Source organism: Nitrospirillum viridazoti CBAmc, from assembly GCF_000730165.1.
GTDB classification, from domain to species: Bacteria; Pseudomonadota; Alphaproteobacteria; order Azospirillales; family Azospirillaceae; genus Nitrospirillum; species Nitrospirillum viridazoti.
In genome coordinates, this window is the sequence record NZ_CP022112.1 from 970,001 (window position 1) to 1,200,686 (window position 230,686).

The following is a 230,686-nucleotide window of genomic DNA, read 5'->3' on the forward strand; positions in this document are numbered from 1 at the left end:
ACTCGCTGAGGCATACGTTCCGGCAGGCGCTTCGCGGCGCCGATCTGCACGAGGAAATCGTCAACAAGGTATTCGGCCACGAAGGCAAGAGCATCGGCGCGGGCTACGGCCGGGACCTGGCCCCATCTGAGGCCAAGCTGGTGATTGAGCGGGTCAAGGCGCCGGTGGCGCTGGACCACCTGTTCATCAGCGGGGGCAGTTGATCTGGCTGTGATGCGACCAGGACCGCGCGGTAGGCACATCGCTTGGCCGGGTCCACCCGCCCACCTTGGCACCATCGTTTAGGAATTCAAGCGGCCAGGACCGAAATTCTTCGACTGAACAGCGAGCAGATATTTAGATTATCTGTTAATTCCCTGAAATCCATAAATTTTGACCATTAGTTTCGGCCATTAATCGGATTTCCGCATCAATATCATGGAATTTGCATGACACGCTCCATCATCGGTGACCTTCCTGCCTTCTTCGCTGTCGCGCGCGAATTGAATTTCAGCAAGGCTGCGAAGGTGCTCGGCGTCTCCCAATCGACCCTGAGCGCCACTATAAAACAGCTTGAAGGACGGCTGGGTGCTCGCCTGTTGGAACGCACCACTCGAAGTGTTTCATTGACCGTGGCCGGCCGACAATTGTTTCAGTCAGTGGAACCGCTCTACCGAAGAATTGATGACCGGCTAAATGCGCTCATTCCCAAGGATAATACGCCCTCAGGGACTGTCCGCCTTGCAGTCACGAGCCATATCATCCAGATGATTCTGTTGCCAAAGCTGTGCAGATTTCTGCAATTTCATCCGAATATAAGAATTGAGATGAATGTTATTTGCCTACCGATAAACGAAGTGGCACAAATGTTCCACGCTTACGTGGGTCCTCACGACCCACTACTTGATAACGCCACTACCACTCGCGTGAGCCCCGACATCCGCTTCGCGGTCGTTGGTTCTCCGTCCTATTTTGAGGCCAAACCGTTACCGTGGAAACCGCATGACCTTGAGGGGCATCGATGCATCAACATTCGTCCGGAGATTACTGGAGACATCTTGAACTGGCAGTTCAAGAAAGACGGACAGGAAGTGCAAGTCACTGTTGAAGGGCAATTGATATTCAACCAGTTCGAACACGCGCTTGAAGCAGCCATTTCGGGCTTCGGCCTCGCATATGCCCCGGAAAGGCTCGCTGCGTCTTACATTAACTCAGGTCTCGTGCATCGCGTGTTGGATGACTGGTGCGCCCCCTTGACCAGCCACTATCTATATTTTCCCAGAGGCGAGATCACTCCTGCCCTCCGTCTGCTGATCGATGCTTTAGAGTACAGCGAGTAAGGACGCAAAAGGTCCTTCTATAGCTTGAAAGCCCAACCCTGCACACGCCGCAACTAACTGCCTTTTCCCGCCCCTGCAACAAGCAGTTCCACGATGGCCACCGCTGTGGCCAGCATCTGATCATCCAGCTGCCTTGCTGCATCGGTGAGGCGGGCTACCGCCTCCGCCCGGCTCGGGTCCCCACTTTCCTCTAAGAATAGCTCTGACAACGGAACGTCCAAGCCCTTGGCCAGGAGGTCCAGCGTGTCATAGGGCAGCGACGATACCCCCCGCTCGAGATTCGAGATTGCATCCGGTGATCGGCCAATAAGCGCTGCCAGGGCCTCTTGGGAGAGGCCTCTGCGTTTGCGGATGGCCTTTATCCGCGTGGCCACGCGAGCTTTAACGTCCATTTCCGCATGATAGGCGGATTTAGCGCTTGCGGTAACCGCATAATTTGCGTTATTTATGACGCCAGGCGCAAAAAATACGCCCCCTTGAGCGACCACAAGGTTCTGTTTGGTCAAGAGCGACATCCCCCCTCTGCAAAAGACGGCGCGAAACCCTTCCGCCGCAAGGAGAAGCCATGTCTTTGGATAAGCTGAATCAACTGCGTGATGAGTATACAGCCCCGATGCCGAGCCGCCCTAAGCCGCCGATGTTGGAGAAGGCCGCCGCAAAACTCCTTCTGGAGGCGACATTTGCGGGTACGCAAGGCCTCGCACCCGCCGCTCGCCGTGGCGGCGTCGCCATCACCATCGTCGTGCCTGACGCCAGTTGGGTGGCCCCGATGGAGAGTGTGGTCGAGGACGCACTGAACGGTTTCGCCTGGCGTAAGGCTCCAACCGTTGGCGCACCGCTGAACACCCCGGCATACCCGGATATGATCGAACTGGACGACGATGACGACTTTCCTGTCGGCAGTACTGGCGATTTAGTCGACCCTCGTTTTCCCGATCTCGACGCGCCCGACCATCAAATCACCAGCATCTGGAGCGTCGCCACGCGCGACGGAACCCCGCGCAGCCCAACCATCGATCATCTGGAAACAATGGCCGCCAACCAACTCATGCGGGGGACTGGCGTCATCATCCTCGCGGCCAGCGAAGCGGATTTGCCGCCACGTCTCACGGCAGCGGCAGACTTCCGCTTGGTTGTTCCAGCGCTGACGGGCGCCATTCTGACCGAGGCGATGGCACAGCTTGCACGGCGGCCTGCGCGCACCCTATCGGATGCATTATGCGCGTTGCTGAGCGCCGCGGACCTGAAGCTGGCGGCGCGACCCGCAACATCTCCCGACGATTGGGTCGACCGGCTGGAACGGATGGCCAAAGCGCGCGTTCGCTTGCCGGCAAGCCCCCGTTTAGAGGATTTGCACGGCATGGATGAAGCGAAGGAATGGGGCGAAGCCCTGCGTCGCGACGTTGCCGCTTATCGCGCCGGTATGCTTTCCTGGCACGAGATGGACAAGGGCCTTTTGTTAGCCGGCCCGCCAGGCGTAGGGAAGACCCAATTCGCAAGCGCCCTCGCCACCAGCTGTGGCCTGCCGTTGATCACCGCGTCGTATGCCGAGTGGCAGGCCGCCGGTCATCAGGGCGATATGTTGCGGGCCATGGCTTCGACTTTCGCGGATGCCAAGCGCGCCGCACCGTGCCTGCTCTTCATCGATGAGCTGGATAGCTTCACCGCACGGCACTCGGAAAGGCCCGGCCAAAATCAGAGTTATAACCGCCAGATCACGAACGCGATGCTGGAGCACGTAGGCGGTTTGCACGGGCGGCAGGGGGTCATCATGATTGGCGCCTGCAATTACCCCGCCTTACTGGATCCCGCCCTCGTTCGAGCGGGTCGGTTTGACCGAGTGGTACACATTCCACTTCCCGATCGAGCCGCCCTGGCGGGCATCCTCCGCTATCATCTGGGGCCCGACCATCTGCCGGGTTTGGATCTGACCCGTTTCGCGGCGCAAATGGAAGGTGCCAGCGGCGCGGACTGCGAACTCCTGGTTCGTACCGCCAAGCGCCGGGCCCGGGTTGCGGGCAGGCCTATGGTCGCGGCGGACCTGGAAGCGGATCTCTACCCTGCGGATCCCAGAACGCCGGCACTCCGCCAGCTTTGTGCGGTCCATGAAGCGGGGCATGCCGTTGCCGCGGCGGTCCTTCGGCCGAGCATGCTGATCTCGGCGTCAATCCGCATCTCGGCCGGCGGGCTGGGCGGCGTGAACTACCGCATGGATGGCGAGGTTTTACGGCAGAACGACCTGTTGGACCTCATCCAGATCCATCTGGCTGGCCGGGCGGCTGAAGAACTGCTCCTCGGCGCGCCCAGCACCGGCGCGGGGGGCAACGGGGATAGCGACTTGGCCCGCGCGACCGTGCTGGCAACCCAGATGCTGACTTCCCACGGACTGGGTGATCACCTGACCTGGTTGGGGCCGGTGACGGCAGAGACCGTACCACGCCTCCTGAACTCCAATCCGCAGATTGCGGCGCAAGTGACGGCCATCGTGGACACCCAGTACGCCAAGGTGCGGGTCCTGCTCTACGCGTGGCACAGCGCGGTCGAGCATGTGGCCGGCCTCTTGCTGGCGCGGGAGGCGGCCTCCGCCACCGAGATCATCGCCATCGCCAACGCCACCCTCAATGAAACCCGGACGCGGACGCTGCAGTGATCGTCGCCCAGGCGGAACCCGCCCTCCCAGCAGGTTCCGCCGGACGCCACGGAAGGATGATCATGAAACCCTACAGTCATGCCCGTTGGCACCTCTACCGGGAGGAGGTCATCAAGTTGGACGGCGGCCGCTGCGTCCGATGCCATCGAAGCCGGGCTGACGGTGCCGTGCTGCAGGCCCATCACAAGGCCTACGTCTCAGGCCGACTGCCTTGGGAATACCCCTATGGTGACTGTGAAACCCTCTGCAAAGGCTGCCATGCGGCGGAGCACGGCATCGCAATGCCCAAGACGGGTTGGTCGCTTTTCGGGGTGGATGATCTCGGCAGCCTCTGCGGCAGCTGTGAACTCTGTGGCACCGAAATTCGATACATCTACGCCGTCGGTCACCCCTCCTGGGGCGCCATGGGGGTCGGAACGGACTGCTGCGACGCGCTCACCGCCACCACCGACGCCGGGGAGCACCACGCCAACCTTATCAAGGAGCGTGAAAAGAAAAGGCGCTTCGTCGACTCGCCCAAGTGGAAAGTCACAGTGGCAGGCGACATGGCAATGATCCGCGACCGGATACTTGTCCAAATATCACCTTACGAAGGCCATTACCGGCTTAAAATCGGTAATGTTCGGGGGGTAATGAAATACCCGACCGTCCTCGACGCGAAGATAAGAGCTTTCGAATTCATCGAATCTGGAGATGCCACCAGATTTTTGTCAAGAATAAAGAATTAAATAGCGGCGACCCCACTTGCCCTGCCATAAAATTGGGCGCTGCTTATATTGCCCTATGAACGGCAAGGGCCGGGAGGCTTCAGGCTCTCACCAACCGGCATCCACTCCTTACACTCCGCCTCTTTTCCTCTCTGGCAATTCAGGCCCGGGCCCATCCCCTTCTTCTCCGCCTGCACGGTCGATCTTAAGTCCCACCAGCAGGTCCGACGCCTCGATCTCCAACCCGCGGGCGAGATCCACCATTACCGCAAGGCTGGGATTCCATTTGCCCCGTTCCAGGTCAGACAAGTAGGGCACAGCCATATTCGCACGGCCGGCAAGCTCCTCCTGCGTCAGGCTTTTCGCCTTCCTGTGCTGCCGCAGCAATTTCCCAAACTGGATCCGGATGTCCTCAGCCATCCGGGAAAAACACGCGGTTGCAAAGGCCAAGGCCATAATATATATCTTAAGTCTGTCGATGAGGATGACGCCAAACCATAGCTCCTCCCGAACATTGGTTAGCATCCGAAGCCAGATCGCCCTTCGTCCATCCTTTCAGCTAGGTTCCCGATGCGCCTCCACTTGAACGGCCGCCCCTTCGGCCGCGCCGCCATTCTGCTGCTCTCGCTTGGTATCCTCGCCAGCTGCGGAAAAAACCCGCTCATCGGCCATTGGAAGCTGAATCTGCCTCCAACCGCCGACATGCTTGATAAGATTGCGGCCAGCGCTATCGGCGACGAAATCGAGTTCGAGCCGGGCACGATGGTTACCGGCGCCGGCGTCCCCGTGAAGGTCCAATATGACCAGCGGGACGGCCGCTGGTTCGTTACCCCGGAAGGGCAAAGCGACCAAGGTCTGCCCGTGAAGGTCGTCGGTGACGATAAGATCGAAATCGACATTGGTCATAGCAAGCCCATCCCCTACGTCCGGACGAAGTAGGGAAAGCAAGCTCACACCCACTGCTCCCCGTCCTGTGGCGCCCCCTCCGATAAGGCGTCCGCCGGAAGGGCACGCCATGAGACTTCTCCCTTTCCCTCATTAACGGATCACGACTTTGGCCAAGCTGCAGGAAGCCCGCGGGGTTCTCCGCCGCCGGGGCAATCACACCCTCACCGGCGGCTTCTGTGTCTACTCGATCGCTGAGATCGGTGATCGCATCATCACGGATCTGGGCGTGCCGAACGGTCTGGACGCCTTTCTGGATGAATGCGACGGTCAGGAACTCACGATTTGGTTCACCAAGCCGTTCGCCGACAAGAAACAGGTCCTTGCCATCAAGCTTCCCGACGGGAAGTTGTATTATTCTGTACCCGGCTGGGGAGGGATAATCTTCTTCGTGGTGCTCGCCCTTATCGGCTGCCTTTTCTTCGGCTTGGGGCTGTTACTGCTGCCGCTGATATTCGACTTGGTAGGAATGAACTTCGAAGCCGGGCAATGGGCTCGCCAGGGCGGCATTGAAATCAGGAGGTAGATCAGAAGGTAGAATGTCCGGCCAGCCCCTGGTCACACGTGCCGCATTGCATTCCTGGTCAGCGGGGCCTACCTCTAGACGCATGTCACGCCGTCGGCTTGCCTCTTCATTGATTCCAACCCGCCTGCCGGGCCACCGGTCAAGGATGGTGGTGGCATGCCTGCGCGGCGTGGTGATGGTCTTTTGCCTGCTGGCCTTCCTGGGCGGCACTACGGTCCAGGCCATGCCCCTGGACTCGCCTGCGGCCACGCCCACGATCGCGACGGCCATAGCCATGCCCGATGACTGCCCTATGGCGCAGATCGCCGGCACCCCAGCCAAGGACGGTCCCTGCCATGGCCTGAACGCCGCTTGCCTGAAGCAGATGGGCTGCCTGGGCGTCTCCCTGCTGCCGGAGCGGTCCGGCCAGCCGGGGGCACCGGCGGTCTTCAGCATGGTCCTGTTCTGGCCACCATCGACGACCTTGGCCGGCCTGTCCATCGCGCCGGAACCCTTCCCTCCCATCGCCGCGTGACCGGGGCGCCCTGAGGGCGTCCCCGCGACCTGGGGCTTTGCCCGAGGTCCGTCCGCGCCGCCGGCATCGCACGCCGGCCCCGATGCCCTTTCGGGAAGGGAAGCTTCATGACCCGATACACCCATGCCCGCACGGCCAGCGCCGTGACGGCGCTGTCCCTGTTGCTCGCCTTCAGCCCCCACGCCCAGGCCGCATCCGACCCCGACACGCCAACGCTGGGCGCTGATCTGGACGGCCTGCTGGATGCCGGCCGCCACCTGAACCCATCCCTCCAGGCCGCGGCCTTGGAGACGGCGGCCATGGATGCCGAAGCCTCCGCCGCCGATGCGCTGGAGGACCCCACCTTCCGCGTCAATTCCGATGAGGTGGACCGCACCAGCGGCCCGCGCCTCAACAAGACCTACATCACGGTGGAGCAGGAATTCCCCCTGTGGGGCAAGCGCGACCTGCGCCGCAGCGTCGCCCTGGCGGCGGTGGACGCGGCGCGGGGCCGGGAACGGGCGGTGGGCCTGGAGCTGGAGGAGCGTATCAAGGGCGCCTACGCCCTGTACGCTGCCGCCTCGGCCGCCTTGGCCATCAACGGCGATGTGGGGCACCTGGATCGCCAGATGGCCCGCAACGCCGCCGACCGCTACGCCCAGGGCCTGGGCAGCCAGGGCGACGCCCTGACGGCCACGGCCGAAGCGGCCCGCACCGAGGTGGAGGCCGCCCGCCTGATGGCCGACCGGACCGCCGCCGCCGCCCGCCTGAATACCCTGCTGGCGCGTCCGGCGGATATGCCGTTGGCCCCGCCGACCGGCGCCCGTCCCCTGCCGGCGTCCACTCCGCCCCTTCCGGTGTTGGCCGACCGGGCCCGGGCCGACAACCCCCGCCTGGCTGCCGGATTGGCGGAGGTGCGCGGCGCCGAGGAAGAACGCCGCCTGGCCGCCAAGGCCTGGTACCCCGACCTTTCCCTGGCCGTGGGTGCCATCCAGCGCGACAACGGCCCCACCGGCTATACCGCCACGGTCGGCTTCAGGATTCCCCTGCAGGCGGAGCCGAAGCGCGCCAAGGAGCGCCAAGCCGTGGCCAAGGCCAACGCCAGCCGGCAGAGCCTGGCCGCCACGGCAGCGGACATCGAGGGCGACTTGGCCGAGGCGCTGGCGGCGCTGAACGCCGCCCGCCAGCAGGCCGGCATCTATCGCGCGCAACTGCTGCCTGATCTGGGCGGCGCCCATGAAGCCGCCTTGGCTGCCTATGGCCGGGGACAGGGCAGCCTGGCCGCCGTGCTGGAGGCGGAACATCGCCTGCACCAGGCCCGGCTGGACCTGCTGCGTATCGAGGTGGAGGGTCAGAAGGCGCTTGCCGCTCTGGAACGCCTAGTGGGAGGCCCGCTATGACCCGCATCCGCGTCGCCCTGGGCCTGAGCCTGGCCTTTCTTATCGTCCCCTTGGCTCAGGGCCAAACCCCACTGGCCGCCAAGGCACCCGATGGCAAAGGCAAGGTCCTCTACTACCGCAATCCCATGGGTTTGCCCGACACCTCGCCCGTGCCCAAGAAGGACGGCATGGGCATGGACTACCTGCCGGTCTACGCCGAGGGGGCGGAGCCCGCGGGCACGGTGCGCATCGCGCCCGGCAAGCTGCAGACCCTGGGCGTCAGGACGGCCCCGGTGGAAGAGATGCCGGCTCTGGTGGGATCGGTGCAGGCCACCGGCACCATCGCGCTGGATGAGCGGCACCAGGTGGTGGTGACCACCCGGGCGGAAGGCTGGGTGGAGAACTTGGTCGTAGCCGCCACCGGCGATGCCGTCCGCCGGGGTCAGATCCTGGCCCAGCTCTACGCCCCCGACCTGCTGACGGCGGAGAAGGAATACCTGCTGGCCCTGTCCTTGGCCGCCGACGGCCATGCCGACATGGGTCATGGCCAGCCCGCCGATCTGGTGGCGGCCGCCCTGTCCCGCCTGCGCGCCCTGGACATTCCGGCGGAGGAGATCGCGCGCCTGCAACGCAGTGGCGAGGCCGCCCGCCAGATCGCGATCCGGGCGCCGGCGGATGGCGTGGTCATCGACAAGCCGGTGGTGACGGGCATGCGGGTGGCGCCGGGTGAGCCGCTGTACGGCTTGGCCGACCTGTCCACCGTCTGGCTGGTGGCGGAGGTCCCGGAACGGGAGGTGGGCCTGGTGCGGCCCGGCCAGATGGCCCACGCCACCCTGACGGCCTATCCCGGCCGCCGCTTCGACGGGGTGGTGGACTTCATCTACCCCGCCCTGTCGCGGGAGACGCGGACGGCACGGGTACGCATCATCCTGCCCAACCGCGACCGCGCCCTGCTGGCCGATATGTACGCCAGCGTGACCATAGAAACGCCGCACGCCGGCGGCGACGGCCCCACCCTGCTGGTGGTTCCGGAGTCCGCCGTCCTGGACGGCGGCGCCCGACAGACGGTGCTGCTGGACCTGGGCGACGGCCGCTTCCAGCCGCGCGCCGTCCATCTGGGCGTACGGGGCGATGGCAAGGTGGAGGTGCGCGACGGCCTGCGGAAAGGTGATCGCGTGGTGGTCGGCGCCAATTTCCTGATCGACGCGGAAAGCAACCTGAAGGCCGCCCTGGAAGCCTTCACGACCGGCCCAACCGTCCCGTCGGACAGGGGCACCTCCAACAGGGGCACCTCCAACGGGGGGGCCAAGCCATGATCGCCCGCCTCATCGACTGGTCGGCCGCCAACAAGGTGCTGGTGCTGGCGGCCACCCTGTTCATCGCCGCGCTGGGCGCCTGGTCCCTGCGGCATACGCCGCTGGATGCCCTACCCGACCTGTCCGACACGCAGGTCATCGTCTACACCGATTATCCCGGCCAGGCGCCGCAGGTGGTGGAGGACCAGGTGACCTACCCCCTGTCCACCGCCCTGCTGGCGGTGCCCCGCTCCAAGGTGGTGCGCGGCTTTTCCAACTTCGGCGTCTCCTTCGTCTATGTGGTGTTCGAGGAGGGGACGGATCTCTACTGGGCGCGCTCCCGCGTGCTGGAGTATCTGAACGTCGCGCAAAAACGGCTGCCAGCCGGCGCCACGCCCTCGCTGGGGCCGGACGCCACCGGTGTGGGCTGGGTCTACCAATATGTTGTCCAGGGTGCGGGCCGCACCCTGGCCGAACTGCGCAGCATCCAGGATTGGCTGGTCCGCTACCAACTGGCCAAGGCCGATGGCGTGGCCGAGGTGGCCGCCTTGGGCGGGTTCGAGCGCCAGTACCAGGTGGTGGTCGATCCCCGCAAGCTGCAAGCCTACGGCATTCCGCTGTCGGCGGTGTCGGACGCCGTTCGCGCCAGCAACCGCGATGTGGGCGGCCGCACGCTGGAGATGGCGGAGACCGAATACATGGTGCGCGGGCGGGGCTATCTGCGCGACGCCGGCGACCTGGAACGGGTGGTGCTGAAGGCGGATACCGCCGGGGCCGCCCCCGTGCTGCTGCGCGACGTGGCCCGGGTGGAACTGGGACCGGATGAGCGGCGCGGTATCGGCGAACTGGATGGCCAGGGTGAGGCCGTGGGGGGCATCGTGGTTAAGCGCGACGGTGCCGACGCCCTGACCACCATCGCCAGCGTCAAGCGGCGGCTGGCGGAACTGCTGCCGGCGTTGCCGGAGGGTGTGACCCTCAAGGCGGTGTACGACCGGTCCAACCTCATCGACCGGGCCATCGAGACGCTGAAACATACCTTGCTGGAGGAAAGCCTGATCGTGGCGGCGGTCTGCGTCGTCTTCCTGTTCCACGTGCGCAGCGCCCTGGTCGCCATCATCACCCTGCCCATCGGCATCCTGGCGGCCTTCGCGGTCATGCGGCCACTGGGCATCGGCGCCAACATCATGAGCCTGGGCGGCATCGCCATCGCCCTGGGCGCCATGGTGGACGCCGCCATCGTCATGATCGAGAACGCGCACAAGCATGTGGAACGGCTGGCCCCGGGTGAGCCTCGGGGCCCCGCCCTGCTGGCGGCGGCGCGCGAGGTGGGCCCGTCGCTGTTCTTCAGCCTGCTGGTCATCGTTGCCTCCTTCCTGCCGGTGTTCGCGCTGGAGGCGCAGGAGGGGCGGCTGTTCAAGCCGCTGGCCTACACCAAGACCTTCGCCATGGCCGGCGGCGCCCTGCTGTCCGTCACCCTGGTGCCGGTGTTGATGCTGTTCTTCGTGCGCGGCCGCATCGTGCCGGAGGCGCGCAACCCCCTGAACCGCGCCCTGATCGCGGCCTATCGTCCGCTGATCACGCTGGTGCTGCGCTGGCCCAAGGTGACGGTGGTGGCGGCGATCCTGGCCCTGGCCGCCACGGCCTGGCCGGTGTCCCGCCTGGGCTCGGAATTCATGCCGGACTTGAACGAGGGCACGCTGCTGTTCATGCCCGTCACCCTGCCCGGCATTTCCGTCACCAAGGCGGCGGAACTGCTGCAGACGCAGGACCGCATCCTGAAGTCGTTCCCCGAAGTGGCGTCCGTCTATGGCAAGGCGGGACGTGCCGCCTCCGCCACCGACCCCGCCCCGCTGGAGATGAGCGAAACGGTGGTATCCCTGAAGCCGCAGGCCGACTGGCGGCCGGGCCTGACCCTGGACGGCCTGGTGCGGGAGATGGACCAGGCCCTGCAATTGCCAGGGGTCAGCAACGCCTGGACCATGCCGATCAAGGCCCGTATCGACATGCTGTCCACCGGCATCCGCACGCCGGTCGGCGTCAAGGTGTTCGGGCCCGACCTGGCGGTGCTGGAGCGGCTGACGACGGCGGTGGAGACGGCGGTGCGCGGCGTGCCCGGCACCACCAGCGCCTATGCCGAGCGCCTGGGCGGGGGCCATTACCTGGAGATCACCCCCGACCGCGACCGCATCGCCCGCTATGGCCTGGGCATCGACGCGGTGCAGCAGGTGGTGGCCACGGCCCTGGGCGGGGAGACGGTGACCACGACGGTGGAGGGGCGGGAGCGGTATGGCGTCATCGTCCGCTATCCCCGCGACCTGCGGGACAGTCCCCAGGCCATTGCCACTCAGGTTCTGGTGCCACTGCCCAATGGGGCCATGGTGCCGCTGGGCGACCTGGCCAGCGTGGCCCTCACCCAAGGCCCGCCGTCCATCCGCACCGAGAACGCGCAGTTGGTTGGCTATGTCTATGTCGACATGCATGGTCGCGACGTGGGCGGTTATGTGGCGGAAGCGGCGCGTGCCGTGGCGGCCAAGGTCAGCCTGCCACCGGGTTATCGCCTCGAATGGAGCGGACAGTTCGAGTATCTACAGCGGGCCAAGGCCAAGCTGGCTTTGGTCGTCCCCGCCACGCTGGGCGTCATCTTCATTCTGCTGTACCTGAACTTCGGACGCCTGGCTGAAACCCTGATCGTCATGCTGTCGGTGCCCTTCGCCCTGGTAGGCGGCGCTTGGTTGCTGTGGGCCCTGGGCTACAACATCAGCGTCGCGGTTGCCGTGGGGTTCATCGCCCTGGCCGGCGTGGCGGCTGAGACCGGGGTGGTGATGCTGATTTACCTGGACCACGCCTGGTCGGCCACCTTGGCCCAGCGGACGCGCGAGGGCGCCCCGGCAACACCCGCCGACCTGCGCGCCGCCATCCTGGAAGGAGCGGTGGAGCGGGTGCGGCCCAAGATGATGACCGTGGTGGCCATCATGGCCGGCCTGCTGCCCATCCTGTGGAGCACGGGCACGGGTTCCGAGGTCATGCGCCGCATCGCCGTGCCCATGGTGGGCGGCATGGTCTCCTCCACCGTCCTGACCTTGCTGGTGATCCCGGCGCTGTATGCTCTGGTGAAACGGCGGGCGGCCGGGTGACGGCGGCTGGGGGCAAGGACCGCCCGCGTCCCCGGGATTCCGACCACGGCTGATCGCAGAGAGCACCCGTGGTCGGATCGCCCACCAGGCGCGCGACGAATTTACGCCCCAATAGCGTTGCGGACTATCTAGGAGCGACGGGCAAACAGCTGGCGGAACAGCTCCTCGGCGCGCCGCGCACCAACCTCCGTGAACACCACGGATTTCGTCTTGCCGATTGGATCGGAGATGAACCCCTTCGCGTGAAGCCGGTTCATCGCCTCCCAGTCGAATGTCTTCCAGGTCCGTCCCTCATCATGCAGCCCCAGGTGCAGTAGCGCCAGGACCGCCTCGTCGATGCGGTCGGTGTCGATGTCATCCATGATGCATATTCTGATCAAGCTGGCCGATGGCCGGTCGAAGCGAACGAAGCACAACATCCCCACGCCGCCGGGGGGCCCCATCCGCACTAGTTCTACTGTGTCATAAGTAGCGCATTTGATGGCAGCATGGACATCGCGGGAGTGTTTTGGCGAGAGCCCGTGCGATGGTTATGCGCATGGTGGCGATGGAGGTCGGAACGTGGCGCTCAGGCCGAGGGGGTGGAGCCCCTGGGTCTGTAAGTTTTGGGAAGGTCAGGCGCCTTGAGGCTCCTGGTTTGAGCAGAAGCTGAGGGGGGAATCGCGGCCCGTTCTCGGAGCAGGAATCCATAGGCGGCGATGCAGAGGGTGGCGTGGTGGTGGAATCCGCGCCATCCCCGGCCCTCATAGTGATCGAGGCCGAGTTCCTGCTTAAGTTCAAGATAGTCGCGCTCAATGCGCCAGCGCAGCTTGGCGGTATCGACCAAGTCCGGCAGCGCCGTCGCTTCCGGCAGGGTGGACAGCCAATATTTGGTAGGCTCTTGCTCGTCTTCCGGCCATTCGATGAGCAGCCACTCCGCCGGCCGCAGTTCGGCCCGCTCATTGTCCCGGTGGGCGGGACGGACGCGGACGGCAGCGAAGCGGGAAGTGAGCGGGGCGTTGGTGCCTTCGCGCCAGGTGACGGTGCGCCACGCTTCTGGCGCCAGGCTGGTGGCCAGTGCCTTCGCCGATGTCGGTTCATGTCCCGGAGCGCGACGCAGCAGCTTCGGTGGCCGCCCCTTGCCGCTCCAGGGCTTGGGCGGCAACGGCACCACACCGGGCGGCCAGACGGTGATGTTGGATTGGACGCCGGCGACATAGGTGAGGCCCAACGCGCTGATCCCATCCCGTAGAGCGGTGTCGTTGCCATAGCCCGCATCCATGAGCACCACCCCGGGGGGCAGTCCCGCTGCCACAGCAGCACGGGCCTGGTCCAGGGCGATGGCGGGCTTGGTCTGGAAGCTGACGGTATCGGGAACGCCAGCCTTGGCCCGTAGCGTCGGGTCGTTGGCCCAGGCTTCGGGCAGATAGAGTTGGAAAGCGACGGGAAGGCTGGCGTGGTCGGAGGCCACCGACAGCGAGACGGCGACCTGGCAATTGTCCTGCTTGCCCAACTGGCCGCAGTATTGCCGCGCCACGCCGACGGAGTGGCGGCCCTTCTTGGGCATGCCCGTGTCGTCGATGATCCAGGCTCGGATCGGTCCATGGGCTTGCAGCACCGGCAACACCAGGTCACGCACCGCGCCCAGCACCACCGCGTCATCCCAGGCCGCTTTGGCGACGAAGTGATGCAGGGACTGGTGCGCCGCCCCAACCCGGCCAGGCTCCACCCGGGCCGCCATCGGCTCCACGCTCTTGCGCTCGCCCGGAAGCATCAGCCCGGTGCAGTAAGCCCGGAATGGGGCAACTCGATCCACGTGACCCAGCGCTGAGGCCAAGTGCTCGACATAGGTCGCAAAACGGCCTTCGCCGCTGCCTTCTCCCGCAGAAAAATCCATGTCGCCCTCGAACAGAACATGAATCTCCCTTATACTTTCTACCTCATTTTATCGCTATGTTTATGACACAGTAGAACTAGGGACGTTGATCCGGCGGTCCGGACAGAACGGATCTACGGTCCTAACATCCGCAACCAGCAGGATTGTTATCACTCCGGTCACCGGCGTCAGTTCAAAATAATACGGACCGACTATGACTTCGGCTTGGTTTCGGTTTTGCGTCGTCGTTTCGCTCCCTGCATCGTACCCTTAAGGCATCGCACTTATCGAGCAGGTGTAACATGGCCGGCTACCAGTTCATCCATCTACAGACACATCCGTTGGTCCGCTCGACAATGGCTGGACCGGACGCGACACGCCCCGTCGATGAGATTATGGCCGAGGCGTTTCGATTGCCAGGCAGCTGCGAACATGTTGCTTCTCGCCAGCTACCACGCGTTCAAGGCGTCCCGATAGATGCACTCATAGATGAACTGGGGCGTCGTGTTCAGGAAGCGGGCCGCATTTCCGGCAGGGCAATCAGAAAAGACCGGAGGGTCCTTGTATCTATGGTGACTAGCCATCCGACCCCAACACATCAGATTGAAGAAGAAACGTTTGATAATTGGGCAAAATCTTCCATCAACTGGGCTCGGTCATGGGCCAAAGCACACCACCTTGACTTCTTCACTGCCGTTCATCATCGAGACGAAGCCTATCCACATTTGCATATTTATTTCCTGCCACGCCCTGATAATGGCATGAAAGCGGATAATTGCCATCCGGGAAAGGTCGCGAAAAAAATGGCGGAGGGCCAAGCCCGAAACACGGGCTTGAGCGGGAAAGACGTTACCCGAGCCGGCAACAAGGCCTACAAGGCTGCCATGGTCGAGTTCCAGGACGAATATTGGGAAAAGGTGAGCCTGGACGCCGGCCTCACGCGCACGGGGCCCCGACGGAAGCGCCTCAGTCGTGGTGACTGGCAGCGTGAAAAGGCTAGCGCGACGCGCTTGGCCCGAGCCCGCCGTGATGCGGAGGCCCTCGCTGATCGGCAAGCTGCGTTGGAGGCGAGGACGCAGGTCTTGGAGGAGCGGGAGAGCGCCCTCGATCAGCAAGTGATCCAGATGCAGGCCTGGACAGCCAGTCGGGAAGAGGCCCTCGATACGGGCTGTGTCGCGGTTAAATATGCCCTTGAAGCGTTGGCGGATCAGCTTCCGGCTGAAGTGGCCGACAACATCAAGCGGTTCTTGAACCAAGCGGAAGGCATCGTGGCGGCGGCTGCAGTGATCAACGCCATGAGTTTGCGGCGAGCCGAGGCAACGTGTGCCAGCGATAACGCCGCGTATTCTGGATTAGAAATGGATCGACGCTCTTCGTTCAATTCACTGCCAGGGCAAACGTGAGCCATCGCCTTAGCATGAGCTTCGATGGTCGATCTCGCCTGAACTGATGGTGAGCCCCTTGGGGAAAAGGGCAGCCATAATGGCGGGAGGTTATTATGGCACGGAGCCTATGGCGGCTACCCATGCGTCGGGCAAAAGTTTTGAACCGTTCCGACCTTGTTGGAACGGTTCAGAACTTGTTTGAACACTTTCAACAAAGTGCGAACAATTCGGACTTTCTCCGAAAAAGTTCGGATTGTTCCGAATTTGTCGGAATAAGTTGGAAAATGTCAGAACGCGTATGCGCGTCCACACCAACGAGCGCTGACGGCGACTCTCGGTAAGGGGATTCCCATCGGGCTGATTTCTGAATCACCAGAGCAAGCGCAGAGGAAGCTTGCTATAGGTTCGGCAGTCGCGGTTCGTTCGGATTATTCAGCAGCGGCTCTGCGCCAATTGGCCCGCCGGTGCGGCGATACCGATCAGGTTCGGCGGTTGTTGGCCTTGGCGCAGATCCTCAACGGCCGGAGCCGGGGTGAAGCGGCCAGGCAGTCGAACGGCAGTGCGGAAACCTGGGCGTTGTGAACGGCCTTCGAGGCCGGGCCGATTATGAAGACCGGACTGCGCGGACCTCCATCTTGGCTGGGGCGTCGTCCCGAGGCCGGATACGTTGAAGCAGACTGATCAAGGCTGGATCGTTAAACCACCTGTGGACGGGGCGGGCCATAAGTTCACACACAGACCACAGGATGGCGACCTCAAGGCCTTAGCCAGAGTGGACCTGCTCCTCCCGTTTGGTTCGCGTAATCTAACCTCGCCTTGGCCGATGGGCCCTACCAGAGAATTTTCCGGATCATGCAACTCGTCTGCCCATAACCGCCGAAGTTGCTGATGGCGCCTGAGGTGTCCCATGCTACTTCGACGGGCTGGTTGGTGCTCTTCGACGTCAGGAAAATGGCAAGCGCCTTTTGCGGATCCACATCCCCGCCGCTTTTAACGTAGAAATAGGAATAGGGCCCCCACACGCAGGCAGCGGGAACGCCCGTCGGCTGGCCGGAAACGCGAATCCACAGTTGGTCACCTCCTATTGATGTGAAGCCGGTCATGATGTTCTGTATGGTCATAATCGCTGATCCTTCCACGGCCTTGGCCGGCGACGTACCGACCACGACAGCAAGCGCCGCCGGAAGACAGGACAAGGCAATTTTAACAACCTTCGCAAGCATTCCCATATCCCTTTTGGAAGACACCTCTAATTTTACTTTATGGCGCAGAGAACTCAGAATTGCACGTTAAAATATTTTCGCCTTGACAATACTTCACCCTCACTCACCGTTGATAATGGCTCTGTCACGACCCACTCGCCCAGCGCCGGACGTTCCTGTCAGTGGCGGATGAATACTCCCCAGAAGTTGGAGTGCGCCCCTTGGGGTGGACAGCTTCAAGCCGCGGAATTGACCGGTGATCGGGCGTGTTGTTCCTCAAAAGCTATAGGACTGATGTAGCCCAACGCCGAATGGAGGCGGCGGGCATTGTAAACCAGATCGATGAAGCGCGGCAGATCGGCCACCACGTCGTCGAAGGTCTCGTACGCCATGGGATAAACGGCCTCGACCTTCAGGGTTTTCATGAAGCTTTCGGCCTTGGCGTTGTCGTAGGGATTGCCACGCCGGCTCATGGAACCGACCAAGCCGTTGTCCGCCAAGATCCGGCGATAGGCGGCACTGGCATATTGACTGCCACGGTCGGTGTGTTGGACGCAGCCGGCGGGTGGGCTTCGCGCGGCGATGGCGGCCTTCAGGGCTGCGATCGTAAGCCGGGTGTCGATGGAGCGGCTGATCGCATAGCCCACGACACGGCGGGACCAGGCGTCCAGGATCACGGCCACGTAGACGAAGCCGGCCATCACGGCGACATAGGTGATGTCGCCGACCCAGAGCTGATCGGGACCAGTGAGGGGCATGTCGGCCGCCCGGTTCGGGAAAATCGGCTCGTCATGGTCGCTGTCGGTCGTGGCGACGAAGCGCCGCCGGCGCCGGGGTTGCAGGTTGTGCTCGCGCATGAGCCGGCGCACCTTCTTGCTGTTGACCACCAGCCCCTGGTGGCGCAGTTCCGCGCCGACCCGCCGATAGCCGTAGCTTTCGAACTCGGCGCAGATGGCTTTCATCCGGTCCAGGATCATGGCGTCGCCGTCGGTCTCGATGGGGGCGTCATAGTAGGTGGAGCGTGCGATCCCCATCAGCCGGCAGCCTTCGGCGACGCTGATACCGACGGGCCGGCAACCACGGATGTAGTCCCGCTTTTGCTGGAGCGTCCGTGCTTCAGCGCCCCCTTTAGAAACTCGATCTCAAGCGCTTGTCGGCCGACCAGCCGTTCCAGGGCGGCGATCCGGCCTTCGTATTCCGCCAGCAGGTTCGACGCCTCAATCTCGTCGTCGAATTCCCCGGCCTCCGCCTTGGCAACCCAAACCCGGATCAGATTGCGACAGATGCCATGCCGCGTCGCCAGGCCGTGAAGGGATTCACCACCGGCATATTCGGCAACCACCTAGCGTTTGAACGCGATGCTGTGAACTCGGTGCTTCGCCATGACACTACTCCTGCAAGGCCCGACATCACCGTCAATCTTTTACCCCCGCCGTGTCCACCCCAAGGGGCGCACTCCAGTTGGACCTGCTCACCGATCTAAGTTCGCAGGTCATCGCCAGGCTGGGCCAGCCGGTGTCCGTTGTCTGCTGTTTCGAGGCCGGACGGGATGGGTTCTGGCTTCATCGGTCCCGTCTCGCCCATGGTGTCGACTGCCATGTGATCGAGCCGGCCAGCATCCTGGTCAACCGCCGCGCCAGGCGCGCCAAGACGGATCGGTTGGACACCGAGGGCATGCTCCGCCTCCTTGCCGCCTGGTCCGGTGGCGATCACCAAGTGTGCAGCATGGTTCGCGTTCCGTCACCCGAGGCGGAGGATGCTCGGCGTCCCCATCGCGAACGCGAGCATCTGGTTCAGGAACGTACCCGCTATGAGAACCGCATCCTGGCGCTGCTGGCGACCCAGGGTATCCGGCAACGGCCATCCTTGCGCACATGGGACCGCGATCTTGCAGCCTTACGGGCCGGCGACGGGCGACCGTTGCCGCCCCTGCTGGCCCGCGAACTCGACCGGTTGCGCCGGCGCCTCGTCCTGACGATGGAATTGATCCGCGAGCTTGACGGCGAACGCGATGGGGCGCTGGAGGCAGCGCCGCAGGATACGGACAACCAGAAGATCGTTACCCTGCGCCGCATCCGCGGTATCGGCGAGAATTTCGCGGCCGTGCTGGTACGCGAGGTATTGTACCGCTCCTTCGCCAACCGCAAGCAACTCGCCAGCTATGTCGGCCTGACGCCAACGCCCTTTCAGAGCGGCAGTATCGACCGTGACCGGCGGATCGGGCGGGCCGGCAATACCCGTGCCCGCACCACCCTGATCCAACTCGCCTGGCTCTGGCTGCGCTACCAGCCGGATAGCGAACTGGCCGGCTGGTTCCGCCGGCGCGTCGGGGCCCTGGAGGGACGGACACGGCGGATCGCCATCGTCGCGTTGGCGCGCAAGCTGCTGATCGCGCTCTGGCGCTACACCGAGACGAGCCAGGTGCCGGACGGCGTGGTCCTGCGCGCAGCATAAAGGATCACGTCCGGCGTCGTCGCTGGCGCGATGGAGGAAACGCGACCGTCTTCGTCAATGGTCATTCCGAACTGCCGCGTGGCAGGTGGGTCGCGTCCTACCGGGGAGTGCGCCTCGTGCATGAGGCATTGTGGCGCGGGCCAAGGACCCGGCCGTATGTAAGGTGATGCAGCCGCAGCTGCGACAAGGATTTCCCCGGCCCCATTCCTCATCAACACCCACAGCCGACAGGAGAATACAGGTGTGCGGAACCCGACTTGACAAACGAACCCTCATGTAAGGACGAGGCGCGGATCGGTCAGCAGACCGAGCTCACCCGGCGCTGGGCCAGGATTGGCACCAGGCCGTCAGCACCAAAGGATCAGCGCCGGGCCTCAGCCTGGATCTTCGGTGCGATCTGCCCGGCGGAGGGTAAAGGTGCCGGCATCGTCATGCCCCGCTGCAACAGCGCCGCGATGAACCGCCATCTCCAGGAAATCGCCGTCCACGTCGCGCCCGGCGCGCACGCCGTCCTCATCCTTGATCAGGCAGGGTGGCATCACTCGGCCGAACTCATCGTGCCGGTCAACATCACGCTCATGTCCCTGCCGCCTCGCTGTCCGGAACTCAACCCGGCCGAAAACCTTTGACAGTTCATGCGCGGCAACTGGCTCCCAAATCGCATCTTCCAGAACTATGACGACATCGTTGACCATTGCTGCCGCGCCTGGAACAAACTCGTCGAACAGCCATACCGCATCATGTCCATCGGACTTCGGCAGTAGGCCCTTGGGTCACAATCAACGCTCTTCGGTATTATAAATTAACGTGATATTAGGATATATTCTTCTGCCCTCTTCCGGTGGGGTGGGCCCCAAAATTGCGATGAGGATTCTGGCTCGGAGTTGGGTTAATTAACAATGATGAGACGATCGAAATTGAATTGCCACATGATGCAAGCAGTAATGTACTCAAAGCCTGTAAGGACTGACCTTTTCAGGAGCATGTGAATCAGAAAATTGGCTGGGGTCTGGGTGTTGCCTAGCCGATTGCTGACAAGACTCTTTGGAAATCCGCTTCTTGTGGATTAACAGAATAAAAAAGGAATTTATATTCCCTTGTTGTGTCAAATTATTCTTGGAAAACCCCTCTTGCAATTCACCAAAAAAGGAACTGGCGCTATGAAATTTAATAAAATATTCTTAATGGGTATTGCTCTTGAAATTTTGGCCGCCCCGGCCACTGCAACAGCAGGAGGATCGGATTACGGGTATGTAAAAAATGTTAGTATGGGGAACGGCGGTTATTTTTATTTTACAGTTGACAGCAATAGAATATTACCCGCCCCCTGTGCAACATCATACAATGGGCGCTGGGCCTTCAATGCTAGTACACCGGCAGGTCAAGTTCTAATGGCATCCATATTGACCGCGTACTCATCCCATATTAAAATTGCGGTTACCGGAGGTGGGTATTGCAATACGTGGCCGGATTCCGAGGACGTTGCATTTATTCAATATGAGAACAATTGAATAGAGAGCTTCGCGTAACAGCGCTGCCCCGACCATCCGCGCGCCTGACAGGCGATATCAGCGGGCGCCGTACGTCGTCGGGTATGAATTTGGGCTAGGGGTGTTGAAGAAGTCAGCTTCTTTGGCCTTTGAGGGTGACCTCGTCATCGTTGTCGTATGAGAGCTCGATCTCAAGGGTGCCGTTATCGTTAAGCTCAGCCGATCCTGAGCCGGTGACCTTATCACCTTCATCGGAACCGCCCCACCGGAAGAAGACGATGGAGCGGCCATATTGCAGATCCAGGCTGGCTTGCATGGCGCCGAGGGCCATTTCACCCTGGCCGTCGTTGCCGATGGTCAGCGTGGCGGGCCCGGCCAGGTTGAGGTAGCTGCCATCCCAGAGGTCAGCCTCAACGATCCGCCAACGCCCGAGGATTTTGCAATCCGCCGGGCCGCTCATGGCGTAACCGCCAGGAGCTTGGGCAGGCGCACCAGGTTGTAAGCGGCGGCGGTGAAGGCGAAGGCCCAATCCACCTTGGCGAGGCCACGCAGCTTGGTTCGGCGCAAGCCAGCCACCGTCTTTATCCAGCCGAAGGCCTCCTCAATGCGCTTGCGCGCCTTCAAGGATGCCGAATAGCCGGGGTGGCGGGTGGTGCGCCCATCGATGGCCGAACGCCGCCCGCTGATGTTCTGGGCAACATGCGGGCGCACAGTAAGCGGTGCGTGCGCCCCACCGGCGTAACGGTTGACGGCTCAGTTCGCGCCGCAGCAGCGCTTGTATTTCTTACCTGATCCGCAGGGGCATGGGTCGTTGCGGCTGACCTTGGCCTGACGGATGGGCGCTGGCTTTGCGGGTGGGCGTGCCGCTCTGATCTTGGCGATCTTGTGCAGGACGAGGATGGCGCGGGGGATTTGTCCGGCGGCCTCATTGAGGCGTTCGTCGATGTCCTCGGCGGGGACGAAGGCGCCGTCGTCGAGGTCGATGAAGCCGACGAAGGGGGTGATGACCGCCTCCAGCCGTTCGTCCCCGGCAAAGGCGGTCCAGCCCTCGGGCGCCAGGGCCATGGCCCGCCAGAAGCCGGAGACCCATTCCCGGACGGCCTGGTGGGTGGGCTTTTCTCCGGCGTCCAGGAAGGCGGGCCGGTAGTCGCAGACCTGCTCCGCCTCCAGCCGTTCAAGGCCAGCGTCGATCTCGCTCAGGAGGCTGTTGTAGCGGGTCATGAGCGTGCCGATCACCGCGTGGAGGTCGGCGTCGTTGTCGAAGGTGGGTTCCTCGTCGCCCCAGAGGGCGGCGATCCAGCGGCTGGGCGGGATCAGGTCGGGGGCCACCACGATGCCGGTCAGATACCCCTCCAGCGCCAGCGGCGACGGCGCGCTTTTCGGTGCCGCCGGCGAGGCGAGGAAGCCCAGCCAGGCGGTGGATGAGGAGGCGATGGTCATGCCGCGGCCCTCACCGCAGTGGCCTGCGCCTCGGCCCAGGCCCACGGCGTGAGTTCGGCCAGCCGCGCGTTGGACCATCCGTCAACCAGCCGGGTCAGCACGTCGGCCAGATAGGCTTCCGGATTCACGCCCTGCAGCTTGCAGGTTTCGATCAGCGAGGCGATCACCGCCCAGTTCTCCGCTCCGCGGTCGTGACCGGCGAAGAGCGCGTTCTTGCGATTGAGGACCAAGGGCCGGATGCTCCGTTCCACCGTGTTGGAATCAATCTCTATCCGCCCGTCGTCCAGGAAGCGGACAAGGCCGGTCCACTGGTTGAGCGCATAGCGGATCGCCTCAGCCGTCGTCGATTTGGCGGACACACGGCCGAGCTGCCGCTCCAGCCATCGTTTGAGGTCCTCGACCAGCGGCCGGCTCCGGGCCTGGCGGGCGGACCGCCGTTCTGCTGCCGTGCGGCCCCGTATCTCCGCTTCGATGGCATAAAGCCGGGCGATCCGCCGCAACGCCTCCTCGGCGATGGGTGCCGGTCCCGTCTTGGTGACGTCGAAGAACTCCCGCCGCAGATGCGCCCAGCAATGGGCGATCGCGATGCCTGCGCGGTTCGCCACCGTCTTGTAGACGATATAGCCGTCGGTCTGGATGATGCCGGCGAACCCGTCGAGCACGCCGGCGGCATGCTTGGCGCTCCGGCCGGGCGCGTAGTGATAGACCACCGCCGGCGGATCGCCGCCCCGCCAGGGCCGGTCATCCCGCGCCAGCGCCCAGAAGTAGCCGCTCTTGGTCCGGCCCCGGCCCGGATCGAGCACCGGCGCCTTGGTCTCGTCAACGAACAGCTTGCCGGAGCGCAACAGGTCGGCGCGCATCAGCCGCCAGATCGGCGTCAACTCGGCGGCGGCGTAGCCCACCCAGAAGGCCAGCGTCAAGCGGTCGATCACGATGCCCTGCCGGGCGAAGCCCTGGGCCTGCCGGTACAGGGGAACGTGATCGGCGTATTTGGTGACCAGCACGGCCGCCACCAGGCGCTCGGTCGGCAGGCCGCCCTCGATCAGGCGGGCCGGCGCCGGGGCCTGGACCACGGCGCCCGAACAGGTGCGACAGCCATAGCGGGGCCGGCGGGTCACGATCACCTGGTAGCGGGCCGGCACCACGTCCAGCCGCTCCGACCGGTCCTCGCCGATCACGTGCATGGCCCCCTGGCAGCAAGGGCAGGCCGTGCTCTCCGGCGCCACCACCACCTCGACGCGCGGCAGGTGCGGCGGCAGCGATCCCCTTGCCTTGCGGCGCTCACCGGTTCGCCGCCGCTTCAGCGCGGGATCATCCTTCTCCGCCACGGCCTCGGTCTCAGCCCGGGCCTGCTCGACATCCTCCAGCGCCAGATTGAGCTGGTCGGCATCGAGCCGCTCCGACCGGGGACCGAACTGCATGCGCTGCAGTTGGCGGATGAGGTGGCGTAACCGGTCGTTCAGGTCCTCGACCCGCTGGCGCTCCGTCCGCTCGGCCTCCAATGTCTCCGCCAGCGCCAGAACCTGGGCGCGCAAGGCCTCGACATTGGCCGGAAGGGTGTCGGGATCGATCCGCATGGCAAGAGCATTTATAGCACGGAATCAGCCACTTGGCATCGTATGCCCCAACGGTCGGGCTATCCCGCAACCTTCGGGCGCCCCTGTCGCGGGACATGCAGCCGGCTCCAGTCCAGCCCGGCCAACAGTGCCTCCATCTGGGCGCCCGACAGCCGCATCACCCCGTCGGTGATCGGCGGCCAGCGGAAGCTGCCGGCCTCCAGACGCTTCCACACCAACACCAGCCCGGTGCCATCCCAGACCAGCAGCTTCAGCCTGTCCGTGCGCTTGGAGCGGAACACGAAGACCGTCCCTGAGAACGGGTCCTGCGCCAGCACCTCCTGCACCAGCGCCGCCAAGCCGTTGGCACCGCGCCGGAAGTCCACCGGCCGCGTCGCCACCAGAACCCGGATGCCGGACGGGGGAAGTATCATCCCAGCCGTTTCAGCGTGCGCAGCACCCGCGCCAACAGGGCCGGGTCGGTATCGCGGCCGACACGGATCACCGCGCCCGCATAGGTGATCTCGATGCCCGGAGTCATTGGCGCCGCCACCCCTTCCGCGACAACGGGGGCGAACGTGACGCCAGCCGCCTTCTCGCCGCCGCGAAGCTCCCGGCGCCACGCATACAACTGGTTCCGGTGCATCCCATGGCGCCGCGCCACAGTGCTCGCCACCGCCTCCGGCTCCAAACTCTCCGCCACGATCCGCGCCTTCTCCTCCGCACTCCATCGGCGCCGACGCTCAGACCCCTCCAACACCTCCGCCGGAAACGGCGTGGGCTCATTGATTGGCAAATTAATGGGCAAACGATCCAACCGGGCCTCCTTCGACAGGCCCGATCATCGCACATCATGGGATATCGGACGACGTGGGGGCAAAATAGCGCTTACGCTAAAAGAGCCGCGACCCTGCTCCGCAGCATCAAAAATGACAGGATTTAGGATTACACCTGTGCATCACTTATGCACATTTTATCACGTAAGCCGATTAGGGCTCTGATTTAACGGGGGGATTCCGCATAGTAATTCCAGATGAGCATACGGTTCATTTACTTCTATCATGACTGCCATTGCTCCATTGACACAATATACCCCCAAAAAAACCGCCCACAGCAAGCAACGATATGAATCCAAACCCACCTCAATCAATTCACTCAATATTATAGGCCCTTAACATCGATCTCGCCAAACTCCGGAAAGGCTCAGTACTTTCATCGCTTTCATTTTCCGCCCTTCTTAACCAGTAGATTGCCCTTAATCGTGCATCATCACCTTCAAAATCTATTAGATTTGAGCCCAAAGCATACATAGCTTCAGAACTTCCATTTTCAAACGCGACCTCAAGCCAACGGACGCCAATTTCGGAATGTGGATCTTTTGTTATCAAGTGAAACTTACCCAGATGCATAGCAGCGCCGGGCGCTCCCGCCAAAGCAGCGCGCTCAAAATATTTAATCCGATTGGGCTTTATGGAGAACCCTTCATCTTCTGGAAAATATTTATTAAAAGATGGTTCATATTTCATGAATTTTTCTAAGCGAGACACAGATTTTTGATTTAACTTTATGAAATTTAAAGAATTCATTCTGTCTGGCTCACCGCACTCAGTAGAGGCCCTTTTAAGCCAATAAACGCCCCGCAATCTCGAATTAATATTTTTTGATCTAAATAGATTTAAACCCAATAAATACATAGCGTCCTTTGAGCCATTCTGATAGGCGATTTCCAGCCAGCGGACTCCCTGGTCAGGGGATTCCTTCTTCATATTAAGATAGAAGCGCCCTAGACGCATAGCGGCATCGGTCTCCCCCGACAACGCGGCCTTTTTCGATGCCTCAATCTCACTAGGCTGCATATCAAATATCTGATCGCCCGCCGATCGCATCGATTTATCTTCTTCTTTGTATTGGACCCAACCAGAAACTGCTGAGTGACCACTCATCGGCCACGCAGAAAATAGGATAGCCGCAAGAATTACCCTACTATTAATCATCATTACCTCGGCACTACTTAGATTGCGGTTGAAAGATATCGAGATGCGTATTCACGCCCCGCTTAAAATCCGCCTCCATTTGCGCAGCTCCATATGAATTATGCGAGACTATATATCCACCACTCCACAATATCCAACCGTTCTCTGAGGGAGCCTCTACTGTAACACCTAGAGAATTTGCAAGGTTCTGAGCAAAACTGGTCGCCCCTCCTTTGCCAGTTTCACATGCATACAAAATAATTTTGATGCCATTTCCTGGCTTGAATCCACCATCTCGGATTACAGCCGCCGCCTCATCAGCCGAGTAGTAAGTTCCACGCTGACTCATGACCCTCCGGGAAGAGCCATGAATACCCACAATAAAGCTGCCGTCTTGAGCTGGAACATTTCTGAAATAAGAATACTCCGCCTGGTCTTCGTTAAATAAATTCAGTTTACCAGGCTGACTCATAGCGTTTTTGGTCGCTCCCCATCCCTTGTGAGGTCCATCCGCCTTCTGGGTCAGTTGCTGGCCTGACGCCTGTGTCAGAACAGGAGCGAAGGTGTTTCCAGCTCTAATCTCAGCCTGTGAGCGGGTGTCACCCCAGGACTGCACCGACACACCGGCTGCCCTAGTGCCTCCGTCTCCACAGTCCCCATCTGACCCCCGAATGTTGGACCCCGTGCAGCTACCCGCTAGTCCCGTAGGATCAACCAGTCCTAATGGGGCGTTCCCTACATAAGCATACTGATTCAGCCCATCGGCAATCCCCGCCGGGTCCATCTGCAACCAGCGGCCTATCCCCGGCACGTAAGTGCGGTTGGGCGTCACATACAGCCCGATCTCGTCATACCGCATGCCGGCGTAGCGATACGGCGACCCCGTCTGCCCGTCCTGGGCACTCTGGCCAAATTCGTTGTAGGAGTATGTACTGATGGCTTGGCCGGCTGTGTTCAGCACGGCGATCACGCTGCCCTGGCGGTCGTGCACCACCAGCGAGCGGTTGCCACCGCCATCCACCATGCCCACCACGTCGCCGCCACCGGCTTCACCCGTGGCGGTAGACCGCACATAGCGCCGCAGCAGGTTACCGTTGACGTCGTAATCGCCCCACTCCACCCCCAGCGCCTCGAACGTCAGCGTCGTCACGCCGTTGATCTGCTTCCAGGCCCGCCCGCCCTCGGGATAATACCCCATGGTCTGTACCGTCGCCCCTTGCTGGAAGCGCGTCAGCATGTTGCGGCTGTCGTAAGCCATGGTCGTCAGACTACCCGCCGCGGTCAGGTTGCCCCGGCCGTCGTAGGTGTAGTTGTTATTGTTCACACTGGGGTAGCCATTGATGGAGTTGGCCGTGCCGTAGTTTTGCGATGCCCCTACCGTCGACAGGAAGGCGTCGTTATCGACAGCCGTGGTGATCAATTGGCCGACGACGTCATAGCCGTAGCTGTAGTTCGCCCCGCCCCCATTCCAACCGGCCCCCAGGAAGGTCAGGCGACTGGCGTTGTCGTAACCGTAGCTGTTCGTCATCACCGCGGCCCCTTGATAACCGCGCCACGTCCCTGTCTTCCGGCTCAACGTGTCATAGCCATACCCGATCCACGTGAAGCCTCCCTCGCTCACCCCGGTTACCCGCGCCAGGCCGTCATAACTCCATGTCACCGTCGACCCGTCCGGCCACCGTGCCGATGTCCGGTTCCCCGCCGCGTCATACCCGAATTGCATCGTCAGGCCGACAGGCCCCGCCCCCGGACGCGGCACATAGGTCGTCGCCGTCATCAGATGGTTCGCGCCATCATACCCCAGCGACCGGCCCGACGAGCCATCCGACGTCGTCTGCTGGCGCAGGCGGCCAATCAGGTCATACCCCAGCGTCACCGTCGGCAGGTTAGCCCGCGCCACCGTCACCAGCCGGTTGGCCGCATCATAGCTCATCGTCGCCCCGGTCCCGTCCCGCAGGTGCAGGGCCGTCTGGTTGTCGTTCGCGTCGTAATCATACCCGTCCGCCGCGTTGTCCGGATAGACCAGCCACGCCACCCGCCCGAACCCATCATAGACGTAGCTCAGCACATTGCCGCGAGGGTCCGTGATCGTCGATACCAGGCCATCGGCGTCATAGGTGTAAGCGGCGGACACCTGCTCCACCGCCGTACCAACCGCGCGGTGCTCCCGTACCTTCTGACCCGCGGCGTCATAGTCCGTCACGCTGACACGGCCCAGCGGGTCTGCCGTCCGCACCAAGCGGTCAGCCGCGTCATAGCCGTAGGTCGTCACCTGCCCCGCCGGATCCGTAACCGTCGCCTTCTGGCCTGTCGCCGTGTAGGTGGTGGAGACCGTCGACCACTGGGTATGTCCAGCGTCCTTCGCCTGACGCTCGTACAGCACCCAGCCATTGGCGTTATAGGACCATTCCGTCCGCGCACCCTCCGGCAAATCCACCGAGATGGGGCGGCCGTTGGCATCATAGGTGGTGGTGGCGGTCTTGCCCCGGGGGTCGGTCACCGTGGTCGCCTGGCCCTGGGCGTCATAGCCGAAGGTCGAGGTGATGCGCGCGGCGCCGGAATCCACGATCTCCTGCGTCGGGCTGCCATTCACGCCGTCATAGCTGAAATCCGTCAACATCCCCGTGGCGTTCTGGGTCCGCGTCATGCGGCCCAGGGTGTCGTACCAGAAAGATGTGGTGGGGCGCGTCGTCGACGTGGTGATGCCGTTGGTCGAATCCGCGATGGGCGCGCCGTACATGTTCGACAGCACGCTGGTGTTCCCGTCGTAGTTCAAGTCCGTGGCGTTGCCTCTAGCATCCACGATGTGCATGGGCTTGGCGAAGTTCGGGTGCCAATCGACATGTACATGCGTCGTGCCCAGGGATGAGCCGGGACGCGCCACCCGCCACATGTCGGTGGTGTTGTTGCGCGCGTCATAGGCGAAGGTCTGCTTGCCGCCGGCGGGATAGTCGTACTCCGTCACGCGGCCGCGGCCGTCATATAAGGCAGTCGTCGTCCGCCCCACCTCGTCAGTATAGCGGAAGGGCATGCCGTAGGTGTCGTACATCACCTCGTACCGGCCGCCGACGGGATCCGTCCGAAAGCCGCGAATGCCGTTGGCGATGCGGAAACCCCACCATCCACGGTCCCCGACCTGCAGATTTTCCGCATCCATGACCCACACCACCCGCTGCAGCGTATCATAATCGTATTGCAGGAAGGGCGTGTTGGGCGTTGCTGGGTAATAAACCTGGTCCAGAAGATAGCGATTGCCCGCATATCGGGCGTTTATTTTATAGACGTCCCAGTTTGTACCGGTGACCGTCACCGTACCGGTGCCGTCAGTGGCGCCTCGCACGATGGTGACTTGGCGGAAATCACCACCCGACAAATTATTATTGAAACCGGTATCGCCGCTGTTGGTGAAGTTGATCTGACGGCCCAGGTTGTTGGACACCGACAGCAGTTCCGGCACGCCGCGGCTGCCTGACCCGTTGTCGTAAGTCAGGTTGATGGTCACCCCTTGCGGGAAGGTCCATTTCTCCAGCCGAAATCCCTTCATGCTGGCGCAGGTGGCCTCGTCCCCCCTGTAGAGGAAGTTCCACTGGTTGAATATTTGGGTATCGGCTTGCGGACCGGTCACCCGGATCGACATGCCGGTGCTGTCCCAGCCGCGCGTCTGCGGTTGGGTCGATTGTGCGGTGACGTTCAGGCAGTCGGTGTTGCGATAGGCCACGCGATTGCCGATCACGGCGGCGGTAGCAGCAGCACCCGCGCCAGGGCTGACCCAATTGCCGTCGATCAGGTGCACGAACTGCTGGGTGCTGGTTCCCACATTGGTGGTGACGACATTGCCGGTCATTTGGCTGAGCCACCAAGCGGCGGCCAAGGGGCCGGCTACCTCGCGCTGTGCGCTGGGGCTGGCCGTATAAACGTCCTGCATGGCGGCAAAGGCGCTGATTGTGGTGGCTGCCGCGCGAAGGTCGCCATCCTGCATCATCTCTAGCGCGCTGGAGGAGATGGAGGCCATGTTGTTCCAATTGGTGGTCCACGGCGCCTGCGGCTGGGTATGGACGGTCGGTCCGAAAAGGGTGGGCGTCTTCTCACCGCCGCGCCAGATCACTTGCGCACTTAGCTGGTAAGGAAACTTGCCGCTGCCCACCGTCAGGTTGACGGGAACGGTATAAGACAGCCCACCGGACTTGAGATCCACACCCATGGCCTTGGAACGATCGACGAAGCGCGCCTTCAGCACGTCGGCCGCCTGCGAGGGATCATACTGCGCCTGGTGCTCAGCCTGGACGCCGCCGCCGCCGCCCTTGGAATTGGTCGTCGGCCCCACCAGGATGTGGGCGATCTCCACCGGGTCGCCATTGCCGTTGTAACGGGTCGCCACCAGGGCGCCGCCACGCTGCTCGCTGGGGCGATGGATGTAAGTCGTGGTGTTGCCGGTGACCTGGGGCACGAACGCACCGGCGCGGCCGCCCGGCCCGAGGAAGGCCTCCTCAGAACCCACGACCTTGAAGCCAGCATTGGTGTAATTGACGATGGCTGTGGACAAGGCGTTAGCACGTTGACTGGCCTCGGCACTTCCGATGACGACATTATAGGCACCGTGCTGGCCGGTGCTGCTGGCATAGGCTGATACCGCCTGGCCCTCCACCTTGGCCAGGGCCAAGGACTGACTGCCATTGGTGTTGTCATAATAATAGAAGCGGCGGCCGCCAACATTGGACGGATCCTCCCCGTCTGCGGGCGGCGCGTTGCCCCAGGAGAAGCGGGTGGCCGTGGAACTGGTATCCGGCAGGTCCGACACCTGGGCCACGGCGGCCGATTCCAGCGACTCCAGCGTCGCGGCGATGGCATGCAGACCGGCGCGGCGGCGCGGGGCATCCGCCGTCCTGCTGGTCAAGCTAATACCTGATTCGACATCAATACGGTCGAAATTGTCGGAGATTGAATAGTATAGCTGGTTGGTGCTCGACTGTTTGTCGTTGTCGACGACGTTGATTTGGTTGTCCGCGGCGACCACGCCGAGGGAATGATGATGGCCATAGACGGACTTGGCGATGGCCGCATGCAGAGAAGCCGCCTTGGCCGACTGCACGACCCAAGTGGCGGCTAGTTGCTCACGCACACCATCACCGGCGCTGGTGAAAAATTCGTTGCCACACGCGTCGCATCCGAAGCGGGGCACAGTGGGCACGGACTTATCCGGGCGGGAACCCCATTTGTCGAGTATGCCTTTGCTGCTGACATCGCCCCAGGCATGGACGATGGTGAAGGGCGTCAGGACCTTAACTGGGCGAGTGACCACCGCATCCATGTAAGTGCCGTAGGCGTTGCTGCTGCCATCGGCCGCGGCGGCGTAAGGATGATTGGCTGTCAAACTGATGGTGGCGTCCTGGCGGTACGCAATCTTGTCGTCGGTTGAGGTGCTGGTCGCCAACACCTGGGCGGTACCGAACTCATCCACCAGCTTCAGCGTGCCCGTGAAGTTATTGAGACTGTCCACATTGGTGCCAGGTCCGGTGAAATTGGTGTCATAGATCAGCTTGCGGCCATAGATCTCGTCCACGAACAGGGTTACGTCGGCCATCGTGACGGTACTGAGCGTACCGCTCGCCATGTTGGCGACTGGCCTGGAAATCTGCACCCGCAGGCTGGTGCGGTATTGGTCGGGAACATTGAAGGTCCAAGTATGGGTAGCTGTCGCCCCGTAGGGCAGCGAGGTCTGCCGCACCGGCCCTTCCTGGCGCACGATGATTCCGCCGCCGACCACATCCTGAATGTGCGCGCCCGGCATGGTGTTGACGGTATTCAGCAGATTCTGAGCATAAGCCTTCATGAATAAGCTGAGAGCACCACTATAAAGCTGGCGAACATAGGGGACGCCATTCGCCGACCCGGTCTCAAACGGCGTGCCCGCGCCGCCGGTTGTCGTCTGGGATAGCAACTGCCCGGGCTGCATGGCCGCCGCCCCGGCCACGTCGATACCGGACTTCCAGGAGTAGGCTTTATAGCTGGGATCGAACAGATAGGTTCCGCCGGCCACATTGGCGGAGACCCACACGTGGGCCATCTGCACGGAGGTGACGGACGCGCCACCATAGTTGCAATCGGCGTTCACGCCACCATTGATCGCGGCCGGGATGCCGCCGCTGGACAGCAATTGGCAAGCGGCATTGGCGTTGGTGATGCCCGTCCAATCATAGAACTGCTGTCCATTCAGGGTGATGGTCCCCGCCTGATAATTGGCGGTATAGCCCGACTGGCGCAGCAACTCGATCATCAGCGCCGCTTGATCGAAGGGTGTGCCAGCCCGATCCACCAAGGCGCCCATGGCCCCCTTCTGCAGGCCGTAGAGGAAGGTGGTGTCAATGTTGTTGCGGACGTAATCGTAGATCAGGTCCGGATCGTTACGCAGCGCAAGCGCCAGCTCGACAAGCTCGTTGGGCCGCGTGCCGACACCAAGACTGTTCGTCCAGCCGGTATTTGAACCGTAATACCCCTCGGCCACCGAAGGCGACAGCAAGGCCGCCGTACCGATCTTGACGGAAGGCAAAGGGTCAGCTCGGGATGGAAGTGATATTAAAGAAATCCCCGCAATAGCGGAAATTAAGACCTTGGACACGAGCGACAATTTCTTAAACATCAACGCCCCACGTTATTTTCTTTGTCTTGTTTTAATTCAAAGCATGGATAAAATTATCGCGTAAACCTTACATGCTCCGCGACCCGCCCCAAAACGACCCCGAGGGCCGCGTAAGCCTTTCAGCTTACCCCTATGATGCACGATAGCCTGCAAAGCCGCATCTTTTCAATGGCGACGAGAACATCTCACGACACTTGATATTCGATTGACGGTGCCTCCGTGGATGTGGCCATATCTAAGGGAGGCATACTGATAGGGATCACACGCGCGTCCATACATCCTTCGCACAGTTCCGTGAAGTATTTTAAACTTGACGCGCTCAATATTGAGATCAAAGGCCCCACAATGAAGCGTATTGAAAAGCAGCAAATCGCCCCCTTCCGCCTCTTGCATACATATGCGTTTGTTTTCGCCCTTTCCTGTCTGGCCATACCCGCCAGCGCCGGCTCCATCACCTATACATACGATGCGCTGGGCCGGGTGATCAAAAGCACCGCATCGAATGGCGCCACAATACAGTACAGCTATGATGCTGCGGGAAACCGCACTACCGTGTCTGCGACAGGCACGACAGAACCCACCGTAGGCAGTGCAGTCGGCAGCCCGGTGATTGTGCTGCCTTTGCTGGGTGGATTCGTCTTACCTCTTCCCAAACCCTGGTGAACAACACGACTACCGCGCCCATGGCGCAATAGTCGGCTAAGCTGGATATCTCAATGCAAATTGCTGCACGGAGCGCAACTTCTACTTAAATCTTTTAACGCAACAAGTCATTGATTGACGAAAAAAATACATTCCTTATAGTCCATGCGGGCAAAGAACAATCTATGGCGGGCCAACAAATGCTAAAGAAAGTATGCGACCGTATCGCAGCATGCGTTGCAGTGGTCGCTTCGATGATATCCGGGCCATCTTTTGCAGAACCAACAGGAACACCGGCAAATGTGACCTTGGTTCGGGTTTACGACAACGGCCAGTACTCATTCGCATTGCTCTATATTAACAATCCAGATCTATGCGGCACCGGCACGTTCACCATACCGCTGGACACTCCCGCTGGCCCGGGGATGTTGAGTATTGCTATGACCGCAATGACCACCCAAAAGCTTGTGAAAGTTGAAGTCTCCAATGTTACCGGCTGCCAAGGCCAGGGCTCGCGCCTACAGTCCATTTATCTGCTGCCATGAGCAGGATATTTATTACAAAAAATGAGTGCCATGAATGCCGCCAGGATTAGCAACGTCAATGGCGTACATGCACGTCTCTTCGACGTGAATATTTTATAATCTCCTGTGAAAAATCACCAAGCCGTTGGCGACCTACGGCCTACGCCGCATGGCCCCCCGACCGCTCCTCCCTGACCCGCTGGCGTCAGCGCATAGGCGAGGAGCGGCTGGCAGCGCTGATCTAGCCTGGATAATTCACCACCCCGATGGAGTGCGCCCCTTGGGGGACGGGGCTTGGGCTTCGACAGGAGGATGGCCCGGTGAGAAAGCTACCGGGCCGTCACTGATTTGTCCTGAATGGCTCAGGTTCGAAAGTCAGGGATTCTGATAGATGATGTATTGGACATCTTCAGAATCCCCCCAGGTATTGCACGTACCCAGCCCGAAAACCTGCACCTTCAGGTGAAGGGCAAAGGCTGTGGTGAGGGCGCTCATCAGCGCCTGCCCGCCTGGGTTGGCTGCATTAACGGCATAGCGGGCGTTGAAGGTCGCGCAGCCGGGGGCCGAGTTCCTCGCTCCATCCGACCTAAAAATGTACACGCCATTGTTCACAACGTTGACGTCCAGGATATAGCCGTAGTCAGACCAGCCAGCCTGCGCTGGCATCGGCGACAGGACACCAGCGAAGAGAATTCCTAAGAATGAAATCGCCACAACTTTTGAGATAGTCATTTAGTCGCCAACATAATGTTAGAATTGTCAGATAACGTTAAGGCCATTGTGGGGCTGACACAATTTGAAAATTAGTCGCCTATGAATAATCCCCCAAGCCTCTGATGAGCTGCGGTTTTCGTGCTGGGTCAATAATTGGATTTGCAGGAAAGCGGGGCTTGATCTCGGCTTTCCTGCGATTTGAGATCCCCTTTTGGGCGTTAAAATACGCCGTAAACGCAGATGAAAATGTCTAGCTAAGGAACATTTCGGATTTTGACAGTACCTGGCTGGGGTGCTGCCAAGCCTATTGGATTTCCCTCAATACGGATTCCGGGAAAGCGATGTACTCCGCCATACTGTCCGCAGCCATGACGCATACACCCATATTTTTATATGGGCCAAAGACGGGCGGAGCCACCGTTTAAGTGGGGCAGTTTTAACAGGCCGGAATGATTTCCTTTTGAATTTGATTAATATTTATTCAAATGCCATAGTGGCTTCGGTCTGCAAATAGAATCGTCAGGCGGAAGATCTGAAATGATCGCAGATAAAATAACAGCTAGAATTGCGGTAGTCGCCCTCGTCGCGGAACTGCTAATTTCGCCCACTGCACTGGCCTTCGACATCCAAGGCGAAGCCAAGGTGGTTGTGGTTGAACCCACCTACATGCCGGGATACGTGACGTTTCAATTAGATACCGACATCGGGCCATGCAAGGCCTACACATGGCTATATTGGTACGCAAGGGGCCCTGACCAAGCGTCCCAAAACGCCAACGTCGCCGCTGCATACTCAACTTTTCTGACTGCGGTATCAACCGGCATGACGGTTAAATTATACGGAAACAGCAGCAATTGCTCTTTTGATTTTCTGAACCTGAAACGCCCTTGATATTTGGTATAGCGATAGAATTATTCCCCACACTGACAGATTCCTGATCTTAGCTGCATCAGTAAGGGCAACTGGGCCGCTCGACCACAGGGCGCATCCATTCCAGAACCAACCATGGCGCCGGCGTAATGGTCCGCGCTCCGGGCTGTCGCGCCGGCGTGCCGCGATATAGCGCGATGGTCCGAAAAGCACCCCCGGTAGCGGTGTCGGTGGCAAGAACCCGCAGCATGGTGCCGGCGATCAGTCCGCCGCCTCCGCCAAAACCCGTCGTGGCGAACGCCTGCCCTTCCAAGGCGGCTTTTCCCCGAAACGGCGCCCGCGCATGGACGGTTCCCCAAACCTGGAGGCAAGCCCGGACCCCGCCATCCAGACCGGGCACGGTATCCAGATCATCGAGTGACCAAAGGGCCGTACGGCCGTTCATCCTCAGGTTCTTGCCATCGGCGCCGGGCGGATCCATGCCCCGCCACTGGGCAATGGCGTCCGCCGCTTCCACCGCCTGGCGCTCGGGGAAGCCCAGCCCGTGTATCGCCTCCGCCAGGTCCTTGCGGGAGAGGCCGTTCAGGTCGATGCGCCCCACCTCCGACATCACCGTGACGCCCACCATCTTGCCCTCGACGGCAACCGAACCGCCCTGGGAAGAGGACGGCGCCCTGCCGGACGCGGCGACGCCATCCAGCACCTGCCACGTGGCCAGGGCAGCCCGCTCCTCTCCACCCAGCGCCACCGACGCCGACCGCGTGAGCCGGCGCGCGGCCACCCCGTTGCCGACGACAACGGCCCCCACCGCCGTGGCGATGGCCAGCAGGAACAGCGTCAGCAACAGGGCATAGCCGCGCTGCCCCGCCCAACGGTCCCCCTCAAGATCAGCGCGGGGCGGTACCATTCGCCCCCGCGAGCGCTTCCAGCTGGTTCATGCGGGCCTTCAGGGCATCCGTCACCTCCCGGGCCTGGATCACGTTGCGCACGATCACCGGCCGCAGAAAGACCAACAGCTCAGTCCGGCCATGACTGTTCTTATCACTGCCGAACAGCTTGCCCACCACCGGGATCTCGCTGAGGTAAGGGATACCACTGCCGGACTTGCTGGAGGTGTCGCTGATCAGACCGCCCAGGGCCACCGTCTCCCCGTCCTGAATGTTGACGATGCTGCTGATCTTGCGCTGCTGGATGGTGGGGCTGTCGATGCCCGAGGTGGTCGTGGTCGCCACGCTGCTGACCTCCTGGTTCACGTCCAGCACCACGGCCCCGCTGTGGTTGATGCGGGGCGTCACCTCCAGGATCACGCCCGTGTTCTGGTACTGGATGGAGTTCACGACGGCGCTGTCGCTGGTCAGCGTGCTGGTCGCCTGCTGTACCACCACCGGCACCTCGTCACCCACCTGCAGCCGGGCCGTCTCGTTGTTCAGCACCAGCAGCCGGGGGGCGGACAGGACCTGCACATCCGTCACACTGGACAGCGCGTTCAGCACCACCTGGGTATTGGGCGTCAGGAAGGTGTAGTTGAAGTTGGGGTAGCTGGCGCCCAGCTTGGCGGCCGTGCCGTAGCCGGCGGTGCTGCTGCCCCGGTCCAGGAACCACTGCACGCCGAAATTGAGGTCGTTGTTGAGGGTGACCTCGGCGATCGTGGCCTCGATCAGCACCTGTTCCCGGGGGGAATCCAGCCGCGTCAACGCCTGCTCCAGCATGGCGTACTGGCTGGCCGTGCCGTAGATCAGCAGGGCGTTGCGCCGCTCATCGGCCACGACCTTGGCGCCTTTCAACTCTGGGATCGCTTCCCCCTCCCCTCCGCCGTCCGAACTGCCGAAACCCGCCGATGCCGGGGATGGCACTGGACTGACCGGGCTGGTGCTCAGCGCGCCGCTGGAGCCAAAGCCTGAGGAATTGCTGCCAAAGCCGCTACCACCGGCGGAAGTGCCGCCAAGACCTCCGCCCGTCAGCGAGGAATTGTTCGTCGCGCTTGCCGCGGTCGTCCGGCTTGATGAACGAGCGCTTTCGCCACTTCTGTCCGAAGAGGATGAAGAACCGCCGCCTCGGCCCATCAGGCGGTTAAGGGAGGCCGCCAGTTCCGCCGCGGATCCGTTCTGCACCTCATAGTAATGCACCATGCGGCCCCCGTCCGTGGAGGTATGGTCCAGCCTCTCCACCCACGATCCGATCGTGGCCAGGAACTCCGGCCGCTTGGCCGCGACCAGCAGCGCGTTCAGGCGCGGCAGCGGCACGAACTCCACCATGCCCTGCAGTGGCCCAGCGTTAAGCTGCAGCACCTGGCGCAGTTCCGTCTCAAGCTTGGCCGGCTCCACCGACTGGAGCGTGAACAGCGAGAACGATAGGCCGGCCAGCCAATCGACGTCGAAACTGGCGACCAGCTGGGTGAATGACTCGATTTCCCGGGCGGTGCCGCTAACGATAAAGATGTTGCGGTTGGCGTCCACCATCTGGATCAGGCCGGGCCGGGTCAGCGGCCGGACGATCTTGTCGATGTCAGCCGTGGAAATGAAGCGTACCGGCACGATGGCCGTGCTGAAGCCAGCCGCCTGCTCGGCAGCGGACAGCCGCTGGAAGGGCGCCTGGGCGGCCGCCTCGGAAACGGGCACCACCTGGTAGAAGCCATCCCCGGCGATGATGGCGAAACCTTGGGCCCGCAGGACGGTATCGATCGCGGCCAAGGCCTGGGCGCGGGGCAGAGGTCGCGTGGTGCGGATGGTGACCTGCCCCTGGACCTTGGGGTCGATCGTGTAGTTTAGGTTCAGCATGCCACCCAGGACAGCGTCCAGGACGGCGCGAACATCGGCGTTGACGAAGTTCACGTCGATGGGTTCGCCCTCGCCGCCGCCCAGACCGCGCACCGCGCCCCCTGGCCGGACGAACTCCCCGGTGCCGCTGAAGGTCTGGGCCGGCTGGCGGGGCGCCGTCGATGCCGGCGCCGTGAACAAGGTGGTGTCCGGGCCGGCTTTTGGCGTGGCGGGAGCCGACGGCAGGGGTATGCCGGTGCCCGCCTTCTCAGGTGCGCTGGAGCAGCCGGCCAGCGCTACGCCGGCCAAGAGCGAAAACGAGAGGAATCTGGGAATCATAACGTTGCTTTACCTGGGGTGCGGTGACGGCGCGAGAGGGGGCGGGGTGACAAGGGGATAGTCCTGCACCTGGTCGGCATGGCGCAGGCGAAGACTGGTCCGGGTGATGGCCTCGACTTGCCATTCCCCCAGCGCGTCGCCCGTCCTGAGACGGAAGGGTTTTTGCGCGCGCTTGTCCGTGCCGGTCGCCACCCCGCTGCTGGTCCCGGCGATGATGCCGACGACCTGCAGATCGGGGGGCTGGACCAGAGTGGACGGGGGCGGCTGCACTGGCTTCGGCGGAGGTGGCCGGCGGCCTTCAGCGAAAAGGGGGCGGCGGACAGCTTCGCCCATGTCCGCCATGGGCTGAGCCACAGCTGGCGCGGGCACGGCGCTGGCTGGTGGCAACGCCGGCACCGCCACGGCCGTCGGCCCAGCCGCGGACAAGACGCCCACCAGCGCCAGGGCGACACCCGTCGCCGCGCCAACGCCCGCCAGCACCAGGGCCGCGCGGTCAAGGTGGGGTAAGGTCGGCATAAGCGTCGATTTCCAATTCCATGCTCAAGGCCGCAGAGTCGTCAGGCGTCGCGGGGACCGGGGGGCGAAGGCGCATGTCCCGTAGCAATAGTCGCGGGCGGGCCGCTTCAAGCTGGGTCAGCGCGTTCTGGACGGCCTCAGGCGTCCCGTCGATGACGAGGCGGCTGGTCAGCCGCTGGCGGTGTGGACCGATGGCTTCCGTTGCGGTGTCGAGACTGCGCAGGGTGGCGCCGGTTGGCTGGACCGCCGTGCGTATGGCCGTTTGCGTCCCGGCGACGGTAGCGCCCTTTTGGAAGAGAGTCCCCTCATCCACCACGCGTTCCAGCTGTGCGGTCCGCCGCATCAGTTCCTCCCGCTGGGCCGCAGTTCCCCGGGCCAGGGCCAGCTGAACGGACCGGGCCTGGCGCCGCTCCATGGCGGCGGTCACGCGCTCCATCAACGGCGGCGTCAGCGCGTAAAGGGTGGCGGCGCCCAATACCAGAACCAGGACCAGGACGAACCCCGACCGCAATTGAAGCATCACTTTCATCGCGCCTCTCCCCTCGTCCCCACCGCGGAGGAATCCCCGCTTATGGGAAGGACCAGACCGAAAGCGGCTCCGTTGGGCCCGGGCGGCGCCAGGAAATGGGCCCTGGAGAAGAGGGGAACTTCCTGGAAGCGGGTGAGAACCGCCTGAGGGTCGGCCGCGCGGACCTGCAGGACCATTTCCCCGCCATGCAGGGATAGCTCCTGCAGCCAGGCGTCGTCGGGCAAGGCCCGTGCGACCTCATCCAGCAGCTGGCGGCGGGATGGCTGAACCAAGGCGTCGCTGTCACGGCTCAGCACCGCGTCCAACACCTCCGCCCTTTCCCGCAGTTGGCGCACGGCTTTGACCTCGTCCGCCAGGGTTTTGAGCTTCTGCTCCATATGCGCGGTCTGCTGGTCCAGCGTCCAGGCGGCCAGCAAGGGCGGAAGCGGCAGAACCACAGCCGCCACAGTCAAAAGCGCCAGCATGCGACCCAGACGCCGACGCAACCGCATCACATCCAAGCGCAGGAATTGCGGCTGCGGGCCGGGACCGGCCGTCGTCACGGACGCGATGCGCCCGCCCGCGTGCAAGGCCGCCGCCAGCACACTCCGCCGAACCATGGATATACGGGCGATGACGTCATTGCCCTCGCGGACCGTGACCAGATCCCAAGCCAGCAACTCAGGCTTCAGGGGCATGTATCGGTGCGCCAGCATAGCCGCCTGTTTCCAGGGGTCGATGCCGATCCCGCGCGGAATGGGCAGATCGACCGTGTAGACATCCTGGCTGTCCAGCAACAGGGTGAGCGGTCCATGTCCCGCCCGCCCCACCACGCTCATTCCCCCCGGCGCCAGTTGCACCGGTTGCGGCGACAGCCCCAGGTATCGCGCCATCGGCCGCGGCAATGCCGCGGCGACAGCCTCCGCCAAACCATCGATCATGCCGGCGGTCAACACCAGGGCGCGTCCGTGTTTCATGACGCGCTCCGCCGGCAGACATTGGCGATGGTGTCGAATTCGCAGAAAACGCCGCCCCCGAGCATCGGTGCCGCGATCATGGGTGGCCACCAGCCAGCGCCGGCCGTCTTCACATCCAACCGTACCAGGTCGGGCAGCGCGTCCTTGCGCGTCCATCGGGCCGACCAGCTGTCCTGCCGCCGATCAAAGTAAGACCAGGCGATTTGGGATGCATCCTCCACCAACGTGCCATCGGTCGCGGCAGGCGCATCGGGTCGCAGCCCCGCCACATGCAGATGCAACGCCTGGTGATCCGCAGCCCCCTCCACCGTCATGGTCACCCGATAGAGGCCGCCGCGCCCCAACCCCGGCGGCAGGGTGGTCAGCAGTTCCAGATGGGTGGCGTCAGCGGACAAGGGCATCACTTCGGCCCCCACTGCGCCGAGATCGGCGACGGGCAGGGCGTTCTGCACAACGGCGCGGGTGAAATCGTGGACGCGCTCCAAGGCAGCCGCCCCCCTTTGCAACGATCCGCTCCGGTCCGACATCCGACTCATTAGGGGCAACAGCTCGACGCCTGCCAGGGCCAACAGGCCCAACAGCGCCAGCACCACCAAGGCCTCAACCAGGGTCATTCCCCGCTGCCCCGCACTCTGGGAAAGGGTCGCGTTCATGGCGTCCTTTCTCCCGGCACACGTTTTGTGGACACGGCCAAGGTCTGGCCGCTGGGCGTCGCCACCTCCACCCGATACGTCGCTCCGCCCTCTCCAAGGGCACGGTTGTCCTTGAGCAAGAACGGCAGGCCTGTGATGGCGGGATCGGCCTTGGCCATGCTGCCGTCCGCGCCCAGGGGCAGGGCGCCACCCGCGGTCGCCACCGATTGCGCCAGCCGCAGGGCGACGGTCTCGCTCCAGGCCTGCCGGGCGGCCCAGACACCCGACCAGGCGTTATGCGCCAGCATGGCCGTGACCAGGCTGAAAATGGTCAGCGCCACCAGCATCTCCAGCAGGGTGAAGCCCCGCATCCCTTTCACGGCTGGCGCTCCTCATGCACGGTGCCCAGAGGCCAGTCCACCAGGACGGTCTTTTCCTGCCCGGCGTCCCGCAGCAGAAGCCGTCCTCCCTTGGACCAGCCGCCTGGCAGGAAACGGATAGCCTCGGGAAAGGCTGGATCCCCTCCCACGACGCGCACTTCCACCGCCGCGATGCGGCGCAGACGGACGCTGCGGGCCCCCTCCGTCAGATCCTTGAGGGAGAACTCCGTCTCGCGCCGGGAAACGAGGGCGTCGGACTGGCGGTTGCGCAGTTCCTCCTCAAGGGCGGAGACCGCCGCGTTGAGGCGCAGGCCGGGCAAGCGCTGTTGCAGCCCGAGGGAGAGCACGCTCCCGGCCAAGCCGATGATCGCAAGGACCACCAGCAGTTCCACCAATGTGAAACCGGCGTCGCGCATGCCTACCAGTTCGTGACGTCGCGGGCATCGCCCTCGCCGCCCTCCTTGTTGTCGCTGCCCCAGGAATAAAGATCGTAGGCGCCGTGTTGGCCGGGCACCTTGTAGCGATAGGCATTGCCCCAGGGATCGATCAGGGCCTGGCGCTTGCGCAGGTAGGGACCACGCCAGTTGGCGTCGCCGGCCGGCGCCGTCACCAAAGCCTCCAGCCCCTCATCGTTGGTGGGATAGCGGCCCATGTCGACGTAGAACAGGTCGACGGCGGAGACCAGGGTATTGATCTGCGCCTGCGCCGCCTCCCCCTTGGCCTTGCCCAGACGGGATACGAGGTTGGGCGCCACCAGCAGGCCCAGCAGGCCGATGATCACCAGCACCACCAGAACCTCCACCAGGGTGAAGCCCTGTTGGCCGTCCGCCGCTGGACGCCGCGTCGTTTTCTTAGATGGCAATGTCATTGAGGCTCATGATTCCCGATATGAGGGCGGCGAAAATCGTACCCACCATTCCGCCAAGAATAAGGGTCAAGGTCGGCGTCAGCAGGGAGAGCGCGCGGTCCAGCGACGCCGTCCTCTCGCGCTCCAACGCCTTGGACAAATCCAGCAGAGCTTGTGGCAGGCTGGCCGTCTGCTCCGCAAGGGCAATAAGTCTGACCAGCCGCGTCGGGAAAAGCGGTTCATTCCCGAACGCCCGGCTCAACCCCTGCCCACCCCGCACAGCGATGCGTACCCGGTCCGCGGCATCCGCCAGGGCCCGGTTCGCCATGCATCCGCCCGCCGTCGCCAAGGCGGACGCCAGCGGCACGCCCCCGGCCAGCAAGCTGGCCAGCGTGCGGGTGTAAAGCGTCAATTGGGCGTCACGCAGCAGGCGGCCGAAGGGACCAGTGGCAACCAGCGCTATACGATCGATGCGCAACCGAACCTCGGCCCGCCGATAGAGGCGGAGCAACCCCAGCAACGCGATAGCCACGACGGCCAGCACACCGGGCCCGTAATGTCCCATAAAGTCGCCGACGGAGAGGACGGCGAGCGTCGCCGTGGGCAGCTTGGCCTTGCTGCCGGCGAACAGGTCCTGGAACTGCGGCAGGACGTAGCCGGTCATCAAGGCCAGGGCGGCCAAGGTCAGCAGCGCGATCAGGGCCGGATAGATCATGGCGCTGATCAGGCGCTGCCGGAACTGGGCGCGATCCGCCTCCAGCACCGCCAGGTGCTCCAGCGCCGCGGCCAAGGAGCCACTCTGCTCCCCAGCCCCAACCAGCCCGACGAATTCCAGCGGGAAAACCTTGGGATAGCGTTCCAAGGCGCGGGCGAGGTTCTCGCCCGCCCGCACACGCTGCCGCAGATCCGCCACCAGGGTGCCGGCTGCTGGCCGTTCCATCTGGTCAGCGACCAGGCCCAGCGCCGGTTCCAGCGCGATACCGGCGGAGACCAGGTTAGCCAGGTCGCGGATGAAGGACAGGCGCTCCGCCCGCATCAACCCAGGTGCGCGGCGCCACCATCGGGAGACACCCTCCGTCTCGACCGAGATGGGCCGCAGGCCTCGCTGCAACAACTGGTCTATGGCCGCCGCCTCGCTGTCGGCGTCCAGCCCGCCGCGGCTGCGGCGGCCTTCCATGGACACGGCGCTGTACATGTATCGGGGCACTGGGTCAGTCCGCCTTGGTGACGCGCAGGATTTCCTCAGGGGTGGTGACGCCGTCCAACACCCGCTGCAGGCCGTCCTGGTACAGGGGCACCATGCCGCCGGTCGCCACCGCCGCCGCCTCGATCTCAGCCGACGACGCCCCCTGGCGGATCAAAGCCCGCACATGGTCGTTGATGGGCAGCCACTCGGCGATGGCGCAGCGGCCGCGATAGCCCGTGCCGTTGCAGGCGGGGCAGCCCACGGCGCGATAGACCGTCGTCGGGCGCGCCGGCAAGCCCAGTGACGCCGCCGCCTCGGCCGACAGGGCCTGGGGCTGGCGGCAGTGGGGGCACAGGGTGCGCACCAGGCGCTGGGCCAGCACGCCGTTGAGGGTGGAGGCCAGCAAATAGGGGTCCACCCCCATATCCATCAGGCGCGGCACCGCGCCGGCGGCGTCGTTGGTGTGCAGGGTGGACAGCACCAGGTGGCCGGTCAGGGCCGCCTGCACCGCCACCTTGGTGGTCTCGCCATCGCGCATTTCGCCCACCAGGATGACGTCGGGGTCCTGGCGCAGGAAGCTGCGCAGGGCGTGGGCGAAGGTCAGGCCGATGCCCGGCTTCACCTGGGTCTGGTTGATGCCGTCCAGCAAATATTCCACCGGATCCTCGACGGTCAGGATCTTGCGGCGGGCGGCGTCCATGCCGCGCAGGCCGGCGTAGAGGGTGGTGGTCTTGCCGCTGCCGGTGGGCCCTGTCACCAGCACGATGCCGTGGGGGCGGTCCAGCTCGGCCGCCAGCGGGTCCGCCACCCAGGCCGGCAGGCCCAGGCTGTCCAGCCGGCCGCCGGCGGTCTGCTGGTCCAGGATGCGCATCACCACATCCTCGCCATGCACGGTCGGGGTGGTGGAGACGCGGAAGTCGATCTCGCGGCCCTGCAGGGTCTGGCGGATGCGGCCGTCCTGGGGCAGGCGCCGCTCGCCGATGTCCAGGCCGGCCATGACCTTGACGCGGGTGATGAAGCCGGCGGCCACGCGCCGGGGCAGCACCTCGGCCTCGCGCAGGATGCCGTCGACGCGGTGGCGGACGACCAGGCGGTCGGCCATGGGCTCGACATGGATGTCGGTGGCGCCGGCGGCCAGCGCCGCCTGGATGGCGTTGCCCACCAGGCGCACCACCGGCCCCTCGCTGGCCAGGTCCCGCAGGCGCTCGGCGTCGCCCTCCAGCAGGTCGGGTATCTCGTACTGGTTGGCGGCGGCGGGTGCGGCCTCATCCAGCCGGTCCAGGGCCGCGGCGATGGCGGTTCCGGTCATGATCACGGGCCGCACCGGGCGGCCGGCCAGGAAAGCGGCGGCCTTCAACGCCTGGCTATCCAGTGGGTCGGCCACGGCGAACACGGCCTGGGTGCCGTCGCCAGGGGCGCCGCCCGCGGTCAGGGGCAGCATCAGCTTGGTCTTCAGGAAGGACAGGTTGGCCGTTTCCATCATCACCGGCGCCTCGGGCAAATGGTCGGCCGGCCACAGCGCCAGGCCCAGGGCCTGGGCGTACGCCCCCGCCATATGCTCTTCCGACACCAGACCCAAATCCACCAGCCGGCGGTCCACCCGGCCACCCGCCGCCTGCGCACGCGCCACCGCGCCGTTGGCCAGCTGGCCCTGTGCCGCCAGCGCGGACAGGACGCGGGTCAAGCCATCTATGGATGGCGAGCGGAAGTTTGTGACAGGTTCAGCGGTAGGTGCCAGCATGGGTTAGATCGAATGGCGAGAGAACAGAGTGCGGTATTATCGCCAGATTGTATATCAATACCACCAGAAGGAACTACCCAAACCAGCTAGGCTGCGGCGATCTTCATAGCGTCTACCCAACGTCCGCCTCACCGAGCCCCCAGCGCTATGAGTGGCAGCATCGGCCGGGCCACCCTCGCTATCCTCACCGCCTGCCATGGCATCGTAGACGCCATGATGCGCTTGCCGCAGGCAGCAACGTGGCATACAGTCGTGACACACGCCGATCCACAAGATCTGGCGTCCTAATAACCAAGACGATCAATCTCTTGGGCCTCCGTCGGCGAAACCTCCCCTAGGGGACGCCATACTTCGTAACAGGGGCAAAACCCCGGGCGCGTCAAACTGGCTCGGCGTGCGTGAAGGTTGTTTCGCGGCCCGGCTTTTTCTGATTCTGTGGGGTGATGTCTCCGCCCCCCGATCTTGACGCGCTGTCTGTTGCCGACCTGAAGGCGCTGGTTGTCTCGCTCTTGGGCGAGGTTGGGGCGCTGAAGCAGGTTGTGTTGGAACAACGGGCTGAGATCGCGCGGCTGAAGGGCTTGAAGGGCCCCCCCTCGATCAAGCCGAGCGGGATGGAGCAGGCGGCCGGTCCGAAGCCGCGTGCTGGCGGCGGTAAACGCCCGGGCCGAGGTGCCAAACGGACGCGGGTGGCGATCGAGGACCGGGTGGTCCCCCTGGCGGCGCCGGCCGGGTCGCGTTTCAAGGGGTACGAGAGTTTCTTTGTTCAGGACTTGGAACTGCGGCCGGTGGCGATCCGGTTCCAGCGCGAGCGGTGGCTGACACCCGACGGGCGCACAGTGGTGGCGCCGCTGCCGGCTGGGATCGACGGTCATTTTGGTCCGGCGCTGCGCCGCTTCGTGCTGATGCAGTACCATCAGGGGCAGGTGACCATCCCCCGGCTGACGACACTGCTGGACGCGATCGGCATCGCCGTTTCCAAGCGGCAGGTGGTGCGGCTGCTGATCGATCGCCATGACCGCTTCCGGAATGAGGCGCAGGACGTGTTGCGCGCCGGCCTGGCCGCCGCTTCCTGGATCACGGTGGATGACACCGGGGCGCGGCACCAGGGCCGCAACGGTGTCTGCACCCACATCGGCAACGACCGTTTCGCCTGGTTCGCCACCACCGGCTCCAAGAGCCGGCTCAACTTCCTGGGCCTGCTGCGGGCCGGCCGGGAAGACTATGTGATCAACGACGAGGGCCTGGCCTATATGCGCCGCCGGGCGCTGGCCGGCCCGGTCGTCCGCCTGCTGGCGGATCACCCGGACAAGCGCTTCGCCGACGAGGCGGCCTGGCGGGCCCATCTCGACCGGCTGGGCATCACCTCTCTCAAGGTCTCGCCCGATCCGGTGCTGGTCGCCACCGAGGGCGCGCTCTGGGGCAGCGTCAGGGCGCAGGACCTGCTGGCCGACACCGTCATCGTCAGCGACGACGCCGGCCAGTTCCACGTCGGGCGCCATGCCTTGTGCTGGGTCCATGCCGAGCGCCTGGTCCACACGCTCGACACCTTCACCGATCATCATCGCGCCGCCCAGCAGCGCATCCGCAGCCTGATCTGGTGGTTCTACGCCGACCTCAAGGCCTATCGCCACGATCCCACGCCGGCGCGAAAGGCCGCCTTGCGTGCCCGCTTCGACCGCATCTTCAAACGCAAGACCGGCTTCGCCACCCTCGACAGGCTGCTCGCCCGCCTCCACGCCAACAAGCCGGAATTGCTGATGGTCCTCGACCAGCCCGATATCCCGCTTCACACCAACGGCTCGGAAAACGACATCCGCTGCCAGGTCACCAAGCGCAAGATCAGCGGCGGCACCCGCAGCGACGCAGGCCGGCAATGCCGCGACGCCTTCCTCGGCCTGGCCAAGACATGCGCAAAACTCGGGCTCTCCTTCTGGGACTATCTCGGCAACAGGCTCGCGGTCCCCCAAACCGTCGACATCCCCAGGCTCCCTGCGCTCGTCGCCAAACCAGTCTGACAATCAGCAGGCCGCCCGGGGTTTTGCCCCTGTTACGGCACCGACCAGTAACCCGTTGGTATCCGTGATGATATGGCGCTTGCGGCCCTTCACCTTCTTGCCCGCGTCATACCCACGCACGCCACCGGCTTCCGTGGTCTTGGCCGACTGGCTGTCGATGACGCCGGCGCTGGGACTGGCCTCGCGGCCCATCCTTTCCCGCGTACGCATCAGCAATAAATGGTTCAGCCGCTTCCACGTCCCATCGTTCCGCCAGGCGTAGAAGTAACGCTGCACCGTTGTCCGCGGCGGAAAGCTGTCCGGTAGCATCCGCCCTCCAGCACGCAGAAAATCGCCTCCACCACCGACCGCAGCTCTACCTCTCGCGGCCGGCCCCGCCGGTACGCGCCAGGAAGCGCTGGGCACAGGACATCCCATTCTTCGTTCGTCAGATCGCTTGCATACTTCAGATGATCCCGCCGATACTGGCGACGGGTGATATCAGTCCACATAATCTTGGGATCCATTCTCGTCTTCGCAAACAGAACGAATCACAAGCGACTGATATCACTCAACTTATTTATGGGCCAGGCTCTTAGGCACGGCACAGATCGCCGCACTGATCGTCCGCGGACGAGCTCTATCTCACTCCCCATTGTCGATGGCGGCAGTGATGTGATCCCAGCCAGCTAAGGCGATTTCCGCGACAGCCTCAAGCTCAGCGCGATCCGCTCCATCGCGGGCGCGAATGGCCATCCCGCTTTGTACTGTCTGCACGAGCCTCGCCAGCTTGGTTGTGTCTACCGTTGCCTGGAGATCCCCGTCGCGTTTTGCTTTTTCGAAGCGGGCCTTGAGAAGATCGAAGCCACCCGCGCGAGTGGTTCGCATGAGCTCACCGAGTTCGGCATGTCCTTCGCTGCCCACCGTGGCGAGCGTCGCCATGCAGCCATGCGGCAAATCGCAGCCACCACCCGTCATGGCGATGGCGGAATCCTGAAGGAACGCCAGCGCCGCTTTTCTCGCGGTCGCCGCCTTCCGGAAACGGGTCCAGACCAGTCCCTCATAGGTCGTGCAATAGTATTCGAGCGCTTCGGCGTAGAGCGCGTCCTTTGAACCAAAGGCCGCGTAGAGGCTCTTCGTCCCGATCCCCATTGCCTCCGTCAGATCGGCGATCGAGGTCGCCTCGTATCCCCTGATCCAAAACAGTCGCATCGCAGCGGCGAGCGCTGCCTGGCGATCGAATTCCCTCGGCCGACCCCGTGCGGGGCGGGTCGGCGCCGGCCCGGCTAGAGGCGCTGGAAGATCTTTGTGCATCAATCACTGCATAAATCAGTTGACCATGAGCCGCAATGGGCATACCGATTTATACATCAACCGCTGCATAAAGGAAGCGATCATGGATTTGCTTGGAAAGCGCGCCATAGTGAACGGTGGCTCACGTGGGATAGGGGCCGCGATTGCGATAGCGCTCGCCGAGAATGGCGCCGATGTCGCCTTCACCTATCACCGCTCAGCGGATCGGGCCGCGACAGTGGTTCGGGCAATCGAGGAGAAAGGCCGCCGCGGGATTGCTATTCAGGCGGACAGCGCCGATCCGGACGCTATAAGCCGGGCCGTAACCGAGACGGTCGACACACTTGGCGGGCTCGATATTCTGGTCAACAGCGCGGGCGTCGGAACGGCTGGGATGACGGCGGACCTGTCCCTGGCCGATTTGCAAACCATGCTCGACGTCAATGTTCGCGCACCAGTTCTGTTCGCCCAGGCAGCGATACCGCACCTCTCATCTGGAGGCCGGATCATCTCCATCGGCTCTTCATTGGCCGAGCGTGTCCCATTCCCGGGGGTAACGGCGTACGCAATGTCGAAGTCGGCACTTCTGTCGTTCACTCGAGGCCTTTCGCGCGAACTCGGCCCACAAGGTATTACTGTGAACCTCGTTTTGCCGGGTTCAACCGACACAGAAATGAACCCGGCCGATGGCGACAACGCCGATTATCAGCGGAGTTTCACGTCGCTGGGTCGATTTGGCGAGCCTCGTGAAATCGCCAGCGCCGTCTCGTTCCTTGCCGGTCCCGCTGCAAGTCTGATTACGGGGGCGATCCTCAATGTGGACGCCGGCTTCAGCGCCTGAGTTCATTTCCACCGCCGTCGCCGTGCTGAACCCCGCCTTGGCCGCCGCCGCGGTCACCGGGATCGTCTGCCGCAACTTCATGAATGGCTTTATCTAATGGTCGTTGACGCGCCGGCTCGACAACACGTCGCTCTCCTCCTGTTTATCGCGCGACATGTCGTTGCGTCGCTGACTATGCCGACCAAGATTCCGAGGGGAATGTCTTTGGCGAACAGCCCGATGGCCAGGCCGTGACGCTCGGGCCAGGTTTTGCGCGCGATCAGCGTATGGCCGGCAAGTACCGCCCTTCGAACGCGACGCCGAAGAGCATGCCGGAGCCTCAGAAATTGCCCAATCCTGCAGATGGCGATACGTTGTCAGTTGAGGGCCCGGTGCTGCGCTGGCCTCGCAACACCCCGGAGGTATGTGTGCCGCCATCGCTGTTCGGGACGATCACCGCCTATATCGAGGCCCAGGGCGGGGGGCAGGGCTTGTTCCCAACACCGATCGGCGGCTTCGATATTGTCCGATCCTTCAAGGAAAGAATGCGGATGCGGCAGGTTTACAAGCCGTCGATCTGCGTTGTGGTCCAGGGGGCGAAAGAAATCGCCCTTGGGGCGGACACGCTTCGCTATGGCGCGATGGAGTGTCTGGCAATCGGCATGACGCTGCCGGCAACGGGGCACATCGTTGAGGCAAGCCCAGACGCGCCATACACCGGATTAACGCTTGAGCTGGACGTGGCGATGATCCGCGATGTGCTGGAGCAGCTTGAAATGCCGCCGGCGCCACCCGCCAGTTCCAGGCCATGCCTGTTCGTGCGGCGGGTCGATGAGCCTCTGGCCGAGTGTGTTCTCCGCCTTCTGCGCATGTGCGAGACGCCAAAGGCAATCCCGATCCTCTTTCCGTCCGTCATGCGCGAGATCTGCTATTGGCTCTTGAGCGGTCCGAACGGCGGCGAACTCTGCAAGTTGGCCGAGCCTGAATCGAACGCCGCCCGGGTCGCGAAAGCTCTCCACCTTATGCACAAGGACATCACCCGGACGCTGCGTATGGAGGAATTGGCGGAAGTGGCGCGAATGAGCCTTTCGTCGTTCCATCAGCACTTCAAGGCTATGACTTCGATGACGCCGCTGCAGTTCCAGAAGCAGTTGCGTCTTCTCGAGGCACGGCGCCTGATGGTAACGGAAGATACCAATGTCTCCGAGGCCGCCTATCAGGTCGGGTACGAAAGCGCGTCCCAGTTCAGCCGGGAGTATTCTCGAATGTTTGGCGTCGCTCCCAAGCGGGACGTCATGAATCACCGACGCCTGTACAGCGAATATGTAGGTCGCAGGGTGCAAATGGCGTAGCGGCTCGGTCATGTCGAGGGGATCACTCCGGCAGTACGGCTCGGCGCGGCTCCCCGGGCGGGCATGGAACCACGGTCCTGATCGCGTGACGGGTTGTGCGCCGCCTTGGCGCTGCCTGGTGCGATTGCGGGCGGTCGCCCGCCCAAGTTATTATCTCTTTGCCGCGTGATGTCGCCGCAGGGGCCAGTCCTCCGCCCGATACTGGTCCGGGATTACGAACATTTCGTCGGCGCGGGCGTAGCCGCCGTCCTCGACCTCCTCGATCAAGACCGTGGCGTGCGGGCGTGATGCCTCAGAGAAATATTCGATGAGCAGGGCCGTTGTCCGATGGACGGGCTCTTTCTTCCGTGCCCAACCGAACTGCGAACCGTTGCTCCGTGGAGGATCAGGCAAGTTTTTTGCTAGTTCCGGCATGGAGGAATCGCTGCGTCGAAGGCATTTTGGCCGAGAGAACAAACGCGGGCTCGTCGTGATACGACAGACTCGACGTTAGCCAAACTGCCGAGGAGGCACCGCCCAAGCATGACGAAATGGACGACGAGGAATATCCCGCCGCAAAGGGGCCGTTTGGCAGTCATCACAGGTACGGGCGGATTGGGATACGAGGACGCATTGGCCCTGGCCCACGCCGGCGCCAATGTCGTCATCGCTGGGCGCAATCCTCAGAAGGGTGCCAAGGCTGTCGCAGCAATCAGTGAGGCCGTTCCAGGAGCGCAGGTGCGGTTTGGACAGTTGGACCTCGCAGATCTCGCCTCGATCGCCGCCTTCGCCAAGCAGCTCTCGGGCGAGCAGGACAGGCTCGACCTTCTGATCAACAACGCCGGGGTGATGACGCCGCCGCAACGTCGCCAAACCAGCGACGGCTTCGAACTGCAATTCGGCACAAACTATCTCGGCCATTTCGCGCTCACTGCCCACCTGCTCCCGCTGCTAAAGAAAGGGCAGAGTCCGCGGGTCGTGACGGTTAGCAGTATCGCGGCGCGTAGCGGTGCGATCGACTTTGACGACCTGCAAGCTGAGCGCGCTTACAAGCCGTTTCCGGTCTATAGCCAGTCGAAGCTGGCTTGCATCATGTTCGCCTTCGAGCTCAGCCGACGCAGCAAGGCTGCTGCGTGGGGCATCGCGAGCATCGCGGCGCATCCGGGCATCACTCGCACTGATCTGATCCCCAATGGCGCAGGCCGATCAAGCCCTTCCGCTATGCTGCGACGCTTCCTCCCCTTCCTGTTCCAGCCCGCCTGGCAAGGCGCGCTGCCCACGCTGTACGCGGCAACTGACCCCGCCGCGCGGGACGGCGCCTATTATGGGCCCGACCGACTAGGCGGGACGCGCGGTTACCCGGCTGAGGAGAAGCCTCCCGAACAGGCGCTGGATGCCGCTGTTGCCGCCCGTCTCTGGGAGACGTCCTTGCAACTCGCGAACGTAGCCTTCGTGTGAGATGCCCCCCTTGCTCAAGGCCCACCTCAGACGCATCGGTGCCAGGACCTCGAGAACCTCTGGAAAGCTGTCGGCAATATCTGTGACCTCTACGATCAAGACGAATGCTGGAACTGCCTCAAGACCGCAGGATGTAGTCCGATTAAAGGAAAAATGCTCTTGCAAGCAGCTGCGACTGCTGGAGGAAGTGGCAGCTTCATGGCGCCATAACAAATTGCTCAGCCGTCCATCTGGTTGGCGATGGCAAATCGGATCAAGCCGGCCAGGTTCTTGACCCGCAGCTTGTCGCGCATCAACGAAGACGCGTTGGCGACCGTCTTGTAGCTGACGCCCAGCTTGGCCGCGATCTGGTCGTAGTTGTTGCCCCGGGCCAACAGGGCCAGCACTTGCTTTTCCCGCTCAGACAGGTCGCGCATGGGCAGGCTGTTACCCCTGCTGCGCAGCAGGGCCACCTGCACGGCCAGCTTGTGGTTCAGGTGCGGCTCCCCCGCCAGGGCCCGTTCACAGGCGGCCATCAGTTCGGCGGGCGGCGCGTCCTTCAGCACATAACCCAGGGCCCCACACTCCAGCGCGCGGGCAACGACGGTGGGATCGTTGTGCATGCTGAAGACGACGATACGGGCGTTGGCGTTGCTGGTGCGGATGCGGCGGATCAAGGCCAGGCCACCGAGATCGTCGCCACTGAACGTCAGGTCGACGATGACCATGTCCGGCCTGCGCCGCAGGTAGGAGCGATAGCCAGCCACCACGCTGCCGGCGTCGAACACCGCATCCACCCCCATGTCCTGCAGCACGCGGCGGCAGCCCTGATACACGATGGGGTGATCGTCAACGACGAGGGCGGTGGTCATCAGGCCGTCTCCTGCGATGGGAACTGGGCGAGTTCTTCGATGGCCGCCAGCGGCAGCCGAATGGTCAGCGCCGTGCCATCGGCGGAGGTGGTGAGATCGAACCAGCCGGACAGCGCCTCCACCCGCTCGCGCATGCCGGACAGGCCCATGCCCGCGCGCCGGCTGCGACGGTCGAAGCCCTTGCCGTCGTCCTCGATGCGCATCTCCAGGCAGGGCACACTGTCCACCATCCTTTCCCCAAAGGTCAGCAGGACATGGTGGGCCCGGGCGTGGCGAGCGGCGTTCAGCAGCCCCTCGCGGGCGCAGCGGTAGAAGGTCAGATCGACGATGACACCGTAGCTGTCGCGCACGGCGCCGAAACGGTGATTGATGGCCGGCCCGGTGCCGTCGTCGGCCCCGTCGCCGAAATCCAGCAGCACCTTATGGATGCAGTCCCTCAACGGCACCTGGCCCAGCGCCATGGGGCGCAGGCCGTCCAGGACCTGACGGTTCACCCGCTGCACCGTCTGCACCAGGGAGACGACGTCCTGCGCCCGCTCGAACAGCCGCGCGTCGGCCTCGCGCCCCTGTGTCAGGGCGGCGATGGAGGCGGCGCTGGCCTCCAGCGCGAACAGGCAGGGGCCGACATCGTCGTGCAGTTCCAGCGCCGTGCGCCGCCGCTCATCATCATGCGCGGTCAGCAGCTTGCGGTTCAGGTCGCGGTTGGCCTGGTTGGCGGCCAGCAAGGCCGCCGCCGCCGTGTTGAAATGGTCGGTGATCTCACCCAGTTCCCGCGAGGAGGGGCGCGGCAGGTGCACGGCGTAGTTTTTGCCTTCCAGTTCCCGCAAACCAGCGCCCAGGCGGGTCAGCGGCGCCAACGCCCGCCCGAACAGCAGGTAGAGTGCCACCAGGGTGGCCAGGTTGACACCCAGCACCAGTCCCATGACGGAACGGGCGTAGGTCCAGGCCTCGTCGATCTCATCACCGGGTTCGGATTCCACCGTCACGGCGCCGATATGCTGCTGCCGCACGATGATGGGAAAGATCTTGGACTCGATGGGCGGGGCGATCAGCCGGTTGAACCAGCGCGGCGCCTCGGCATACGTGTCGGCGCCGGCGTGCCCGCCAACGATGGAGCCGGCATTGGGGCCGGCGGGCTGGCGGCTCGCCTCCATCACCCGGCCGTTGTTATCCGTCACCGTGATCTTGACGTGCCGGAGGGACCGTAGCGGCAGGGGCACGTTCTCCAACCGGGGCGTCCCCGTGTCATCCGCCAGCAGGCGGGTGGCGTCGGCGACCAGCAGGTCGGCCAACTGGATGGATGACGCGATTTCCAGCCGCGTGGAGGTCCGCGCCTTCAGGATGATGACCCCGCCCAACAGCACCGCGGCCACGCAGTCGACCGCCAGCACGATGGCGATCAGGCGCACGCGCAGGGAATAACGGGATAGGCTGAACAGCGCGCCACGGGGCTGGCGCGGCGGCTTTTCCACCACCGACCCGGCCATCGGAACGGGGCTATGCGGCAATGACGTGTCCATCCCTGCCCATCATAGGTTGTTTTGGGCCTTATAGGACGCGACCAGCCGCGCCAGCGCCGCTGATCGATCCATGCCGGACTTTCGCAAGTTTAGGTAATGCTGGCACAAGACACCATAGATTTGCTTGTGCCGCGTGGCATCGGCCACGTCGATCATGCCCGTCAGGATGTCCACCGCCTGTTCGCGGTCCCCCGCCTCCGCCAGGAGGTCCCCGGTTTGGGCCGTGCGGTTGGCGATCATCCGTGGTTCCTCGATGAACCGCTCCGCCGCCTGGCGCAGCGCGCGGCGCAGGCGGTCCACTTCGGGATCGGTGGCCAGCACCGGACGTCCCATCTCCCGGCTGCGCAGCCAGAGGGCTGGCTCCATGGCGTCACGGATGTCCAGCCAAGCCGGCAGCTTCCCATTACCCTGCATGGCCACCACCTTGCCCTTGGGCACCGGCGTGGTTTCATCATCGCAGGCCGCGAGCGCCAGACCACAAAGCATCAGAACCACCAAGGCAGCGGCCCTCATGGCGCGCTATCTTTGACTGCCCTCGATGGCGGAGGGAGTAGCGTTAGGAAGCGCGGGCCGTCGCCCACCTTGATGCGTGTCAGTTCCCGCCGCCGGGCGACATCGATGACCGAAATGTCACCCGAGAACCAGTTGGCGACGTAGGCCCGGCCGGCATGGTCGGCCACGACACCCTCGGGATAGCGGCCCACGGGAACCTCCCCCTCCGCAGTCAAACGGGCGGCGTCAATGATAACCAGACTGTTGCCGTGCTGGCTGGTGACAAGGATGTTGGTGCCATCGGGCGTCACGGCCACACCATAGGGCATGCGGCCGGCTGGCACGCGCGCCGTCCGCGTCAATGTGGCAATGTCCACCACCGCCATGTCGTCGCTGCGCACGTTGACGGCGTAGAGCGTGCGGCCATCCGGCGACAGGGCCAGGGCATAGGGGCTGTCGCCACTGGGGATGGTGGCCAGCACGCGCATGTCGTTCGCAGTCACCACCGTCACGTCGCCGCTTTCACGGCCGGCGACATAGAGGCGGTCGCCGGCCAACAGCAGTCCGGCCGGGCTGCGGCCCACCGCCGCCGCGGCCACCATCCGGCCTGTGGCAGCGTCGAGCTTGAGCACGCGATCCTTGGACCAGTCCGACACGTAGAGGAAGCGGCTGTCGGCGGCGATGCCGAAGGGCTGTCCCTGGACCGGCAGCGTCCGCCGCACCGCACCGGTCGCCCGATCCAGCACGGCGACGTGGCCACCGTCGGGGAAGGCCATGTACATCTCCGCCCCATCCGGCGACAGGGCGATGCCCGCCGGTCCCGATCCCACCGGATAGGCGATGGGGGCGCCGCCCGCCGCGTCCACCAGGCTGACCGTACCAGCATCCTGGCTGATCACTGCGACGAGTTCACCCGCCGGGGCCGAGCCCGTGGCCAGGATCAGGCCGGCCAGCAGCAACGGGAGAAGCCGGCGGACCATGTCAGCTTTTCCCCTCGGCCTTGGCCTTGATGCCCTCCAGTCCCGCCTTGAACAGCTTGCTCAGCGCCGCCTTCGCCGCCTCGTCATCCAGTTCCTCCGGCGGTTCGTTGCCGGTGTCGCCGCGATAGACCCGGCCGTACCATTGCACCTGCGTGCCGCCCTCTGCGCCCGCCGTCACCACCAGGGTGGCGGAATAGGAACTGGCGGGCAGAGCCTTCAGGTTGGGATCCAGCATGCGATAGGTGTAGGTCATGTGGGCCGGATCATATTCGTCCACCTCCTCCGTGATCTTCTCGCCGTTCTTCAGCGTCATGACCCGCTTCTTGGTGCTGCCTTCGCTGGCTTTGACCTCCGCATCCCATTTGGCAATGCCGGCGAAGTCCCCGGCGATGGCCCACACGGCCGCTGGCGTCGCCTTGATCTCAACCGTTTCATCCACCTTCTGCGGCGTGGGGCCATGCTCGGCGGAGGCCGATCCCGCCAGGCCGATAAGTGCGGTGAGAACCAGAGGGAAAAGAAGTGTGCGTTTCATGGCCACCTTCCAGCTGCTTTGACGAACCGTAGAAAGCCGCGCGGATACCTGGCGGGGAAAAGGCCATAGGCCGCCAGCACCGCCGCCAGGGCCAAGGCACCCGGCACCCAGCGCACGTCGGCCATCCCCTTGGCCGGACGCGGGGTGGCAGCCGCCGTCAGGGCGCGGGCCAGGTGCCGGCCATCGTCCAGGTGCGCATAAGCCAAGCCTGTCTGCCCGGCCAGGGCGCGCAGGTAGGGCTCACGCACAGAGGACAGATGCTCCGTGCCCGTGGGTATCTCCGCCCCGAAGGGGGCGTTGCGCGCCTGATAGCCGGGGCGGCTTTCGGCATCGGGCGGCGGCGGGCCGAAATGGTTTTCGTGCTGCACATCGTTGGCGCCCCAGAACCCGATCTCATTGCCCCGGTCGTCGAACTTGGGGATGGGCGCCAGGCCGTAGCCGCCGGCCCCCACGATCAGGCCGCGCACCGCGCCCGCCTTGCCCCCGAAGGTAGGGCCGCCAGACAAGGGCAAGGGCGGCGTCTCCTGCCCGTCGGTGATGAACACCAGGTCGCTATCCAGGCCCTGGGCCATCTCGATGGCGCCGAAGATGCCCTCCGCGATGTGGCTATCACCCTCCCAGCCCTCGCGCCAGTCGACGGCGTCCACCGCCCCCGCCACCGCGCCGTAATCGCGGCAGACCTCTACCGGTTCGAACAGCAGGAAGGGCACCCGCTCGCTGAACAGGGCCAAGCCCAGGTGGCTGGGGCACGGCAGGCGGCTCAGCAGATCGCGCAAGGCGCCCTTGGCGACGGTCAGCCGGCTGACCGGGGCGCCGTCGTGGATATAGTCGCGGGTGTTCATGCTGCCGGTGATGTCGACCACCACCAGGACCCGCACGCCGTCGCGGGTGACGGGCAACCGCGGCACGACCACGGCCGCCAGCAACAACAACAGGGCAGCGGCCAGGGCCAGCGTACGCGGGTCCCGCGCATTACGGCGCACAAGGCGGATAACGGGTGTCATCAAGGGCCCCCGCGCGGCGTGCCGGGAATGTCGGTCCACAGCCGTTTGCGGTCAGCCGTGGCGGCGTCCCCCACAGTGCGCTCAAACGCCGGGAAATCGCGGATCAGGCGGGAGGCCACGTCCAGGTTGAACTTGGCGTCCCAATCCTCCGGCACCAGGGTCAGGCTGTTCCGGTATTCCTGGCGGGCCAGCACGACGAAGGGCCCGGCGGCGTCGATCTTGCCCTGGGTGATCAGATCCAAGCCCCGGCGCAGGTAGGCGTTGGCCAGGTTGTAGTGGGCGTCGTCGCGGATGGGGACAGCGCCATGCCCATCCAGCGCCTCCACCAGCGGCTGAGCCTCCGTCAGGCGATCCAGGCGGATCAGGAATTCCACCCGCGCCAGCAGGACTGCCGGCGGCGCATCCGCCGTCACCGCTACGTCGCGGTTGGCCTTCAGCGCCCGGATGGTTCGATTATCCGCCGCCAGGTGCAGCCCCCAAGCGGTGGCGGCCACCGCCGCCAGACCCAGCAGGACCGGTGGGGCGGCGAGAACCAGGGTGCGCAACTGGGCCCGGAGCATCATGCCGCCTTCCTCCTGCGCGGCGACATCACCGCCAACACCTGAGGCTGCGGCGTGATGCGGGCCTCCGCTAGCTTGGCGGCCAGCAGAACCAGGGTGGGCAGGCAGGCCAGCGCATAGGCCCAACCGGTCAGGTCATGGCGCGGCAGGCGCTCGGTATAGGTGATGGGGTAGCGTTCCAGGGCGTCGACTTGGCGGATGGCCTCCTCCACCTGCTGCGGGCTCTCCGCCTGGAAGGCGTGGTAGGGAATGCCCAGCGTCTGGAAATACAGATGCAGGAAGCGCTCCGGCATGGCCTGGGGCGTGTCCTCGCCGGGTGCAGGTGTGTCGAACAGGCCCTTGGACCCCGCAGTGCGCAGGAACAGGAAATAGAGATCAGCGCGATGGCGGGCGAAGGCGGCGCGCAGTTGGTCCTGTACGTGCGGGTCGATAACGGCGCCACCGTCGGAGACCAGCAGGATGACATGGTGCTCATCCGGCCGGTCGGCGGCGAACATGGACAGGGCCATGCCCAGCCCGCGCGCGATGTTGGTGAAGTCCAGCCCACGCCGATCGCTGGCGTTGACCGCCGCCAGCACGGCGTCCTGGTGGTCTGTCAGGGGCAGCACCAGCATGGGGGCGGTGGAAAAGGCGGCAACGCCGAACAGATCATGCGGCCGCCGGCCAATGAACTCACGCAGCAGGCGCTTGGTGGCCGAGGCCTTGGACTCCTCCGCCCCTGCCGGCGTGCGCCCGGCGAAGGTGTCGTTCATGCTGCCGCTGCGGTCCAGCAGCAGGACCAGCTGGGCGCCCGTGCCGATGCGGCTGACGGTGCGGCCGCCAGCGTAGGGACTGGACAGCGCCAGGACGATCAGGCCGATGGTCAACGCCCCCGCCCCCCGCAGGATATGGCCCAGCCAGGCGGACAGGTGGTCGGCCGGCACCACCGCGATGGACCCCACCGCCGTCCGCCGGTGCGGTGACCGCAGCCAAGGCAGGACCACCAGCGGCAGCAGGACCAGCATCCAGGGCTGATCGACGCCAAGAGTCATGTCCGCCCCCGCTCAGCCACCGCCAGAGCCCGCCCCAAGACCAGCAGGTCCCTGAACGGCAAGTCGTGCCGCGCCTGGGCCGAGGCGCTGCCGAAGAAGGCGCGGCGCGAGGCCTGGAAGAAAGCTTCCAGCGGAACGTCCAAGGACGCGAAGACGGAATGGCGGTCCAGGAAGGTCTGCACGTCGTCGGCCAGGACGCGCCGGCCGTCGGCTCGGTCCAGCGCGCGATGCAGGACCAGCAACGCCTCCAGGTACCCTTCCTCCGTCTCCCCTCGCGCCTCCAGGCGCCGCAGATGACGGATGGCGATGGCGAAAGGCCGGTCCACCCGGCGCCGGAACGGCCCCCAGGCGTGATGATAGGCCAGCGGCAGCAAGGCCAGGATGGCCGCCCCGGCAAGACCGCCGGCGACGGCCCACCAGCGCACGGCGTCGGCAAGGCCGGCGGGACGATCCGCCTGCAAATAGGCTTTGGGGTCTTCCTTGGCCGGCGGCGCCACCTCCCGCAGGGGGGAGACGCCGATGGTCCAGGGCGGTACGTCCATCGTGCGCGCGTCCCCACCCACCTGCAGGCGTACCGAGAAGCCGGGGATTTCCATGGGCCGCGCGTCCAGCGCCACGTAGAAGTTCTGGTAGGTCATCCGCAGGGTAACGGCGCCCTTATGCTCCGCGACTGTGATGGCACGCAGGTCCAGCCAATAGGTGACGGGCCCCGGCACCGGCAGCGACGCGCGATCCAGCGACGCGCCCGGCGGTGTGGCGATGGTGATCTCCGCCGTCACCAGATCGCCCGCGAAAAAACCGATATCCCGTTCCGCCCGCACCGTCACGGCCTGGCCATCGTTCGCCCCCGGCTGCGCTTGCGCGGCCCCCACCAGCAGCACCATCACCAGCGCCAGGACGATGCGGCCCACCATGTCTCAGGCCTCCATCAAGTCGCGGGAGAAGCGGTCGATATCCAGCCGATCGATCACCGTCACCGGCGTGCGGCCATAGCGGGCGGCCAACTGGCGGATCGCCGCCTGGCGGGCCCGTTCCGCCTCCCGCCAGCGCCGCTTCAGCCCGGGGCGCATGAACACCAGGCGCCGCCTGGCGCTTTCCAGATCGGCCAGGTCCAGCAGGCCCCAGTCAGGCAACTCCTCTTCCTCCGTGGAATCGCGGACGACGACGGGCACGATGTCATGCATCGCCAGTCCCTCGAATACCCGGCGCAGCAGATCCATGGGCAACAGGAAGTCGGAGATCAGGAAGGCCATCTTGCGGGCGCCGGCCAAATAGGGCGCCGCCTGCGCCAATCCCTCCGCTCCCGGTTGCATGCCCCCCTTGACCATACCGGCGGCCGCCCATCGCGACGGGTCCAGCCGCTCGGCCACGTCGGTGGACACCGCGCGCCGGGCCGTGGCTGGCAGGAAGCACTCCTGCCGCATGCCGGCATCACAGCCAATCAGGCCGAAACGGTCCCCCGTGCGCGTAGCCGACCGCGCCAGGACGACGCAGAGGTCCCGCACCAGCGCCGCCTTGGCCGCCTGGCCCTGGTAGCGTAGGGAGGCCGACAGATCGACCAGGGCGTAGACGTCGATGGCGGCTCGCTGGCGAAAACGGCGCACCATGGTGGTCTCGAAGGGGTCCAGGGCCGTGGCCCGCACGTCGATGCGCCGGGCGTCGGGATATGTTGCGAAGGGCACCAGGTCACGAAAGGCCCCCAGCGCCCCCACCTGTCGGCTGGGATGGGCCCCGGCACGCCAACTGGCGATGGCCCCCCGGGGGCGATAATGGATGTCCGGAACGTCGGGGCTCATGGCGCCGGCACCGTGGCCAGGACGGCGGCGCACAGGTCGCGGACGATGGTTTCCCGCCGCAGTTCATAGATTGGGTCCAGGAAGACGCGGTGGGCCATGGTCTCCGCGAAGACGTCGCGCACATCCTCCGGCACCAGCATGTCGCGCCCCTCCAGCCAGGCGCGCACCCGGGCCGCACGCACCAGGAAGGCCAGGCCGCGCGGGCTGGCGCCACCCTGGACCAGGCGGTCCATGTCGATGGCCGGCAGATCAATGCCGGCAGCGGCGGGCCGGACGATGGCATCCCACAGGCGGGTGACATAGTCCTGCACGGCCGTGCTGGTGTGCACACCCTGCTGAACCTGGATGGCCGCCATCTCCAGCCCGCGATGATCCAGGACGGGCCCACCGATGCCGTCCAGCAGGCGGTCCACATCGTGGAAACGCGGATCGAAGATCAGCTGGCGCCGCGCCTCGAAATCCGTGGGCGCCTCCACGGGGATTTCCATGAAGAAGCGGTCACGGGCCGCGGCCGGCAGCTCGAAGGTCTCTTCCTTCTCCACCCGGTTGCGGTCGGCATAGACCTGCAGGAAGGGAAATTGGTAGGTGCGCTTGAAGGCGGTGACCGACCGTTCCGCCATCAGGCGCAGCAGCAGGGCGTGTACCTGCGGCCGGGCGCGGTTGATCTCATTGAAGAAGAAGATGGACAGGCTGTCGGCCTGGGCCAGCAGGCTCGACGGCTCCACCCTCGGGCGACCGTCCTCATTGATGAAGGTGTGATAGAGCAGGTCGGCGGGCATCATGTCCACCGTACCTTCCATCCGCTCATAGGCCCCGCCCAGCGCGCGGCCGAAGGCCCGCAGCAGGGTGGTCTTGCCGACACCGACATCGCCCACCAGCAGAACGTGTCCGCGCGCGAAGATGGAGATGGTGATCAGCCGGATGGCCCGCGCCTGCCCCACCACCACTTGGCCGACGGCAGTCTCCAGGGCGTTGGCCGCTGTCCGCAGGTCGTTCAACGCCGCGCCATTGGATGTGAAATCTTTCATGGACGCCGTTTCAGTGAAGGCCATCAGGCCAAGGACCTCGCCAATAAAGTTCCGGACGGGAAAGGTCGGCCCGGGTGGATGAACCGCCACCCGGGCCGCCGCGATGCGGATAGTCCCAGGGTAAAAAATCGGTACTCAGATGAAACAAGCAGCGACAGGTTCAGTCGTTCGGGATCTTGTCCACGTCGTAGATGAACTTGCCGGTCTTCTTGAAGTACGCGACACGCTTGGCGTTCCGCGCCTCCATCTCCCGTTCGGAAGTGTCCTGCTTGGCCAATTCCTTGGGGTCATGCTTGGGGTCGTACTTGGAGCCCGCGATCACGGCGGGGAAGCCGGGCTTCGGCTCCCAGCAATTGCCGGGCTCCTTGCAATGGGTGCCGTCGTAGGCGAAGGCCGGGGCGGCGAGCCCCAGACCCGCAACCACCGCCAACACCGCGACAGTACTTTTCATGGTTTCCTCCGTTAATCGTGGACCAAAACAGCGTCAGCGGACCTGCGTCCTGTCCGCCGCGCACATTCCCGGCGCGTCTTCCGGGAATTTCTCGCCGACCTTGAAAGGCCGGAAACTCTTCTTCTGGGCATCGGTCAGCCAGGGCGCGTGCTTCACGTCATCCTTGTAGAGGTGGCGGACCCAGGCCATGACCTTCAGGATCTCATCCAGCGTCAGGTCGTAATGCGGGCCCATCTGCGCCCGGGCGCCGCCGAAGATGGTCTCGAACAGGCCCTGGTCCGTCTCGTTCTTGGGATAGGTCCAGTAGTCGTCATTGAGACCGGGGCCGATCTTGCCCTCGCCCACATGGCCGTGGCAGCCGGAGCACGACTCCAGGTAGATGATCTCCCCCTTCTTCAGGCAGCTTTTGTCCTCCAGGTAGGGGTCGACGCCGGTCTGGAAAAACTTCTTCACGCCCGGCGTGTCGCGCCCTTCCTCCTGCGCCATGGACAGGTCCAACGGTTCGCCCGTATCGGTGTTGCGCAGGTCCAGGCTGGTGGTCGGAAGGCCGGCGGCGGCGCGGGCGCTGGTCCACCAGGCGCCCCCGGCCGCCACGCCGGTACAGGTGAGCAGGGTCAGGCCGACGAACAACTTCTTCATGACGCATCCCGATTTCAGTGACTGCGATACCTTGTCGGTTCGGGGACCCCGCGCTCAGTTGGCGACCTGGACCAGCGGTATCCCTTCTTCCTCCAGGATGGCGGTGATCTGGGGCCGGGCCTTGACCAGGGCGGCGTTCAGCGCGGCCTGCAGGCCGGTGTCGCCCAAGCGGACGCCCATGGACTGGTCGTAGTACTGGGGCAGCGCCTGCCCGTCGCTCCGCTTGGCGTCATCCTTCACCGGCGTCAGTTGCAGGCCGGGATCAGCCTTGACGTAGCGGGCGATGCTGGGCGCGAAGGCCACGGCCAGGTCGGCGCCACCAGCGCGCACCTCCCCCACCATCTTCTCGGGCGGGATCTGCACGTATTCGTTCCGGGGAGAGCGGAAACCCACCAATGAGTAGAGGTAGGCCATGTTGTCGTTGTAGCGGTCGACCTGCTTCAGCATCACCTCGCTGGGGGAGCCAAACTCCACCACGATGTGGCCGACCTTGCGGATGGCCGGATCGTTCCAGGACTGCACGTCCAGGTGCCGGTCCTTGCGGGTGACGAAGACGTAGCCGGTGCGGTAGTAGGGCGCCGTGGTCAGGACGCGGGGGTCGTTGGCGTCCATACCGACGATGACGTCGCACTTCTTCTTGTCCAGCCAGTCGCGCACCGCGTAGATGCCCGGCTTGTCGGAATAGACGAAGACCGGCTGGCGGCCCATGGCGCTGGCCACGGCCATGGCGATCCTGTTCTCGAAGCCGGAATTGTCCTGCGCGGAGTACGGCAGTTCCTTGGCGGCGGCGCAGATGCGCAAGGCCGGCAGCGGGGCGTCGCCGGACACGGCGGGGCCGGCGGCGGCCAAACCCGAAGCGGGAAGCAGGGCGCCGGCGGCTATGGCGCCGGAAACGATGGCGGCGCGGATGGTCACGGATTTCGGCATGGATATCACCAACGCTGCTGATGTCGGGGCCAAATGGGAGCGGGGCTGGGAGCGGGGCGGTCGCCTCCCCGGCCGGCCGCCATCCTTTGGGGGAAAGGTGGCGGCCGGCGCGGGAAGGTTGGGCGGGGACTACTTCCCGCCCTGGTATTCACCCACGTTCACGTCGTCGTAGGGGCTCTTGCCGTTCAGCGAGAAGACCATGACGCCACCACCCATCTGGGTGTAGTTGGCCAGCTTCTTGAAGGCGCCGACGGCGCCCAGGCCGGCGGTCGGGTCCTGCAGATCGAACACCAGGCCCACACCCGGCCAGCCGCCCACGCCGTAGTAGATGGCGATGTATTGCGTGCCGCCGTGGGTATAGGTGATGGGATAGCCGATGGCGCCGGACGGCAGCTTGAACTTCCACAGCAATTCGCCCGTGTCGCTGTTGCGCGCTTTGATGAAGCCGTCCAGCGTTCCGTAGAAGACCAGGTTGCCGGCGGTGGCCATGGTACCGCCCCAGACGGCGAACCGTTCCATCTTCTCCCATTTGAACTGACCGGAGATGGCGTTGTAGGCCTTGATCTGGCCCAGGCCTTCATAGTTCTGCCGATCGCCCTTGGGGCCCGGATACATGTTCAGGGTGGCGCCCACGAAGAACTGCCCGGCGCGATAGGGCAGCATGAAGGGCTCCCAGTCCATGCAGATGTGGTTGATCCCCATGAAGAACAGCTGCTTGTTGGGGTCGTAGCTGTCGTGGCCCTGGTTGTGATAGCCCATGGCCGACGGGCAGATATCCTTGCCCTGGTGGTCCATGCGCGTGCCGTATTCGGGGTCGCGCACCGGCACGCCGGACTTCAGGTCCACCGTTTTGAAGACGTTGACCGTGTCGTCGATCTTGTTGGCGGAGACCAGGTCGCCGTTGGTGCGGTCCAGGGTGTAGACGATGCCGTTGCGGTCGGGATGCGTCAGCAGGCTGCGCACCTTGCCGTCCTTGTCCTTCTGCTCCGACAGCATCATGACGTTGACACCGGCGTAGTCCCATTCGTCATGCGGCGTCTTCTGGTAGCCGAACTTGGCCTGGCCGGTGTCAACGTCGCGACCGAAGATGGTCATCGTCCATTTGTTGTCGCCGGGGCGCATGGTCTCATTCCACGGGGCCGGGTTGCCGGTACCGAAGTATATGAGGTTGGTCTTGGGGTCGAAGGCGTACCAGCCCCAGTTGGTGCCACCGCCGATCTTCCAGGCGTCGCCCTCCCAGGTGGACAGGCCCAAGCCCTTCTGGCCGTAGTGCGGGTTCTTGATGTTGAAGTCGGACGCCAGCAGCATGTCCTTGTCGGAGCCGGTGGCGTAGGCGCGCCACACCTGCTCGCCCGTGTGGACGTCGTAGGCGGTGACATAGCCGCGCACACCCAGCTCGGCGCCCGACGATCCGACGATGACCTTGTCCTTCACCACATAGGGCGCGATGGTCAGGGTGGAGCCGACCTTGATGTCGGAATTCTCCATCTTCCACACCGTCTCGCCCGTCTTGGCGTTCAGCGCCACAATGTGGCCGTCCAGCAGGGTCTTCAGGATCAGGGGTGGTGTCTTGCTGTCACCCGGCCAGTAGGCCAGGCCGCGGTTGACGATGTCGCAGCAGGCGACGGAGCGGGCCGCCGGGTTCTGCTTGGGCTTGTCCTGCCACAGGATTTTGCCGGGATCGTCCAGGCCCAACGCGAAGGTCACGTTGGGGAAGGAGGTGTGGACGTACATCACCCCGTCGACGACCAGGGGCGCGCCCTCATGGCCGTTCAGTAGGCCGGTGGAAAACGTCCAAGCCGCCTTCAGGTTCTTGACGTTGTCAGTGTTGATCTGGTTGAGCTTGCTGTAGTTGTCGGAGTGATAGTCCTTGCCCGGCATCACCCAGTTGGAGTCATCATTGGACATCTTGTCCAACGTGTCGTTGGCCTTGGCCACCCCCACACACGCCAGCATCATTACCGAGAGAATGGCAGTCAGCGACGTGGTAGCGCGAAGCTTCTTCATGTTTCGTGACCTCCCTGCTGTTCAGCAAGCCAGCCTTGTTATCGCGGCTGGTGACGAGGCCATTAAGAACCGTAAGGATTTTGTTGGTCTATAGTACTTTGTATGGTGTCATTTACTTTAAATATGGGAATTTTTACTTAACAATAAGCCCATTCTCACCCTCAAATATGAACTTCTCTATAGGGCATTCCACTAGAACATTGCGCAAAGCCGACGGGAAGATTCGGCAAAAATTCTTACCAAGTTTGGTAAAGCCGTACTTGGCACATGTCCTCGTCAGGTTGGGGCCACATCCACCCGATTGGTGAGCAGGTGATAGATAATGCTGCTATTCAATAATCGGCCGTCCCACAATCGGCCGTCCCACGACCGCTCCTAGCCGGTGGCGAAGGTGGAACGACTGCTGTGCATCCCGATGCGGGGCTGGTGCGAGGCTGATGGGCGCAGGGTCTCCCAATGCTAGCTGGTTCAGCCTTTATTCGTCACACCCGGAAGCCATTCCTTTCGGCGCCTCCGCCGCCCGCCGGACAGGTCGGCGCGGCTTCCGCATGGACAAGATCGCAAGCGTAAGGGCGACGGTGGAGGCGCCGACGGTTAGAGCCGTGATTCCGAGCAAGGTACCAATGCCTGCCCCTTCTTCCCGTACCGCCAGGATGAACACACCGCCCCAGCAAGCAACGCCAATCAAACGTAGGGTCTTGGTCCAGCGGGGGCTGGCAGCCCAACGCGGTCCGACAAGATCGCGCCAATGGCGGTCCAGGCCCAATGCCGCCGAGGCCATGCCCAGGGTGGCCAAGGCGAAAACGCCGACCTCCAGCGCGTCAGCCATTTTCCACCCCCGTCGAGACGACCGCCAGGCGATCGGGGCCCCATGCCTTGCCTTGGCGCGTCCGTACTCGCCGTGCCAGCCGCCATGCGGCTAAGAAGGCCGTCAGGGCCGTCGCCGCCAAGCCGGCATCCACGCCCAGCACGGCGCCATGGCCGGCCGCCCAGGCATGGAAGGGGTGATCACCGGTGGTGATCCAGTTGGCGACCATGGCCGTCAGCGCCAGGCCGCCCACCAGGATCGCCTGGGTTCGCCAGGGTGGTGCCAGCTGCCAACGCAGGTGCAGGCCGGCGTGCAGGGCCGTACCGATCCAGCTCAGAAAGAACACCGCCACCTCCGCCAGCTCACGGCTGGGCAGTGCCGCCGGCAGCAGGCGGTTGGCCACCAGCATGGCCAGGGTGGCGATGACAACCCCGGTGGTGGTGGCGCAGGCCGTGGCCGCGACCACCCGCCACCCTCGGCCCCCATGCCGGGCCCGCCGCTTCTCCAGCCAATACAGCAGGCCGGTGGCGATCAGCACGCTGCCCCCCAGCCCTTGCAGAAAGTAAAGCCAACGCAGGGTCCAATGGTCGAACCGGACCTCATGCAGCCCGGCGATGACGCGCTGCGCCCCCACCACTGGCCCTGGCAGCCCCCGGGCCAGCAGGACGCCGGTGATCCCATCGAAGTAGAGCGGGTCGTTGTGCAGGGTCACCCGGTCGTCGTTGACGCGGGTGATGCGGACATAGGCGCCGGCATCGCCGGGATGGACGACGCCGACCTGCGCCACCGCTACGTCTTTGCCGATCTCCGCCGACCACAGCCGACGGGCCTGCTCCACCAGCGGATCCAGCGGCAACAGCGGGGCCGCGACACCCACGGCCGGCCGGTCGTAGTTGCCGATCGCGTCGGCGTAGAAACGGTTCATGTCGCCGCCGTACAGCAGCGTGGTGCCGGCGGGAAAGACCACGGGGAGGATAATGGCGATGCCGCTGAAGGTGATCATCAGGTGGAAGGGCAAGGCCAGCACGCCCATGAGGTTGTGCAGGTCCAGCAGCAACCGTTGCGGATGGGCCCGGGGGCGGAAGGTGAAGAAGTCCTGGAAAAGGCGGGCATGAATGATCACGCCGGACACCAGCCCCGCCATCATCGCCACCGCCGCCAGAGCCACGATCCAATAGCCGACGAAACCAGGCCGCAGCAGCAGGCAATAGTGCAGCGGATAGAAGAAGGAGGACGCGCCCAGCGTGCCGGGCGGTGGCAGGCGCCGGCCCGTTGTGGTCGCCATCATGCCGGCGCCGCCGGCGCTGGTGCGGACGCGCAATTGCAGGACGGGGGTGCGGGCGTCCGGCATTTCCACCAGCCAGTCGCGCACCGTGGCGCCCCCGGTCGCGCGCTGAGCGGTCAGTTGTTCCAGCAGCGGCCGGGCGACGGCGTCCAGCGATACCGGCGTCTGCGGCACGGCCACGCGGGTGGCCGGCATCATCCACCGGTCGATCTCCGGCATGAAGACGGTCAGCGATCCCATGAAGAAGATGACGATCAGCAGCCCGCCCAGGGTCACGCCCATCCAGGTGTGAGGCCACAGCAGGGCCGCGCGCAAAGCCTTGCTCAAGCTCCACTCCCCGGGACCAGGCCCCGTATCAGGTAGGCCAGCGCGATCTGGACCACGGTCCCCACCGCCAACACGGCCCAGACCCGGCCGACACGGCCCGCCGCCAACGCCCACAGGGCGATGACGGGCATGACCAATAGCGCCAGCAGGCCGAACAGGGCGGAGGATTCCGCCGGGGCCATGCCCAGCCGCGCGCCAACCACAGCCCCTAGGGCGCCGAAGCCCCAGGCCATGGCATAGGTGCCGACGATAGCGGCCAACACCCGGCCCAGGATGCGCCACCGCCCCTGCGGCGGAGCACCGGCCCCCCGTTTGGGGGGCCGGGTCCGCGGTGAAGGCGCAGGTGGGGACACTGGCGCCGTCACAGCTTGGCCTGCAGGGTCACCAGCACGGACCGGGGTTCACCATAGATGTTGCCGGACTGCGGGGTGCTCACACGCTGATAGTAGGTGCGGTCGAACAGGTTCTTCAGGTTGGCGGCGACACTGATCTTTTCCGTCACGTCAAAGCCGACGCGGGCGTCGAACACGGCGTAGCCGCCCTGGGTCAGCACGGCGTTGCCCAGGGTGGGGAAGGTGTTGGACATGGACGACTGCACCGTGGCGCCGCCGCCGATGGTCCAGCGCTTGTCCAGGCTTTCCGGCAGCCGGTAATTGGTCCACAGCTTGAAGGAATGCTTGGGCGCGATGGCACTGAAGGCGCTGCTGTCCGAGACGCTGTTGTCCAGGTTCTCCGCGAAGGTATAGGCATAGCCGGCGGTGACGGTCCAGCCGGGCAGCACCTCGCCCGTCAGGTCCAGCTCCACCCCCTCGCTCTGCGCCTTGCCCTGGGCCAGATAGATGGACTGGTTGGGATAGCGCGTGTCGGCCTGGGCCCGGTTTTCCTCATCGACATGGAACAGGGCCAGACTGCTGTGCAGGCGACCGTCGAGGAAATCCACCTTGGTGCCGACCTCGTACTGCATGCCCTGGAGGGGTTTCAGCACCTTGCCGCTGGCGTCCGTGTAGGACTGCGGCTGGAAGACCTGGGTGACGCTGGTGTATAGCGCCACGGCCGGGTTCACCTCATAGACCAGGCCGGCGTTGGGCGTGACCTTGCCATCGATGGAGGCGGTGCTGCGCGGGGTCTTGGCCGGAATGACGGTGGTGACCGCCGTGTCCCACCAGGTGGCGCGCACGCCGGCGATCAGGCGCAAGGGATCCAGCAGGCGCAGCCGCACCGCGCCATAGGTGCTGTAGGTCTGGGTCAGGGTGGTGTTGTCCCGCTGCCAGGGGGCCCACACCGGCTCCGCCGCCGTCGCCACGGGAGCGTAGACGTTGACGGTGGACGCCCAGGTGCTGCCGTTGGCGTTGTAGCCGTTGGCCGATCGGGCACGGAACTCCGTCCGTTCATAGCTGGCGCCGATCACCGCCTCATGCACTTGGCCGAACAGGGTAAAGGGGCCGGAGGCGGACAGGTCGGTGCCGGCCTGCGACTGGTCATAGCGCACCTTCTGGGCGTACAGGGTGGTGGTGTTCTGGCCCACGACCACCGGGGTGTAGGCGTAGGCCATGACCCGGTCCATCACGTTGTCCAGGTACTGCGTGCCAAGGTTGACGTGCCAGCCATCGCCGAAGCGATGTTCCACATTGGCGAAGGCGCCGGTGGTGGTGAACTCGTCTTCGTTCCACTTCTCCCCCAGCGAGGTGGAGCGCGGCACATCCAGCAGGCTCAGCACATATTTGCCGCCCACCACATTGACCCGGCCTGGCAGGTTCCAGCCGCCCTTGTAGTCGTTCTCCTGCCGGTAGACGCCGACAGTGGCCGTGGTGTCGGGCGTCAGGTCGGCGCCCACGGTGCCATAGCCTAGCAGGCGCTTCTGGTGCGTCCAGTCCTGGAAGGTGTCCCGCTCCTGGAAGGTTCCGACCAGGCGGCCGCGCACGGTGCCGGACGAATTCAGCGGGCTGGTGAAGTCCCCCTCAAGCCGATAGTTATCCCACGAGCCGACGGTCAGGTTGGCATAGCCTGCCGTGGTGCTGAGCGGCACCTTCCGCACCAGGTTAATGGCGCCGCCTGGGCCGCCGAAGCCGGCCAGCAAGCCCGCCGGGCCCTTCAGCACCTCCACCTTATCGAATACCACCAAGTCGGGCGGCGAGAAGATGCGGTCATCCATGGTGGTGGGAATGCCGTCGAACTGCAGATTGGTGATCTCGAACCCGCGCGAATAGAAATTCACGCGGTTGCCGTCGATGGGCTCCACGATCACGCCCGGGGTCTGGCGCAGCGCATCATCCAGGGTGACCAGCTTCTGCTCCTGCAACTGCTCCGCCCCCAGGACGGACAGCGACTGCGGCAGTTCATGCGGCGTCATGGGCAGCTTGGCCGTGACGGTCCTGTCCTTCTCCCGGTCCGCTGTCACGATCACCGTGGTGGCGGTGTCGCTCTCGGCGACGGCGCCGTCCGGCGCCGCGTCGCCGGGTGCCGCCCATCCCGCCGCGGGCAGCAGGGCGATCATCGCCACGGTCCCCATGAGTCCCCACAGACGCGCCGGATTCCCGACCTTGTTCATTTCCTGATGTCTCCAGTTTTCAGAAGGCGTGCGCCGCGGTTCGGCGCTCCGGCGCCCCCGCGCCGGAATAGGGGGCGGCCAAGGCCGCCGTGATCTCCCGCGCCCGGATGGGCAGGACGGAAAGCAGGGTGTCGCTGAGGCCGTGCGTCGGTTCGCAGCAACCCTGAAGGAAGACGCCGGCCGTGCAGGCGTCGGTGGTGGCCAGGCGGTAGTCGCGCCGCACCCCCTCCCCCGTCTGCCAGGCCCCCGCCAGCCAGGGCGTCAGCGGTTCCAGCAGGCGATGGTGCTGCTGGCGGTGATATCCGGTGGCCAGGACCACGCCGCCATAGCGGCGGATACGCCGCTCGCCATCATCCAGGGACAGAAGGTCCAGCTGCACGCCATCCGCCCCGCTGATCAGGCGTACTTCGCGCACCTCATGCCCTGGCAGCAGGCGGTGCCGGTCCACCCGCTCCACCTTCTGCTGGTAGAACAGGTCGTAGACCGTCTCGATCAGCTCGGGGTCGACGACGGCATAGTTGGTGTTCTGGAATTCCCGCAGGATGTGGTCCCGTTCCCCTGCCGGCCGGTGGTAGTGGTAGTCGGTATAGGCGGGGTCGAAGATCTGGTTCACGAAGGGGCTGCTGTCCGCCGGTCGCATGGCGGGCGACCGGGCGATGAGGTCCACCGCCACGCCCCGGGCGTGCAGGTCCAGGAAGATCTCCGCGGCGCTCTGGCCGAAGCCGATGACCGCCACGCGGCCCGCGCGCGCCAGGGTTTCCGTCGCCGCCAGATAGGTGCTGGAATGGATGACGCGAGCATCCGTCAAGGCGCCGGTGAAGGCGTCGGGGATGCGCGGTGTCGCGCCCACGCCGATGACGACGTTGCGCGCCAGCCAGGCCCGTTCCCGCCCCGCCCGGTTGCGAGCGCGCACCCGCAGACGATGGACCCGGCCGTCCTGCACGTCGGGTTCCAGCGCCACCACCTCCTCGCCATAGTCGCAGCGGTCGCTGAAATGGCCGGCCACCCAGGCCAGGTAGTCGTTGAACTCCCGCCGGGTGGGATAGAAGGTCCGCAGGTTGATGAAGTCGTGCAGCCGGCCGTGGACGTGCAGGTAATTGAGGAAGCTGTAGGGACTGGTGGGGTCCCGCATGGAGACCAGGTCCTTCAAGAACGAGATCTGCATGCGGCTGCCGTCCAGCAGCATGTTGCCGTGCCAGACGAAACCGTCCTGGCGTTCCAAGAAGCGGCAGGCGAGATCCGGCCCGCCTTCGCGCCCCGCCTCACGCAACGCGATGGCCAGCGCCAGGTTGGAGGGGCCGAAGCCGATGCCCAGCACGTCCAGCGGGCGGGACGCCTCGTTCAGGCTGACGGTGGCGCCCATGGCTCAGGCCCCCGCCTTGGGGGCCGGGTCCGCGCGGGGCAGCCACAACCGGTCATCGAAGAAGCGCTCGCGCAGCAGCATCACCAGCAGGGCGCGCTTGTGGGGAAAGTTGAATTCCTTGACCTTGGCGAAGCCGGAACGGTCCAGGTTCCGGATCTGCTGATGATGGTCGGCCCGGGGTTCACCCACGATGCGCTGGGTGCGCACGTCGTCCAGGAACATGAAGTGAACCAAGGACGGCAGCCAGGCGCTGACATAGGCTTTGCCCCGGATATTTTCGTCGCCGATCAGGACGTGCCAACCTCGGTCGTAGTCCTGGGCGTCGTAGAAGGCACCGATGCGGTTTTCCTTGGCCCAGTACACCTCGAAATAGCCGAAGGCCTCGCCGTCCAAGCTGGCGATCAGCGGCAGGGTGTGCGGGTCTTCCAGCTGGTTTTCCAGATAAGCCCGGTGCTGGGCGACATCGCCTTCCTCCTGCCAGAAGGCGGCCACGCGCGGGTCGTTCATCCAGGTGTGGAACCGGGTAAGATCGCGGTCCATGTCGACCAGGCGGAAGGACAGGGCGCGGTCCAGCCAGGGGATGCGGCGTTCGTAGAGGACGCCCGGCGCCTTGGCCGGCCGGCACGGGTGGTAGCGCCCGTGGCTGAGCGTGTGGATCTGGGGATGCCGGCTGCCGCCGGGCCCGCGCAGCCACAGGTCCGGCTTCTGGTACAGGGCGGCGGCCAGCACCCGGACCACGCCGCCTGCCGCCACGGCCAGGACGCCCTCCGCCTCCAATGCAGCGCGCAGGTCAGCCGGCAGCGATACGCGCAGGACCGCCGGATCGCCGGTCCGGGTCAGGGCGCCGTCCAGGGCGGCCAGCGCCGGCACGGTGCGGGAACCGGTCCCGCCCACATCGTGCATGAAGACCAGGACGGGTTCGCCGTCCGTCCGTTCCAGCACCCAGCGCTGGTGGACGGTGCCACCCACCTTCACGACCAGGGTGTCGCCTTCCCACAGGCAGCGCGGCGCGGCGCCGGACAGATAGGGAATGGTCTCGGCGGAACGGTTCTGGGTATCGCCTGTCATTGCTGTCGCCCTCCCGGCGGCGCCGACGCGCGCGGCGCCCCGTCGTTGAAGGTGGGGCCCAAGGAATGGGCGGGGCCGGCGTCGGCCGGCGGGACCTGCCAGGGGGTCAGCACGCCGGCATCGCAGCGCAGCACCCTGTCGGCCAGGTGAAAGAAGCGATCGTCATGGCTGACGGCGATGATGGTGCGGCCGCCCCGCTTCAGCTCGGGCAGCAGCTCCTCATAGAAATAGCGGCGAAAGGCCGGGTCCTGATCGGCAGCCCACTCGTCCAGCAGCAGGATGGGCCGCCGCTCCACCACGGCTGACAGCAGCGCCAGGCGCTTGCGCTGCCCTTGGGAGAAGCGGGTGTCGGAAAAACGGTCCTCGGCGATGGTGACCTTATGGTCCATGCGCAGACGACGCAGGAAATCCTGGGCCAGATCCTGGTCCAGCCGGCCGTCCGGCCCCACCAGGTGCTCGAAGACATAGGCCGGAGATAGCACGGCGCTGATTTGTTCACGGTGCCAGCCGCGCAAGTCGTCCGTCACCTCCACCCCGCCCAGGCGCAGATGGCCACCGACCGGACGGCGCAGGCCCGCCAGCAAGGCCAGCAGTGTGGACTTGCCGCCGCCGTTGCCCCCGACGATGAACAGCGTCTCCCCCACCGGCACGGACAGGTCAACGGGGCCCAGGTGGAAACCCGCTTCACCATCCTGGCCCGGGTGGTCGTAGGTGACGCCCGACAGGTCGAACAGGGGCGGCGGCACGGCGGTGGCGCCGGCAGGGGCGGCCGTCACCAGGATGAGGCCGCCAGGCACGTCGAAACCGGCGCGGTAAGGCGCCAGGTTCAGGCTTTCCACCTTGGCCAGCGCCACACCACCCGCCATCAGGATGGGCAGCGTGCCCACCAGGTCGTTCAGCGGCATGCGCAGGAACAGCAGCACCAGGACGAAGCCCGCCACCTGTTCCCGCGCCAGGCCCAGGTGGGTGCCCACGATGAACAGGCCTACGATCAGCCCCAGGATGACCAGCGACGTCCAGCTGAGGCTCAGCACCCAATAGCGGTCGGCGTGGGTTTCGGTGGCACGGGCATGCTCGGCCGCCGCCTCCACGTCCAGGCGGTGGAAGACGGCGCGCCGGGCGGCGTTCAACGCCAACTCGGCCCGCCCCTCGATGGCGCCCCGATAGCCGGCGAACAGCCGGTCGTCCGTGGCGCGCACCTCCATCATCAGGCGACGCATGGCGAAGACCCAGCCCTGGGCGCAGGCCACCGCCAAACCCAGGACCACGGCGCTCATCAGGAACAGCTGCCACGACAGCCAAGCCAGGTAAGCGAAGCCGCCGCCCAGCAGGATGCCGTTGTAGAAGATGAAAGGCAGGCGGTTGAAGGCCTGGCCCACCGCCGTGATGTCCTTGGTCAGGGTGGCGTAGAGCGCCGGCGCGCCGATGCCCTCCAGCCGGTCGATGTCGGTGTCCAGCAGGCGCTTCACCGTGGTGGTGCGCATGTCGCGCACCACGCGGTGGCCCAGCGCCGTGAGCACGGACTGGGAGGCGAAGCCGCAGCCGAACACCAGGACCAAGGCCAGGCCCAGGCCGGCGAAGGTGGCGGCGTTGGCAGCCAATGTGCCGGCGATCAGGCGGTTGACCAGGGCAATGACCGCCAGGCCGGCCACGGCGCCGACGGCGCCCAGGCACAGGGCCAGCGGCAGGCGCGCGCCGAAACGCCGCATCAGGGTGGACAGCAATTTCATAGCGTATCCAGAAGGTTGGCCATGAAGGCGATGTCTTCGGCCTCATCCACCGCTCCCAGGGCATCGATGCGGGCTGTCATGGCGCTCAGGGTCGGAACCTGGAACAAGTCGGCCAGGGGAATTTCGCGCCCGAAGGCGGCGCGGATGCGGGTCTGCAGCCGCACCAGACGCAGCGAATGGCCACCCAGCAGGAAGAAGTCGGCATCCAGGCGCGTGACCGGCCGGTCCAATACCTCCGCCCACAGGGCCGCCAAGGCGGCGGCCGTGCCCCTCAGGGGAGCCGTGTCGGCGGCGGTGGACGGAGGGATGGCATCCGGCGGCGGCAAGGCGCGCCGGTCCAGCTTGCCGCTGGCGCTGAGCGGCAAGCGGTCCAACCGGACATAGGCGGTGGGCACCATGTAGGCCGGCAGGCGGGCGGCCAGGAAGGGGCGCAGGTCGGGCAGTTCCCCATCGGCCACCAGATAGGCACATAGGATAGCCTCCCCATCCGCCGGCACGTGGGCGGTGACGGCCGCCTGGCGCACGAAGGCATGGGCTTCCAGCGCGCCCTCAACCTCCGCCGCCTCGATACGGAAACCGCGGACCTTCAGCTGATGGTCGGCGCGGCCCAGGAATTCGATGGCGCCGTCAGGCCGGCGGCGGGCGCGGTCGCCGGTGCGGTAGATACGGCTGCCGGCGCCCCCGCCGGGAAAGCCCGCGTCGGGGAAGGGATTGGGAGCGAAAGCCGCCGCCGTCACCGCTGGCTGGCCGGCATAGCCGCGCGCCAAACCGATGCCGCCGATCCACAGGTCACCCACAGCACCGGGGGGCATGGGCTCCAGCCTGTCGTCCAGGATGAACAGGCGGTTGTTGGCGATGGCGCCGCCGATGGCCACGGCCGGGGCATCGCCATCGGCCGGCGTCACCGCATGGGCGGCGGACCAGACGGTGGTCTCGGTGGGACCGTAGACGTTCCACAGGCGCACGCCCCGGTCCAGCAGGCGGCGGGCCAGGTCGCCGCGCAACGCCTCCCCCCCGCACAGGGCGCGCAAGCCCGGCCAACGGCTGTCCGTGGCATCCAGCATCATGCGCCAGGTGGCGGGCGTCGCCTGCATGCATGTGACACCCTGGTCCCGGATCAGGCCGTCCAGCGCGGCCGGATCCAGCGCCTGCGCCCGGCTGGCCAGCACGATGGTGCCGCCGGCGGTCAGGGGCAGGAACAGCTCCAGTCCGGCGATGTCGAAGCCCACGGTGGTCACGGCCAACAGCCTGTCGTCCGGCCCCGCCGCGACGGGTAACGCCATGGCGCGCAGCAGGCTGGAAATGGCCTGCCGGTCGATCTCCACCCCCTTGGGCACACCGGTGGAGCCGGAGGTGTAGAGGCGATAGGCCAGTTGCCGGGGATGGACGGACAAACCCAGGTCGCTGTCGTCACCGTCCTGATCCGGCACGTCGTCCAGCACCAAGCGGGGACCGGCATGGGCCAGGATGGCGTCAGTGCGGGCGGCGGGCTGGTCTGGGTCCAGCGGCAAATAGGCGCCGCCGGCCTTCAGCACGGCCAGCAGCGCCACCACCAGGGCCGGCCCCCGAGGTAGGCGCACGCCCACCACAATGTCCGGCCCCACGCCCTGCGCCAGCAGGCGGCGGGCCAGGCGGTTGGCGCGCGCGTTGAGATCGCCGTAGCTAAGGGGGGCGTCCTCGAACACCAGCGCGGTGCGGCCGGGCGCACGGCGGGCTTGCGCCTCGAACCGAACCACCAAATCGTCCGTCGGATGGACATCCAGCGCGGTGTCGTTGCCTGTAGTCAGCTCGTGCGCGCGGCCGGCCAAGTCCAGCAGGGGCAGCGCGTCCAGGGGAGCATCGGGGTTGGCGAGCAGCCCAGCCAGAAGCGTGCCGAAGGCGCTGGCCAGGGCGGCGATGGTGACCGGATCGAACAAGTCGGTGGCGTAGTCGATGGCGCAATGGATGGCGTCGGCGGTCACCGCGACCTCCAGCGCCAGGTCGACCTTGGCCGTCGTCTCCGCCACCGGCACGGCCTCGATGGCCAAACCGGCGAGCCGCACGACCGCAGGCGCGCCCATCTGCACGTTCACCATGGTCTGGAATACGGGCGCACGGCTTGGATCACGCGGTGGCGCCAGCCGGGCCAGCACCTGGTCGAAGGGGGCCGCACCATTGCCGATCAGGGTGCGGGCGGCGTCGCGCAGGCGGCGGCATAGGGTGCGGCCGGTCAGGCCGGCCCCGATGTCGGCAGGGAAGACGGCGGTGTCGACGAAGAAGCCGATCAGTTCCTCCATCTCCTCCTCCTCACGTCCGTCGAAGGGCACCCCCACGGCGAAGTGCCGTTGCCCGCCCCAGCGGGACAGCACCGCCTGCCAGGCGGCCAGCACCAGGGTGAAGGGCGTGCAGCCCTCCGCCCCACCCACGGCCTTGATCACCGGCAGCAGGTGAACGGGCAGGTCGAAGGTGTGGCGGGCACCCCGGCCGGACCAGGCCGCCGGGCGCGGCCGGTCCGTGGGCAGGTCAAGGGCCGGGGGCAGGCCGCCCAACAATGCCACGGCCCCATCCACCGCCCGCGCTATCCGTACCTGCGCCGCCGGTCCGCGCTGCGCGGTGGCATAGTCGGCGTATTGCAGATCCAACGCTGGCAGCAGGCGAGCGGCATCCTTGTCCTCATCCGCCATCGCCCCCTGATAGGCGGTCATCAGGTCACGGGCCAGGATGGGGTTGGACGCGGCGTCGGAAACGATGTGGTGCAGGGCCAGGATCAGGGTGTGATCATCGGGCCCAGCCCGCACCAGGATGGCGCGGATGGGCGGGGCGGCCGCCAAGTCGAAGGGTCGTGCCGCCGCCGCCATTGCCCGCGCCGCCGGGTCGCCGCCTTCCTCCACCACCAGCGGCAGGAGGGGGGCGCGCTGGATCAGTTGGACAGGCGCGCCCTCCCCCTCCGTGAAGCGGGTGCGCAGGATGGCATGGCGCCAGGCGACCGACTGCAAGGCCCGCCCCAACACCGCGACGTCCAGGGGGCCGCGGAGCCGGAAGGCGCGGGTCAGGTTATAAGCGGTGTCGGCGGGGTTGAAGCGCTGCAGCAGCCACAGGCGCTCTTGCGCATGCGACAGCGGTGCCGCCCGTTCCACCTCATTCACCAAGCCATCCATCGCACCCACCCCATTCGCTAATCAGACTTAATCGCGACTCGGGGCCGCATTATTCTGCCGCCAGGACAGTGCCCGGCCGCTCGGCCAGCGCCGCCTTCAGGCCTGCCTGGAAGCGGGCGGCAATCTCATCCACCTCATCGGCGGTGACGATCAGCGGCGGCAGGAAGCGCATGACGGCGCCGTGGCGGCCGCCGACCTCCAGGATCAGGCCCTGTTCCAGGCAGCGCCGCTGGATCGTCCTGGCCAAATCGCCGTCGGCCGGGCGGGCGCCCAGGCGCAATTGCGGCCGGCGTTCGTCCACGATCTCCACCCCGATCATCAGGCCCAGGCCGCGCACGTCGCCCAGGCAGGCATGGTCGATCTGTAGGGCTTTCAGATGCTGCGTCAGGCGGTGGCCCAGCAGGGCGGCCTGCTCGTCCAGGCGGTCGGCCCGGATGCGGCGCAGGGTTTCGACGCCGGCCGCCATGGCCAGTTGGTTGCCACGGAAGGTGCCGGCATGGGCGCCAGGGGCCCAGCGGTCCAGGTCCTGGTTGTAAACCACCACCGACAGGGGCAGTCCGCCGCCGATGGCCTTGGACAGCACCAGCACGTCGGGCTCGATGCCGGCATGTTCGAAGGCGTACAGGCGACCGGTGCGGCCCAGGCCAGTCTGCACCTCATCCACCACCAGGGCCACGCCATGCTCCCGCGTCAGGCGGCGCAGGCCCTGCAGCCAGCGCACCGGCGCCGGAATAACGCCGCCCTCGCCCTGCACCACCTCCACCACGACAGCGGCAGGCGGCAGCACGCCGGACTCCGGGTCGACCAGGATCTGCTCGATCAGCGACAGGCCGGCATCCACCCCCGCCTCCCCGCCCAGGCCGAAGGGACAGCGGTAGTCATAGGGGTAGGGCAGCATCTGCACATCGGCGCCCATGGTGCCCAGCGGCTCCTTGGGCGCGCGGTTGCCCATCAGCGCCAGGGCGCCCTGGGTCATGCCGTGATAGGCGCCGGAGAAGCCCAGGACCACGCGCCGGCCGGTGGCGGTGCGCGTCAGCTTCAGCGCCGCCTCGATGCCGTCGGCGCCGGTGGGGCCGCAGAACTGGATGCGCGCCTTGGCGGCGAAGTCCGCCGGCAGGCTGGCGAACAAATCCTCGACGAAGCGGTCCTTGACCGGCGTCGTCAGGTCGAGCGTGTGCAGGGGCAGGCCGGAATCCAGGGTGTCGCGCAGGGCCGCCACCACGTCGGGATGATTATGGCCCAGCGCCAGGGTACCGGCGCCCGCCAGGCAGTCGATGTACAGCTGCCCCGCCCCATCGCGGACATAGATGCCGCCCGCCTGCCTCAGCGCCAATGGAATGCGGCGGGGGTAGGAGCGGGCGTTGGATTCCCGCGCCGCCTGCCGGCGCAGCAAGGGATCGTCCTGTAAGCGGATGGGCGGCTGGCCGCAGAAACCCGCCAGGGTCAATGGCGCCACGCCCTGAAGGTCGCTGGGCATCGTGCATCTCCCATAGTTGTGCGAAAGCGCCGCCTAGCCGGTAAGGGCCCGGCGGTGCCGGATCAGGTCATCCGGCCGGCGGCTTCCAACGCGCGGCGCAGGCTCAACGGCCGCATGTCCGTCCACACCGTCTCGATGTGGGCCAGGCACTCATCCCGCGTGCCACTGACGCCAACGGCCTGCCAGCCGGCAGGCAGCGGCTTGTGGTCCGGCCAGATGGAATATTGCTCTTCCTCGTTGATCACGACGTGGAAGCGGGTGTCAGGGCTATCCCAGCTCATGTTTGATCCCCATCGTTGCCTAACAACTTCTTTAATATTGATATTAATTCTTATTTGCAAGTCGTTTCAGGCTGGGGTAGCGTTACCCACATTCGGGGACGATCAGTACGTCAACGATGGGAAAGGTCGATCACACCGGCCGGGCAGCATCGAACGCTGGGGAAAGACCACCGGTGATAGCAATGGCCACCGCTGGTTTTACGGAAATCCCCGCCTCGGTCAATAACTGAAAGTGATTCTCATTCCTAAGATATAAGCCTGAACATGTCCCTCCGGCGGGACTGACGGGTCGACTCGGGGCATCCGCGCCAATGCCAAGGAAGCAAGCAATCACACGGAATGGATTGAAATGGATACATTTCCTCCTCTCGCCACTCCGCCCGTCACAACAGGGGTGTCGTCCTTGCGGCTGACACCCCTGTTGGGGAACCCGGACGCGCCTTTACCCCTGTTGGTGACGCCAGCGGTACAGGGCACGGCGTGGCGTGATGTCTTCACCGACATCAAAAGGGTTGTGGCCCAGATCCTGCCCACGGTGGGGGGCCTGGTGTTCCGGGGACTGGACATCCAGGGTGACGCCCCGTTTCGCGCCTTCGTTGAAGCCTTCGGCCGGCCGCTGCTGGATTACGACTTCGGTTCCACCCCACGGTCGGTGGTGGAACGGGGGGTCTACACCTCCACCGAATACCCGGCGCACCAGTCCATCCCCCTGCATAACGAGCAGTCGTACACCCTGCAGTGGCCGGGCACGATTTGGTTCCACTGCGTGACGGCGTCGGAAACCGGCGGCGCCACCCCTATCGCCGACAGCCGTGCCATCTACCGCGCCCTTGATCCGGATGTCCGCCAGCGCTTCGCGCATCGGCGCCTGATGTATGTGCGCAACTACGGCAACGGCCTGGACCTGCCCTGGCAGCGCGCCTTCAACACCGACGATCCGGCGGCGGTGGAGCGGTTCTGCCGCGCCAACGCCATCGAGTGGGAATGGAAGGAGGATGGGGAACTGCGGACCCGCCAGAGCTGCCAGGCGGTGGCCCGCCACCCCGTGACTGGGGAGATGGTGTGGTTCAACCAAGCCCACCTGTTCCACGTCTCCGGCCTGCCCCATGCCGTGCGCGACACCCTGCTGGCGGTAGTGGAGGATGAGATGGACCTGCCCCGCCACGTCTTCCATGCCGATGGCGGCCCCATCGCGGAGGCGGACCTGGCCCATATCCGGGGTGTGCTGGACGCCTGCACCGTGTCATTTCCCTGGCAGGCGGGCGACGTGATGATGCTGGACAACATGCTGGCGGCCCACGGCCGCGCGCCCTTCACCGGCGCCCGCAAGGTGGTAGTGGCCATGGCCGACCCCATCCGCGCCCCGGAATTGTCCGCCGCCGCGCGCTGACCCCGCCATTTCTATGGATACTTCCATGACCACGACGCGCATCGCGCCGGATTGCCCATCCGACCACGCCCCGGCTTCAGCCTATCCCCTGGGGGAAGAGCAGCGCGCCCTTTGGGCGGCCTATCGCGCAGCACCGGAGGAGGCGGGCCATATCATGGCCTATGCCGGCACCCTATTGCCGGGTATGGACCTGACCTGCCTGGCCGCCGCCTTCACCCATGTCATCGCCGGGCATGAGACACTGGCCAGCGCCTATGGCGAGGACGCGGCCGGCACCCCGGTGATGCGGCCACTACGCACCGTCGCACCCGATGTGGCCGTCGTCACCAAGACCATCCCGGATGACGACATGTGCACGGCTTGGCTGGCAGCCCAGGCGGACACACCCTTGGATCTGGAGGCGGGCCAGGTCTGCCGCGTGCGGCTGCTGCGCGGCGCGGACGGCGATTATATCGTCGTGGCGGTGCATCACATCGCCGGTGATTTCCTGGCTATGGAATCCCTGACGGAACAGGTGATGCTGGCCTATGAGCGCCTGGTCCAGGGGCAGGCGCCGGTCCCCATCCCCGCCGGCCTGTACCGAGCCTGGCTGGACCGGCAGCGCGCCTCGCTCGCGGGGCCGCGCTGCCTGAAGCTGGAGGCCTTCTGGCGCGAGCTGCTGGCCGACCCGCCGGCGGCGCTGGACCTGCCGTCGGATGGCGGCGACGGCAGCGCCACGCATGAAGCCGAGATCGCCCTATCCCCCGAAACCACGGCGGCGCTGCGAGCCCTGGCGGAGCGGCTGGGCATCGGCCTCTTTCCGCTGCTGGCCACCCTTTACCACACATTCCTGGGGCACTGGAGCGGGCAGGACCGTTTTCTGATCGGCACGCCCGTGTCGGGGCGCATGGGGGCGGCCGACCACGACCTGATCGGCTGCACCCTGAACGTCCTGCCCTGGCCCGTGGATTTGCGGGGCAACCCCGCCTTCGCCGACTTGGCACGGCGAACCCAGGCCACCTTAATGGCCATGCTGCGCCACCACCGCCTGCCCCTGGCGCGCATCGCAGCGGCCATCGGCCGGGGCGGCGCCCTGTTCCAGCACATGACGACCTATGTGCCGGTGGGCGAACGCCGGCTGACAGGCCATTATATTCCCCGCCTGAGGTTCGCGACCCAGCGCGGGGCCGCCAACGATCTGAACCTGCGCTGGGTGGATGGCGGCGACCGCCTGACACTGCAATGGCGCCAGGACACCAGCCGCTACCGACCCGCCACCATCGCCCGCATGCAGCGGGGTTTCCTGGCGTTGGTGGACCAAGTGCTGGCGGCCCCCAATGCCCGCCTGTCCTCCTTACGCGCCCATGCCGAGGAAGACGCGGCGGTGCGGCACGGACCGGCGGCGACACCAGACACCGCCCTGGCCCTGTTCCATCGCCGTGTGGGCCAGGCGCCCGACGCCATCGCCGTCGAGCACGGCGCGGACAACGTGAGCTACGCCGCCCTGGACGCCCGCGCCGCGACGCTGGCCAGCCGGCTGGCCACCGCCGGCGTGACGCCGGGTGATACCGTCGGCCTGCACCTGCCGCGCGGCACCGACCTGGCCGTGGCGATGATCGCCGCGTGGAAGGCGGGGGCCGCCTACCTCTGCCTGGATCCTGCCCTGCCAGTCGCCCGCTTGGCCTTCATGGCCGCCGACGCCGACGTCCGCCTGATCGTGGGCGAGGACGCGCCGGCCGAGCTGCCGCAGCCCCGGCTGGCCTTGAACGGGCCGGAAGCCGGTGCAACACCACCTCCCCCGGCTGTGCCCACCCTGCCCGCTTACGTCATCTACACCTCCGGCTCCACCGGCGCGCCCAAGGGCGTGGTGGTGACGCAGGGCAACCTGGCCAACTACGCCCTGGGCGTGCTGGACGTGCTGGACCTGCCGCCGGAGTCCATCCTCGCCACCCTGGCCGCCGTCACCGCCGACCTGGGCTACACCGCCTGGTTCGGTGCCCTGCTGGGCGGGCACACCCTGCGCATCATCGACACCGCCCTGGCCGACGACCCGGACGCCCTGGCCCGCCACCTGGCCGAACGGCCGGTGGACGCGCTGAAGATCGTACCGTCGCACTTGGCGGCCCTGATGGCTGTCCCCCAGCCGGAACGCCTGCTGCCCCGCCGGCGCCTGGTGCTGGGGGGCGAAGCGCTGTCTGCCGACTTCGTGGCCCGAGTGCGCGCCCTGGCGCCCGGCTGCCGGGTGGTGAACCATTACGGCCCCACGGAAACCACAGTGGGCTGCCTGACCTGGACCGCCGACCATGCAGATGAGGACGGCGTTCCCGTAGGCCGGCCGCTGGCGGGCGTGCATGTTGCCGTGCTGGACCGCGATCTTCAGCCATTGCCCGTGGGCGTGCCCGGCGAGCTGGCGGTGGGCGGTGCGGGTGTTGCCAGCGGCTATCGCGGCCGGGCTGCCCTGACCGCCCAGCGCTTCGTGCCCGACCCGGCGATACCCGGCGGCCGGCTGTACCTGACGGGCGACCGGGTGGTGATGGGGGCGAACGGCGCCGTCCGCTTCCTGGGCCGTGCCGATGATCAGGTGAAGATCCGGGGCTTCCGCGTGGAACTGGGTGAGGTGGAGGCGCAATTGCGCCGCCTGCCCGGCGTGACGGAGGCGGCCGTGATCGCCCGCCCCGCCCCCGGTGGTGCCGGCTTGCGGCTGGTGGCCTTCATCACCGGCCGCGATTTGGCTGAACCCGCTGCGCTGCTGCGCACGCTGGCCGGCCAGGTGCCGGACGCCATGGTTCCCGCCACCCTCGCGGTGCTGCCGTCCCTGCCCCGCCTGCCCAACGGCAAGATCGATCGCGCCGCCCTGCCGGTGGACGCACCGCAGAACATGGCACAACCCACCACATCCACCGGTCTGTCGCCGATAGAGGCCGCTTTGAGCGCGCTGTGGGCGGAGGTGCTGGGCCGGCCCGCCGTGGCGATCACGGACGACTTCTTCGCCATCGGCGGCGATTCCATCCTGGCCTTGCAGGTCATCGCCAAGGCCCGGCCCCAGGGCCTGGCCCTGACGCCCAAGATGTTGTTCCAGAAGCGCACCGTCGCCGCCGTGGCGGCGGTCCTGGCCGCGACGCCACCCAAGGGAACCAGGAAGACGCCCCCGCCACCAACCGACCAGCCCTTCGCCCTGAGCGGCCTGGACGCCGATGCGCTGGCGGACCTGCGAGCCGACCGGCCGGACGTGACCGATGCCTATCCCCTGTCATCGCTGCAGCAGGGACTGCTGTTCCACAGCCTGATTGACCGGGAAAGCGGTGCCTACGTCAACCAGCTGGTGTTGGACGCCACCGGCCCCTTTGCCCCTGAGGCCTTCGCCCATGCCTGGCAGGCCGCCGTGGACGCCCACCCTATGCTGCGCACCGCCTTCCGCTGGGAAGGGCTGGACGCGCCGCTGCAGCTGGTGCAGTGCGCCGCGACGCTGCCCGTCACGCAGCATGACTGGCGGGGGTGGAACGAGGCGGCGCAGGAGGCGGCGCTGGCCGACTTCCTGGCCGCCGATCGGGCCCAAGGCTTTGTGCTGGAAGCGGCACCCTTGATGCGCCTGGCGGTGATGGATCGGGGTGAAGGCCGCTGGTGGCTGGTGTGGAGCCGCCATCATCTGGTGGTGGACGGCTGGTGCTCCGTCCTGCTGCTGGATGAGGTGCTGGAACGCTACCGCGCCCAACTGGCGGGGGAGGCGCCGGCACTGCCCCAACGCCGCCCCTTCCGCGATCATGTCGCCTGGCTGGTCCGCCGAGACGGCGCCGGGCCCCTGGCCTTCTGGGAGGATTTCCTGGCCGGTGTCCGGGACGCCACGCCCTTGCCCGTGCTGCGCCCCGCCCAGCCGGGGCCGGCCGCACCCCTGAACCGCACCCTGATGCTGGACCGGGCCGAGACGGGGCGTCTGACGGCCACCGCACGCGAGCTGGGTGTCACGCTGAACACCCTGGTGCAGGGCGCCTGGGGCCTGACCCTGGCAGCCCTGTCGGGGCGCGAGGATGTGGTGTTCGGCGTCACCTCCGCCGGGCGATCCATGGATCTCGACGGCGCCGAGACCATGCTGGGCGTCTTCATCACCACCCTGCCCCTGCGGGTGAAACCGGCGGCCGGCCGGCGCCTGGGCGACTACCTGCGCGCGGTGCAGGCCGACAACGTGGCCATGCGCGAGCATGAGCACGCGTCGCTGGCCGATATCCAGAAGCGCCTGGGCGTCGGGGCGCTGTTCGACACGCTGCTGGTCTTTCAGAACCTGCCCATGCTGGAGGGGCGCCGCCGTCGCTTGGGGACCCTGGATCTGCGCCAGCGGGAAAATGTGGAGCGCACGCACTATGGCCTGACGGTGGAGGTCTTCCCCGGCGAGGAACTGGGCGTGGCGCTGGACGCTGACGCCCGCCGCATCGACGATGCGACACTGGCCCGGGTGGCAGACGGCTTCCGCACCGCCCTGCTGGGCCTGGCGCGCGGCGCCAACACCCCCCTTAGTGCCATCCCCCGCTTAGGCGCGGCGGAGGCGGCGCTGCTACGCCGCTGGCGCACGACCCCGGCTGACTACGCCTTGGGGTCCGACTGGCTGACCCGGGTGGCCGACCGGGTGGTCCGCCATCCCGATCGTGTCGTGGCCCGCTGCGATGGCGCCAGCCTGACCTACCGGCAACTGTGGGACCGGTCGGAAAGCCTGGCGCGCGGCCTTGTGGCCGCCGGCCTGCGGCCGGACGGCGTCGTCGCCCTGTTGCTGCCCCGGGGGCTGGAACTGCTGACCCTGATGGTGGCGGTGCTGCGCGCCGGTGGCGCCTGGCTGCCGCTGGATCCGGCCCATCCGCCTGCGCGTTGGGCCCAGGTGACGGCTCAAGCCAAGGCCTTGCTGGTGAGGGACCTGGCCATCGCCTGCGATCTGCCGGCCCTGACGCCGGCCAACCTGCTGGACCGGGCGGAGGCGGGCGACCTGCCGACATCCCCGGCGGAGGGCCGCCAGCTGGCTTATGTGCTGTTCACCTCCGGCTCCACTGGCATACCCAAGGGGGTAATGGTCACCCGCGACGGCATGCTGAACAACATGCTGGCCAAGGTGGCGCCCCTGGGCCTGGGCGAAAGCGACGTCATCGCCCAGACGGCACCCGCCTGCTTCGACATTTCCGTCTGGCAGACGCTGATGGCGCCGCTGCTGGGCGCGGTGGTGGAGATCATTCCCGACGCCGTGGTCAAGGATCCGGACGCCCTGCTGCGCCGCCTGCGCACCACCGGCGTGACGGTGTTCGAGCCGGTGCCGTCGCTGATGCGCGCCCTGGTCGACATTGGTGGGACGGACGGCGGGGCCGTGCCCCTACCTACCTTGCGCTGGGTGTTGCCGACGGGGGAAGCGCTGCGCGCCGACGACGCGCGCGCCTGGTTCGCCGCCTATCCCCACATCCCGTTGATGAACGCCTACGGCCCGGCGGAATGCGCCGACGACGTGGCCTTCCACCCCCTGCGCCAGGCGCCGGAACCGGGCGCCGTCATCCCCATCGGCCGGCCCACCGCCAATGCCGACCTACGGGTGTTGGACGCCGACCTGTCACCAGCCCCCGTGGGAGCGGTGGGGGAGATCGTGATTGGTGGCGTCGGCGTGGGCCGGGGCTACAGCGGCGACCCACGCCGCACGGCAGTGGTCTTCGTGCCCGACCCCGATGGTCCGCCCGGCGCCCGCATCTACCGCACCGGCGACCTGGGCCGCTGGACGGGCGATGGCGTGCTGGAATGGGCCGGCCGCAAGGACTTCCAGGTCAAGGTCCGAGGCTTCCGCATCGAACCGGGGGAGGTCGAGGCCGTGCTGGAGCGCCACCCGGCCGTGTGCCGTGCCGCCGTGGTGGCGCGTGGCGACCGGCTGGTGGCCTATTGGCAGGCGGCCGGCGACGGGACGCCCGACGACCTGGCCCGCCACGCCGCCGCCCACCTGCCGCCCTATATGGTGCCGACGCGATGGGTATCCGTGACCACCTGGCCCCTGAACGCCAACGGCAAGCTGGACCGCCAGGCCCTGCCCGAGCCTGTCACCGACAACGGTGCTGGTGAGGAGCCGGCGACGGAGACGGAACAGCGGCTGGCCGCCCTGTGGCGGGAGCTGCTGCCCGGCGCCGCTGTCCACCGCGACAGCGACTTCTTCGCCCTCGGCGGCCATTCCCTGTTGGCCGCGCGCCTGGTGGCGCGGCTGCGGCGCATGGGCTGGGACCGGCTGGCCCTGCGTACGGTGTTCGAGGCGCCAGGCCTGTCCCACCTGGCAGCGCGGCTGGACGCGAACGACGTGGCAGAAGGGGTCGAGCCCATGCCCATCCTGGCGCCCGTGCCGCGCGGCGGCCCCCTGCCCCTGTCGCCGGCGCAGCAGCGCCTGTGGCTGGTCGACCGGCTGACAGGGGGCGATGCCGCCTACACCATGGCCGCCACCCTGGACCTGCACGGCGACCTGGACGCCCGGGCACTGGAAGGCGCGCTGAACGCCGTCATCGCCCGGCATGAGATCCTGCGCACCGCCTACCCCGAAAACGACGCCGATGAGGACGGGGAACCGATTGCCCGGCCAGCGGCGGCCCTGACGCTGTCGCTGGCCGTGGACGACCTGTCCCCCCTGCTGGCGGAAGAGCGGGAGGCCTGCGCCCTGGCCATACGGGAGGCGGAAATGGGCCGGCCCTTCGACCTGGCCCAGGGCCCACCCCTGCGCGCCCGACTGCTGCGCCTGGCACCGGGTCATCACCAGCTGATCTTCGCCATGCACCACATGGTGGCCGACGGCTGGTCCGTGGGGGTGCTGACCCGCGACCTGTCCACCGCCTATCGTGCCGCCCGGGCCGGTACGCCGCCGGACTGGCCGGCCCTGCCTGTGCAGTACGCCGACTATGCCGTGTGGCAGCGGGCCCTGCTGTCAGGGGAGGGCCTGCGGTCGCGTGTCGCCTTCTGGCGCGGCCACCTGGCCGGCGCCCCGACGCGACTGCGCCTGCCTACCAACCGGCCTCGGCCGCCGGTGGCACAGACGGCCGGCGGCGCCCTCCGCTTCATCGTGCCGCCGGATCTGCTGGGCCCCCTGGACGAGTGGGCACGGTCGCGCGGCGCCACCCTTTTCATGGCGCTGCTGGCCAGTTTCCAGTCCTTGCTGCACCAAGTGACGGGCGACGATGACCTGGTGGTGGGCACCGATACGGCCGGCCGCGCCGTACCGGAGGTGGAGGAGTTGATCGGCTTCTTCGTCAACGTGGTTCCCCTGCGGTCCCGCCACCGCGCGGGCATGAGCCCAGCCGACATGCTGGACCAGACACGACACACCGCGCTGGCCGCGTTCGAGCAGGATGCCCTGCCTTTCGACCGCATCGTCGAGGCGGTGGGTGTGCCCCGCGACCGCAGCCGCAACCCCCTGGTCCAGGCCCTGTTCGTCCTGCAAAACGTGCCGGAAAGCCGCTTCGATCTGCCGGGACTGACCGTCACCCAGTTGCCCGCCCTGGAACGGCGCAGCAAGTTCGACCTGGCCCTGTTCCTGGAACCCGGGGCGGACGGCATGGTGGCCGACTGGGTCTACGCCGCCGCCCTGCTCGATCCCGTCACCATCACCCGCTTCCACCATGGCTGGATCGCCCTGCTGCGCCAGGCGGTGGAGGCGCCGGACCAGCCCTTGCCCCTTTCGACCCTGCCCGCCAAAGCGCCCGAGGCATCACCCATGACCATCCCCGCCCGCCTGGCCCCCGCCCGCCTGGCCCCCAAGCCGGCCCATGAGGCCGTCCGCCAGTCCTTTCTGGCGGACGGCGGCGCCTTCCCCGTGATGTTGGAGCCGGTAACCAGCGGATTGGATCCCGCCGCCTGGGCGGCGGCCAACCGCCCCTTCATCGACGGACTGCTGGCCCGACATGCCGGCATCCTGTTCCGCGGCTTCGACCTGCCCGGCCCGCGGGCCTTCGAAGGGTTCGCCGAGGCCATGGAGCCCGGCGGCCTGTTCGGGGGCTATGGCGACCTGCCCAAGAAGGAAGGGGGGCGCAACACCTATCGCTCCACCCCTTATCCGGAACGGCAGATGATCCTGTTCCACAATGAAAGCGCCCATCTGGACCGCTGGCCGCGCAAGCAATGGTTCTTCGCCGAACAGGTGGCCCCCGTGGGCGGCTGCACCCCCATCGTGGACTGCCGGGAAATGCTGCGCCGCCTACCGTTGGACCTGGTAGCCGACCTGGAGCGGCGCGGCCTGCTGTACGTCCGCACCTTCACCCCGCGCCTGGATGTGGGCTGGCGCGACTTCTTCAAGACCGATGACCGCGAGGCGGTGACGGCCCGCTGTGCCGCCGGCGGCATCGACTGCCGCTGGCTGGACCCGGAGACGCCGCAGACCCGCAGCCGGGGGCCCGCCGTCATACGCCACCCCCTGACGGGGGAGCGCAGCTTCTTCAACCAAGTGCAGTTGCACCACCCCTATTGCCTGGAGGCCGATGTGCGTGAAGACCTGCTGGACCTGGTGGGCATCGACCGCCTGCCGCGCAACGTCCTCTATGGGGATGGCAGTCCCATCCCCGACGACGTTATGGCCCTGATCGGTGAGATGTACGAGGCCTGCGCCGTGCGCTTCGACTGGCGCAACGGCGACGTGGTGATGCTGGACAACATGCTGGCGGCCCATGCCCGCGACCCTTACCAGGGGCCGCGCCGCGTCGTCGTCGCCATGGGCGCCATGACGGACCGCGCCAGCTTGGACACCAGCAAAGCGGCCGGCGCGACGGAGGTGGCGTGATGACCAACCCTCCGCCCGTGCTGGATGAACGCGCCCGCCAGGCGCACGCGGCCCTGGACCGGCGGCAAGAGGCAATCGCCGTCCCCGGCGTGGTCGACCTGCTGCTGCGATGGTCCGGCGACCAGCCGGCGGCACCGGCACTGTCAGACGGCGAAGCCGTGTTGAGCTATGCCGAATTCCGCCGCCAGGTGGACCATCTGGCCCGTCATCTGCGCCAGGAGGGCGTGACGGCGGAACGGCGCGTGGCCCTGGTCATGCCGCGCGGGACGCCCCTGGTCCTCGCGCTGTGGGCGGTGCTGCGCGCCGGGGGCGCCTACGTCCCCATCGACCCCGCCTGGCCGGAGGCGCGGCGTAAGTCCACCCTGGCGGCCGCCCAGCCCCACCGGGTGATGACGGCGGCGGAAGTGGCCCATCTGCTGAACCAGCCGGCACCGGAGGCCGCTCTGCCGCTGCCGGACGGGCGGGACGCAGCCTATGTCATCTTCACCTCCGGTTCCACCGGCGCGCCCAAGGGCGTGGTGGTGGAACATGCCCAGCTGGCCGCCTATGTCGCCGCCGTCACCCAGGCCCTGGATTTGGCCGGCAACCGGCGCTTCGCCTTGTCCTCCACCGTCGCGGCCGACCTGGGCAACACTACCCTGTTCGGCGCGATGGCCGTCGGCGGCTGCCTGGTGGTGGCGGACGAGGCGGCCATGACCGATGGAACGGCCTTCGCCCGCTTCATCGCCAGACAGGACATCGACTGTCTGAAGATCGTGCCGTCGCACCTCGCGGCCCTGCTGGATACCGCCACCCCCCGTCTGCCCCGCACCCTGGTGCTGGGCGGGGAACGGGCAGCGGCCACGCTGCTGTCCACCATCCGGGCGCTGGACTCCGGGGTGCGCGTCTTCAACCACTACGGCCCCACGGAAACCACCGTGGGCGTGATGGTGCACGCCCTGGACGCGGGGGGGGCCATCCCGGACGGCCTGCCGCTGGACCGCGTGCTGGCCGGCAGCGTGGTGCGCCTGCTGGACGCCGCCGGACACCCCGTTCCGCTGGGGGCGGTGGGCGAAGTGCACATTGGCGGTGCCCAAGTCGGCCGGGGCTATCTCGACCGGCCGGACGACCCCGCGTTCATCGACGATCCGCTGGTCCCCGGCCAACGCCTCTACCGCACCGGCGACCTGGCCCGCCTGCTGCCCGAGGGCGGCCTGCGCCTGGTCGGCCGGGCGGATGACCAGGTCAAGGTCCGCGGCTTCCGCGTGGAACCGGCGGAGATCGAGGCGGCGGCCCTGGCCCAACCGGGCGTGCGGCAGGCGGCCGTGCGCCCCTGGGGGGAGGGCGCCGATCTGCGGCTGGTGTTGTACGTGACCGGCGGGGGGGATATCGACGCCCTGCGCGCCGCCCTGAAGCAACGCCTGCCCGACGCCCTTGTCCCCACCCACGTGATGGCGATGCCGGCCCTGCCCCGCCTGGGCAACGGCAAGGTGGACCGCAGCGCCTTGCCACCGCCCGAGGCAGCCCCCGCGACGGCGCCGGAAACCGCCGGGGATCCGCTGGAGATTATGGTGGCTGGCCTGGTGGCCGCGCTGCTGGAACGGGACGCGGTGGGGCGGACAGACAACCTGTTCGACCTGGGTTTCCATTCCCTGCTGGTCATCAAGCTGGTCGCCCGCCTGCGCCGACGCCTAGGCGTGGAGATCGCCCCCGCCCTGGTCTTCGACCACCCCACGGTGGCCGCCGTGGCGGACCAGCTGCGCACGCTGGGCGCCGACCCGGACGCCGCGCGACAGGCCGTGGCCTGACACCCCCTGCCCCATTTATTGATGGTCTAGATCCCCATGGCCCAGACGACCTTGGACATCGCCCAGCGCTTCGCCCAGTTGCCGCCGGAAAAGCGGCAGGCGTTCCTGGAGGCGCTGGCCGCCCGGGGAATGCCCTTCACCCGCCTGCCCATTCCCCCCCGCGGGGAAGGGGCGGCACCGGTGATGTCGGCGGCGCAGCGGCGGCTGTGGGCCCAAGCGCAGCTGGACTCCACCTCCACCGCCTACACCATGCCGGACGTCTTTCGCCTGCGCGGCACGCTGGACATCGCGGCGCTGCAAACGGCGCTGAACGGGCTGGTGATCCGCCACGCCATCCTGCGAACCATTTACCAGCCCGATGGCAATGGCGGCGCCTGGCCTGTGACATTACCGCCCAATGGCGTGACGCTGGGTCATACCGACCTGAGTAACCAGGCGGATGCCGAAACGGCAGCGTGGGCAGTGGTGGAGGACATTATCACTCGCCCCTTCGACCTGGCGGCCGAGGCGCCGCTGCGGGCCCATCTGCTGACCCTGGCGGCGGAGGAGCACTGGCTGGTGGTGGCGCTTCACCACATCGCAGCCGACGGCACCTCCCTGCCCCTGGCCATGGCTGATCTGGCGGCGGGATATGCGGCGGCGCGGCACGGCACGGCGCAAGCGGGACCGGCGACCCTGCAGTACGCCGATGCTGTCACTTGGCAAGCCCTGTGGCTGGAGGCGGGGGAGGCGGATCGTCAGCGGGCGTATTGGCACGCCCGGATGGCCGACGCGCCCCCGCCCTTGGCGCTGCCAGCGGATGGCGCCCGGGGTGGGGTGTCGGCGGAGGGGCAGATGGCCGGCGCGGAATGCGCCGTGACCCTGCCGCCGGCCCTGGCCGACGACCTCCGCCGCCTGGCGCGGGACCACGGGCACACACTGTTCACCGTGCTGCTTTCCGCCTACGCGCTGCTGCTGGCGCGCTTGGCGGGCCAAGACGAGGTGGTCGTCGGCATCCCCGCGGCCGGCCGCCGGCAGCGGGAGGCCGAGGGCCTGATCGGCTGTTTCGTGAACACCCTGCCGGTGCGTTTGCGCCTGGACGATCGCGCCGGCTTTTCCACCCTCATGCCCCAGGTGGCGGGGGCCGTGGCGGCAGCGCTGGACCACCAGGACCTGCCGTTGGAGGACATCGCCGTCCTGGCGCCCGCGCGCGACGGCCAGCCACTGGTGCAGGTCATGTTCGACCACGCCCCCGCCCCCCTGGGCGCGCTGGCCATGGACGGCATCGCGGTGGAGGTCTTGCCCCTACCCGTCCGCACCGCCAAGTTCGAGCTGGCGCTGGGCAGCGTGGAACAGGCGGATGGCGCCATCCTGGGCCGGCTGGCCTATCGTACGGCCCTGTTCACGGACAAGTCCGCGCAGCGGGTGGCGGAGCGCTGGCGGGCCCTGCTAACCCAGGCGGTGGCTTCACCCAACAAGCCCATCGGGACGTTGGACCCGCGCACCCCGGCGGAGACGGCGGCCATTGCCGCCTGGCACCGCGATCCCGCCTGGGCCCTGCCGCCACCCCCGGCCGTGCCGCTGCTGATCGCCCGCCATGCAGTGACCCGGCCGGACGCGCCCGCCGTGCTGTTCGGCGATAGCGTGCTGACCTTCGGCGCCCTGAACCGCCGCGCCAACCGCCTGGCCCGCCGCCTGCGCATCCTGGGCGCGGGGCCGGAGGTACGGGTCGGCGTCTGCCTCAACCGCACACCGGACCTGATCGTCACCCTGCTGGCGGTGATGAAGTCGGGCGCCGCCTTCGTGCCCCTGGACCCGGCTTATCCCCTGGAGCGGCTGCGCGCCATCCGTGAGGCCGCCGGCCTGGCGCTGATGGTGGGCGCCATACCGCTGGACGACCTGCCCACCCTGGCCGGTCCGAATGACGGCACGGACGGGGAGGATGACGGCGACCTGGGTTTGACACCCCACCCGCGCAGCCTCGCCTACATCATCCACACCTCCGGCTCCACCGGCGTGCCCAAGGGAGTGGCGGTGGAGCACGGGGCCCTGGCCATGCATTGCGTCGCCACCGCCGCCCTCTACGACATGACGGCCGGCAGCCGCGAGCTTCACTTCCTTTCCTTCACCTTCGACGGCGCGCATGAGCGCTGGATGACCGCCCTGACCCAGGGCGGCAGCCTGGTGTTGCGCGACGACAGTCTGTGGACGGCGGAGCAGACCTATGAGGCCATCCGCCGCCACGGCGTCACCCATGCCGGCTTCCCGCCCAAATATCTGCAGCAGCTGGCCGCCTGGGCAGAGACCCAGGGCGACCCGCCACCCGTCCACCTCTATTCCTTCGGGGGCGAGGCCATGCCGCGCGCGGGGCTGGAGCGATTGTTCGCCGCCCTGCGCCCCCGCCGCGCCATCAACGGCTATGGCCCCACGGAAACGGTGGTGACGCCCCTGGTGTGGAAGGGCGACGGCGCCAGCCTGCCCGACACGCCCTATGTCCCCATCGGCCGGCCGGTGGGCGACCGCGCCGCCCATGTCCTGGACGGCGACCTGCGGCCCGTGCCCATCGGCGCGGTGGGGGAACTGTGGATTGGCGGCAGCGGCCTGGCCCGGGGCTATGTCGGCCAGCCGGCCGCCACCGCGGCCCGTTTCATCCCCGACCCCTTCGGCGATCCCGGTGCCCGGCTATACCGCACCGGCGACCTGGCCCGCTGGCGCGAGGATGGCACGGTGGAATATCTGGGCCGCCGCGATACCCAGGTGAAGGTGCGGGGATTCCGTGTGGAGCCGGGGGAGATCGAGGCGCAGTTAATCGCCCAAGCCGGTATCCACCAGGCCGTGGTGGTGGCCGACGAGACGGGCGGCATCACCCGCCTGGTGGGCTATGTGGTGCCAGCTGCCGGCGCCGAAGTGGACGTGGCCGCCCTCACCGCGCGGCTGGCCCAGGTGCTGCCCACCCACATGGTGCCGGCCCGGCTGATATCCATTCCCATCCTGCCGGTAACCACGGCCGGCAAGCTGGACCGCGCCGCCCTACCTGCCCCACGGTGGGAGACGGACGGCCAGGTTGCCCCGCGTGACGCGCGAGAGGCGACACTGGCCCGCCTGTGGGCCGACGCGCTGGGGCAGGCGACGGTGGGTGTGACCGACAACTTCTTCGAGATCGGTGGCGATTCCATCCTGGCGCTGCAGATCGTGGCCCGCGCCCGGGCCCAGGGTCTGCGCTTCACGCCCAGGCAGCTGTTCGACCGCCAGACCATCGCGGCGCTGGCTCCGGTGGTTGAGGTGACTAGCGAGGTGGCGCAGGAGCTGCCCGTGCCGGACGGCCCCTCGCCCCTCACTCCGATCCAGGCCTGGTTCTTCGGCCAGCCCATCCCCCGTCGCCAGCGGTGGAACCAGTCGGTGCTGCTGGCCTGCGACAGGTTGCTGGACCGGGACACCCTGGCAGGCGCCATGGCGGCGCTGGGCCATCATCACGACGCCCTGCGCCTGCGCTTCCATCAGGACGCCGATGGCGCCTGGACGCAAAGCCACGCCGCCGAGGCAGGCATCGTCCTGGATGAGGGCACGGCGCAAACCGTGGCTGACGTCACCCGCCTGTGTGATGAGGCCCAGGACGGGCTGGACCTGGGGCAAGGCCCCCTGATGCGGGCCCGCCTGATTTGTCTGCCGGACGGCGCCCAGCGCCTGTTCCTGGTGGCGCACCATCTGGTGGTGGACGGCGTGTCCTGGCGCGTGCTGCTGGATGACCTGCGGGCGCTGACCACCGGCCCCTGCCTGGACCGGACCCTACCAGCCCGCACCGCCCCCTTCGCGGTGTGGGCGCGGCGGCTGGCCGAACTGGCCCAGGCGCCAGCGATACGGGCGCAATTGTCCTTCTGGCAGGCGGCACTGGACACGTCGCCGCTGCCGGTGGACCGGCCGGGCGCGCCCAATACCCGCCGCCACGCCGTCACCCGCACCCTGCGCCTGGATGCGGAGCGCACCCAGGCCCTGCTGACCACGGCCCCCGCCGCCTATCGCACCCGCATCGACGTATTGCTGCTGGCGGCCGTGGCCGAGGCGGTGCGACGGACCTGGAAGCGAGCGGCAGTCACCGTGCACCTGGAGGGACATGGGCGGGAGCCGCTGTTCCCCGAACTGGACCTGGAACGCACGGTGGGCTGGTTCACCAGCGTCTATCCCGTGCGGCTGCAGGCCGGCGACGGGTGGGACGGGACCGTGCGTCAGGTGAAGGAAGCCCTGCGCGCCGTACCGGACGGCGGCATCGGTTTCGGCCTGCTGCGCCATTTGGCCGACGATGCCGCGACGCGCGACGCGCTGGCGGCATCCGTGTCCCTGTCCTTCAATTACCTGGGCCAATTCGACGGGGTGATGCGCGACGGCCCCTGGCGCGCGGCGACCGAGGAGTGCGGCGGCGGCACCGACCCAGACGCCCCCCTGGGTGCCCTGCTGTCGGTGGATGGCCAGATCCTGGATGGAGTGCTGGCCCTGCATGTGCGCCACAGCACCGCCCTGTTCCGCCAGGACACGGCGGCGGCCTTCCTGGCGGCATACGAGGACGCGCTGGCCGGCGTTATCGACCATTGCCTGGCGAAAGGCGCCGGCCAGGTCACGCCGTCCGACTTCCCGCTGGTGAGCCTGACCCAGGCGCAGCTTGACGCCCTGCCGGTGCCGGCGCCCGACATCGCCGACATCCTGCCGGCCACGGCACTCCAGGCCAGCATGGCGCGGCACAGCCGCCTGTACCCGGACAGCGACGCCTACAGGGTGCAGGTCTGGGCCCTGATCGATGGGCTGGACCCGGCGCGCATGGCAACCGCATGGAAGGCCGTGATCGAGCGTTGCGACATCTTGCGGGCGGGCTTCGCCTGGCCGCAGGGGGAGGCTGAGCCGCCGGTGCTGGTCGTGCGCCGCACGGTGCGGTTGGAGGTCCTCTCTCCGGACTGGCGGGGCGAGGCCGACATCGACGTCGCCTGGAACACCCACCGGGATGCGGAGTGGCGCCGTGGTTTCGCGCTGGAGCAGGCGCCGCTGATGCGCCTGACCCTGGCGCGCACGGGGGCACGGCAGTACCGCTTCCTCTGGACCTGGCACCATGCGCTGCTGGACGGGTGGAGCATGTCGCGCCTGCTGGGTGATATCCTGCGGCTGTACGATGGAGAATCACCGCCCGCCCCCGCCGGCCGCCTGCGCGATGTGGCTGCTTGGAAACAGCGCCAGGACGCCGGCGCCGCCGAGGCCTTCTGGAATGCCGAGCTGGCGGCCCTGCCCGCACCAACCCGGCTGCGCGACCATCTGGTCCCGCCGGCCACAGCCGAAGCCAATGGCTCGGTGGAGCGCGAATTGGATGAAGACGCCGTGCGCCGGCTGAACGCGGCGGCGGCGCGGGAGCGGGTAACCCTGAATACCCTGGTGCAGGCCGGCTGGCTGCGGGTGCTGTCCCGGATGACGGGCCAACGCACCGTGGCCTTCGGCGCCACCATGTCGGGCCGCACCCTGGACGTCCCTGACATCGACAGCGTCATGGGCCTGCTGGCGGGCACCCTGCCCGTGGTCCACACGCTGACCGAAGGCGTGGCGGAGGGGAAGGACGCCGGCGACACCCTGCGCCGGCTGTTCGACCAGAACCTGCGATTACGCCAGTTCGAGCACGCTCCGCCGCCTGCCCTGCAATCCTGGAACGATCCGGCCGACGCCCCTTTCGACAGCACGCTGGTGTTCGAGAACTATCCGGTGGACGAGGCCTTGCGCCACGAGGTGCGCGGCGAGGTCAGCTTCAGCGACGTCAGCAACCGGGGCCGCCTCAGCTATCCCCTGGCCCTGGTGATCGTCCCCGGTGCGACCCTGGTGCTGCGCCTGGAATATTGCGGCCGGACGGTCGGGGCGGCGAATGCCAGTGCGCTGGTGGACGATTTGGCTACCGCAATCGTGCAGTTCTCAGCAAACTGCGGCGATTGAAGCAGTCGACCACTCCAGGGTGGCGAACTCGACGGCCTCCAAGGTTCGCCGGGGCCCCGGCGATGGATCACTTCGGCCTTGCAGAGGCGGCCAGGTCCTCGCTGTAGCGAATAGACACATTTGGCAACATAGGCGAAGCCGCCCCGCAGATCGGCCCGATGCCGGAAACGCCCCCGGCGATCAGCGATGAACCTAAAAAAGGGAGGGCGTCGCTTCACCTACAGCCTGGCCGGCCGTGTGTTCGAAATTGGGGAGCCGTTCAGCCGCCTGCGGCAGCCTGTGAATCGGCATGGAGTAATTAGCGCTCGTTGGGTATTAGAACCGCGGTAGCTCGACACGCCCGCCCAAGCGTAAGCGTGCATTCAGGGTCCTCATGGGCCGACTATCCTTCTTAAGCGAAAAGGCGGATCCTCAGGCGGCGGCGCGCGCCGCCGCGGCCAGCGCGTCGAAGCCGGCACCGATTTGCCGGCCGGGGTCGCTGCCCCGCTCCGCCTCTTCATAGACCGCAACAAGGGCCGCCTCGACCCAAACTTCCGGATATTTCACCTCCGGCTCTCCGCGCCCTTCCGCCAGCGTGCGGTCCAGCAGCAGCATGCAGAGGAAGGCATCGGCCAGGGTCTCTCCGTCGTCCTGCGCGGAGGTGAAGATCTCCTCGAACATCCGGGCGTGGGCCTCGGCCATCGCCTGCTCGAAGGCCTGATCCGGATCGCCGCCGCCGAGGACGGAGTCCAGGAAAGGCTCCAGGGCGATCAGCGTCAGGGGTTCGATCAGCTCGTCGGGCCAGCCGTCGCGGGCTGCGGCGTCGGCTGCCACGGTCAGGAACTCGCCCGAGAGTTCGTCGATGACCTCCTGGGTCTCCTGGTCGATGGCGGCGACCGCGGGTGCGCCGGCGGGGTCTTGTCTCTCAGCCGGATGATTGTCGGTCACGGGGAATCTCCTTCAGGGCGTTTCGGCCGCTCGGCCGGGGAACTGGCTGGCTAGAAGCTGAACAGGGCCTTGACGCTGCCCCATGCCTGCTTGCCGACATCGACCGCCTTGTCGCCCGCCTTGTAGACGGCGATGGCTGCCTCCGCCGCGCCCTTGTTGACGAAGCGGGAAGACCCGGCGCCCAGTTCCAGCAGCGTCCCAGCGATGACATGGCCGGTTCCCACGACACCGCCCTGCCTGCGCCCCTCTTCCTTCAGCTTGCCGGCGAAATCGCCGATGACCTCCGAACCGCCCTCGGCAACCTCGCGAAAACGGTCGAACTGCTGCTCCTCGGTTCCCAACGGCCGGGCGAGAATGGCGCCCAGCCGTTCCTTCATGCGGCTGGACGCGTGGCGGCCTGCCGCCGCGATCTGTTCGGTGTCGTAGTCGATCTTCAGCTCGCCTTCCAGCCCGACCCCGATATTGGCGCCTAGCTTGGCCTGGAAGCCGATCTTGCCAACCTCGTTCGTGATGCCCACCTTGGCACCACCGCCTACCTTGCCGAACACCAGCCGCGGCTTGCTGGTATAGCTGTTGTTGCCCTGCTTGAGCACGATAGTCGGCCCCAGCTTGGCACCGGCGCCGGCTTCCAGCTTGCCTTCGGCGCCCAGGCCCTTCGCAAGGCTGGCCTGGGCGGAGGCCGACGCGGTTGCCGTGGCATAGGCAACGGCCTCCCCACCAGCCGAGGCCGAATGCCTGTCATCGATATTGCCGGACAGTTCGGTCTTGGCGGTGGCCTTGGCTTCCGCCTCTGCCTTGCCCTCCAGGGACAGGCCGGCGGTGCCAAGCTTCGCGGCCGCGCTGGCCGCGGCGCTGGCGGCCGCTCCCAATTGCGCCTGGCCCCTGACGTCACGCTGGGCGATCCGGCTTTCCAGCTTGGCCGAGACATCGCCGTTGATCTTGGCGGTGACGGAGGCTTCCGCCTTCAGGCCGTCGGAGCCGATGCCGGCGATCGCCTCGGTGGTCACCTTCACCGAGCCCGCCGCCACGCCCTGGAGCGTCGTTGGGCCGCCGAGGCTGAGTGCCTTGGTCTTGGCCTCGTCGGAAAGGTTGACCCAGTCGCGCTCGTGGAGCTTGTCGCTGATCGACGCGCTGGTCTTGAACTTGTCCTTGTCCTTCGGCTCGTTTCCCGTCACTGCCGGGGCCGTTTGCGCCCGTGGCCGCGTTCCCACGGGGTCCGCTTCCTGGCCGGCTGTCGCGACGGGTGCCGATTGGCTGCGCGGCCTGTTGCCGTTGTCCTCGGGCTCGGTCAAATTCGCTCTCCCGGATGGAGGCCGCCAAGCCCAGGATCACAGGGCACTGCCGACCGCCCATATATGCCGCCGCCAGAAATACCCTTTATGAGCGACAGTTTACAATCGAAATAGTTAGTCCTAAAGGTTAGATTCGGCGCGAAGGCAGGCTGGTCACGCGGACGTCACTCCCCTACTCCACCAGGGACTGGAGTGCGCCTGCACCGCACGCTGCTGGATGAGCACTTCCGCGTCGAAGGCCGCCGAACCTGGTTCGATACCATCGAGGAGATGCAGGTCGTGCTCGACCAGCAGCTGCTCGTCTACAATACCAAGCGGCCCCACCAGGGAGGCGGCATGAAGGGGCGCACGCCCTCCAGGCCTTCCGCGACGGCATCCCCAAACCACAGAAGGAGGGCCCGAAGCCAACCTCAAACCCGCCGCCCGATGACCTCACCAGAGGGGACAACTGTCAGAGCCTGGCCCATAAATAAGTTGAGTGATATCAGTCTCTTGTGATTCGTTCTGTTTGCGAAGACGAGAATGAATCCCAAGATTATGTGGACTGATATCACCCGTCGCCAGTATCGGCGGGATCATCTGAAGTATGCAAGCGATCTGACGAACGAAGAATGGGACATCCTGTGCCCGGCGCTTCCTGGCGCGTACCGGCGGGGCCGGCCGCGAGAGGTAGAGCTGCGGTCGGTGGTGGAGGCGATTTTCTACGTGCTGGAGGGCGGATGCGCATGGCGGATGCTACCGGACAGCTTTCCGCCGCGGACAACGGTGCAGCGTTACTTCTACGCCTGGCGGAACGATGGGACATGGAAGCGGCTGAACCATTTATTGCTGATGCGTACGCGGGAAAGGATGGGCCGCGAGGCCAGTCCCAGCGCCGGCGTCATCGACAGCCAGTCGGCCAAGACCACGGAAGCCGGTGGCGTGCGTGGGTATGACGCGGGCAAGAAGGTGAAGGGCCGCAAGCGCCATATCATCACGGATACCAACGGGTTTCTGGTCGGTGCCGTCGTTCATGGTGCCGATATCCAGGACCGCGATGGCGCTCCTTCGGTACTGGCTTCGATCCGCGCCGCGTTCCCTTGGCTGCGGCATGTCTTCGCCGACGGCGGCTACGCGGGTGACAAGTTGGAGACCCCCTTGGCCACCATGGGCAATTGGACCCTGGAGATCATCAAGCGATCCGACACCGCCCAGGGCTTCGTCGTCCTGCCCAGGCGTTGGGTGGTGGAACGGACTTTCGCCTGGTTAGGCCGCAATCGGCGCCTCGCTAAAGACTTCGAACGGGGAACCGACACCGCAACCGCATGGATCTTCGCCGCCAGCGTCAAGCCCCTCACCAGGAGATTGGCGCGCACTTAAAACCACTTATCCGATTCCGGGCCGGACTCTAAGGCAAGCGCGCATGGCGCTGTCGTGCCGCTAAGGGACAGTGAACCGGCGTTCGGTAGCCGTGAACGGCTGTTCATGCGCTATGAACCGTCGTTCATCACCAGATTTGTGGGTCACATCCCATCCGCATGGTGTGGGGGCGGCATCCGCCGGGTCGGGCCTAGCAAGTCGTGAAAGAACCTTTGCTTCCCAGCCGGCACTGGCGGCGGCGACCCGCCGCTGGCACTTCGTCTCCGCGCGGTGCTGGGCGGAATTCGGCGGGCTGGCCTTAGCCATGCTGACACCGGTCCGCTCATGGGCGCGGTCGACCAAAAACGAATCGCAAATCCGTGAATCCCGGTTCAATTCCCGGCCTACGAACCTCCCGCCCCCGACCGCCTTGTTAAGTGGCCCAAAGGTTGCGCAAAACGGCGCATAATCCTGCGCGATTGGGCGCATAGGCCTACCGCACTCGGACCTCCCGCCGTGGACTGCCCCGTTCCCGGCGGTAAATCAGCACGCGGCTTGGACGCCGATCGGCATAACAACCAATTGATTCTATTGGGACTGACGGGGGCATTTAATCGCGCCGATCCACACCTAAGGTCCCTGGATAGGCCAAGCGTGTATATCGGCATGCGGTTGGATGCCGGTCGGCACAGCAGCCAATTGATTCTATTAGGGTCAATGGAGCCATTTGATCGCGCCGATCCACACGATGGACGCTCTTGAAGCCCTACCGTCTCGCGGGGACATGACACTGTTCCCCGGCGAGGGAATTACAAGGTTGGCTTCGGCGCCTAACGGCGGTGATCGTCCTTGATCATGGCGGCAGCCTTTTCGGCGATCATGATGACGACGGCGTTGGTATTGCCGGAGGTGACAACCGGCATGATGGATGCATCGACCACCCGCAACCCTTCAAGCCCCCTCACCCGCAGCCGTGTATCCACCACAGCGTCCGCATCCTCACCCATGCGGCAGGTACCGACCGGATGGTCCCCGCGGAACGCGGCCGACCGTAAATAGGCCATCCAATCGGCATCGGTTTCGGGCCGGGCCGCGGGCGCGATCATCCCGGTCAGCATGTCGGCCAGGGGCGACGTGTCCAGTATCCGCATCGCTTCCCGGCAGCCGGCCACCAGGTCGGCAACATCCTGGTCGTTCCCCAGCAGTTGGTGTTCGATGATGGGTTGATCCATCGGATCGGACGACCGCAAGGTGATACGCCCCCGCTGGCGGGGGTGAAGCAGGCATGTCGCCAGACTCATGCCCGGTTTCGGATGAAGGCGGAGGCCGTCCTGCAGGGTTTCCATCTGGTAGGCGGCCGGAACCAAAATCGTCTGGATGGTCGGCAGGGCATGGTCATCGCGCGTCCGGAAGAAGGCCTGGGCATGCCCGACGGGGCTGGTAAGCGGCCCCCGGCGCGCCAGCAGGAAGCGCGCGCCGTGGAACAGCGCCTTCCACCACGTCGTCTCGGTATTGAGCGTGGAGACTTTGGAACCGCGCGTGATCATGACACAGGGGTGTTCCTGAAGATTGCCGCCGACGCCCGGGGAATCCCGCACCACGTCGATGCCCATGCCGCGCAGGTGATCGGCGGGCCCGATGCCGGACAGCATCAGAAGCTTGGGGGAGCCTATCGCCCCAGCGCTCACGATGATGTCCCGGTGCGCCCGCGCCCCGTATTCCTGGCCTTCCCACTGGTATCTGACCCTAGTCGCCCGCCCCCTCTCCGTCTCGATCCGCAACACCCGCGCCTTGGTGCGGACGAACAGATTGGGGCGCTTGAGGACGGGCTTCAGGAAGGAGCGGGCGGAACTGTAGCGGAGGCCGGCCTTCTGCGACGCCTGGCAAGGCCCCACCCCCTCTTGCTCCGCGCCATTCTGGTCAGGATTGTAGGGATGGCCCAAGGCCATTGCCGCCTGGATGAAGCGGTCGGTCAACTTGTGCTTCAGACGCAAGGCGGAAGCGGGTTGGGGGCCCATTCCGCCGCGGGTTTCCGATGCCCCGCCCTCGTTCGTCTCGGCGCTCTTGAAATAGGGCAGCACCTCCGCATACGACCACCCCCGGCACCCCATCCGGGCCCAGGCGTCAAAGTCGCCGGGATTGCCCCGGACCCACATCATGCCGTTGATGGAACTGCCGCCCCCCAAAATCTTGCCCGCCGACCAGATGTCCCTCAGGCCGTTGCGGGAGGGGTCCGGTTCAGCGGGATACGCCCAGTTGACGTCGCCGGCACCAAACCATTTCCCCAGCGCGGAAAACAGCATCGCCTCGCCCGCCGGGATATGGATGAAAGGTGAGCGGTCGCGGGCCCCGGCTTCCAACAGCAGAACCGCCGCGCCATCAGCGCTCAATCGGTCGGCCAGCACACATCCCGCCGAACCGGCGCCAACGATCACGTAGTCAAAGCTCTCTTCCGCCAATGTCATGAAGCACCAGACCGCCAAAGGAAACAACGGCCCCATCCTGCCTATACGGCGGGCGCCGTCTTTTGATCAGACCAGATAAAGGATTGCGTGCCACCTTACCGAAGGGGAGGCCATGGCGGCAAAAAGGGAAAGCGCGCGCAAAGAACTGCCCCCCTCCCCCAAATGTCGGCGCCGAAACTAACTGCTAGCCTGGTTGGCTGAAGTTCCGCGATGGGAGGCTTAATAGGTGAACAAGCAAGGATCAAGTGTCGGCACGTCCGTGGCGCTGGTGTGGCTGTGCAGCGTCGCGCCCCTCGCGGCGATTCTGGTTCCCCTGCTGCTGCCGGTGTACCAGCAAAGCTACGCGCTGGACGCCAGTGCGATGGGGTTCCTGGCGTCGGCCGACCTGGCCGGGGCCTGCCTGGCGTCGATCAGCGCGCCACTCTGGCTGCAGCGCACGGGATGCCGCGGCGGTGTCATCGGGGGCTTGATGGTGGTCGCCACCGCCAACATCGCCGCCGCCTTCGCCGGCACCTCTCTGTTGCTGTTGACGACACGCCTGGTGGCCGGCGTGGGGACGGGCCTGGTGCTGAGCAGCGCCATTCCCATCGTCTCGGCCAGCCAGCGGCCGGCCCGGCTGATCAGTGCGGTCCAGGTGCTTCAGCTTCTGCTGGCGGGCGCCGCCCTGGCGGGCGCCGGGCAATTGCTGGCCGCCGGCGGCCCCCGTCCAGTGCTGTTGGCCGTGGTGGCCATCGCGGTCCTGTCCTTGCCCGCGGCGATGCTGCTGCCGGGCCGCAGCGGCCAGGCGCACAGCTTGCCCACCCTTGCCGAGATGCGGCCCGTTTCACTGATCCTGGGCGGCATCTTCATCTATTTCGCCGCCGCCGCCATCATCTCCAACTACGCCGGCCAACTCAGCACGCAGCAGGGCCTGTCGATCGAAGCGGTCAGCACGGCGCTGGCGGTCGGCAACCTGGGGGCCCTGCCGGGCTCGCTCATCGCCATGCTGGCGGCCACGCCGGAACACCGCCGCCTGATGATGGTGGCCGCCGCGGGACTGCAATGTCTGGCGGTCGCCGTCATGTTGTGGGTGCCCGGCGCGCTGGTGTTCACCGCCGCGTTCTTCCTGGTTCAAATGTGCATCACTATCCTGGGACCCCTGCAGGTCGCGGCCCTGGTCGACCGGGATGCCAGCGGCCGTGGCATCGAGGGCCTGGCCGCCATGCAGAGCGGCGGCCAGGCCCTGGGCCCCTTGCTTGGCGCGTTATTCATCAGCGGGGGGCGGGTAGATGGCGCCTATCTCTGCGGCTTCGCCATCGTCGTCGTCAGCACCGCCATGGTGGTGCGGCGGCGGTCAGCGATCCGCTGACCGGCAGGGCCCACCCGCCAGCACCACCCCCTTGATCGCCGTGTAGCTGCGCAGACTGTCCAGGCCGGTTTCGCTGCCGAAGCCGGAATCGCCACGCGGCTCCCCCGCCAGGGACATGCCCGGCCCCTCATAGGATTCAACCGTGCCGTTGACGGTGACGTGCCCCGTCTTGAGCCGGCGAACCAGGGTTTGGGCCGTGGGGTAGTGCGCGGTCCAGACCGTGGCGGCCAGGCCGTAACTGCTACCGTTGGCCAAGCCAATGGCCTCTTCCGTACTCTCGAAGGATTGGACCGTCAGCACCGGGCCGAACACCTCGTCCCGGACGATGGCCATCCCCTGCGACACGTCGTCGAGGATGGTGGGGGCCACGCCGCAAGGGCGGTCGACGGGGCCGCCGGCCACCATGCGGGCGCCGTCGCGCAGGGCACCGGCGATATGGCCCAGGACACGCTCACACTGGCGCTGCCCGGCCAATGGCCCAAAAGTCGTGGCCGGTTCCAGGGGATCACCCACCGCGTACTGCCGAACCTCCCGCTCCAATGCCGCCATCAGATCGGCCTTGCGTGATGCATGGACCAGCAGGCGGGAGCGGGCGACGCAAAGCTGGCCTTGATTGGCGAACGCCTCCCCCAGGATGCGCGGGGCGACCAGATCGGATGCGGGGGCGTCGGCGAAGACGATCTGGGGGGATTTGCCGCCGCATTCGAGAATGACCGGCCGGATGCGGCTTTGCGACGCCGTGGCCATGATCGCCCGGCCCGCCTGGGTCGAGCCGGTGAAGGTCACCATGTCGACCAGGGGATGCCGCGCCAGGGCGGCCCCCGTGGTGACACCGTCGCCCGGTATGACGTTCAGGACCCCCGGCGGAACACCGGCCTCCAGCGCCAGCTCGCCCAACCGCAGGGCCGACCCGGGCGTCAGTTCCGAGGGCTTGAGCACGACGCAATTGCCCACCGCCAGCGCAGGCATGACCTTGATGACCGCGTTCGGCAGCGGATAGTTCCACGGCGCGATGGCTGCCACGACCCCCCGGGGCTCACGCAGGCTGAAGGCCAAGCTGGCCGCATCGCTGCCGGCCACGTCTCCATAAATCTTGTCCGCCGCCTCCGCATAGTGCCGGCACAAGGTCGGCGCCAGATCACGGATGTCGACCAGGGCGGAGGCGATGGGCTTCCCCATCTCCAGGGTGTCGCGCAACGCCAATTCTTCGTGGTTTTCCACGATAAGTTCGGCCAGGCGCAGCAAGATCATGCCTCGGGCGCGAGGGCTGAGGTCGCTCCATACGCCCCGCTCGCAGGCGCGGTGGGCATCTACAACCGCCTGGTCGACCATATCGGCCGAGCACAGCGCCGCCTCGTACAAGAGACCGCCATGAACGGGCGACCAGATGGCCATCGCCCCCGTCCCCTCACGGCGCGTGCCGCCGATCAGTGGACGACCGTCCCAGCTCAGCGCAGCGGCGCGCCCACGCCAGCCGGTTTGCATCGCTTCAGGTTCAAGATTCACCATGGGAAGAAAACACCCCTCAGTCATCAGCGCCGGTGATGACACCGGCTGGCGGAGTCGCCACCGCCCCTGTCATGACCGGCTGTCGTGTCGCGATGGACCTCGCGCCAAACGCATCTGAGCCTTCCCAAGACCGGCCTACTTTTGCGTCCCCGTCTGTCCTTTTTGCGTGACCCACAACCTGGTTCCGGCGCGGGGCGGACGTCTTGCCGGTGGCCAGCGGCCCCTCCACTCTCGCCCGCAGGATCCGGCGCCGGACATAAAAACCGGCGGACAGAAAGTGAGGGTGGGACCGTCATGGAAGAATTGTTCGACATCATCGTCGTCGGCGGGGGTATCGCCGGATGTGGCATCGCCGCCTTCCTTGCGGAGCGCGCCCGTGTGCTGGTCCTGGAAAAGGAAGCGCACACGGGCATGCATGCGACGGGCCGGTCGGCGGCCCTTTTTTCGGAAACCTACGGCGCTGACCCCATCCGTGCACTGTCCCGGGCAAGCAACGCCTTCCTGACCAATCCGCCGGAAGCCTTCAACATCGCCTCCCCCCTGCTGCCGCGCGGCTGCCTTTACGTCGCGTCGGCGGCACAGGAAGAAAAGCTGCTGGCGGCCGCGCGGAATCCGCTGATGCGGTCGGCCGCGACGCTGCTGAGCCGCGACGAGGCATTGAGCCGCTGCCCCATCCTGAAGCCAGATCATGTGACCGCCGCCCTGTGGGAGCCGGGCGCGCAGGACCTGGAGGTGAACGCCCTGCTGCAGGCCTTCATACGCCGCTGCCGGGGGCTGGGCGGGGTGGTGCGGACGGGCAGCGCGGTGGTCGGCTTCGATCGAAGGGACGGGCTTTGGCGGGTCGCCACGGAACAGGGCCGCTATCAGGCACCGGTCATCGTCAACGCCGCCGGCGCGTGGGCGGACAACCTGGCGGCGCAGGCCGGGCTGGCGCCCCTGGGCATCCAGCCCCTGCAGCGCACGGCGTTGCTGGTTCCATCCCCGGAGGGTGTCAACGTCGCGCCCTGGCCTTGCGTCATCGACATTGACGAGGCGTTCTACTTCAAGCCGGACGGGGGCCACCTGCTGCTGTCGCCGGCGGACGAACATCCGGTCGAACCCTATGACGCGCAGCCGGATGAAATGGACGTCGCCATCGCCGTGGACCGTGTGGAACAGGCCACCAGCCTGCGGGTCAGGCGGGTCCTGCACAAATGGGCGGGACTGCGCAGTTTCTCGCCGGACAGGGTGCCCGTGGTCGGCTTCGATCCCAGGAGCGACGGCTTCTTCTGGCTGGCCGGCCAGGGCGGCTACGGCATCCAGACCGCGCCGGCACTGAGCCAAGCGGCGGCGGCACTGCTGCTGGACGGCGCCATTCCAGGACAGATCGCGGATCACGGGGTCGACATGGCGGTGCTGCGGCCGGACCGGCTGATCCCGGCGGCCGCCCCGTGCTGACACCAGCGGACAAAATACGAGGCGATACGATCATGCGGATATTCACCACCCAACTGGTGACCGAGACGAACACCTTCGCGCCCATCCCCAGCGGGCGTCGGGCTTACGAGGAAATGGGCATACACCAGGGCGACGCCAGCCGTGTCGCCCCTGACGGAGTCTTTGGAACCCTGGCGCTTTGGCGCGGCCTCGCCGAAGCCCAGGGGCATGAGGTGGTCGAAGGGCTGGCGGCGCAGGCGCAGCCGGGCGGACGCACGCTGAAGGCGGTCTATGAGGGCTTCCGGGCCAAGGTGCTGCGAGCAATCGCGGCGGCGCCCACCCTGGACGCCGTCCTGCTCAACCTGCACGGCGCCATGTCCGCGGAGGGCTATGACGACTGTGAGGGCGACTTGCTTGAGGAAATCCGCAGGGCGGTGGGGCCATCGGTGGCGATCGGGGTCGAGTTGGACCTTCATTGCCACCTCACCACCCGGATGCTGCGGGCTGCCGACATCATCGTCGCCTACAAGCACTATCCCCACACCGACATAGCGGACCGGGCGCGGGAAGTGCTGGAACTGACCCTGGCCACGGCGGCGGGGCGAATAAAGCCGGTGATCTCGGTCGCCGACTGCCACATGGTCGGCCTCTGGCACACCACCCGCGAGCCGATGGCCTCATTCGTACGCAGTATGGAAGCGTGCCAGGATGGCAAAGAGGTCCTGAGCGTCTCCCTGGGTCATGGCTTCCCCTGGGGGGATGTGGCCGAGGCGGGCGCCAAGCTCTGGGTCATCACCGATGGCCGCCCCGCCCTGGGTGAACCGCTGGCGCTGGACCTGGCCAACAGGTTTTTCCAGATACGGAAAGACACGGTCCAGCCGCTGCTGTCGATCGACCAGGTGCTGGATAAGGTGACGCGGAGCGACGTCTTCCCCATCGTCGGCGCGGATGGCGCCGACAACCCCGGCGGCGGCGCCCCGTCCGACAGCACCTTCGTGCTGCAGCGCATCCTGGACCGGGGACTGGAAGGGGCGTTGATCGCGTTCTTTTATGACCCGGAAGCCGTCCGGGTTCTGTCCGATGCCGGTGTCGGCGCCACCCTGGACATGCGCATCGGCGGCAAAACCGGCCCGGCGTCGGGCGCGCCGGTGGACCTGCGCGTACAGGTCAGGCAGGTCATCCCCGACCACTACCAGACGGGCCTGGGCCTCCGCTGGCCTCTGGGCGCGACTGTCTGGGTGCGTGGGCCCCACGACCTGGACCTGGTCCTGACCTCAGCGCGCAGCCAGGCGTTCGATCCCGTCTGCCTGCAACAGCTGGGCATCGACCTGTCCCGCAAGCGCCTGATCGTCGTGAAGTCGATCCAGCACTTCTATGCCCTGTTCGCCCCCATCGCCCGCGGGGGGGTGCTCTATATCGCTGCGCCCGGTGCCCTGACACCGGACTTCGCCAATATCCCCTACCAGGTGAAGTCCCTGGACTATTGGCCCCGGCGCGACGATGTCACGCCCGAAATCATAAATTATTGATTCATGAGGAGAATACCATGACGGCTCCGCATCTCAGCCCGGCCGTGGCGCTGGGTGGTTCGCTTTTCCTGTCCGGCCAGATCGCCTTTGACGACCGGGGCGCGGTAACCGGCGACGTCGCCCAACAGACCCGCCGCTGCCTGGACGGGCTTGAAGCCGTGCTGCACCAGCACGGCCTCGACCGCAACGCCATCGCGAAGACCACGGTATGGCTGACGGACGCGACGTCCTTCGCGGCTTTCAACGACGCCTACACCTCTTTCTTCGGCGACCACAAGCCCGCGCGCTCGACCGTGGTGGCCGCGCTGGCCATCACCGGCGCCCTGGTGGAGATAGAGGCCGTCGCGCGGCTGGACGGCTGATTGCCCGCGAAAAGAGATTGTAACTGTCACATCCGGCTGTGGAGAACTTGCCCGGTCTGTTGTATTCTCAGCCCATTAATCCTCAAGCAATCATGTGTGAGCCATGCTTCAGGAATGGGCTGATGTCGGCCTGCCGCCCAATAGTCTGCCGCAAGATCCGGACGCCGAAATCATTTCCTTTGGCCCGAATTTTTTAGTTGGCCTTTCCCGATTCAACCCCACGGTGGAAATCGTCGATGAGGAGATCGGCCAGGACTGGTTAAAGTTCCACTTTCAGCTGCGCGGCACGATATCTTATACCGTGCCGGGACAGTCGCCGCTTGCCGTCGACGACCTGACCTGCGTGGCAGCCCTGCACGGTCAGGGCATCGTGAAGAAAAGCCTTGTCGCCCCCCGCCCCGGCTTCGCTGTGACGGTGCTGTGCCGTCCCGAGGTGTTGCGCGAACGCTTTGGCGTCCACCTCGCGGACATGCCGGGTCCGTTGTCACGGTACCTGGAACAAGGTGAGCCCACTTGGTATGCCGAAACCGGCAAGATGACGCCCGAAATGGTGATGAGCGTGCGCGCGCTGGAGGCCATGTCCTTCAAGGGCGCCATGCGCAACGCCTATGTCGAGGCGCGCGGCGTGGAATTGCTTTGTGAATTCTGGTCGCAGATCAGCCGGGGCGGAACGCCGCCCAACCCGGCCGTCGATGAGCGCACGCTGTCCAAGGTGGAGCGGGCGCGCGACCATATCGACACCTATTTCAGGGAACCGCTGGCCATGCAGAAGCTGGCCAGGCATGTCGGCACGAACGAGACCAAGCTGTCCCAGGCGTTTCGCGCCGTCTTCGGCATGACCATCTTCGAGTACATCCGCGCCCGCCGCATGGAAGAAGGCCAGCGCCTGCTGCGCGTCGGCAAGCTCTCGGTCACGGAGATCGCCTTCGAGGTCGGCTACGACTATTCCTGCAACTTCAGCGTCGCCTACAAAAGGCATTTCGGCATCACACCAAAGGAAGAGCGGGCCACCGCCAGGCGGTGACCCGCTCGGTGATTTCAATACTGGAGATTGAAGTTTATCAGCCGGAAAGCGATCGCGACCCACCACACCAGTGCCAGGGCGGCCAGGAGAACCAACGCCCCCGCCTTACGCCACGCCCTGGAATGCCGTCGCCATTGCGCCATCGTTGAAAGCATCGCCAGCCCCGTCGCGCCACACAGCAGCAGCAGCGTAACGCCTTCCAGGACGTAGGTGATGCCGTCGGTTCTGGCCGAGAAGTAGGTGAAATCGGCGGACAGGACGGAAAGCAACACGGGATAGCCCGCCAGGGCCGCGATCAGGGCCAGGCTCAACAGCTTCGGGACCCGGTGGTCCAACCATTGTGCACCCGGCTTGTTCTCCAGGCCGTAAACGCGCCGGGCCAGCGCACCCGCCGGCAGCGCGAGGCCATGGAGCAATAGCACGGCCAGCGCGCCCACTAGGCCGGGCATGATCCAACCCGGTGAACGCCACCAGGGAACAGGCAGGAAGGCGATGGGTGCCGCGACATCAAAGCCCAGCAGGGCGGGGCGTCCATCCTGCGGCAGAACCTGCATCCTGTCCCGCATGTCGTCCGATCGCCAGAGATTGGGGGCGATCTCGCGCCAGCGCGCCGTGCTACGCGTAGGGATGGAAAAGCTGACGCTGCCATCGCCGTTGTCGTGAATGGCGACGGGGGCCAGAAGGTCTGCCACGCTCAACCACGATGCCGTGTGCCGTTCCGATAGTCCCCAGTATCCCGACAAGGCCTTGGCATCATCGCGAACCGTTGCGGGCGGGGCATCCGCGACGGCGGGACCGTACGCCGGGGCCATGGGCGCCGCCGGGAAATATCGGTCCATGAAGCCGTTGAACAGGGCATTGTGGATCCTGGTGGCGGCCTCGTCGTTCCCGGCACTGTTGAGCGAGATGAAGATCCCCACCCCGTCATCCAGCAGCAGGTGAAGGTCGCTGTGGAAGAACTGGGTGCCGCCATTGTGGGCAATGGACCGATGGCCGTTCCGGGTCGTCTCGTAAAAGCCGGTCGCCATCCCGTTCAAGGCGGGGAATACTTTGGGCTGGAGCGCGTGCATGGCGCTCGCCGACTCTTCCGTCAGGATGCGACCGTCCGCCAACCGGCCCAGCTGAAGGTGAGCCAGCATGAACTTCGCCAAGTCCGTCGCGGTCGATGTCAAGGCGCCGGCGGGCGAAGGTCCGATATATTCGTAATAGCCGGGGGCCGTGCTGGCCGTGATGTATCCCTGGCTCAGGTTCGGGCGCCAGGCCTCCGGCACCGGCTGGTCGAAGGTGGAGTGATCCATGCCCAGGGGGCGCAGGATATGCTGGGCCGCATAGGCGGCGAAGCCCTGGCCGGAAACACGCTCAACCACATAGGCCGCCAGGGCCGTGGCGTAGTTGGAATAGGCGGGGACGGCGCCCGGTGCGTAGATCCGCGGCGGTAACCGCGTCTTCACATAATGCTCCAGGCTCTGAGGCGGGTACCGCCCCATGATGTCCTTCAGCACATCCTCGAAGCCGCTCCTGTGCGTCACGATGTTCCGCATGGTGATTGGCCGGCCGTCATAGTCGGGGATGTGGAAATCCAGATAGCGGTTGATGTCCGCGTCCAGGTCCAGCCGGCGTTGTTCCACCAGTTGCATGACGGCCGTCCATACGAACAGCTTGGAGATGGAACCAGGCCGGATGAGGGTGGTGTCGGCGGCCATGGGCGTGCGGCTGTCCGTGTCGGCATAGCCGTAGCCTTTGGCCAGAAGCAGCTGCCCATCCTTCACGATGCTGACGACACCGCCGGCGATGTCGCCCTGCTGGATTGCATAGGGCAGCAACCCATCCAGCCAGGCCTCCGCGTCCCCTTGTGTCAGGGCCCGGGCCGGCTGCCCACCCTGCGGCGCCGGAGCCTCAGGCTGCGACCAGGCCATGGGGGCCTGAGTGGCCGATACCAGTATCGACAGCAAGGCCCCGCGCAGCAAAGTGATGCAGCGCCGTTTCATACGATTGCCCTTCATCGGCAGTCCTTGTTTCAGAGTGCGCTGACGGATGCCCATCATTCCGGTCCCGCCTTTCCCGCCCGCGCGAATGGCAGATGGCGCGTGCGCGCGGAATGCAGCACGAAGCCCGACGACCAGCCATGGGGAAACCACAGCACCGCGCCGAAGGCTGCGGGGTCGGAGCTGGGCCGCATGTGCAGCCAGGATCGGCCAATGGCCGTCAATTCGAAGTCGGACACGCCCCAGGCGTCCCGAAACTGCACGATGGCGGCGTCACCCTGGGGTTGGATGGTGGCTGAAAGCCCGCTCTCCTCGCTTTCATACCGTCCGGCCAGCGCCGCCCAATCCGGCGTTTCATCGGCCGCCGGTGCGGGGAGGCGGTGGAACCGTTCCTCGCGCCCCCCGAAGCGCAGGCTGATGGACGGCTGCCCGTCCGCCCACTCGCACCGCAGGCGTATGGTGCCGATGCCGCTGAGGCCGGTCACCAGGCTGCCATCCGCATCAAGGATCAGCGCCACCGGCGTGGCATATTTGGCGATCCGCAGGCACAAGGCCCCGTCCTGGGGTTCCAGGCTGTACAGGAAACCTGTGTCGGCGCTGACGTAATCGCCCAGCCACGCCGCGAAATCCTCCAACAAGGGGCGCGGCGCGGGCGGGTCCAGTCTGTCCGCCAGGACGATGTCCATCACGCGATCCGCCAGCGCCGTTGGCGACGCGCCCGGCGCGCCATTGCTGAGGATGATGATGTCGAGATCCCCATCCACGGCGGAAATGAATTCGGATGCCCCACCGACCACGCCGCCGGGATGCCGCCATATCGCCATTCCCCGGTAGGTGATGGTCATCAGCCCCAGCCCGTACCGGCCGGACACGCCGTCCCCGTCCGCATGGGACTGAAGCAACTGCGCCCAACTTTCCGGCGCCCCGAAAGCGTTCCGCGAACGCAGGTGCGTGGCCCAGGTGAGCATGTCGTCCACGGTGGAAACGATGCCGCCCTCACCCAGGACTTCCAACGACGGGAAAAGGCCCCGCCGCCACTGGCCGTCCACCAGCGGCGGCAGGTGCATGCTGGCCATGCCAGGCGTCATCACATGATCGCTGGGCGCCAGCGTTGTGGATGACATACCCAGCGGATCGAACAGGTGGCTTTTGAACAATACGTCCAACGGCTGCCCCGTCACACGCGACGCGGCCAGCGAGACCAGATGGTAGCCGCCATTGTTATAGATCATCGCTTCCCCCGGGGGGAAATTGGCGCCGGTCTGCCGCAGCAGCGTTCGCAGGCCGCAGCCCTCTGGCGCGGCCAACATGCCGTGACCGATAAAGCCGAGATCCAGGTGGCACCGCGTTCCGCCACGGTGCTGCAGCAACTGGCGTAGCGTTGGCAGGGCGTTGACCCCTGTCAGCTCCGGCAGATACAGGCCGATCGGATTGTCGAGCTGGAGCAGGCCCCTCTCCTGCAGCAGCAGAACCAGCAGCCCGAGGAAATGCTTGCTGCTGGAACCGATCCGCATCCGGGTCGTGATGGTATTGGCGCAGGCCGTTTCCAGGCTGGCCATGCCGAACGCCCGCCTGTAGACGGGACGCCCGCCGCGCTGAACCCCCACCACCAGACCCGGGCAGTCGCTCCGGTTCCACGGCGCGAACAGCGCGTCCAGTTGCGACGGCAGTGCCGCCGCCTGATCCATGATAGTCGTCATTGAGGAACCCCGCATGTCATGGGCGAGCACCCGGACACTTCGGATGAGGTGTCCGGGCGAGACAGGGATGGTGAATTCCGGTGTTTCAGTAGTCGTAGCGCAGGGTGATCCCGACCGTGCGCGGCCGGCCCAATATCTGCCGCTGGTCCGGCAACTCCGTATCCACTTCCAGCAATTGCTTGGTATTGAAGATATTGGTGGCGAATATCTCCGCCTGCAGGCCGCTGCTCACATCCATGCCGACACGGGCGTCGACCACGGTGAAATTGCCGGCGGGTTGCGCTTCCGTCGAGGCCCCGGGGAAACGGTTGAGATAGCCGGAAATGTAGCGGACATCGACCCTGGCGAAGGCGGACTTGTCCACCACCGGGAAATCGTACTGCGCCCCACCCTGCACGCTCCATCGCGGGATACCGGGCAACCGGTCTCCCTTCTTCCCGCCTATCCCGGTTGAGGGCGGGGAGTCGCTTTGCAGGGTGGCATCGGTGAAGGACCCCGATGTGTTCAGGGTCAGGCTCTTGGTGACCCGCCAAGAGAAGTCCATTTCCAAGCCCCGGCTGCGGGCGTCGCCGGCGTTGCCGGCGAATGAGAACCCGCAGTTGGGCAGCAGGAAGCCGGTCTGAATGTCCGTCCAGTCGATGTAGAAGGCCGACGCGTTCAAGGACGCGCTGCCGCCGGCCAGGGTCTGCTTGACTCCCGCCTCGTAACTCCACAGGGAGTCGGAATTGACCGACGATGGCGCCTTGGTAAGGCCGATGGCGGCGAGGTCGGCCGCGCACGTGCTCGGCAACGGCTGGTTGGGCCCGCCGAGCCGGAAGCCCTTGGCGGCGCGGGCATAGTAAAGGCTGCCCTCTTCGGGCTTATATTCCACCTGGAAGCTGGGCGTCGGCACCGTTTCCTCGGTGCGGACCGAATACGACGTCACCACGTTGCCGTTGAGGGCGCCGTCCTGGAACGCGTCGGTCGTGAGCGTGTAGTTCGCGACACGCAGGCCGGCGGACAGCTTCAGGCTTTCAATGGGGCGGTAGGACAATTCACCGAAGCCGGAAAGCTGTTCACCCACGTTGCGGTCGTTCTTGTGGAAAAGCGAGGAGCCTGCCGCCACCGGACTTCCCAACAAGACCGAGGTGAACTCCGGCAGGGATTGGGCTGTGCCATGCCAGGCGGCATCCTGGATCGCGTGGGCGGTCGTACGCGAATAAAAGCCGCCGATCAGGATACCGAATGGGTTGAGGGCATCCGACGAGAACCGGATTTCCTGGCTGAAGTTCTTGTTCTCGTTGTCGTCATCCAGGGATATGGGCGCCCCGAGGAAAGAGGCGGAGACATCCCGATACTGCACCTGGCTGCGGTTCACATACGCCGTGACGGAGGTCAGCCTGCCGAACCCCAGATCATAATTGATGAGGGCATCGTAAAGCTGATAGTTGTCTTTAAGCATTTCCGGCAGGAAACGCGACTGGGTATACGTGCCCAGGGTAGGCATATTTTCCGGCAGACCATTGGCCTTGGAACGCTGCGCCAGGGCGGTGAGAACGATCTCCAATTTTTCCGTGGGCTGGAAGGTGACGCCGGCCCGGACCCCATCCACATTGGCCGCGTTGACGTCATCCACCGACCGCGCCGGCACGCCGAACGAGGACACGCCCACATCCGCCCACGATGCCCCACCTAGGGCGGCCACGGGCGCCGACGGGTTGGGGGAACCCGGGAATCGGTCTTTGATGAAACCGGCCTCGTGATAGTGATAGCCGGCGACACGCACGGCCAACGTGTCGCCCAGCGGCGCGTTGACCGCAGCGGCAACCTCATTGCCAAGGCCGCCACCAGCCGTCGACGACAGGGAGGATTCCGCCTTGACCTGCCATTCACCGATCTTGGCGCGGTTCGGCACCACCTTCACCGTGCCACCCATCGATCCCGCGCCATACAGCGTGCCCTGCGGCCCGCGCAAGACCTCAACCCGCCCCACGTCGAAGGTGCGTAGATCGGGGAAGCCATTGGCATTAATGCCCAGGCCGGAACTGACGGGCACCTCGTCAATATAAAACGCCACCGTCGGGTTCTCAGACCCCACCACGGTGGAAATACCGCGAATGACGATCTGGTTGCGCGCGGGGCCACGGTCCTGAATGACGACGCTCGGCTGCGCCAGAAGATAGTCCCCCATCCCCACCAGGCCGCGCTTTTCCAGGTCGGCCCCGGTCAAGGCGGTGATGCTGATGGGGACGTCCTGGATACGTTCGGCACGCTTTTGCGCCGTGACGACAATTTCATCCAGTTGAAGGCCGTCGCCCGTGTCCTGGGCAATCGCCATCGCGGGCGCCGCAGCGATCATCAGCGCGCCCAGTCCCCCACCCAGCAGCCTTTTCCGGTCTGGCGCCAAGGCGTTCCCCCTGCCCTGTTGTCCCTTCAATGAAGCCTCCATTCGGTGTTTTATGGTGGCATTGTTAAATAAACCTTGGCGACCCCGTGTTTGATCGGCCGTCAAATTCGTTTGCCCCAGCATGGGAGTGTTGCGCCCGATGGGGTGCCCATAAAACAAACCCCCGCGAGCTTCATATACTCGTGGGGGTTCTGGCACTCGACTTGTAGATGAATAATAAAATACCCTCAAAAAGGCAGAGAGCGGGCCAATGCTGATCATGCAAGTTTGTCGGCGGCCACCGCGATTTTCGTATGATACGCTCTGGCCTTTGCCTTTTCGGTGCGCGCGCCAAATATGAAACCGAGGAAGTTCAACAAAGTCTGAGCAGCAAGAATCGACGTGCTGCCGGTCGCATCATAATCGGGTGCCACCTCCACGAGGTCCATACCGACGATGTCGTGTCGATTAGCGAGATGCTGGAGCATTTCAAGCACCTCATAGTAGAGGAAGCCGCCGTGACTTGGGGTGCCTGTACCGGGCGCAATCGATGGGCAGAACCCATCAATATCCAGCGTTACATAAACCCGAGCGCCTTCGGGAATGCGCGCGACAACAGCTTCCGGCCCCAAGGCGCGCATTTGCCGGACTGAAATGATATCCGAACCCAGCGCCCGGGCCTCTTCATACCCATCCCTGGCTGTAGAGGAGACATTGCGAATGCCCACCTGGGTCAGGCCCGTCACATAGGGTTTCTCCGCGGCCCGTCGCAGTGGATTACCGTGGCCAAAGCGTACGCCATGGCGCTCATCCACAAAGTCGAGATGGGCATCGATATGGAAGATATGAAAACTGTCACGGCCTTCATAGGCGTCGATGCAGGGAATGTTGATCGAATGATCGCCGTCGATCACAATTGGTAGAGCACCAGCGTCCAGAATCGCCTCGACGCCAGTTCGAATATTGGCATGGCTTTGAATTGTGTCGGTATGAATGATGTCCGCATCGCCGATATCAACCATCCGAACGTCGGGGCCAAGGTAGACGCGATCATCCTCGTGATCGTAGGCGCCCGCATGCCCGAAACTGAACAGCGTGGACGCTTCCCGCACCGATCGCGGCCCGAACCGGGCGCCAGCGCGATATTGCGTGCCGGCATCGAATGGCGCGCCGAGGATGGCGACATCGGCATCGATACGGGACCAGTCCTGCACATACGGACTTTTCGCGAAGGTGCAGATGCCGACGAAAGGCAGGTTCAACCTGCCTGCTTCATATGCGTGGCCGCTCATCAGTCAAACTCCACAATCTGAGGCAATCGACAAGTTGGGTGGTCGCGATGCAAGAAAATGATCATCAGATTTTTCACCTTTCCCTGCCGATCCCATGGCTCGAAGTAACGACTTCTAAAGTCAGAGGCAGCGGATTTCCTTTGCGCGAACCTTAAGTTTATTTGAGATGCTGCGCAAAGTTCAGCATCGGATGCCCGCCACCGGTCTGGCGGAGTGCCTGTCATTGCATCGCAAACAAAGCAAATTGAAAATCAAACGCGCGTTCGTGCGGACTATCTCAAGATGCCTTTACTTATAGATTGGAGAAAAACTGCATGATCGGCTCGATCTGATGGCAGCTAACCAAAGCGGCGCCGACGTGCATCCGGCTCAGGGCGGATCAGGGGCTGCGGTGCCATGGCCGTCCAGTTCACGGGGATGGCTCACGGTCGTCATCTTTTTCGTAACGGCGATCCTCTCCTACACGGATCGCCTCATATTCAGTCTGCTCGTCGATCCGGTGAGGAACAGCCTCGGCATTTCCGATTTCCAGGTCGGCCTGGCGCAAGGCACTTCGTTCGCAATCATTTATGCTCTGGCGGGCCTACCGGCAGGCCGGCTTGCCGACATTGCCAATCGCCGCAACCTGCTGCTCATCGGTATAATCATCTGGAGTACTGGGACGGTCATATGTGGCCTGGCCACCGGCATGGCTTCGCTGATCGCGGCAAGAGTATTCGTCGCTGCTGGTGAAGCTATCCTGGCACCAACAGCCATATCGATGATCTCCGATCTTTTTCCTCAGGAACGCAGGGGCCGTCCAATGGCGGTTTTCCTATCCGGAATGAACGTGGGAAGCGGCTTGGCGATCGTCATCGGTGGAGGGGTTTTGACGCTCGCTCAGTCCGGAGCATTCAATAGCCTTGGCGGCGGCCATGTCACGCCATGGCGGACGACACTCGTGCTCATCGGCCTCCTTGGCTTTCCGGTACTGGCTTTGCTCCTGCTCATTCGAGAGCCGCAACGAAGAGCCAGTCAAAGCCAGTGGAAACGCCCGTTCAGGGTCGTTCTGAATGAAATGTGGGGCCGATGGAGGCGTCTTCTTCCCATATTCGTGGCGTTAGCGGCGTTGGCGGCCGTCGATTTTGCATTGATCAGTTGGACACCGACGCTGTTGTTGCGCGATTTTTCTGCCTCCGCCTGGGAAGTTTCCAACGGCTTTGGACTGGTGGTTCTGATTTGCGGCTTTCTGGGAACGGTAGTCGGCGGATTTGCCGCTGATAGACTGTTTATCAGGGGGGGTAACCCGCTTCGGCTTCGCTTCGCCGCTGTGTTGGGATTGTCGGGCGGACTTTCACTCATCTTCCTTACAATTGCTACCGCCGGGTATGTCGTTGCGCTAAGCGGATTTTGGCTCTTTGTTTCCGCTGTCGCGACAATCTGTGGCATCGCGACTGCCCAGGATATTGTCCCGGACGATGCCAGAGGCTTGTGCATCTCATTCATCAGCATGGGAAATATAAGCCTGGGGCTGGGAGTTGGCGCCTCGCTGCCCGGCGCCCTGACCAGTGGAATGATTGTACGCATTTCCGGATTGTCATGGGCAATCGCAGTCGCCACGGCTCCTTTGGCACTGATCGCTGCATTGCTCCTCGGCGCCAGCAATCGGACACCGCGGGGACATTAACGCATGCCGCACCCCAAAAATCCCCTCCCTGAGAAAGGTAGAGAAACAGTGGATATTGCTGCGGAATCATTCCTTCGCCAGATGATCGAGGCGGAACATTTCTCGGGCGTTGTCATGATAGCCCGCAATGGGCAGGTTTTGCATAGACGCGCTTATGGTCCCGTGTCCGAACATTTCAAAAACCGCGTCGCTGGTCGCTTTCATGTCGCGTCCATAGCCAAGCAGTTCACGGCTGCGGCGATTATGCAATTGATTGAAACGGGAATGGTGCAGCTTGATGGACGGATCAATAAGTTTCTCCCCGAGCCTCACCGATCGGCGATCTGGGAGACCGTCAGCGTGCAGCATCTCCTGTCGCATACCAGCGGCATCCCCGACTACGCCGTAACGCGCGATTATTATGATGTTGTCGATGGTTGGGCTTTTGGGAAGACCATAGACGGGATGATACGCGAGGCGATGACGCTTCCGCTCAATTTCGAGCCGGGAACGCAATTTCGCTACTGCAACCTTGGCTACACCCTTTTGGGCGAAATCATTGAGACCCAGACGGGCCTCCGTTACGCGGACTATATTAAGCAGGCGCTCCTTGATCCTATGGGAATGGGGCATTCGCAGATCCATGATGAGCGCTATATTCCTACGTTGGACGATGCAATCGGCCTCCGATGGGATGATCAGCTGGGTTGCCATGTGAGAGATGACGTAGCGTCCCTGCCTGTGACACCAGCGGATGGTGGATTGGTGATAACGCTGGACGATTTTGCTCGCTGGGTAACAGTTTACAAGTTTATGGAGCACCCCAAACTATCGACCGCCTCTCTCGAACGCATGCTTGCCCAGGCGGCGCCGTCTGATACATATCGGTGGCCCGAGCGAGACATGCGTGGTCAAGGTTTCTACGGCTTGGGACTCATGCGAAGCGGTGACTTGATCATGCATGAGGGGTCTATCGTCGGCTTCAGAAGCTTTTTCTTGTATAGCCGCGATGATGATCTGCTGATCGCCGTCTTCTCCAACAATACCCATAATGATGTCTTTCACATTACCTCTGGTCTTTTCAGGATTTACAGCCGGTCGGCTGAATAAATCACTGGTGACCGAGCCTGTCTATGGCGACCCGGCGGCGGTGGTTTGGGCCATGGTCACCGTCGCCCTGCCGGCAAGCGTCGCTGGGCTGGCGCTGTTCACACGCTCCCGCGCCGCCGCGCGGCGATGAGACCCTTCATGCAAGACACGGGGAGAACGAGAGTGCTTGAGGATGTGATGCTGAATGATACGGTCAAGGGCTTCCCACCGCACCAGCAGGCCCTTCTGTCGCAGGTGGGCGGCCGGGGGTGGAGCCTGCTGCGCGGGGACATCCCCCTGCCCGCCGCGATCATCAAGCTGCCGGCGCTGGAGCGCAACTCGCGCTGGATGCAGGCTTTCGTCAAGGATGCCCAGGCGCTGCTGGCCCCTCATGTCAAGACCACCATGTGCCCGGCCATCATGCGCCGTCAGCTGGCCGATGGCGCATGGGGTGTCACCGTGGCAACGGTCCAGCAAATGCGTCTCTGCCGCCGCTGGGGAGCGGGGCGCATCATCCTCGCCAACCAGCCGGTGGGTGACGCCGAACTGGCGGGCATCGTCGAGGAACTGCGGCGGGATCCCGGGTTCGATTTTTACTGCCTGGCGGATTCACCGGCCGGCGTGGCGCTGCTGACCCAGGCGGCCCTGCGGGCGGGGCTGGAGCGGCCCATCCAGGTGTTGGTGGAACTGGGCTACACCGGCGGCCGCACGGGTGCCCGCGGCGTGGACGCGGCCATGACCGTCGCCCGCGCCATCCACCAGGCGGGCCCAGCCCTGGCCCTGGCCGGGGTCGAGGGGTTTGAGGGCATGCTGCCCGTGGCCGCCCCTCTTGGCCAGCCAACCGTGACCCAGTTCCTGGCCGACATGGCGACCCTGTACCGGCGCTGCCGCGATGAAGGGCTGTTCGGCATGGCACAGCCCCTGCTGACTGCCGGCGGGTCCATCCACTACGACCTGGTGCTGGAGGCGTTCGCCGGGCTTGACGCCCGCGTCGTGACCCGCAGCGGCTGCTACGTTACCCAGGATTCCGGCATCTATCAGAAGGCTCATGAGGCGCTGAGGGCCAAGCGGGCGACGGCGGGTGGTTTGGAACGGGCGCTGGAGGTCTGGGCCTACGTCCAATCGCGACCCGAACCAGGGCTGGCGCTGCTGACCGCCGGCCGGCGTGATTTCGGGACGGACGCGGGCCTACCGGTTCCCCTGCTGCTGTCCCGCGCCGGCGCAGCGCCGGCATCGGTGGATGGGATGGGATGGGAGGTTGTCGGCGTCAACGACCAGCACGCCTACCTGCGCATCCCGATGGATGCCGACCTGAAGGTGGGCGACCGTGTCGGCCTGGGCGTATCCCACCCCTGCACCACGCTGGACAAGTGGCAGCTGCTGCTGGTGGTCGATGAAGACTACACGGTGGTGGATGCCTACCGGACTTATTTCTGATCAGTACGCCGTCCCCCGGATAAGCCCGGGGACGGCGTGATCATGATGTCGGGGTGGTGGATGTCCATCAATTCGTCATGCAGGCGCTCATCGGGGCTGGAGCACAGGCATAGGGCCACGGCCTCTTCGCGGCCTGCCGCCGTATAAGCGTGCGCCATGGACCGCCTCGGCATCGAAGATCTTACCTTCCACGACCTCAGGCACGAGGCCACCAGCCGCCTCGCCAAAATCTATACCAACCCCCTGGAGCTGATGCGGATCACCGGCCACAAGTCGCTGGCCACGCTGGCCCGGTACTATCACGCCGACGCGGAGGAACTGGCGCGGCGGCTGGCGTGAGCCGATGCAACGTCCAGATGACGGGAAGGACAAAGCGCCTGTTTCTCCGGATAAACGAACGTTTCCCGCTGAGAACGGCCGTTTTCCATCGTCACACCACCTGTGGATGGGGCGGGCCATACGTTAACATTTCCAGGCCGGTTACCGCTCAGAAGTCCGCGACGTCGATCTTCTTCCCCTTGTCGAAGCGTGACAGGGCATAAGGGCGGGGATCGACGATGGGGGCGGAGCCTGTCGCAAGATCAGCGATCAGGTGCCCCGCGCCGGGTCCGATGCCGAAGCCGTGGCCGCTGAATCCCGCCGCCAGGATGAAGCCAGGGACGTCTGGTACCCCACCAATCACCGGGACGCCATCGGGCGTGCTATCGATATAGCCAGCCCAGGTGTTGATGACTGGAGCGGCCCTAAGGCCAGGAACGAGGTCAATCGCCCGTTTCACCGTCAGGCGTACCGTGCGCGGGTCCGGCGTCGGATCCAGAACGCGCATCCGCTCCATCGGCGTCGGCTGGTCGACAGTCCAGCGGGAGCCCGTTTCATGGCCGGAGCGCCAGCCTTCCAGCCCCCCAGGCGACAGGCTGCGCCAGCGCCGCAGGAACATGGGCAGGAATTCGCGGTGGAAGCGGAAAAACTGGGGCGTCGGATCGACCCGCGCCCACCCGCTGATCGATAGGGTATGACAACCGTCGCCACGGCGCGTGATCGACACCGACTTGGTGTGAAGGGCGTCCGGCAAATCGATCTGGTCGCTGGCCACCGCAACAATGGACTGGCGCACCGATGCCTGGGGGAAGCGGATGCCCAACTGATGACAAAAGGAAGAGGCCCACGCGCCGCCGGTGTGTATGGCCAGCTTCGTGCGGATGGTGCCCTTTTCGGTAATGATGCCGCTCACGGCGCCGCCCGCCAGTTCGATGCCCCGCGCGGCACAGCCTTGGTGGACGGTGCCGCCGTGCCGCATCGCCGCCTTCGCCGCCGCCGGGGCCGCGAGCCCGGGATCGGCAATGCCATCGGTCGGAGCCAATACCCCGCCCCGCCAACGCCGTCCTGTGAAGCCGCCCCGTTCGGTCGCCTCGGCACCGTCCAGCATCCGCGTACTGACGCCGACCGTCCGCGCGAAGGCGCCCCAACGGGCCCAGGTGTCCAGTTCCTCTTCGTCGTTGCTCAGGTAAAACAAGCCGCAGCGGCGAAATCCGGCATCCTCACCGCTGTCGGCGGCGAAGCGGTCCCAAAGATCGAGGCTCTTGGTTGATATCGGCAGTTCACGCGCGTCGCGGTTCTGCTGCCGGCACCAGCCCCAGTTGCGGCTCGATTGCTCACCGCCGACCACGCCCTTCTCAACCAGCGCGACCTTCAGGCCCCGCATCGCAAGATAATAGGTGGCGAAGGCGCCGACGATGCCGCCGCCGATCACCACGGCGTCGGCCTCGGTGGGCAAGGCGGGGGAGGATTGGATGAGGCGTAGGGGCGCCGACATGGCGGTGCGATCTCCCATGAGACGGAAAGGTCAGGCGTAGCCGAGTATGGCCTTGGTTTCGAGGTACTCCTCGACACCGAAGACCCCGTATTCCCGGCCGTTGCCCGACCGCTTGTAGCCGCCGAACGGCGCGTGGGGATCCCAGGCGGGATGATTGAGATGGACCTGCCCGGTGCGGATGCGGCGAGCGACATCGCGCGCGCGCTCGATATCATCTCCTTGGACATGGCCGCCCAGCCCAAAGACCGTGTCGTTGGCGATATCGACGGCTTCGTCGATATCGTCGTAAGGCATGATGCACAGGACAGGCCCGAAGATTTCCTCCTGCGCGACCCTCATCGTGCGCGTGACGCCGGAGAAGATCGTCGGACGGACATAGAAACCGCGGGTCCTGCCCTCCGGACGCCCGAGCCCGCCGCAGACCAGGGTGGCCCCCTCCGCAATACCCACGGCGATCATGGCCTGGACGCGCTCAAACTGGGCGCGGTTGGCGATGGGCCCCAAGACGGTCTTCCCGTCGGACGGATCGCCGACAATGATGGCCCCGGCCGTCGCCCGGGCGATGGCCTCCACCTCCGCCATTCGGGCCCGGGGCACGATCATGCGGGTGGGCGCGCTGCAGGACTGGCCGGCATTGCGGAACGCGGCCATGACGCCCAGCGGAACAGCGCGCGGGACATCGGCATCGGGCAGGAAAACGTTGGGCGACTTGCCGCCCAGCTCCTGGGTCACGCGCTTAACGGTCACCGCCGCCGCCTGGGCGACCAGCACGCCAGCCCGGTTGGAACCGGTGATCGAGATCATGTCGATACCGGGATGGGCCGCCATGGCCGCCCCGATTTCCGGGCCGGTGCCGTTGACCAAGTTGAGGACGCCCGGCGGCGTGCCCGCGTCGTGCATGATTTCGGTGAATAGCAAAGCGTTCAGCGGTGACAACTCGCTGGGCTTCAGCACCACCGTGCATCCGGCGGCCAGGGCCGGGGCGACCTTCGCCGTTATCTGGTATAGCGGCCAGTTCCACGGCGTGATCAGGCCGCAGACCCCAATCGGCTCGCGCACGATGGCGGTGGTGCCCCGCATGGTCAGGAACGGATAGGTCGCCAGCACATCGGCAGCCGCACGGACGTGCGCCGCCGCAAGGGGGACATGGGCGGCGCGGGCGTGGCTGATGGCCGCCCCCATCTCACGCGATAGCACCTGGGCCAACGGTTCCGCCCGCTCCAGGATCAGCGCGTGTATGCGCTCAAGCAGCGCGCGCCGGTCCGAGACGGGCGTGGCGCTGAACGCCGGCAGGGCCGCGCGCGCCGCCACGACGGCACGGTCGAGATCGGCGGCGGTCGCCGCCGCGAGTTCAGCGATCACAGCCTCGCTCGCCGGGTCGACCACCGGCAACGACACCGGACTGGACGCCGGCCCCCATGCCCCGTCGATATAAAGGGCGCGCCCCGGATTCACATCCCCGGCCGCAACCGAATTCATTCCAGATGTCATCGCACCAGATCCTGACGGCGGTAGTGGGCGCCGACGATGGACGGAAACCAGGGCTCGCCGGAATGGCCGGTCCATCGAAAGCACGAAGGGCTGAGATCAGGTCATGTTCATGGCGCGCCCTCCCGGGCGCCGGTTGCGCCGCCCACCGCCACGGCATCGATCTCGACCAGATAGCCGTAATGCAGCTCGCCAACCGGAACCACCGTCCGCGCCGGCCGTGCGTCGCCCATCATCTCGGCATAGACCGCGTTGAAGCGGGGCCAGTTCTCAACGCCGACGATGTAGGCGGTAACCTTGAGAATATCGCCAGGCCCGGCGCCTGCGGCGCGCAATGCCGCCAGCACGTTGGACAGCGCCTGCCGGACTTGATCTTCGAACCCCAAATCAGCGGTATGGGAGCCGTCCGCGCGCACGCCGAGTTGGCCCGCCGTGAAGACCAAGCCGCCATGGCGGGCGGCATGGCTGTAGTGACCGCCTGGCCGTGCAAGGCCCTCCGGTTCCAACGTCTCGATCTTCATCTCCATGAGGTTCACCATCCCCGCATCCGTGGCCACGCCGCCACGACGTCGCGGCTGCCCGTTGTGACCACCTGGTAGGCCCCGTGCTGGGCCGCCGTCGCGCATGCATGGTTGGGCAGAATACGCACGCGGGCACCGACCGGCAGGTCGGGCAACGCGGCGGCGCTGCCGGGCCGGACCTTGATGATCCCATGCTCCTGGCTGGCATCATCCACGATCAGATCCGGCCACGGCACACCATCGACGTCGCAGACGAGTCCGTACCCTTGATCGACCGGATGGCGTTGCGTCCCCCGGTCGCGAGACAGGGCCATCCAGCCGGCGTCAATCAGGATCCAGCCCTTTTCCAGCTTGTGTCCGATGACCGTGGCCAGCACCGAGACGGCGATGTCATCGACCGCACAGACGCCGATGCCATGCATCACGAGATCGAAGAACATGAATACACCGGCGCGCACTTCCGTCACACCATCGAGATCGCGGGCGAAATGCGCGGTCGGGGTCGAGCCCACGCTGACCACCGGTGCCGCGTGCCCGTGGCGGCGCAGAGCCATCGCGGCAGCCACCGCGGCCGCGCGCTCGCCCTCGGCAGCCTCCACCAGGCCCACACCTCCCCGGCACGCGTAGGACTCCCCGGCGTGGGTAAGCACGCCCCGGACCTCCACCGCCCCTGCCCGCAGAATATCCGCGATCTCGATGATGGTGGCGCTGTCGGGGGAAAGCCCGCCGCGATGGCCATCACAGTCAATCTCGATCAACACCGCCGGCATCGCGCCGCCGTCCCGTGCCGTTGTGGCGAGGGCCTGGGCCTGTTCGACGGTATCGATAAGTACCGCGACGTCGACGCCCTGGGCCACAAGGGCACGTATCCGCGCGATCTTCTTCGGCGCCAAGCCGACGGCATAGACGACGTCCGTCGCACCCGCGGCGGCGAAGTATTCCGCTTCAGCTATTGTTGAAACGGTGATCGGCCCCAGGTCACCGGCGAAAAGGCGCCGGGCCACGTCGATCGATTTGGCGGTTTTCACATGCGGTCGGAAGCCAACACCGAGATGCGCCAAATGCGCCTTCAATCGGGCCACGTTCCGGTCGAACCGCGCCACATCAAGCACCAGCGCCGGGGTCTCAGCCCCATCAAGGGTCATCTGACGGGCATGGGTGGGCGACTTGGACAAGGTTTCAATCATCTTGGGTCTCTATTGGGGATTTTCTTGAAAATCCATGCCGGCGGTCGGACGGGCGACCGGTTGGAAAGCGCGAACAAGCGGACCCAATGGGGGCGTTGGAAGGGGCCGCGACGCGCGCACCGTTACCCCCCCTCGCCTCAAAAGTATTTCAGCCAGGCGATGTCGCGACGGCGCCTCTTGAGGCGGGAGAACCACGCGGTCGGCACGTAGAAGGGAATTATCAAACCGAGATACCAAACGACCACCCAGCCGTAGCTGCCAACCCCGAAAACGGTGTCGTGGTTCGAACCCCAGATCGCGAAGGCGATATGATACAGAATGCGAAGCGTGCAGAGGTGGACGATGTAAAAGAACATCGGCGCCCCACCGAACACCGACAGCACACCGACGAAGCCGGAGTCCCGCACGCGGTCCAGCAAGGCGAGCAGAACCGCGCCGACGCCCAAGGTCGGCAGCAGGAAGAGAAGAGACGGCGGATACTTGGTGAGCGCCAGAAAGCTCATCATCGTGCGCAACGGATCGCCGTCGACGACGAACCACGGCTTGTCGCCATAGATGTTGAGCGCGCGCAACACGACGAAGGCAGCAATCATCCCGAAACCAAGCGTCAAAAGACGGCGCTGGCGCGTTTCCGGGAAAATGTCGGCCTCGAACCACGGACCGATGCCATAGCCCAGCGATATCACACCAATCCACGGAAGAACGGGATAGCTTGTTTTCGCAACGAGGCCGAACGGCAGGGCGATGAAATCGCGCTGATGCAGCTCGGCCCAAAGGATGAACATCGGATTATCGGGGGTGAGGTGGATGGGATCGAGAAGGTTGTGACCGCAGACGATAACCAGGCCTAAGGTAATCAACGCGGGGCGTGGCAGGCGGATCAAGGCCGCCAGCACGATCATGCACACACCGATGCACCAGATGACTTGCAGCCAGAGCATCGGCGGCGATATGCCCCAATAAATGGGCGACAGGATCAGCACCTCGATCGCCATCAGCAGAAGGCCGCGTTTCACCAAATAAGCCGTCGTTTCACCCGTGGTGTGATTGCTGGCATACAGATAGACGCCGAGACCGGTGAGCGCCACGAAGATCGGCGCGCACAGGCTGACCAGCAGACGGGCGAGAAACACCGCCGGAGCAGCCGTCCGGGCATCGACCGGATCGGCCACAGGCACATACAGGAACCACGTCTCGCGAACATGATCGAGCAGCATGAAGACCATGACCAGCCCGCGCAGCGCGTCGATATTCTGAAGTCGCGGCCGCGCCATCGTCGTGCGCTTCACGGACGCTTCACTCACACCAAATGATCCAGATCCAACCGACGCTATTTGGCCCATGTCCCGTTCCCCGTGCTTGTCGGCGATGACTTTATTGCCGTTTATTAAGCCAGCCTCCGCCGGCAACTTCTCCCGTATGTCGCCGAACCGCACCACCGTCATGCGGCGACATGGACGCGAGGCGATATAAGATACCGTGGCGGCGCGCTGCCGGCCGGGGCGCGTGACCGCAGGGACGGTCACGCGGGGCGCTGCGTCGCGTAGACCTTCTTGACATGCGTCTCGCTGATCCACGCGCAGCCATCGCCCCGGATGGCCAGGCAGACATCGCCGGCGGAGAAGGTGACACAGCCGCCGGCGTCAGCGAAAGTGACGCTGCCTTCCAGCAGATGCATGAGCTCGATATGGCGATAGGGCATCTGCCTGCGGTGATAGGGCGTGGAATCCCAGGTGCCGCAAACGAACTCACGGCTGGCCGACCAGTAATCGGAATGGTTCCGGCAGGACGGCGTGGGGCCGACCAGTAATTCGGCCAGCGGCGGGTTGGAGGGCGAGAGAGGTGCGGCCTGGTCGATCGTCACCGGCGTCTCCGACGTCCCGGGCTGGGCCGCTGGGCAACTGGCGATGACCAGCAGCGTTCCCTCGGCGGCCCGCCAGGTGAAGCTTGACCCCACCGGCAGCACGCCGCTCATGCCCGCCCGCAGCGAGAGGCGGCCGCCACCGCTGTCGATTTCAAGCCCGCCCCCAAGAACAAGGACGAATTCGTCCGCCGACAGGCCATCGACGCGCCCTTCCCCGCGCGGCGCCAGGGCCGCGACGGTGGCCGCGGCGTCGGTAAAGGCCGGCACGGCGCGACCACCGATCCAGTCGCCCGAAGGGGCAGTGCCGGCCGCATAGGCCCGCAGATCGACAACGGCCCCCACCCGGCCCTTCAGCGCCTTCGCGATCATAGCCCCAGCAGCCCAGGCAGACCGCCAATGTTGGGGATATCGTGGACCTGGTAGTAGCTGTTCAGCGGCTCGTGCCCCCGGTTGACGAAGGCTTTCATGGTGACGCCCATGTCATAGGCGGTCATCAAGTCGTAGCGGAAGCTGGAGGAACAGTGGAGCACGTCCGCCGGCCCGCAGCCCAGGGTGTCGAACATGAACTCGAAGGCGCGCATCCGGGGCTTGTAGGCCTGGGCCTCCTCCGCCGTGCAGACCGTGTGGAACGGCGCCTGCAGCTTCTCGACGCTGTGGGGGATGAGGTCAACCATCGAATTGGACAGGATGACGAGCGGAAACTCGGCCGCGATGCGCTTCAATGGCTGAACAACGTCGGGATGGGGGTTCCACGTCGGGATGGCGGCATAGAGCGCCGCCCCGTCGGCGTCGCGATACGGAACCCCCGCCTTCTTGCACGCGCGCTGCAGGGCCTCGACCACCACCTCGCGGTAAGGCCGCCAGGCGCCCAGAACGGCATCCAGCCTGTAGGCGGAGAAGTCCCGGCAGAACTCTTCCAGAGCCTCCCCCGCCAGGCGGTCGGCGTAGACCATCCGCGCCACCGGGGCCATTTCGAAGTTGATCAACGTGCCATAGCAGTCGAACGTGATGAACTTCGGCCGCAAGACAGTCATGGAAGCCCCCTGTCACTTAAGGATTTTGGATTTTCGGTCGGCATGCCGGCCGGCGCGATTCATGAAAGCCTAGCGCCAACACGCGACATGATGGCGCCTTTGTTATCGCCCCGATTGGCATGCTTCCGCGTCAGGGGGCATTGGCGCAGCACGATATACTGTTGTGACGGATGGGGCCCGGCGCCCTGCGATGCGCCTTTGCACAGCCGGCATCGGATCGTTATGGTGTCGGCATGCGCCTCCGTTCGCTCCCGCAACTCTTCGTCCTGCTATGCATCGCCGCCTGCGTCCTCGGATGGGCTGGCCGGGCGCAAGCCCATGGCGTGGGGCGGCATACTGTCATCGAGGTCGCGGCGGCGCCTGTCGCCGTCGTGGCGCCCTTCATCCTGGTGGCCGACGTGCAGGACCTTGGATGCCAGGACGGCTGTTGCTGCCATGGGATCTCCCCGTGCTGCGCCATGGCCTGCCACGGGGCGGCACTCAGCCCCGCGGCAGCACCGGACTGGCTGGCGGACCAGGCGCGAGCGCCGGGATCGCCTGCGCATACGGACGGGACCGGCATCACCTCACTTCCCCCACTTGAACCTCCCAGGGGCGTGGCCCGGCTGTAAGGCCCCCCTCACCCCGGCCGTTCCGCAATCGGCGGCCCAATCCAGATTCCCTGGGAGAATCAAATGATCCCGAAGACCTTCGCGCGCGCCGTCGTGGCGGCGCTGATGATCACGCACGCGCCAGCCCTGGCGGCGGCCCCGCCTCAAATGGACCACAACCATCCCGGCGAGACGACCGAGAAGACGGCGACGCCGATCGGCACCGGCACGGTGAACGCCGTGGATGCAGGCCGCCACACAGTGACTCTGACACATGGCCCGATCACCGCCCTGAACTGGCCCGGCATGACCATGGACTTCCCGGTGGCCCCGGGGATCGACTTGGCCGGATTGCGGCCCGGCGCCCAGGTTATGTTCACCTTGGGGAGATCCCCGGCTGGCGCCTACTGGATCGATCATGTCATGCCGGGCGACGCCGCCATGCCCACGGGCCACGGCCACGATGACCACGGGGGTTGAGCCATGCCGGAAATCCTGCCCAACTGGCACCCTGCGGTGGTTCATTTCGCCGTGGCGCTGCCCCTTCTGACCTTCCTGTTTTTCATCGCGGCATCCGTCCGGCACAGGACCGGATGGGCACCAGCCCTGACCACCGCCGCGCGCTGGTCGCTGTGCCTGGGTACGGTGGCGGCGCTGGCAGCCGTCCTGACGGGACAGGGGGCCATGACCACGTCCACCATGGACCTGGCCGGCCATGAGAACGTGCATATCCACCTGACCTGGGCCTACCGCACTGCGGCCGTGCTGGCCGTCGCGTCGCTGGGCGCTTGGCTGGACCGCAAGCGGGCCGTAGGCGCCCATCCCCTGCTGCTGCTGTGCGTGGCTGGCGGCATGGGACTGGTGGCAATCACCGGGTGGTATGGGGCGGAGAACGTCTACCGCCATGGCATCGGCGTACAGCGCCTGCCCGACCCCGCCGCCCTCGACGATCATCAGGGGCATGCCCACCATCATCACCACGATCATGACGACCCGGCATCGCCGAACGGTGATCCGGAAGCCGACCACCGCCACTGACAAGCGGGGCGCGCCGGCGGACGGCAACTGCGGCCATCCGCCGGCGCATCCGTTAAACCCAAAGCACAATCGGCCGTCCGCCCGCCGGCCCGGGATGGTTTTCTGCCGCCAAGCCCCCCGCAATCGGTGCCATCCCGCCAATCCGGGGTGTTAGCCTTCTTAAAAAGAACGGGACCGCCACCAAAAGGCGTGCTGGGTCAAAACATAAACAGGGGATCGATAATGCGCCGTTTCAAGCCCGTCGCCCTCGCCGCGCTCACCAGCGCCCTCTTGTCCGGCCCCGCCGGCGCCCACGCCATCTGGTATGCCGAACATGCCCGCCAGTTAGCCTTGATCTACGGTGTTGGCGCCGACGACCTGGATTCCGTGAAGCGTCTGCCGGGCTTCGAAGGCATTGCCGCCTATGACGCCAATTACCAGCCAATCGAGGCCAAGCTGCGCGTGGCTGGCCCCCTGGTGGTCCTGGACACCGAGCTGCGCCCGACCCTGGTGGCCGCCGTCCTGCAGAACGGCATCTGGTCGCGGATGAAGGGCGAGGAGTTCGAGAAGAAGACGCGGGAGGAAATGCCGAACGCCTTCTATTCGGAAAAGACCATCAAATACACTGTGGGCGTTCGCGGCCCGCTGGAGAAGCCCATTCCCGCCCTGCCGGGACAGGTACTGCAGATCGTCCCGGTCGGCCCCATACCGGAAAAGCTGGGCACGCCCATGACCTACAGGGTCCTGTACAAGGGCAAGCCAATCGCCGGCGTGTCGGTCATCAACGACTTGGTTAACGACCCCGACGCCACCCCGATGAAGACGGCCGCCGACGGCACCGTCACCCTGCCGGTGCGCAACCAGGGCCTGAACGTGATCGAGGCGGTCTATAAGGCACCAACGGACGATCCGAAGAAATACGACGAAATCGAGCTTGGGGCCACGCTGTCCTTCCTGCTGCAGCACGCGCCGGAATGAACCCGGCCCCCTCTTTGAAAGGCCTCGCCATGACCTTAGCAAAGTTCCTGAGCCCAGCCCTGGTCGCCCTGGCGCTGGCCGCCGCCCAGCCCGCCCTGGCGCATGGCAACACCAAGCCGCAGCACGGCGGCGTGGTGCTGATGGCTGGCGAAACAGTGTTCGAACTGGTGAACAAGGCCGGCGCCGTGGCTCTGTACGTCACCGATGATGACGAACCGGTGGCGGCCACCGCCATGACGGGGCAGATCAGCATCACAACCGGCGGCAAGACGCAGGTGGTGGCGCTGAAGCCCGCCGACGGCAACCGCTTCGACGCGCCTGGCGCCACCATCCCGGCCAAGTCCCAGGTCGCCGTCCAGGTCGTCGACACCGCGACGAAAACCAGCCTGGGCACCACCTTCACCATCAACTAGGGGCCCCCGATGCAGGCAGCAGCCCCGCTTTCCACATCGGCCCCACGCACGGCCAAAGCGTCGTGCCGGCTGGCGGTGCTGGCCGCCCTGGCCGCCCTGGCCACGGCCCTCACCGCTACGGCCGCCCGGGCCCACGGCGTGTCGGACGCCGACAAGGCCTTCATCACCGGCGCCGACGGCGTCAACATCGTCCCCTACATCTATCTGGGCGCCAAGCACATGGTCACCGGCTATGACCATCTGCTGTTCCTGGTCGGCGTCATCTTTCTGCTGTATCGGCTGAAGGACGTGGGCCGCTACGTCACCCTGTTCGCCATCGGCCACAGCACGACGCTATTGCTGGGCGTGCTGACCGACGTGCGGGCCAACGCCTACCTGGTGGATGCCATCATCGGCCTGTCGGTGGTCTACAAGGCCCTGGACAATTTGGGAGCCTTCAAGACCGTGCTGGGCTTCACGCCCAATCCCCGCGCCGCTGTCCTGGTCTTCGGCTTTTTCCATGGCTTCGGCCTGGCGACCAAACTGCAGGAATTGGCGCTGTCCCAGGAGGGGCTGATCCCCAACTTGATCAGCTTTAACGTGGGCGTGGAGATCGGCCAGTTCCTGGCGCTGAGCGTCATCCTCATCCTCATGAGCCTATGGCGCCAAACGGAGAACTTCCGGCACAGCGTCGTCCTGGCCAACGCCACCCTCATGGCCGCCGGCTTCGTACTGACCGGCTATCAACTGGCGGGCTATTTCCAGCAAGGAGCCTGACATGGCGAGCCCCTCCATGGACCAATACGTGGTCGCCCCCCGCACCCTGACCAAGGCGACGGCGGGGGCGGGCGTGGCCGCGGCCCTGATCCTGACCCTGTTCGTGCTGCCGGCCGAACGCGGCATCGACCTGACCGGGATCGGCTCCGCCATCGGCCTGACCCGAATGAGCCAGACTGAAAAGGAGATGACGGCCCCGTCCCAGGCACCGACCGCCATTCCCATTCCCAACCGGGCCATGATCGAAAAGACGACGGCCCTGCGCAGCGATGAAATGACCCTGACCCTGGCGCCCCACACCGGCGCCGAGATCAAGGCCCACATGCGGGAAGGCGACCATTTCATCTTCCGCTGGGAAGCGAGCGCGCCCGTGAAGGTGGACATGCATGGCGAGCGGGTGAACGCCGGTGACGATTTCACCAGCTACTGGAAGGAAAAGGAGCTTTCGGCCGCGCAGGGCGACCTGACCGCCCCCTTCGAGGGCACGCACGGCTGGTATTGGCATAACCGCAGCGACGTTCCCATCACGGTGACCGTGAAGACCGTCGGATTTTATGGGGATTTGTTCAGGCCCCACGCCGAATAGGTGTGATGACGCCTGCCATCAGGAGCCGGCAGATTCATCTGTTTGGCAAGATGCCGCAATATTTCCCCCTGAAAACAACCTGGTCTTCGAACAAAGATTCCCAAAAGATCAGGCACCATGATTCCTAATAAAACGGGCGAAAGTTGGGTCCACTCTTCTGACATCTTCCGCCGCGGCGCACATTCGTCGCGAAGCGGGAGATTTTACAAAAAAATGCCTAGGGAGCCTTCACATTAAAATCAGAACAGGGGGCGAGAAAAATGAAGGGCCATTCCGGTATTCGATTCTTTTGTGCCGCGACCGCGGCTTACCTGATGCTCCAGCCCGTGGCCCGCGCCGCGGAAGACCAGGCCCCGGCCACCGGCGACACCCTTGAGGAAATCACGGTCACGGCGCAAAAGCAGCAATATGTCGGCACTGTGCCGGCCAAGGATGTACCGCAAAATGTTCAGACGTTAAGCGGCGCCACGCTGCAGGAAGTTGGCATCAGCCGCCTCGCCGACGCCCTGGACCTGGTCAGCGGCGTGGCCCGGCAAAACAGCTATGGCGGCCTGTGGGACGGTTTCGCCGTTCGGGGCTTCGCCGGCGATATCAACGTTCCCAGCGGATTCCTCGTCAACGGCTTCAACTATGGTCGGGGATTCGGCGGCACCCGGGATGTCTCCGGCGTGGAGCGGATCGATGTCTTGAAGGGCCCGACATCCGCCCTGTTCGGCCGTGGCGAGCCAGGCGGCACCGTCAACATTATCACCAAACAGCCGCAGTTCACGCCGGAAGGCAGCGTCATGCTCGAAGGCGGAAGCTATAGCCATTTCCGTGGGGAGGCGGACTATACCACCCCGCTCAGCAGGCGGTTGGCCGTCCGTATGAACGGCGCCTTCGAGGACGAGGACAGCTTCCGCGACACAGTTCACGCCAGGAAGGAAACCGTATCGCCCTCGATCCTGTGGTTCCTCAACGACAATACCAGCGTCTCCTACCAGTTCGCGTACACTCATCAGGAGGTCCCGTTCGACCGCGGCGTCGTGGCGGTCAACGGCAAACTCGGCGTCATCCCCATTTCCCGTTTCTTGGGCGAGCCGGCCGATGGGCCGACCAAGACCAACGATTATGGCCACCAACTGCAGTTGCAGCATGACTTCAACGACAAGTGGGGGGTCTTGCTGGGGGCGGGCTATCGCACTACCGACCTTACCGGCTACGGTGAGACGCCGGAACTGGTCACATCCCGCCAGCCGTTCTTCACCGATGGCCGCACCCTCTCCCGGCAGCGCCGCTACACCAGCTACGACACCAAGGATCTGGTCCTGCGTGGCGAAATCAACGGGCAGTTCGACACTTTCGGCATCACGCACCACGTGCTGGTGGGCGCCGACTACGACGACTTCAAATTCAACAACTTCCAGACGCGGTCGCGGCCGCCCGCCCTGTCGACACATCCGACATTCGCCCAGCAGAACGCCATCGACATCTACAATCCCGTCTACACGCCGGCGAGCTTGCTGCCCGCCACGACCAGCCTGGTCTTTAATCAGTACGAGCGCGACAAGACCACCGGCGCCTACGTGCAGGATCAGATCGATGTCACCGACAGCATCAAGCTGCGTCTGGGCGCGCGTTACGATGACTTTTCGCAGTCGATCCTGACCCGGGCGACGAATGTGACGACACGTCAGAATCCGGATTCCTTCAGCCCGCAGGTCGGCATCGTCTATGAGCCGACCAAGTCAATCTCAGTCTATTTCAGCTACGGGCAAGGGTTCCGCGCGAATACCGGGCAAGATTATTACGGAACGCCCTTCGCGCCCGAGAGAACGGAATCTTACGAGGTCGGCGCAAAATACGTGTCACCGGACCAGGGGATTACCAGTTCCATCGCCCTGTTCAAGATGAGCAAGGACAACATCATCACGGCCGATCCCGTGCACTCGGGCTATGTGATCGCCATCGGCACCGCGGAAAGCAAGGGTGTCGAGTTCGACGTCAGTGCCAAGCTGCCCTATGATTTCCGGTTGCTGGGCAGCTTCGCCTATGTCGACGCCTATTCGACGTCATCGGTTCTCGACCCCGACTTCGGCAAGGTCGTGGCCGCGGGCGATCCACTGATCAACATTCCCGAACTGAGCGGCAACCTGATCCTGTTTAAAGACTTCTCCGTGATGGAAAAGCCCGCCAACGTCGGCATCGGGGTCAACTACGTCGACAAGCGGCTGGGGGAGACCGGCACGACCTTCACCCTGCCCGCCTACACGCTGGTGCGGTTGATGGGGTCCGTCCATTTGACTGACGACATCGAGCTGAGCGGCGAAATCAACAATCTGTTCGATAAAACGTGGTACGCGAACAGCTACGCGGCGCTATGGGTGCAGCCTGGCGCGCCACGCACGTTCAAGGCACGGGTCCGCTACAAGTTCTGACCCGAGAACGCCCTATCCCCCACGGGGATAGGGCTCGACCAGGCGGCTCCTGCCGCCATTCCGCGACCTTTCCGGCCCGCCGGCGCACCGTGTCGCCCCGAGTGGCCGCCTTGGGCCCGAAGGACCTCATGATTACCAAGCGCGCCCTTTATCAACTGCATAAATACTGCGGCCTGGTCGCGGCGGTTTTCATTCTGATCCAGGCGGCGTCGGGTGTCCTGCTGCTGTTCCAGGATACCCTGGGCCCCCGCTTGGACGCGGGAAGGCCGCCCACTCAAACCACCGATGGTGCCGCCGCCGACACCGTGCGGCTGAGACGCCTGCAGGCGGTTCTCGCCACCGCGCATCCCAACGCCACGTTGCGCCGGCTGGACTTCCCCAGCCAAGCGGACGCCCCCTACCTGGCCCATTTGACCGACCCCGATGGCCGCGCCCGCTATGTCGCGCTTGACCCGACGTCGGCCGGAATTCTGCGGGATGGATCCGTCTGGCGTTTTCCGGCCATCGCGTTACTCCGGCTGCACGACCAGATGCTGACGGGCAGGCCGGGCACGGCCGTCATCATCCTGGTTGGCCTCGCCACGTTGATGGTGACGCTGACGGGCCTTGCCCACTGGTGGCCCCGCCCCGGGCGCTGGCGCCAGAGCCTGACCATCCAGCGGGGCCAACCGGCACGCATGATCCTGCGGCAGGGTCATCGCATCCTGGGCGCGGTCGCGGCCGTCGTCATCGCCATCAGCACGCTGACGGGCTTGACCCTGGCGGTACCTATGGTGCTGGCCGCGCCATCCCCACCGCCCACGGCGACCCTTGCGACAATGAGCGATTGGGGTGGGGCGCTGGTGCTGGCCCGTGCGCGCTTCCCCGCCCACCCCGTCCGCGATCTGCGTTCGCGGGGTGCCGACCTTCTGGATGTGTACTTCCGAGCGCCGGAGTACGGCCCCGTGGCAGTGCACCAAGTGACCGTCGATCTGTTGTCCGGGCACGAGACCCTGTCCGTGCCCGCTGACCGGAATACCGACGCCTGGGTGGTCGCTCTGCCCATCCATACCGGGGGGATGGCGGGCGCCACCGGATTGGGGCTGGCCTTGTTCGCCGGCCTCTCGCTGGCGACGCTGGCGATCACCGGTCCGGCCATGTGGCTGCACCTGGCGTTGGTGAAGGCTCGCAACCGTCGGCGCCGCATGGCCGGAGCGCCATCCCCTGTCACCGCAATCCAGAAGGTGCGGTCATGAGCGTCCTCTACAAGTCCGAGACTGACCGTGGCCGTGCTTGGCAGTCCCTGTTCGCGGACCACGCCCCCGACATCGGCTTCCACCTTTGGCCGGAGATGGGGGATCCGGCGGCCATACGCTACCTCGCGGCCTGGGCGCCAACCGCCGACATCTTTGCGGCCCTGCCCAACCTGGAGGTTTTATTCTCCATCGGCGCCGGCGTTGACCAGCTTGACCTGTCACAGGTGCCGCAGTCCGTTGCCGTGGTGCGCATGGTTGAGGCTGGCCTGACCGAAGGCATGGTCGAATACGCGGTATTCGCGACCTTGGCCCTGCACCGCCGGGTCATCGACTACATCAGCGACCAGCGCCAAGGCCGATGGCAGCCCGCCCGTCTCGTGCCGCCGGCCAAGCGGCGAGTGGGCGTCATGGGCCTGGGTGTGCTGGGGCAAGCGGTACTGGCCCGGCTGAGCGCCTTCGGCTTCCCTTTACTGGGGTGGAGCCGAACCCCGCATGCCATTGCCGGCGTGGATTGCTACGCCGGACGCGAGCAGTTGCCGGACTTCCTGGCGCAATGCGACGTTCTGATCTGCCTGTTGCCGCTGACGCCGGGGACGCGTGGCATATTATGCCGCGAAACCTTCGACCGGCTGCCCGAAGGCGCGGGGCTGATCAACGCTGGCCGGGGCGGACACCTGATCGAAAGCGACTTGCTGGATGCCCTGGATGGCGGCCGGCTGGCCGGTGCCGTGCTGGATGTGCTGAACAGCGAACCACCGCCCGCCACCCACCCCTTCTGGCGCCATCCCAAGATTCTCCTGACACCGCACGTCGCCAGCATGACCACGGCCGATACCGGCGGTCAGGCCCTCCTGGACAATATCCGGCGTCATCAAGCCGGCATTCCCATGCAGGGCCTGATCCGGCGCGATCTCGGATATTAACGCCGGTCGCCTTTCCCGCGCCGCAGCAAACTATGCTGAATGCGATGGGCAAAAGGCGGAATCCTGCGCCGGCCCGGGGCAGTTTAAGGACATGTTTTGATCGGCCTGTGGCCTAATGGGTTCACAAGAATGGTCACCGGACAGGGTGCGCATGGAATGTGGAAAGCGGTGCCGGCCGGCAAGGCCGGGCCCTTCCCCTCGCCTGGGCCCGTGCCGGAGCCGAACAGCCAAATCATGGCATCCCAAAAGGAAAGGCATCGCATGATCGCGTTCCGGCCCCCACACCTCACCGTCGACCGCCACGGCGCCCTGGCGGCCGCCCTTATCGGGCCCTGACGTCCATGACCGGACCCAAGACCTGCTCCTATTGGCTGGATACCGCGCCCCCTTTCACCGGCGGCGCGGACGGTGGCCTGGACAGCCGCACGGACGTCGCCATCATCGGCGCCGGCTTCACCGGCCTCTCCGCCGCCCTGGCGCTCCGCCAACGGGGCGTTTCCGTCACCGTGCTGGAGGCGGACCGCGCCATCGGGGCCGCATCGGGACGCAATGGCGGCCATTGCAACAATGGACTGGCGCACGACTACGCCGCCCTGTCCGCCAAGCTGGGCCGGGATCGCGCCGGCGCCTACTACCGCGCCCATGTCGCGGCCGTGGACACGGTGGAACGGCTGGCGCGCGAGAATGATATCGACTGTGACTTCCGCCGCCCCGGCCGTCTCAAGCTGGCGGCCAAGCCCGAGCATTTCGAGAAGCTGGCCAGGGCATACGATGTGTTGCGGGCGGAAATCGACACCGATGTGGAGTTGGTGGCGCCTGGCCGCATCGGGGACGAGATCGGCTCCGCCGCCTTCCACGGCGGCCTGATCCAAACGACCAGCGCCCAGCTGCACGTCGGCAAGTTCGGGGTGGGGATGGCCCACGCCGCCGCCCGGGCCGGCGCCCGCATTCATGAACACACCCCCGTGACCGACATCCTGCGCCGCCCCGGCGGCGGCTGGCGGGTGGTAACGCCCCGGGGCGAGATCGTCGCCGACCAGGTTCTGATCGCCACGGGCGGTGGCGGCACCGGCGGCGCCCTGCGCCCACTGCAATGGTTCCGCCGCCGCATCGTTTCCGTCGGCAGCTTCATCATCGCCACCCAGCCGTTGGACCCGACGCTGCTGGACCGGCTGTTCCCCAACCGGCGCAACTACGTCACCAGCAAGAATATCGGCAACTACTTCCGGACCACCACCGACAACCGCCTGGTCTTCGGCGGGCGGGCGCGGTTCGCCGTTTCCAATCCCCTGTCCGACCTCAAGAGTGGGCGCATCCTGGAGGCGACGCTGGGCCGGACCTTCCCCGAACTGGCGGGAACGCGCATCGATTATTGCTGGGGCGGCATGGTCGACCTGACCGCCGACCGCCTGCCCCGCGCCGGCCAGCATGACGGCCTGTATTACTCCATGGGCTACAGCGGCCACGGCGTGCAGATGGCAACCTACATGGGGGAGCGCATGGCCGAGGTGATGGTGGGCCGGCCCCAGGCCAACCCCTGGGCGGACCTGGATTGGCCCAGCATCCCGGGGCACCTGGGCAAGCCCTGGTTCCTTCCGCTGGTGGGCGCCTATTACCGCGTCCAGGACATCCTGCATTGACGGCCCGCGCTACCCCATCCCTGATCACGCGGCGCCACCTCATAGGCGGGATGCTGGCAACGGGTCTGGCAGCGGGCGGGCCGGCGTTCGGCGCCGGCCAGGGACCGGCCCTGCCCCGGCGGGGTGGCCGCATCCGCGTGGCCGGCATGTCCAGCTCCACGGCCGATACGCTGGATCCGGCCAAGGGCGCCTTGTCCACCGACTACGCCCGCCACTACATGTTCTACAGCGGCCTGACGCGATACCGCGCGGACCTGTCGGCGGAACCCGCCCTGGCGGAGACGCTGGAAAGCGATGACCGGATCCTGTGGCGGGCCGTCCTGCGCAAGGGCGTGACTTTTCATGATGGCAAGCCACTGTCACCGCAGGACGTGGTCTATTCCCTGGTGCGGCACCAGGATCCGGCCACGGCATCCAAGGTCAGGACCATCGCGGACCAGTTCAGGCGCGTCTCCGTCTCCGGTTCCAACGAGGTGACGATCGAACTGGCCGGCCCCAACGCCGACCTGCCGGCCATCCTCGCGGACTCGCACTTCCTGATCGTGCAGGACGGCTGCACCGACTTCCGCCAGGCCATCGGCACTGGGCCCTATCGCTGCACCTCCTTCCAACCCGGCATTGCCACCATCGCCGTGCGCAACGAAAACTACTGGGTCGAGGGCAAACCTTATTTGGACGGGATCGAGCTGCTCGGCATTCCGGATGAGGTGTCGCGCGTCAACGCCCTGCTGTCAGGCGATGTCCACCTGGTCAACGCGGTGAACCCCCGCTCCGCCCGCCGTATCGAGGCGTCGCCCGGCCACCGCGTGTTGGAAACCAAATCCGGCCTGTACACCAATCTGATCATGCGGCAGGACGCCCTGCCCACGCGGGATCCGGACTTCGTGCTGGCCATGAAATACCTGTTCAACCGCGACCTCGTCCGCCGCACGCTGTACCGCAACTACGCCACCATCGCCAACGACCAGCCAATCCCGCCCGGCAGTCCCTATTACCTGGCCGATCTGCCGCAGCGGCCCTACGACCCGGATCGCGCCGGCTTCCATCTGCGCAAGGCGGGCCTGGCCGGGGCGCGGCTGCCTGTCTACGCCTCGCCGGCCGCCGATGGATCGGTGGACATGGCCTCGATGCTGCAGGAATTCGCCGCCCAGGCGGGCCTGCACCTGGCGGTGAACCGGGTGCCGGCCGACGGCTACTGGTCTACCCACTGGATGAAGCACCCGCTGGGCTTCGGCAATACCAATCCCCGGCCGACAGCGGACATGCTGTTCAGCCTGTTCTACAAATCGGACGCGCCGTGGAACGAATCCGGCTGGCGGAACGAGCAGTTCGACCAATTGCTGCTGGCGGCGCGCGGCGAACGGGACGAGGCGCGCCGGCGCCAGATGTACGGCGACATGCAGGTGCTGGTGCATGACCATTGCGGCGTCGGCATTCCCGTCTTCATCAGTTCGCTGGACGGATACGACCAGCGCTTGAAGGGGCTGGGCTCCATCCCCATCGGCGGTCTCATGGGCTATTCCTTCGCAGAACATGTCTGGTGGGAGGGCTGACCGGTGGTCCATGGCACCCCAAGAAATCGCAGCGGCATCGCGGCGGCCGGTCGTCTGATCCTGCGCAGGCTGGGATCGGCGCTGCTGACCTTGCTGCTGGTGTCCCTGGTGGTCTTCACCATAAGCGCGCTGCTGCCCGGCGATGCCGCGGAAGAGACGCTGGGACAAAGCGCCACGCCGGAGGCCGTGGCCGCCCTGCGCCACCAGATGGGTCTGGACCAGCCGGCACACCTGCGCTACGTGCGCTGGCTGGGCGGCATGATCAAGGGCGATCCCGGCCAGTCGCTGGTGGCGAACATGCCGGTGGGCCAGGTCATCGCCGGCCGCCTGCCCAATTCACTGACGCTGGCCGGCCTCACTGCCGCCGTCGCCATCCCGCTGGCCCTGGCCATTGGCATCCTGTCGGCCCTTTACCGCGATACGGGGCTGGACCGGGCCCTGAACCTGATGACCCTGGGCATGGTTGCGGTGCCGGAGTTCCTGGTGGCGACCATCGCCGTCCTGGTCTTTTCCGTCACACTGCGGTGGCTGCCGTCCATCACCGTGGTGCGTGAGGGAATTGGCTGGGCGGAGATGCTGCGCGGATATGCCATGCCGGTGATGACCCTGGCTTGCGTGACCGTGGCGCAGATGGCGCGCATGACCCGCGCGGCCGTCATCGACCAGTTGAGCCGTCCTTATGTGGAGATGGCGCTGTTGAAGGGGTTGTCCCCCTCGCGCGTCGTGCTGGTCCATGTGCTGCCCAACGCCGTGGCCCCTATCGTCAACGCCATGGCGCTCAGCCTGTCCTACCTGCTGGGTGGTGCCGTCATCGTCGAGACGATCTTCAATTATCCCGGCATCGCCAGCCTGATGGTCAACGCCGTCACCAGCCGCGACATGCCCCTGCTGCAGGCATGCGCCATGATCTTCTGCACGGCCTACCTGTTGCTGATGCTGGCGGCCGACGTCTGCGCCATTCTGGCCAACCCGAGGCTGCGCGGCCAATGACCCCCACCGTCCCCTTGCGCGAGGAAAGCATGGCGAAACCGGCGTCCACAGCCGCAAGCCGGGTTCGGCATTGGCTGTCCGGTCTGTCCACATCAGGACGGGTGGGCCTGGCGCTGGTCATCCTGTGGCTGGTCCTGGGCGCTGCCGGGCCCCTGTTGGCGCCCTATGACGTGGGCGCCTTCGTCTCGCCGGAGGTTTTCGACGGCATGAGCACCCGGCACTGGCTGGGCAGTGACTATCTGGGCCGCGACGTGCTGAGCCGCCTGCTTTCCGGGGCCCAATACACGGTCGGCCTGGCCTTGGCCTCCGCCTTGCTGGCCAGCGCGACCGGCGCCGGCCTGGCGTTGACCGCCACCGTCAGCCCCCGCTGGGTCGATGAGGTGATCAGCCGTTTCATGGACACTCTGATATCCATTCCCAGCAAGGTGTTCGCCCTGGTGCTGGTCGCCGCCTTCGGGTCGTCCCTGGCCTTGCTGCTGCTGATCGCGGCCGCGACCTACACCCCGGGGGCCTTCCGCATCGCCCGGGCCTTGGCCATCAATCTAAATCAGATGGACTACGTGCAGGTGGCCTACGCCCGGGGCGAGGGCCGGCTGTACATCGCCACCGCGGAAATCATGCCCAACATGATCCATCCCGTGCTGGCGGATTTCGGCCTGCGCTTCGTCTTCATCGTACTGCTGCTCTCAGGCTTGAGCTTCCTGGGCCTGGGCGTGCAGCCGCCCAACGCCGACCTGGGCTCACTGGTCCGGGAGAATATCTCCGGCCTGGGCGACGGCGCCCTGGCCATCCTGGCACCGGCCATGGCCATCGCCACGCTGACCATCGGCGTCAACCTGCTGATCGACGCCCTGCCGGGGCGTGGCCGGCGCATCACCGGAGGGCGTTGAGATGGGCGCCGCGCAGGATCACGTCCAGGTTTCAGGCCTGCGGATTACCGCGCCAGCCGCTGGCGGCCAGGAAACGCCCATCGTCAGCGACGTGGACTTCACCATCCCCAGGGGACAGGTGCTGGCGCTGATCGGGGAATCCGGGTCGGGTAAGACCAGCATCGCCCAGGCCTTGATGGGCTATGCCCGGGGTGGCTGCCGCATCGCGGGCGGCGGCGTGCGGGTTGGCGACACTGAAATCTTGACCCTGGACGCATCCCAGCTGCGCACCGTGCGCGGCAGCCGGATCGCCTATGTGGCGCAGAGCGCCGCTTCCGCCTTCAACCTATCGCGCACCATCATGGACCAGGTGGTGGAGACGGCGGTGGGGCGTGGCCTGATATCCCGGCCGGCCGCCGAGGCCAAGGCCGTAAGCCTGTTCCGCGCCTTGGCCCTGCCCCAGCCGGAAGCCATCGGCGGCCGCTATGTCCACCAGCTGTCGGGCGGGCAATTGCAGCGGCTGATGGCCGCAATGGCCCTGATGACCGATCCAGAGCTGGTGATCCTGGACGAGCCGACCACCGCCCTGGACGTCACCACCCAGATCGACGTGCTGCGCGCCTTCAAGCGGGTGGTGCGCCAACAGGGTGCCACGGCGCTGTACGTTTCGCACGACCTGGCGGTCGTGGCGCAGGTCGCGGACCGCATCGTGGTGCTGCAACGGGGTCGGATACGCGAAGCCGGTGACGCCACCCAGGTGCTGGAGAGGCCGGCCGACATCTATACCCGCACCCTCATGGCGGCGGCGCGTCCCCCGGCGCAGGCCAGTCCCCAGCGGCCCGCCCCTCAGCAGGCGCCCCCGCTTCTGGAGGTGCGCGGCTTGACGGCGGGCTATGGCCGGGTGGAAGCGGGCGTGCCCAAGATCCCGGTCCTGCGCGACGTCACCCTATCCATCGCCAAGGGTACCACGCTGGGTGTCATCGGCGAATCCGGCTCCGGCAAGTCCACGCTAGCCCGGGTCATCGCCGGCCTGGTGGCGCCCGCCGGCGGCCAGGTGCTGTTCCAAGGCCAGCCCCTGGCCCCCACATTATCGGGCCGAACCCGGGAACAGTTCCAGCGCATCCAACTGGTCTTTCAGAACGCAGACACCGCGCTGAACCCCGCCCATACCGTGTCCCGCATCCTGGGCCGGCCTCTGGCCTTCTATCATGGCATGGACGGTCGGGCGCGAAATCGCCGTGTGGCCGAACTGCTGGACCTGACCCAACTGCCCGCCGGCCTTGCCGACCGGCACTGCGGCGAGCTGTCCGGCGGCCAAAAGCAGCGCGTGAACCTGGCCCGGGCCCTGGCCGCCGATCCCCACCTTATCCTGTGCGACGAGGTAACGTCGGCGCTGGACACCGTGGTCGGCACCGCCATCCTGGATTTGCTGGCCGAGCTGCGGCGCGAACTGGACCTGTCTTACCTGTTCATCAGCCATGACATCTCCACCGTCCGCGCCATCTGCGATGACATCGCAGTGCTGTATGCCGGCCAGAAGGTGGAGATGGGGCCGCGCAACGGCTTCGGCGACGCTCCCGTCCACCCCTACACCGATTTGCTGATCGGGTCGGTTCCGGAAATGCGCCGGGGCTGGCTGGAGGAGAAGGAAATGGCGGCGACCCTGCCACCCCTGGCCACCGCCCAGAGTGCGAATCTGTGCTGCTTCCTGCCGCGATGCGCCGCCCGGGTGGAGGGCTTGTGCGACCGCCTGCCCCCGCCCCGTATTGTTCTGGGTGGTGGCAACGAACTGCTGTGCCACCATGACGGGCAGGCGTTGCAGCATCTCCAACGCGGCCGCCAATCGGCCATCAGCCCGTGACAGGGGTGCCAATGCCGGCATTTGGCGGGATCGGATCGAACCGCGCGCGCCATAATCTTCTGATTTGACGCGCAAGGCGGCATCGAATGCTCCGCCGCCGCCCTTATAGTCTGTGCACGATTGACAGGGTCGACCGCATCCGTCGGCATATCATGCCGACATCGACCGCCAAGAACGCGCCGGGATTCCCCGGGGAAGCCAACGAGAAGATGGCCGATGGAAAGACGTACCGATCTCCTGGTGAAACTGCGGGACATGACGGCGGATGACCTGCCCCAAGCGCATGCGCTTTCCCGCAAGCTGCAATGGCCGCATCGAATTGAGGATTGGGATTTCATGCTGCGGGCCGGCACCGGCATCGTGGCGGAGGAGAACGGGGCCATCGTCGGCACCATCATGGGCTGGCCGTACGGCCCCGAGGTCGCCACGCTGGGCATGGTCATCGTCGCCGAAGAAAAGCAGGGTGCGGGTATCGGCCGCCAATTGATGGACGCGATGATGGCGCGGCTGGGCAATCGCGCCATCGTGCTGAACGCAACGACCGAGGGCCTGCCCCTCTACACCCGCCTGGGATTCACCCCCTTTGGAGAAATCCTGCAGCACCAGGGTGCCGCCTTTTCCGTGCCCATCCCCAGCCTGCGCCCCAACGAGCGGGTCCGACCGCTGGGCAGCAAGGACCATGACGCCATCATCGCGCTGGACCGGAAGGCCTGCGGCATGGACCGCACCGGCCTGTTCGCGCAGCTGCGCAAGCTGGCGCACGGCGTGGTCCTGGACCGGGATAGCCAGGCCATCGGCTTCGCTCTGTTCCGCCGCTTCGGCCGCGGCTATGTGATCGGCCCCACCACGGCGCCGGACGCCGAGGGGGCCCGGACCCTGATCTCCCACTGGCTGGGGTCCAATGCCGGCATGCTGGCCCGCGTCGACATTCCCCATGACAGCGACCTGGCCGCCTGGCTGGACGATCTGGGCCTGCCCTGTGTCGGCCGGGTCACCCGCATGGTGCGGGGGCGCCTGCCGCCCCAAGCCCAGGCCATCCGCACTTTCTCCCTGGTCAGCCAGGCGCTGGGCTGACCCCTCACCATCCAGGTTACGCCATGACGATCCTTGACCTGAAAGACCCGGCGCTGCTGCCAGGGCTGGCCTTCATTGACGGCACGTGGCGGCCCGCCGCCGCCGGACGGACCCTTCCCGTATTCGACCCCGCGACCGGTCGGCCGGTGGGCGAGGCGCCCGATTGCGACGAAGGGGACACGCGCGCCGCGATCGCGGCGGCGGCAGTGGCCCTGTCCCCCTGGCGGGCCCGCACCGCCGGCCAGCGGTGCGAAATTCTGGCGCGTTGGCACGCCCTGATCCTGGCGAACGTCGACGACCTGGCCCGCATCATGACGGCCGAGCAGGGCAAGCCCCTGGCCGAAGCGGCGGGCGAGGTGCGGTACGCCGCGTCCTTCGTGAAATGGTTCGCCGAGGAAGGCCGCCGGGTGCACGGTTACGAGGTGCCGGCGCCGGAGGCCGACCGCCGCATCCTGGTGCGCAAGGAGCCGGTGGGCGTCTGCGCCATCATCACCCCCTGGAACTTCCCGGCCGCGATGATCACCCGCAAGTGCGCCCCCGCCCTCGCGGCCGGTTGCACCGTGGTGATCAAGCCGTCCGACCTGACGCCCCTCACCGCCCTGGCGCTGGCCGTGCTGGCGGAGCGCGCCGGCGTCCCGGCCGGCGTGCTGACCGTCGTCACCGGCATGCCGGATGCCATCGGCCAGGAACTGACGGCCAGCCCCGTGGTGCGCAAGCTGTCCTTCACCGGGTCCACCCGTGTGGGCAGCCTGCTGATGCGCCAATGCGCCGACACGGTCAAGCGCCTGAGCCTGGAATTGGGCGGCAACGCCCCCCTGATCATCTTCGACGACGCGGACCTGGACCTGGCCGTGGCCGGCGCCATGGCGGCCAAGTTCCGCAACGCCGGCCAGACCTGCGTCTGCCCCAATCGCATCCTGGTGCAGGACGGCATCCATGACGCCTTCGCCGAACGGCTGGGCCAGGCCGTCGCGGCGCTTCGCGTGGGACCGGGCATGGCGGCCGGCGTCACCACAGGCCCCCTGATCAACGCGGCCGCCGTGCGCAAGGTGCGCGACCATGTCGATGACGCCTTGACCAAGGGCGCGCGCATCGCCGCCCAGGCGCCCAGCGGCGGCGACCCCACCCGCTTCACAGCCCCCGTCGTGCTGACCGGCGCCACGGTAGACATGCGCCTGGCGCACGAGGAAACCTTCGGCCCGGTGGCGCCGTTGTTCCGGTTCGAGAGCGAGGACGAGGCGGTGACGATGGCCAACGCCACGCCCTATGGCCTGGCCAGCTATTTCTACACCAACGACCTGCACCGGGCCTGGCGCGTGTCCGAACGGCTGGAGGCCGGGATGGTGGCGCTGAACACCGGCTCCATCGCCATGGAGATGTCGCCCTTCGGCGGCGTCAAGCAGTCCGGCCTGGGCCGCGAGGGCGGGCAAGCCGGGATCGAGGAATACCTTGAGCACAAGGCCTTTCACATCGGGGGCCTCAAGCTGGGAGCCGTGCCGTGACCGATACGACGAATAAGCCCAACCGCCGCTACACCATCGCCGTCATTCCGGGTGACGGCATCGGCAAGGAAGTGGTGCCCGAGGGTGTGCGCGTCCTCGAATGTGCGGCCGCCCTCTACGGCTTCACGGTGGAGCAGCGCTGGCACGATTTCGCCTCCTGCGACTACTACGCCCGGCACGGCCGCATGATGCCGGAGGACTGGAAGGAAAGGATCGGCTCGCCTGACGCCATCTTCTTCGGAGCCGTCGGTTGGCCTGAAACGGTGCCGGACCATATCTCTCTCTGGGGATCGCTGCTGCAGTTCCGGCGCGAGTACGACCAATACGTCAACCTGCGCCCCGCCCGCCTGTTGCCCGGCGTGCCATCGCCCCTGGCGGGGCGGGAACCGGGCAGCATCGACTTTTGGATCGTGCGAGAGAATACCGAGGGCGAGTATTCCTCCGTCGGCGGCCACATGTTCGCCGGCACGGACCGCGAGGTCGTGATCCAGGAAACGGTCATGACCCGTTTCGGCGTCGACCGGGTGCTGCGCTACGCCTTCGACTTGGCGAACCGCCGCCCCAACCGGCACCTGACCTCCGCCACCAAATCCAACGGCATCGCCATCACCATGCCCTTCTGGGACCAGCGGGTAGAGGCCATGGCTGCGCGGTATCCGGATGTGCGCTGGGACAAGTACCACATCGACATCCTGACGGCGCAGTTCGTGCTGAACCCCGACCGTTTCGACGTGGTGGTGGCGTCAAACCTGTTCGGCGATATCCTGTCGGATCTGGGGCCGGCCTGCACCGGCACCATCGGCGTGGCACCCTCCGGCAATATCAACCCCGACGGCACTCACCCATCGCTGTTCGAACCGGTGCACGGCTCCGCCCCCGATATCGCCGGCAAGGGCATCGCCAACCCTGTGGGCCAGATCTGGTCCGCCGCCATGATGCTGGACCATCTGGGCGAAACCGCCGCTGCCGCGGCCATCATGGCGGCTATCGAAACCGTGCTGAAGGAACCCGGCCTGCGCACCGCAGACCTCAAGGGCAAGGCCGGCACCGAGGCCTGCGGCAAGGCTATCGCCGAGGCTCTGCGCTGACACGGCATTTTGTGCTGCCGCGACCCGGAAGAAGGGGCGCGGCGGTACCCGCCCGGGCCTAACACGGCGCATCTGACCACCCGGTGTCGGCTAGGCTTGCAGCCGTGGACACCATGATGAGCCAGAGCCCGATGCTGAAGCGCAACCGTTCCCTCGTGGATGTCGATCGCGACTATCTGATCCATCCCGTCACCTCCTTCCGCGGCCATGAGGCGCGCGGCGCCACCCTTCTGCAGAGCGCGCGCGGCATGTACGTGACCGACATGGACGGCCGCGAATTGCTGGACGCCTTCGCCGGCCTGTGGTGCGTGAACGTCGGCTACGGGCAGGAGAGCATTGCCGAGGTCGCCGCCGAGCAGATCCGCCGCCTGCCCTATGCCACCGGCTATTTCCATTTCGGATCGGAGCCGGCCGTACGCCTGGCCCAGCGCCTGGTGGAACTGGCGCCACCGTCGCTCACCCACGTCTATTTCACCCTGGGCGGATCCGACGCCGTGGACAGCGCCATCCGCTACATCGTCCACTACTTCAACGCCATCGGCAAACCAGGGAAGAAGCAGTTCATTGCGCTGGAACGGGGCTATCACGGTTCGTCGGCCATGAGTTCGGGCCTTACGGCGCTGGGTAACTTCCACCGCAACTTCGACGTGCCGCTGCGCTGGCAGCATCATATTCCCTCGCCCTACCCCTACCGCAGCCCTGTGGGCGACGACCCGGCGGCGGTGATCGCCCAGTCGGTGGCGGAGTTGCGCGCCAAGGTGGCCGAACTGGGGGCCGACACCGTCGCCGCCTTCTTCTGCGAGCCCATCCAAGGATCGGGCGGCGTCATTGTTCCACCCACAGGCTGGCTAAAGGCCATGCGCGAGACCTGCGCCGAGCTGGATATCCTGTTCGTGGCCGATGAGGTCATCACCGGCTTCGGCCGCACGGGGCCCCTGTTCGCCTGCGAGCATGAGGACGTGAACCCCGACCTCATGACTGTGGCCAAGGGCTTGACCGCTGGCTACGCGCCCATGGGGGCGGTGCTGATGTCCGACGCCGTCTACCAGGGCATCGCCGACGGTGCCGCCCCCGACCTGCCCATCGGCCACGGTCAAACCTATTCCGGCCACCCGGTCAGCGCCGCCATCGGGCTGGAGGTACTGCGGCTGTATACAGAGGGCGGCATCCTGGCGAATGGGCGGCACGTCGCCCCCCGCTTCGCCGCCGGCCTGGACGGCCTGTCCGACCATCCCCTGGTGGGGGACGTCCGGGGGCGCGGCTTGCTCGGCGCAATTGAACTGGTTTCCGACAAAACATCCAAGAAGCGATTCGATCCCGCATTGAAGCTGCCGGAGCGTTTATTCGCCGAAGGATATCGCAATGGCGTGATCTTCCGCGCCTTTGGTGACAACATCCTGGGGCTTGCGCCGGCCTTGTGCTGTACCGAAGATGAAATGGATATGATCTTCGCCCGCATCCGCCAGACTTTGGACATTATACTGGAGAAGCCGGACGTTCGGAGCGCCGTCGTATGACGAATATTTGGCGGGCTGATCCGGCTTCGGACGATGTAAGCTGGCAGCCGCTTCCCCTTCGAGGCGGCTGTGGATTTCCCCATCACCCGCCCGGGACAGGAGACCAGACCGGAACATGACGCTCGGCCCCAAACTCGACCGCATCGATATCAACATCCTGGTACAGCTGCAGCAGAGCGGCCGCATCACGAATGTGGAACTGGCCGACGCCGTGGGGCTTTCGCCCAGCCCCTGCCTGGCACGGGTGAAGCGACTGGAGAAGGCCGGATACATCACTGGGTATGGGGCCCAGATCAATTACCAGAAGCTCGGGGACTTCATGACGGTGTTCACCGAAGTGACACTGTCGGAACACCGCAGCGGCGACTTTTCCCGTTTCGAATCAAAAATCCGCAAGATCGACGAGATCGTGGAATGCCATCTGGTCAGCGGTGGCTACGATTACCTCCTGAAGTTCATCACGGTTGGCGTCACCCATTACCAGACCATCATCGAGAGCATGCTGGAAGGTGATTTCGGCATCGAAAAGTACTTCAGCTACATCGTCATCAAAACCCCTTTCATCAAACAGCACTACCCGATCCAGGGCCTGTTCGAGCGCGGATAGGCGGCCGGCCCGGGCAGCCCGTTGGAGACGCGCCATGGCCGACGTAGACGATCTCATTGAACCGCTGACGGCCTTCAGGCGCGATCTACACGCCCACCCGGAACTGGGCTTCGCGGAACACCGCACGGCGGCCCGCATTGCCGGGGCACTCACCGACTTGGGCCTGGAGGTATACACGGGCATCGGCGGCACTGGCGTCGTCGGCGTCCTTAAGGCAGGCGCGTCGGACCGATGCGTGGGCCTGCGCGCCGACATGGACGCCCTGCCCATCCACGAGCAGACCGGCCTGCCTTATCAAAGCCGCCATACCGGCGCTTTCCATGGCTGCGGCCACGACGGCCATGTCGCCATGTTGCTGGGGGCGGCCCGCCACTTGGCCCGCACCCGTCGCTTCGACGGTACGGTGCATTTCATCTTTCAACCGGCGGAAGAAGGGCTGGGCGGCGCCCGGGCCATGGTCCAGGAAGGCCTGTTCGAGCGCTTCCCCTGCCAGCGGGTTTTCGCCCTGCACAACTGGCCGGACCTGCCGGCCGGCACCATCGCCACGCGACCCGGCCCCATCATGGCCGCTGCGGACAAGTTCGAGATCCGAGTGGAGGGCCGGGGCGGTCACGCGGCCTTGCCGCACCAGACGCCAGATGCCATCCTGGCCGCCAGCGACCTGGTCGGCCAATTGAACACCATCGTGGCCCGGCGTATTTCCCCCACGGCGTCGGCCGTCCTGTCGGTCACCCAGATCAACGGCGGCCACGCGCACAACGTGCTGCCGGCTGAGGTCCGGGTCACCGGCACGGTGCGCAGCTTCGACGCGGCCGTCCAGGACCGGATCGAGGAATCCTTGCGGCAGGTGGCCGAGGGCGTGGCCATCGCGAGCGGCACCCGCATGACCGTCACCTATGACCGTTACTATCCGGCGACGATCAATGACCCGGAAGCAGCGGCCGAGGCGCTGGCCGCCGCCGGGACGGTCTGCGCCGACGTCAGGACCGCGCCGGAGCCGGCCTTCACGTCCGAGGACTTCGCCTTCATGCTGCAAGCCTGCAAGGGTGCCTATCTATGGCTGGGCCAAGGTGATGGAGGAGCGTCAGCGCCGCTGCATCATCCACACTACGACTTCAACGATGCCATTCTTGCGACCGGCGTGCGCCTGCATGTGTCGCTGGCCGAACGACTGCTCGCCGCCTGATCATTTAACCCTGATCATTTAATAAGGGGAACGCCATGGCCCTGTCCCGATCCGTCGCTTGGCCGGGCGCCCCAATGGCCCTGGCCTCGGCCGCGCTCTTCGGCGCCAGCACGCCCCTAGCCAAGCTGCTGGTCGGCCATGTCGATCCCTGGCTGCTGGCGGGCCTGCTCTACCTGGGCTCCGGCATCGGGCTGGGCATCGTGCATCTGGGTCGCCGATTCCTAGGGATCGACCAGCCGGAAGCGCCGCTACGGCGAGGGGACTTGCCCTGGCTGGCGGCCGTCGTGCTGGCGGGTGGTATGGTGGGCCCGGTGCTGCTGATGGTCGGTCTGACCCGCACCCCGGCCTCCAGCGCCGCCCTGCTGCTGAACCTGGAGGGGCTGGCCACCATGGGCATCGCCTGGTTGGCCTTCCATGAGAACGTCGACCGCCGGCTTCTGCTGGGCGCCCTGGCGATCCTAGCAGGGGCATTGCTGCTATCCTGGCAGGGCGGGCCGGAGGGTGTCGGCTGGGGCGCGCTCGCCGTCGCCTGGGCGTGCCTGGCCTGGGGCATCGATAACAACCTCACCCGCCGGCTCAGTTCCGCCGATCCCGTCCAGATCGCCATGACGAAGGGGCTGGTGGCCGGCAGCGTCAATCTGGTCCTGGCCCTGTCCCAGGGAGCGGCACTACCGTCCGTCGGCGTCACCGCCGCCACCGCCGTGGTGGGCTTCTTCGGCTACGGTCTCAGCCTGGTGCTGTTCGTCCTGGGCCTGCGCCACCTGGGCACGGCCCGCACCGGCGCCTACTTCTCCATGGCGCCCTTCATCGGCGCCATCCTGGCCCTGATGCTGTTCGATGAGCCCCTGACCTGGCGCCTGATGGCGGCCGCTGTGCTCATGGGAGTCGGGCTCTACCTGCACTTGGTCGAGCACCACGAGCATGAGCATGCCCATGAGGAAATGGTGCACGAGCACGTCCATGTGCATGACGAACACCACCAACACGACCACGCGCCCAGCACATCCCCGGGCGAACCCCACTCCCACGTGCATCGGCACGCGCCCATGGTGCATCGCCATCCCCACTATCCCGACCTGCACCACCGCCATTCCCACCCAGAGACCTGAAGGCCGTCCTAATGCGATGGCCATCCGCCTCGCATTGACATTTCTATACTTGTCGAAGTATCGTATCGACATGATCGACCTACCGAACATTGACGCTGCCCGGTTCGACTTCCCCGACCTGGATAAGCTCACACCCAAGCGGATTTCCACCCATCCGCCGCGCATCCTGCTGCTCTACGGTTCCCTGCGCGAGCGGTCCTACAGCCGTTTCCTGACGCAGGAAGCCGCCCGCCTGCTGGAGCGGTTCGGGTGTGAGACCCGCATCTTCGACCCCGCCGGCCTGCCCCTGCCCGACAGTGTGCCGCCCACCCACCCCAAGGTCGCGGAATTGCGGGAACTGTCCATCTGGTCCGAGGGCCAGGTGTGGTGCTCGCCGGAACGCCACGGCACCCTGACCGGCGTGTTCAAGAGCCAGATCGACTGGCTGCCCCTGGAGACAGGCAGCGTCCGCCCCACCCAGGGCCGCACTCTGGCGGTGATGCAGGTGTCCGGCGGCAGCCAGTCCTTCAACGCCGTGAACGCCATGCGGGTGCTGGGCCGCTGGATGCGGATGGTGACCATCCCCAATCAGTCGTCGGTGGCCAAGGCCTACCAGGAATTCGACGACGACGGCCGCATGAAGCCGTCCGCCTACTACGACCGCGTGGTGGACGTGATGGAGGAGTTGGTGAAGTTCACCCTGCTGGTGCGCGACCGCGCCGACTACATGGTCGACCGCTACAGCGAGCGGAAGGAGGCCGCGGCCAAGGAGCCGAAGCCCGACCTGGGGGCCCCTGACTTGGGTGCAATCGCCATGAGCCATGAGGCGCCGGCACCGGCGGCCGAGAAGGCGTGACGGCCATGGAACCGAAAGCCGCCATCGACGCCTTCGCCGCCCTCGCCCAAGAGACCCGCCTGAGCGTCTTTCGCCTGCTGGTGCAGGCGGGTCCCAACGGCCTGACAGCCGGCGACGTCGCCGCCCGGATCGGCGTGCCCGCCTCCACCCTGTCGCATCATCTGGGCTTGCTGGAGCGGGCGGGCCTGCTGCGCTCCTGGCGGGTGCAGCGCCAGATCTTCTACGCCACCGATTACGAGGGCACGCGGCGCCTGCTGGCCTTCCTTATGGAGGATTGCTGCCAGGGCCTGCCCGAACTGTGCGGCACCGGCATCGCCGAGGCGATCGACTGCTGCCCCAAACCCACCGTCGATGCCTGACAACCCGCACCCGAGCATCCCATGACCGCGATCACCATCTACCACAACCCCGACTGCGGCACCTCGCGCAACGTCCTGGCCATGATCCGCCGGGCCGGCGCCGAGCTCGAGGTGATCGAGTACCTGAAGGCCCCACCCAGCCGTGCCGTGCTGGCCGACCTCATCCGGCGCATGGGCATGCCCATGCGCCAGGTGCTGCGCCGCAAGGGCACGCCCTATGCGGAGCTTGGCCTGGACGATCCCAAATGGACCGACGACGACCTGCTGGACTTCATGATGGCCCATCCCATCCTGATCAACCGGCCCATCGTGGTGACGCCCCGGGGCGTGAAGCTCTGCCGGCCGTCTGACGTCGTCCTGGACCTGCTGCCCGGTCTGCCCGGCGCGGACTTCGACAAGGAGGAAGGGGCGCCCTTCCTGAAGGACGAACCGGTCCTGGCCTCCGATCCCGGCCTGGTGGCGGCGCTGACGGCCGCCGGCCTGCCGGTGGCGGACCTGGCCGAAGGCGAGGCCCGCTTCTTCGCCTACCGGACCCTCGGGGGCACGCCCGCGGGCTATGGCGGCTACGTGCCGCTGGGCACCGACATTCTGGTCCGCTCCGTGGTGGTACCGGAGACGGTGCAAGGCAAGGGCATCGGCCGCAACCTGGTGGCCCTGCTGCTGCGCCGCGCCTGGGAAGAAGGCCACCAGCGGGCCTGGCTGCTGACCACCTCCGCCGGCGGCTTCTTCGAGAAGGCCGGGTTCAAGCCCGTCCCCCGCGACCAGGCGCCGGCCTCCGTCCTGGCCACGCCCCAGGCCCAGGGTCTGTGCCCCTCCACCGCGACGCTGCTGTCGCGGACCATCACCGTCTGAGGCCCTCAATGTCCCGCTTCGAACGCACCCTCAGCCTGTGGGTGGCGCTGTGCATCGTCGCCGGTATCGCCCTGGGCCACCTGCTGCCGGGCGTATTCAACACCGTGGCGTCGGCCGAGGTGGCCAAGGTCAACCTGCCGGTGGCCGGGCTGATCTGGCTGATGATCATCCCCATGCTGCTGAAGATCGACTTCGGCGCCCTGGCGCAGGTGAAGGAGCACTGGCGCGGGGTGATGGTCACCCTGTTCATCAACTGGGCGGTCAAGCCCTTCTCCATGGCGCTGCTGGGCACGCTGTTCATTGGCACCCTGTTCGCCGGCCTGCTGCCGGCGGGCCAGGGCCCGTCCTATATCGCCGGCCTCATCCTGCTGGCATCCGCCCCCTGCACGGCCATGGTGTTCGTCTGGTCCAACCTCTGCGGGGGGGAGCCGCACTACACCCTCAGCCAGGTGGCCCTGAACGACCTCATCATGGTCTTCGCCTTCGCGCCGCTGGTGGGCCTGCTGCTGGGCGTCGCCTCCATCACCGTGCCCTGGGCCACCCTGGCGCTGTCCGTCGCCCTCTACATCGTCGTGCCGGTGGTGGTGGCGCAAGGTTGGCGCCGCTCCCTGCTGGCCGGCGGCGAGGCCCGGCTGAAGCGCGCCCTATCCGTCCTGCAGCCGCTGTCCCTGGTGGCGCTGCTGACCACCCTGGTGCTGCTGTTCGGCTTCCAGGGGGAGCAGATCCTGGCCCAGCCGCTGGTCATCGGCCTGCTGGCGGTGCCCATCCTCATCCAGGTTTACCTGAACGCCGGCCTGGCCTACCTGCTGAGCCGCCGGTTCGGCGTGGCCTGGTGCGTAGCCGCACCCGCGGCTCTGATCGGCGCCAGCAACTTCTTCGAACTGGCCGTGGCCGCCGCCATCAGCTTGTTTGGACTCAACTCCGGTGCTGCCCTGGCCACGGTGGTGGGCGTGCTGGTGGAGGTGCCGGTGATGCTGTCGGTGGTGCGCCTGGTGAAGGCCACCCGACCCTGGTACGAGCAGCGATCCAGCTGACTGCGTTGGCCTCAGGCCAAGCCGGTCAGCCGGAGCGTCAGACCCGCGATGGAGCAAGCCGCCAGCACCGGGATCATCCCGACCTTGAACCGGAACACCGCGACGACGGCTGCGGCGGTCAACGACAAAGCGGCCACGTTAACGCTGGCCAGCGCCGGGATTTCCAGCACCAGGCCGAACGCCTTGAGGTCCATCACCTCCCGGAACAGGGCATGCAGGGCGAACCAGACCGCCAGGTTGAGGATCACGCCCACCACGGCGGCGGTGATGGCCGTCAGGGTGGCGGAGACGGCGCGATTGCCGCGCAGCTTCTCGATGAAGGGCGCCCCCAGGAAAATCCACAGGAAGCAGGGCACGAAGGTCACCCAGGTGGTGAGCACCGCCGCCAGGGTGCCGGCCACCAGCGGCGGCAGGGCGCCGGGCGCGCGGAACGCCGCCAGGAAGCCGACGAATTCCAGCACCATGATCAGCGGGCCAGGTGTCGTCTCCGCCATGCCCAACCCGTCCAGCATCTCGCCCGGTGCCAGCCAGTGATAGGTGTCCACCGCCTGCTGGGCGACGTAGGCCAGGGCGGCGTAGGCGCCGCCGAAGGTGACGACCGCCATCTGCGAGAAGAAGATGCCGATGCGGCTGAACACGTCGTCCGGACCCAGCAGCAGGACCAACGCCGCGACGGGAACCAGCCACAGCACCAGGCAGATCCCGGAAATCCGCAGCGACCAGGACAAGGAGGGGTGCGCATGGGCCGGCATCTCCTCACCCAGCGCCGTCTCCCGGTCCGGCACCGCCTTGCCAGCGGCGGCACCATGTCCCTTGCCCCCCTGGAAGGCCGGATGCCCGGCCTTGCCGCCGGCGTAGCCGATGAGGCCCGCCGCCAGCACGATGATGGGGAACGGCACCTGGCCCACGAAGATGGCCAGGAACGCCACGGCCGCCAGCAGCACCATGGCCTGGTTCTTCAGGGCCCGTGATCCGACGCGCATCACCGCCTGCAGCACCACGGCCAGCACGGCCGACTTCAGGCCGAAGAACAGGCCGGCCACGGCGTCAACGGAGCCCAGCAGCACGTAAATCCAGCTAAGCGCCAGAATGGATAGGAACCCCGGCAGCACGAACAGTGTGCCGGCGACCAGGCCGCCGCGCGTCTTGTGCAGCAGCCAGCCGATGTAGACGGCCAGCTGCTGAGCCTCCGGGCCCGGCAGCAGCATGCAGTAGTTGAGGGCGTGCAGGAACCGCTCTTCGCCGATCCACCGCTTCTCCTCCACCACGATGCGGTGCATCACCGCGATCTGCCCGGCGGGGCCGCCGAAGCTTAGCGCGGCAACGCGGGCCCAGACCTTGACGGCCTCGCCGAAGGAGATGCCGTGCGCCGGCACGTCGGTGGAGGGGCGGAGGATGGCGTCGGCCATGGCGTCAGCTTCCCTTCTTGCGGAAAAAGCCCAGCAGGTCGTCGAACACGGCCATGCCCCGCGCCAGGCGTTCCTCGTCGTCCTTGGTGCTCATGCAGATGCCGGCGATCAGCACGCGGATGCCGTCGGCCTCCGCCCGGCCGTACTTACCGTCCTTCAGGTCGATGTCGTGGACGATCTCCGCGATGGCTTGCAGGGAGGTGTTGGCAAGGCCAATGCGGCCCAGCAGCACCTCGAAGGTGCAGCGGTCGCCCTCGTGCGTCACCTCGCCGTCCATCATGTCGAAGCGCACGGCGCCGGGGACCGGGTCCACCGACCGCGACGGAACGAAGGTGAAGACGGCGTCGGCGTCGATGAAGCGCCGTACCAGCCAGGCCGTGGCGATGCGGTCGACATGGATGCCCTGGCGGGTGATCCACCTCAGCCCCTTATAAGCGTCCACATCGGATGAGGCCGGTTCACTGGCTTGCATCTCAGTCTGTTCCCGTGTCGTGGTTTCCAGCAAGTCGAGCACGCCGGACGCGGCGGCCCGGCCGTGGGCTCCGAAGAAGTCAATTGCAGCCACTTGGTTGATGCGGGCCCGCAGGCGGGCGGCGCCGGCACGTGCCTCCTCCATCTTGGCCGGGTCGGCCCGCACGACCTCCAGCAGCGCGCGGGCTTCCTTGGCCAAGGTCGCATAGTCCTCATCCCGCGCCTGGTCGAACAGGCCGCGCACGTCGGCGTCCGTCAGCCCGTCCAGGAACCGGGCCTCGCACAGCGTGGCCTCGCCCCCGCCGTCCAGGATTTCCCGGATGAGCCAGGAGAAGTCCTCTCGCGCCTCCTCGGTGGCCGGCAACACATGGACCGCGTTCTTGATGGGCACCGCGCCCAGGGCCTGCAGCCGCCTCCAGATCTTGACCCGAAGATAGGCCGGCTTGGCCGGCAACTGGTGCACCAACAGCAGCCAGTCGTCTTGCGTCCTCGCGGCGTGGCTCATTCCGTCCAACCTGTCCTCAATCCCCAGCCCGCCCGCATCCAGCGGCGGATGCCACAGGCATACAGGCGTTTCAGGGAATTCGCTGGAGAATCTGGGCATGCCGAAGCCGGGCCTATGCCAAATTTGATACATCTTATTGCTGTAATTGACTTAATGCAACACATGTATCATTTTTCCACTCGCCGCTGCCGGGCCGTATCGGCGGCGGCGCGGCATCGCCTCCTGCCGGGGTGGCCATCACGGCGGCCGCCCCGGCGCAAGGGTCCGGAGCGGGGAAGGCGTGCGCAACACCGACCAGGCCGGCCCGAACGGGAGCCAGCCCCTGTTGAGAGGAAGCTACGCATGAACATCGGGATCATCCGCGCCGTGACGGTCGCCGCCCTGGCGGCCACGGCGGTGCCGGCCCTGGCGGCCGATGCCGACTGGAGCGCCGTGGGGCAAGCGCTGGGCAAGGCTGGCACCGTGCAGCCGGACGGCGTCTACAAGGTGGGTCTGCCGCGCACCGACCTGTCGGTGACACTGGACGGCATCGCCATAAAGCCCACCCTGGCCCTGGGGTCCTGGCTGGCCTTCAAGGAGACGGCCAAGGGGCAGGCCATGGTCATGGGCGACCTGGTGCTGACCCAGGACGAGGTCAACGCGGTGGCCAAGGCGCTGGAGGATGGGGGCATCCAGATCACCGCCCTGCACAACCATCTGCTCCGCGCCCAGCCCGCCACGCTCTACATGCATGTGGACGGCCACGGCGACGCGGTGAAGCTGGCGACGGTGCTGCACGACGCCCTGGCCAAGAGCAAGACGCCCCTGGCGGCGCCGGCGGCCGCACCGGCTCCGGCCGCCATTGACCTGGACACCGCCGCGGTGGACAAGGCGCTGGGCTACACGGGCAAGGCCAACGGCGGCGTGTACCAGGTGACCGTCCCCAGGGCGGAGGCCGCCAAGGCCGGCGGCATGGAGATTCCCCCATCCATGGGCGCCGGCATCGCCATCAACTTCCAGCCGACCGGTGCCGGCAAGGCCGCGATCACCGGCGACTTCGTGCTGATCGCCTCCGAGGTCAACCCGGTCATCAAGGCGCTGCGCGACAACGGCATCGAGATCACGGCGCTGCACAACCACATGCTCGACGACGAGCCCCGGCTGTTCTTCATGCACTTCTGGGCCAACGACGATGCCGTCAAGCTGGCAAAGGGCCTGCACGACGCCCTGGCCCAGATGCAGGTCGCCCACTCATGATGCCTTCCGCCCGCGCCGGCCGGCCCCTTCTGATGGCCATGCTCTTCCTCACCGGATCGGCTGGCGCGGGCGACCCTGCCTTGGTGCTGGAGGCGACGATCCCACTGCCCAATGTCGGCGGACGGATCGATCATATGGCGGTGGACCTGGCGCACGACCGCCTGTTCGTGGCCGAACTGGGCAACGGCACGGTGGACAGCATCGACATCGCCCGCCGGAAGCGGTCGGGGCGGATCACCGGCCTGAAGGAGCCCCAGGGGATCGGCTACCTGCCCGCCCGGGACATGATCGTCGTCGCAAGTGCCGGCGACGGCAGCGTGCGCCTCTATGCCGGCGCCACCCTGATGCCGGCCGGGACCGTCGATCTAGGCGACGATGCCGACAACGTCCGGATCGACACCGCCACGGGAACCGTCCTGGTCGGGTATGGCGCCGGCAGCATCGCCGTCATCGATCCGGCCCGCCCGGCCAAGATCGGAGACCTGCCGCTGCGCGCCCATCCAGAGGGCTTCCGCTACGACGTCTCTGCCGGCCGCCTCTACGTCAACGTCCCCGACCGGCAACAGATCGACGTGCTGGACCGCGGGACTGGCCGCCAGATCGCGGCCTGGTCGTCTCCGGACATGCGGTCCAACTACCCGATGGCGTTGGACGGAGCCGCCGGCCGGATCGCGGTGGGCTATCGCAGCCCGGCCCGCCTGGTCGAGATGAAGGCGGCGGACGGCACCGTCACCGGCAGCATCCCCCTCTGCGACGATACCGACGACGTCTCCTTCGACGCCAAGCGCAGCCGCTATTACGTGAGCTGCGGCGAGGGCGCCGTGGACGTCATCAACCGCACGCCCGACGGTCTGGTCCACCGCGACCGGATCAAGACCGCGTCAGGCGCCCGGACGTCGCTGTTCGTGCCGGAACTGGACCGGCTGTTCGTCGCTGCCCGCGCCGGCTGGTTCGGCGGTGACGCCGCCATTCTGGTCTTCCGTCCGGCTTCCTGATAGGCCACCTGCCCCGAGCATAGTCTGGCAACCCGGCTTCTTTTCGTTGTCATATCCCCCCCAGGGGGATAGGATGCCGCCATTATGAGCCACGCCAACAACCCCGACGTCCTGAACCGCCTGAAGCGCGCCCAAGGCCATCTCTCCAAGATCGTGGAGATGGTGGAGGAAGGACGCGACGCCCTGGTGATCGCCCAGCAACTGCAAGCGGTGGTCAAGGCGGTGGACAAGGCCAAGGCCTTCCTCGTCCTGCACCATATCGAGCATCACCTCTACGAAGCCGTAGGGCCGTTGCCGAAGGAAACCCGGGATCGGCTGTCCGAGATGGCTGAGATCACCAAATACCTGTGAGCCCCAAATGACCCCGCTTTCCGACCTGCTCCAGCAGGGGGCTGGCAACGCCTGGCTGTTCATCCCCAGCGCCATCCTGTTGGGCGCCCTGCATGGGCTGGAGCCCGGGCACTCCAAGACCATGATGGCCGCCTTCATCATCGCCATCCGGGGCACCGTCACCCAGGCGGTGCTGCTGGGCCTGTCGGCCACGGCCTCCCACACCCTGGTGGTCTGGGTGGTGGCGTTGGCGGGCCTGCACTTTAGCCGCAGCTGGAACGCGGAAACGACCGAGCCCTATTTCCAGGTCGCCTCCGCCGTCATCATCATCGCCGTCGCCCTGTGGATGCTGTGGCGCACCCGCCAGGCCCAGATGGCGGAACATGCCCATAGTCATGATCACGGGCATGACCACGGCGCTTACGATCATGGCCATAGGCATGACCACCACGGTCACAATGCCCACACCGACCATGGGGCGCAGCGCGCGGAGATCGGTCACAGCGTGACGGTGGACGTGGAGGTGTTTGCAGACGGCGTGCCGCCCCGCTTCCGCGTGCGCTTCCTTGTGGGCGGCCGCCCACTTCCCGCCGCTTCCCAGGATGCCGTGTGGATTGAAACCGTCCGACCCGACGGCGCCCGCCAGCGGTTCACCATGGTGGACCAGGACGACTATTGGGAGTCGGCGGAGGAAATTCCGGAGCCGCACGAATTCTCCGCCCTGCTCAGCGCCAGCCACGGCCGCCATGTGCACCAGCATGCCTTCCGGTTCAGCGAACCCGCCACCCCGGCGCAGGGTATGGATTTGGGGCTGACCGGTTATCAGGACGCGCACGAACTGCAGCACGCCGGCGATATCCAGCGGCGCTTCGCCAACCGGCAGGTGACGACGGGGCAGATCATCCTCTTCGGCTTGACCGGTGGCCTCATTCCCTGCCCCGCCGCCATCACCGTGCTGGTGCTGTGCCTGCAGTTGAAGCAGGTTACCCTCGGCGTGGCGCTGGTGCTGTGCTTCAGCGTCGGCCTGGCCCTGACCATGGTCAGCGTGGGGGCCACCGCGGCGCTGGGCATGCGCCATGCCGCCAAGCGCTTCTCCGGCGCCTTCGCCACCCTGGCGCGGCGGGCGCCCTATGCCTCCGGCGCCCTCATCACCCTGGTTGGCCTCTATATCGGCTGGCAGGGGTGGAATGCCTTGCCCTGAAGATCGCCCTGGGTCTCTCTATCCTGCAGCGTTCCGTTCACGGCAGCCTGAGGCGAGGTCGCGATCTGCGCGGTACCCATTTGAGTCTATTGATGTCTACGGGGTCATTTGGTCGCGCCGATTTACAGCCAGGCCAGCCTGACGGATGGTCATCGCTGTGAACCGGCGCGATCAATGGCGCGGCTGATTTCAATTGGATCAGACGGGTGGCCACTGCGCTGATTGACGTCCAAAGCGCATGCCGATTATAGGGGTGACAGGGTTGCTGGTGCTCACCCACAAGAACACCCTGGTAGTGACCTCGCCAACAACTAGCGCGCATCGCGTGACCGCCGTCAACCTGCGGTCTACACCGCATGCTTACGGAGCTGAATGCGGATCACCGGCCACAAGTCGCTGGCCATGCTGGCACGGTACTATCACGCCGACGCGGAGGAACTGGCGCGGCGGCTGGCGTAAGCCGATGCAACGTCAAGATGGCGAGAAGGACAAAACGCCTGTTTCCCCGAACAAGCGGGCGTTTTCCGGATTCCCGAACGCACCAGTTTCCGTACAGCACATAGGTGAACGGGCCCCGGGTGTTAGAAGTCCCAGCTGGCCCGCAGGACGCCGGAGTGGCCTTGGTAGTCGCGGCGCAGTTCGCCGTTGTACTCCAGGCGCAGCTTGAAGCCGTCCGACTGCTCCACGGTGGCGCCCAGGGCGACACCCAGGCCGTCGGCCTGCGGCCGGCCGGTAGTGCTGGCGAAGGTCACGCCGGCCAGCGCGCCGGTGGTGGCGATGGGGCCGTTCAGATAGTCGTGCACCCAGAACACCCGCAGGTCGGGAAACAGGCGACCGATGCCGGTATCGATGCGGGTGTCCAGCTTCACGCCCACCTCGTGGGTTATGGCGTTGGTCACCAGCGCGTCAATGTTCAGGTCGGCGATGCCCGCGTCCCGCTCGTTATAGGCGTGGTTGGTCAGGCGCACGGCCCGCACGCTGATCTGCGGCGTCAGGGTGAAGTCCCGCGCCACCGGCAGGTCATAGCCCACCGTCACCTTGCCCAGATACTGCTCCCCGCCATAGTTGGCATTGGCGCGGGCCCCCAGGAACTGGATGACGCGGCGCTGGTCGTAGTGGTTGTAGCCCCAGCCCACCTGGCCTTCGACTGACAGGCGCTGATCCGCCCAGTCGGGCCGCCAGACGCTGTAGGCGGTCAACTGGTAGCTGCCCACCCGCGTGGTGCTGCCCGCCATGACGCCCTGGCCCACCGACGCGCTGTTGATCCAGCTGAAGGCCAGGCCCGCCATGACCTCGTCGCTGGCGAACCAGTCGGCGCCCAGCACCACGCCACTGCTGCTGGCGCGGTAGCCCGCCGCCTCCGTCGTCGTGCCGCGCAGCACGCCGCCGCCCAGGATCTCGCCCCAAATCACGCCCTCACGGCCTTCAGAACCGGCGGCGGCGCCTTTCGTCGATCCGTCCATCAGGCTGGCCACCGTCTCCTGGTGCTGGCTGATGGCTGTCGTCGTCGGCGTGACCGCCGTGGCGGTCAGCTGCGGCGTCAGCTGACTGGGCGCCAGCTGCGCCACCGCCACCTGCTTGGCCTCCACCGACAGTTTCGCCAGGGGCGCCAGCACCTGCTGCGTGAACGCCGCCACCTGCGCGGTGCTGGTGATGGACGAGGAGGCCAGCGCGGCGATCTGGTCCAGGGCGGCACCCGAACCCACCGCCGCACCGCCCTGGGCCACGCCCACGGCCGTGTAATTGGTGGTGGTGCCCGCCACCGTCACCACCAGGTCAGTGGTACCGCCCACCGTGACGGTGGCGGCGCTGACGGTGTAGCCGGTGGCGTTGAAGCTGACACCACTGAGGTTGAGGCCGCCGCCCGCCGCGGCGATGGTGTAGGTGCCGGCCTGCAGGGCGTTGCCGCCGGCCCCCTGCAGCGTCACCGACCCGCCCGTCAGGCTGGCGCCGCCGCTGATCACCAGGTTGCCGTAGCTGGTCTGCGACGTGGCGCCGATGACCAGGCTGCCGGCCGTCTGGCTGTAGCTGCCGGTGATGTTCACGGCACTGTTCACCAGCAGGGTGGACCCGTTGTTGACCACGCTGTGGCTGCCGACGTTCACCGCATCGGCCAACCGCACCGTGCCGCTGGCGAAGCGCAGGTTGGACAGGCGGTTGTCGATGGTGCCGCCGGTGAACACGCCCGGTGCGGCATCCGTGCCGCCCGTAATCACGAGGTCGTTGGCCGACAGGTTCACGACGTTGCCCGTGACGGTGCCACTGTTGGCCAGTGTGCCCAGCGTACCGGTGCCGGCGATATACAGCGCCGTGGCGCCGCCAGCGGTATTGGCCAGGGTGCCGGTGACAGTCAGCGTGGCCAGGCTGGCGCCGATATAGTCGTTGCCCGCTGCCGCCAGCAGGTTGCTGCCGCTGGTGACCGCGTTTGCCGACAGGCCGGTGAGGCCGCTGGTGACCGTGGCACCACTGTAGCTGGAGCCGGTGCCACCCTGGATCAGGGTGACGCTGTCGCCCGCCAGGTAGTTGCCCACCGCGCTGACGGCGGCATTGACCACGCCGCCCGCCACGGTGGCAGCATTGCTGACGGTCAGGACATGACCGCCCGTGGTCAGGGTGCCGCTGCTCTGGGTGAAGTTGCCCGTGACCGCCACGTCATTGGCGAGGGCGATGCTGGCGCCGGCGTTGCTGACCGTGTGCGTCGCCACGTTGATGGCGTCGCCCAGGCTGACCGCACCGGACGCGAACACCACGTTGGCGCCCGTGTTGATGATGGTGCCGCCGGTGAAGCGGCCCACCGCCCCATTGCCGCCGCCGTTGATCGTCAGATCGTGGGTGCTGGTGTTGACCACGTTGCCGCTGATCAGGCCGCTGTTGGCCAGGTTGCCCAGGGTGCCGGTGCTGGCGATGTACAGCGCCGTGGCGCCGCCGGCCGTGTTGGCCAGGGTCCCTGTGACGTTCAGCGTGGCCAGGCTGGCGCCGATGTAGTCGTTGCCCGCGACCGCCAGCAGGTTGCCGCCGCTAGTGCCGCCGTTGGCCGACAGGCCGGTCAGGCCGCTGACCACCGTCGCGCCGGTATAGTTGGAACCAGCCCCACCCTGGATCAGGACGACGCCGTCACCCACCAGGTAATTGGCCGCCCCGTTCAAGCCGCCGTTGACCACGCCGCCGGTGACGCTGGCGGCGTCGCTGACGGACAGCACATGACCACCCAGGCCCAGGGTGCCCGCCGTCTGGCTGTAGGCCCCCGTGACACTGATGTCGCCGGCCAGGCTGATGCTGGCGCCCGTGTTGGCCACCGTATGACCGGTGGCGACGATCACGTCGCCCAGGCTGACGGCGCCCGAGGCGAACACCACATTACTGCCGGCATTGCGGATGGTGCCGCCGGTGAACACACCCACCGCGCCGTTGGAGCCACCGGTGATGCGGAGATCACCCGCCGACAGGTTGACGATGTTGCCCGCGATGGTGCCGCTGTTGGCCAGGGCGCCCAAGGTGCCCGTGCTGGCAATGTACAGCGCCGTGGCACCGCCGGCATTGTTGGCCAGCGTGCCGGTGACCGCCACACTAGCCAGGCTGGCACCGATGTAGTCGTTGCCCGCGACCGCCAGCAGGTTGCTACCGCTGGTGGTGCCGGTGGCGTCCAGGCCGGTCAGGCCGCTCACCACCGTGGCCCCGCTGTAGTTGGAACCCGCCCCGCCCTGGACCAAGGTGACGCCGTCACCCACCAGGTAGTTGGCCGCCCCGTTCAGGCCGCCATTGACCACGCCGCCGCTGATGCTGGCCGCGTCGCTGACGGACAGCACATGGCCACCCAGGCCCAGCGTGCCCGCCGCCTGGCTGTAGGCGCCGCTGATGCTGACGTCGCCGGCCAACGTCAGGCCGGCCCCGGTGTTGCTGACCGTGTGGCCGGTCACGTCGATGGCATCCGCCAAGCTGACCGCCCCGCTAGCGAAGGTCAGGTTGCTCAGGCTATTGCGGATGGTGCCGCCCGAGAAGCTGCCCACCGTGCCGCCATTAACGCCATTTGGGGAACCACCGACGATCACCAGGTCATTGGCGCTGGCGTTGACCACGTTGCCGATGATGGCCCCGCTGTTGGCCAGGGTGCCCAGGCTGCCGGCCCTGGTGATCAGCACCGCCGTGGCGGCGTTGATGGTCCCGGTGTTGGTCAGCGTCCCCAGCGTGCCACTGACATAGTCGCTGAGCAGGGTCAGCAGCAGATCGGTGGCGGCCCCGTTGACGCCCGTGCCCAGCGTGGCGCTGAAGCCCGTGGCCGCGGCGCTGAGGCCGCTGGTGGTCAAGGACCCGCCCACCTCGGCGATGGTGTAGCTCTGGCCGGCGATCAGGTTGCTGCCCGACAGCGCCGTCACCGCCACCGTGCCGCCGGTGAAGGCGGCGTTGCTGCTGACCAGCAGTTCACCCGCCGTGCCGCTGCCGATGCCCATGGCCAGCGTGCCGGCGCTTTGCGCGTAGTTACCCGTCACGCTGATGGCGTTGGTCAGCAGTACGTTGGCGCCGCTGTTCACCAGCGTGCCACTGCCCACGTTCACCTGGTCGTTCAGCACCAGGTTGCCGCTGGCCAGTTCCACATTCGCCAGCGTGCTGGTGATTGTGCCGATGCCGCTGGTACCGGTCAGCGTGCCGGTGACCGTGCCGCTGCCGCCGGTGAACACCAGGGCATTGGCGCTGGTGTTCACGATGCTGCCCGCAATGGTGCCGCTGTTAGCGATGGTGCCCAGCGTGCCGCTGGTGTGGATCGCCGTCACGCCGGTGATCAGGCCGCTGTTGGCCAGCCCGCCGATGGTGCCGCTGTTTTGCACCGCCACCTGGCCGGCGATGGTGCCGCTGTTGCTGACCGCGCTCAGGGTGGCGCTGTTGTACAGGCCGTAGGCCGTGCCGCTGATCAGACCCTGGTTCAGCAGGCTGCCGATGGTCCCGGCATTGTTCAGGCCGGCCGCTGCCACCGATGGCGCGTCGATCAGGGCGCCGGTGTTGACCACCATGCCGATGCTGCCCTGGTTGTACAGGCCCACCCGACCATCGATCGTGCCGCTGTTGCTGACCAAGGCCACGCGACCCAGGTTGCGCACGCCGTACTGCGTGCCCTGCAGCAGGCCGCTGTTGACCAGAGAGCCCACGCTGCCCAGGGTACCGATGTAGGCCGCCGTGGTCACACCGCTGATGGTGCCTGTGTTGTTGAGCGTGCCCAGCGTGCCGCCCACATAGTCGTTGGCCACGGCGATCAGCAGGTCCACGCTGGACCCGATGGTGGCCACACGGGTGGCGGCGGCCAGGCCGGTGATGGCCGAGGTGACGCTGACCCCGCTATAGCCGGACCCCGCCCCGCCCTGCACCAGCGTGCCGGCGGCGCCCCCCGCCACGTAGTTGCCGCCGGCATCCAGCTGGGCCGTGGTGATCATGCCGCCGCTGATGCTGGCGACACCGCTGACCACCGCCGACAGCGTGCCCAGCGCCAGCGTGCCGCTGGCCTGGCTGTAGTTGCCGGTGATGCTGAGGGTGCTGGCCAGCGTCAGGCCGGCGCCGCTGTTCACCACCGTATGGCTGCCTACATTGATGGCGTCGCCAACCACCTGAGCACCCCCGGCGAACACCAGGTTGCTGGCCGCGTTCGCGATGGTGCCGCCCGCCAGCGTGCCGTTGCCCGCGATGACCAGGTCGCCCGAGGACAGGTTGACAATGTTGCCACTAAGGGTGCCGCTGTTGGTCACCGTGCCCAGGGTGGCGCCGGCCGCGTTGTAGAGCGCGGTGGCCCCTGCGATCAGGCCCTGGTTCAGCAGGGCGCCGATGGAGCCGCCGTTGCGCACGCCGCTGAGCGTGCCCGCCAGCGTGCCGCTGTTGGAGAGGGTACCGATGCCGCCCGTCGCCGCCACATAGACGGCGTTGCCGGCGCTGACGGTGCCGCTGTTCCCCAGCGTGCCCAGCGTGCCGCCGACATAGTCGTTCAGACCCACCAAGGTGAGGCTGGTGCCGCCGACGCTGCCCGTCAGCTCCAGCCCCGTGACGCCGGAGGCGTAGCTGAGGCCGGTGTAGCTGGACCCCACCCCGCCGGCCACGGCCGCGGTGCCGCCGCCCTGGCCCCCCAGCAGGTTGCCCGCCAGGAGGTTGAGGGTGCCCGGCGCGCCGCTAACGGCGATGGTGCCGCCCGTCAGCACGGCGGCCCCGGTCACCGACAGCTGGCCGCCGCCATAGGCCAGCGCCAGCGTACCGGCCGACTGGCTGTAGTCGCCGCTGACACCGACGATGGTGTTCAGCAACACACTGGCCCCAACGTTGACCAAGGTGTGGCCGGTGACGGTGACCAGGTCGTTCAGCGCCAGGTTGCCCGACGCCAGCACCACATTGGCCAGCGTGCTCATGATGCCGCCGCCGGTCAGCGTGCCCACCACCGTGCCCGTGCCGCCCTGGATGGTCAGGGCGTTGGCGCTGGCGTTGATGATGTTGCCCTGGATCAGGCCGCTGTTGACCAGGGTGCCCAGCGTGCCGCTGCTGGCAATGTAGACCGGGGTGGCGCCGCTCAAGGTACCGGTGTTGGACAGCGTCCCAAGCGTGCCGCCGACATAGTCGGTGGTGACCGCCAGCAACAGGTCGAGGCTGCTGCCCACCGTGGCGATGGCGGCGGTGCCGCCCAGGCCCTGAAGGCCCGTCACGGTGATGGTGGCGCCGGTGTAGTCGGACCCGGCGCCGCCCTGCACCAGGGTGTAGGCGCTGCCCGCCAGGTAGTTGCTGGCGCCCGACAGGCTGGCCCGCACCGTGCCGCCCGTGATGCTGGCGGCATTGCTGACTGCCAGCTGGGCCGTGGCCGGGTCGATCAGCAGGCTGCCGCCCGTCTGGCTGTAGGCGCCGGTGACGTCGATGGTGCCGGCCAGGATCAGGCTGGCCCCGCTGTTCACCACCGTATGGCTGCCGACATTCACGCTGTCGTTCAACGCCAGGGCGCCGGAGGCGAACACCACGTTGGCGGTACCGCTGGTGATGACGCCCATGCCCGACAGGCCGGTCAGCGTGCCCACCGTGCCATTGCCGCCGCCGGTGATGGTCAAATCACCGCTGCCCAGGTTGGTGATGCTGCCAGCGATGACGCCGCTGTTGGCCAGGGTCCCCAGGCTGCCGGTGCCGGCGATGTAGACGGCGGTGGCGGCGCTGAGCGTGCCGCTGTTGGCGATGCTGGCGAGGGTGCCGCCGATGTAATCGTTCAGGCCCACCAGCACCAGGTTGGTGCCGCTGGTGGTGCCGGCCATGCTGAGGCCCATGACTCCGCTGGTGGTGACGCTGACACCGGTGTAGCTGGACCCCGCACCACCGGCCACCAGGGTGGGGCCGACTTGGCCCACCAGGTGGTTGGCCGTGGAGGACAGGGTGGCGACCACCGTGCCGCCCGTCAGGCTGGCCGTCCCGCCGACCGCCAGCTGCGCACCGCTGGCCAGGCCCAACGTGCCCGCCGACTGGCTGTAGTCGCCGCTGACACCGACGATGGTGTTCAGCAACACGCTGGCCCCAACGTTGACCAAGGTATGGCCGGTGACGGTGACCTGATCGTTCAGCGCCAGGTTGCCCGACGCGAGCACCACGTTGGCCAGAGCGCTGGCGATGCTGCCGCCCGTGAAGGTCCCCACCAGAGTGCCGCTGCCACCGGTGATAGTCAGGGCGTTGGCACTGGCGTTGACGATGTTGCCGCTGATCAGGCCGCTGTTGGCGATCATACCCAGCGAGCCGCCGCTGGCAATGGACAGGGCGGTGGCGCCCGACAGCGTGCCTGTGTTGCTGAGCAGGCCAATGGTGCCGCTGTCCAGCAAGCCGACTATCGTGCCGCTGTTGGCCAGCGTGCCGACGATGCCCAGGTTGCGGATGCCGTGGGCGCTGCCGGCCAGCAGGCCGCTGTTGGCCAGGGTGCCGACGCTGCCCGTGGCCGCCACGTACACCGCCGTGACGGCGCCGCTGATGCTGCCGCTGTTGGCCAGGGTGGCGAGGGTACCGCCGACATAGTCGTTGCCGATGGTCGCCAGCAGGGCGTTGCCCGCCACGCTGCCGCCGACCTCCAGCCCGCTGACGCCGGCGCCCACCAGGGTGGTGGCGTAGCGGGAGCCCGCCCCGCCACTGACCAGCGTGGTGATGCTGCCGCTGGCCAGATAGTTGCCCGTGACGCTGTAGCCCCCGGCCTGGACGCTGCCGTCGGTGATGGTGGCTGCCCCCGTGACCACCAGGCCGCCGCCGGCGCTGATGCTGAGGGCGCTGTTGGCGGACGCCGCCTGGCTGTAGTTGCCGGTGATGGTGATGGGGGCGCCCACCCACAGGGTGGCGCCGCTGTCGTTCAGCACGGTACCGCCGCCGACGTTGACCTGGTCGTCCAGGCGGGTTGTGCCGCTGGCGAAGACCACGTTGGCGAGCGTGCTGGTCAGGGTGCCGATGCCGCCACCGGCGCCCGCCAGAGTCCCTGCCAGGGTGCCGGTCCCGCCGGCGATGGTGAGGGCATTGGCCGAGGCGTTGACGATATTGCCCTGGATGACGCCGCTGTTGACCAGCGTGCCCAGGGACCCGCTGGTGGCGATATAGACCGCCGTGCTGGCCGCCAGCAGGCCGCTGTTGGTCAGCGTCGCCAGCGTGCCGCCGATGTAGTCGTTGGCGATGGCCAGTACCAGGTTGTCGCCCACGATGCTGGTGGCCAGGCCCAGGCCGGCGATGGTGCCGGCCGCCGTGATGGTGGCGCCGGCGTAGCTGGAACCCGTGCCGCCGGCCACCACCGTGGTCAGGCTGCTGGCCAGGTAGTTGCCGGCGCTGGACAGGCTGACCTGCACCAGGCCGCCGCTGATGCTGGCGGCGCCGCTGACCGCCAGTTCACCCAGCGTGCCCAGGGCCAGCGTGCCGCCCGTCTGGCTGTAGGCGCCGGTGATGCTGACCGCCGTATCCAGGCGCAGGGTGGCGCCGCTGTTGACCACCGTGTGGCCGCCGACGTCGATGGCATCGCCCAGCGCCAGTTGGCCCCCGGCGAACACCAGGTTGGACGCCGTATTGCCGATGCTGCCACCCCTCAGGGTGCCGGCGACGGTGGCCCCGCCCATCAGCACCAGGTCGCGGGCCGAGAGGTTGACGATGTTGCCGCTGATGGTGCCGCTGTTGACCAGGGTACCCAGCGTCGCCGTGGCGGCGTTGCTGAACGCGGTGACGCCCGACAGCATCCCCTGGTTCACCAGGGTGCCGATGCTGCCCAGGTTGTTCACCGCCGCGATGGTGCCCAGCAGGGCGCCGGCGTTGGTCAAGGTGCCTACGCTGCCGCTGGCCGCGACATAGACCGCGTTGTTGGCGCTGAGAGTCCCGGTGTTGACCAGGCTGCCCTGGACGCCGCCCAGGTAATCGTTGAGGGTCAGCAGGTACAGGCTGTTGCCGCCCACGCTGCCCGTCAGTTCCAGGCCGCTGACGGGCGAGGCATAGGTCAGGCCGGTGAAGGTCGAGCCGGCACCGCCCGCCACAGCCAAGCCACCGCCGCTGCCCGCCAGCACGTTGTCGGTGCTGACGACACCGGCCAGCGCCACCGTGCCGCCGGTCATCAGGGCGCCCCCGCTGACCGACAGCTGGCCGGCGCCGGAGGACAGCGCCAGGGTGCCGGCGCTCTGGCTGTAGGTGCCGGTGACGCTGATCAGGGTGTCGAGCCGAACCGAGGCGCCGCTGTTGACCAGCGTGCCGCCGCCCACGTCCACCTGGTCGTTCAGCAACAGGCTGCCAGACGCCAGCACCACGTTGGCGCCGCTGCTGGTCAGGGTGCCGACGCCGGTATAGCCGGTGAGCGTGCCCACCGTCCCGGCGCTGCCGCCGGCGATGGTGAGGTCGATGCCGCCGGTGTTCTGGATGTCGCCGGCGATGGTGCCGCTGTTGGCCAGCAGGCCGATGGTGCCGCCGTTGGCCAGCGCGACGGGGCCGCTGATCACGCCGCTGTTGGACAGGACGCCGATGGTGCCCTGGTTCCCCACCGCGGCGGGGGTGCCCGATCCGGCCGAGATCTGGGAACTGACCAGGCGGCCGCTGTTGACCAGCGTGCCGATGCTGCCACCGTTGTAAAGGCCGTTGGTGCCGTCGGCCAGCAGCGTGCCGCTGTTGACCAACAGGCCGACGGCGGCATTGTTGAGGATGCCGGTACCGGCCACGCTGATCAGCGCGCTGTTCAGCAGCGTGCCCACGCTGCCCATGTTGTGGATGCCCCAGGTGCCGTTGATCGTGCCGGCGTTGGCCAGGGTGCCGACGCTGCCCGTGGCTGCCACGACCATGCCAGTCCCGACGCTGAGGGTGCCGGTATTGCTGAGGGTGGCCAGGGTGCCGCCGGCATAGTCGTTGGCGATGGTCATCAGCAGGGTCTGGCTGGCGGTGAGGCCGCCGGTGGCCAGGCCGGCCACGGTGTCGGTGACCGTGGCCCCGACGTAGCTGGAGCCCGCCCCGCCCCGCACCAGGGTGTAGGAGGCCCCCACCAGGTAGTTGCCGCCGGCGTCCACGAGGCCCAGGACCGTGCCGCCGCCGATGCTGGCCGCACCACTGACCGTCAGCGGGTTGGTGCCGGCGTTCAGCGCCAGGGTGCCGCCCGTCTGGCGATAAGCGCCGGTGATGCTGACGCTGCCGGGCAACGTCAGGGAGGCGCCGCTGTTCACCACCGTATGGCCGGTGGCGTTGATGGCGTCGTTCAGCACCAGGTTGCCGCCGGCGAAGACCAGGTCGCCGCCGGTGTTGGTGATGCTGCCCAGCCCAAACTGGCCGGTCAGGGTGCCAAGGGTGCCGAAGCCGCCACCGGTGACGGTAAGGGTGCCGCCGCCGTTGACGATATCGCCCTGGATCAGGCCGGTGTTGGCCACCAGGCCGACGGTGCCGGCGATGTAGAGCGCGGCATTGGTGCCGCTGAGCGTGCCGCTGTTGAGCAGCGTGCCGATGCTGCCGCCCGCCGCCACGTGCAGGGCTTGGGTGACGCCGCTGATGGCGATGGTGTTGGCCAGGGTGGCCAGGCCGGCGCCGACATAGTCGCTGCCGAAGGCCAGCAACAGGCTGGGGCCGCCAACAGTGCCGGCGCTGGCAAGGCCGGTGGCGCCGGTGGCCTGGACGGTGGCGCCGAGGTAGCTGGACCCGGTGGTGCCGCTCACCAGGGTGGTGGCGTTCCCCGCCAGGTAGATGCCGGTGCCGGACAGGCTGGCCAGGACCGTGCCGCCGGTGATGCTGGCCACGCCGCCGACCGCCAGCTGCGCGCCATTGCCTACCACCAGCGTGCCGGCCGCCTGGCTGTAGGCGCCGGTGATGCCGATGACGCTGGCCAGGGTCAGCGCGGCGCCGCTGTTCACCACCGTGTGGCCGGAGACATTGAGGGTGTCGTTCAGCAGCAGACTGCCGGCCGAGAACACCACGTTGCCCAGCGTGTTGCTGAGGGTTCCAAGAGTGCCCTGGGTGGTACCCGCCAATGTGCCGACCGTGCCGCCCAGACCCCCGGTGAAGATCAGATCCTGGGTCGCCAGGTTGACGATGTTGCCCGCAATCAGCCCACTATTGCTGATGGTGCCCAGGGTGCCGGAGACGCGGTTGAACAGGGCGGTACGGCCGCTGATCGTGCCGCTGTTGGCCAGGGTCCCGATGGTACGGGAGTTGTAGATGCCGTAGGGGGCGCCGCTGATGATGCCCTGGTTGACCAGGACGGCGATGGTGCCGCCGTTGTTCAGCCCACCCGCCAGCGGCGCGGGGGCGTCCAGCAGGGCGCCGGTGTTCAGCACCGTGCCGATGCTGCCCAAATTGTAGAGGCCGATGCTGCCGGTGGCCGTGCCGCTGTTCTGAAGCTGGCCGATGGTGCCCTGGTTCAGGATGCCGTAGAGCCGGCCCGACAGCAGGGCGCTGTTGGTCAGCGTGCCGACCTGGCCGCTGCTGGCGACATTGACGGGGATGGTGACGCCGCTGATGGTGCTGGTGTTGCTCAGCGTGGCCAGGGTGCCGCCGACATAGTCGCTGAGCGGGTTCAGCAACAGGTCGACGGTGCCGCCGATGGTGGTCGTGGTGCCGGCCAGGACCAGGTTGCCGACGGTGGAGGTAACGGTGACACCGGTGTAGTCGGACCCCGCACCGCCCTGTACCGCGGTGCCGGCGATGGTGCCAACCAGGTAGTTGCCGCCCGCGTCAAGCAGGGCGACCACATTGCCGCCGCTGAGGCTGGCGACGCCACTGACGGACAAGAGGCCCGTACCCGGCGTCAGGACCAGGCCGCCCCCTGTCTGGGTATAATTGCCGGTGATGGCGATGTGCGTCCCCAGGGTCAACCCGGCGCCGCTGTTGACCACCGTCTGGCCGCCGACGTCGATCTGGTCGTTCAGCGCCAGGTAGCCGCCGGCGAACACCAGGTTGGCCCCGGTGCTGGTGATGGTGCCGGCGTTGGTCAGGGTCGCGCCCGTCAGCAGGCCCGCCTGGCCGGTGTTGGTGCCGCCACTGATGGTCAGCGGCCGGGTGCCAGCGTTGACGATGTTGCCCTGCACCGTGCCGCTGTTGACCAGGCTGGCCAGCGTGCCGCCGCTGCCAATGTAAAGGGCGGTGGACCCGCCGGCGACCAGGTGGCCGCTGTTGTTCAGCAGGCCCAGGGTGCCGTTGACGGCGACCGCCCTGCCCCCGGCGATGCTGCCGCTGTTGTCCAGGGTCCCGATGCTGCCGCTGTCACTAATCCCGCCGCTCAGGCCCTGGATCAGGCCGCTGTTGTTCAGCGTCGCAATGCCGCCCGCATTGCTCACGGCGGGCAGGCTGGTGGAGCTGATGAGGCCGGCATTGTTGAGGATGCCAATGGTGCCGTTGTTGACCAGGCCCAGGAAGTTGCCCGCGATGGTGCCCAGGGTGGTGTTGGTCAGGGTGGCGATGACGCCGTCGTTCTGCAGCGGCGTGGCGCCGGTCAGCGTGCCGTTGTTGAGAACGGTGCCGACGCTGCCAGTAGCCGCCACGTAGAGCGGAACGCCCGCGCCGATGCTGCCGGAGTTGGTCAGCGTGGCGAGCATGCCGCCGATATAGTCGCTGATCGCCGTGGCCAACAGGCTGATGGCGCCGCCGCCGCTGACCGTGCTGGTCCGCAGGGCGACGAAGCCGCCATCCGCCTGGACGCCGGCGTAGTCGGAACTGGCGTTGCCCGTCACCAGGGTGCCGACCAAGGTGCCCACCAGATAGTTGGCGATGCTGGACAGGCCGGCGACGACGGAGCCGCCGGAGAGGCTGGCCGCCCCCGTCACCACCAGGCGGCTGGCGCCCGCTGCCACGGTCAGCCCACCGGCCGACTGGCTGTAGTCGCCCGTCACGGTGACGATGCTGTCCAGCCGCACCGACGCGCCGCTGTTCACCAGGGTGTGGCCGGTGACAATGACGGCGTCATTCAGCGCCAGGTTGCCCGAGGCCAGGGTCACGTTGGCCAGGGTGCTGGTGAGGGTGCCCATGCCGGTAGCACCGGCCAGGGTACCAACGGTGGTGCCGCTGCCACCCTGGAGGATGAGGGCATGGGCGCTGTCGTTGGTGATGTCGCCAGCGATGGTGCCGCTGTTGACCAGCGTCCCCAGGCTGCCCGTGGCGCTGATGTACACCGCCTGCTGGCTGGCCGTGCCGACCGCCAGCCGGCCGCTGTTGGCCAAGGTCCCCAGCGTGCCGCCGACGTAGACCGCCTGGAAGCCGTCCGGACCGATGGTGAACAGCCCGCTGTTGGCCAACACGTCCATGTGCCCGCCCAGCGACAGGCCGATGACGCTGCTGAAAATGGTGCCGCTGTTGGACAGGGTCCCGTAGCTGCCATCGCCCTGGATGGCGGTGGTGGCGCTGTGGATGAGGCCATCGTTCTGGATGGATCCGATGGTCCCGTGGTTCAGGATGCCGACGGTGGCCCCCAGCGTGCCGCTGTTGGTCAGCGTCCCCAGTGTGCCGGTTGAGGCGACATAGACGGCGGTGTTGAAGCCGATGCTGCCCGTGTTGGAAACACTGGCGATCGACCCGCCGATGTAGTCGTTGGCATTGTACGCCACGTAGGCGAAATACTCGCCGGAACCGGACAGCGTGCTGGCCCAGCCCAGCAGGGTGGTGGCGAAGGCCGCCCCCTGGGCCATGGTGTCGTGGGCGCCCACCCAGTTGACCGGGGCGGTGAAGCTGACGCTGGAGCTTTCGCTCTGCACCAGCGTGAACTTGTCCCCGGCCAGGTAGTTGGCCTGGTCGTTCAGGATGACGTTGACCCGGCCGCTGGTGATGCTGACCGAGCCGGGGGCGAACAGCTGGCCCGCGCCCGCCCTGATGTTCAGCGTCCCGCCGTTCTGGACGAAGTTGCCGCCGAACAGCGTCACCGCCGACCCGACCAGGCTGTTGTGGCCGGCGATGCTGATAACACTGTCCAGCGTCAGGCTGGCGCTGTTGATGACGGTGTGGGTACCGACGTTGAGGGCGTCGTTCAGCGCCAGCGCGCCGCCGCTGAACACCAGGTTGCCGGCGGTGTTGGTGATCGTGCCCTGGCCGGATGAGCCCGTCAGGGTGCCGATGGTGCCGCCGGTGCCGCCGCCGATGGTCAGGCCGACGGTGCCGGTATTGACGATGTTGCCCTGGATCACGCCGCTGTTGCTGATCGTGCCCACGCGGCCGTTCACGCCGATGGCCAGCGCCTGCGTGCCACTGAGGGTGCCGCTGTTCAGCAGCGCCGTCAGGGCGGCGTTGGCCACGATGGCCTTGTGCGACGCGGCGATGGTGCCGCTGTTGCTGATGGTCCCGATGGCGGCGCTCATGTAAACGCCGCTGGCGTTGGCCACGATGGTGCCGTTGTTCACCAGCGTCTGGATCGTGCCCGCCGCCTGGAACAGGCCGTAGTTGTTGCCGATCAGGCCATCGTTCAGCAGCGTGACGATGGTGCCGTCGTTGCGCAGGCCCTGCTGCGCGCTGGCGCTGTTGGACCGGATGGTGCCGCCGGCCGTATTGTCCAGCAGTTGGATGGTGCCCGTGTTCTGCAGGCCGCCGTCGTGGCCGGTCATCAGGCCATAGTTGACGACGGTGTTCAGGATGCTTTGGTTGATCAGGCCGTAGCCCACCGTGCCGGCCAGGGCGGCGAAGGTGCCGCCCACCGTGTTGATCAGCGTGGCTATGGTGCCGCGGTTCAGCAGACCATAGCCGCCGTTGGTGCCGTCGCCGCTGACGACACCGCTGTTGGTCAGCGTCCCGATCGTGCCGGCGATGGAGGCGCCGTAGCCCGTGACGGCGCCCACACCCGCCAGCGTGCCGCTGTTGCTCACCGTGCCGATGCTGCCCGTGCTGCGCACGAACAAGGCGGTCTGCATGCCGCCGATGCTGCCGGTGTTGTTCAGCGTGGGCAGCAGCGTGCCGACATAGTCGTTGGAGCTGAGCGCCACGAGGTTGGTGCCGCTGATGGTGCCGGAAACCGCCAGGCCCGAGACCCCGCCGCTGGTGACCGAGACGCCGCTGTAGCTGGACCCGGGGCCACCCGCCACCAGGGTGGCGCCCACCTGCCCCGCGATGTAGTTGGTCAAGGCCGACAGGGTGGCGACCAGCGACCCGCCGGACAGCACCGCCGCCCCGGTGACCGACAGTTGCGCCCCGCTGGCCAGCCGCAGGGTGCCGGCGGACTGAAGGTAGTTGCCGGTGACGCTGATGATGGTGTTCAGCAGGACGTCCGCGCCGATGTTCAGCAGCGTGTGGCTGGCGACGGAGACATGGTCGTTCCACAGCATGTCGCCGGTGGACAGGGTCACGTCTGCGAAGGCGCTGGTCAGGTACCCGATGCTGCCGGCGGTGCCGGTGTAGGTGCCAAAGGTGCCGGCACCACCCGCCAGGTTCAGGCCCCGGCCGTTGATGGTGCCGGCGATGACGCCGCTGTTGACCAAGGTGCCCAGGTAGCCGTTGCTGCTCACCGTGCCGTTAGAGACACCGCCCAGGCGCACCGCCGTCTTGCCGCTGATGGTGCCGCTGTTGACCACCGTGCCGACGGTGCCGCCCAGGATGTTCAACGCGACGATGGAGGAGGAGACGCCGGCGCTGCTGTTGGTGATCAGGCCGCTGTTGGTCAGGGTTCCGATGGTGCCGATGAGCGAGCCGGTCACGGCGACATAGACGGCACCGTTGTTGGTGGCGCTGTCGGCGATGGTGCCGCTGTTGGTGAAGGCGGTAATTACGCCGGCGTTGAACACGCCCGCCGCGTTGCCGATGCCGCTGATCAGGCCGGCGTTGTTGACCGCGCCGATGGTGGCGCCCAGCAGCTTCATGCCCACCGCGTTGCCGCTCAGCGCGCCGATGGTGCCCGTCAGACTGTTGTCCACTTCCCCGATATGGGCGCCCAGGGTGGCCAGCAGGCCCGCGGCGGCGATGGTCCCCACCACCAGGCCGCTGTTCACCAGCGTGCCGATGGAGCCGCCCGCCGCCACAAACAGGCCGCCGCCGCTGGCGCTGGTGCCCTTCACCGTACCGGCGCCGCTGTTCACCAGCGTGCCGATGGTGCCCAGGACGTCGACGCCGATGGCGCTGAACAGCGTGCCGCTGTTGCTGAGCGAGCCCAGGCTGCCCGTGGCCGCAACATAGACCGCGCCCGCCCCCTGGGTGATGGTGCCGGTGTTGACGATGCTGGCCAGCACCGTACCGACATAGTCGTTCTGGACGCCCAACGTCAGGATCGTGCCGCCAACCGTGCCACCGGCGGTGCTGAGCCCGGTGATGGTGCCGCCAACCAGCGTGACGCCGGCGAAGGATGAACCGGCGGCCCCGGCAACCAGCGTGTAGGTGCCGGACAGGTGGTTGCCGGTACCCGACAGGCTGGTCAGGACGGTGCCACCGCTGAGGGTCACGACGTCGCTGGCGACCAGGCCGCTGGTGCCCGGTGTCACCGCCAGCGTGCCGGCCGTCTGGGTGTAGGCGCCGGTGATGCTGACGATGGTGGACAGCGTCAGGCCGGCGCCGCTGTTGATGACGGTATGGCCCGTGGCCAGGATGCGGTCGTTCAGCAGCATATTGCCGGCGGTGAAGGCCACATTGCCCAGCGTGCTGACGATGGTGCCCTGGCCCGACTGGCCGGTCAGCGTGCCGATAGTGCCGGCGGCACCGCCGGTGATGGTCAGGGTGGCGGCGGTCTCATTGTCGATGGTGCCCCGGACCACGCCGCTGTTGCTGAAGCCGTTGACCAGCGTCCCGGTAAGGTACAGCGCGTTGCCGCCGCTGATGGTGCCGCCCGCCAGGTTGACCAGCGTGCCCAGCGTGCCCGCGACGTTCACGGCGCTGGTGGCGTTGGCGATGACGCCGCTGTTCACCAGCGTATCCAAGGTGCCGGACACCTGGACGGCGCTCTGCCCGGCGGTGATGGTGCCGCTGTTGTTCAGCGTGCCCATCGTGGCGTTGCCGTCGATGTAGACGCCCTGCGGGCCACCGTTGATGCTGCCGCTGTTCGTCAGCAGCCCCAGGGTGCCGAAGTCAACGACGCCGGCGGAGCCAGAGCTGATCAGGCCGGCGTTGGACAGCGTGCCCAGATAGCTGTCGTTCTGCGCGCCGGCGGCCGTGCCACCCAGGATGGTGCCGCCAGCGCTATTGATCAGCAGCCCGATGGTGGACTGGTTGCCCAGCGCCTTGACCGCGCTGGAGATCAGCCCGCTGTTGATCAGCGTGCCAATGCTGCCGTTGTTGCTTAACCCCGTGTTCGACCCCGTCAGCGTGCCGCTGTTGCTGAGCGTGCCGACCGTGCCGGTCGAGGCCACATGGAGGGCTTGACTGACGCCGCCGATGCTGCCGCCGTTGCTGAGCGTCGCCAGCGTGCCGCCCACATAGTCGTTGCCGATGGTCAGCAACAGGTTGTTGGCGCCGTCGGCGGACAGGCCAATCGATAGGCCGGTGACGGCGCCGGCCTGGATGGCGGCGGTGTAATCGGAGCCCGTGCCACCGGCGACCAAGGTGCTGGCCCCTACGGTGTAGTTGCCGGTCGAGGACAGGCCGGCCGCGATGGTGCCGGCGATGCTGGCGGCCCCGCTGACCACCAGCCCGCTGGTGCCGGGGGTCAGCGACAGGGTACCCGCCGCACCCTGGGTATAGGCGCCGGTGATGCTGACGATGGTGGTCAGCGTCAGGCTGGCACCACTGTTGGTGACGGTGAAGCCGCCGGCGCTGATGCTGTCGTTCAGCACCAGGGCGCCCCCAGCGAACATCACGTCGGACGCGCTGGTGAGGGTGCCCTGGTTGGTCAGCGAGGCGCCCGTCAGCGTGCCGACGGTGCCCCCCGTCCCGCCGCTAATGGTCAAGGCGCCGCCGCCGTTGTTGATGATGGCGCCGGCGATGGTGCCACTGTTGCGCAGGCCCCCCAGCGGGCCATAGAGCGCCACCGCCTTGGACGCCTGGATCAGGCCGCTGTTGATCAGCGTGCCGACCGTGCCGGCGCTGTACAGGGCCGAGCTGCCGCTGCCCGAGGTGCCGCGCATGACGCCGCTGTTGACCAGCGTGTCGATGACGGCGCCCGGATCGTTGAGGAAGGCGACGTTCCGGCCCACGATGGTGCCGCTGTTGTCCAGCCGCCCCATGCTGCCGCTATTGCGCACGGCGAAGTAGCTGCTGCCGATGACACCGCTGTTGCTCAGCGTGCCTATGGTGCCACCGGCATTGTTCTGCACGGCGCTGCCGCCGGTGATCGTTCCCGTGCCGGTATTGGCCAACAGCCCGATGGTGCCAAGGTTGGCCACGCCGCCGCCGAAACCGGCCGACACGCTGCCGCTGTTGCTGAGCGTGCCGACGGTGCCCGTGGCCTCGATGTGGACGCCGTTGGAGGAGCCGCTGATGGTGCCGACGCTGTCGTTGACCAGCGTGCCCAGCGTGCCGGTGACATAGACACCCCCGCCCAGGACCCCACCGAACAGGACGCCACTGTTGTTCAACGAGTCCAGCGTGCCGCCGACATAGGCCGCATACTTGGCGCCGCTGATGGTGCCGGCGTTGCCCAGGCTGGCCAGGGTACCGCCGATGTAATCGTTGGTAATGGTCAGCAGCAGGTTGTTGGCGCCATCGCCCGCCATGGCGGCGGCCAAGCCGGTGACTGTGCCGCCCAGGGTGGCGGACGCGTAGTCGGACCCGGCACCGCCGGTCACCAGGGTGCTGGCGCCAATGGTGTAGTTGCCGGTCGAGGACAGGGCGGCCAGGACCGTGCCGGCGACGGTGGCGGCGCCGCTGACCACCAACTCGCTGGCGCCAGGGGTCAGCGACAGCGTGCCGCCAGCGCCCTGGGTGTAAGCGCCGGTGATGCTGACGATGCTGGTTAGCGCCAGCGTGGCACCGGTGTTGAAGACGGTGTGGCCGCCGGCCATGATGCTGTCGTTCAGCACCAGGGCACCCCCCGCGATCACCACGTCCGCGGCACTGGTCAGCGTGCCCTGGCTGGATGCGGCGTAGCCCGTCAGAGTGCCGACCGTGCCGCTGCTTCCGCCGACGATGGTCAGGGTGCGGGTGTCATTGGTGATGTCACCCGCGATCAGGCCGCTGTTCACCAGGCTGCCCAGGGTGCCGCCGCCGTTGATCTGGACGGCCAGGCCGGCCTTGATCGTTCCGCTGTTGATCAGCGTGGCTATGGTGCCACTGTTATTGAGGGCGACGGCGGTACTGCCGGTGACGGTGAGGAGTCCGCTGTTGGTGATGGTACCGATGCGGCCGGTGTTGTTGATCCCGCCGCTCAGGCCACTGATGGTGCCGGCGTTGATGAACTGGCCGATGGTGCCGCCGGCGACATGAGCGCCGACGCCCACGCTGATCAGGCCGTTGTTGACGAAGGTGCCGAGGGTTCCGCCATTCTCCAAGCCGATCCCCGGGCCGCCAAGGGTGCCGTCATTGGTCAGCCTACCGATGGTGCCGTAGTTGCCGATGGCGATCCCCGTGGCGTTCACCACGGCGATGGTTCCTCCGTTGGCCAAGGAAGCGATGCTGCCGTCGACCTGGACGGCATAGTTGATGGCACCGATGGTGCCCGCGTTGGTCAGCGTGCCGACCGTGCCCTCCACGACGATGCCATTGGTCACGCCGGTCAGGGTGCCGCTGTTGGTGAAGGCCCCCAGGCTGCCCGTACCGGCCACGTACAGGGCGTTCTGGCTGGTGAGGGCGCCGGCGTTGGTGAGGCTGCCCAGGCTGCCGCCGACATAGTCGTTGGTGATGGTCAGCAGCAGGTTGTTGGCACCGTCGCCCGCCACGGCAGCGGCCAGCCCGCCCACTGCGTCGCCCAGGACAGCGGCGGCGTAGTCGGAGCCGCTGCCGCCGGCCACCAGGGTACGGTTGCCTGCGGTGTAGTTGCCGGCCGTGGACAGCCCGGCCAGGAGCGTGCCGGCGATGCTGGCGGCCCCACTGACCACCAACTCGGTGCTCGTGCCCACGCTAAGCGTGCCGCCGGCACCCTGGGTGTAGGCGCCGGTGATGCTGACGATGCTGGCCAGCGTCAGGCCGGCGCCGCTGTTGATGACGGTATGGCCCGTGGCCAGGATGCGGTCGTTCAGCAGCATATTGCCGGCGGTGAAGGCCACATTGCCCAGCGTGCTGACGATGGTGCCCTGGCCCGACTGGCCGGTCAGCGTGCCGATGGTGCCGGCGGCACCGCCGCTGATGGTCAGGGTGGCGGCGGTCTGATTATTAATGGTGCCCCGGACCACGCCGCTGTTGCTGAAGCCGTTGACCAGCGTCCCGGTCAGGTACAGCGCGTTGCCGCCGCTGATGGTGCCGCCCGCCAGGTTGACCAGCGTGCCCAGCGTGCCCGCGACGTTCACGGCGCTGGTGGCGTTGGCGATGACGCCGCTGTTCACCAGCGTATCCAAGGTGCCGGACACCTGGACGGCGCTCTGCCCGGCGGTGATGGTGCCGCTGTTGTTCAGCGTGCCCATCGTGGCGTTGCCGTCGATGTAGACGCCCTGCGGGCCGCCATTGATGCTGCCGCTGTTCGTCAGCAGCCCCAGGGTGCCGAAGTCAACGACGCCGGCGGAGCCGGAGCTGATCAGGCCGGCGTTGGACAGCGTGCCCAGATAGCTGTCGTTCTGCGCGCCGGCGGCCGTGCCACCCAGGATGGTGCCACCAGCGCTGTTGATCAGCAGCCCGATGGTGGACTGGTTGCCCAGCGCCTTGACCGCGCTGGAGATCAGTCCGCTGTTGATCAGCGTGCCGACGCTGCCGTTGTTGCTTAACCCCGTGTTCGATCCCGTCAGCGTCCCACTGTTGCTGAGCGTGCCGACCGTGCCGGTCGAGGCCACATAGAGGGCTTGACTGACGCCGCCGATGCTGCCGCCGGTGCTGAGCGTCGCCAGCGTGCCGCCCACATAGTCGTTGTTGGCGACGAACAGCAGGTTGTTGCCGCTGATGCTGAGGCCGCTGTCGAGACCGGTGACGGTGCCCGTCACCAGCGCCGCTCCGCCCTGGAGGGCCGAGCCGGCGCTGATCAGGGTGGAGGCGCCCGCCAGGTAGGTGCTGGTGCTGGACACGCTGGCGACCACGCTGCCGCCGGTCAGGCTGGCCGTGCCGCTGACGATCAGCCCACTGGTCCCCGGAATCAGGTTCAGCGTGCCGGCGCTCTGGGCATAGTGGCCAGTGATGCGGACGATGGTGCTCAGCGACAGGCTGGCGCCAAGGTTGCTGACGGTGTGGTTGGGCGCGAAGATGCGGTCGTTCACCAGCAAGTTGCCGGACGTGAAGGCCACGTTGCCCAGCGTGCTGACGATGGTGCCCTGGCCCGACTGGCCGGTCAGCGTGCCGATGGTGCCGGTGGCACCGCCGCTGATGGTCAGGGTGGCGGCGGTCTGATTATTAATGGTGCCCCGGACCACGCCGCTGTTGCTGAAGCCGTTGACCAGCGTCCCGGTAAGGTACAGCGCGTTGCTGCTGCTGATGGTGCCGCCCGCCAGGTTGACCAGCGTGCCTAGCGTACCCGCGACGTTCACGGCGCTGGTGGCGTTGGCGATGACGCCGCTGTTCACCAGCGTATCCAAAGTGCCGGACACCTGGACGGCGCTCTGCCCGGCGGTGATGGTGCCGCTGTTGTTCAGCGTGCCCATCGTGGCGTTGCCGTCGATGTAGACGCCCTGCGGGCCACCGTGGATGCTGCCGCTGTTCGTCAGCAGCCCCAGGGTGCCGAAGTCAACGACGCCGGCGGAGCCGGAGCTGATCAGGCCGGCGTTGGACAGCGTGCCCAGATAGCTGTCGTTCTGCGCGCCGGCGGCCGTGCCACCCAGGATGGTGCCACCAGCGCTGTTGATCAGCAGCCCGATGGTGGACTGGTTGCCCAGCGCCTTGACCGCGCTGGAGATCAGTCCGCTGTTGATCAGCGTGCCGACGCTGCCGTTGTTGCTTAGCCCCGTGTTCGATCCCGTCAGCGTCCCGCTGTTGCTGAGCGTGCCGACCGTGCCGGTCGAGGCCACATAGAGGGCTTGACTGACGCCGCCGATGCTGCCGCCGGTGCTGAGCGTCGCCAGCGCGCCGCCCACATAGTCGTTGTTGGCGACGAACAGCAGGTTGTTGCCGCTGATGCTAAGGCCGCTGTCGAGACCGGTGATGGTGCCCGTCACCAACGCCGCACCGCCCTGGAGGGCCGAGCCGGCGCTGATCAGGGTGGAGGTGCCCGCCAGGTAGGTGCTGGTGCTGGACACGCTGGCGACCACGCTGCCGCCGGTCAGGCTGGCCGTGCCGCTGACGATCAGCCCGCTGGTCCCCGGAATCAGGTTCAGCGTGCCGGCGCTCTGGGCATAGTGGCCAGTGATGCGGACGATGGTGCTCAGCGACAGGCTGGCGCCAAGGTTGCTGACGGTGTGGTTGGGCGCGAAGATGCGGTCGTTCACCAGCAAGTTGCCGGACGTGAAGGCCACGTTGCCCAGCGTGCTGACGATGGTGCCCTGGCCCGACTGGCCGGTCAGCGTGCCGATGGTGCCGGTGGCACCGCCGCTGATGGTCAGGGTGGCGGCGGTCTGATTATTAATGGTGCCCCGGACCACGCCGCTGTTGCTGAAGCCGTTGACCAGCGTCCCGGTAAGGTACAGCGCGTTGCTGCTGCTGATGGTGCCGCCCGCCAGGTTGACCAGCGTGCCTAGCGTACCCGCGACGTTCACGGCGCTGGTGGCGTTGGCGATGACGCCGCTGTTCACCAGCGTATCCAAAGTGCCGGACACCTGGACGGCGCTCTGCCCGGCGGTGATGGTGCCGCTGTTGTTCAGCGTGCCCATCGTGGCGTTGCCGTCGATGTAGACGCCCTGCGGGCCGCCATTGATGCTGCCGCTGTTCGTCAGCAGCCCCAGGGTGCCGAAGTCAACGACGCCGGCGGAGCCGGAGCTGATCAGGCCGGCGTTGGACAGCGTGCCCAGATAGCTGTCGTTCTGCGCGCCGGCGGCCGTGCCACCCAGGATGGTGCCACCAGCGCTGTTGATCAGCAGCCCGATGGTGGACTGGTTGCCCAGCGCCTTGACCGCGCTGGAGATCAGTCCGCTGTTGATCAGCGTGCCGACGCTGCCGTTGTTGCTTAGCCCCGTGTTCGATCCCGTCAGCGTCCCGCTGTTGCTGAGCGTGCCGACCGTGCCGGTCGAGGCCACATAGAGGGCTTGACTGACGCCGCCGATGCTGCCGCCGGTGCTGAGCGTCGCCAGCGCGCCGCCCACATAGTCGTTGTTGGCGACGAACAGCAGGTTGTTGCCGCTGATGCTAAGGCCGCTGTCGAGACCGGTGATGGTGCCCGTCACCAACGCCGCACCGCCCTGGAGGGCCGAGCCGGCGCTGATCAGGGTGGAGGCGCCCGCCAGGTAAGTGCTGGTGCTGGACACGCTGGCGACCACGCTGCCGCCGGTCAGGCTGACCGTGCCGCTGACGATCAGCCCGCTGGTCCCCGGAGTCAGGTTCAGCGTGCCGGCCGTTTGATCAAAGGCGCCCGTCACCGTGACCGGATTGGTCAACGTCAGCGACGCGCCGCTGTTCACCACCGTGTGGCCGGTGACATTGATGTCGTCGTTCAGCAGCAGATTGCCGCTGGTGAACGACAGGTTGGACAGCGTGTTGACGATGCTGCCCGTGCTGGTCACGGTCTGGCCCGTCAGCGTGCCGATGGTGGCGCCGGTGCCGCCGCTGATCGTCAGGGCGTTGGTCGACGCATTCAGAATCTTGCCGGCGATCAGGCCGCTGTTGGCGACCGGGCCCAGCGTGGCGCTGGACGCGACGAACAGGGCGGTGGCGCCGGTCACCGTGCCCGCATTGATGACCTGACTCAAGGAAGTCAGAACGGCGATGCCGCCCACAGCCCCGCTGATCAGCCCGTTGTTGGTCAGCTGGCCGAGCCCCTGCCCACCGACACCCAGCGCGGTGCTATTGGTGCTGACGATGGTGCCGGTGACGCTGTTGACCAGGGTGCCGACGGAACCGAACAGGCCCATGCCGGCCGACGTCGTGCCAAGGATCACGCCGCTGTTGACGATGCGGTCAATGCGGCTGCCGTCCGCCATATAAACGCCCATGGAGCCGCCAGAAAGCGTACCGGCGTTGCTGAGCGTGCCCACGGACCCGCCGACTTGGGACCCGATCAGAGTGTCGTCCATGGCGAAACCACGCACGCTGCCGCTGATCGTTCCGCTGTTGGTCAGGGTGCCGACCGTGCCGGTTGGGGCGATGTACACGCCAGTCGCGACACCGCTGATGGTACCGGTGTTATCGATCGTCCCCAGGCTGCCGCCGACATAGTCGTTGGTCACCGTCAGCAGCAGACTACCGCCGCCGACGCTGAAGCCGGCGCCGGCAACATTGCTGACGGTGGTGATTCGGGCGACGACTGCGCTGTAGTCGGACGCACTGGGGGAGGACACCAAGGTAACGCCGCTGCCCGCCAAATAGTTACCGGTGGCGGACAGGGTGGCCGCCACCGTGCCGGCGATGGTGGCGCCGTCGGTCACCACCAGTTGACCGCCCGTCAAGGCCAAGGTGCCGGCCGATTGGCCGTAGGCGCCCGTCACCGTGACCGCTTGGGTCAATGTCAGCGCCGCGCCGGTGTTCAGCACCGTGTGCCCGGTGGCATCGACACTGTCGCCAAGAACCAGGTTGCCGCCGCTGAATACAAGGTCGCTGTTGGTATTGTGGATCGTGCCGATACTGTCGAGGGTCACAATCGGGTTGCTGGACCATCCCCCCATCGCGCCCTTCAGCGTGCCCACCGTGGCACCGCTGCCCCCGATGATGGTGAGCGCGACATTGGAGTTGTTCGTGATGTCGCCGGCAATGGTGCCGCTGTTGATCACGGTTCCAATGCTGGCCGCAATCGCCGACCCGGCGTTGATCAGGCCGGTGTTGATCAGGGTGCCGACACTGCCGCCATTGATGGCGGCGCTGCTGGCGGCGATGGAACCGCTGTTGGTCAGGAGGTTGATGGCGCCGCCGACGTTGTTGATGGCGGTGTAGTAGGCGCTGATGGTGCCGGCGTTGTTCAGACTGCCGATGGTGCCGAGATTCCGGATGGCGGCGGCGGTTTGGTTCAGAATCTGGCCGCCGCCATTATTGACGATGGTGTCGATGACGCCGGCGTTGCTGATGGCCGGCCCGCTGGAGCCATCGTTGGTGAGGGTGCCGTCGTTGATGATCGCGCCTATGCTGGCGCCAGCGGCGTTATAAAGGCCGGTCCGCCCGATGATCGCGCCGATGCTGGTGATCGTCACCAGGCCGATGATGTTCTCGTTCTGAACCGCGGGGTCGTTGCCTCCCCGGATCAGGCCATTATTGCTCAGCGTGCCGATGGTGCCGAGGTTCTGGATGGCGTAGGCCGTGCTTTGGGCCCAGAGGGTGCCGCTATTGGAAAGGGTGCCGACACTGCCCACGCTCGACACGGAGAGTGCCACGACGCTGGCGGTCGCGGTGTGCACCGTGCCGGTATTGGTGACGGTGATGTTGGCGCCGCCTGTCACCACGAAGCTGGCGGAGGTCGAGCCGGAGATGACGGTGTCGCTGGAAATGGTGGTTTGCGCCTGGACGGCACGGGGCAGCGAGAGGGCGACACCCATCGCCAGCAGGGAAGAGCCGGCCAGCAGAACCTTGGCGGAAGTCACACGCTTCATCGTCATCCCCATCCCACGCCGAATTTCGGGGGCACGCGGAAAGGGGAAACAGGCAAAGCGGATGAACCACGGGACCCAGTTCAGCCCCACCTCCGGTCTGCCACACGCATCCCAACCTTGTATCCCCACCCCTGGCCACAAGCCTAAGTGCCAGGCAGGCACACCTAGCCAAAAGATGGTGTCCCTTACTGGTTCTGCGGGATGTCTTAATGCCTGTCAATCCCACGATCATGGCGCACCGCGCATATTTCAGAGGATGAATTATAATTACTGTACGTCGGTGTTTAATTACCGATAACAATCGCGAAAGTAGCGACAGCCCATCGCCTCACACCGTTGTTTCTCAAGGAAATTGAGCCGGAACGGGCAATTTTCGCCGCCCCACAGACGCAACCACCCGCCTTAGACCAACACTATTTGCGTTTTTGCGAATTATTAGTGGCGGCGGATGGCGGCGCAGGCCGCAGCCTATCCAAAAGTATAGCGCACTTCCCGAGCAGCGGGCGACCGGCGCCCTCCCACCAAGGCATGAGGGGCAAGACAGGGCGAGGGAAAAGCGACGGCGACGGGATGAATTGGACATCGTCCTGGAGGGCGACTCTTCCCGAAGCACCGCCAAAGAGGTAGGTTTGCCGCTTTGAGCGCCCAAGGGCGCGCCGGCGCCACCGTCACCCGTACCAAGTGATATTGGATAGCGCCGCCTCACCGCCGGCGGGACAGTGCGCGCTGTGACGCCGCCCATAGCGAATATGCGTTGCCGCTGCGATGGATGCGGGGATTTACCCCCGGCAGATTCATGACTAGAACTAGCCGGGCGCTGTGGGTAAACGGCGTTGGGGACTTTGAGGTTAAGGAAATGGCACAGAAACTCGCCTGGGGCCGTGCCTGGCATGGGCGCAGTTACGATCTCGGCCGCATGACCCTGGCGGATCTCTGGCGGGCGTACCTCACCTATCCGGCAATCCAGATCTATGGCCTGCTGGCCGTGGCCGCCGCGGCCTACACCATCGCCACGGCGCGGCAATGGCAGGGGCCGGCGCTGGCCGTCCTGGCGGTCTTCTTCGTCTATCCCATGGCCTGGTTCCTGATTCACCGCTACATCCTGCACGGCCGCTGGCTGTATCGGATGAAATGGTCGGCCAGCCTGTGGAAGCGCATCCATTTCGACCATCACCAGGACCCGCACCTGCTGGAGGTCCTGTTCGGTTCCCCCGCCAACACGCTGCCGACCATCGCCCTGGTGTCCATGCCGGTCGGCTATGTCATCGGCGGCTGGCCGGCCGCCGGCGCGGCCCTGGCGACCGGCCTGGCCACCACCTGCGTCTATGAATTCATCCACTGTATCCAGCACCTGAACTACAAACCCAAGAGCCGCTTCATCCAGAAGCTGAAGCGCGATCACCTGATCCATCATTTCCATAATGAGGATACCAACCTGGGGATCGTCAGCTTCACGCCCGACCGGCTGTTCGGCACCTATTTCGCCTCGGCCCGCGACTGCCCGAAAAGCGCCACGGTCTTCAACCTCGGCTATGACCTTGACGAGGCCCGCCGTTATCCCTGGGTGATGGAGGTGACCGGCTCGCCGCCGCGTGACCGTCCGCCAACCGCGTTCGCAACTTCTGACACAGGTGGTGCGGCCTCGTGACCGCGATCGACATCGTCCCCGTGACGGGGCCCGCCCTTCTCGACCGTTTCATCCGCCTGCCCGAAAGGCTGCACAAGAACGATCCGCACTACATCGCGCCGCTGCATCTGGAGCGTAAAGAGGCGCTGACGGCCAAGAACCCCTTCTTCGGCCATGCCGACGTACAGTTCTGGCTGGCCCGGAAGGACGGGCGGGACGTGGGCCGGATCAGCGCCCAGATCGACCATCACGCCCTGGAACTGCGGCCGGACGGGACCGGGCAGTTCGGCCTGATCGCCGCCGAGGACGATCCGGCAGTCATCAAGGCTCTGCTGGACGTGGCCGCCGACTGGCTGCGGGCCCGCGACATGACGCGCATGCAGGGACCGCTGAACCTGAACATCAATGAGGAGATCGGGCTGCTGGTCGACGGCTTCGGCACACCGCCCATGCTGCTCATGGGCCACGACAAGCCCTACCTGGGTCCCCGCCTGGAAGAGCAGGGACTGCGCAAGGAAAAGGACGTCTACGCCTATCTTTACGACATCACCAAGGACCTGCCCGCCGGCGCCCGCCGCCTGATCGACCGGCCGCTGCCCAAGGGCATCACGGTGCGGCGCATGGATTTCAAGCGCTACGATGACGAGATCAAGGCCGTCACCTCCATCTTCAACGACGCCTGGCGGGACAATTGGGGCTTCGTCCCCCTGACGGAGGTGGAGACCGACTACCTGGCCAAGTCGCTGAAGCCCTTGTTGAACCCGCGCCTGGTGCGGTTCGTGGAACAGGATGGCGAGGCGGTCGGCTTCATCGTCTGCCTGCCCAACCTGAACGAGGCCATCCGCGACCTGAACGGCAAGCTGCTGCCCCTGGGCTGGGCCAAGCTGCTGTGGCGGCTGAAGGTTGCCGGCCTCAAGACCGCGCGCGTGCCGCTGATGGGCATCCGCAAGGCGGCGTCCCAGGGCATGATCGGCAGCCTGCTGCCCTTCCTGCTGATCGACGCCGTACGCACCGACGCGGCGGCCATGGGCTTCCAGCACATCGAGCTGTCGTGGATTCTGGAGGACAACCTGCCCATGCGCCGCATCAACGAAAGCCTGGGCGGCGTCGCGTACAAGACCTACCGCATCTATGAGAAGGCCCTCTGACGCGGCTTACGGCAGCCAGCCGGCGGACCTGTACCAGCCGACGGTGTCGCGGAACCCCTGCGCCAGGCTTACGGCGGGCTGGTACACGCTTGCGGGCAGCAGTTCACCGGGCGTGACCGTCCAGTCGGGGTGCAGGATCTCCCGCGCCTTGCCCACGGTGAATATGGGGGCGATGCCGCGCACCCTTCCCCACCAGGATGAGGCCTGCCCGGCCGCTAGCAGCAGGCGGCCGGGCACCCGCAGGAACCGAGGCCGCGCGTCGCCGCGCATGGCCAGGGCGGCCTGCCGCATCATCTCGGCCATGGCATACCCGGCCGGTTCGGTATCTGCCAGGGCGTAGGTGCCCCCGTAGGAGGCCCCGGTGCCGGTCGCGACCGCGCTCAAGGCCCCGGCCGCGTCGCTGACATGGATCGCGGCCAGGCGCCCGTCGCTCACCAGTGGGACGACCGGCCGCGACGCAGTCCGGAAAATCGCCAGCGTCTCCCGATCCCAGGGGCCGTAGATCATGGGCGGGCGCAGGACGGCCAATTGACCCGGCGCGTCCGCATAAGCCTGCCGTGCCGCCTCCTCCCCCGCCCGCTTGCTGGCCGCGTAGTCCGACAGTTGCGGTTCACGCGCAGCCAGGGAGGAGACGACGATGAGGCGGGCCTGGGGCGCCAAACGGCGCAGCGTTGAGGCCACCCGGGCGGTGCCATCCCGGTTGATGGCCATGAAGGCGTTCCGGTCCGGCGCTTTGATCAGGCCAGCGGCATGGACCAGCACCTGCGCCCCCGCGGCCAGGTGCGCCAGGGCGTCGGGATCCTCCAGCCCGCCCCGGACGGTCTCGAAGGTGAGGCCGGTCCAGGATGGGTGGTCCGGCGGCCGGCGGGCCAATATCCGCAACCGCGCGCCCGACCGCGCCAGGGTGGCAACCAGGTGCAGCCCGAGAAAGCCCGTCGCGCCCGTGACAGCGACGATGGGCCGCCCATTCATGCCGGGACGGGCTCCACCGGCGCGGAGACGCCGAGGATGGGCATGTCGCCCGCTTGGTACAGGGTCTTCGCCCGACTGCGGCTGAGCTTGCCCGACGTGGTCTGCGGCAGGCTGTGCGGCGGCACCAGGACGACGCGGACCAGCACACCGTAGCGGCTGCGGAAGACCTGGCCGATTTCGCCGGCCAAGGCGTCCCGCGTGGCCTGGTCCTGGCTGCGGCACTGAACCAGCGCCACCACCTCTTCCTCATCGCCGCTGTCGACGGAGAAGACCGCGACATCGCCGCTGCGCAGGGCGGCGATTTCCGCCTCTGCCGTCCATTCCAGATCCTGCGGCCACAGGTTGCGGCCGTTGACGATGATCAGGTCCTTGGCCCGCCCGGTGAGGACGATCTGGTCGTCCAGCAGGTAGCCCAGGTCACCGGTATCCAGCCAGCCGTCCCCGTCCAGAACCCGAGCGGTTTCCTCCGGCGCGTCGAAATAGCCGCTCATCAGGCTGGGGCCGCGGACGAAAATCCGCCCGACGTGGCGCTGCGGCTGCGGCCGGCCGGCACCGTCGCGCACCTCGATGGTGTGGTCGGGCAGGATGTGGCCGCAGAGCACGAAGGTGCGGCTGCGTTCGGCGCCGGGCGCGGCCGGCACGGCGCGGTGCTCCTTCTCCAGCAGGATGCTGTCGACCACGTCGTGGCGCACGCCCTGGCCCTTGGGTGTGAAGTTCAGGGCCAGCGTCGCCTCAGCCATGCCATAGCTGGGCACGAAGGCATGGGCGTCGAAGCCGTTGGCGGCGAAGCGCGCCGCGAAGTTGGCCAGCACGTGCGGGCGAATCATGTCGCCGCCGATACCGGCGCTGCGCCAGCTGGAAAGGTCTATCCCCTCGGTCGACAGCGTCTCCGCCCGGCGGGCGCACAACTCATACCCGAAGGATGGGCTGTAGGAGATGGTGCCGCGGTTGCGGCTGATGAGGTCAAGCCACATCAGGGGACGGCGGGCGAATTCCCGCGTGGGTAGCGTGTCCACCGACACCTGGCACGCCATGGGGATCAGCAGGAAGCCGACCAGGCCCATGTCATGATAAAAGGGCAGCCACGAGATGCAGCGGTCACCGTCGTCGATGGCCAAGCCGGTGCGGCCCACGTGGGCGGCGTTGCTGAGGAAGGCGCGCTGGGTCACGGCAACGCCCATGGGGAAGCGTGTGCTGCCCGATGAGAATTGCAGGTAGCTGATGCTGTCGGCGGACTGTACCGGCAGGTCGCCCGCGAACGGCGCCACGTCGTCAAGCAGGGCCAGTGTGCCGGAAATCTTGAGGTCCAGGCACTCCGCCGACTGCACCAGCCAATCGTTGAGCATGGCCGGCCCGAAGGCAGCGGTGGCGCCGCAGCTTTCCAGCATGCGCCGGATGTGGGCGATGTAGGTGTCCTTGCCGCCGAACGCCGAGGGCAGCGGCATGGGCGCCGGCACCAGCCGGGCGTATTGGCACGCGAAGAAGGCGCGGACGAAATCACCATCGCTTTCCGCGATCAGGCCGACGCGGTCGCCGGGTTCCAGACCCATACCCAGCAGGCGGCGGGCCAGATCGATCGCCTGTTCCCGCAGGGTGGCGTAGGGCAAGGCCTCGCTGAGCACACCCTTGCCGGAATAGAAATTATAACCCGTGGGGCCCTGGGCGGCGTAATCCAGCGCGTCGGCTACGGACAGGAAATCCGCATGGCGAGTCGGGAGCCCGGGATGATGGGAGGGCGTCGGAAACGTCATTTTTACGTGTAACCCTAACTCTCTATGGCTTTACGCCGAGGGATTGGAACACAGGTATGCAAATTGATGACAGAAAGGCAAATGTGCCGTCGTTGAGGCTGATGCGCCGAACGCGGCGCTTGTGGCCGGCCCGGCGCCCCGGTAGATGGGCAAGTGGCTTTGCAGGTTCATGTCAATGCTGTTGCCGATCTATGTCATGCGCTATCGTGACCTGAGAATGCGAAGCTCCTTACCGCGGACACAACGGCACCGTCTGTGACCGAGACCCGGCGGGGCGCTGAAGATTTTTTTGCAACTAGCAACTCACAGGTTACGTCATGCAGAGGGCCAAAATCCGTATTGCCATCGCGGGCATCGGAAACTGTGCGAGCGCGCTGATCCAGGGCATTCATTACTACACCCCTGAGCGCTGCCGCGACGGCGTGGTCGGCCTGATGCATCGTGAGATCGGCGGCTTCCTGCCCTGCGACATCGAGGTCGTCGCCGCCTTCGACGTGGACGCGCGCAAGGTGGGCACCGACGTCCATCGCGCCATCTTCGCCAAGCCCAACTGCACCAAGGTTTTCCAGGCCGACATTCCCGACAGCGGCGTGACCGTCAAGATGGGCCAGGTGCTGGACGGCATCTCCGACCACATGGCGGACTATTCGGAAGACCGCACCTTCGTGCGCGCCGACGCGGCCGAGCTGAGCAAGGACGAGATCGTCGCCGAGCTGAAGCGCACCGGCGCCGAGGTCCTGCTGAACTACATGCCCGTGGGCTCCGAACAGGCCGCCCGCTTCTACGCGGAATGCGCGCTGGAGGCCGGCGTCGCCTTCATCAACAACATGCCGGTGTTCATCGCCAGCGACAAAGCCTTCGCCGACCGCTTCAAGGCCCGCAACCTGCCCATCATCGGCGACGACATCAAATCCCAGCTGGGCGCCACCATCACCCACCGCGTGCTGACTGACCTGTTCGCCAAGCGCGGCGTGAAGCTGCGCCGCACCTACCAGCTCAACACCGGCGGCAACACCGACTTCCTCAACATGAAGAACCAGCACCGCCTGGTCTCCAAGAAGAAGTCGAAGACGGAGGCCGTGCAGGCCGTCGCCCACAAGCGCATCGAGGACGACAACATCCACGTCGGCCCCAGCGACTACGTGCCCTGGCAGAACGACAACAAGCTGTGCTTCATCCGCATGGAGGGCTATCTGTTCGGCGACGTCCCCATGGATATCGAGCTGCGCCTGTCGGTCGAGGACTCGCCCAATTCCGCCGGCGTCGTCATCGACATGATCCGTTGCTGCAAGCTGGCCCTGGACAACGGCATCGGCGGCATCCTGGAAGGACCCAGCGCCTATTTCTGCAAGCACCCCCCGGTCCAGTACACCGACGACGACGCCTACCAGATGACCGAGACCTTCATCCGCGGCACCACCCTGAAGCTCGCCGTCGCCAAATGAAGTGCCTGATCGTCGCAGCCGGGCAAGGAACCCGGCTGCGGGAGCGCGGCCTGCTCAAGCCGCTGATCCCCATCAAGGGCAGCCCCCTGATCGAACGCGTGATGGAGCGGGGGCGCGCCGCCGGCGTCACGGAATTCGTGGTAGTCAGCGGCTATCGCGGCGAAGATCTGCGGGCGGCCGTGGATGTCCTGGCGGCGCGGGTTGGCGTTGCCGTCTCCCATGTCGTCAACGACGAATGGGAACGGGCCAACGGCGTCTCGGTCCACAAGGCGAAGGCCCTGCTGGCGGAGCCATTCCTGCTGACCATGTGCGATCACCTGGTGGACCCCGGCATTTTCCAGGGCCTGATGGCGCTGCGGCCAGAACCGGACAGCGTGACCCTGGCCGTCGACTTCAACATCGAACGGCCGTTGAACGACCCGGAAGACGTCACGCGCGTGAAGTGCGTGGATGGCCGGATCGTGCACATCGGCAAGGTTATCCGCGACTTCAACGCCTTCGATACCGGCGTCTTCCTCTGCACGCCGGGCATGTTCGCGGCGCTGGAGGAAAGCCAAGCCAAGGGCGACGACAGCATCTCGGGCGCCATGAACGTGCTGGCGGGGTGGAAGAAGGCCTGCGTCCACGACATCGGCGACCGGTTCTGGATCGACGTAGACGACCCGGTCGCGTTCGAGAAGGCCGAAAAGCTTCTGGACGCCGGCCAGCTCTGAGCCATGCAAACCACTGAACCGGTCAAGCGGACCTCCGAAATCGAGGAGGTCACCAACCTGTACGTCATCCATCCCATCTCAAGCTGGCTGACCCCCAGGTTCGCCGCCCTGGGGATACCGCCGAACGCGGTGTCCCTGGCCGGGATGGCCTTCGGCATCGCCGCCGGCGTGGCCTACGCCCATTACCAGACCCTGGCGTCGACGGTGGCGGCCTTCGTCCTGATGATCGCCTGGCACGTCATGGACGGCGCCGACGGCCAGTTGGCCCGGCTGACCAACGCGCAGTCGGAAACCGGCAAGATCCTGGACGGCATCTGCGACTACGTCACCTTCATCGCCGTCTATGTCGGCCTGGCCATGACGCTGGCGGCGGAACAAGGCGGCTGGGTGTGGATCGTCATCGTGGCCGCCGGCGTGGCCCACGCGGTCCAGTCCGCCGCCTATGAGATGCAGCGCCAGTGCTACAACTTCTGGGGCTGGGGACGGAAATCCGCCGAGCTGGCCAAGCTGGACACCCCGGCGGCGCACCGCCCGGGCGTGCTGGGCGCGCTCTACCGCCTGTATCTGCACCTGCAGTACCTGACGACGGGCGTCACCGTTGGCTTCCACGACGAACTGGCGCGTGCCTTGGCCGCCGATGAGGCCCGCGCACCGAAGATTCGGGAGGCGTACCGGGCCGCCTTCGCCCCGGCGGTGCGGCGCTGGTCCATCCTGTCGGCCAACTATCGCACGCTGGGCATTTTCATCGCTGCCGCCGCGGGCCGGCCGCTGCTGTATTTCTGGTTCGAGCTGGTGGGCTTCAGCGTGATCCTGGCCGTCCTGCTGTCGCGCCAGGCCGCCCGCTCCGCCCGCTTCCTCACGAGCCTGCGACAGGCGGCATAGCCGGCACCGGGCGCGTCCTGTGCGCCCGGTGGAAGAGATAGGCGGACAGCCCGATCAGGATCAGCGACGGGCCCAGGGCCGTCACGGCGGGGCTGAGGTTCAGCAGCAGGTCGAGGCGATCGGAAATCTGCTGCGTCAGGGAAAAGCCGATGCCGATCACGGCACCGATGGTGATCTGCTGGCCCGTGGACTGGGACCGCGGCGGCCCGAACACGAACGGCGCCGCGGTCAGCGCCATGGCCAGCATGGTCAGCGGCAGGCTGAGCTTGGTCCACAATTCCTGTTCATAGCGCACCGCGCGCTGGCCCTGCCGCCCCAACTCGCGGACATAGCGATAAAGGCTAGTCGGCGACATGTTCTCCGGCACCGGCATCAGGTCCTGCACGCGCTTGCCCGGCAGGAAGGACGCCCAGGACAGGTTGTCCAGATGCTCGGTATGGATCTGCTTGGCATCCACGGTCTTGCGCGTCACGTCGCGGAGTTGCCAGGGACCTTCCGACTGGATTTCCGCGCGGTCGGCATGGATGAACGTCTCCAGCCGGCCGTCCTGTGAGAAGGTGTAGACGTTCACGCCGCGCAGGACGTTCTTGCTCTCGATCCGCAGCACGTTCAGGTATTGCCGCGCGCCGCTGGCCCAGAAGCTGTCGCCGCTGTCCGCCAGGGACGAGTCGGCCAAAGCGGCGGACCGCAGGGTCAGGGCCAAATGTTGCGCTGGCGGAATGACGAATTCCGCCACCAGGAACAGCACGAGGACCACCGGCGGCAGCAGTTTGAGCACCGACCCGATGATGCGCATTTCCGATAGGCACAAGGCGCGCATGGCCGTCAGTTCCGAGCCCTTGCCCAGGCTGCCCAGGGCCAGCAGGGTTCCGATCAGCATGGCCACGGGCGCCACCTGCAGGACGCGCGACGGGCTGGTCAGCAGCACGTAGACCAGGGCGTTGACCACGTGGTACTGGCCCTCGCCCACCGACTTCAGCTGTTCGACGAACTCGAGCAGGCTGAACAGCGCCACCACGCCGCCGGCGACCGTCAGGAAAGCCTTCAGTACCGCGCCGCCGATATACCGGTCAAACTGGGTCATGGCGGACAGTGTGTTCCCGCGGCACCTCAAGGCTGCCGGACAGCCGCTTGACCAGGGTCCGGACACGGAACTCCACGTTCCACTGCGGCCAGTACAGCGCCACGACCAGCAGCACCCCCAGCAGCGCCGGCGCCCACCAGATGCCCGGAATGGCGCCGACGGAGCCGTGCTGCACCCAGGTGCGGGCCGACGTGCACAGCAGGTAATAGCCGGAATAGACCAGGATGGCGGTACCGAACTTGGCGTAGCGCCCCCCCTGCCGGGGATTGACGCGGCTGAGGGGCATGCCCAGCAGGCCCAGCAGCAAGGTGGAGAGGCAGGTGGACAGCCGCCACTGGAACTCCGCGATGTCGGCGGGATCGCTGGAGCGGGCCAGGCGGGCGCTGCTGACGCCCGTGGCGCTGTATTCCTGCGGGGCGATGTTGTGGTTGGCAGGGTCCAGCGTGACGCTGCCCACATCCATCATGCGGTCCTGGGTCGAGTCGTCGCGGCCCAGGAAATAGACGTGCGCGCTATCCAGCCGCACGTTCGATCCGCCGTCCCGCTTCGGCGGCAGGGCGCGGGCGCTCTGCGCCATGATGATGTCGGTGGTGGTCGGATGCTGGATCTGGATGAAGACCTCTTTCGCCGGGCCCCGGATTCCCTCCCGCCGGGGGAAGAAGATGACCCGGCCGCCGTGCTTGTTGAGGTAGAAGGTGCCCGATTCCATGGCATCGACGTTCATGGAAAGCTGCGCGCGGTACGTGATGTCGTGCGACTTCTCGTACGCCCAGGGGCGCACGACCAGGGAGAGCGCCAGCACCAGCACCGCCAGGCCGCCCGACAGCATGAACAGCGCGCGCAGCACGATGCCTGGCGTCACCTGCAGGGCGAACATGGCGGTGATTTCGGAGTCGCCGTAGAGCTTGCCGAAGGCCATCACCACCGAGACGTACAGCGAGATGGGGATCAAAACCTCAAGCGAAATCAGGAGCTTGAGCCCAACCAATTCGGCGATGGCGCCGGTGGGCAGCAGGCCGTTGACCGCATCGGCCAGCAGGCCCGCGGTGCTGTAGCCCACGAACAGGGCCGCAAGGATGCCCAGCACGGCCGCCAGCGGCTTCGCGACTTCTCGGATTAGGTAGCGTTCGATGATCAAAGCTCTACGCCATCCCGCGCTTGGTTCGTCTGGGGATTACCCTATCCGGCCGGGCGCCGGCTGACTTCCCCGGCGTCATCGCACCGGCCGTCGGACCATGGCATACGACATCTCGCATTAATGTCTATGACAATCCGACGACAGCCTTCTATAAAGGCTACGGCGGATATATGAAGCCTTCGCTAAATTGCGAGTGGGCGGAATGGCGGCTCCGCGATGGTGGCATAGCTAATATAGAAGCATGGCTAACTCAGAAGAGCAGATCCGGTCGCTTGTATTCGACGCCCTCCGTGCCGCTCTGGAACGGCCCGTCGAATTGTCGGATGATACGAACATCACCGAAGGCCTCGGCCTGGATTCGGTTGCAGTCATGGATTTTGTGATGGAGATCGAGGATGCGCTCGACATCTCCATCCCGCTGGACCGGATCGCCGAGGTGAAGACCGTCGGTGATCTTATCGCTACGGCACGTGATCTTAAGGGCAACCGCTGACCCATGGCTCTTTTCGATAAGTTCGCGCCCCTGATGAGGCAGTTCGAGAGCCTGGAATCCACCGGCTACAACCCCTTCAACGTCAGCTTCGACCGGGTGCTCTCGCCCACCGAGGGGGTGATCGCCGGCCGGCGCATCCTGCTGCTGGGCACCAACAACTACCTGGGGTTGACCTACGACCCCGACGTGATCGACGCCGCCGTCGCCGCGACCCGCAGCCTGGGCGCCGGCACCACCGGCTCGCGCGTCGCCAACGGCAGCTACGGCGGCCACCGGCAGCTGGAACGCCACCTGGCCGACTTCTACGGCCGGCAGCACTGCATGGTGTTCTCCACCGGCTATCAGGCCAACCTGGGCATCCTCTCCGCCCTGGCCGGCAAGGACGACCACCTGATCCTGGACGCCGACAGCCACGCCAGCATCTATGACGGCTCCCGCCTGGGCCACGCCCAGGTCACCCGTTTCCGCCACAACGACCCCGACGACCTGGACAACCGCCTGCGCCGTCTGGCCGACACCCCCGGCGACAAGGTCATCGTCGTCGAGGGCATCTATTCCATGCTGGGCGACACCGCCCCCTTGCGCGAGTTCGTCGAGGTCAAGCGCAAGTGGGGCGCCTACCTGGTGGTGGACGAGGCCCATTCCCTGGGCGTCCTGGGGCGCACCGGGCGCGGACTGGCCGAGGCGGCCGGCGTCGAGGATGAGGTCGACTTCGTCGTCGGCACCTTCTCCAAGAGCCTGGGCGGCATCGGCGGCTTCTGCGTCAGCGACATGGACGGATTCGACATCCTGCGCGTCGCCAGCCGGCCTTACATGTTCACCGCCTCCCTGCCCCCGGCCGTGGTAGCGGCGGTGACGGAGGCGCTGAACCAGCTGCGCCACCGCCCGGCGCTGCGCCAGCAGCTGATGGACAACGCCCGCCGCTTCCATGCCGGCCTCGGCGACCTGGGCTTCCATGTCGGGCCAGAGGCCAGCCCCGTCGTCTCCGCCATCATGCCCGACCCCAAGACGGCCTTCGCCTTCTGGACACGCCTGCTGGAGGCCGGCCTCTACACCAACGTCAGCCTGCCACCCGCCACGCCCAAGGGCCTCGCCCTGCTCCGCTCCAGCGTCAGCGCCGCCCATAGCCGCAGCCAGATCGACCACGCCCTCTCCCTGTTCGCAGACACCGGGCGCGAACTGGGCCTCATCCCGGCCGAGCCGGTCGCCCAGCCCGAAATCCGCGCCGCCGCTCAGTAATACTTCATCAGCACGGAAACGGGATTGTCCCCGGCCTGAACGGGGATGCGCACCTTGCCCAGGTCCGGCGGCCCCAGGTACAGCGTCGGATTGTTGGAGAAGCCGTACCCCTCCGCCGGAATGCCGAGCATCGTCGTATCGAAATGGCCATTGTCGTTTTCATCATGGAACAACGCCACCGCGTAATGGCCGGCCTGGGGCAGGACGAAGCAGGCCTCTGTCACGGGCAGGACGACCGGCAGGATCTGGCGGGCGACTTTGTAGGCGCCGTCCAGGAAATGATCGGCATCGTCCGGATAGATGGTGATGGTGACATTGCCCTTGCCCGAGTGCATGCCGGTGACGCTGAGCCGCAGCCGGACCTGGGCGGCATCGTCCGGGTCGCACGGCGGGCCGGGCATGGCCACCGCCTTCTCCGCCCGGGCCGCCGCGGGGAGGACCAGGGCCGCCGTCATCAGGGCCGCCACCGCTGCCAGGGACCAGATGCCCGCCAGCACGGCGCGGGCGTTAAGCTTGCCTCGCATCACCAACACGTCCCCTACCAGTCCATTCTTCCGGGCGCGCCCGCCCGCACCATGTACGGGCGGGCGCGGATGGACTTCAAGCCCTGTGAAGACCTCGCGCATGCGTGACGTGGTCATCTTCCGGCACAACCTGTTCCGCGTCTCCGAGACCTTCATCACGGAGCAGGCGCGCTTCCTGCGCCGCCATGCGCCGCTATACGTCGGGCGCCTGCGCTACGGCCCGCCGCCGCCGGGCGCCGCCTCGCTGGCGCTGGCCGATCTTTGGCCGCGCTTCACCCTGCCCCGCATCGGCTGGCAGATGCTGACCCGCGATCCGGCACCGTATCAGCGCCTGCTGGCGGGGCGGCGCCCGGCCCTGATCCATGCCCACTTCGGGGTGGAGGGCGTCTATGCCCTGCCGGTGGCACGGCGCCTGAGCCTGCCGCTGATCACCACCTTCCACGGCTTCGACGCCACGCTGTCGACCGCGGCGCTGATGATGTCGCCCGCCTGGGTGAACTATCCCCTGTTTCGCGGTAGCCTGGCCCGGCAGGGCGACTTGTTCCTCTGCGCCTCCGCCTTCATTCGCGAGCGGGTGCTGGCCATGGGCTTCCCGGCGGAGCGGACGCGGGTGCACTACATCGGTGTCGACTGCCAGGCCATCCGCCCCCGCGACCCGGAAGAGGAGACGCCGACCATCCTGCACGTCGCCCGCCTGGTGGAGGTGAAAGGGGCGGAATATCTGATCCGCGCCTTCTCCCTTCTTGCGGATTGGCATCCCAAGGCCCAACTGGACATCATCGGCGACGGGCCTTTGCGCAAGCCGTTGCAACGGCTTGCGGGAACGCTGGGATTGAGCAGTCGCATACGCTTTTTGGGCGCCCTGCCCCATACCGAGGTCCTGACGCGGATGCGCCGGGCGGCGATGCTGGTCCTGCCCAGCGTGCGCACCAACACCGGTCGCGTCGAGGGCCTGGGGATGGTCATGCTGGAGGCCGCCGCCACCGGCGTCCCCGTGATCGGCAGCCGCATCGGCGGCATTCCGGAAGCCATCGTGGAGGATCGCACCGGCCTGCTGGCGCCGGAGCGGGATGCCGAGGCCCTGGCCCGGCACATGGAAACCCTGCTGGACAACCGCGACCTGCGCCACCGCATGGGATGGGAGGCGCGCGCCCACGTGGGGGCGCGGTTCGACATCACCCGCCAGACGGCAGCGCTGGAGGATATGTACGACCAGGTGGCCGGCCATGCGGCATGACGGCGGCGCAGGCCCCCAAGGGGCGAGCGACCAGAGGACGTCCGGGCGGGCGGTCGTGGTCGCGCATCCGGATGACGAGATCCTGTGGCTCAGCTCCGCCCTGGCCGGGGCCGACCGGGTCGTCTTCTGCTTCGGCGACCCCTTCGGCCGGCCGGCCAAGGCGGCGGCGCGGCGGCGGGCGGTGGCGGCCCTGGCCTTGCCGGGGCTGATTGACCTTCGCATTCCGGAAAGCGGCGCCGGCTTCGCCGTCGACCGGGCCAGCCCGGTGGCCACGCCCCAGGGGCTGCAGATCACCGACACGGCCGCCCGCACCCGCTATGAGGCGAACTTCCCCCGCCTGGTGGCGGCCCTGCGCCCGGCCCTGGCGGGATGCGCGGAGGTCTACACCCACAATCCCTGGGGTGAGTACGGCCATGCCGAGCATGTGCAGGTCCACCGCGCCGTCACCGCCCTTCAGGCCGAGCTGGGCTTTCGCGTCTGGTTCAGCAACTATGTGGATACCAAGAGCTGGCCGCTGGCCCGCCGGCTGGCTGGCGCCCCATGCTGGACGGAGCGGCGCTGCGTCCGGCCCGACGTCGCCCTGGCGCGCGGCTTGATGAAGACGTATCGGCGCCATGGCGCCTGGACCTGGACGCCATTCCATCGCTGGCCGGCGCAAGAAACACTTTACGGCCAGGCGCCGGAGGTCGAAGGTCGCCACCCCATGGCGGGGGAGGAGATGCTGGACGTGGCCGGCCTGCGCTGGTGGCCCCCGCCCTGGCGCCGGGCGCGGCGGCGCCTGACGGCCCTTCCGGTTTGATCCTTTGTCCCTTCGCTTTGAAACACGGCCTGCTGCGAAACACGATCTGCTGCGCGGAATGTCCCTATGACCTCGACGACTGACACCACCCGTCCCGGCCGCCTGGAAAACCTGGCCGCCGGTCTCCGCTTCGCCGCCCGCGCCGTCGGGCAGCGGTATACGCCGCTGCTGGCCCAGGTCGTGGTGACGCGCCGCTGCAACTTGGCCTGCGGCTATTGCAACGAATACGACGACTTCTCCCCGCCCGTGCCGCTGAAGGATCTGCTGGCGCGCGTCGACCATCTGGCGGCGCTGAAGACGTCCTCCATCACCTTCACGGGCGGCGAGCCCCTGCTGAACCCCGACCTGGACAAGGCCGTGCGCCATGCCCGGCAAAAGGGCATGATCGTCACCACCATCACCAACGGCTTCCGCCTGACCAAGGAATGGATCGACCGCCTGAACGCCGCCGGCCTTCAGGGCATGCAGATCAGCATCGACAACCTTGAGCCCGACGAAATCTCGATGAAGAGCCTGAAGTCGGTCGAGGGCAAGCTGGAGCTGCTGTCCAAGCATGCGCTGTTCAAGGTGAACGTGAACTCCGTGCTGGGCGTCACCGGGGAGCGGACGCAGGACGTGGTGACGGTGGCGGAAACGGCGGCCAAGTTCGGGCTGCAGCATTCCGTGGGCGTGCTGCACGACGGCAGCGGCACGCTGAAGCCCCTGAGCCCGGCGCAGATGCTGGCCTATGAGAAGGTCACCCAGATTTCGCCGTCGCTGGTGCACACCCTGAACTACCGGCTGTTCCAGAAAAACCTGATGAACGGCCAGGCCAACGACTGGCACTGCCGCGCCGGCGCCCGCTACCTTTACGTCACCGAGGACGGGCGGGTGCATTGGTGTTCGCAGCAGCGGGGCTATCCCAACAAGCCGCTGCTGGACTACACGCTGGAAGACATCAAGCGGGAATACCACACCGAAAAGGGCTGCGCCCCGACCTGCACACTGAGCTGCGTGCACCAGATGAGCATGTTCGACCGGCGGCGCCAGTCCATTCCGGACCCCACGGTCCGGCCCGCCGGCGCGCCACCGGCGGATGGTGCTGCCAAGCCGGTCAGCTGACCGGCTTTTCCCGGTCGTACCGGAACAGCCCGCCATAGGCGGCCGCCATCGCCACCGCGACGATGGCGACGCTGACGGCGGGCCGGTCCCCCCCGGGCAGCAGGCGCAGGGTCCAGACCACGGCGGCCATGAGGGCTACGCCGGCGGCGGGCAGCAGGAAGGCGCGGGCGACGCTGGCGGTGCCGATGGCCCATGTCCGCTCCAGATAGCGGGCGCCCCACGCCAGCAGCGGCGGATAGATGGCCAGCCACACGGCCGCGACGGCGATGATTCCGCCCTCGGCCGGCAGCAGGATGCCCACCGCCACGATGCCGGCGCTCAGCAGGGTCAGCGTGGCGGCCGACAGCTGGGCCGCCAGGCCCGGCCGGCCCGACGCCATCATCAGCGGCGTCAGCAGTTGCGAGGTCACACGCAGCAGGGCGGCCGCGGCCAACAGCTTTAGCGGCAGGGCGGCGGCGGCATAGCTGAGGCCGTGGTCGTCATGGATCAGGGTGGTCAGGGGATCGGCCGCCAGGATCAGGCCCACCATCAGGGGGGCCGTCAGCAATGCCAGCCGGCGCAAGGACCAGGTGAGCGACTGGGTCAGCCCGGCCCTGTCGCCAGCCAGGCGGGCGAAGACGGGCAGCGCCGTGCGGTTGATGAGCGTGCCCACCGCCATCACCGGTTCCATGGCGATGTCGAAGGCGACGCGGTACAGCGCCAGGGGGGCCGGGCCGTAGAACCAGCCCACCAGCAGGAAATCGACGTTCTTGAAGATCTGCTCGAACAGGTTGACCGCCGCGGCGCGGAAACCGAAGCGGACCAGGCCGCGGATGTCGTCCAGCCGGAAATGCGCCCCCGGGCGGAAGGGGCGTGCCAGCGTGGCGCCGACCAGCGTGTAGAGGCCGCTGGAAACATAACCCGCCACCAGGGCCCAGGCCCCGGCGCCCGCCACGGCCAAGCCCAGCCGCGTCAGCGCCGCCCCCAGCGTGGCCGCCACGTTGACGACGGCGATCCGCTCATATTTCAGGTCGCGGTTCAGCAGCGCCAGCGGGATCACCGCGGCGGCGACCATCGGCTGCTTGGCGGCCACGGCGATGAAGTAGGCCGCCATGCCGGTAACGCCATACAGGGCCTCCAGCCCCGGCGCCACGGCCAAGGTCACGGCCCCCATGAGGAAGGCGGCGCCCAGGATAAACCAGAAAAGGCTGTCCAGCTGACGCTTGGCCACCGTGGGCGCCTGGACCAGGGCGTCGCCCGTGCCCAACCCGTCGAAGGCCTCGATCACCATGCCGGTGGAGATGACCAGCGAGGCCACGCCCACCTGTTCCTTGCTGAGGAAGGTCAGTACGGCGAGGATGGTGGAGAAGTCGATGACCTTGGCCAGGACGGTGGCGCCGCCCAGCCAGTTGAAGCCCCGGCGCAGATGGCGCTGATGATCGCCGTCGCTCACGTCGCGCTATCCATTGTCCTATCCATTCCGGGCCCTATCCATTCCGAGGGGGGCCTCGGGACGGGGCGGCAGCACCCAGGCACCTTTGTTGACCAGGTGGGCCAGCCAGTGGCGCGACTGCTGGCGCCACGCCCGGAATTCCCGCCTGCCCCAGGTGCCCGCCCTTACCGGGGCGGTGCTCATGCGCTCCTCCACCAGAGCATGGATGCGCTGGGCCCGCGCGGCCCAGGTATAGTCGCGGCTGTCGGCCAGGGCCGTTTCCGCCAAGCGGGCGGCACGGGCCGGATCGCCCAGCAGCGCGTCAATGCCGGCGACCAGGTCGGGTACGGAATCGGGCGGGCAGAGATGGGCGTTTTCATCGTGGTGCAGGACCTCGCCCACGTCGGGCGTGCGCCCGGCCAGGATGGGCCGGCCGGAAGCGAGGTAGAAGAACACCTTCAGCGGCAGGACCGTCGATCCGAACTCCGCCAGCGGCAGCCAGGACGGTGGAATCAGCAGGATGTCGGCGGCGTAGACATAGTCGGCCAGCTTGTCCGCCGGCTGATAGGGGACGATGCGCACATTGGGCACGTCGCGGGCCATGGCCTCGATCGGCCCTTCCCCATACGATCCCACCAGGATGAACAGCACGTCCGGCCGCTCCCTGGCCGCCTCGACCGCCAGGGCCAAGCCCTTCTTGTGGTTCACCCGGCCGGTGTAGACGACCGTCTTCTGACCGGGCTCGACGCCGATCCGCCGCTTGGCCTCCTCCAGGGGAATGCGGGCTTGGAACCGCGCCGGCTCATAGCCGTTGCGGATACAGTGCACCTTGTCCTCGGGAATTCCCAAGGCCAGGTATTTGCGCCGGGTGTAGTCGGAATGGCAGATCTTGACGATGAAGCGCGGGTGGCTGAGCAGGCGGTACAGCCAGAACTGCAGCGGCGGAATCTGGTCGGGCCATGGGCGGTAGTGGTCGAAGGCAACCTTCTGCCCGAACAGGATGGCCATCCAGGCGACCCACAGGTTGCGGGTGTAGATCACGTCGGCGCGGCGAAACTCTCTCCGGAAAGGCAGGGTGAGCCCGCAGAGGAAATGCCGCAGCGCCGCCGGCGTGATCGGTGCCCGCGCGTCGACCACCGGCATCCCGGCCAGGGCCTCCGCCGCCGCCCGCCCCGCCGCGTCCTTCAGGGGGACGTGCAACCACGCCCCTTCCGTCAGCGGGGCCAGATACCGGGCCGTGGTGGTAAATACTTCGGCGTCCGCTTCGGTGCTTGGTAAAGGGTTCTCGAAAGTGAATAATATTCGCATCGAAAACTGCACCATGGGAGAGCGGAGGGGTGCCCGTTTCTTTCATAGGTGACAGCCGGATTCAATAGCGACGGCCCCCACCGTTCCTCTCACCGGGCATGCTGAATGGCCGGTTGGAATCCGGCCCCGGCACGCCGCTTATGGGTCCCGCGGGCGGAAATGGCGCCGATACGGTGTGTCGGCCATCATTTCCGTCACAAAAGTGTGAGGGTGCTCACATCCTTTTGGCGCGCCTTGCCCGACTTTCGACTACCATTTTGCAAATTCCCAACTCACAGGTTACGTCATGCAGAGGGCCAAAATCCGTATTGCCATCGCGGGCATCGGAAACTGTGCGAGCGCGCTGATCCAGGGCATTCATTACTACACCCCTGAGCGCTGCCGCGACGGCGTGGTCGGCCTGATGCATCGTGAGATCGGCGGCTTCCTGCCCTGCGACATCGAGGTCGTCGCCGCCTTCGACGTGGACGCGCGCAAGGTGGGCACCGACGTCCATCGCGCCATCTTCGCCAAGCCCAACTGCACCAAGGTTTTCCAGGCCGACATTCCCGACAGCGGCGTGACCGTCAAGATGGGCCAGGTGCTGGACGGCATTTCCGACCACATGGCGGACTATTCGGAAGACCGCACCTTCGTGCGCGCCGACGCGGCCGAGCTGAGCAAGGACGAGATCGTCGCCGAGCTGAAGCGCACCGGCGCCGAGGTCCTGCTGAACTACATGCCCGTGGGCTCCGAACAGGCCGCCCGCTTCTACGCGGAATGCGCGCTGGAGGCCGGCGTCGCCTTCATCAACAACATGCCGGTGTTCATCGCCAGCGACAAAGCCTTCGCCGACCGCTTCAAGGCCCGCAACCTGCCCATCATCGGCGACGACATCAAATCCCAGCTGGGCGCCACCATCACCCACCGCGTGCTGACCGACCTGTTCGCCAAGCGCGGCGTGAAGCTGCGCCGCACCTACCAGCTCAACACCGGCGGCAACACCGACTTCCTCAACATGAAGAATCAGCACCGCCTGGTCTCCAAGAAGAAGTCGAAGACGGAGGCCGTGCAGGCCGTCGCCCACAAACGCATCGAGGACGACAACATCCACGTCGGCCCCAGCGACTACGTGCCCTGGCAGAACGACAACAAGCTGTGCTTCATCCGCATGGAGGGCTATCTGTTCGGCGACGTCCCCATGGATATCGAGCTGCGCCTGTCGGTCGAGGACTCGCCCAATTCCGCCGGCGTCGTCATCGACATGATCCGCTGCTGCAAGCTGGCCCTGGACAACGGCATCGGCGGCATCCTGGAAGGACCCAGCGCCTATTTCTGCAAGCATCCCCCGGTCCAGTACACCGACGACGATGCCTACCAGATGACCGAGACCTTCATCCGCGGCACCACCCTGAAGCTCGCCGTCGCCAAATGAAGTGCCTCATCGTCGCAGCCGGGCAAGGAACCCGGCTGCGAAGCGCGGCCTGCTCAAGCCGCTGACACCATTAAGGGCAGCCGTCGCCCATGCGATCGGGTCCGCTCATAACGTTCCCCCTCATAACGTTTCCGATGCCAAGATATGCAGAACTCCGCAGAGCAGATCCGGTCGCTTGTCTTCGACGCCCTCCGTGCCGCGCTGGATAGGCCCGTCGAATTTTCGGATGATACGAACATCACCGAAGGCCTCGGTCTGGATTCGGTTGCAGTCATGGATTTCGTGATGGAGATCGAGGATGCGCTCGACATCTCCATCCCGCTGGATCGGATCGCCGAGGTGAAGACCGTCGGCGACCTCGTCGCCGCGGCGCAGGACCTTAAGGGCGGCCGCTGATCCATGGCCCTCTTCGACAAGTACGCGCCCCTGATGGGGCAGTTCGAGAGCCTGGAATCCACCGGCTACAACCCCTTCAACGTCAGCTTCGACCGGGTGCTCTCCCCCACCGAGGGGGTGATCGCCGGCCGGCGCATCCTGCTGCTGGGCACCAACAACTACCTGGGGTTGACCTACGACCCCGACGTGATCGACGCCGCCGTCGCCGCGACCCGCAGCCTGGGCGCCGGCACCACCGGCTCGCGCGTCGCCAACGGCAGCTACGGCGGCCACCGGCAGCTGGAACGCCACCTGGCCGACTTCTACGGCCGGCAGCACTGCATGGTGTTCTCCACCGGCTATCAGGCCAACCTGGGCATCCTCTCCGCCCTGGCCGGCAAGGACGACCACCTGATCCTGGACGCCGACAGCCACGCCAGCATCTATGACGGCTCCCGCCTGGGCCACGCCCAGGTCACCCGTTTCCGCCACAACGACCCCGACGACCTGGACAACCGCCTGCGCCGTCTGGCCGACACCCCCGGCGACAAGGTCATCGTCGTCGAGGGCATCTATTCCATGCTGGGCGACACCGCCCCCTTGCGCGAGTTCGTCGAGGTCAAGCGCAAGTGGGGCGCCTACCTGGTGGTGGACGAGGCCCATTCCCTGGGCGTCCTGGGGCGCACCGGGCGCGGACTGGCCGAGGCGGCCGGCGTCGAGGATGAGGTCGACTTCGTCGTCGGCACCTTCTCCAAGAGCCTGGGCGGCATCGGCGGCTTCTGCGTCAGCGACATGGACGGATTCGACATCCTGCGCGTCGCCAGCCGGCCCTACATGTTCACCGCCTCCCTGCCCCCGGCCGTGGTGGCGGCGGTGACGGAGGCGCTGAACCAGCTGCGCCACCGCCCGGCGCTGCGCCAGCAGCTGATGGACAACGCCCGCCGCTTCCATGCCGGCCTCGGCGACCTGGGCTTCCATGTCGGGCCAGAGGCCAGCCCCGTCGTCTCCGCCATCATGCCCGATCCCAAGACGGCCTTCGCTTTCTGGACCCGGCTGCTGGAGGCCGGCCTCTACACCAACGTCAGCCTCCCCCCCGCCACGCCCAAGGGCCTCGCCCTGCTCCGCTCCAGCGTCAGCGCCGCCCACAGCCGCAGCCAGATCGACCACGCCCTCTCCCTGTTCGCAGACACCGGACGCGAACTGGGCCTCATCCCGGCCGAGCCGGCCATCCCCACCTGGGTCAAACATCCCACGGCGACCCTCGCCGGCGCCGAGCCGCAGGACGCCCTCGCCATCGGTTTCCGCAGCCAGCTGCTGGCGCGGCTGGCGGCCCCCAGCAAGGCGATGGCAAAGTACTATTCCGCCTTCCGTCGCCAGTCCCCTGGCCGCGCCCGCATCGTGGGCGACAAATAGGGCGCACCTGAAACGCCGTTGTCCCGCAAGCCAACAGCGGCGTGTCCGGCCTCATATGCCAGCCCCAAGGTGGTTCTGATGAGGGTAGTCGCCTTCCTGCTGGTCCTGCTGATGTCGACGCCCGTGCTGGCGGCGCAGAGCGTCGCGCTTCGGGGCAAGGACTTCTACCTGGACGGCAAGCCCCGGCTGGCGAAGGGCGTGGACGTCAACGCCTTCGTCAAACCGCCAAAATTCTTCTCCTTCAACACCCGCGCGACGGACTTCTCCGTAAGGTGACTCAGCTCAAAGCGGAAAGGCCGGCCTTCGCTTACGTTGGGGATCACCCCATACGCGGGAAGGGAGGAGCAGATGGAACTTCCGTTGGAGATCATTTTCCACAACATGGACCCCTCCCCCGCCCTGGAAGCGCACATCCGGGACAAGGCGCAGAAACTCCTCCGCTTCTTCGACCCGATCCTGCATTGCCGGGTTGTCGTCGAATTCAGCGGCCGGCGGCACCATCAAGGCAAGCTTCATCAGGTCGGCATCACCGTGGCGGTGCCCGGACGGGACATTGTTGCCAACCAGCATCCGTCCCAGCGGCATGCTCATGAAGACATCATGGTGGCCGTGGGGGATGCCTTCGATGCCGTTCGTCGGGAATTGGAAGACCACGCCCGTCGGCAGCGGGGCGATGTGAAGACTCACGAAGCCAAAACTGTCCCCTGATCCGAGGCTCCATCATGGAAGAGCACACAATCAGTGACGCCATCCATAAACACCGGCGCCTGCGGTTCTGGTATCGTGGCGGCGTCCGCACCGTGGAGCCGTACGCCTTCGGCGTGGCGGACGGCGGGCACCCCGTCCTGCGCGCCTATCAGGTTTCCGGCTTCAGCCGGTCCCTGGAGCAAGGCTGGAAGCTGTTCCATCTTGAGGAGATGCGCGACACGACCGTGTTGGAGGAAACCTTCGACCATCCACGCCAGGGGTATATGCGCAACGATCCGGCCATGGTCAAAATCTACTGCGAGCTTTGATCCGCAGCCTGATAGCCAAGCACTCATCCAGGTTGCACCGGTTCCCCTCACCGGTCTCAGTCCACCGGGCGGCGCAGGGACGCCATCAGCGTGCGGATATCATCGGCCGAAACTCCATCTCGCCGCATGATCTCGTGAAAGATGGGATCGGCAAGCATGTCATCGACACTCGCCTCGATAAGGAGGGACGTCCCCCTTCCCTGGCGATTGATGAGCGGACTAGGACCGCCAAGCCGTGATGAGGGCTCATCGGGGCGTTGATAAGCGACGTGGTGTGTCAGACCGTCCATGGTTCCTCCCTGTGGCGCGAGGCCTTTGTTTGAGTTCCCGCCGCCCTCAAGGATCGGGAGCGGCAACGTCCTTCAGCTCGCCAGACGGCAGGCCGCCGGCGGACGCCCCCCCTTCCAGGACCCCCAGTTCCGGGGTCAGCTGTGAGCGACGGTGGATCGCGGCGGAAGCGTCCATGGCGTGCATCGATGCCCACTCCCGCATTTCACGGATCTCCTCTTGCCGCATCTGCGCCAGCGGCACCGTCTGCCGCGCGATCAGGCGGAAGTCGTCCATCATCAGGTCGTCCGCCCCCCGATCAAACGCATGGATCAGCGCCTCGTTGATCCACGCGGCCAATTCGGCACCCGTCAGGCTCAAGCTGTCCCCCAGGAACTCGGGCCCGGACAGGCGAACCAATTCTTCCAGGTCGAGCTGTTGCGGATCGCGTCCCACCCGGCTCAGGTGGATACGCAGGATTTCGCGCCGCTCGGCGGAACTCGGCAGATCGACGAAGAAGACCTCGTCGAACCGGCCTTTCCGCAACACCTCAGGCGGCAACAGGTCGATCTGGTTGGCCGTGGCGAAGACGAAAACGGGCGCGGTCTTCTCCTGCATCCAGGTCAGGAATTTCCCGAGCACCCGCAGCGATACCCCGCTGTCACCGATATAGCCGCGCGGCCGTGGCAGGCCCTTTTCAATCTCGTCGATCCACAGAATGCAGGGCGCGATGGCCTCCGCCGTCTGGATCGCGTGGCGCATGTGCTCCTCCGACGAACCGATCAGGGCGGAATAGATCTTTCCCATGTCCAGGCGAACCAATGGCAGACGCCAGGAAGCGGCCACGCATTTGGCCGCCCAGGATTTGCCGCATCCGGGTATGCCGGTGAGAAGGACGCCCTTGGGCGCTTCTATGCCAAAACCCCGCGCCTTCGGGGAAAAGGTGGCAGCGCGGATGCGCAGCCACTCCTTAAAGACCTTCAAGCCGCCGATTTCCGAAAGGGCGAGGCTTCCGGTGTCGATATAGTCCAACACACCGCTCTTACGCACGATCTGCTGCTTTTGCCGGAAAATTTTGTCCACGGCCTCGGCCGTGAGGTGCGTGTCCTCCACAACAGCCTTGACCAGCGCCCCCTCGATTTCCGCCAAGGTCAAGCCAAGCGCCGCATCCACCAGCTTCTCCGTCAAGCCGGGATCATCATCCACCGTGATGGCCGTGCGCGTGCCCAGCCTGTCCAGCAAGCTGTTCATGTAGCCTGTAATCTCCGCCCGGCTGGGCAGGGGAAAGTCGATGACGGTCACTTCCTTTTCCAGTTCGACCGGCATTTCCCCCGTGGGGGAAATGACCAGGCAACTGGCCTGATAACTCTTCGTCCGGATACTGATGGCGAAATCGCGCAGGCGCCGACGATAGATGGGATTGATGCTGCGATCGCTGAGATAGGGGAAGGGATCGAGCAGCACGAAGATGAAACCATTGTCGTCCCGCGCCTTGGTCGTCACCTGCTTTTCAAAGAACTCGATCGCAGCGGTCAGGTCCGCCAGCCTGTATCTGCTTGCCGCCGGAACGTCTTCCGCCGGATCCATTGCATGGCATCCGCGACTGGTGCTCCAGAGGAAAACTTTCTTATCCATCTGCGCGGCCAACAGCCGGATGGCCGTCAGGCAACGGTCTTCTTCATGCGTGCTGATGTGGATGAGCGGGTAATGGGCGCGAACGAGATTCTGCAGCTCGCCCAGAAACGGCTCGGCCATTGGCATATTTTCAGGTGCCATGCTGTCGCCACCTCCCCACATAGCGGGCCCCATAGCCGGATTCCGGCGGTGACGGGGAATGGGCTCGCCACCGCCGGCACGGGCCGTCACGCGGCCTTGACCTGGATCTTCTTCTGCTGCTTCTGCGCTTCAGCGGTCTTGGGCAGGACGATTTCCAGCACGCCCTTGGCCATGGTGGCGCTGATATTTTCCACGTCGACACCCTCCGGCAACCGGAAGGACCGCTGGAAGGAACCATAGGCCCGTTCCGACAGGAAGTGGTCCTTGTCCTTTTCCTTCCGCTCTTGCCGCTTCTCGCCCTTCAGGATCAGGCGGTCACCGAAGAGGGAGACCTCGATGTGCTTTTCATCCAGGCCGGGCAACTCGGCCGTGATCTTATAGGCCTTGTCGTCTTCATTCACATCCACGGCCGGCACTGAGAATTCAAAGCTGGTTTGAATGGTGGGGGTCGTGTCGAATATGCGTGCCATCGACGGTAGTTTGAATCCCCCGTCGAAGCGTTCGAACAGACGGTCGACCTCGCTGCGGAACGAATGCCACAGATCGGTGGCGGGTTCGCGGACGGCCGGGACCGTCTTCACATCGATTTCGGTGTCGGGCATCACCATCTCCATTCATCTGCTGGGCCCACCGGCGGCAGGCAGCCGCATTTTTCTGTATTGGGCGGTTGGCGGCCTTGATCTTTCTCAACTTTCATTGCGACAATTTATATATTCATTTTAAAGAATCGCCGCATTTAATTGATTTATCTGGAAAATCCAGTCCGGACATCTTCATACCCACAAAGTACAGGTCCCTTCTGCGATACGCTGATCACATTCAGCCGCCAGAAGCTTCAGCGACATGTCGACCTCGACCGGATAGCTCGTGGGAAGAAGCGCCTTCAAAGAGACAGGCAAGCTCCTGAGTTCCGCCGACGCATGCTCACGCGCCGTATCCAACGATGGCGGCCCTCCAATGCGCCGGCCATCGCGCATGACCGGCCGCAGCAACGGGTATCCGCGATGAGGCGCACCATGCTGGGCCAGGAGATCGCCCGCCATGCGGCCATCCCGCAAGCGCCGCCACACCTGCTTGCGCCCTGGCCAAGTGGCCTTTCCTTCCGACTGTTTGCGGCGGGGCACGCCGCCATATTCCTGAAGTTTGTAGGCGCAATCGAGCGCCGGCGCGTCGTACGAGGTGGTGAGGCAAGTGCCGATACCGTAGCCATCGATGGGCACCTGGCCCCGGGTGAATGCAGCCAATTGGTCTTCATCCAACCCGCCGCTGGCGAAAATCGAGATTTCGTGCAGCCCGGCCACATCGAGGATGGCGCGGACCTTGCGCGCATGGCCCCCCAGGTCGCCACTGTCGAGACGCACCGCCTGGATGGCGATACCATCTGCTTTGAGGCGGGGGGCCACGCGGGTGACGAGTTCCGCCGCCCGTTCGGTATCGTAGGTATCGATCAATAGGGTCACGCCCTGCGGCCGCGCGCGGGCGAAATGTTCGAACGCCTCCGCCTCGCTGTCATGGGCCTGAATGAAGGAATGAGCCATCGTGCCGAAGACAGGAATGTCGAAGCGAATGCCCGCCGCCAGCGTGGCTGTTCCATCGAATCCGGCGAGATAGCAGGCGCGGGCGGCCAGCAGCGCGGCCTCCGCGCCATGGGCCCGGCGCATGCCGAAATCCACCAACCGCTTCCCCGGCGCCGCCAGCACCATGCGCGCCGCCTTTGATGCGACCAGCGTCTGGAAATGAAGCAGATTGACCAGCCGGCTTTCCACCAACTGCGCTTGCGGTAACGGTGCCGTCACCCGGATGACAGGTTCGTCCGCGAAGAAGATGGTTCCCTCCGGCAAGGCATCGACATCACCCGTGAAGCGGAACGCCGCCAGCGGGTCCAGGAAGTCATCGCCAAAACGTCCGCATCGCCTAAGTTGCCCAATCTCCTCCGCGCCAAAGCACAGCGTTTCCAGATAGTCGATCACCTGCTCAAGGCCGGCCGCCATCAGGAAGCCGCGGCGGGCCGGAAGCCGGCGTACGAAGAATTCGAAGACCGCGGTCTCGGTCATGTCCTGGGCCCAGTAGGCGTCGAGCATGCTGAACTGGTAGAGATCAGTCAGAAGCGGACCTTCCATCCCGTGCCTCCGTTCATGGGCCGCCGTCGGTTCAAGGTCCGCGGGTCGCCAGTTCCTGTAACCAGGCCGCGCCGCCGCCGCCGCTGGGCGCCCGCCAATCGCCATGAGGGGGATTGGCGACGGCGATAGGGGGCGTGCAGGCAGCAACCCACACATAGCCATGCGTATAGGACGAGTGGAGAGGCGGGGTCATTGCCAGCCTCTGATTTTTTCTGGAATGCGCTCTCGGGCGTTTCGCCGTCGGGCGTTTCCAGGCGCCATCCCGCCACGCCCGTGGTGAGAATAGCCGAGTTGGGCATTCCATCCTTGCGCTAGGTCAATGTCGTCAGCCAACGATAAGCCCCAATATGCTTAACGATCTTGGCCGCCCGTGATGGCGCGCCTGATCAGCCAATGCCATCAGCGTCCGCGTTGCCTGCCCCCGTCCCCCAATGGAGGAGAGCATGCCGGAACCATTGCCTTCGCCGCGCGACAGACCAGCCAGCCAGGATGCCTTCACGGAGGAGGTCCTGCGGGACGGCGCGTTCGCGCGCCTGATGCGCTTTCACACCGGCGGCGATTTGGCACCGGCGTCCCGGCCGCGCGCGCTGCTGGTCGCGCCATTGTCAGGCGTCAACCCCCGCCTCATGTACGACATGGTCGCGGACTTGGCCGGGGAAACCGATCTGCATCTGCTGGAATGGCGCGACGCGGCGGAAGTGCCTGCCGCATGCGGCGGCTTCGGCTTGGCTCACTGCCTGTCACAGGTGCTGGAAGCCATTCAGGATCTGGGGGAGGAGGTCGACCTTATCGGCCTGTGCCAATCGGCCTTGCCGGCCCTTGCCGCCACCGCCCTGCTGGCCTCCAGCCGGACCTTGCACAAGCCGCGTAGCCTGGTCCTGATCGGCGGCAAGATCGATCCCCGGACCAACCCCACGCCCGGCGACCGCTTCGCCACCGGTCATTCCCTGGATTGGTTCCGCCAAAACGCGATCACCGCCGTCGGGCCCGGCCGGCCTGGCGCGGGGCGCCCGGTCTACGCCAGGGCGACCCAGGAGAAGGTGCTCTGGTCCTATCTGAACCGTCATCTGGCCGACGGATGCGACATCCTGGCCAAGATGCTGCATGACGATGGCCTGGATCCCGCGGAGCATCCCTTCCTGCCCAGCCTGGGGGCCCTGATCGACGTGCCGGCGGAGTTTTTCCTGGACGTCATCGGCACCGTCTACCATGCCCGTGCCCTGCCGCAGGGCAGGATGACCTGGTTCGACCTGCCGGTGGACACCAGCGCCGTCCGCGACACCGCCCTGCTGACCATCGAAGGCGGCCGAGACGATATCGCCGGCCCGGGACAATGCCGGGTGGCCCATGACTTGTGCCCCGGCATCCCCCAGGACAGGCGCGGCCACCGTCTTCTCCCCGGTGCCGGGCATTTCGACCTTTTTCACGGCACCGTCTGGCGGGAGCAGGTGCGGCCCGTGGTCAGCGAATTCCTGCACCAGCGCCTCTAGATGAGGATCACTCCATGCGGTTCATGGACAGACGCGACGCCGGTCAACGCCTGGCCGGCCGCTTGGCAGGCCTCAAGGGCGTGAACACGGTGGTCCTGGCCCTGCCCCGGGGTGGCGTGCCCGTCGCGTATCAGGTCGCCCATGCCCTGGGCGTGCCGTTGGAGGTGATGCTGGTCCGCAAGCTGGGCGTTCCCATCGAGCCCGAAATCGCTATGGGCGCCATCACCGAAGGTCCCGAAGGCGGCGAACCGGTCGTCGTGCTGGATGAAGCGACCTTGTCCGCCCTGCGGATCTCCCCAACCGAGGTGGACCGGGTCATCGCCGGCGAGACGCGGGAGCTGGACCGACGGCGCCGCCTGTACCGGGATGGCCGGCCCGCCCCCGACCTGGCCGGCAAGACCGCCATCCTGGTGGACGACGGCATCGCCACCGGCGCCACCATGCGGGCCGCCGTGCGCGCCGCCCGCCAGCGGCACGCCGCTGCTGTGGTGGTGGCCGTGCCCGTGGCCGCCACACAGTCCCTGGGGCCGCTGGCGGCGGAGGCGGACGAGATCGCCTGCCTTAAGCCTACCGAAACCCTCGTGGCCGTCGGATACCACTACGTCGACTTCCAGCAGGTGAGCGACGAGGAAGTGATGGCCCTGCTTCACGACGGGCCCCGGGCGACGGGCGAACGGCCGCCCCCACGCCCGCCGACGGGAACGGCATCATGACCCACCTCCCTTCCGGCGCCGATCTCATGGTGCAATCCCACGTCGTCCGGGTCCCGCCCCTGGATGGCGAGGCTATGCTCCGCATCCCGGATTACCCGCACGGCGTCGTGCTGTTCGCCCACGGCAGCGGCAGCAGCCGTCACAGCCCGCGCAACGGTTTCGTCGCCAGTGAACTGAATCGCGCCGGCATCGCCACCCTGCTGTTCGATCTGCTGAGCGAGGAGGAAGAAGGCGACAGGCGCCGCGTTTTCGACATCGGCCTGCTGGCACGGCGCCTCACGATAACGACGGACTGGATAGCCGCGCAGGAGGTGACGCGCGGGCTTCCCATCGGCTATTTCGGCGCCAGCACGGGCGCCGCCGCGGCCCTGGTTGCCGCCGCCGGCCTTGCCGACACGATTGCCGCCGTGGTCTCGCGAGGGGGACGGCCGGATCTCGCCGGCACGGCCCTGCCCGCCGTCGCGGCCCCCACCCTGCTGATCGTCGGCGGCGCCGATGCCGAGGTGCTGGACCTCAACCGCTCCGCGGCGCGCCATCTGCGCTGCCCACATCGTGTCGAGGTCATACCGGACGCGACCCACCTGTTCGAAGAGCCTGGCGCCCTCGAAACCGTCGCGGTCCTGGCACAACGTTGGTTCCTGAACGCCTTCGCTCCGGGCCACGACTTCGTGATGCCATGAGATTGCGGGCTTTTTAGAAAAATGAAGTAATCACGGCCATTGTCTCGACTTGATCCAACTCAAGGTGCCGCATCCGGCATTCCCTTAAAGTCCTCATTGGCGGCTAGGCGGTTTCGAGCCTCTCGAGGCCTTGAGCAGTCAGTCGAAGAGCCGCCGCGACCACACGTCTCCGTAGCCGCTTGGATTCCCGTTCGTCTGACACCGCTGCCTCGCCAGCGCGGGGCCCCATTCCATGCAGGAGAATTGACCATGCTGAAAACCTTCTCGGTGCTCGTGATCGGCGGCACCTTGCTGGCCGGCTGCACCTCCTTGAGCGAGCAGGACAAGGCCCTGCTGGCCAACACCAAGGCCGTCGCCGAACAGGCGCAGGCCACGGCGGCGGCGGCCAAGGCCGCCGCAGACCAGGCTGCCGCCAGCGCCGCCCAGGCCGCCACCGCCGCCCAAGCCGCCGCCGCCGCCGCACAGGAAGCCGCCGCCAAGGCCAACGCGGCCGCCGACAAGATCGACAAGATCTTCCAGCGGAACCTGCGCAAATGACCAAACCCAGGTCGGGCCGGCCCATTCGCGGCCGGCCCGCTGGCTGGCCCACTGGTTGGCGATTTGTGGGGGTGGCCGCCCTGCTCGCGCTTCTCCCCCACTGGCACCCGGTGTTGGCCGGCACCTTGATCGGCGAAACCGCCGCCTATCGCATAGAATCCCCCAGCGAGACCTTGATGGATGTCGCCCGCCGCTTCGACCTCGGCTATGTCGAGGTGCGCGCGGTGAACCCGGACATCGACCCTTGGCAGCCCCGCCCCGGTGCCGTGGTGCTGTTGCCCCTGGCGCATCTTTTGCCGGATGTGCCGCCCGCCCCCGCCCGCCGGTCACTGATCATCATCAACCTGGGCGACTTCCGCCTGTACTGGCTACCGGCCAATGGGGAACCGACCAGCATGCCCATTGGCAGCGCGGCGGATCCCTACCCCGAGCCCATGGGCGAAGGCCATATCCGCGGCAAAAGGGTCAATCCGGTTTGGACACCACCGCCCACGGTTCGGGCGGAGCATCCCGAGCTTCCCCGTTCGGTGGGTCCAGGGCCGGACAATCCCCTCGGCGCCTTCGCCCTGGACATGTCGTGGCCAGCCTATGCCGTGCACGGGACGAACAAGCCCGACGGCGTGGGCCGGCGCGTCAGCCACGGCTGCATCCGCCTGTATCCGGAGGACATCGCGCGCCTTTTCCCCCAGGTGGGCATAGGCACGCGGGTCGTGATGGTGGATCAGCCGGTCAAGCTGGGATGGATCGATGGCGAGCTTTATCTGGAGGCCCATCCCGACCGCGACCAAGCGGACGAGATAGAGCGGAACGGCACCTTCGTCCCGCACCTGTCGGCCCAATCGACCATGGACACCCGGCTGTGGATCGCCCGCCTGGCGGGCGATGCCGTGGACCGGGTGGATTGGGGGCTGGTCGACGACATCCTTTCAAGTCGCAACGGCCTGCCTGTTCCCATCCTGAAGTCTCCGGATACGGCAGCGGGGGCGGAGCAGTCCCCACCATGAAGATGACCGATGCCACGAAGACCACCACCAGCCTCCTCCCGTCTGTTCCATTTGCGTACGTCCCACAAGATGGGCCTCGTTGACTTGCATCAAGGCGGCCGCACGGGATGAGGGCAATACTCAAACCGTGCTGGCGACCCGGCACCGCGCCCTGGCGTGGACAGGCCGCTTCCCCTGAAGATGAGGGCCGGCGTCATGATCAAAGAAATCATCGTTCATCTTGACGGTACGCCTGACGACGAGGCCCGCATCGCTTATGCGGAATACCTGGCCGCGGCGCGTGGCGCCCATATTCGCGGGCTCTATTGCGTGCTGCTGCCGGAAATCATCCTGAACCTGCCCCAATATGCCATCAGCCGGGACGTGGCATCGGAACAGATGGCCCAGTTCAAGGCCCAGGTGGACAAGACCGAGGAGGCCCTGCGGACCCGGCTGGACAGGCTGAGCGTTCCCTATGACCTCCGCCGTTTCGATATCCTGGCCGGGGGAGTGGAAGGCATCGTGGCCAACCAGGCCCGGACCGCCGACCTGATGGTGGTGCGCACCCCCTACCGGCCCGGTTTCGCCATGCCGGGGCGGGCCCCGGAGATCGTGGAGGCCGCCCTGTTCGGATCCGGTCGCGGCGTGTTCGTGGTACCGGATGAAGAGCCGGTGCGCATCCGTCCCCTGGACACCGTCCTGGTCGCCTGGACCGACAGCCGGGAAGCCGCCAACGCGGTCAGCCGGGCCATGCCCTTCCTGCAAGCGGCGACCCAGGTGGTGGCCGCGATGGTGGAGGATGGCCGGCCGCCGGAGGCCACGGGCGAGGAACCGGGCGCCGACCTGGCGCGCTATCTGGACCGGCATGGCGTGAAGGTCGAGCTTCGCCACTTGCGCGAATGGCGCAACGCCTCCGAAGCGCTGTTCAACGAGGCTGAGCGGCTGGGTGCCGGCCTGCTGGTGGCCGGGGCCTACGGACATTCCCGCCTGAGGGAATGGGTGTTGGGCGGCGTCACCCGGGACATCCTGACGAGAACGCCGATCCCCGCCCTGTTGGCCCATTGAGGCCGCCCGGCGATCTTGAAATCCAATATCGGGGGATTGCCATGACCGCGCGCCCGCTCACCATCCTGGCCTTGCAGGACAGCCACGACTACGCCCAGGGCGTGGCCACCCATCTCGCCCTGTCGCCCTTCCCCCTGGAAGAGCGGCGCTTCGAGGACGGGGAGGTGAAGATCCGTCCGCTGGTCGATGTGGCCGGCCACGACGTCCATGTCGTGCAGTCGCTGCACGGCGATGGCGCGGCCAGCGTCCACGACCGTCTGTGCCGCCTGGCCTTCCTGATCGCCTGCCTGAAGGACAACGACGCCGCCAGCGTGACGCTGACCGCCCCCTATCTCTGCTATGCCCGCAAGGACAGGCGCACCCAGCCGTTCGACCCCGTGACCATGCGCTATGTGGCCACGATGCTGGAGGCCATGGGCGTGGACCGCGTCATGGCGCTGGAGGTGCACAACCCGGCCGCCGCCGAGAACGCCTTCCGCCGGCCCTTCATCCATCTGGAGACGGCGGGCCTGTTCGCGGACCATTTCCGGGGCCTGGCCCGGGACCTGCCGGTGACCGTCGTCTCTCCCGACACCGGGGGCGCGAAGCGGGCGGAACGGTTCCGCCAGGCGCTGCAGGCGGCCGCCGGCCGCGCCGTCGACAGCGGCTTCGTCGAGAAGAACCGCAGCGGCGGCTTCATCACCGGCGGCGCGCTCATGGGCGACGTCAAGGACCGGGCCGTGATCATCCTGGATGACATGATCAGCACCGGGGCCACCATGGTGCGCGCCGCCCGCGCCTGCCGCCTGGGCGGGGCCCGCCTGGTCCACATCGCGGCCACGCACGGCCTGTTCAATGGCGGCGCGGCCACGCTGTTCAGCGACGAGGTGGACAGCGTGGTGGTGACCAACTCGGTCACGCCCGTCGAAAGGCCGCCCTTGAGCGACCGCAAGCTGACGATCCTGGACACCAGCCCCCTGATTGCCGCCGCCATCCGCCGCCTACGCGCCGGGACATGAGCCACTGAACCGCCAAACCGGCACGCCTGGAGAGACAATGCCATGCCTCGCAGCCCGGCCCTTACCACCGCAGACACCCCATCCCCCGCCCTTCAGGGGAGGAAGGGGACGTTACCGGTGCCCAGGTTGCCGGACGTCCCCCTGGCCTTCGTGGTGAGCGCCGCCCTGCGCCGCCACTCCCTGCTGTCCCTGCAATGGTTGAGCGTGAGCGGGACCGGGTCGGAGGTGACCCTCCGCGGCCGTGTCGATAACTGGCCGCTGCGCACCCTGGCGGAGCATATCACCTGGGCCGTGCCCGGCGTGGCACGGGTGCACAACCTGGTCGACGTGGAGCCATGACATGGCCGATTTCACCGCCCAGTCCGAGGTCTTGGCCTTCCTGTGCAACCCACATTCCTATGGCGGCACGCCCGCTGTGGAACGGATCACCACCCATTGCTCCAGCGTCTTCCTGGTCGACGGCTACGCCTACAAGCTCAAGCACGCCCTCATTTTCTCGGCGCTTGACTACAGCACCCTGGAAAAGCGCGAGAGGGCGTGCCGGCGAGAGATCGCCCTGAACATACGGACGGCCCCGGATCTCTATCTGACCATCCGCGCCATCACCCGTGCGCCGGGCGGCGGTCTGGAGTTCGATGGCCAGGGGCCTCCGGTCGATTGGGTGGTGGTGATGCGGCGCTTCAACGGCCGGGACCTGTTCGACGCCATGGCCCGCGAGGGGCGCCTGTCCGCCGCCCTGGTGCGCCACGCCGCGGCGGAGCTGGCCAGCCTGCACGCGATCGCCGAGACCACGACCACCTGGGGCGGCGCCGACGGCGTGCGACGGGCCATCGCCCGTAACCTGCAGGAGGGACTGAAGCACCTGGACCTCAAGGGCTGCACCCTGGCCATGGCGCTGCACGACGAGTGCCAGATGAGGCTGACCACCGTCGCCGACTTGCTGGAGCACCGCCGCACCACCGGCTTCGTCAAGCGGGGCCATGGCGACCTGCGGCTGGCGAACATCTGCCTGTACAAGGGTCGCGTCACCCTGTTCGACGGCATCGAGTTCAGCGACGACATCGGCTGCGTCGACACGCTGTACGACTTGGCCTTCCTGCTGGCCGACCTGCGCCGGCGGGGCCTGACCTCGCTCCTGGACGCGGCCTTGCGCCAATACATCGAGCTGACGGGCGATTCCGCCAGCCTCAGGGTCATGCCGCTGCTCATGGCGGTTCGGCTGGGCACCATGGCCTACGCCGCCGCGGCCTCCGCGCGCCGGCAATCCGACCCCGCCATCGCCGCGCGCCGCATGGCGGCGGCCCGCCTGCTGCTGCGCCGTGCCCAGAAAACACTGGCGGAACCGGCGCCCGGCTTCATGGACGGCTTCCGGCGCGTGCCCTCTTTGGCCGCCAAGCTCCGGCTTCGCCATCAGACCGTGGCGGAACACGGTGATTCCCCGGACGCAACCCCTCACACAGGAGATAAAGATGAGCGACGACAAGACCTTACAGCTGGATGTGATGGCTGAGCTGGCCTGGGACCCCCACCTGGACGCCAGCCATATCGGGGTGGCGGCGGAGGGCGCCGTCGTCACGCTCACCGGCCACGTGACGAGTTGGGCGGAGAAGCGGGCGGCCGTCGCCGCGGCGCGGCGGGTTCGGGGCGTGGGCGCGGTCGCCAATGAAATCGAGGTCCGCCTGCCCGCCGACCGCAAATGGCACGACGATGAAATCGCCAAGCGCGCCGTGGACATCCTGCACTGGTCCTGCCCCCAGGTCGCCCCGCGCGTGAAGATCACCGTGACCGCCGGCGTGCTGACCCTGGAGGGCACGGTGGAGCATTTCTTCGACCGCATGGAGGCGGAGCGTAACGTACATCGGCTGCACGGCATCGTGCGGGTGGACAACCACCTTATCGTATCCAGCCAGGCGAGCCTGGCCGATGTCCATGACAAGATCGAGGCCGCCTTCCGCCGCAACGCCAACCTGGCGGCGGACCACCTCAGTGTCACCGCCGACGGCCCCGTGGTGACGCTGCGCGGACGCGTGCGCAGCTGGCAGGAACATGACATCGCGGAACGCGCAGCCTGGGGCGCCCCCGGCGTCACCGAGGTCAACAACCTGATCCAGGTCGAACCCTGAGTGGCGACCCGCGGGAATAGTGGCGGCGGAGAAGCGGCATGAACGACAAGCAGTTGCAGAAGGACATCCTGGCCGAGTTGGACTGGGAGCCGTTTGTGAACCCCGCCCACATCGGCGTGTCCGTCGACCATGGCGTCGTCACGCTGACGGGCCACGTCACCAGCTTCGCGGAAAAGCATGCGGCGGCGGAAGCGGTCCGCCGCGTGCGCGGGGTGCGCGCGCTGGTCCAGGATATGCACGTCCAGCTGACGGACCCGCTATGGCCTGATGACGCGGACATCGCCACCGCCGCCGTCGCCCGCCTCAGCTGGCGAACCGGCATTCCAGCCGAAGCCATCAAGGTTTCGGTGGAAAACGGCGGCGTCATGCTGACCGGCCAGGTCGAAAACCATGGGCAGCGCGAGATCGCGGCCGCGGAGGTGCGTGACATCCCGGGCGTACGCATGGTGGTCAACGCCCTGACCCTGAGGCCCGCCGTCGTCAGTCCCGCTGATGTGCAGCAGCGGATCGAGGCCGCCCTGCGACGCAACGCCCTGATCGATGCCGGGCAGGTCGCCGTCATGGTCGCCGACGGGGTCGTCACCCTGACCGGCACCGTCCACAGCCTCTACGAACGTGAAGCGGCGGCCTGGGCCGCCTGGTCCGCGCCCGGGACGCGGGAAGTGCTCAATGAACTGGCTGTGGCGGGCGACTGACGCTCGCCCACCGCCCCCACGCCAGCCTAGGGAGAACAGCCATGAGCCATACCGATCTACGTTTCGGCGATGAAGCCCGCGCTCAACTGCTGCACGGCGCGGACGTCCTGGCCCGGGCAGTCAAGGCCACACTGGGCCCCAAGGGCCGCACTGTCCTGATCAAGCAAGGCTTCGGCCCCGCCAGGGTGACCAACGACGGCGTGACCGTGGCCCGAGCCATCACCCTGCCCGGCGTGTTCGAGAACATGGGCGCGGAGATGGTGCGCGAGGTCGCGGCCAAGACGGGGGACGAGGTGGGCGACGGCACGACCACCGCCACCGTCCTGGCGCAGGCCATCCTGCACGAGGGCGTGAAGGCCATCGCCGCCGGCCTGAACCCCATGGACCTCAAGCGCGGCATAGATTTGGCGACCGCCGCCGCCGTAGCCGACATCAAGAAGCGGGCCAAGCCGGTCGACACACAGGAGGAGATCGTGCAGGTCGGCACCGTTTCGGCCAACGGCGACCGGGTGATCGGCCAGCTGGTGGCGGACGCCATCGCCCGCGTGGGCCGCGAGGGCGCCATCACCATCGAGGATGCGCAATCGCTGGACACGGCGCTGGACGCGGTGGAGGGACTGCAGTTCGACCAGGGCTACATCTCCCCCTATTTCATGACCGACCCGGAGAAGATGACCTGCACGTTGGAGGAGCCCTATCTCCTGCTCCATGAGAAGCGACTGGCCGGTATCCAGCAGCTGGTGCCCCTGCTGGAGGAGGTAATGAAGGCCGGCCGCAGCCTGCTGATCGTCGCCGAGGATGTGGAACAGGACGTCCTGGCCACCCTGGTGGTCAACCGCCTGCGCGGGGGCCTGAGGGTCGCGGCCGTCAAGGCGCCCGGCTATGGCGACCGCCGGCGTGCGCAGCTGGAGGACATCGCCATCGTCACCGGCGGGCAGGTGATCAGCGGCGACCTGGGCATGAATCTGGACAGCGTGACGCTGGCCATGCTGGGCCGGGCGCGGCGTGTCGTCATCACCCAGAAGGAGACGACCATCATCGACGGCGCCGGCGCCGAGGCGGCCATCGAGGCCCGATGCGCCCAGCTGCGCGACCAGGTGGCGACCGCCACCTCAACCTACGACAAGGACAAGTTGAAGGAACGGCTGGCCAAGCTGTCCGGCGGCGTGGCGGTCATCCGCGTCGGCGGCGCCACGGAACTGGAGGTGAAGGAGCGCCACGACCGCGTGGATGACGCCGTCCACGCCACCCGCGCCGCGGTGGCGGAGGGCATCGTGGCCGGTGGGGGCGTGGCCCTGCTCTACGCCACCCGGGCGTTGTCCGCCCTGGATACGGAAAACCAGGACCAGCGCGTGGGCGTGGACATCGTCCGTCGGGCGCTGGAGCGCCCCATCCGCGACATAGCGGGAAACGCCGGCACGGACGGCGCCGTCGTGGTCGGCCGGCTGCTGGCGGCCGGCAGCCCCAACTTCGGCTACGACGCCCAGCGCGGCCAATACACCGACCTGATGGCGGCTGGGATCATCGATCCGGTCAAGGTGGTGCGGCTGGCCCTGCAGGACGCCGCGTCGGTCGCCGGCCTGCTGATCACCACCGAGGTGCTGGTCGGTGAGGTCGGCGATAGCGCGCACGACCACCCGCCCACCGACTTCTGATCTGTCGGGCGGCGATGGCCGACATCCGGACGACCAGTGGAGGAGGAAGACATGTCTGAACAGTTCGTATGGCGGGACATGGCCCTGGATCAGACGGACGGCGGCGGCCTGCGGCGCTATATGCTGTCCGTCTATCGCCATATGGGTCTGGGTCTGGCCGTAACCGGCGCCACCGCCCTTCTGGCCATCCAGTCCGGCTTTTACGCCGTCATCGCCCATTCCGCCTGGCTATGGCTGGTCCTGCTGGCGCCGCTCGCCCTGGCCCTGGTGTTCAGCTTCGGCTTCCAGCGACTCAGCCTGGGGGCGACGCGCGCCTTGTTCTGGGTTTACGCCGTGGCCATGGGCCTGTCCTTGGCCGGCGTCTTCCTGGTCTACACCGCCACCAGCATCACCCGCGTCTTCTTCATCGCCGCAGCCATGTTCCTGGCCATGAGCCTCTGGGGCTACACGACCGGGCGCGACCTGACACGGTTGGGCGCCTTCATGATGATGGGGCTGGTCGGCATCCTGATCGCCGGGGTGGTCAACCTGTTCCTGGGTTCGACCGGGCTGCAGTTTGCGCTGTCCGTCGGCGGGGTGATCGTATTCACCGGCCTTACGGCCTGGGACACCCAGCGCATCAAGGAACTTTACTGGCACTGGGCCGCCAGCACGGCGCGGGAAAAGCTGGCCCTCATGGGTGCGCTGGCGCTGTATCTGGATTTCATCAACCTGTTCCTGGCACTGCTGCAGTTGATGGGTGACCGGCGCGATCGCTGAGACACGCCGGCCACCGCCACGTCAGGCGCGTTCCCAAGCCACCCTTGCGAAGAACCCATCTTCGTCATGATGGATTTCCAGGGCGCCTTCATAGGCCCGTTCCAGCGCGTCACCCATGCGGCAGGCCAGGCGCGGATCCGTGGTGCGGACGGTGATCCCATCGTCATCCACCGCGATGTCCATGATGCGGTTCAAGGCGTGCTCGGCCTTTTCCAGTTCCTCCTGATGGTGGATGAGGCTGAGCAGTTCCTGCTGCTTCGCCCGCACGAACTCCCCCTTCAGGGTGAGTATGCCCCCGGCGGCGCCTTCCCTGATCCGCCGGCATGCCGGACATGTCTGCGCCGGCCCCAGGGCGGCGCACTCCCCCCAATGCCAGCGGCCTTCGCTGAAAACCGCGCCGCAATCGGGGCAACAGGTGCCGTCCGGCATCTTTTCAACGGAATGATAGGGGTCATTCGACGCGGGATTTTGGGCCCGGCCGGAAATACGGCGCCCTCGCGATGGCACCGCCGGTTGATCGCTGGCCTTCATGGCGCGCCTCCTTTCTGAAATACCGGATAGGTCTCAAATACCGGATGGGTCAGGCCTTCGCAGGCCGCTACGGGTCCAGCTGGACGGTAATCGCGTTGCCGGCGGCAAGGTCCTGCAGGCCCGGGACGTTCAGAAGCTCAATGGAATGGTCGGCCAGGGGTCGGATGAGCCGCCTGCCTTTGAGCAGGGAAATGGTGCGGGACACCGTTTCCATCGTCAGACCCAGATAATCGGCGATATCCGTCCTTGTCATGGCCAGCGGCAGGTGACGGTCTTCGGTGGAATGGTTCCGCCGCTGCAGAAGGGTGAGCAGGAACGATGAGAGCCGCTCCGTGGCGTCTTTGCGCCCCAGCAGCAGCATCTGGTCCTGGGCGATCTGCAACTCCGTCATCGTCCAGGCCAGCAGAGCCTTGCGCAGCCCATGGTCGCGTTCCAGCAGCGCGGCCAGTTGCCGGCGGCCCATATGGCGCAGGATGACCGGCGAGATCGCCTCGGCGGAATGCAGATAACGATCGTCCAGCGACAGACCGAGCATGTCACCCGGAAATGCGAAGCCGATGATCTGACGCCGGCCGTCCGGCATCATCTTGAACAGCCGAACCGCACCGGACACGACGATGTGGATGTCCGTCGCCAGTTCCCCTTCACTCAAGATGCTTTGTTCCTTGGCATAAGCGACGGGCTCTGTGAAGGCGCCAGGCAGATTGTGGTGTCGAATGGAGTCGGCGATGGTCAAGGCGGTAGGCAGGTCGGCGAGATGCGATTCCTGTGAATTGGAGAAACCCATCATTCAGTTCTCCCTTTGACGCGTCGACGGGAAGTCATCGGAGACAATTCAATTTATTGTCACAGGAGGCCAAGATCTATGATTAAAGATATACATACACGTTAGATAAATACTAAAGTGACAGTGTGTTGTGTTTTGTTTTTAAAGAAGCACAACATGTGCTATTAATTTGGTGCGTATCAAAACAATTTTCCCGCTAATCCAATAATAGACTTATGGAGTCTACTGAAATTTATTTATTTTTAATAAACTTTTTTTATTCAAATTAAAATAATGCCGTCTTGATTTACCTTATTATCCATTGCGTCCGAGACGCCCCGCCTGTGGCCAGCCTAGGTTTTATGTGCCTCCTAGCCGGGATTGGTTGAGATGCATCAAGGTCCCAGCCGCCAATTTGCGTCAGATTGCAATTCACGGTTGGGAACCCCTCTCCGGCCGCTGCATGGAATGAGGGCGGGCGTGATGATCAAGGAAATTCTCGTCCATCTGGACGGCAGCGCCGACGACGAAAGCCGGATCATCCATGCCGACCATCTGGCGGGTATGCATCAGGCCCACATCCGGGGCCTTTACCTCAATCTCCTGCCAGAACCGCCGGTCGGCATCTCCCACTACGCCATCAGCCGGAGCTTGATGTCCCAACGGCTTGATGAGACCCGAACACAGTGCCGGTCGGTCGAACACGCGCTGGAGCGGCGATTTGCAAAGCTCTCCGCATCCCATGACCTGCGCCGCTTCGACTGTATCGCGGCGAATGTCGGCGATGTCGTCATGGCCCAGGCCCAGACGGCGGACCTGATGGTGGTACGCACCCCTTACCGCATCGACAAACCGAACCGCGCCAGCACCGTGGTGGAGGCGGCGCTGTTCGGATCGGGCCGCGGCGTGTTCGTCATTCCGGAAGAGGACCCTTTGCGGCTGCGCCCCATGG

Annotated in this window: 177 protein-coding genes and 4 pseudogenes (2 of these 181 cut by a window edge); 96 read left to right on the forward strand and 85 right to left on the reverse strand. The window is 66.3% G+C overall.

Annotation, left to right across the window (positions count from 1 at the left end):
* Together Y958_RS25955 and Y958_RS25960 are read left to right on the forward strand one after the other, a co-directional pair.
* On the forward strand, positions 1-203 hold the final stretch of the coding sequence (locus Y958_RS25955) for a site-specific integrase (protein ID WP_088874770.1). It extends 1,240 nt beyond the left edge of the window; the window shows 203 of its 1,443 coding nt (coding positions 1,241-1,443); its start codon lies beyond the left edge, outside the window; the stop codon is at positions 201-203.
* A 225-nt stretch (positions 204-428) separates the two neighbouring features.
* Positions 429-1,319, forward strand: coding sequence for a LysR family transcriptional regulator (locus Y958_RS25960; RefSeq protein WP_088874771.1), 891 nt, complete (start codon positions 429-431; stop codon positions 1,317-1,319).
* Between the two features lie 53 nt (positions 1,320-1,372).
* On the opposite strand, the gene Y958_RS25965 is transcribed toward Y958_RS25960, so the two are convergent.
* Entirely contained in the window at positions 1,373-1,825 is a 453-nt protein-coding gene (locus tag Y958_RS25965) for a helix-turn-helix domain-containing protein (protein ID WP_186291498.1), read from the reverse strand.
* 59 nt (positions 1,826-1,884) lie between these two features.
* On the opposite strand from Y958_RS25965, the gene Y958_RS25970 reads away from it, so the two are divergent.
* Positions 1,885-3,969, forward strand: coding sequence for an AAA family ATPase (locus Y958_RS25970; protein WP_088874773.1), 2,085 nt, complete (start codon positions 1,885-1,887; stop codon positions 3,967-3,969).
* Between the two features lie 62 nt (positions 3,970-4,031).
* A complete protein-coding gene (locus tag Y958_RS25975; protein WP_145727843.1) occupies positions 4,032-4,697 on the forward strand; it encodes an HNH endonuclease in 666 nt (221 codons plus the stop codon).
* Positions 4,698-4,805: 108 nt separating this feature from the next.
* Here Y958_RS25975 and Y958_RS25980 read toward each other — a convergent pair whose 3' ends face one another.
* Positions 4,806-5,201, reverse strand: coding sequence for a helix-turn-helix domain-containing protein (locus Y958_RS25980; protein WP_211098722.1), 396 nt, complete (start codon positions 5,199-5,201; stop codon positions 4,806-4,808).
* 57 nt (positions 5,202-5,258) lie between these two features.
* On the opposite strand from Y958_RS25980, the gene Y958_RS25985 reads away from it, so the two are divergent.
* The 6 genes from Y958_RS25985 (at position 5,259) to Y958_RS26010 (ending at position 12,448) form a co-directional block, all read left to right on the forward strand.
* Complete coding sequence (locus Y958_RS25985; RefSeq protein ID WP_145727844.1) at positions 5,259-5,615, forward strand: hypothetical protein; 357 nt, start codon at positions 5,259-5,261, stop codon at positions 5,613-5,615.
* A 115-nt stretch (positions 5,616-5,730) separates the two neighbouring features.
* The gene (locus Y958_RS25990) at positions 5,731-6,147 is read left to right on the forward strand and encodes a hypothetical protein (RefSeq protein ID WP_088874776.1); all 417 of its coding nucleotides are present in this window, start codon (positions 5,731-5,733) and stop codon (positions 6,145-6,147) included.
* Between the two features lie 151 nt (positions 6,148-6,298).
* Positions 6,299-6,661, forward strand: a complete 363-nt coding sequence (locus Y958_RS25995; protein WP_145727845.1) for a hypothetical protein — start codon at positions 6,299-6,301, stop codon at positions 6,659-6,661.
* Between the two features lie 107 nt (positions 6,662-6,768).
* Positions 6,769-8,040, forward strand: coding sequence for a TolC family protein (locus tag Y958_RS26000; protein ID WP_088874778.1), 1,272 nt, complete (start codon positions 6,769-6,771; stop codon positions 8,038-8,040).
* Positions 8,037-9,335 (forward strand): efflux RND transporter periplasmic adaptor subunit, encoded by a 1,299-nt coding sequence (locus Y958_RS26005; RefSeq protein ID WP_088874779.1) that lies wholly within the window; start codon positions 8,037-8,039, stop codon positions 9,333-9,335. The genes Y958_RS26000 and Y958_RS26005 overlap by 4 nt, the downstream gene beginning before the upstream one ends.
* Complete coding sequence (locus tag Y958_RS26010; protein WP_088874780.1) at positions 9,332-12,448, forward strand: efflux RND transporter permease subunit; 3,117 nt, start codon at positions 9,332-9,334, stop codon at positions 12,446-12,448. Before Y958_RS26005 ends, Y958_RS26010 begins: the two co-directional genes overlap by 4 nt.
* Before the next feature lie 128 nt (positions 12,449-12,576).
* On the opposite strand, the gene Y958_RS26015 is transcribed toward Y958_RS26010, so the two are convergent.
* Entirely contained in the window at positions 12,577-12,810 is a 234-nt protein-coding gene (locus Y958_RS26015; protein WP_088875248.1) for a DUF6429 family protein, read from the reverse strand.
* A 206-nt stretch (positions 12,811-13,016) separates the two neighbouring features.
* Positions 13,017-14,324 (reverse strand): IS701 family transposase, encoded by a 1,308-nt coding sequence (locus tag Y958_RS26020; protein WP_088874781.1) that lies wholly within the window; start codon positions 14,322-14,324, stop codon positions 13,017-13,019.
* 281 nt (positions 14,325-14,605) lie between these two features.
* Between Y958_RS26020 and Y958_RS31615 the strand changes: the two genes are divergently transcribed.
* The gene (locus Y958_RS31615; protein WP_145727846.1) at positions 14,606-15,706 is read left to right on the forward strand and encodes a plasmid recombination protein; all 1,101 of its coding nucleotides are present in this window, start codon (positions 14,606-14,608) and stop codon (positions 15,704-15,706) included.
* Between the two features lie 812 nt (positions 15,707-16,518).
* Here the strand turns inward: Y958_RS31615 and Y958_RS26030 are convergent.
* From Y958_RS26030 to Y958_RS26040, 3 genes are all read right to left on the reverse strand, one after another.
* Positions 16,519-16,911 carry a hypothetical protein gene (locus Y958_RS26030; RefSeq protein WP_088874783.1) on the reverse strand — a complete coding sequence of 131 codons (393 nt, stop codon included), beginning with the start codon at positions 16,909-16,911 and terminating at the stop codon, positions 16,519-16,521.
* 215 nt (positions 16,912-17,126) lie between these two features.
* A complete protein-coding gene (locus Y958_RS26035; protein WP_145727847.1) occupies positions 17,127-17,975 on the reverse strand; it encodes an IS3 family transposase in 849 nt (282 codons plus the stop codon).
* A complete protein-coding gene (locus tag Y958_RS26040; RefSeq protein ID WP_211098723.1) occupies positions 17,924-18,232 on the reverse strand; it encodes a transposase in 309 nt (102 codons plus the stop codon). Before Y958_RS26040 ends, Y958_RS26035 begins: the two co-directional genes overlap by 52 nt.
* A gap of 179 nt (positions 18,233-18,411) precedes the next feature.
* Here Y958_RS26040 and Y958_RS26045 point away from each other — a divergent pair.
* The 3 genes and pseudogenes from Y958_RS26045 to Y958_RS31620 form a co-directional block, all read left to right on the forward strand.
* A pseudogene (locus Y958_RS26045) lies at positions 18,412-19,344 on the forward strand (IS110 family RNA-guided transposase); the annotation flags it as partial.
* Between the two features lie 275 nt (positions 19,345-19,619).
* Positions 19,620-20,108: pseudogene (locus Y958_RS26050) on the forward strand (IS630 family transposase); the annotation flags it as partial.
* A gap of 366 nt (positions 20,109-20,474) precedes the next feature.
* Positions 20,475-20,855 carry a hypothetical protein gene (locus Y958_RS31620; RefSeq protein ID WP_145727848.1) on the forward strand — a complete coding sequence of 127 codons (381 nt, stop codon included), beginning with the start codon at positions 20,475-20,477 and terminating at the stop codon, positions 20,853-20,855.
* A 112-nt stretch (positions 20,856-20,967) separates the two neighbouring features.
* Here the strand turns inward: Y958_RS31620 and Y958_RS26055 are convergent, their stop codons facing one another.
* The 8 genes and pseudogenes from Y958_RS26055 to Y958_RS26085 all read right to left on the reverse strand — a co-directional run bounded on the left by Y958_RS26055 (position 20,968) and on the right by Y958_RS26085 (position 32,440).
* Complete coding sequence (locus tag Y958_RS26055) at positions 20,968-21,294, reverse strand: hypothetical protein (RefSeq protein WP_088874785.1); 327 nt, start codon at positions 21,292-21,294, stop codon at positions 20,968-20,970.
* Positions 21,291-21,551: pseudogene (locus Y958_RS26060) on the reverse strand (transposase); the annotation flags it as partial. The pseudogene Y958_RS26060 and the gene Y958_RS26055, both read right to left, overlap by 4 nt.
* Positions 21,552-21,587: 36 nt before the next feature.
* The gene (locus Y958_RS26065; protein ID WP_186291499.1) at positions 21,588-22,274 is read right to left on the reverse strand and encodes a YecA/YgfB family protein; all 687 of its coding nucleotides are present in this window, start codon (positions 22,272-22,274) and stop codon (positions 21,588-21,590) included.
* Positions 22,271-23,851 (reverse strand): IS66 family transposase, encoded by a 1,581-nt coding sequence (gene tnpC / locus Y958_RS26070; protein ID WP_088874786.1) that lies wholly within the window; start codon positions 23,849-23,851, stop codon positions 22,271-22,273. The genes Y958_RS26065 and tnpC overlap by 4 nt, the downstream gene beginning before the upstream one ends.
* A 59-nt stretch (positions 23,852-23,910) precedes the next feature.
* Entirely contained in the window at positions 23,911-24,264 is a 354-nt protein-coding gene (gene tnpB, locus Y958_RS26075) for an IS66 family insertion sequence element accessory protein TnpB (RefSeq protein ID WP_088874787.1), read from the reverse strand.
* A complete protein-coding gene (gene tnpA, locus Y958_RS33115; protein ID WP_186291500.1) occupies positions 24,261-24,647 on the reverse strand; it encodes an IS66-like element accessory protein TnpA in 387 nt (128 codons plus the stop codon). The genes tnpB and tnpA overlap by 4 nt, the downstream gene beginning before the upstream one ends.
* Before the next feature lie 334 nt (positions 24,648-24,981).
* Positions 24,982-25,827 carry a tetratricopeptide repeat protein gene (locus Y958_RS31625; RefSeq protein WP_145727849.1) on the reverse strand — a complete coding sequence of 282 codons (846 nt, stop codon included), beginning with the start codon at positions 25,825-25,827 and terminating at the stop codon, positions 24,982-24,984.
* 10 nt (positions 25,828-25,837) lie between these two features.
* Positions 25,838-32,440 (reverse strand): RHS repeat-associated core domain-containing protein, encoded by a 6,603-nt coding sequence (locus Y958_RS26085; RefSeq protein ID WP_088874789.1) that lies wholly within the window; start codon positions 32,438-32,440, stop codon positions 25,838-25,840.
* Positions 32,441-32,785: 345 nt separating this feature from the next.
* Here Y958_RS26085 and Y958_RS26090 point away from each other — a divergent pair, with 345 nt between their 5' ends.
* The gene (locus tag Y958_RS26090; RefSeq protein WP_088874790.1) at positions 32,786-33,103 is read left to right on the forward strand and encodes an RHS repeat domain-containing protein; all 318 of its coding nucleotides are present in this window, start codon (positions 32,786-32,788) and stop codon (positions 33,101-33,103) included.
* Positions 33,104-33,213: 110 nt separating this feature from the next.
* Positions 33,214-33,627 (forward strand): hypothetical protein, encoded by a 414-nt coding sequence (locus Y958_RS31630; RefSeq protein WP_145727850.1) that lies wholly within the window; start codon positions 33,214-33,216, stop codon positions 33,625-33,627.
* Positions 33,628-33,981: 354 nt separating this feature from the next.
* Here Y958_RS31630 and Y958_RS26095 read toward each other — a convergent pair whose 3' ends face one another.
* Positions 33,982-34,338, reverse strand: a complete 357-nt coding sequence (locus Y958_RS26095) for a hypothetical protein (protein WP_088874791.1) — start codon at positions 34,336-34,338, stop codon at positions 33,982-33,984.
* Positions 34,339-34,857: 519 nt separating this feature from the next.
* Between Y958_RS26095 and Y958_RS31635 the strand changes: the two genes are divergently transcribed.
* The gene (locus Y958_RS31635) at positions 34,858-35,211 is read left to right on the forward strand and encodes a hypothetical protein (RefSeq protein ID WP_145727851.1); all 354 of its coding nucleotides are present in this window, start codon (positions 34,858-34,860) and stop codon (positions 35,209-35,211) included.
* A 58-nt stretch (positions 35,212-35,269) separates the two neighbouring features.
* On the opposite strand, the gene Y958_RS26100 is transcribed toward Y958_RS31635, so the two are convergent.
* From Y958_RS26100 to Y958_RS26150, 11 genes are read right to left on the reverse strand one after another with little or no spacing between them, the layout of a single operon-like run.
* Complete coding sequence (locus Y958_RS26100; protein WP_145727852.1) at positions 35,270-36,034, reverse strand: hypothetical protein; 765 nt, start codon at positions 36,032-36,034, stop codon at positions 35,270-35,272.
* A 43-nt stretch (positions 36,035-36,077) separates the two neighbouring features.
* Entirely contained in the window at positions 36,078-38,285 is a 2,208-nt protein-coding gene (gspD, locus tag Y958_RS26105; RefSeq protein ID WP_088874793.1) for a type II secretion system secretin GspD, read from the reverse strand.
* A 9-nt stretch (positions 38,286-38,294) separates the two neighbouring features.
* Entirely contained in the window at positions 38,295-38,801 is a 507-nt protein-coding gene (locus Y958_RS26110) for a hypothetical protein (protein WP_088874794.1), read from the reverse strand.
* On the reverse strand, positions 38,779-39,330 hold the full coding sequence (locus Y958_RS26115; RefSeq protein WP_088874795.1) for a GspMb/PilO family protein: 552 nt from the start codon (positions 39,328-39,330) through the stop codon (positions 38,779-38,781). Before Y958_RS26115 ends, Y958_RS26110 begins: the two co-directional genes overlap by 23 nt.
* Positions 39,327-40,286 carry a PilN domain-containing protein gene (locus tag Y958_RS26120; RefSeq protein ID WP_145727853.1) on the reverse strand — a complete coding sequence of 320 codons (960 nt, stop codon included), beginning with the start codon at positions 40,284-40,286 and terminating at the stop codon, positions 39,327-39,329. Before Y958_RS26120 ends, Y958_RS26115 begins: the two co-directional genes overlap by 4 nt.
* Positions 40,283-40,939 carry a prepilin-type N-terminal cleavage/methylation domain-containing protein gene (locus Y958_RS26125; RefSeq protein ID WP_088874797.1) on the reverse strand — a complete coding sequence of 219 codons (657 nt, stop codon included), beginning with the start codon at positions 40,937-40,939 and terminating at the stop codon, positions 40,283-40,285. The genes Y958_RS26120 and Y958_RS26125 overlap by 4 nt, the downstream gene beginning before the upstream one ends.
* Positions 40,936-41,289, reverse strand: a complete 354-nt coding sequence (locus Y958_RS26130) for a type II secretion system protein (RefSeq protein WP_088874798.1) — start codon at positions 41,287-41,289, stop codon at positions 40,936-40,938. Before Y958_RS26130 ends, Y958_RS26125 begins: the two co-directional genes overlap by 4 nt.
* A 5-nt stretch (positions 41,290-41,294) precedes the next feature.
* On the reverse strand, positions 41,295-41,714 hold the full coding sequence (locus Y958_RS26135) for a prepilin-type N-terminal cleavage/methylation domain-containing protein (RefSeq protein WP_088874799.1): 420 nt from the start codon (positions 41,712-41,714) through the stop codon (positions 41,295-41,297).
* A gap of 2 nt (positions 41,715-41,716) precedes the next feature.
* Positions 41,717-42,166 (reverse strand): type II secretion system major pseudopilin GspG, encoded by a 450-nt coding sequence (gspG, locus tag Y958_RS26140; RefSeq protein ID WP_088874800.1) that lies wholly within the window; start codon positions 42,164-42,166, stop codon positions 41,717-41,719.
* Positions 42,150-43,352 carry a type II secretion system F family protein gene (locus Y958_RS26145; RefSeq protein ID WP_145727855.1) on the reverse strand — a complete coding sequence of 401 codons (1,203 nt, stop codon included), beginning with the start codon at positions 43,350-43,352 and terminating at the stop codon, positions 42,150-42,152. The genes gspG and Y958_RS26145 overlap by 17 nt, the downstream gene beginning before the upstream one ends.
* A 4-nt stretch (positions 43,353-43,356) precedes the next feature.
* Positions 43,357-45,015 carry a GspE/PulE family protein gene (locus Y958_RS26150; protein ID WP_186291501.1) on the reverse strand — a complete coding sequence of 553 codons (1,659 nt, stop codon included), beginning with the start codon at positions 45,013-45,015 and terminating at the stop codon, positions 43,357-43,359.
* A 500-nt stretch (positions 45,016-45,515) separates the two neighbouring features.
* On the opposite strand from Y958_RS26150, the gene Y958_RS26155 reads away from it, so the two are divergent.
* Positions 45,516-47,087, forward strand: coding sequence for an IS66 family transposase (locus tag Y958_RS26155; RefSeq protein ID WP_088874803.1), 1,572 nt, complete (start codon positions 45,516-45,518; stop codon positions 47,085-47,087).
* Positions 47,088-47,120: 33 nt separating this feature from the next.
* On the opposite strand, the pseudogene Y958_RS32610 reads toward Y958_RS26155, so the two are convergent.
* Positions 47,121-47,578 (reverse strand): annotated as a pseudogene (locus Y958_RS32610) (IS5 family transposase); the annotation flags it as partial.
* A 133-nt stretch (positions 47,579-47,711) separates the two neighbouring features.
* Positions 47,712-48,380, reverse strand: coding sequence for a TetR/AcrR family transcriptional regulator (locus Y958_RS26165; protein WP_088874805.1), 669 nt, complete (start codon positions 48,378-48,380; stop codon positions 47,712-47,714).
* 25 nt (positions 48,381-48,405) lie between these two features.
* On the opposite strand from Y958_RS26165, the gene Y958_RS26170 reads away from it, so the two are divergent.
* From Y958_RS26170 to Y958_RS26185, 3 genes are all read left to right on the forward strand, one after another.
* Positions 48,406-49,200 carry an SDR family NAD(P)-dependent oxidoreductase gene (locus tag Y958_RS26170; protein ID WP_244909609.1) on the forward strand — a complete coding sequence of 265 codons (795 nt, stop codon included), beginning with the start codon at positions 48,406-48,408 and terminating at the stop codon, positions 49,198-49,200.
* 266 nt (positions 49,201-49,466) lie between these two features.
* Positions 49,467-50,531: an AraC family transcriptional regulator gene (locus tag Y958_RS26175; protein ID WP_244909610.1), complete on the forward strand. Its 1,065-nt coding sequence runs from the start codon at positions 49,467-49,469 to the stop codon at positions 50,529-50,531.
* A 522-nt stretch (positions 50,532-51,053) separates the two neighbouring features.
* A complete protein-coding gene (locus Y958_RS26185; RefSeq protein WP_088874808.1) occupies positions 51,054-51,968 on the forward strand; it encodes an SDR family oxidoreductase in 915 nt (304 codons plus the stop codon).
* 218 nt (positions 51,969-52,186) lie between these two features.
* Here the strand turns inward: Y958_RS26185 and Y958_RS26190 are convergent, their stop codons facing one another.
* The 25 genes from Y958_RS26190 to Y958_RS26310 all read right to left on the reverse strand — a co-directional run bounded on the left by Y958_RS26190 (position 52,187) and on the right by Y958_RS26310 (position 79,810).
* A complete protein-coding gene (locus Y958_RS26190; RefSeq protein WP_088874809.1) occupies positions 52,187-52,819 on the reverse strand; it encodes a response regulator transcription factor in 633 nt (210 codons plus the stop codon).
* Positions 52,819-54,339 carry a histidine kinase gene (locus Y958_RS26195; protein WP_088874810.1) on the reverse strand — a complete coding sequence of 507 codons (1,521 nt, stop codon included), beginning with the start codon at positions 54,337-54,339 and terminating at the stop codon, positions 52,819-52,821. The genes Y958_RS26190 and Y958_RS26195 overlap by 1 nt, the downstream gene beginning before the upstream one ends.
* A 9-nt stretch (positions 54,340-54,348) precedes the next feature.
* Positions 54,349-54,852, reverse strand: coding sequence for a hypothetical protein (locus Y958_RS26200; RefSeq protein ID WP_211098724.1), 504 nt, complete (start codon positions 54,850-54,852; stop codon positions 54,349-54,351).
* Positions 54,849-55,811, reverse strand: coding sequence for a YncE family protein (locus Y958_RS26205; protein ID WP_088874811.1), 963 nt, complete (start codon positions 55,809-55,811; stop codon positions 54,849-54,851). Before Y958_RS26205 ends, Y958_RS26200 begins: the two co-directional genes overlap by 4 nt.
* 1 nt (position 55,812) lies before the next feature.
* A complete protein-coding gene (locus tag Y958_RS26210; protein WP_088874812.1) occupies positions 55,813-56,343 on the reverse strand; it encodes an SRPBCC family protein in 531 nt (176 codons plus the stop codon).
* Positions 56,340-57,347 (reverse strand): vWA domain-containing protein, encoded by a 1,008-nt coding sequence (locus Y958_RS26215; RefSeq protein ID WP_088874813.1) that lies wholly within the window; start codon positions 57,345-57,347, stop codon positions 56,340-56,342. Before Y958_RS26215 ends, Y958_RS26210 begins: the two co-directional genes overlap by 4 nt.
* Entirely contained in the window at positions 57,347-57,910 is a 564-nt protein-coding gene (locus tag Y958_RS26220) for an MxaK protein (RefSeq protein ID WP_088874814.1), read from the reverse strand. The genes Y958_RS26215 and Y958_RS26220 overlap by 1 nt, the downstream gene beginning before the upstream one ends.
* The gene (locus tag Y958_RS26225; protein WP_088874815.1) at positions 57,907-58,938 is read right to left on the reverse strand and encodes a vWA domain-containing protein; all 1,032 of its coding nucleotides are present in this window, start codon (positions 58,936-58,938) and stop codon (positions 57,907-57,909) included. Before Y958_RS26225 ends, Y958_RS26220 begins: the two co-directional genes overlap by 4 nt.
* The gene (locus Y958_RS26230; RefSeq protein ID WP_211098725.1) at positions 58,935-59,852 is read right to left on the reverse strand and encodes a hypothetical protein; all 918 of its coding nucleotides are present in this window, start codon (positions 59,850-59,852) and stop codon (positions 58,935-58,937) included. The genes Y958_RS26225 and Y958_RS26230 overlap by 4 nt, the downstream gene beginning before the upstream one ends.
* A gap of 3 nt (positions 59,853-59,855) precedes the next feature.
* The gene (locus Y958_RS26235; RefSeq protein WP_088875253.1) at positions 59,856-60,734 is read right to left on the reverse strand and encodes a DUF58 domain-containing protein; all 879 of its coding nucleotides are present in this window, start codon (positions 60,732-60,734) and stop codon (positions 59,856-59,858) included.
* Positions 60,731-61,762, reverse strand: coding sequence for an AAA family ATPase (locus tag Y958_RS26240; RefSeq protein ID WP_088874816.1), 1,032 nt, complete (start codon positions 61,760-61,762; stop codon positions 60,731-60,733). The genes Y958_RS26235 and Y958_RS26240 overlap by 4 nt, the downstream gene beginning before the upstream one ends.
* Before the next feature lie 160 nt (positions 61,763-61,922).
* Complete coding sequence (locus tag Y958_RS26245) at positions 61,923-62,213, reverse strand: methanol dehydrogenase [cytochrome c] subunit (RefSeq protein WP_088874817.1); 291 nt, start codon at positions 62,211-62,213, stop codon at positions 61,923-61,925.
* A gap of 33 nt (positions 62,214-62,246) precedes the next feature.
* Positions 62,247-62,852 carry a cytochrome c(L), periplasmic gene (gene moxG, locus Y958_RS26250; RefSeq protein WP_088874818.1) on the reverse strand — a complete coding sequence of 202 codons (606 nt, stop codon included), beginning with the start codon at positions 62,850-62,852 and terminating at the stop codon, positions 62,247-62,249.
* 54 nt (positions 62,853-62,906) lie between these two features.
* The gene (moxJ, locus tag Y958_RS26255; RefSeq protein ID WP_088874819.1) at positions 62,907-63,779 is read right to left on the reverse strand and encodes a methanol oxidation system protein MoxJ; all 873 of its coding nucleotides are present in this window, start codon (positions 63,777-63,779) and stop codon (positions 62,907-62,909) included.
* 129 nt (positions 63,780-63,908) lie between these two features.
* On the reverse strand, positions 63,909-65,786 hold the full coding sequence (locus Y958_RS26260; RefSeq protein ID WP_088874820.1) for a methanol/ethanol family PQQ-dependent dehydrogenase: 1,878 nt from the start codon (positions 65,784-65,786) through the stop codon (positions 63,909-63,911).
* Between the two features lie 475 nt (positions 65,787-66,261).
* The gene (locus Y958_RS26265; protein ID WP_088874821.1) at positions 66,262-66,615 is read right to left on the reverse strand and encodes a DUF3325 domain-containing protein; all 354 of its coding nucleotides are present in this window, start codon (positions 66,613-66,615) and stop codon (positions 66,262-66,264) included.
* Positions 66,608-68,206, reverse strand: a complete 1,599-nt coding sequence (locus tag Y958_RS26270; RefSeq protein WP_088874822.1) for a PepSY-associated TM helix domain-containing protein — start codon at positions 68,204-68,206, stop codon at positions 66,608-66,610. Before Y958_RS26270 ends, Y958_RS26265 begins: the two co-directional genes overlap by 8 nt.
* Positions 68,203-68,466 carry an iron uptake protein gene (locus Y958_RS26275; protein WP_088874823.1) on the reverse strand — a complete coding sequence of 88 codons (264 nt, stop codon included), beginning with the start codon at positions 68,464-68,466 and terminating at the stop codon, positions 68,203-68,205. The genes Y958_RS26270 and Y958_RS26275 overlap by 4 nt, the downstream gene beginning before the upstream one ends.
* A gap of 101 nt (positions 68,467-68,567) precedes the next feature.
* Positions 68,568-70,754 carry a TonB-dependent siderophore receptor gene (locus tag Y958_RS26280; RefSeq protein ID WP_088874824.1) on the reverse strand — a complete coding sequence of 729 codons (2,187 nt, stop codon included), beginning with the start codon at positions 70,752-70,754 and terminating at the stop codon, positions 68,568-68,570.
* Between the two features lie 19 nt (positions 70,755-70,773).
* Complete coding sequence (locus Y958_RS26285; RefSeq protein ID WP_088874825.1) at positions 70,774-72,117, reverse strand: lysine N(6)-hydroxylase/L-ornithine N(5)-oxygenase family protein; 1,344 nt, start codon at positions 72,115-72,117, stop codon at positions 70,774-70,776.
* Positions 72,118-72,120: 3 nt separating this feature from the next.
* The gene (locus Y958_RS26290) at positions 72,121-73,185 is read right to left on the reverse strand and encodes a GNAT family N-acetyltransferase (protein WP_244909611.1); all 1,065 of its coding nucleotides are present in this window, start codon (positions 73,183-73,185) and stop codon (positions 72,121-72,123) included.
* Positions 73,182-74,915: a cyclic peptide export ABC transporter gene (locus tag Y958_RS26295; protein ID WP_088874826.1), complete on the reverse strand. Its 1,734-nt coding sequence runs from the start codon at positions 74,913-74,915 to the stop codon at positions 73,182-73,184. Before Y958_RS26295 ends, Y958_RS26290 begins: the two co-directional genes overlap by 4 nt.
* Positions 74,912-78,052, reverse strand: coding sequence for a non-ribosomal peptide synthetase (locus tag Y958_RS26300; RefSeq protein WP_088874827.1), 3,141 nt, complete (start codon positions 78,050-78,052; stop codon positions 74,912-74,914). Before Y958_RS26300 ends, Y958_RS26295 begins: the two co-directional genes overlap by 4 nt.
* 49 nt (positions 78,053-78,101) lie before the next feature.
* Entirely contained in the window at positions 78,102-79,529 is a 1,428-nt protein-coding gene (locus tag Y958_RS26305; protein ID WP_088874828.1) for a diaminobutyrate--2-oxoglutarate transaminase, read from the reverse strand.
* Positions 79,530-79,591: 62 nt separating this feature from the next.
* Positions 79,592-79,810, reverse strand: coding sequence for an MbtH family protein (locus Y958_RS26310; protein ID WP_088874829.1), 219 nt, complete (start codon positions 79,808-79,810; stop codon positions 79,592-79,594).
* A 403-nt stretch (positions 79,811-80,213) separates the two neighbouring features.
* Here Y958_RS26310 and Y958_RS26315 point away from each other — a divergent pair, with 403 nt between their 5' ends.
* Genes Y958_RS26315 through Y958_RS26330 form a run of 4 tightly spaced genes read left to right on the forward strand, consistent with a single transcriptional unit; the run spans position 80,214 to position 97,667 of the window.
* Complete coding sequence (locus tag Y958_RS26315) at positions 80,214-81,200, forward strand: TauD/TfdA family dioxygenase (protein WP_244909612.1); 987 nt, start codon at positions 80,214-80,216, stop codon at positions 81,198-81,200.
* 25 nt (positions 81,201-81,225) lie between these two features.
* Positions 81,226-89,943 (forward strand): non-ribosomal peptide synthetase, encoded by an 8,718-nt coding sequence (locus Y958_RS26320; protein ID WP_186291503.1) that lies wholly within the window; start codon positions 81,226-81,228, stop codon positions 89,941-89,943.
* Positions 89,943-91,730 carry a non-ribosomal peptide synthetase gene (locus Y958_RS26325; RefSeq protein ID WP_088874832.1) on the forward strand — a complete coding sequence of 596 codons (1,788 nt, stop codon included), beginning with the start codon at positions 89,943-89,945 and terminating at the stop codon, positions 91,728-91,730. The genes Y958_RS26320 and Y958_RS26325 overlap by 1 nt, the downstream gene beginning before the upstream one ends.
* A gap of 36 nt (positions 91,731-91,766) precedes the next feature.
* Positions 91,767-97,667 carry a non-ribosomal peptide synthetase gene (locus tag Y958_RS26330; protein ID WP_088874833.1) on the forward strand — a complete coding sequence of 1,967 codons (5,901 nt, stop codon included), beginning with the start codon at positions 91,767-91,769 and terminating at the stop codon, positions 97,665-97,667.
* A 411-nt stretch (positions 97,668-98,078) separates the two neighbouring features.
* On the opposite strand, the gene Y958_RS26335 is transcribed toward Y958_RS26330, so the two are convergent.
* Both Y958_RS26335 and Y958_RS26340 read right to left on the reverse strand, forming a co-directional pair.
* Positions 98,079-98,594, reverse strand: a complete 516-nt coding sequence (locus Y958_RS26335; RefSeq protein ID WP_088874834.1) for a hypothetical protein — start codon at positions 98,592-98,594, stop codon at positions 98,079-98,081.
* 50 nt (positions 98,595-98,644) lie between these two features.
* On the reverse strand, positions 98,645-99,886 hold the full coding sequence (locus tag Y958_RS26340) for a hypothetical protein (protein WP_145727857.1): 1,242 nt from the start codon (positions 99,884-99,886) through the stop codon (positions 98,645-98,647).
* A 537-nt stretch (positions 99,887-100,423) separates the two neighbouring features.
* Between Y958_RS26340 and Y958_RS26345 the strand changes: the two genes are divergently transcribed.
* Entirely contained in the window at positions 100,424-101,245 is an 822-nt protein-coding gene (locus Y958_RS26345) for an IS5 family transposase (RefSeq protein ID WP_425600695.1), read from the forward strand.
* Positions 101,246-102,054: 809 nt separating this feature from the next.
* Here Y958_RS26345 and Y958_RS26350 read toward each other — a convergent pair.
* Positions 102,055-103,689 carry a GMC family oxidoreductase gene (locus tag Y958_RS26350; protein WP_088875255.1) on the reverse strand — a complete coding sequence of 545 codons (1,635 nt, stop codon included), beginning with the start codon at positions 103,687-103,689 and terminating at the stop codon, positions 102,055-102,057.
* Between the two features lie 226 nt (positions 103,690-103,915).
* Here Y958_RS26350 and Y958_RS26355 point away from each other — a divergent pair, with 226 nt between their 5' ends.
* The gene (locus Y958_RS26355) at positions 103,916-105,037 is read left to right on the forward strand and encodes an MFS transporter (protein ID WP_088874837.1); all 1,122 of its coding nucleotides are present in this window, start codon (positions 103,916-103,918) and stop codon (positions 105,035-105,037) included.
* Here the strand turns inward: Y958_RS26355 and Y958_RS26360 are convergent.
* On the reverse strand, positions 105,023-106,546 hold the full coding sequence (locus Y958_RS26360) for an aldehyde dehydrogenase family protein (RefSeq protein WP_186291504.1): 1,524 nt from the start codon (positions 106,544-106,546) through the stop codon (positions 105,023-105,025). The genes Y958_RS26355 and Y958_RS26360 overlap by 15 nt on opposite strands.
* Positions 106,547-106,840: 294 nt before the next feature.
* Between Y958_RS26360 and Y958_RS26365 the strand changes: the two genes are divergently transcribed.
* From Y958_RS26365 to Y958_RS26380, 4 genes are all read left to right on the forward strand, one after another.
* Complete coding sequence (locus Y958_RS26365; protein ID WP_088874839.1) at positions 106,841-107,983, forward strand: NAD(P)/FAD-dependent oxidoreductase; 1,143 nt, start codon at positions 106,841-106,843, stop codon at positions 107,981-107,983.
* A 32-nt stretch (positions 107,984-108,015) separates the two neighbouring features.
* Entirely contained in the window at positions 108,016-109,491 is a 1,476-nt protein-coding gene (locus tag Y958_RS26370; protein ID WP_088874840.1) for a M81 family metallopeptidase, read from the forward strand.
* Between the two features lie 17 nt (positions 109,492-109,508).
* Positions 109,509-109,853: a RidA family protein gene (locus Y958_RS26375; RefSeq protein WP_244909613.1), complete on the forward strand. Its 345-nt coding sequence runs from the start codon at positions 109,509-109,511 to the stop codon at positions 109,851-109,853.
* Between the two features lie 223 nt (positions 109,854-110,076).
* Positions 110,077-110,877 carry a helix-turn-helix transcriptional regulator gene (locus tag Y958_RS26380; RefSeq protein WP_186291505.1) on the forward strand — a complete coding sequence of 267 codons (801 nt, stop codon included), beginning with the start codon at positions 110,077-110,079 and terminating at the stop codon, positions 110,875-110,877.
* A 14-nt stretch (positions 110,878-110,891) separates the two neighbouring features.
* Here Y958_RS26380 and Y958_RS26385 read toward each other — a convergent pair whose 3' ends face one another.
* From Y958_RS26385 to Y958_RS26400, 4 genes are all read right to left on the reverse strand, one after another.
* Complete coding sequence (locus tag Y958_RS26385; protein WP_186291506.1) at positions 110,892-112,880, reverse strand: serine hydrolase domain-containing protein; 1,989 nt, start codon at positions 112,878-112,880, stop codon at positions 110,892-110,894.
* A 38-nt stretch (positions 112,881-112,918) separates the two neighbouring features.
* Positions 112,919-114,550: a serine hydrolase domain-containing protein gene (locus Y958_RS26390; RefSeq protein ID WP_186291507.1), complete on the reverse strand. Its 1,632-nt coding sequence runs from the start codon at positions 114,548-114,550 to the stop codon at positions 112,919-112,921.
* Positions 114,551-114,647: 97 nt separating this feature from the next.
* Positions 114,648-116,900, reverse strand: a complete 2,253-nt coding sequence (locus Y958_RS26395; RefSeq protein WP_186291508.1) for a TonB-dependent receptor — start codon at positions 116,898-116,900, stop codon at positions 114,648-114,650.
* A gap of 305 nt (positions 116,901-117,205) precedes the next feature.
* On the reverse strand, positions 117,206-118,219 hold the full coding sequence (locus Y958_RS26400) for an agmatinase (protein WP_088874846.1): 1,014 nt from the start codon (positions 118,217-118,219) through the stop codon (positions 117,206-117,208).
* Positions 118,220-118,550: 331 nt separating this feature from the next.
* Here Y958_RS26400 and Y958_RS26405 point away from each other — a divergent pair, with 331 nt between their 5' ends.
* The 5 genes from Y958_RS26405 (at position 118,551) to Y958_RS26420 (ending at position 122,729) form a co-directional block, all read left to right on the forward strand.
* Positions 118,551-119,885, forward strand: coding sequence for an MFS transporter (locus Y958_RS26405; RefSeq protein ID WP_088874847.1), 1,335 nt, complete (start codon positions 118,551-118,553; stop codon positions 119,883-119,885).
* A gap of 3 nt (positions 119,886-119,888) precedes the next feature.
* The gene (locus Y958_RS26410) at positions 119,889-120,974 is read left to right on the forward strand and encodes a serine hydrolase domain-containing protein (protein ID WP_088874848.1); all 1,086 of its coding nucleotides are present in this window, start codon (positions 119,889-119,891) and stop codon (positions 120,972-120,974) included.
* A gap of 7 nt (positions 120,975-120,981) precedes the next feature.
* On the forward strand, positions 120,982-121,104 hold the full coding sequence (locus Y958_RS32900) for a hypothetical protein (RefSeq protein ID WP_276328595.1): 123 nt from the start codon (positions 120,982-120,984) through the stop codon (positions 121,102-121,104).
* Between the two features lie 47 nt (positions 121,105-121,151).
* Positions 121,152-122,390 (forward strand): amino acid deaminase, encoded by a 1,239-nt coding sequence (locus Y958_RS26415; protein ID WP_186291509.1) that lies wholly within the window; start codon positions 121,152-121,154, stop codon positions 122,388-122,390.
* 156 nt (positions 122,391-122,546) lie between these two features.
* Positions 122,547-122,729 carry a tyrosine-type recombinase/integrase gene (locus Y958_RS26420; protein WP_088874850.1) on the forward strand — a complete coding sequence of 61 codons (183 nt, stop codon included), beginning with the start codon at positions 122,547-122,549 and terminating at the stop codon, positions 122,727-122,729.
* A 148-nt stretch (positions 122,730-122,877) separates the two neighbouring features.
* Here the strand turns inward: Y958_RS26420 and Y958_RS26425 are convergent, their stop codons facing one another.
* From Y958_RS26425 to Y958_RS26455, 7 genes are all read right to left on the reverse strand, one after another.
* Complete coding sequence (locus Y958_RS26425; protein WP_088874851.1) at positions 122,878-124,203, reverse strand: NAD(P)/FAD-dependent oxidoreductase; 1,326 nt, start codon at positions 124,201-124,203, stop codon at positions 122,878-122,880.
* Between the two features lie 30 nt (positions 124,204-124,233).
* On the reverse strand, positions 124,234-125,601 hold the full coding sequence (locus tag Y958_RS26430; RefSeq protein WP_338039503.1) for an aldehyde dehydrogenase family protein: 1,368 nt from the start codon (positions 125,599-125,601) through the stop codon (positions 124,234-124,236).
* A 200-nt stretch (positions 125,602-125,801) separates the two neighbouring features.
* Complete coding sequence (locus tag Y958_RS26435) at positions 125,802-126,218, reverse strand: RidA family protein (RefSeq protein ID WP_088875256.1); 417 nt, start codon at positions 126,216-126,218, stop codon at positions 125,802-125,804.
* A gap of 5 nt (positions 126,219-126,223) precedes the next feature.
* Positions 126,224-127,399 carry an alanine racemase gene (locus Y958_RS26440; RefSeq protein ID WP_244909614.1) on the reverse strand — a complete coding sequence of 392 codons (1,176 nt, stop codon included), beginning with the start codon at positions 127,397-127,399 and terminating at the stop codon, positions 126,224-126,226.
* Positions 127,400-127,536: 137 nt separating this feature from the next.
* Positions 127,537-128,844, reverse strand: a complete 1,308-nt coding sequence (locus Y958_RS26445) for an acetyltransferase domain-containing protein (RefSeq protein ID WP_244909615.1) — start codon at positions 128,842-128,844, stop codon at positions 127,537-127,539.
* A 77-nt stretch (positions 128,845-128,921) separates the two neighbouring features.
* Positions 128,922-129,632 (reverse strand): cupin domain-containing protein, encoded by a 711-nt coding sequence (locus Y958_RS26450; protein WP_088874854.1) that lies wholly within the window; start codon positions 129,630-129,632, stop codon positions 128,922-128,924.
* Positions 129,629-130,297, reverse strand: a complete 669-nt coding sequence (locus Y958_RS26455; RefSeq protein WP_088874855.1) for a haloacid dehalogenase type II — start codon at positions 130,295-130,297, stop codon at positions 129,629-129,631. Before Y958_RS26455 ends, Y958_RS26450 begins: the two co-directional genes overlap by 4 nt.
* 233 nt (positions 130,298-130,530) lie before the next feature.
* Between Y958_RS26455 and Y958_RS26460 the strand changes: the two genes are divergently transcribed.
* From Y958_RS26460 to arsB, 26 genes are all read left to right on the forward strand, one after another.
* Positions 130,531-130,908 (forward strand): hypothetical protein, encoded by a 378-nt coding sequence (locus Y958_RS26460; RefSeq protein WP_088874856.1) that lies wholly within the window; start codon positions 130,531-130,533, stop codon positions 130,906-130,908.
* 63 nt (positions 130,909-130,971) lie between these two features.
* A complete protein-coding gene (locus Y958_RS26465; RefSeq protein ID WP_088874857.1) occupies positions 130,972-131,367 on the forward strand; it encodes a copper-binding protein in 396 nt (131 codons plus the stop codon).
* 3 nt (positions 131,368-131,370) lie between these two features.
* The gene (locus Y958_RS26470) at positions 131,371-131,925 is read left to right on the forward strand and encodes a DUF2231 domain-containing protein (protein ID WP_088874858.1); all 555 of its coding nucleotides are present in this window, start codon (positions 131,371-131,373) and stop codon (positions 131,923-131,925) included.
* Positions 131,926-132,147: 222 nt separating this feature from the next.
* Positions 132,148-132,882, forward strand: a complete 735-nt coding sequence (locus tag Y958_RS26475; protein WP_088874859.1) for a DUF4198 domain-containing protein — start codon at positions 132,148-132,150, stop codon at positions 132,880-132,882.
* Between the two features lie 29 nt (positions 132,883-132,911).
* Positions 132,912-133,295, forward strand: a complete 384-nt coding sequence (locus tag Y958_RS26480; RefSeq protein ID WP_088874860.1) for a hypothetical protein — start codon at positions 132,912-132,914, stop codon at positions 133,293-133,295.
* A 9-nt stretch (positions 133,296-133,304) separates the two neighbouring features.
* Positions 133,305-134,051, forward strand: coding sequence for a HupE/UreJ family protein (locus Y958_RS26485; protein ID WP_088874861.1), 747 nt, complete (start codon positions 133,305-133,307; stop codon positions 134,049-134,051).
* 1 nt (position 134,052) lies between these two features.
* A complete protein-coding gene (locus Y958_RS26490) occupies positions 134,053-134,637 on the forward strand; it encodes a hypothetical protein (protein ID WP_244909616.1) in 585 nt (194 codons plus the stop codon).
* A gap of 260 nt (positions 134,638-134,897) precedes the next feature.
* Positions 134,898-137,054 carry a TonB-dependent siderophore receptor gene (locus tag Y958_RS26495; protein ID WP_088874862.1) on the forward strand — a complete coding sequence of 719 codons (2,157 nt, stop codon included), beginning with the start codon at positions 134,898-134,900 and terminating at the stop codon, positions 137,052-137,054.
* A 128-nt stretch (positions 137,055-137,182) separates the two neighbouring features.
* Positions 137,183-138,289: a PepSY-associated TM helix domain-containing protein gene (locus Y958_RS26500; protein WP_186291510.1), complete on the forward strand. Its 1,107-nt coding sequence runs from the start codon at positions 137,183-137,185 to the stop codon at positions 138,287-138,289.
* Complete coding sequence (locus Y958_RS26505; RefSeq protein ID WP_088874864.1) at positions 138,286-139,212, forward strand: 2-hydroxyacid dehydrogenase; 927 nt, start codon at positions 138,286-138,288, stop codon at positions 139,210-139,212. Before Y958_RS26500 ends, Y958_RS26505 begins: the two co-directional genes overlap by 4 nt.
* A gap of 341 nt (positions 139,213-139,553) precedes the next feature.
* Entirely contained in the window at positions 139,554-140,852 is a 1,299-nt protein-coding gene (locus Y958_RS26515) for an NAD(P)/FAD-dependent oxidoreductase (protein ID WP_088874866.1), read from the forward strand.
* Positions 140,849-142,405 carry an ABC transporter substrate-binding protein gene (locus tag Y958_RS26520; RefSeq protein WP_244909617.1) on the forward strand — a complete coding sequence of 519 codons (1,557 nt, stop codon included), beginning with the start codon at positions 140,849-140,851 and terminating at the stop codon, positions 142,403-142,405. The genes Y958_RS26515 and Y958_RS26520 overlap by 4 nt, the downstream gene beginning before the upstream one ends.
* Positions 142,406-142,408: 3 nt before the next feature.
* Positions 142,409-143,395 carry an ABC transporter permease gene (locus Y958_RS26525; protein WP_244909618.1) on the forward strand — a complete coding sequence of 329 codons (987 nt, stop codon included), beginning with the start codon at positions 142,409-142,411 and terminating at the stop codon, positions 143,393-143,395.
* Positions 143,392-144,285 carry an ABC transporter permease gene (locus Y958_RS26530; RefSeq protein ID WP_088874868.1) on the forward strand — a complete coding sequence of 298 codons (894 nt, stop codon included), beginning with the start codon at positions 143,392-143,394 and terminating at the stop codon, positions 144,283-144,285. The genes Y958_RS26525 and Y958_RS26530 overlap by 4 nt, the downstream gene beginning before the upstream one ends.
* Position 144,286: 1 nt before the next feature.
* Positions 144,287-146,125, forward strand: coding sequence for an ABC transporter ATP-binding protein (locus Y958_RS26535; protein WP_088874869.1), 1,839 nt, complete (start codon positions 144,287-144,289; stop codon positions 146,123-146,125).
* A 216-nt stretch (positions 146,126-146,341) separates the two neighbouring features.
* Complete coding sequence (locus tag Y958_RS26540; RefSeq protein WP_088874870.1) at positions 146,342-147,199, forward strand: GNAT family N-acetyltransferase; 858 nt, start codon at positions 146,342-146,344, stop codon at positions 147,197-147,199.
* A 23-nt stretch (positions 147,200-147,222) separates the two neighbouring features.
* Complete coding sequence (locus Y958_RS26545; protein WP_088874871.1) at positions 147,223-148,701, forward strand: NAD-dependent succinate-semialdehyde dehydrogenase; 1,479 nt, start codon at positions 147,223-147,225, stop codon at positions 148,699-148,701.
* A complete protein-coding gene (locus Y958_RS26550) occupies positions 148,698-149,789 on the forward strand; it encodes a tartrate dehydrogenase (protein WP_088874872.1) in 1,092 nt (363 codons plus the stop codon). The genes Y958_RS26545 and Y958_RS26550 overlap by 4 nt, the downstream gene beginning before the upstream one ends.
* A 113-nt stretch (positions 149,790-149,902) precedes the next feature.
* Positions 149,903-151,306 (forward strand): aspartate aminotransferase family protein, encoded by a 1,404-nt coding sequence (locus Y958_RS26555; protein WP_244909694.1) that lies wholly within the window; start codon positions 149,903-149,905, stop codon positions 151,304-151,306.
* Positions 151,307-151,421: 115 nt separating this feature from the next.
* Positions 151,422-151,913 (forward strand): Lrp/AsnC family transcriptional regulator, encoded by a 492-nt coding sequence (locus tag Y958_RS26560; protein WP_004271966.1) that lies wholly within the window; start codon positions 151,422-151,424, stop codon positions 151,911-151,913.
* A gap of 34 nt (positions 151,914-151,947) precedes the next feature.
* Positions 151,948-153,099 (forward strand): M20 aminoacylase family protein, encoded by a 1,152-nt coding sequence (locus tag Y958_RS26565; RefSeq protein ID WP_088874874.1) that lies wholly within the window; start codon positions 151,948-151,950, stop codon positions 153,097-153,099.
* Between the two features lie 35 nt (positions 153,100-153,134).
* The gene (locus Y958_RS26570; protein ID WP_088874875.1) at positions 153,135-154,208 is read left to right on the forward strand and encodes a DMT family transporter; all 1,074 of its coding nucleotides are present in this window, start codon (positions 153,135-153,137) and stop codon (positions 154,206-154,208) included.
* 70 nt (positions 154,209-154,278) lie between these two features.
* Positions 154,279-155,043, forward strand: a complete 765-nt coding sequence (arsH, locus tag Y958_RS26575) for an arsenical resistance protein ArsH (RefSeq protein ID WP_088874876.1) — start codon at positions 154,279-154,281, stop codon at positions 155,041-155,043.
* A 5-nt stretch (positions 155,044-155,048) separates the two neighbouring features.
* Positions 155,049-155,402, forward strand: coding sequence for an ArsR/SmtB family transcription factor (locus Y958_RS26580; protein ID WP_088875260.1), 354 nt, complete (start codon positions 155,049-155,051; stop codon positions 155,400-155,402).
* A gap of 21 nt (positions 155,403-155,423) precedes the next feature.
* A complete protein-coding gene (gene arsC / locus Y958_RS33120; RefSeq protein WP_088874877.1) occupies positions 155,424-156,254 on the forward strand; it encodes an arsenate reductase (glutaredoxin) in 831 nt (276 codons plus the stop codon).
* A gap of 8 nt (positions 156,255-156,262) precedes the next feature.
* Entirely contained in the window at positions 156,263-157,288 is a 1,026-nt protein-coding gene (gene arsB / locus Y958_RS26590) for an ACR3 family arsenite efflux transporter (RefSeq protein ID WP_088874878.1), read from the forward strand.
* Between the two features lie 11 nt (positions 157,289-157,299).
* Here arsB and chrA read toward each other — a convergent pair whose 3' ends face one another.
* Together chrA and Y958_RS26600 are read right to left on the reverse strand one after the other, a co-directional pair.
* Complete coding sequence (gene chrA / locus Y958_RS26595) at positions 157,300-158,697, reverse strand: chromate efflux transporter (RefSeq protein ID WP_088874879.1); 1,398 nt, start codon at positions 158,695-158,697, stop codon at positions 157,300-157,302.
* Positions 158,698-158,701: 4 nt separating this feature from the next.
* Positions 158,702-159,673: a chromate resistance protein ChrB domain-containing protein gene (locus tag Y958_RS26600; protein WP_186291511.1), complete on the reverse strand. Its 972-nt coding sequence runs from the start codon at positions 159,671-159,673 to the stop codon at positions 158,702-158,704.
* Positions 159,674-160,015: 342 nt separating this feature from the next.
* Here Y958_RS26600 and Y958_RS26605 point away from each other — a divergent pair, with 342 nt between their 5' ends.
* From Y958_RS26605 to Y958_RS26620, 4 genes are all read left to right on the forward strand, one after another.
* Positions 160,016-160,909: a DUF1259 domain-containing protein gene (locus Y958_RS26605; RefSeq protein ID WP_088874880.1), complete on the forward strand. Its 894-nt coding sequence runs from the start codon at positions 160,016-160,018 to the stop codon at positions 160,907-160,909.
* Positions 160,906-161,904 (forward strand): YncE family protein, encoded by a 999-nt coding sequence (locus tag Y958_RS26610; protein WP_211098727.1) that lies wholly within the window; start codon positions 160,906-160,908, stop codon positions 161,902-161,904. The genes Y958_RS26605 and Y958_RS26610 overlap by 4 nt, the downstream gene beginning before the upstream one ends.
* An 84-nt stretch (positions 161,905-161,988) precedes the next feature.
* Entirely contained in the window at positions 161,989-162,255 is a 267-nt protein-coding gene (locus Y958_RS26615) for a metal-sensing transcriptional repressor (protein ID WP_088874881.1), read from the forward strand.
* 7 nt (positions 162,256-162,262) lie between these two features.
* Positions 162,263-163,435, forward strand: coding sequence for a nickel/cobalt efflux transporter (locus tag Y958_RS26620; protein WP_088874882.1), 1,173 nt, complete (start codon positions 162,263-162,265; stop codon positions 163,433-163,435).
* 581 nt (positions 163,436-164,016) lie between these two features.
* Here Y958_RS26620 and Y958_RS26625 read toward each other — a convergent pair.
* Positions 164,017-189,486, reverse strand: coding sequence for a hypothetical protein (locus tag Y958_RS26625; RefSeq protein ID WP_088874883.1), 25,470 nt, complete (start codon positions 189,484-189,486; stop codon positions 164,017-164,019).
* A gap of 856 nt (positions 189,487-190,342) precedes the next feature.
* On the opposite strand from Y958_RS26625, the gene Y958_RS26630 reads away from it, so the two are divergent.
* Complete coding sequence (locus tag Y958_RS26630; RefSeq protein WP_040843609.1) at positions 190,343-191,134, forward strand: sterol desaturase family protein; 792 nt, start codon at positions 190,343-190,345, stop codon at positions 191,132-191,134.
* Complete coding sequence (locus Y958_RS26635; RefSeq protein ID WP_088874884.1) at positions 191,131-192,261, forward strand: GNAT family N-acetyltransferase; 1,131 nt, start codon at positions 191,131-191,133, stop codon at positions 192,259-192,261. The genes Y958_RS26630 and Y958_RS26635 overlap by 4 nt, the downstream gene beginning before the upstream one ends.
* 6 nt (positions 192,262-192,267) lie before the next feature.
* On the opposite strand, the gene Y958_RS26640 is transcribed toward Y958_RS26635, so the two are convergent.
* Positions 192,268-193,233, reverse strand: coding sequence for an NAD-dependent epimerase/dehydratase family protein (locus Y958_RS26640; RefSeq protein ID WP_088874885.1), 966 nt, complete (start codon positions 193,231-193,233; stop codon positions 192,268-192,270).
* Positions 193,230-194,984 (reverse strand): fatty acyl-AMP ligase, encoded by a 1,755-nt coding sequence (locus Y958_RS26645; RefSeq protein WP_088874886.1) that lies wholly within the window; start codon positions 194,982-194,984, stop codon positions 193,230-193,232. Before Y958_RS26645 ends, Y958_RS26640 begins: the two co-directional genes overlap by 4 nt.
* Before the next feature lie 317 nt (positions 194,985-195,301).
* On the opposite strand from Y958_RS26645, the gene Y958_RS26650 reads away from it, so the two are divergent.
* The 3 genes from Y958_RS26650 to Y958_RS26660 are packed head-to-tail and all read left to right on the forward strand — an operon-like array spanning position 195,302 to position 198,024.
* Complete coding sequence (locus Y958_RS26650; RefSeq protein WP_088874887.1) at positions 195,302-196,429, forward strand: inositol-3-phosphate synthase; 1,128 nt, start codon at positions 195,302-195,304, stop codon at positions 196,427-196,429.
* Positions 196,426-197,142, forward strand: coding sequence for a phosphocholine cytidylyltransferase family protein (locus Y958_RS26655; RefSeq protein ID WP_088874888.1), 717 nt, complete (start codon positions 196,426-196,428; stop codon positions 197,140-197,142). The genes Y958_RS26650 and Y958_RS26655 overlap by 4 nt, the downstream gene beginning before the upstream one ends.
* A 3-nt stretch (positions 197,143-197,145) precedes the next feature.
* Positions 197,146-198,024: a CDP-alcohol phosphatidyltransferase family protein gene (locus Y958_RS26660; RefSeq protein ID WP_088874889.1), complete on the forward strand. Its 879-nt coding sequence runs from the start codon at positions 197,146-197,148 to the stop codon at positions 198,022-198,024.
* On the opposite strand, the gene lptG is transcribed toward Y958_RS26660, so the two are convergent.
* Both lptG and lptF read right to left on the reverse strand, forming a co-directional pair.
* Entirely contained in the window at positions 197,999-199,108 is a 1,110-nt protein-coding gene (lptG, locus tag Y958_RS26665) for an LPS export ABC transporter permease LptG (RefSeq protein ID WP_088874890.1), read from the reverse strand. The genes Y958_RS26660 and lptG overlap by 26 nt on opposite strands.
* Complete coding sequence (gene lptF / locus Y958_RS26670; RefSeq protein ID WP_088874891.1) at positions 199,095-200,246, reverse strand: LPS export ABC transporter permease LptF; 1,152 nt, start codon at positions 200,244-200,246, stop codon at positions 199,095-199,097. The genes lptG and lptF overlap by 14 nt, the downstream gene beginning before the upstream one ends.
* A gap of 241 nt (positions 200,247-200,487) precedes the next feature.
* Between lptF and Y958_RS26675 the strand changes: the two genes are divergently transcribed.
* On the forward strand, positions 200,488-200,739 hold the full coding sequence (locus Y958_RS26675) for an acyl carrier protein (protein WP_004274401.1): 252 nt from the start codon (positions 200,488-200,490) through the stop codon (positions 200,737-200,739).
* Between the two features lie 3 nt (positions 200,740-200,742).
* Positions 200,743-201,978: a serine palmitoyltransferase gene (gene spt / locus Y958_RS26680; protein WP_088874892.1), complete on the forward strand. Its 1,236-nt coding sequence runs from the start codon at positions 200,743-200,745 to the stop codon at positions 201,976-201,978.
* Here spt (Y958_RS26680) and Y958_RS26685 read toward each other — a convergent pair.
* On the reverse strand, positions 201,972-202,502 hold the full coding sequence (locus Y958_RS26685) for a DUF2141 domain-containing protein (RefSeq protein ID WP_145728017.1): 531 nt from the start codon (positions 202,500-202,502) through the stop codon (positions 201,972-201,974). The genes spt (Y958_RS26680) and Y958_RS26685 overlap by 7 nt on opposite strands.
* 100 nt (positions 202,503-202,602) lie before the next feature.
* On the opposite strand from Y958_RS26685, the gene Y958_RS26690 reads away from it, so the two are divergent.
* From Y958_RS26690 to Y958_RS26700, 3 genes are all read left to right on the forward strand, one after another.
* Positions 202,603-203,739, forward strand: coding sequence for a glycosyltransferase (locus Y958_RS26690; RefSeq protein ID WP_088874893.1), 1,137 nt, complete (start codon positions 202,603-202,605; stop codon positions 203,737-203,739).
* A gap of 55 nt (positions 203,740-203,794) precedes the next feature.
* On the forward strand, positions 203,795-204,538 hold the full coding sequence (locus tag Y958_RS26695) for a hypothetical protein (RefSeq protein WP_088874894.1): 744 nt from the start codon (positions 203,795-203,797) through the stop codon (positions 204,536-204,538).
* A 66-nt stretch (positions 204,539-204,604) separates the two neighbouring features.
* Positions 204,605-205,639: a radical SAM protein gene (locus tag Y958_RS26700; RefSeq protein ID WP_088874895.1), complete on the forward strand. Its 1,035-nt coding sequence runs from the start codon at positions 204,605-204,607 to the stop codon at positions 205,637-205,639.
* Here Y958_RS26700 and Y958_RS26705 read toward each other — a convergent pair.
* Together Y958_RS26705 and Y958_RS26710 are read right to left on the reverse strand one after the other, a co-directional pair.
* Positions 205,632-207,071 (reverse strand): oligosaccharide flippase family protein, encoded by a 1,440-nt coding sequence (locus Y958_RS26705; RefSeq protein WP_088874896.1) that lies wholly within the window; start codon positions 207,069-207,071, stop codon positions 205,632-205,634. The two genes, Y958_RS26700 and Y958_RS26705, sit on opposite strands and share 8 nt — an antisense overlap.
* An 18-nt stretch (positions 207,072-207,089) precedes the next feature.
* Entirely contained in the window at positions 207,090-208,250 is a 1,161-nt protein-coding gene (locus Y958_RS26710; RefSeq protein WP_244909619.1) for a glycosyltransferase, read from the reverse strand.
* A 394-nt stretch (positions 208,251-208,644) separates the two neighbouring features.
* Here Y958_RS26710 and Y958_RS26715 point away from each other — a divergent pair, with 394 nt between their 5' ends.
* The 6 genes from Y958_RS26715 (at position 208,645) to Y958_RS26740 (ending at position 212,576) form a co-directional block, all read left to right on the forward strand.
* Positions 208,645-209,772: an inositol-3-phosphate synthase gene (locus tag Y958_RS26715; RefSeq protein WP_088874887.1), complete on the forward strand. Its 1,128-nt coding sequence runs from the start codon at positions 208,645-208,647 to the stop codon at positions 209,770-209,772.
* A 144-nt stretch (positions 209,773-209,916) separates the two neighbouring features.
* Positions 209,917-210,168: an acyl carrier protein gene (locus Y958_RS26720; protein WP_088874897.1), complete on the forward strand. Its 252-nt coding sequence runs from the start codon at positions 209,917-209,919 to the stop codon at positions 210,166-210,168.
* Between the two features lie 3 nt (positions 210,169-210,171).
* Positions 210,172-211,560: a serine palmitoyltransferase gene (gene spt / locus Y958_RS26725; protein WP_088874898.1), complete on the forward strand. Its 1,389-nt coding sequence runs from the start codon at positions 210,172-210,174 to the stop codon at positions 211,558-211,560.
* Between the two features lie 78 nt (positions 211,561-211,638).
* Entirely contained in the window at positions 211,639-211,836 is a 198-nt protein-coding gene (locus tag Y958_RS26730; RefSeq protein WP_088874899.1) for a hypothetical protein, read from the forward strand.
* Positions 211,837-211,908: 72 nt separating this feature from the next.
* On the forward strand, positions 211,909-212,268 hold the full coding sequence (locus Y958_RS26735; protein ID WP_088874900.1) for an HPF/RaiA family ribosome-associated protein: 360 nt from the start codon (positions 211,909-211,911) through the stop codon (positions 212,266-212,268).
* A gap of 14 nt (positions 212,269-212,282) precedes the next feature.
* On the forward strand, positions 212,283-212,576 hold the full coding sequence (locus Y958_RS26740) for a WYL domain-containing protein (RefSeq protein WP_088874901.1): 294 nt from the start codon (positions 212,283-212,285) through the stop codon (positions 212,574-212,576).
* 56 nt (positions 212,577-212,632) lie between these two features.
* Here the strand turns inward: Y958_RS26740 and Y958_RS26745 are convergent, their stop codons facing one another.
* The 4 genes from Y958_RS26745 to Y958_RS26760 all read right to left on the reverse strand — a co-directional run bounded on the left by Y958_RS26745 (position 212,633) and on the right by Y958_RS26760 (position 216,739).
* Entirely contained in the window at positions 212,633-212,866 is a 234-nt protein-coding gene (locus Y958_RS26745) for a hypothetical protein (protein WP_088874902.1), read from the reverse strand.
* Between the two features lie 46 nt (positions 212,867-212,912).
* Entirely contained in the window at positions 212,913-214,619 is a 1,707-nt protein-coding gene (locus Y958_RS26750) for an AAA family ATPase (RefSeq protein WP_186291512.1), read from the reverse strand.
* Positions 214,620-214,705: 86 nt separating this feature from the next.
* The gene (locus Y958_RS26755; RefSeq protein ID WP_198924872.1) at positions 214,706-215,221 is read right to left on the reverse strand and encodes an Hsp20/alpha crystallin family protein; all 516 of its coding nucleotides are present in this window, start codon (positions 215,219-215,221) and stop codon (positions 214,706-214,708) included.
* A 171-nt stretch (positions 215,222-215,392) separates the two neighbouring features.
* Positions 215,393-216,739: a nicotinate phosphoribosyltransferase gene (locus tag Y958_RS26760; protein WP_088874904.1), complete on the reverse strand. Its 1,347-nt coding sequence runs from the start codon at positions 216,737-216,739 to the stop codon at positions 215,393-215,395.
* Positions 216,740-217,182: 443 nt separating this feature from the next.
* Here Y958_RS26760 and Y958_RS26765 point away from each other — a divergent pair, with 443 nt between their 5' ends.
* The 13 genes from Y958_RS26765 (at position 217,183) to Y958_RS26825 (ending at position 228,437) form a co-directional block, all read left to right on the forward strand.
* Positions 217,183-218,229, forward strand: coding sequence for an alpha/beta hydrolase family protein (locus tag Y958_RS26765; RefSeq protein WP_186291513.1), 1,047 nt, complete (start codon positions 217,183-217,185; stop codon positions 218,227-218,229).
* Positions 218,230-218,243: 14 nt separating this feature from the next.
* The gene (locus Y958_RS26770; protein ID WP_088874906.1) at positions 218,244-218,942 is read left to right on the forward strand and encodes a phosphoribosyltransferase; all 699 of its coding nucleotides are present in this window, start codon (positions 218,244-218,246) and stop codon (positions 218,940-218,942) included.
* On the forward strand, positions 218,939-219,622 hold the full coding sequence (locus tag Y958_RS26775; RefSeq protein ID WP_088874907.1) for a dienelactone hydrolase family protein: 684 nt from the start codon (positions 218,939-218,941) through the stop codon (positions 219,620-219,622). Before Y958_RS26770 ends, Y958_RS26775 begins: the two co-directional genes overlap by 4 nt.
* 249 nt (positions 219,623-219,871) lie before the next feature.
* On the forward strand, positions 219,872-220,159 hold the full coding sequence (locus tag Y958_RS26780; protein WP_088874908.1) for an alanine-zipper protein: 288 nt from the start codon (positions 219,872-219,874) through the stop codon (positions 220,157-220,159).
* Positions 220,160-220,230: 71 nt separating this feature from the next.
* Complete coding sequence (locus Y958_RS26785; RefSeq protein ID WP_186291514.1) at positions 220,231-221,163, forward strand: L,D-transpeptidase family protein; 933 nt, start codon at positions 220,231-220,233, stop codon at positions 221,161-221,163.
* A 195-nt stretch (positions 221,164-221,358) separates the two neighbouring features.
* A complete protein-coding gene (locus Y958_RS26790; protein WP_186291515.1) occupies positions 221,359-222,207 on the forward strand; it encodes a universal stress protein in 849 nt (282 codons plus the stop codon).
* A gap of 41 nt (positions 222,208-222,248) precedes the next feature.
* Positions 222,249-223,205, forward strand: a complete 957-nt coding sequence (locus tag Y958_RS26795) for a ribose-phosphate diphosphokinase (RefSeq protein ID WP_088874911.1) — start codon at positions 222,249-222,251, stop codon at positions 223,203-223,205.
* Positions 223,206-223,322: 117 nt separating this feature from the next.
* The gene (locus tag Y958_RS26800) at positions 223,323-223,544 is read left to right on the forward strand and encodes a BON domain-containing protein (protein WP_186291516.1); all 222 of its coding nucleotides are present in this window, start codon (positions 223,323-223,325) and stop codon (positions 223,542-223,544) included.
* Position 223,545: 1 nt separating this feature from the next.
* On the forward strand, positions 223,546-224,715 hold the full coding sequence (locus Y958_RS26805; RefSeq protein WP_088874913.1) for a phosphotransferase: 1,170 nt from the start codon (positions 223,546-223,548) through the stop codon (positions 224,713-224,715).
* Positions 224,675-225,328 (forward strand): BON domain-containing protein, encoded by a 654-nt coding sequence (locus Y958_RS26810; protein ID WP_088874914.1) that lies wholly within the window; start codon positions 224,675-224,677, stop codon positions 225,326-225,328. Before Y958_RS26805 ends, Y958_RS26810 begins: the two co-directional genes overlap by 41 nt.
* 38 nt (positions 225,329-225,366) lie before the next feature.
* The gene (locus Y958_RS26815) at positions 225,367-226,023 is read left to right on the forward strand and encodes a BON domain-containing protein (RefSeq protein ID WP_088874915.1); all 657 of its coding nucleotides are present in this window, start codon (positions 225,367-225,369) and stop codon (positions 226,021-226,023) included.
* Positions 226,024-226,064: 41 nt separating this feature from the next.
* Positions 226,065-227,678: a chaperonin GroEL gene (groL, locus tag Y958_RS26820; RefSeq protein WP_004272950.1), complete on the forward strand. Its 1,614-nt coding sequence runs from the start codon at positions 226,065-226,067 to the stop codon at positions 227,676-227,678.
* 51 nt (positions 227,679-227,729) lie between these two features.
* Positions 227,730-228,437 carry a Bax inhibitor-1/YccA family protein gene (locus Y958_RS26825; RefSeq protein WP_040846462.1) on the forward strand — a complete coding sequence of 236 codons (708 nt, stop codon included), beginning with the start codon at positions 227,730-227,732 and terminating at the stop codon, positions 228,435-228,437.
* A 21-nt stretch (positions 228,438-228,458) separates the two neighbouring features.
* On the opposite strand, the gene Y958_RS32905 is transcribed toward Y958_RS26825, so the two are convergent.
* Together Y958_RS32905 and Y958_RS26835 are read right to left on the reverse strand one after the other, a co-directional pair.
* A complete protein-coding gene (locus Y958_RS32905; protein WP_281288774.1) occupies positions 228,459-228,968 on the reverse strand; it encodes a BCAM0308 family protein in 510 nt (169 codons plus the stop codon).
* A 67-nt stretch (positions 228,969-229,035) separates the two neighbouring features.
* Positions 229,036-229,758: a cyclic nucleotide-binding domain-containing protein gene (locus Y958_RS26835; RefSeq protein WP_088874917.1), complete on the reverse strand. Its 723-nt coding sequence runs from the start codon at positions 229,756-229,758 to the stop codon at positions 229,036-229,038.
* 366 nt (positions 229,759-230,124) lie between these two features.
* Between Y958_RS26835 and Y958_RS26840 the strand changes: the two genes are divergently transcribed.
* On the forward strand, positions 230,125-230,686 hold the 5' portion of the coding sequence (locus tag Y958_RS26840) for a universal stress protein (protein ID WP_244909620.1). Its footprint extends 365 nt past the window's final position; only the first 562 of its 927 coding nucleotides appear in the window; the start codon lies at positions 230,125-230,127; the stop codon falls past the right edge of the window.

Coding starts and splice junctions, on each gene's coding strand:
- Y958_RS26805 (WP_088874913.1), top strand. CDS start 223,546: ATGGCCGATTTCACCGCCCAGTCCGAGGTCTTGGCCTTCCTGTGCAAC.
- Y958_RS26230 (WP_211098725.1), bottom strand. CDS start 59,852: ATGGTGGGCCGCATCGTCCTGGCGCTGGTGATGGTGCTGCTGGTGGGG.
- Y958_RS26630 (WP_040843609.1), top strand. CDS start 190,343: ATGGCACAGAAACTCGCCTGGGGCCGTGCCTGGCATGGGCGCAGTTAC.
- Y958_RS26490 (WP_244909616.1), top strand. CDS start 134,053: ATGGCGAGCCCCTCCATGGACCAATACGTGGTCGCCCCCCGCACCCTG.
- Y958_RS26750 (WP_186291512.1), bottom strand. CDS start 214,619: ATGGCACCTGAAAATATGCCAATGGCCGAGCCGTTTCTGGGCGAGCTG.
- Y958_RS26715 (WP_088874887.1), top strand. CDS start 208,645: ATGCAGAGGGCCAAAATCCGTATTGCCATCGCGGGCATCGGAAACTGT.
- Y958_RS26395 (WP_186291508.1), bottom strand. CDS start 116,900: ATGATCGCTGCGGCGCCCGCGATGGCGATTGCCCAGGACACGGGCGAC.
- Y958_RS26010 (WP_088874780.1), top strand. CDS start 9,332: ATGATCGCCCGCCTCATCGACTGGTCGGCCGCCAACAAGGTGCTGGTG.
- Y958_RS26200 (WP_211098724.1), bottom strand. CDS start 54,852: ATGAGGGCCGCTGCCTTGGTGGTTCTGATGCTTTGTGGTCTGGCGCTC.
- Y958_RS26195 (WP_088874810.1), bottom strand. CDS start 54,339: ATGGACACGTCATTGCCGCATAGCCCCGTTCCGATGGCCGGGTCGGTG.
- Y958_RS26480 (WP_088874860.1), top strand. CDS start 132,912: ATGACCTTAGCAAAGTTCCTGAGCCCAGCCCTGGTCGCCCTGGCGCTG.
- Y958_RS26205 (WP_088874811.1), bottom strand. CDS start 55,811: ATGGTCCGCCGGCTTCTCCCGTTGCTGCTGGCCGGCCTGATCCTGGCC.
- Y958_RS26780 (WP_088874908.1), top strand. CDS start 219,872: ATGCTGAAAACCTTCTCGGTGCTCGTGATCGGCGGCACCTTGCTGGCC.
- Y958_RS26210 (WP_088874812.1), bottom strand. CDS start 56,343: ATGAAACGCACACTTCTTTTCCCTCTGGTTCTCACCGCACTTATCGGC.
- Y958_RS26610 (WP_211098727.1), top strand. CDS start 160,906: ATGATGCCTTCCGCCCGCGCCGGCCGGCCCCTTCTGATGGCCATGCTC.
- Y958_RS26645 (WP_088874886.1), bottom strand. CDS start 194,984: ATGACGTTTCCGACGCCCTCCCATCATCCCGGGCTCCCGACTCGCCAT.
- Y958_RS26790 (WP_186291515.1), top strand. CDS start 221,359: ATGATCAAAGAAATCATCGTTCATCTTGACGGTACGCCTGACGACGAG.
- Y958_RS26155 (WP_088874803.1), top strand. CDS start 45,516: ATGTCTCCGCCCCCCGATCTTGACGCGCTGTCTGTTGCCGACCTGAAG.
- Y958_RS26815 (WP_088874915.1), top strand. CDS start 225,367: ATGAACGACAAGCAGTTGCAGAAGGACATCCTGGCCGAGTTGGACTGG.
- Y958_RS26720 (WP_088874897.1), top strand. CDS start 209,917: ATGCAGAACTCCGCAGAGCAGATCCGGTCGCTTGTCTTCGACGCCCTC.
- Y958_RS26300 (WP_088874827.1), bottom strand. CDS start 78,052: ATGGATGGCTTGGTGAATGAGGTGGAACGGGCGGCACCGCTGTCGCAT.
- Y958_RS26320 (WP_186291503.1), top strand. CDS start 81,226: ATGACCACGACGCGCATCGCGCCGGATTGCCCATCCGACCACGCCCCG.
- Y958_RS26055 (WP_088874785.1), bottom strand. CDS start 21,294: ATGAGCGGCCCGGCGGATTGCAAAATCCTCGGGCGTTGGCGGATCGTT.
- groL (WP_004272950.1), top strand. CDS start 226,065: ATGAGCCATACCGATCTACGTTTCGGCGATGAAGCCCGCGCTCAACTG.
- Y958_RS26825 (WP_040846462.1), top strand. CDS start 227,730: ATGTCTGAACAGTTCGTATGGCGGGACATGGCCCTGGATCAGACGGAC.
- Y958_RS26495 (WP_088874862.1), top strand. CDS start 134,898: ATGAAGGGCCATTCCGGTATTCGATTCTTTTGTGCCGCGACCGCGGCT.
- Y958_RS26085 (WP_088874789.1), bottom strand. CDS start 32,440: ATGTTTAAGAAATTGTCGCTCGTGTCCAAGGTCTTAATTTCCGCTATT.
- Y958_RS31615 (WP_145727846.1), top strand. CDS start 14,606: ATGGCCGGCTACCAGTTCATCCATCTACAGACACATCCGTTGGTCCGC.
- Y958_RS32905 (WP_281288774.1), bottom strand. CDS start 228,968: ATGAAGGCCAGCGATCAACCGGCGGTGCCATCGCGAGGGCGCCGTATT.
- Y958_RS26660 (WP_088874889.1), top strand. CDS start 197,146: ATGCAAACCACTGAACCGGTCAAGCGGACCTCCGAAATCGAGGAGGTC.
- Y958_RS26090 (WP_088874790.1), top strand. CDS start 32,786: ATGAAGCGTATTGAAAAGCAGCAAATCGCCCCCTTCCGCCTCTTGCAT.
- Y958_RS26240 (WP_088874816.1), bottom strand. CDS start 61,762: ATGAAAGATTTCACATCCAATGGCGCGGCGTTGAACGACCTGCGGACA.
- Y958_RS26370 (WP_088874840.1), top strand. CDS start 108,016: ATGCGGATATTCACCACCCAACTGGTGACCGAGACGAACACCTTCGCG.
- Y958_RS26130 (WP_088874798.1), bottom strand. CDS start 41,289: ATGCGGGGCTTCACCCTGCTGGAGATGCTGGTGGCGCTGACCATTTTC.
- Y958_RS26215 (WP_088874813.1), bottom strand. CDS start 57,347: ATGACACCCGTTATCCGCCTTGTGCGCCGTAATGCGCGGGACCCGCGT.
- Y958_RS26795 (WP_088874911.1), top strand. CDS start 222,249: ATGACCGCGCGCCCGCTCACCATCCTGGCCTTGCAGGACAGCCACGAC.
- Y958_RS26515 (WP_088874866.1), top strand. CDS start 139,554: ATGACCGGACCCAAGACCTGCTCCTATTGGCTGGATACCGCGCCCCCT.
- Y958_RS26365 (WP_088874839.1), top strand. CDS start 106,841: ATGGAAGAATTGTTCGACATCATCGTCGTCGGCGGGGGTATCGCCGGA.
- Y958_RS26345 (WP_425600695.1), top strand. CDS start 100,424: ATGTGGACTGATATCACCCGTCGCCAGTATCGGCGGGATCATCTGAAG.
- spt (WP_088874892.1), top strand. CDS start 200,743: ATGGCTCTTTTCGATAAGTTCGCGCCCCTGATGAGGCAGTTCGAGAGC.
- Y958_RS26005 (WP_088874779.1), top strand. CDS start 8,037: ATGACCCGCATCCGCGTCGCCCTGGGCCTGAGCCTGGCCTTTCTTATC.
- arsH (WP_088874876.1), top strand. CDS start 154,279: ATGATCGACCTACCGAACATTGACGCTGCCCGGTTCGACTTCCCCGAC.
- Y958_RS26445 (WP_244909615.1), bottom strand. CDS start 128,844: ATGACGGTGGTGCGGTTCGGCGACATACGGGAGAAGTTGCCGGCGGAG.
- Y958_RS26170 (WP_244909609.1), top strand. CDS start 48,406: ATGAGCCGCAATGGGCATACCGATTTATACATCAACCGCTGCATAAAG.
- Y958_RS26700 (WP_088874895.1), top strand. CDS start 204,605: ATGACCTCGACGACTGACACCACCCGTCCCGGCCGCCTGGAAAACCTG.
- Y958_RS25970 (WP_088874773.1), top strand. CDS start 1,885: ATGTCTTTGGATAAGCTGAATCAACTGCGTGATGAGTATACAGCCCCG.
- Y958_RS26455 (WP_088874855.1), bottom strand. CDS start 130,297: ATGACTGTCTTGCGGCCGAAGTTCATCACGTTCGACTGCTATGGCACG.
- Y958_RS26295 (WP_088874826.1), bottom strand. CDS start 74,915: ATGAAATTGCTGTCCACCCTGATGCGGCGTTTCGGCGCGCGCCTGCCG.
- lptG (WP_088874890.1), bottom strand. CDS start 199,108: ATGACCCAGTTTGACCGGTATATCGGCGGCGCGGTACTGAAGGCTTTC.
- Y958_RS26325 (WP_088874832.1), top strand. CDS start 89,943: ATGACCAACCCTCCGCCCGTGCTGGATGAACGCGCCCGCCAGGCGCAC.
- Y958_RS26810 (WP_088874914.1), top strand. CDS start 224,675: ATGAGCGACGACAAGACCTTACAGCTGGATGTGATGGCTGAGCTGGCC.
- Y958_RS26655 (WP_088874888.1), top strand. CDS start 196,426: ATGAAGTGCCTGATCGTCGCAGCCGGGCAAGGAACCCGGCTGCGGGAG.
- moxG (WP_088874818.1), bottom strand. CDS start 62,852: ATGAAGAAGTTGTTCGTCGGCCTGACCCTGCTCACCTGTACCGGCGTG.
- Y958_RS26260 (WP_088874820.1), bottom strand. CDS start 65,786: ATGAAGAAGCTTCGCGCTACCACGTCGCTGACTGCCATTCTCTCGGTA.
- Y958_RS26125 (WP_088874797.1), bottom strand. CDS start 40,939: ATGAACGCGACCCTTTCCCAGAGTGCGGGGCAGCGGGGAATGACCCTG.
- Y958_RS26405 (WP_088874847.1), top strand. CDS start 118,551: ATGGCAGCTAACCAAAGCGGCGCCGACGTGCATCCGGCTCAGGGCGGA.
- Y958_RS26600 (WP_186291511.1), bottom strand. CDS start 159,673: ATGAGCCACGCCGCGAGGACGCAAGACGACTGGCTGCTGTTGGTGCAC.
- Y958_RS26685 (WP_145728017.1), bottom strand. CDS start 202,502: ATGCGAGGCAAGCTTAACGCCCGCGCCGTGCTGGCGGGCATCTGGTCC.
- tnpC (WP_088874786.1), bottom strand. CDS start 23,851: ATGCGGATCGATCCCGACACCCTTCCGGCCAATGTCGAGGCCTTGCGC.
- Y958_RS26400 (WP_088874846.1), bottom strand. CDS start 118,219: ATGAGCGGCCACGCATATGAAGCAGGCAGGTTGAACCTGCCTTTCGTC.
- Y958_RS26285 (WP_088874825.1), bottom strand. CDS start 72,117: ATGGGCGCCACCGTCAGCCTGAACGAGGCGTCCCGCCCGCTGGACGTG.
- Y958_RS26580 (WP_088875260.1), top strand. CDS start 155,049: ATGGAACCGAAAGCCGCCATCGACGCCTTCGCCGCCCTCGCCCAAGAG.
- Y958_RS26770 (WP_088874906.1), top strand. CDS start 218,244: ATGCGGTTCATGGACAGACGCGACGCCGGTCAACGCCTGGCCGGCCGC.
- Y958_RS26560 (WP_004271966.1), top strand. CDS start 151,422: ATGACGCTCGGCCCCAAACTCGACCGCATCGATATCAACATCCTGGTA.
- Y958_RS26460 (WP_088874856.1), top strand. CDS start 130,531: ATGCGCCTCCGTTCGCTCCCGCAACTCTTCGTCCTGCTATGCATCGCC.
- Y958_RS26675 (WP_004274401.1), top strand. CDS start 200,488: ATGGCTAACTCAGAAGAGCAGATCCGGTCGCTTGTATTCGACGCCCTC.
- Y958_RS26290 (WP_244909611.1), bottom strand. CDS start 73,185: ATGACAGGCGATACCCAGAACCGTTCCGCCGAGACCATTCCCTATCTG.
- Y958_RS26410 (WP_088874848.1), top strand. CDS start 119,889: ATGCCGCACCCCAAAAATCCCCTCCCTGAGAAAGGTAGAGAAACAGTG.
- Y958_RS26500 (WP_186291510.1), top strand. CDS start 137,183: ATGATTACCAAGCGCGCCCTTTATCAACTGCATAAATACTGCGGCCTG.
- Y958_RS26465 (WP_088874857.1), top strand. CDS start 130,972: ATGATCCCGAAGACCTTCGCGCGCGCCGTCGTGGCGGCGCTGATGATC.
- Y958_RS26620 (WP_088874882.1), top strand. CDS start 162,263: ATGACCCCGCTTTCCGACCTGCTCCAGCAGGGGGCTGGCAACGCCTGG.
- Y958_RS26280 (WP_088874824.1), bottom strand. CDS start 70,754: ATGAACAAGGTCGGGAATCCGGCGCGTCTGTGGGGACTCATGGGGACC.
- gspD (WP_088874793.1), bottom strand. CDS start 38,285: ATGATTCCCAGATTCCTCTCGTTTTCGCTCTTGGCCGGCGTAGCGCTG.
- Y958_RS26765 (WP_186291513.1), top strand. CDS start 217,183: ATGCCGGAACCATTGCCTTCGCCGCGCGACAGACCAGCCAGCCAGGAT.
- Y958_RS26640 (WP_088874885.1), bottom strand. CDS start 193,233: ATGAATGGGCGGCCCATCGTCGCTGTCACGGGCGCGACGGGCTTTCTC.
- Y958_RS26385 (WP_186291506.1), bottom strand. CDS start 112,880: ATGAAGGGCAATCGTATGAAACGGCGCTGCATCACTTTGCTGCGCGGG.
- Y958_RS26470 (WP_088874858.1), top strand. CDS start 131,371: ATGCCGGAAATCCTGCCCAACTGGCACCCTGCGGTGGTTCATTTCGCC.
- Y958_RS26110 (WP_088874794.1), bottom strand. CDS start 38,801: ATGCCGACCTTACCCCACCTTGACCGCGCGGCCCTGGTGCTGGCGGGC.
- Y958_RS26605 (WP_088874880.1), top strand. CDS start 160,016: ATGAACATCGGGATCATCCGCGCCGTGACGGTCGCCGCCCTGGCGGCC.
- Y958_RS26745 (WP_088874902.1), bottom strand. CDS start 212,866: ATGGACGGTCTGACACACCACGTCGCTTATCAACGCCCCGATGAGCCC.
- Y958_RS26450 (WP_088874854.1), bottom strand. CDS start 129,632: ATGATCGCGAAGGCGCTGAAGGGCCGGGTGGGGGCCGTTGTCGATCTG.
- Y958_RS26425 (WP_088874851.1), bottom strand. CDS start 124,203: ATGTCGGCGCCCCTACGCCTCATCCAATCCTCCCCCGCCTTGCCCACC.
- arsB (WP_088874878.1), top strand. CDS start 156,263: ATGTCCCGCTTCGAACGCACCCTCAGCCTGTGGGTGGCGCTGTGCATC.
- Y958_RS26485 (WP_088874861.1), top strand. CDS start 133,305: ATGCAGGCAGCAGCCCCGCTTTCCACATCGGCCCCACGCACGGCCAAA.
- Y958_RS26330 (WP_088874833.1), top strand. CDS start 91,767: ATGGCCCAGACGACCTTGGACATCGCCCAGCGCTTCGCCCAGTTGCCG.
- Y958_RS26440 (WP_244909614.1), bottom strand. CDS start 127,399: ATGATTGAAACCTTGTCCAAGTCGCCCACCCATGCCCGTCAGATGACC.
- Y958_RS26120 (WP_145727853.1), bottom strand. CDS start 40,286: ATGAAACACGGACGCGCCCTGGTGTTGACCGCCGGCATGATCGATGGT.
- Y958_RS26000 (WP_088874778.1), top strand. CDS start 6,769: ATGACCCGATACACCCATGCCCGCACGGCCAGCGCCGTGACGGCGCTG.
- Y958_RS26570 (WP_088874875.1), top strand. CDS start 153,135: ATGGCCCTGTCCCGATCCGTCGCTTGGCCGGGCGCCCCAATGGCCCTG.
- Y958_RS26735 (WP_088874900.1), top strand. CDS start 211,909: ATGGAACTTCCGTTGGAGATCATTTTCCACAACATGGACCCCTCCCCC.
- Y958_RS26760 (WP_088874904.1), bottom strand. CDS start 216,739: ATGGAAGGTCCGCTTCTGACTGATCTCTACCAGTTCAGCATGCTCGAC.
- Y958_RS26095 (WP_088874791.1), bottom strand. CDS start 34,338: ATGACTATCTCAAAAGTTGTGGCGATTTCATTCTTAGGAATTCTCTTC.
- arsC (WP_088874877.1), top strand. CDS start 155,424: ATGACCGCGATCACCATCTACCACAACCCCGACTGCGGCACCTCGCGC.
- Y958_RS26415 (WP_186291509.1), top strand. CDS start 121,152: ATGCTGAATGATACGGTCAAGGGCTTCCCACCGCACCAGCAGGCCCTT.
- Y958_RS26390 (WP_186291507.1), bottom strand. CDS start 114,550: ATGGATCAGGCGGCGGCACTGCCGTCGCAACTGGACGCGCTGTTCGCG.
- Y958_RS26310 (WP_088874829.1), bottom strand. CDS start 79,810: ATGAGCTGGGATAGCCCTGACACCCGCTTCCACGTCGTGATCAACGAG.
- Y958_RS26755 (WP_198924872.1), bottom strand. CDS start 215,221: ATGCCCGACACCGAAATCGATGTGAAGACGGTCCCGGCCGTCCGCGAA.
- Y958_RS26220 (WP_088874814.1), bottom strand. CDS start 57,910: ATGATGCTCCGGGCCCAGTTGCGCACCCTGGTTCTCGCCGCCCCACCG.
- Y958_RS26245 (WP_088874817.1), bottom strand. CDS start 62,213: ATGAAAAGTACTGTCGCGGTGTTGGCGGTGGTTGCGGGTCTGGGGCTC.
- Y958_RS26435 (WP_088875256.1), bottom strand. CDS start 126,218: ATGGAGATGAAGATCGAGACGTTGGAACCGGAGGGCCTTGCACGGCCA.
- Y958_RS26020 (WP_088874781.1), bottom strand. CDS start 14,324: ATGGATTTTTCTGCGGGAGAAGGCAGCGGCGAAGGCCGTTTTGCGACC.
- Y958_RS26265 (WP_088874821.1), bottom strand. CDS start 66,615: ATGGCTGACGCGCTGGAGGTCGGCGTTTTCGCCTTGGCCACCCTGGGC.
- gspG (WP_088874800.1), bottom strand. CDS start 42,166: ATGACATTGCCATCTAAGAAAACGACGCGGCGTCCAGCGGCGGACGGC.
- Y958_RS26420 (WP_088874850.1), top strand. CDS start 122,547: ATGGACCGCCTCGGCATCGAAGATCTTACCTTCCACGACCTCAGGCAC.
- tnpB (WP_088874787.1), bottom strand. CDS start 24,264: ATGATACTTCCCCCGTCCGGCATCCGGGTTCTGGTGGCGACGCGGCCG.
- Y958_RS26235 (WP_088875253.1), bottom strand. CDS start 60,734: ATGAGCCCCGACGTTCCGGACATCCATTATCGCCCCCGGGGGGCCATC.
- Y958_RS26190 (WP_088874809.1), bottom strand. CDS start 52,819: ATGACCACCGCCCTCGTCGTTGACGATCACCCCATCGTGTATCAGGGC.
- Y958_RS25980 (WP_211098722.1), bottom strand. CDS start 5,201: ATGCTAACCAATGTTCGGGAGGAGCTATGGTTTGGCGTCATCCTCATC.
- Y958_RS26530 (WP_088874868.1), top strand. CDS start 143,392: ATGACCCCCACCGTCCCCTTGCGCGAGGAAAGCATGGCGAAACCGGCG.
- Y958_RS26540 (WP_088874870.1), top strand. CDS start 146,342: ATGGAAAGACGTACCGATCTCCTGGTGAAACTGCGGGACATGACGGCG.
- Y958_RS26545 (WP_088874871.1), top strand. CDS start 147,223: ATGACGATCCTTGACCTGAAAGACCCGGCGCTGCTGCCAGGGCTGGCC.
- spt (WP_088874898.1), top strand. CDS start 210,172: ATGGCCCTCTTCGACAAGTACGCGCCCCTGATGGGGCAGTTCGAGAGC.
- Y958_RS26185 (WP_088874808.1), top strand. CDS start 51,054: ATGACGAAATGGACGACGAGGAATATCCCGCCGCAAAGGGGCCGTTTG.
- Y958_RS26375 (WP_244909613.1), top strand. CDS start 109,509: ATGACGGCTCCGCATCTCAGCCCGGCCGTGGCGCTGGGTGGTTCGCTT.
- Y958_RS26475 (WP_088874859.1), top strand. CDS start 132,148: ATGCGCCGTTTCAAGCCCGTCGCCCTCGCCGCGCTCACCAGCGCCCTC.
- Y958_RS26165 (WP_088874805.1), bottom strand. CDS start 48,380: ATGCACAAAGATCTTCCAGCGCCTCTAGCCGGGCCGGCGCCGACCCGC.
- Y958_RS26740 (WP_088874901.1), top strand. CDS start 212,283: ATGGAAGAGCACACAATCAGTGACGCCATCCATAAACACCGGCGCCTG.
- Y958_RS26305 (WP_088874828.1), bottom strand. CDS start 79,529: ATGCCCAGCGACCTTCAGGGCGTGGCGCCATTGACCCTGGCGGGTTTC.
- Y958_RS26505 (WP_088874864.1), top strand. CDS start 138,286: ATGAGCGTCCTCTACAAGTCCGAGACTGACCGTGGCCGTGCTTGGCAG.
- Y958_RS26835 (WP_088874917.1), bottom strand. CDS start 229,758: ATGATGGGTTTCTCCAATTCACAGGAATCGCATCTCGCCGACCTGCCT.
- Y958_RS26030 (WP_088874783.1), bottom strand. CDS start 16,911: ATGCTTGCGAAGGTTGTTAAAATTGCCTTGTCCTGTCTTCCGGCGGCG.
- Y958_RS31625 (WP_145727849.1), bottom strand. CDS start 25,827: ATGATGATTAATAGTAGGGTAATTCTTGCGGCTATCCTATTTTCTGCG.
- Y958_RS26555 (WP_244909694.1), top strand. CDS start 149,903: ATGATGAGCCAGAGCCCGATGCTGAAGCGCAACCGTTCCCTCGTGGAT.
- Y958_RS26360 (WP_186291504.1), bottom strand. CDS start 106,546: ATGGTGAATCTTGAACCTGAAGCGATGCAAACCGGCTGGCGTGGGCGC.
- Y958_RS26730 (WP_088874899.1), top strand. CDS start 211,639: ATGAGGGTAGTCGCCTTCCTGCTGGTCCTGCTGATGTCGACGCCCGTG.
- Y958_RS26015 (WP_088875248.1), bottom strand. CDS start 12,810: ATGGATGACATCGACACCGACCGCATCGACGAGGCGGTCCTGGCGCTA.
- Y958_RS26135 (WP_088874799.1), bottom strand. CDS start 41,714: ATGCGCGACGCCGGTTTCACATTGGTGGAACTGCTGGTGGTCCTTGCG.
- Y958_RS26625 (WP_088874883.1), bottom strand. CDS start 189,486: ATGAAGCGTGTGACTTCCGCCAAGGTTCTGCTGGCCGGCTCTTCCCTG.
- Y958_RS26615 (WP_088874881.1), top strand. CDS start 161,989: ATGAGCCACGCCAACAACCCCGACGTCCTGAACCGCCTGAAGCGCGCC.
- Y958_RS26535 (WP_088874869.1), top strand. CDS start 144,287: ATGGGCGCCGCGCAGGATCACGTCCAGGTTTCAGGCCTGCGGATTACC.
- Y958_RS25960 (WP_088874771.1), top strand. CDS start 429: ATGACACGCTCCATCATCGGTGACCTTCCTGCCTTCTTCGCTGTCGCG.
- Y958_RS26775 (WP_088874907.1), top strand. CDS start 218,939: ATGACCCACCTCCCTTCCGGCGCCGATCTCATGGTGCAATCCCACGTC.
- chrA (WP_088874879.1), bottom strand. CDS start 158,697: ATGGCCGACGCCATCCTCCGCCCCTCCACCGACGTGCCGGCGCACGGC.
- Y958_RS26225 (WP_088874815.1), bottom strand. CDS start 58,938: ATGACTCTTGGCGTCGATCAGCCCTGGATGCTGGTCCTGCTGCCGCTG.
- Y958_RS26690 (WP_088874893.1), top strand. CDS start 202,603: ATGCGTGACGTGGTCATCTTCCGGCACAACCTGTTCCGCGTCTCCGAG.
- Y958_RS26350 (WP_088875255.1), bottom strand. CDS start 103,689: ATGACATTGGCGGAAGAGAGCTTTGACTACGTGATCGTTGGCGCCGGT.
- Y958_RS31635 (WP_145727851.1), top strand. CDS start 34,858: ATGATCGCAGATAAAATAACAGCTAGAATTGCGGTAGTCGCCCTCGTC.
- moxJ (WP_088874819.1), bottom strand. CDS start 63,779: ATGCCGAAATCCGTGACCATCCGCGCCGCCATCGTTTCCGGCGCCATA.
- Y958_RS25975 (WP_145727843.1), top strand. CDS start 4,032: ATGAAACCCTACAGTCATGCCCGTTGGCACCTCTACCGGGAGGAGGTC.
- Y958_RS26650 (WP_088874887.1), top strand. CDS start 195,302: ATGCAGAGGGCCAAAATCCGTATTGCCATCGCGGGCATCGGAAACTGT.
- Y958_RS26115 (WP_088874795.1), bottom strand. CDS start 39,330: ATGAAAGTGATGCTTCAATTGCGGTCGGGGTTCGTCCTGGTCCTGGTT.
- Y958_RS26065 (WP_186291499.1), bottom strand. CDS start 22,274: ATGACCATCGCCTCCTCATCCACCGCCTGGCTGGGCTTCCTCGCCTCG.
- Y958_RS26565 (WP_088874874.1), top strand. CDS start 151,948: ATGGCCGACGTAGACGATCTCATTGAACCGCTGACGGCCTTCAGGCGC.
- Y958_RS26175 (WP_244909610.1), top strand. CDS start 49,467: ATGGCCGGCAAGTACCGCCCTTCGAACGCGACGCCGAAGAGCATGCCG.